Source organism: Desulfovermiculus halophilus DSM 18834, from assembly GCF_000620765.1.
In the GTDB taxonomy this organism is placed as follows: Bacteria; Desulfobacterota; Desulfovibrionia; order Desulfovibrionales; family Desulfothermaceae; genus Desulfovermiculus; species Desulfovermiculus halophilus.
In genome coordinates this window covers 1-227970 of the sequence record NZ_JIAK01000004.1, presented here as the reverse complement: position 1 = coordinate 227970, position 227970 = coordinate 1, and the positions used below count along the sequence as shown (strand labels likewise).

Below are 227970 nucleotides of genomic sequence, written 5' to 3'. Positions count from 1 at the left end.
GAGGATCGAACAAGCTCCGGGCCGGGACTTTCAGCCTCTGGTTCAAAGCATCAATCGAATGGCCAAACGCCTGCAAGCCACCCTGCACGAGGTCTCAAACCGGCGGGATGAGCTGGAGACCTTGCTCAACGGTATGCATGAGGGGGTTTTTGTCCTCGATGCCCGGGGCAAGGTTGCCATGGCCAATACGGCCATGCTCGAGCTGTCCGGCGCGTCAGGATCAGTGCTGCACCGCGAGCCCATTGAGTTCCTGCGCAGTCCGGAGCTTCAGGAGCTGTGCACCCGAATGCTGGGCCAGTCCGAAGGGCGGACCGAACATGTCTTCCTGCATCTGCCGCGGGACATATGTGTGGAGGCAACGGTAATCCAGGTTCGGTTCAAGGCCCTGGAAGAACAGCGGCTGATCGTGGTTTTGCATGACGTGACGGAGCTGAAAAAGCTGGAACAGGTCCGCAAGGACTTTGTGGCCAATGTCTCCCACGAACTGCGGACCCCATTGACGGCGATCAAGGGATATGCCGAGTCCCTGGCCGCACATCCCGGACAGGACCCGGGACAGGTCAGGGATTTCGTGCAGGTCATTGTCCGCAATGCAAACCAGATGAACCATATGCTGGACAATCTGTTGCAGTTGGCCAGGCTGGAAGCCAAGGGCGCCGGCAGGGACCAGGCGGCGGCAGATGCGCAAACGGTTCTGGTCAGGGCCTGGGAGGCATGCAGGCCACTGGCCCGGGAAAGGGAGGTGAGCCTGCACAATGAACTCCCGGAGCACAGGGTCTGGGTGGCTGTTGATCCGGATCAGCTATACCAGGTGTGGGTCAACTTGCTGGACAACGCCCTGAAGTACGGTCCGGCCCGGAGCTGGATCAGGGCCTGGGCCGAGGAGGGCGAGCAAGAGTGGACTCTGGCCCTGCAGGACAATGGCCCCGGCTTGGAAGCCGGGCAGCGGGAGCGCATATTTGAGCGTTTCTACCGCGGAAGGCGGGGAACTGAGCAGGATCAACCCCAGGGCAGTGGTTTGGGCTTGGCCATCTGCCGCCATATCCTGGCCAACAGCAAGGGCCGGATCTGGGTTCAAAGCCCGGCCCCGGATACCCTGGAAGGCTCTGTGTTCTCTTTCAGTCTGCCCAAGGCCGGGCCCGGGGCTGGACAATGATCCCCGGGCCCTACGCTCAAGGCACACAGAAGTGACGGCAAACTCTTACGCATGCGATTCCATTTCGTGTGTCGAAGAGCCGAAAAAGAACAGACGAACACCATGGATCTCAGGTCGATAAAGGGAATGTGCACATGACCGCAGCTGTGAAGATGGAGACCCAGGGGCTCAGCTTTTACTATCAGGACTTCAAAGCGCTCCAGGATATCGGCATCGCTTTTTACGCCCATCAGGTCACCGCCCTGATCGGACCGTCGGGATGCGGAAAGAGCACCTATCTGCGCTGCCTGAACCGGATGAACGACCTGATCAGCGGGACCCGGGTTGAGGGCAAAATCTTCCTTGACCAGGAGGATATTTATGCTCCACATTTAGATGTAGTGGAGCTTCGGCGCAGGGTGGGAATGGTCTTTCAAAAGCCGAACCCTTTTCCCAAGAGCATCTATGAAAACGTTGCCTACGCCCCCCGGATCCACGGGCTGGCCAGAAAGGGATCCCATATGGACGATCTGGTGGAAGACTCCCTGCGCAAGGCCGGTTTGTGGGACGAGGTGGGAAACCGGTTGAGCCAGCCGGCAACCTCCCTGTCCGGAGGGCAGCAGCAGCGGCTGTGCATTGCCCGGGCCCTGGCCATGGATCCCGAGGTCCTGCTCATGGACGAGCCGGCATCGGCCCTGGATCCCCTGGCCACCCAAAAGATCGAAGAGCTGATCTTTGAGCTGAAGAACAGGCTGACCATCATCATTGTCACCCACAATATGCAGCAGGCGGCGCGGGTCTCGGATCGTACCGCCTTTTTCTACATGGGCCAGCTGATCGAGATCGATGCAACGGATGTGATGTTTACCCGGCCGGGGCAGAAACAGACGGAAGAATATATAACCGGCCGGTTCGGATGATACCGCGAAGGGGGCGCGAGGAGATCATGGAGACGCATTTGCATAAGGAGCTGGAAAAGCTCGAGGTCAAGATGATGAGGATGTTCACCTTGACTGAAAGGGCGTTGGGTGCCGCGGTCAAGGCCCTGATGGAGCGAAACGACTCCCTGGCTGAAGAGGTCATTGTGGGCGACAAGGAGATCAATGCCCTGGAAGTGGACATCGAAGAGGCAATTTTGCACATCCTGGCCCTGTGGCAGCCGGTGGCCAAGGACTTGCGTTTTGTCATGGGCTGTTCCAAGATTGCCAACGACCTGGAGCGTCTCGGTGATCAGGCCACCAATGTAGCCGAGCGGGCCATCATGCTCAATCAGCGCCCCAGGCTCGCGCTGATGAGCGCTGTGCAGTCCCTGGCCGATATTTCTCTGTCCATGTATCAAAACGTGATCGACGCCTTCTCCAGGCTGGACTGTGATCAGGCCGCACAGGTCTGCGGCCAGGACAATACTGCCGATGACCTGAACATCAAGATCATTCGCCGCCTTATCGACTCCATGAGCAGTGAAAACGCGGTTGTGGAACGAGCGGTGCACACGGTGATTGTGGCCAACTCTCTGGAACGGGTCGGGGACCTGTCCACGAACATCGCCGAAAACATCTACTTTATCGTCCAGGGTATCAACGTGAAGCATTCCGACCGCTTTGATTCCAAATGCTCCTGAGGCCCTTGGTCCGCCATCCGTCGTAAGCACAGCTCTCCCGGGACGAGGTTCCATTGCAAATCCGCTTTCCATGAGTGAGGCAAACATGAACGAAAAGCGTCGATACACGTTTGAAGTGTCCAAGACAGAGCTGGGGAGGTTTTTGCGCACTCTGGCCGACAGCCTGGAAAATGACGCTGCGCAGGTCGAGGAGTTCGGCCTGGATCTGTCCAATATGCGGAAAATGAAGCTCAGCGCCAAGAGTTGGCCGGACGAGCCTTTCCACCTCAAGGTCAAGGTCACTCCGTGGCAAGCCGAGGAAGGCGATGACGATGAAGGAGAAGAGGCCGTCTATGCGCGGCTTAAAAAGCGGATGAAGGCCTACTACAAGGAGCTGGGGGCGAATCTGCGGGCCAATCAGCAGCCGTCCCGGGAGATAGTAACCGTCTTTCTCCAGGACTGTGCCAGGATGACAGAGTTCATCGGCTATGGAGACGAGTTCTACCCGGGATTTACCCAGGCCTGCCAGGAATTCCAGGAGGCCTTTGACCGGGAGGAGCTGGCGGCCATGCAACGGGCGTTTGATCACATCGAATCCTTGAAGGACCGATGTCACGACAGATATAAATAGGCTCTTCGACACAGTAAGTGGAATTGCATACACAGAAGAGATGGCAAACTCCAAAAATCCACAGGCTACGGCGAAGAACCTATAAATAGCAGGGCGGCGCCTGAATGCCATAGCTTGCTGAGCACCCCATGTTTACATCAAAGCCCCAGTTCCCATCCCTGGTTCCGGATCCAATCCCAGAGGAAGTGACCGACCGGGATGAGGGCGTCTTTTGGCGGATCAACAGCACGGCTCTGAGCGACGAGCAACAAAGCCAGGTGTGCGTCCCGGACGAGGTCTGTCCCCGACAGCGGGAGGTCCTGGCCGTGCACTGGCATCCGGAGTTCGTGCCCATCTCCCTGGCTGTCTCCCGGATGCAGACCATGTTTCCCAACCGGGAGCAGGAGCTGGTCATCCCCACCCAGCACAATGTGCTCATGTCCCATGCCGGGTACTCTGGGGTGGAGGTCGACTGCTACTCCCGGCGTTTTAACCAGAAGGTTCAGCTTCTGGTGCATATGACCGGGGAAAAGGCGGCCGGGGCAGACGTGCTGTGCTCCATGCTGGAGCACACCAGGCAGTACAGGGCAACCCAGCTCTTGGATCTGCTCCGGACCTTCACCCAGCCGGTGCAGGAACGTCTGGACGCAGCCGCCAGAGTGACCGGGGCGGATGCCGATCTGATCCGGTTCATCGCCGTGCATGTCACCAAGCTGGACACATTGCTGCACGCGCACCTAGCCGAACTGCCCCTGGATGTGGTCAAGAACAAAATGGTCCGCAACTTCTTTCATGCCCTGCGTCCGAACTACGGCCACCGGCTGATTGACCAGGCCCTGAACTTCCTGCAGGAGGTGAAAAAGGAGGTCAAGCGCGATTTTCCCTTGCAGTACTTCTTTCGTACCTCAGAGGTCATTGAGGAGGCCCGTGGACTGGGGGCCGGGATTGTCGTTCCCCATCCGGAGCAGTTCTGGCCCATACTCCTTGCAGAGTACGACGTGGACGGGTATGAAGTCTGGAACCCGCAGTCCCAGCGCTATACCGACTTTTTGATCGAAGTGGTCACCTCAAAGAACAGGGAGCGGTCCCGGTCCAGGCCTCCGCTTTTGATTTTCATGGGTGACGACACTCATATGGGGGAGAAGGTCAGGACGGAGACGGAGACAGATCCGGCCAAGGCCGGCCGGGAGGTCGGTTATCAGCCGGCATGGGAGGACTGGGCAATCCGCAAGCGGCTGCTGCGAAGCGGGGTTGCCCGGGCAGGGGTCATATCCGAATACACAGCCAGGCTGCAGGGGTAGGACTTCCAGACCCGGCGCAGGAAATCCTGGCTCTTGGACCCAGAAAGTGGAATTGCCTCCAAAAACCCCCAGGCTACGTCGAAGAACCGAAATCCTTTGTGCATGGAGATGGGCAATGGCGGAAGATAACGAGTTCGTCCATGAATCGGTCCAGGATACGGCCACCATCCAGGGCCTGCTGCGGGCCCTGCAGGAGGCCGTGGCAGAGCAGCGGATCGTTTTGTCCGCCGAGGGGCGGGAGATGATCCTGACCCCGGCCTCCATGCTGCATCTGTCCATAACCGGAAGGAAAAAGGGAGCCGGGAACAAGCTGAAGATTGAAATTTCCTGGGAAGATGCCTCGGTCTTTGAGACGGAGCAGGAAAAACATATATCCATCCAATCCTCAACCGGGGAATAAGGACCGGGGCCGGATGACTCCGCATCCTGCGCGCGTCGCGGACGCCTTCTCCCATCCGCAGCCAAGGCCGAAGAACCAAGAATGACCGCGAGCGGACTCCACGATAACTTTCGGTTTTTGATCCTGGAAGTCATCAGCCATATCCGGCAGACCTCGACCTTTCTTCTGGCTCCTGAGGCGGAGCTGTATGAATACATCGTCTCCAGGGACGATTATATCGACAACCTGAAAAACAGCATTGAAAACGCCTGTTACGCCCATATCGCCTCAGCCGCAGAGTACAGGCTTTCCACCCAGGCCATCAACACCTACCGGGCTGTGCAGACCATTGCGGTCAATCTGGAACGCATAGCCGACTACTGCGTGAATATCGTTCACCAGGTCCACCATCTGTCCGATCCCAATTTTCTGCAGGCCTACGACTACCAGAGCATGATCCGGGAAATACTGTCCGGAATGGATGAGATCCATACCGCCCTTCAGGAGAAGAGCCTGCCCCGGACCCTGCATATCTGCCGCACTGAAAACACCCTGGATAAGATGTGCAAGGCCAGGTTCGATCGGATTATGGACGAGCTGCAGCATGGGCCGCGCTGCCCCGGGGACTACATGACCGTGGTGTTCATCATCCGGTACCTGGAGCGGATCGGGGATGCGCTTCTGAACATCGGAGAGGCCATCCTGTTCGCCATCATTGGAGAAAAGATCAAGATCCATCAGTTCCAGGCCTTGCAGGAAAACCTGACCAAGTCCGGGTTGCCAGCCGAGCTTTCGGAGGTGGACCTCACCTATATCTGGGGCTCCAGATCCGGGTGCCGGATCGGGCGGGTGGAGAACACGAACCGGACCCATTCCAGACAGGAATCGATCTTCAAGGAAGGGGCCCGGAAAAAGATCCGCCGGGAGAAGGAGTGCCTGGAGCACTGGCAGGGGATCTTTCCGGAGATGGTGCCCAAGATATTCAGCTTTCACGAAGATATGGAGCAGGACACGGCTTCTCTCTTGCTGGAGCTCCTTCCAGGATGCACTGTGGATGAGACGGTGCTGACCACGGACATGGATACAGTGCGCAATGCATTCTTTATCCTGCGGGAAGTGCTGGAGGAGGTCTGGACCCAATCCGTGGCGGACCGCAAGGTGCAGACCAGATACATCCCCCAGCTGCGCAAGCGCCTGGAGGCGATCTTGAATGTTCATCCCCATTTCCGGCGCAGGAGGGAAAACATCGGCCGCGCCGTGCTCCCATCCACAGAGGAGCTGCTGCAGGCCGCAGCGGTCGTGGAGCAGGAGCTGCCCGCTCCGTTCTCGGTCTTTATTCACGGGGATTTTAATACCAATAACCTGGTTTACAGCCACGGGGAGCAAAAGATTCATTTCATCGATCTGCACCGCTCGACCTACGGGGATTATGTCCAGGACGTGGCGGTGTTTCTGGTCTCCAACTACCGCATACCGGTTTTTAATCCCGCTCTGCGCTTTCGCTTGAACTGGCTGAACGCCAGCATGTACGGCTTTGCCCTGGATTTTGCCCGCTGGCGGGGGGACTGGACCTTTCAGGCCCGTCTGGCCCTGGCCCTGAGCAGGTCGTTCTATACCTCGACCCGGTTCGAGCTGAATCCTGACTTTGCCAAAAGCATGTTTTTGCGGGCGCACTATCTCCTGGACCGGCTGGCAGCCCATCGCGATCAGGGCTGGGAGTCCTTTGTCCTGCCCCGGGAGGTCGTTACGTCCTAAGGAGGCGATATGTGGCACATAGGTGTGGTGGGAACCCCGGGAGGGCGGTCTTCGGAGTGGCTGGCCGATGAGGTCAGGGATCAGACCGGGCATTCCCTGCTGGTGGATATGACCTCGGTGACCCTGGATCTCAGCCGGGGGACCGCTTTTTTTCGGGGACGCGATCTGTTGGAGCTGGACGGGCTGATAGTCAAAAAGATCGGCAGCAGATACTCCCCGGATCTTCTGGACCGGCTGGAGATGCTGCGGTTTTTGCATCGCCGGGGACTGCCGATCTTTTCCCCCCCAGAGAGCATGATGCGGGTCGTGGACCGGCTGAGCTGCACTGTGGCCTTGCAGCTGGCCGGGATCCCCATGCCTCCCACGGTGGTGACCGAGGATATAGAGGAGGCCAAGCAGGCTGTGCGCAGGTTCGGCCAAGCAGTGCTCAAGCCGCTGTACACCTCCAAGGCCAGGGGGATGCGGGTGATTGGAGATACACCGGATCTGGACCGGGAGATGCGGGCCTACTCGGCCGAGAATGCAGTCATCTACATCCAGAAAAAGATAGACCTCAACGGGCGGGATCTGGGGCTTGTCTTTCTGGGCGGGGAATACCTGACCACCTATGCCCGGTGCAATCCAGGACCATCCTGGAATACCTCCACAGCCAGCGGAGGCCGGTATCAGGCCTACGCGCCCAGCCGGGGGTGCATTGATCTGGCCTCCAAGGCCCAGGGCCAGTTCGACCTGGATTTTACTTGTGTGGATGTGGCCGAGACAGAAGACGGACCGGTGGTCTTTGAGGTCTCGGCCTTTGGCGGGTTCCGCGGTGTCTGGGAGGCACAGGGACTGAATGCCGCCCGGATGTTCACGTCCTATGTGATGCAGCGGATCAGGGCGGGGGGATGACTGCACAGAGCATCCCCCCGATCCCAACCCGACCGGAGGTTATCTGGCTATCATGGACCGCAGGGCATCGGAGCAGGTCTCGCAGTTCTTGGCCATGTCGCTGAGGCAGTCGATAAACAGAATCAGCTGAAAGATGTCCTTGAAGGTCAGGTCGGAATTGTAGATCAAAGACCGCAGGGCCTTTTTGTCCCGGGTGACTTTGTCCCGCTGCACACGGATCTTGCGGAACTTCTCCTTGCATCCTTCCCGGTCCAGGGACTCTCCATGCACGATCCTAACGGTTGACTGCAAAGCGGGCTGCAAGAGCTTGGCCGTTGTCCCCACCTGGTCCAGGAACTCGATGGTCGGCTTCTGAAACTCCTTGGGAACGATCATCCTGCGCATGCCCAGCCAATGCAGGGCCTCCTGGGCCGAATCCAGGATGTTGTCCTGGCTGCGGGTGTAGTTCAGGAACAGGGTCTTGTCCACAGGCATGAACAGGCGCCGGGGGAGATGGTTGCGGATATTGCGTTTGATCTTGTCCGCATGGGCCTCGATATCGTCGATTTCCTGGCTCAGATCCTCGAACTCCCTGCACACATCCGAGCTGGCCACATAGCACTCCAGGGCATCCCGGATGATCTCCAGACATTCGTCTATCTTCATATAGTGTTCAATAAGCCCTTTCATCGGGGAGCGAGGGCTGATCAAACCGAAAAACGGGATCCGTTTCATAACATCACTTCCTTTTATCCAATCGAATCAAGTTTTTTGCGCAGGACGCAGCTGCCCTCAACCACTGTCCTTTGTGACGGATATCTCTCTTAATTTGATAGAGAAATTGCAGTATACACAGTTTCTGTTTTCTTACAACCATCCACTGTCCGGGAGTTTCACAAGAACAGACCGGACAGGATGTTGAAATAGACGATACTGGTAAAGGCGGCGATGGGCACGGTGAGGACCCAATAGGCCACGATGCGCAGCAATACGCCGAAATCCACAGAGCTGAATCCCCGAGCCAGACCGACGCCCACAACGCCGCCGACTGCTGCGTGGGTGGTGGAGACTGGCAGTCCGAGATTGGAGGCAGCCAGCACAGTCGTCGCTGCGCCAAAGTCCACGGAAAAGCCGCGGGTGTTGGTCAGAGAGGTGATCTTGGTCCCCACGGTGGCCATGACCTTGCGGCCGAAGATCATCACCCCCAGCGCGATGCCCACTCCGCCCAGGGCCAGGATGGACAGGGGGACGTCCGCCTGCTCCAACAGGGCGTGCTCCCGGGAGATCATGTAGATGGCCGCGACCGGGCCGATGGCATTGGCCACGTCGTTCGCTCCCTGGGACAGGGCCACATAGCAGGAGGTTCCGACCTGAATCCGGCGGAAGATAAACTCCACGCTCTCAGCCGAGCGCTCGGCTCCGGCCATAACCGAGCGGACGATCCGGGTGCCCGCAAACCAGATAAGGACGCAGATCCCTATGATGGCCAGCAGCCCCATTCCGTCGGACACCGGGATCTGCTTGCCCACCGGGGTCTTGTACAGAAAGGAGAGCAGAACCAGGCCGACGGTCAAGGCTATCCAGATCGGGGCCCAGCGCAAGGCTTGAAGGAAGAAGTCGGTATGCATTAGGATGAAGCGGCGGATGTGGGAAAAGACGGCAAAGGAGATGGCTGCGGCAAAGAACGGAGAGATGATCCAGGAAAGGACCACCCCTCCCAGGACAAGCCAGTTGACGACTCCCGGGCCCATGGCGATCAGGCCGAAACCGAGGATGCTGCCGATGATGGAGTGGGTGGAGGAGACGGGCAACGCGGTCAGGGTGGCGATAAAGACCCAGGTTGCAGCCGCCAGAAGGGCTCCCAGCATGCCCACGATCATGATCTGCGGATCAGCGATTTGATCGGCGTTGATGATTCCCTTGCTCACCGTGGCCGTGACATGGGAGCCGAGAAAAACCGCTCCCACGAAGTTCAGGGTCCCGGCAATCAAAACGGCTTGCCGAACGGAGATGGCCTTGGCCCCGACTGCCGAGGCCATGGCGTTGGCCACGTCGTTGGCTCCAAGGTTGAAGGCCATAAGGAAGCCAGCGAGCAGAGAGAGAAAGAAGAAAAGATCATACAGGTTCATAGATCACCATCTTCCATGTCCATCCAGGGGCGGATGCACTGTATGCCCCGGAACAGGACTACGCGTTTGCAGTGTGGGGTGTCCGGGCCTGTGTTCATACATGACTGCCCCCCTATAAATGAACTCGGTATATGTTGCAAGGAGTACTTGGGGTGCCAACTCAGAAGCGGGATCTGCTTCTTCGGCGGCTGCCCGCCGCAGAGGATAGCTCCCTATGAGCACGGGGAATGAGCTGCATCTGCGCCTTCCGGATCAGAGGCGCATGGACTGGTTCAGGCAGAATCCTGAACTCGGCCCCCGTCTGCTTTTCTTCACCGGGGGGAGCGCGCTGCGGGCTGCAAGCAGGAGACTCGCGGCCTATACCCAGAACTCAATCCATGTTGTGACCCCTTTCGATTCCGGAGGGAGCTCGGCCCCGCTCCGACAGGCCTTCGGCATGCCGGCTGTGGGCGATATCCGCAACCGGCTGATGGCCCTGGCCGACCCGGATGTGGAAGGGAACGACGCCCTGGTCAGCCTTTTTGCCCATCGTCTGCCGCGGACGGCTTGCCAAGAGCGGTTGCAGGCAATGCTTGATGAGCTTGTGCAGGCCGGACACCCGAAGATACAGGTCCTGCATCCGGCTGTGCGGGAGGTTGTTCGCCGCCATTTGCAGATCTTCCGGCACAGCATTCCTCCAGGGTTCGACCTTGCCGGCGCCTGCATCGGCAATGCCATTCTCTGTGCCGGCTGCTTGGAGCAGCATGGGGACATCAATGCCGCTATCTCCTTGTATTCCGGCCTGGCCGCGGTTCGCGGCATCGTCCGCCCGGTGGTCCGGGACAGCTGTCATCTGGGGGCTGTTCTGGCCGACGGACAGACGGTCATCGGCCAGCACCTGCTGACCGGAAAGCAGGCTGCGCAGATACCGAGCCCTATCCGGCGCCTGTTTTTGACCTCCGGCCTGGATTCTTCAACCCCTTGTTTTGTTTCAGCGGACAGGGATCTGACGGATCTTATTGGGCAGGCGGAGCTGATCTGCTATCCCATGGGCAGCTTCTTCACCAGTGTGCTGGCCAATCTCCTGCCCCGCGGGGTGGCGGAAAGCATAGCCCGGGCCAGGTGCCCCAAGGTCTTTGTGCCCAATACGTTTTACGATCCGGAGGCCCTTGGGCTGACTCTGGCGGATCAGGTCCGCACCCTGCTCAGCTTTTTTCCCGCCCGGTCAGGCGGAGAAGGGGGGCTGGATTTTGTCCTTTTGGATGGCTGCCTGGAGCACTATCCCGGCCCAATCGACCTCAGTGCGGTTCGGTCCCTGGGGGTGCGTGTGGCCCGGGCCGGCCTGGTTACCCCGGGGTCTGCTCCGGGCATCGATCCCGAGCGTCTGGTGCAGGCCTTGTTTTCCCTGGCCAGTTCCCCTGATTAGGAGATCAAACACCTTCACGGAGTCTGCATGTCTTTTCACCAGCTGCCCCTTGAGCCCCAGAAAACGGTCCTGGCCCGGGAAGACAAAGAGAGCTTCCTGCACTGGGTGCATGCCTTTCTTGCCGCCCGGCAGACCCTGATCCTGGCTACCTGCTGGCAGGCAGTGCCGGCCTGCAATCTGATGAGCTTCGCCCCGGCCCCGGGGGTGTGTTCCCTGGTCATCGTCTCCCCGGCTGACAGCCGGAAGAGCAGGGCCCTTCGCCACAACCCCAATGTTTCCCTACTGGCCTTGGACGACAAGGCCTACAGCCAGGACCTGGACCAGGGCACGGCCCTGACCATGAACGGCCGGGCCAGAGAAGTAGCAGCTGGTGAGCGGCAGGGGCTGGAACAGGTCTTCACCGCCCGGAACCCGTCCCTGGAACCCTTTGCCCGCAGCCCGCAGTCCGCAGTGTTCTGTATCCGGGTGCATCACCTGGTGGCAGTGACCAACTTTCAAAAGCTCACAGAGCTGCACCTGGAGGAATAAGTGGGAACAGATCCGCGCCGCATCCAGACCCTGCAGGGAACAGAGCCCGGGAGCGGACCGGTCATGTACTGGATGAGCCGGGACCAGCGCACGGAGGACAACTGGGCCCTGCTGTACGCCCAGGAGCGGGCCATGCAGGGCGGGCGGGGCCTTATGGTCGTCTTCTGCCTCCAATCCGAGTTCCTGCACGCAACCTTGCGCCAGTACAGCTTCATGCTCAGCGGACTGGAGCATACCTGCCGGAACTGCCTGGAGCTGGGCATCCCCTTTGTCCTTCGCTTCGGCCGTCCTCCGGATATCCTGGCTGAGCTGGCCCGGGCCTGGGATGCCGAGAGCGTGGTCTGCGATTTCGACCCCCTGCGGATCAAGGTCCGGTGGCGGAAGGAGCTGGCTTCCCGAACCAGGACTCCGCTGTACATGGTCGATGCCCACAACATCGTCCCCTGCTGGGAGGCCTCAGATAAACAGGAGTACGCGGCCCGGACCATCCGGCCCAAGATCCAGAGACAGCTGGTCGACTTTCTGACCCCGTTTCCAGGGCTTGCTCCCCATCCGTTTCCGGTCCAGGGGACGGACCTGGCAGAACCGGACTGGAAGGAGGCCGCCACCCGGCTCACGGTGGATGCAGATCCATCCCCTGTCAGCAGTCCGGTCCCCGGCGCGCAGGAGGCAAAGCGCATGCTGGGGGAGTTTGTCCGTCATTTCCTGGCGGAGTATGCCCAAAAGAGCAACGACCCCAATGCCGGGGCGGATTCCGGGCTCTCGGCATACCTCCACTTCGGCCAACTGGCTCCCCAGCGGGCGGCCCTGGAGGTCCAGGCCGGCGAGGGTGTCTCCTCCCAGGCCAAAAGCGCGTTCCTGGAGCAGCTGATCGTGCGCAGGGAGCTCACGGACAACTTCTGCTGGCACAATCCAGGGTATGATTCTTTGTCCGGACTGCCGGAATGGGCGCAAAAGACCCTGGAGGCCCATCAGACGGATCCACGTCCTTATGTGTACACCCCGGCCCAGCTGGAGGCCGCCGCCACCCATGACGATCTGTGGAACGCGGCTCAGCTGCAGATGACGGCCCAGGGAAAGATGCACGGGTACATGCGCATGTACTGGGCCAAGAAGATCCTGGAGTGGACCCGGAGCCCGCAGGAGGCCATAGAGACCGCAGTCAGGCTCAACGATCGCTATGAGCTGGACGGACGGGATCCAAACGGATATGTGGGGGTGCTGTGGTCCATCGGAGGGGTGCACGACCACGGGTTCAAGGAGCGGCCGGTATTCGGAAAGATCCGGTACATGAGCTATGCCGGATGCAAACGGAAGTTCGATGTCCGGGCCTATGTTCGAACCTACGGCCGGAGTGAAGATTAACAACGGAACTTCGGTTTTTTCTGTCATTCCGGCGAAATCCGGAGTCCAGGCTAAGAACTGGATCCCGGATCAAGTCCGGGATGACGCCAAGATGGCTTAGGGCAGATAAAGAAAGTTACGGTTCTTCGACGTAGCTTGTGGATTTTTGGAGTTTGCCATCTCTTCTGAGTGCCCACTTTCGGCCCGGTATTTTCTATGTCCCGCCAAAGGGGGACCCCTGCCCCCTCCCGGCACACAGAAGAGACGGCAAACTCTTATGGAGGCAATTTTATCGTTCCCACGCTCTGCGTGGGAACTCTTTTGGACGCTCCGGCGTCCAGAAAGAGACCGCGGGAGCGGTCAGGATAGCTCCCACGCAGAGCATGGGAGCTATAAGTAATCGCCTGGCTCTTTGCAGGCGTTTGTTGTACCCAAACTGTCGCTGTAGGGTTTGAGCATTAATTTCATGCAAAACGGTATGCGGGTCATAGCCCGAGACCCGCAATCATCTTTATTCCAGGAAAGGACGCATGCATCAGGAAGACGCCGCCCTTCGCTATCAGGCCCACCATCTGCAGAATCTGCTCCAGGCCATGCTTAAGTGCTGTGAACAGCGACTGGACCGGGAGCAGCACCTCTTCGGGCTGCCGTGCTCGGAGATCAACTGCCTGCTGTTGTTCAGGGACAGGCGATACGTAACCCTGACCCAGGTCGGCAGGGAGTTGGGAGTGGCCAAGAGCAGGGCGACGGCATTGATTGATGCCCTGGTCGGCAAAGGCCTGGCCGAAAGAAATCCGGACCCCCACGACGCCAGGATCAAGATGATCACCCTGACCCGGCAGGGTGACAGGAAGCTTAAGGCTGTTGTGTCCTATCAGGACACAATCCATGAACACGTGCTGCGCAAGTTCAGGCCCGAAGAGCGGGATCAGCTGCTGACCTGTCTGGAAAAGCTGAAGTACGGAATGGAGCTGGTCAGGGAGGAAATGGGCGAGGGGGCGTGACCCAGGCTGAGGGCAGGTAAAGGCAAGGTGTCAGGCTTTGGGCGGCAGACTTTAGTTGCGACCCAGGAACACCTGGGATGCCTTGAAGTTGCTGCCACCCTGCACCCGACACCTTGAGGTCTACTTCAAGGGGCTTGGGCCAAGATCCTTCAACGTAGTTTCCAGCTCATTGAGGATCTTGGTCATGTCATGGCCCATATTGGAGGCCAGGGTCGCAAAACGCAGGCGGCTCGGATCCATGCCGGCGTTGGTCAGCATGCGCTGGACATTTTCGACCCGCCAGCCGGCAAAGGTGTTTCCGTGGACAGATTTGCAGTTGCCCGGATGGCAGGAAAGGACCAGGACGCCGTCCGCTCCCTTGAGAAAGGCTGAGAAGATATAGTCTAGATCCACTTTCCCGGCGCAGGGGACGTGAATCGTCTTCAGGCCGGCCGGGAGGTTCAGGCCGAAAAGCCGGGCCATCTTCAGGGCCTCCAGGGAGGAGTTCTCACAGCAGAAGGCCACGATGCTCGGGGCCTGGGCTGTTTCGCTCAAGGACAGGTCCAGCTGACTGGTGATCCCTTGATCCTCAAAGCCCATGATCTGAATGGCGTCCTGGGGGCACTCGCTGGCGCAGATGCCGCAGGCCTGGCAGGCCAGGGGAGAGATGACCGGCTTGTCCTCCCAGGAAATGGCCCCGTGCGGGCAGCAGCGGTAGCAGGTCAGGCAGAAGCAGCATTTTTCCTTGTCCACCACCGCCTTGCTCTCTGGGGCGAGGGCGGTTCCGTCCCCGAGGAACCTGTGCACTTCCTCGGCGGCGTTGGCCGCATCCTGCCAGGAGAGGGACAGGTCGGCCACATCCCGGCTGCCGCCTACCACGAAGATTCCCTCCCGGTTGGAGCGAACCGGAAAACGGTGGACATTGTTTTCCTGCATAAAGTCCCACGGACCGCGGTCTATGCGCAGCAGATGGGCAAGCTTGGGCGCTTCCGGGGATGCCAGCAGGGCTTCTTCGACCACAATCAGGTCGGGCTCAAGGGTGACCTCCTGGTTCAGGACCGGGTCCAGGGCGCTGATGGATGAGCCGTCGGGGCTTATCTGGGGCGGGCTCTGCAGCTTGAAATAGATGGCACCGCTGTCCCGGTTGTCCCGGTACAAGCGCTCCAGGCCGCTGGCCGCCACCTTGATGTTGTTCACGTAGACATAGGCCTGGCCGCCCTGATCCTGGACCTTCTGCACAGCCTGCATGACCCGGCGCATAACAACCGGATGGCCCTCCTGGCCGAATCCGACCACAAATGCAACCCTCTTGCCGGAGCCTATGGCGTCGGATGCGCCGGTCCCCTGGGCCAGAGCCTCGAACTGGGACTGGCTTACAACCCGCTGGGAGGGGGATACCCCATAGGCGTCGAAGAGCGGTGAGGCCTGGACATCGTCGGCCACCACCACGGCTCCGGCCCGGCGTTCCACCACGTCCGTGCCCTGCATCAGCTTCATCCTGAACCGTCCGGGCATGCCTTCGAAGTGGAGGAGGCTGGTTCCGGTCATGCATTCGATCTCAGAGATGTCCTGCACGGCCGATTTGAAGAGTTCACCCTGCTTGGGGGCGGCATGGGCCAGAAATCCGGTCTTGTCAGTGATCTGATCCAGATTGGGCTCGCTGTCGACCAGGGTCACCTCGTATCCCAGAGAGGCGAGTTCCTTGGCTGTGCGCTGTCCTGACCACCCGCCGCCGAAGACAAAAACCGACGTATCCAGATCCATCGCTGTCAGTGTGCTTGTATTCTCTGCTTTCATTTGGACACCCCTAAGTACTTTGCAGCTTCTCGAACAGCCAGGCCGGCATGGGTGATGGACTCAGCAATGCTCTTGGGCCCCACGGTTGTCCCGGCCAGGAAGAGCCCGGGCTTCTGGGTCCTGGTGGTATCCAGTTCGTGCTGAACCCCAAAGAAGCCGTCCTTGGTCAGGTCCAGGCCGAAAAGCTGAGCCAGAGCAGTGTTGTCTTCTCCGGGCATGATGCCCACAGAGAGGACCACCAGGTCGTGTTCCTTTTGGGTCAACGCGCCGTCCTGCTCGTTCATGGTGCTGACCAGGATATTGTCCTGATCTCCGGCGTACATGTCCACGGGAATGGTCCGAATGAACTCCAGATCCTGCTTGCACTGATTGTAGAACAGGGGAGATTCTTTTCCGATGTTCTGGATGTCCATGTAGTACACGCTGATCTCCGCCTCCGGATCCTGAGCCTTGATCACCTCGGCCATGCGCAGGGCATAGGGGCAGCAGACATGGGAGCACCACAAGTGTCCGAGCTGCTCATTCCGGCTCCCGACGCATTGAATAAAGGCCGCTTTCTTCGGCAGGCCCTGATCCGAAGGCCGCACATACCCGCCGGTCTCTTTCTTCAACACCTCCATATCCTTGGCTGTGGCCACATTGGGCAGCCGGCCGTAGCCGTAGGTCGGCTTCTGCTGGGCGTCAAAGGGAACGAAGCCGGAGGCCAGGACAATGCTGTCGGCCTGGACTGTTTTCCGGGTGAAAGCCTGGTTCAGATCGAGGACGGTTGAGGCCGGACTGGACTTGAGATCCTCTATCTTGGTCGGATCCACAGCAAAAAACGGTTTGTGACTGGGGGAGGTCCCTTTGCGGATTGCTCCGGGAACCGGGCAGGAGGCATAGTGCTGGGCCAGGACGGCCTGTTCCTGCTCGGTGTCGAACAGGGGGGCCTGTTCAATGGTCACGGTGTATGGAGCGTCCGGAGACGTTTCCACCACCTGCGCGGCGCGGTGGATAGTAATGTTCGGGTGCTCTAAGACGTCCTTCAAGGTCTTTTCCACTGTGCAGGCATCGCATTGCCGGCACTCGTCAGTGGCCTTGCAGTTGTAGGCAATGGCGTTGCCGCCCAGAAAGGGCTCCTTTTCAACCACATGAATGTTGAGGTCGTAATCGGCCAAATCACGGGCGGCTGTCAGACCGGCAATCCCGCCGCCTATGACCATGACCGTTTTCCGTTCGCTGTTCAAGGTGGCACTCCTTCGGGTTTGGGTCTTGGTCCGGGCTATCGTTCTTCCACGCCGACTTTATGCTCGTACCCTGGCTGGACCACAGTCCGCGGTACCTGGTTCTGCCATTCCTGGGCCGGGAAAATGGGCATGATATTGGCTACCCGGTTCTGCAGGTCCAGGCGCTCATAGATCAGCTGCCAGGCACAGGGGACATCGGGGTTGACTTCGCAGCTTCCGGAGTTCGTCCCGCCGCATGGACCGTTGAACAGACCCTTGGAGCATGTGGTCACCGGGCAGATGCCTGCTGTATAGGCCAGAACGCAGGTCCCGCACCCCCGGCACCGCTCTTCGTACCACCCCACATCCTGGTTGGCACCCATAAATGTCGTGTCCACTCCGGGAAAGACCGGGATGTGCGGATACCGTTCAGCCAAGAACTGGACGCCCACGCCGCAGGCCATGGAAATGACGGCCTGGTATCCGTCAACCATGTGGTCAAGCTCAGCCAGGAACTCCCGGTCGCACTGGCGTTCTATGGTGGCGGCGCTGAGTTCAATCGGAGCCTTGTCGATGGTCCTGGCCATGCTCAGTTCTGCATTCAGACTGGCCACTTCCTTTTCGCCTCCGGCCAGGCATACGGCCACACAGGTGCCGCAGCCCACGGTAAGCACCCGGGAGTAATCCTGGACAGAGGCCTTGATCTCCTCCAGGGGCTTTCTCTTTGCAACAATCATAGTTCCTCCTGTTTGGACAAGGTACAGACATCATTTTCAACAAGGTCTTTCAGGCTGAGGGTGTTGAGCTTGGTGTAGATGATTTCTGTGAGCTCGGTCCAGATTTGATGGGTTTTGCAGTGTTCCAGTCGAGGACAGGGCGTGTCGTTCATCCAGCAGTTGACCAGGTCCAGATCCTCTTCCAGGACCCGGACGACATCACCCAAATAGATTTGATCCAGGGGCTTGGTCAACCTATGGCCGCCATTGGGCCCCCGTTTTCCGGACAGATAGCCGCCCTGCTTGAGGATGCGTGTGATTTTTTCCAGATACTTCAAAGAGATGTCTTGGCGGTGGGCTATTTCATGCAGGGAGACTGCCTGCCCCTGACCGTGCATGGCGATATCCATGAGCAGTCTGATGCCGTATCGGCTCCGGGTAGAGACTTTCATGCATATTCCTCATGAGTTGCGGAAATCCACGATGTGTGTATATGCCTGCAAAGCAATACACCCCTGAGAAGACTGTGGCCTGTTGGCGTGGACACCGGCTCAGCTGGGTTGCTTGGGATCTTTGCGTTGGCTCTAGATAGCACAACTCACAACTCGCCTGCAAGCAACACAGAGTGCAGAGAGGACAAAAAAGGCAGAGACATCCAGGCGTTTTTTCGGCCGTGGATACCTCTGCCTTGCTCAGGGTGGGCTCTAAGCCCGCACAGGGCAGCTCCTCAGGAGCCTGATTCGTTGTCCTCGAGTTCAGAGATGCGCTTTTCCAGCGCGGACAAAGCGTCCCGCAGGGAATGTGCTTCCTGCTGGAGCATTGTTTTCTCCTGTTCCGGACTCATGGCCGGCATGGGCCCGGGCCCGTATGCCGCATACGGGCCCGGGCCGGGGCCCCAAAAGGGGCCGAAGCCCGGACCGCGTCCGCCTCTAAAGCCTCGACCAAAGCCTCGTCCCCGGCCGAAGCCCATTCCCCGGCCATAGCCCGGACTCATTGCTCCCGGCCGGTTCATGCCGGCGCAGAATCCAAGACCGCGCCCGGTCATCGGTCCCATTCCCATTGGTCCTGTTCGATCTCCCCAAGGCATAGGTCACCTCCTTTGGAGTTGGAGATATTTTGAGCTGGTGCGACGGGGCTATCTATTCCCGGATCCGGATCCTCCGCCTCTTCCTCCCGCTCCGCCCCGGGAGCTTTGCCCCGGGCCGCGTCTGCGGCGGAAAAAGTTTCCGGCCCGGCGCATGAGGCCGGTTCCCGGCCTCTGCGGCCCGCCTGTTCCTCCTCCACATGGGCCGAGGCCGCGTCCTGTCTGCGGTCCCTGGCCCGATGGTCCTGTTCCGTCTCCGCGTGGCATGGTCGTATCCTCCTTGTGTCGAAATGCAGGCAAGGACTATCCCTTGTTTCCCCGGCCTCGACGCCTCCTTCGTCTGTGGCGCCCGGAGCAGCCCGGCATGGCGAATCGCTCGGACCCGAGCTTCCCCTGGACGTAGGCGACGAGAATCTCCTCGACATCGCCGGCAACAAAGGGGATCAGCTCGATCTCCGCCGCCCGGATAATGGAGGCCTGCAGCCCGGAGATCGCGCCGCAGATAAGGACCCGGACATCGTGCTCCCGGAGCATTGCGATGCGGGACATGGGCTCCGGGGGCAGATATAGCTCGGTCTGCCGCACAACCCGGGTCCCTGCTGTCTGCAGCACCCGGATCCAGGCTGCGCTCTCAAAGACCGGGGAAACACGTGAACCCCAAACTGTTAGGGCCACTGTAGGCATATGCATCTCCTTCTCATACATTGAAGAGCTAGCATACGGCGTGCCACATGCGGGGCAAGGATCTGATTCAGTGCAGAGCCCGATATATCAGGCAGTTGAACGTACTGTCTCCTGAGACAGGGGGAGGGCAGCGCAGGAGGTATCGGATATATGGTGCGCATATGCGACGAAGGTCCAGAAAAAGTTGCAATGCTGCGACGCTTTGGTCCGGGCAGGGGCTGCCGCCGTGGTCACGGGTGGTCCTTGCTGCCTTTGGGGGCCTGCAGCCCGTACTTGGCCATTTTCCTGTACAACGTGCTCTTGTGCATGCCCAGGGCTCTGGCCGCCCGGGTCCGGTTGTACCCGCTGTCTTCCAGGGCCTGCATGATGGCCCTGGATTCGGCTTCCTGGGCCGCAGAACGCAGACTGCGCGGGTCCGTGCGGTGCAAGGACATCTTCCCCAGATGTTCAGGAAGGTGTTCGGGCTCGATGATCTCTGATGGACACAGGACAAAGGCGCATTCGATGATGTTTTCCAGTTCCCGGATATTCCCCGGGTAGTCATAGTGCATGAGCATGCTCAGGGCCTGTTCGCCGACACCGGCCACCCGCCGGTTGTACAGGGCGTTGAAGCGCTGGAGAAAACCGTCCACGAGCAGGGGGATGTCTTCTTTTCGCTCTCTGAGCGGAGGGAGGGTGAGCTTGAGGACATTGATCCGGTAGAACAGGTCCTGCCGGAATTCTCCGCTGTGGACAAGAGAGGACAGGTCCCGGTTGCTGGCGGAGATGATCCGGGTGTTCATCTTCCGGGCCGAGGTCCCGCCCAGCGGAGTGAACTCCCGTTCCTGCAGAACGCGCAGGAGCTTGACTTGAAAGGCCTGACTGGTTTCTGCTATCTCATCAAGAAACAGGGTTCCATCCTGGGCCAGGGCGATTTGCCCCGGCTTGTCCTTTTTGGCGTCGGTGAACGCCCCGGCCTTGTAGCCGAAGAGCTCCGACTCCAGCAGGGAATCCGGAAGCGCACCGCAGTTCACTGCAATAAAGGGCTTGTCCCGTCGGGGGCTGAGCTGGTGGATCGTTTTGGCCAGGAGCTCTTTGCCCGTTCCTGTCTCTCCCAGGATGAGCACAGTGCTGTCGCTTTGGGCCACCCTGGGGAGGATCTTGAAGATGGAATGCATGGAGCGGCTTTTGCTGACCAGTTCGCCGACCTGGGTGCCGGAGTGAAGCTCCTGCCGCAGGGTCTCGACATCGCTTAAGTCGCGGAAGGTCTCCACTCCACCCAGGATCTGGCCCGCCTCGTCCTGCAGCAGGGCGGCGGAGACGCTGACCGGGATGCGGCGGCCGTTGCGGTCGATGATCTCCCCCTGGATGTTGTCCTGGGAGGTGCCCTGGGCAAAGGTGGCCTGCAGGGGGCAGCGGGTTTCGCACATCGTGGAGCGAAAGACCTCCCAGCAGTAGCGGCCCAGAGCTTCTTCCCTGGATATCTCGGTGATTTTTTCCGCCGCCCGGTTGAAGGACGTGATTTTCCACTCGTGATCTACTGTGAATACCCCGTCCGAGATGCTTTCCAATATGATTTTGGTCACTTGTCCGGAGAGGGGAAAGGCTTCAAAATCCATCGCAACTCCACTCGTTTTTTCATCCTAACCCCAAAGGGAGGGCGCCATGCGCTTCGTGATCATAGGCGGGGACGCAGCCGGAATGAGCGCGGCCAGCAGATTCAAACGCAAGGCCCAGGACGCAGAGGTTGTTGTCCTGGAGCAGACCCATGATGTCTCCTACAGTGCATGCGGCATGCCGTACAATATTGCCGCCCCCGGGAGGCCCATTGACGATCTGGTGGTCCGTTCGGCCCAGGTCTTTCAGCAGAAGCTGAATATCGACCTCCGGCTGGGGCACCGGGTGACCCGGATTGATCCCAGCCAGAAGAAGGTTGCCGGAGAATCTGCGGACGGAGCCTTTGAGCTGGGCTATGACAAGCTGCTCATAGCCACTGGTGCGGCCCCGAAAACGCCTGATATCCCCGGAATCGACCTCCCCGGAGTCATGTCCTTGAAGAGCCTGGGGCACGGCAGGGCGATCAAAGAGTATTTGGCCGCACACACGGTGAACAGGGCGGTCATCCTGGGCATGGGCTATATCGCCCTGGAGATGGCCGAGACCCTGCGGGCCAGGGGGATCGAGGTGGCCATGGTCAAGCCCAGGTCCCAGCTTCTGCCCTGGATGGAGCCGCAGCTCTCGGAAATGGTCCAGGAGGAGCTGACTGCCAATCAAGTGGGCCTCTACCCTGGGCAGGACATTGAATCCATCGCCTCCGGCCCTGATGGGCTAAAGGTCCGCTGCAGCCGGGATACCCTGCCGGCGGATTTCGTCCTCTGCGCAGTCGGGGTAACCCCCAACAGCGAGCTGGCCGCACAGGCCGGGCTGGACTTGGGGCCGAAGAGGGCCATAGCCGTGGACCGGGCCATGCGGACCTCAGATCCGGATATCTATGCCGCCGGAGACTGTGCCGATGCCTTTCACCTGGTCAGCAAGGAACGGACCTGGATCCCCCTGGCCCTGCGGGCCAACCGGGCCGGCTGGGCAGTCGCCGACCATCTTCTGGGGCAGGAAGTGGATATCCCTGGAGTGGCCGGGACCGCGGTGTTCAAGGTCTTCGGTCTGGAGGTGGCCACAACCGGACTCAGCGCTGAGCAGGCCGCAGACCATGGCTTTGACCCCCGGAGCGCAACCATTGAGTCCGTGAATCAGGCCCATTCCTATCAGGGAAAGACTGAACCCATAAAGGCCCATCTGATCGGAGATGCCCGTACCGGGCTGCTCCTGGGGGCCCAGATGGTGGGCAGGCAGGGGACCGCCCTGCGGATCAATTCGGCGGCCGTGGCTTTGTCCGCAAAGATGCGGGTGGCTGACTTCATCCAGTGCGATCTGGCGTATGCCCCTCCCTTCGGCCCGGTCTGGGACCCGCTGCTCACTGCGGCCAATCAGCTGTACAAAAAGCTGTGACCGGGAATTAGAACTCCACCGACCACCCGGCTGAGGCGAAGGCGAACCGGTCCTGAAAGTGCTGCCAGCACATGGCTGCTCCGAGCTGTCCAGTACAGTGGGACACGGCCACCAGCTCCAGCCCGTACTGATCAAAGGCCTGCATGGATGCGGCAAGCTGCTCCCCCGGGCCGCCCATGAACCCGAGATGCGTTCCGCCTATGACGGCATGGAAGCTCTTGTGCCCGGTGCAGGCGGCGAAGTGATTGAGCACGTTGACCGCCCCGGCATGGGCGCAGCCCAAAAGGACCACCGGGCCTTTGTCCGTTTCAATGAGCAGGCTGGCGTCGTCCCACAGGGGGTCGGGGACCAGTTCGCCGTTCTGCTCTATTTTGAGACGGGTGTCCGGATGTTCGAAGTCGGTCTTCCTGGGGACCTCTCCGGAAAAAAACACCCCGGGGGCGATCTCCGTGAACTCGCGGAGGAAGGAGAACTTGGCCTGGAGTGTGGTTTCCAGGTATTTCCGCCGGTACTTCAGCCCGATGAAGACCTTTCGGGGACCCTGGGCGGTTTCCAGCTGGGCGTATTTGGGCACAAAGATGTCCGGGTGGGCGAAGATCTGCACTCCGCGCGGGGGGTGCAGGGCGGCGGGGAGGCCGCCGGTATGGTCGTAGTGCCCGTGGCTGAGGACCAGGGTGGGGATGGTGGACAGGTCCGTGCCCAGGACGGAGGCGTTGTTGGCCAGGGCCATGCCCTGCCCGGTATCAAAGAGAATGCGCTGCCCGTCTCGTTCGATCAGGGCGGAAAATCCGTGCTCGCCGATCAGTCCCATGGGGCCGGCGGCGGTGTTTTCGCAGAGGATGGTTATCCGGGTTGAGCCCATACTGCGTGTACCTCCGATTCAGGGTAGGGGTGTGATGTGCGCGGCCGATCTTTCTACAGAGCTAGCACACGATCGGTGAGTGTGTCCAAGACCGCCGGGAGAAAATGGTTGGGGAACTTTTTACTCATCGCTCAATACGCAACAGGCAGGACTTTTTCAAGCAAAAATGATTTTTTGCTTGACCCGGATGCCCTTTGCACTTAATATGAGCGCGAGCTGTCCACGGGGACAGCTATCTGTTCATTTTTTTACCTTTCGAGGAGTAGAGGAGCTATGAGTAAGAAGATGTACGTTGGGAATCTGCCGTTTTCTTCCACTGAGGACGATCTTCGGGATCTGTTTTCACAGTATGGCGAAGTCCAATCTGCAAACATCATCTATGATCGGGAGACAGGTCGTTCCCGGGGGTTCGGCTTTGTGGAAATGGCCGAAGAAAGCGCAGATTCGGCCATGGAGGCATTAAACGGCAACGAGTTCGGAGGACGGACCTTGCGGGTCAATGAAGCCAGGCCTCGCTGGTAGATTCCCAACGCGGAAGCTCCGGTTCATTGCAGAGCCTGAATGGCCGCCCTGTGATTCACAGGGCGGCTTTTTTTTATGCCCAAGAATGGGATTTCATCTTGACAAACGCAGCTTGAGGATTATTGTGGTCAATATGATCGGAAAAGCCACATCATTGTTAACAGGAGGTGGAGGCTATGCTCAGGAAATATCTGCCGGAATTGCGCAAACGGTCCCAGGAGGTACAGCGTCCACAAAATATGTTTGATATGATGGAATCTTTTTTCAATGAACCGTTTACCCGCGCTCCATTTGGAGAATTTTCCTATCCCCAGGTCAATGTGAGCGAGGATGAAAAAGAGATCAAGGTGAGTGCGGAGCTTCCGGGCATGGATTCCAAGGATTTGGATATATCCATCCGCCAGGATAATCTCATCCTGCAAGGGGAAAAACGGTTTGAGGACGAAGAGAAGGACAAGAACTACCACCGAATTGAATGCAGTTATGGTTCATTCTACAAAACAGTCCCGCTCCCGGCCGAAGTTGAAGCAGACAAAGTCAAAGCAAAATTTAAGGACGGGGTTTTGACCGTAACCATGCCCAAGGCCGAGAGTGCGCAGCGCAAGAAGATTGAAATAGAATCGTCATGAATGATGCTTTGGTGCAAAAAGCCGGGACCGCGGGCCCGGCTTTTTGCATGTCCTGCATCGGCCCTTGCCTGACTGCACCTTGCTCCCAGAACCATCTTTGGCTAGTATGTGCAGCTGCTTTGCAGCGCATTATTGTCCTGAAACATCCAGCCAAGGTGTGCAAATGAATTTTGGGCCGCATCTCCCCAGTCCAACCCGTTTTTTTCTTTTTTCCGCAATTGTCCTGGTCCTTCTCTTCCTCATCTCCCCGGCCTGGAGCGGCACAGCTCCCCTCTCCCGCCACCTGGACTGGAAACGCACATATATCCGCACCGGACTGGATGAACACCTCGAGTACGATATCTTTGCCAAGGCAATGGAGGGACTGCAGCGCTGGGACTTCTCCAAGCCGCATCTCTTGACCATCATCGATTTCACCCGTCCATCCTACGAAAAGCGCTGCTATGTCCTGGATCTCAAGCGCCAGGATCTGCTGTACCGCACCTATGTCGCCCACGGGCGGAACACAGGGATGACCTATGCCCGGCAGTTCTCCAACACCCCGAATTCTTACCAGAGCAGTCTTGGATTTTTCCGCACCGGGGAGACATACCGGGGCAAGCGCGGGTATTCCCTGCGCCTGGACGGGCTGGAGGAGGCCATCAACGACCTGGCCAGAAAGCGGGGCATTGTCATGCATGGGGCCGACTACGCCGGAAAAAGCTTTCTGAACAAGAACGGACGGCTGGGCCGCAGCCTGGGGTGTCCGTCCCTGCCCCCGACCATACATGCCCGGATCATCAGGAGGATAAAAGAAGGAAGCTGCCTCTTTGTCTACGCCGAGGACAGCGGCTACTTGAGCAGCTCGACTGTATTTGCCTCTCCCAGCGGGTAGCACGGACTGTTTTTTTCTTTTTTGATTACAAGGAACTGTGGAGTATGCTCAAAGGCGGCGTGTATCTGGATGTGGAGAATTTGACCCGCAACGGCGGGTGGGGCATGCGCTTCGGGGTGATCACAGATCTGGTCAGGGCCCAGGAGGTGCAGCTCTTGCGGGCCAATGCCTACGTGGCGGCCGATTTCGACCGGGAGGCCGAAGATCCGGAGTACGCCCGCCGGAACAAGGAGTTCCGCAACGCCATCCGCAGGGCCGGCTTTCATCTTCTGGTCAAGCGGGTCCGCCGATTCGTGAACGACGACGGGGAAACCATCCTCAAGGCCAATGCGGATTTGGACCTGGCGGTTGATGCCCTGGTCCAGTCCGAGAACCTGGACTACATCCTGCTGGGCACGGGGGACGGAGATTTTGTGCGCCTGGTCAGGGCCTTGCAGAACAGGGGCCGGCGGGTGGACATCCTGTCCTTCGCGCATACCAGCAACGAGCTGCGGTATGAAGCCGATTTCTATTTTTCCGGCTTCCTGATCCCCAATCTGCTGGAGACCGAGAACGGAAATCAGCGCTGCCGGGGAGTGCTCTACTCCGTGTCACCGGACAGGGGGTACGGTTTTGCCCGGGTCCGCAGCGGGCTGCAGCTTCAGGATGTGGTCTACGACGTGTTCTGTCACATCAATGAGTTTCAGGAGCATATAACCAATGAGGAGTTTGTCGGCTTCAAGCAGCGGGAGGCCGTGCTGGAGATGGATCTCATCCGTCAGCCGGACGGCCGGTACAAAGGGGAGCGGATCACTGAGTACACCTGGGGCGGTTGAATAGATCCGTCCATATTCGTTCAGGAAACCTTAGCCAGCTCAGTGTCTTTCACCATAACCTCCAGCCGTTGTCCGGGCGTTTCCCCCGCCGCCAGTCCCAGGGCGGCACCCGTCCGGGATCCGACCACAGCCCCCTGGCTTTTCTCCGGGCCTCTGTCTCCAGCCGTTTCCACCTGCGACAGACCTCCTGGGTGCAGTAAGCGTCGTAGACCCAGGCCAATCCGGATGCGATCAGCGACGCAGAGAGGTCCCGGCCGTCTCTTTGGATCCTGGCCACCAGGCGGCCGTAGCGGTCCGTTTCGTGGGGGATCAGGGTCACAGGCCGTACCCATACCTCCCAGGCCGTTTGCAGCCTGGCCGTGAACCCATAGGGCTGGTCGGACTCTGGGCAGTCAATACCGTAGACCCGGACCCGTTGCAGATGAAAGTCTGAGTCTATGACAGTGACCGTATCCCCGTCGGTGACCCAGAGCACAAAGGCGGAAACAGCCCAGCTGGGGGAGGCGGCGCCGACCGCAAGGGTGAAAAACAGGCCCAGGACAAAAAGAGAGGAGAGGCGCATGCTGGGCGGCCGGGAAATCAGGCGCCGCGTGCGGCCCAGTACAGGCGGATGGCTTCCCGGACCGTATTGGCCGCCAGATGAGCGCAGTGCTCCTTGTCTTCAGGCAGGTAGCCCAGGATGGAGATGACATCGGACTGCTCCATGCCGGCAGCCTCTTCCAGGCCCTTGCCTTCGGCCAGCTCACAGGCGGCGTCTGCACTGACGATGCTCGGACCGCACCCGGTGGTCTGAAACATGGCCTGGCGGACGACGTCTTCGTCGATGTCCAGAAAGATTCGGATTGTATCCCCGCAGCTTCCGGTGAGCTCGGCCTGGGTGGAGGGGGACGGCAGGTTGCCCATGTGAGCGGGGTTCAGCCAGCGCTTGTAAAACGGGGTTCCGAACTCTTCTTTGGTCTGCTCGTTTATCTCGTTTTGGAGATTGGCCACAAAGGAGTCCAGGGGGTCGGTCATTGATGTGTTCCTCCCAACATGCTCAAATATTGACAGAAGTAGTAACTCAAAAGAAAAGTCTACCCCAATCCCCGGTTGGTGACAAGGAGATGATCCGGCCTGCGCCGGCAGTCCGGCACAGGCCGTGCGCCGGCCTAAAAGGTGACCACCTTCATCGCGTCGTCGCACATCAGGTCCACAATCTCCTGGGCCCCGGCGATCCGTGAGCCCTCGATCAGCTCATCCGGCCCAACCAGGCGCTTGTCCGCGCAGGCCTTGCAGACCAGGATATCCCCCTTGGCGGCTATGAGCTCGTCCACCATGTCCTTCATGTGTTCCCCTGTAGTGGTCCGGATCCCCTCGGCCATGCCCAGCTGGGCCCAATGAATGGCGTCGTCGATGAGGGCGACCTGAACAGGGGTCTCTTCTTTCTTCGCGGCCAGGGCGGCGAACTGCATAGCCCTGGTGGCGCTGCCGGCCTTTTCAAAGCCCTTTGAGATGACGAAAAGCATTTTGTGCATTACATACGCTCCTGAGGTTGAAGGTGCAGACCCGTCGCAAGGGCGGGGCTCTTTGAGCAGTATTCCATACGTTGCCAGGGTGGTTTGACATTTGCCCGCGGCTGCATTGCCTGAAGCCTCTCGCTGTGTTAATAGCCTTTTTTACACATGTTTCTCCGTGCAAAGCATGGAGAAAACAGCTCTGAAAGTGAAGGAGACAAGGCCAATGTTGGGTCGGGAAATGAATGCATACTGGAAAACCGTTGTGGAAACCATCCAAGAAGGGATCATGATTGTGGACACCAGGGGAACCATCGTATCCACAAACAATGCCCTGGAACGGATGACTGGATATACCAGTTCCGAGCTGGTGGGGCAATCCTGTCTGATCCTCAATTGCGATATCTGCAATGCAGCCAGAGGCTTGGAGGACAACCACTGGTGCACCTTGTTTCGATCCGGTGAGATTTCCATGCGCCAATGTTCCATTGAGCGCAAGGACGGAGGGTTTACCCCGGTGCTGAAAAACGCCACATTGCTGCGCGATGACCAGGGGAATGTGATCGGTGCCGTGGAGACCCTGACCGATATATCGGAGATTGTGGAAAAGGACCATCAGATCGAGGCCTTCCGCCGGGCCCTGAATACCGAGGACGGCTTTCACGGCATCCTGGGACGCTCCGCTCCCATGCGCCAGGTATTTGAACTGATCAAGAACGCGGCCCAGACTGATGCCCCGATCATCGTCTACGGAGAGAGCGGGACCGGCAAGGAGCTGGTTACAGAGGCCATTCATGCCGAGAGCGCGCGGAGCTCCAAGCCTCTGGTCAAGGTCAACTGCGCGGCCCTGACGGAGTCGCTTTTGGAAAGCGAACTGTTCGGTCATGTCAAGGGCGCGTTCACCGGGGCCCATGCCAGCAGGCAGGGCAGATTCGAGGCCGCCAGCGGGGGGTATATCTTTTTGGACGAGATCGGCGATTTGCCCCTGTCCACTCAGGTCAAGCTGCTCCGGGTCCTGGAGGACAAGGTTATCGAGCGGGTGGGAGACAATAAGCCGATCCAGGTCGATGTGCGGATCATTACCGCCACAAACCGCGATCTTCAGGAGCTGGTCCGGCAGGGAAGCTTCCGCCAGGATCTGTACTACAGGATCAATGTGGTGCCCATCCACCTTCCTCCCTTGCGGGAACGGCCTGAAGATGTGCCCCTGCTGTCCGAGCACTTTTTCGAGCGGATCAAGCTGAAGACAGGAAAGCCGTTAAAGGGGATCAGCCCGGAGGCAATGGAGGCCTTGTGCCGCTATTCATGGCCGGGGAATATCCGGGAGCTGAAGAGTGTGTTCGAGTATGCCTTTGTGGCCTGCTCCCAGGGAATGATCCAGCCCAATCACCTTCTGCCCCAGATCTTTCAAAAGAAGCAGTCGGAGCAAAGCGGGGCCGGAGACGCGCCGCCCCGGGACGAGCAGATCAAGCAGGAGCTGATCCAGGCCCTGCAGCAGGCCCAGGGCAATCAGTCCGAGGCGGCCCGGCTCCTGGGGGTCTCCCGGGTGACGGTCTGGAATCGAATGAAGAAGTACAACATTCAGGTCCACAACGTGATCGAGCCCTAGCCGAGGCTTTTGTCCTCAGACCGCAAGCTGGTAAGTGTGAGATGTGACTTGGAGTGCTGAAGAGGCTCAAAACCCGGGCCTGCCTTTAAAGCAGGCCCGGGTTTGCAGGCATGGGAGGACTAGAAATTGAACACCTTGGCCTCGGCCGAGATATGGATGATGGCCGGTGCTCCGCCCAGGTACATATTGGAGAAGAACTGGCTCTCGTCCACCTGACGAGATTTGGCGCAGGGGATTCAGACCCCGATGGGGATCTCCTTGTCCACCAGGGTGGGCAGGTAGTCGTTGGGGCAGTCGCCGGTCACGGTCTTGAGGTTCATGTCCCGCCTGGAGTTGGCCCATTCCACGCCCCCGTCGATCAAAAACAGATCCACCTGATGCCCTTTGTCCATCGCAACTTTGGCGAACTGAAAACATCGGGTGGCCGCCTCATTGCTGTCCTGGCTGAGGATGAATAGATATCGAGCCATACAGACCTCCTTTGGATGACAATTGGTATGCTGTGCGCCCACACCGCGCAGAACAGAAAAAGAAAGCAGAATACCGCATGGATGTATATTGTGTATGATGCATTATCCGATGCCCAAGGTCAAATCCTGGCCAAGAGAGGCAATCCTTGCGCTCAGCCTTGACCTGCATAATGCGTGTGGGGCAATTCTCTCCCATGTCCGGAGGAAATGAGTAAAGTGCAGCTGCACCCCTTTGTACATCCATCCTTGCCAAAGGACGTATCTCAAGGTAAACTCTCTTCTTGTTGCTTTATTATGCTAATGGTTATCATTCAACATAAACAGATAAGGAGATAGGCATGGCCAGACTCAAAGGGACCAAGACAGAGCAAAATATCTTGACCGCTTTTGCCGGTGAGGCCCAGGCAAGAAACAGGTACACCTACTTTGCCTCCCAGGCCAAGAAGGACGGATATGTCCAGATTGCGGATATCTTCGAGGAAACCGCAAATCAGGAGAAGGAGCACGCCAAGCGGCTGTTCAAGCTTTTGGAGGGCGGAGACGTCACGGTCAGCGCCGAGTTTCCGGCCGGGGTGATCGGGAGCACGGTGGACAATCTCAAGGCCGCTGCCGCCGGGGAAAATCATGAGCACAGCGATATGTATCCCTCCTTTGCCAAGACAGCCAAGGAAGAAGGGTTTACCGACATCGCTGCAATTTTTGAAGCCATTGCCGTGGCGGAGCGGCAGCACGAAAAGAGGTACCTGGACCTGGCGGCCAATATCGAAGCCGGCCGGGTGTTTGAGAGAGGCGATTCCCAGACCTGGCGCTGCCGGAACTGCGGCTACCTGCATCAGGGAACCGGGGCCCCGGAAACCTGTCCCGCCTGCGCCCACCCCCAGGCCCATTTCGAGCTTTTGGGCGAGAACTATTAATCCAACAAACGGCCGGGGCACCCCGGCCGTTTTCATTTTGAACCTTTCCGGGCAGTGCCTGCTCCAGAAAGGCCTCTATAATTCCGGTCACAATGCAGCTTTTGGAGCAGAGGTCAATTATGCTTGGCACGCACGAGGTTTTTTTGATAAAGTACAATATGCTCGTTCTCCATCTGTCCACGTGTGACCAGGAGGGGCCGCATGCAAGCCTGGACCGTATGTCTCGTCTATGCCCTTATCAATCCAAGTGCGGATGCGTTGACCTGGTCTTGTCGCCGAGCGGCGATGCTCAGGCATAGGTCTGCATAATGGACTCCAGGGTCGTAAGCGACGGGCTGTTGTCCGCCAGAGGCCCCGGCTCCAGCTGGGGAAAATGGCCTTCAAAGGGCCCCCTGTCCGTATTCTGATACAGGATGCCCACCGGTATTGTCTCTCCCCACTGCATGCTGAGACGCATGGCCGCCTCCCAGTCACCGGCATCGTGGCTGTCGTCCAGCTCTGTGCACCGCTCCTTGTACCAGGAGTGGGTGTTGACCTTGTTGAAGGACACGCAGGGCTGGAGGATATCCACCAGGGCGAATCCCGGATGCCGGACCGCGGTCTGGATCAGAGAGACCAGATGCTCGGTCATTCCGGAGAATCCCCGGGCCACGAACCCCGCTCCCAGGCTCAAGGCCGTGGACAGCGGGGCGAACGGGGCGGAGTAGGCCCCGTGGGGCTGGGCCTTGGTTGTCTGTCCTGTGGCTGTGGTTGGACTGGCCTGGCCCTTGGTCAGGCCGTAGATCTGGTTGTTGTGGACCAAAAGGGTCAGGTTGATGTTCCTGCGCACCGCGGCCAGGAAGTGATTGCCCCCTTCTCCGTACATGCAGCCGTCCCCGCTTTCGGCAATCACATCCAGCCCGGGGTTGGCCAGCTTGATCCCGGTGGCCACAGGCAGGGCCCGGCCGTGCAGGCCGTTGAACAGGTTGCACAGCATATAATGCGGGGTCTTGGCCGCTTGCCCGATGCCGGAGACAAGGCAGACGTCACGGGGCTGTTTGTCCATTCCGGCCAGGGCTTCCTTGACCGCCTTCAGGATCGCGTGGTTGCCGCAGCCGGGACACCATGCGGTTTCGAACTGTCCAAAATCACTGCTCGTGACCATTGGTCTGCTCCTTGATCAGGGGGTTCAGCCGGGGAAGGATATACGAAGCGCTCAGGGGCCGTCCGTCGTAGCGCAGGATGCTGGCCTGGACCGCAAAGCCGGTTTGCCTGCGGATCAGGGCCGCGAACTGGGCCCCGGCGTTGCTTTCCACCGCCACGACCAGGCCAGCCTGCCGGAGACGGTCCTCGAACTGAGCCGGATCCAGGGGCCAGACCTGGGAAAAATGCAGGGTCCCGACCCGCATGCCCGACTCGCTGCAGATCCGGGCCGCCTCCATGACCGCCCCCTTGCTCGATCCCCAGCAGAGAAGCAGGACGTCCGGGCTGTCCGGCCCGCTGTATTCCGGGGCGGCCGTCTCCTGCCGCAGGCCGTCCTCCTTTCGTCTCCGCTTGTCCACCATCCCGGTCCGGACCTCTCCGCTTTCGGTTATATGTCCCTCCTGGGTGTGCTCGTCGCTGTCGGCCACCACCAGGGCGGGACCGTATCCGGGCAGGGCCCGGGGTGAAACTCCGGATGCGGTGGATGCGAAACGGACGTAGTCTTGGGGAAAAGCGGAGGTGTCCGGCTGGGCCACCGGGGACAGATTGTGCAGGTCAAAGGCGGGTACTGCCCGGTAGGAGTCGGCCAGAAACTGATCGGTGAGCACAATGGTCGGGGTCTGGTAGCGCTGGGCCAGGTCCACGGCCTTGCGGGTCAGGTAAAAGCATTCCTCCGGGGTGCCGGGGGCCATGACCGCCCGGGGGAACTCCCCGTGGCCGCTGTACAGGGCCAGCTCCAGGTCCGACTGCTCGGTCCTGGTGGGTAGGCCGGTGGCCGGCCCCGGACGCTGGGCCAGGACCAGGGTGACCGGAGTTTCGGTCATCCCGGCCAGGCTGATGCCCTCGCCCATGAGGGCGAAGCCTCCCCCGGAGGTGGGAACAATGGGCACAGCTCCGGCAAAGGAGGCCCCGACAGCCATGTTCACGGCGCTGAGCTCATCCTCGGCCTGCTCCACGACGCATCCCAGCTCCTGGTCATGGGCGGCCAGGTTCAGGGCCACCCCGGTAGCCGGGGTCATGGGGTAGAAGGAGCAGAAGTTCACCCCTGCGCTCATGGCCCCCAGGGCCACGGCCTGGCTGGCGGCCAGCATGAGTCTGGACCCGGATTCCGGGGGGGAGACGGAAGGCAGGTGCCAGGCGTCTTCGATCCGCTCTCGGACCCAGTTTAGGCCGTTGTGAAAGGCGTCTAGATTCTTTTGGGCCAGGTCCTGGTCCTTGGATCCAAAGGCAGAGCGGACCACCCCGGCGCCGATGTCCGGCAAAAGGCCCAGAATGCCGCAGAGACAGCCCAGGGCCGCAACATTGTGCAGGATCTTCTGGTCCGTGAGCTGCTGAAAGGGGACCGGGAGCAGGGCGTCCAGGGTGTTTTTGCTGCCCAGTTCTTCGCTGGTCAGGATCAGATGCCGCTTGGCCAGCTGATCCTGGTGCAGGTCGATGCTTTCCTGGGTGAATGCGGCCAGGATGTGGATTTCGTCTCCCGGCCCGAGCAGGGGGCTGGTGCAGGTCCGGATGGAAAAGGTGTTGTGTCCGCCCCGGATCCTGGACATATAGTTTTGGGAAACCAGGATCTCGTATCCGGATCGAATCAGGGACTTGGCCAGGAGCTGTCCCATGGTGTCCAGGCCCTGCCCGGCTTCGCCGCCGATGCACAGGGTGATGTCGTCCATTCTCCCCTCCAGGGTTGAGATGCTGCGGAGATTGACTTTACACAGGAATGGTTTTTATTGTCGGATTCTTTATAAGAATACGCAGTTTGGGCAGGGCTGTAAAGCTGCTCCAAAGCATCAGCAGCCCGGACCCATGCAACCGAGACCAGGAGGAGAGTGATGCACCCCCCGAGCGATGCCTCGCATCTCATTTTGTTCACCGGAGCCGTGGTGGTAACCACCATGCTGGTCAAGGGGAGCCTGGAACGGACGGCGGTGCCGCCCCTGGTCGGGTATCTGCTCCTGGGCGTGGGGCTGAGCTGGGTAAGCGATGTCTGGCCCTTGTTCGCGGAAGCGGGGCAGACCATCGGCTTCTTCGGCCAGCTGGGTCTGGTCGCCCTTCTGTTTCGAGTTGGACTCAAGAGCGACATCACCGTTCTGGTCAGGCAGCTGCGCAACGCCAGTCTGGCCTGGATCCTCAATGTGGTTCTTGCGGGTGTGCTGGGATATTACCTCACGGCCTCTGTCCTGGGCTACGGCCTGGTCAGCGGCCTGATTGTCGGAGCGGCGTTCACCGCCACCAGCGTCGGGGTCTCGGTCAAGGTGTGGGAGGAAAAGGATGCCTTGAACTCCAAAAACGGCGCACTGCTCGTGGATCTGGCCGAGCTGGACGATGTCAGTGCCGTGGTCCTCATGGCCCTGGTCTTTACCCTGGTTCCGCTGCTGCAGAACGGCGGCGCTGTGTCCTTTGTCTCCGCCCTGGGCACGGCCGGCCTGGGCTTTGTCCTGAAAATGGCCGTGTTCGGTGCGCTGTGCTATCTGTTTGCCGTGTTTTGGGAGCGGCCCCTGACCTCTTTTCTGCAGTCTGTGGAGAGCCGGCCGGATTCCACCCTGACCATTGTCGGCTTCGGGTTTGTGGTTGCCGCCCTGGCCGGGATGCTGGGCTTTTCCCTGGCCATCGGGGCCTTTTTCGCCGGCCTGGTCTTTAGCCGGGATCCCAAATGCATCTCCATCGACGACGCCTTTGTCCCTTTATACGATTTCTTCAGCCCGTTTTTCTTTGTCAGCATCGGCTACCAGCTGCAGCTGGGGGCCATTGTCCCCGGGCTGGAGATGGGGCTGGTTCTGGCTGTTGCCGCGGTTGGGGTCAAAGTGGCGGCCAACGGCCTGCCCGTAGCCATGCTCAGCGATGTGCAAAGCGGAACCCTGGTGGGGATGAGCATGGTCCCCAGGGCGGAGATCTCCCTGGTCATCATGCAGAAAGGCATGCAGCTGGGGGACTGGGCCGTGGATCAGGCCCTGTTCGGAGCCATGGTCACGGTCAGCGCCATAACCTGCCTGGTCTCGCCCATGCTGGTCAGGTTCCTGCTCACCCGCTGGCCGCAGGACACCAGCAAGACCCAGGAGCCGTGATCCGCAAGGCGGCATCCATCTGTTGTGAGCAAACCTGTATCCATTGAGGGCCCTGGTTATGACCCGAATAGACAAAAGATGTTTTGCCACCTTGGAGTTTGAGCTGGAATGGACAAGCTCCCAGGCCAGTCACCGGGAGCGGTTTCTGGCCAAAAAGGTGAATATTTGGCGCGATTTCTTCCCCCCGGGAATGGAAGAAGCCCTGATAGGCCGAAGCATCGGGGATACAGTCCGCATGGAGTATGGACCGGGGGAAGCTGTCCCGGCCAGGAAGGCACGCGATGTCCGCTCTCTGTCCCGCTCTACCTTCAAGCCCCCTCTGCGGGGACAGCCGATATCCGGACCCAGATTCGGCCGATTTTATCCCCAGGGCTTCTTAAGCGACCTGGTGGGCATCTATCCGGAAAATGTATTTCCCTTCCGGGTCATTGGCCTGGAGGGCAATGAGTTTACCGCGGACATGAGCCATCCCTTGGCCGACTGTCCCCTGTCCATATCCGCATATGTACATAATGTGGCGGTCAAGGACGGGGATGTAGGCGGCAGGTGCTCGGTGTGGGTGGAGGAGATGGGGGACAAGGGCCCCGGGATGCAGGCCCGCTGGGGGGAGCATCCCACTGACTTTGAACTGCAGGAGCCCCTGCTCCGGGAAGATGAGGAGCAGGATGCCGCATTCTATGCCCGGCCCAGGATGGTCGGCCATGTGGACGCCCAGGCCAGGGAGCATCTGCAGGCGGAGTACTCCCGCTTTCTCCTTCCCGGCATGCAGGTTCTGGATGTCATGAGCAGCGTGTACTCTCATTTCCCGAAACGCATGGATCTGGAGGTCACCGGGCTGGGGATGAACCAGGAGGAGCTGGAGGCCAACCCGGCATTGGACCACCATGTGGTCCATGACCTCAATGCCTGTCCGGAGCTGCCTTTTCCAGACGCATCTTTTGATCTGGTTGTCTGCAGTCTGTCCATTGAATACGTGATCCGGCCGCAGGTCTTTATAGCCCAGATCAGGCGCGTCCTTCGACCCGGGGGCCGGGTGGTCCTCAGTTTTTCCAACCGCTGGTTCCCGCCCAAGGTCACCGGGCTGTGGACCACCCTGCACGAGTTTGAGCGCCTGGGGCTGGTTCTGGAGATTCTGCTCCGGGATGAGGGCTTTACGCAGCTGGAAACAACCTCGGTGCGCAATTGGTGGCGGCCTCCGGAGGATAAGTACTACGGCCAGCTGTGGACCAGCGACCCGGTGTATGTGGTCACCGGCACGGTCCAGGCCTGAACACGGCCGGGTTGAACTCTGTTCAGCCTTGCCTGTCGAACATATAAGGAACCTGCTTACTCTTCGACGATTATCGCCCCTGGGGCGCATTCTCTGGCTGCTTTGCGGACCAGCTCCTTCTGGTCCGCAGGGACTTTATCCACCAATACTCGAGAGATCAGCTGATCTTCATCATACTGAAATACATCCGGACAGACCTTGTTGCAGTTCCGATCTCCCATGCACAAGTCATAATCGATTTTGACTTTCATAACTCCTCCCAATGTGAGAGATTCTCTTCCAGAGTATTTCCTGACACGGCTTGACAAGCTAGAGCTAATTGTTGTTGATCAGCTTATGTCGAACTCTGGCTCGATTCAGCTTACACCAATCCTTAGGAAACGAGGATGAAAAAAACGCTCGTGGACATGCTCATTTGCCCTGCCTGTCTTCCCCAGGAAAATGAGCTGTCACTTCACGTGGAAAAGATTTTAGACGAAGACGTCATCCAGGGTCAACTGACCTGTTCCAGATGTGCTGAGGTCTTTTTGATTCGCGACGGCGTGGCCGACCTTGACCCTGGACGCGCACAGCGCTCGCCTTCCAAATATGAACAATCCGCTGTGGTCTCCTCCTATCTCTGGAGTCACTATGGGGATATCCTCCAGGAGGAGCAGGCCTCTGACGCCTATGATCAATGGGGCCAGCTCATGCAACCCCATTTGGGGATCTGCCTGGACATCGGATCCGCCGTGGGCAGATTCGCCTTTGAAATGGCCCAGAAATGTGACTTTGTCCTGGGCCTGGACCGGGAGTTCCCCTGGGGCTCGGTGGAAGAGGCCATTGATGAACAGCTTGCCCCCTCAGGGATCACCGTCCAGGCCCTGCGCCAGAACCCAAGCGGGCTCCGAGCCGAGCCTTTGGAATTTGCCAAACACGAAAAGCAGGGTTTTGCCACCCCTTCCGGGAAGGTGGAGTTCTATTCCCAGCGACTTGCGGATAACGGCCACTCTCCGGTTCCATTTCTCCATGCTGAACCGGGGGAGCCCATCAGCTTTGCCGGACAGATCCCAGGTCAGGCTTTCATCGGGATCAGCGGGGAACGGACCAATCGCTTCACCCACACTCAGTTCCACACCATCCCCTCTTTGATCCAAAGGGAACCCGAAGGATACGTGGAGCTGCATGCAGATGATGCCCGGGCCAAAGGTATTGGTGCTCAGGACTTGGTCCAGGTGCAGACCCCCAGAGGAAGTATCCGGATGAAGGCTAGGATCACGGACCGGGTCCATCCGGGATCGGTGCTCATTGCCTGGGGGTGGGGGGACATAGACCCGGAAGCCAGCCTGAACAACCTGACCGATGATGAACAGCGAGACCCCATCACCTGCACTCCAGCGGCCCGGACCTTTATGTGTGCAGTGCACAAAGTCGGTTCAGAGGAAAAACGAAGTGAGTAAAGAGTGAAGGCAAGGGGCCGGACTTTCACTGTCCAGTTCTGAACACGGCCGGGTTGATTTCGTAGAGGGGTGATGCGTGACGGGCGGCCCCGGATAAGGAGGAGAGCTTGGGGCTGATTTCGCATCCTGGAGCGTATTGGGTGGTGAACTGCAGAAAGCGTTCTATGCTCTGGGGATGATCGGGCAGGACCTGCGTGATCCGGGCAGAGCCTGTTTGAGCAGGCTTGAGTTCACTTAAGAAATTTGCTACCCCTTGGTCAGAAAAATGACATGACGTGATGCTGCGTAGGCCCGTGGCGTGAGCTGTGGGTCTGGAATTTTGTCCGGGGCTGCCTTCTGCATGGACTCTCTGCATCAGCCGACCCATCTTCTTTTCACAGGCCAGCGGTTTCGGACTACCCACCTCCGGCTACTGACACCTGATATTCGCGCCCCGCATAATCCCTGTCTTCTCCTGTCCATCCTGGATCTGGCAGCTCAAGGGCAGATCGATTCTCCGTTCATCCAGTCCTTATTTGAGCTCATCGGGCGCGTTGCCCGCTACTGGGATCTGGTCCGGTCTCCAAGCGGCAGACTAAAAACGAGGGGGGTGGCATGAAGCAGGTCACGGCCCAGGCCGTCCTTGAGCAGCTCCGGCAAATCGACGAGTCAGACCGCATTGAGGCCAAACGGGCCTCGGCCATTGGCGAGTCCCTGTTGGAAACGGTCTGCGCCTTTGCAAACGAGCCGGGCCTGGGCGGTGGCTGGCTGTTGCTGGGTGTGGTGAAGGCCTCGGATACGCCCGGTGACTACAGGGTGACCGGTGTCGCCGATCCGGACAAGCTGCTGGGAGACCTGCATTCCCAGTGCGCCGGTGTCTTCAATGTGCCGGTACGGATTCAGGCGCGGGCGGAGACGGTGGACGAGGGCACAGTGATTCTGGTGGAAGTGCCTGAGGTCGACCCGGCTTCTCGCCCCATATATTTTGCCAACAAGCCCCTGCCGCGCTCGGCCTGGCGGCGCGGCCCCAGCGGCGACTACCGTTGTAACCAGGACGATCTGGCAGAACTGTATCAGGGTCGGTCCAGCCAAAGTTTTGATGCCACGATCGTCTCAGATGCCAGCCTGGATGACATCGACCCGGATGCCATCGAGTACTACCGGGATGCCCGTCGTGCCGTGAATCCGACGGCGGAGGAATTAAGCTTTTCCGATGACGAACTCCTGGAGGCGCTGGGCGCTGTTGCCCGCAAATCCGGGCAGTCGCGCCCCACAGTGGCCGGTGTGCTGTTGTTTGGTCGGCGGGGGGCGCTGCGACGGCTGTTCCCCGCCAACCGGGTGGACTATGTTCGCATCCCAGGCAAGGAGTGGATCGAGGATCCGCACAACCGCTTTACCACCCTGGATCTGCGTGACACCCTGCCCCGGCTGATCCAGCGGTCAACTGCAGCGGTGCTGGACGATCTGCCGCGGGCTTTTCGACTGCCGGAAGGGGAGATACGACGGGGAGAGAAGACGGTACTGCCGACTAAGGTAGTGCGCGAGGCGGTGGTAAACGCAGTGATGCACCGCAACTACCAGCGCCAGCAGCCCATCCAGTTGCTGCGCTACAGCAACCGGCTGGAGGTGCAGAACCCGGGGTACTCTCTGAAGGCGCTGGAGAATTTGGGTGAGCCGGGCTCGCAGTGGCGGAACCCGGTGATCGCCTCGGTGTTGCACGAAATGGGGCTGGCGGAGACCAAGGGCAGCGGGATTCGCGTCATGCGGCGGCTGATGGAGGAGGCCGGGCTCTCCCCGCCGAGCTTCGATTCGGACCGCCACAACGATCAGTTTTCGGCGACTTATCTGTTCCACCATTTTTTGGGCGAAGCCGATATCGAGTGGTTGGGACGTTTCCGGCACCTTGGGCTGGGCGAGGATGAGCAACGAGCGCTGATTTTCATTCGGGAGACCGGTCGCATCACCAACTCTGATTACCGCGACTTGAACCGGGTCGACACCCTGGCCGCCAGCCAGCGACTGATCCACCTGAGGGATCTGATGCTCATTGATCAGGTCCCCCGGGGGGCGGCGACCTACTATGTCCCTGGTAAGGAGCTGAGCGGCCTATCGAACGGAGAAGAGGGCATCCTGTTCTCTGGCTTATCACAGGAGTCTGAAGCCTTATCACAGGAGTCTGAAGCCTTATCACAGGAGTCTGAAGCCTTATCACAGGAGTCCGGGGGAGGGGCATCCGAGCAGACGTACCGTGAGCAACTCCTGGCCGAATTGCCAGATGAGCTTAGAAGCGAGCTGGAACGCATCGGGCAGCGCAGCCGTGATCCACAACAGATACCACGACTCATACAAGCGCTTTGCGCCCTTCGACCCTACGGAGCCAGCGAGCTGGCGGTTCTTTTAAAGCGCCGCCGGGACTATCTGCATCGTCAGCACATCGCCCCCCTGCTCGCCGAGAACCTCGTGCGATACCGGTTTCCAGGTGAGCCGAATCGCCCGGACCAAGCCTATATGGCCACCAAGGAGCAAGAATGAACGCCACGGACCTTCCAAGGTCTGGACTTCTGCCACATACTCCGCGATCAGGGCATGAGCTGTGGCGACTACCTGAACCAGTTCATTTACCTGATCATTCTGAAAATGGACGATGAATACAGCCGGTCACCCCGGAGCCGGGAGCTCTGCATCCCTGATCCGTGCAACCAGCCGGACGATCGTACCTCCAAATGCTGCGTGTGCACTGCGAGGTTTGCTTGGCCAGCGAAGTGTTGCCCTTCCTGGACAAGCCCTGAATCGACCACAGCATTTTCAGACCTTCATGCTTGTTTTGCTTCAGTTGCTTGGCGTCCGCAAAGAGCATTCAAATCCTGGGCTTATCGAGACCCTGGGGACCATATTTGAGCAGGCTTGAGTTCACTTAAAAAATTTGCTACCCCTTGGTCAGAAAAATGACACGATATGATGCTGGGTAGGCCCATGGTGTAAACTTTGGGTCTGGAACAAGGAATTATGGCAAAGAGCTTAGGTTGTTGAGTCATATAAAGTTACACCGAAAACTGAGTTCAGTCTATATGGAAAACAAGGAATTCAGCACCTCATAAACTTGCTTAAGGATATCTTCGGATACGGTTGCTACTTTTTTGTCTATAAGGGAATTGTCTGCTGTAAACAGCTTAGCTGGACGAACATAGGAGGGGATTACCGGGAGGGGCGAGTCTGTGAATGAATCCCGAGTAAGCTGAATGCCTTGATCAAACGTCGGTCTCTTTTTCGTAATCTGGCATAAAATGGAATCCTGTCCGGCAAGATCGGCAAGAACCAAGGCAGGTCTTGGTTTAGCATTTTTCAGATCCGAGAAGCGAAACAGAATCCTTACGACATCGCCTTTTACAAATCGGCCCATGCCTCATCCTCTTCCGGGTCGTCCCATACCTTGGCCAAGGCGGATTCGCTTGCATAAAGGGCATACCTTGAAAGCTCTTCTTCGGTTTCTGTTTCCATTTCATCCCCCATCTGTCTGTCGAGTGCAGCCAGTATGTCCTCCGTCAATTCTTGCATTTCTTCGTTTGTCGGGGCCAGCCGGAGTCCTTTTTCAGCACAATGTTTTGCTTCAGCTAGATATCCCAAACTATATAATGACGAGGCAAAATTATAATATGTTACGACGTCCCCGCCAAAAGCTTCAATGGCAGCCTGATAATGCTTTCGCATTTCAATTGCATTTTCCCGTAGACACTCAACCGCGCCCATAACATAAAGATAATTTTTGGGATCCTCAGCCTTTATTTCTTTGGCTTCCCTGGCAATCGTCTGCAAGGTAAACTCATCAGTTTTGCCGACACGCTTAAGCTCCGACAACTTTTCCAGTAATGATTGAGCCTTACCCACAGTCTGCTTCATCATCGTTACCACTCCCTGCGTCCCCAGGTTCATTTTGCCGTGAGGCAGGGACAATACGTTCTTTGCTTGTCAGTGTAAACACGAAGAGACAATGGCGCAAGCATCTGCTCGGCAAAGGTAGCCAATGAACTCCAAGGACCTTGGCTTCCTTGGCGATCTTCGGTGCGCCAGGCCAAGTCTGGTCAATCTTGTGGGCTGAAATGTGCCCACCATGGAAATTGCCTGTTTGTCCATGTAGTCACTCGGGCAGCGGATGGAGTAATCCTACCCGTTGAAGCCCCGTGCTGACAAACGTGTGAGCCGCAGCGCAAGCGAACTCGATTCGGCCTCGTGGCGCAATTGAGAGTGGCTAGCCTTCCGAAGATGGTGAAACCTAGAATCGACGATGAAGCAACAGGTATTTGCATTCGTCGGGCTCTCCGGGGTGGTTGGAGGCGGCGCGCACGGACAGATTGGCCGAGGAACCTGGGAGGCCCGGCAGGGCGAGGGTTTTCCCTCAGCGCTTCTTGGGGAAAACATAACCCTGGGGCGTCCTTGTCGGGAATCGGACAGGCCCATAGTAGTGGGGAAGCGGGGTAATTCCCGTGGAGCGAAGGGGCCTGACCGTAGGCCTTTGGTGACAGTCTTCGGGAGAGCCGTATGCGGGAAAACTGCACGTACGGTTCGACGAGGGGGCGCTGATGGATGAATACAGTACGGTCGACACGTAGTAGTCGCGTGCGACGAGGCGTCTGTGAAAGTCCTGGCTGATTCTATCCACCAGTGCTCTACTCTACTGGATAAAATATTGTATGCTATGGCTCTGGGACGGTCCCTAACCCAAAGGAACAGCCGCATTTTGCTTATCAGAAGTCAAGAGGACTCTTGGCTTCTTTTTGGGTTTGACTCTTGATGGTGTGGGTATAGATCATGGTGGTCCGCACATCGCTGTGCCCGAGTAATTCCTGAATGGTCCGGATGTCGTAGTTGGCCTGGAGCAGGTGGCTGGCAAAGCTGTGCCGGAAGGTATGCGACGAGACGCGCTTTGGGATCTGCGCTTTTTGCACTGCATGGCGAATCGCCTTTTGCACCTGGGACTCATGCAGATGGTACCGCCTGCGCTGGCCGGTCTCGGGAATATGGGTCAGATAGGTGGCAGGGAAAAACCACTGCCAGACAAATTCCCTGGGGCTGTTTGGGTATTTGTTCTCCATATTGTCGAACATGAACACCCCGTCATATCTGGCTTCCAGATCTTTTGCATGCAGTGCCTTCACCTTTTCCAGCTGCTTGTTCAGTTCAGGGAGCAGCATGTGGGGCAAGGGAACGGTCCGATCCTTTTTCCCCTTGCCGTCGTGAATGGTCAAGACTCCAAAATCAAAGTTGAAGGCGTTGACCCGGAGCCCCAGACATTCAAATAACCGGAGTCCGCATCCATAGAGCAGCTGGACAACCAGATCAAAAGGCGAAGTCAAGTGCTGGATGACTTTGTCGATCTCCTCCCGGGTGAGGACAACAGGGATATACGGCTTTTGCTTGGCGCGGACGACTCCGTCGATGGGGCCGAACTCCTGACCCAGGACGTGCCGGAAAAAGAACAAAAGCGCATTAAAGGCCAGGTTCTGGGAGGAAGCGGACATGTTTTTCTCCACCGCCAGGGAGGTCAGAAAGGATTTGACATCAGATGTGGACAAGGCTTGAGGGTCCTGTAGCCGGGTGTACGATTTGAGCTTATAAACCCAATTGGTATACGATTTCAGCGTCTTTTGTGAGTAATGCCTGATCTTGATTTCATTGGTCAAAGACTGGATGGCAGCTTCCCAAGGGTCCTCAACTGGAGATGACGCAGGCCTCGCGATGTGTGCAGAGCCTGCATCCGGGCTCTGGTCAGCAACTTGGACCGCAGATGGATTATGGGGTTTGCTTTTCGCTTCAGCGACCTGCCCTCCAGAGAAATTACTGTGTGGATCCTCCTTTGAGTTTGTATTCTCAGCAGAGGAAATCTCTAGCAAAATGTGGACCGCTTCAGTGGCTTGCTGTTGCTGGAAAGGCCCTTGATTCTTGGACTGAAGCTTCTTGATGAAATGGGGCAGACTTCGCGAGTCATCAGGATCAAAGCCATACTTGGCACAAAAATCCAGATAGAATCGCAACCATTTCAGGAAATGATGTTGCTGCTGTGCTGGGATATGCTTTGCATCCAAGGCTATCCTAAACTCGGCTTGAACATGTGCAGGAATGGTTTTCATTGACTTACATCTAAATTAGGTATAATACTCATTTTGTGTATATATACTATATTTGTATATACATTTTTTGAGAAACAAGCAACATGAATTTTATCACAATATTTCATAGGATTGAAATGGAAAGCGTGTAAGTTGCCTGAAGGGTAGTCAGAAAAAAAACTGTATAATAAATTGTTCGGTAGAAAATTGTGATTTAAATTCAAAATAACAATGATATATCACTATACCAATATCAACACTCTTGCTTCGATACTTGACAGCGGGAAAATAAGGTTCAGTCGCCTTGATGGCGTAGATGACCTCCGGGAGGCACAGACGGTAGCAGGAATACAATTTGGGAAATATTTTTTTGTCAGTTGTTGGACCAAATCGTCGAAAGAGCATATACCACTTTGGAATATGTACACTCGAGAGATGAAGGGCGTGAGAATTGGCTTGCCAGACCAGCCATTCAAAATGGCACCCCTGAAAGCGCCACCTTCTTGGAATATGATTCAGCAAGGGGAAATCCTTTCACCTTTATCATTTGAAGAAATGTTCTGTGACACCTATTCCATTCTTCCAGTATTTCTAACTCCAAACATGTTTGCAGGCCCTGTGTCTTATGTCCCTGATATTTCGAAAGTCTATAAAGAAAATGTCCACCTCGAAATTGGTCCTGACAACCAAGCAAAACTTAATATCGGAAATATGCCCTTGTTACCGAGGACTAAAGACGACTGTTGGGAATTTCAGGATGAATATAGGTTTGTATTGCTGATTACTCCTTCAATCCCGGTACCTTCAACCGGAATAGGTGATCAGGAATTTTCCAAAAAATTTGTCAACCATATTCTTTCAAGCTTCTTAAATGGCATTGATCCTGGTATTGACTATTACGATATTCAACTTGATGAATCTTCACTCAATTCAATAGAAATCACTTTAGGACCGCGCACAGATCATAGCGATCGCCTTTTAGTCGAGGCCCTTGTTGGCAAATATACAACTGCTGGCAGAGTAAATAAAAGCGCATTGGCTATAAAGTGAACCGAACAATCGCGTTAACACGGACTGCCAAAAGCGGCGCTGCTTCGCTTTGCCGCTTTCGGCCGCCGGTTACGCGAAGCGTTAGGCATCACCGGATGCGGCAACATCGAAGGAGAGAACGATGAAACATGTATATCTGGCGCTTAACTGGGGGTTTGGCGTCCTTTTCTTGTTGGCTGGGGTGCTTTCCCTGATTGAATCACCTTTGGCTGGACTATGTCTGATTGCTGCAGCAGCCCTCTTGCTTCCTCCGGTAAGGAATTTCGCCTACTCAAAAACAAATCAAGAGCTCCCTGTAAAGGCTAGAGTTGTTTCCGTCTTTGTTTTGTTTATGGCATTTGGCTTTTTCGCCGGCCAGGCTCAGGAACAAAAAGAACGAGAGTTAGCGGCCCAGAGAGCGGAAGAAAGGGCCGAAAAGGCCGCTCAATTACGGCAAGAAAGAATTGATCACTTCAATGCCAACCGCGAACAGATAATCGCTTCAGTTGAGAAAGCGATTGTGGATGAGGATTATCAGGCCGCTATTTCCCGGTCTAATAAATACCTTGTTGCTGACGACAAGAAGCTTGAGCAATTGAATACACAAGCAAAAGGCGAACGTGCGGCAATTCAGAAGGCTAAAAAAACGGAGAAGTTGTTGTCAGAACTGAAAACTATACCGGTAGAAAAATATAACAAGAACAGAAATCTGTACCAACGGCTACTGAAAATGCATCCCAACAATGAGCTGTACCAAGAAAAAGTCGCATTCTACAACAATAAGATCGAGGAAGAGAAAAGAAAGAAAATTGCCGCCGAGAAAAGGAAGAAGAAAATTAAATCTCAGTTCAGTGCATGGGATGGATCGCATAGAAATCTCGAGCGCGTAATTCAGAAGTCAATGAATGATCCCGACAGCTACGACCACGTTGAGACCGTATATTGGGATCGGGGTGACCATTTGATAGTGCGAACTACCTTTAGAGGTAAGAATGCTTTTGGCGGTGTCGTAAAGAATTCAGTGAAAGCGAAAGTGAGCTTGGACGGCGAAGTTCTACAAATACTTGATCAGTATTAAGCCTAACAATTGCATGCACTCGGACAGCAAAAAGCGCCGCTTCTTTGTCGCTCTGCTTTTTGCTGCCGGTGATGCAAAGCGTTAAGAGGCAAAGATTGTGGAAATCGTTCCTTTGGCTGATAAGAAGGAGTTCATTGCGGAGTTGGCGGAGCTTCACCATGCAGAGTGGAAGCACTTGAACCCGTCGCTAACTCTGGAAGGGCGAGCACAAGCAATCGCTGATGCTGCGGGACGAGAGAGGATTCCTTCAATCTTTATTGCAATGTTAGGTAGCCAACTCATTGGTTCGGCTGCGCTAGTACAGAATGATATGGACACAAAGCCGGATCTATCCCCTTGGCTAGCAGCAGTCTATGTAAAAGAGAGCTTCCGGCATCAAGGGATAGCAACGGCATTGATCCGTCGGTGCGAAGAGGAGGCAGTTCGCTCAAATGCTAATGCCTGGTATCTCTACACAGAGTCCGCCTCGAAACTTTATGAGAAGCTCGGCTGGCGTTGTATGGAGCGATGCGAATACAAGGGAGCGATGGTCGATGTCATGTGCAAGCCGCTTGCCTCTTAACAAGGGCATCAACCGGGACGGCTTAAAGCGCGGCTCCTTCGTCACCGCGCCTTAAGCCGCCGGTTATGCCTGCCGTTATGTTCAATGGAGTACGCATGACAAAAGATGAAATTCCGAGCGTTGCTAAGGAGAGCCTATCGGATCTCTTGGGGGAGCCAGGAGGCATCCTTTACAGCAGCCATGAGACATTGAAGCCCGGAAGTGTTTATGTGCTCGGCTTTAATCCGGGTGGCGGCGATGGAGCACCACTTGGTGAAAGCGTGCAGTCGATGTTGTCATACAGTGATAACGCGTACATTGATGAGCGCTGGAGCAATGGTAATGGCGCATGGGAGCCTGGGGAGGCTCCACTTCAAAAAAGAATTCACTGGTTGCTCAACGAACTTGGGTTGGAAACTTCAGCGGTCTGTGCGAGTAACTTGATTTTCCTTCAAAGTCGATCGGCTAACGACATAAGTTTTTCTTTAGCCAAGAGGTGCTGGCCAGTTCACGAAGCCATTCTAAAAGTAGTACAACCGAAGCTAATAATTGCATTCGGTAACTCTGTCGATTCGCCTTACGGATATTTGCATGCAATGTTTGGGGGGAAAGAAGAGAATATTCCATCGGGTCATGGCAACTGGCAGGTAAAAGGCTTTCGTTGTCGTATCAATGATAGGCCAGTTTATGTGGCAGGCTTACCACATCTCAGTCGGTACTCCCCTGTAGGGAAGCCTCAAGTAGTGCAGTGGTTAGCTGAGCATCTGTGAATATAACAATCGGCTGCACGGCGACCAATTTTCCGCCGCTTCGCGGCTCCAAATCGGCGCGTGAGCCGGGCGTTAGGCAGAGGACAGAAGGAGAAGTGGTTTTATGATTTCCCATCATCATAAGTGTATATTTATTCACATTCCAAAAAATGCAGGTCAAAGCGTTGAACATGTCTTTCTTAATTTGCTGGGCCTAAAATGGGAAACACGCGCTCCGCTTCTGCTCCGATATAACGACAGACCAGAACTCGGCCCTCCAAGACTCGCACATTTGAAAGCTAACGAATATGTTCGATATAGATATCTGACTCAAGACATGTTTGATCAATATTTTAAGTTCGCCTTCGTGCGAAACCCTTGGAGCCGAACAGTATCAATATATAAGTATCTTGGGTATGCCAAAAAGATGGATTTTAAGTCATTCTTATTAGGTCCGTATAAACGTAAGATCTTTGAGGAGAAGCGGTGGTTTGTTGGTCCGCAAAGTGATTTTATTTGCGGTGAAGACGGAAGGCTTCTTGTAGATTATGTAGGGAGATTCGAAGATTTACAAAATGGATTTGACTCCGTATGCGAGAAAATAGGCATCCCATCAACTAAGCTCCCACATGTTAATGAATCCAAAAATAATAATCAGATTCTTAGCCGAAGCCCCAAAGCAACGGTAAAAAACTTATTGCATGCTTACAAAAAGAAAACTATTCCCAACTACAAGAATTGGCAGGACTATTATGACAGAGAATCAATTAATTGCGTATCCCGATTATATGAGAAAGATATCGAGCTGTTTGAATACGATTTTGAATAGTCGCAAATATGTTATTACTGCCTAACAATCACATGCACCCGGACAGCAAAAAGCGCCGCTCGTTCCTCGCTCTGCTTTTTGCTGCCGGTGATGTGAGGCGTTAGCAGCTGCAGCGTCCTTCCAGATCTTGCGGAGTGAGTAAAAAAGGGATAATTTGTACTCATGGATGAATTTGAATTCGATGAAGCCAAAAGCCAGGCCAATCTGGACAAGCACGGTATCGATTTCCTTGCTGCCCAAGGGCTTTGGAAAGATCCATACCTGCTGGAGATCCGCGCAAAATCAGAGGATGAGCAGAGGTTTTTGCTGATAGGCAAGATTGGTGAAAAGCACTGGTCGGCTGTCGTCACGTACAGGGATGCTAGTATTCGTCTGATTTCAGTCAGACGTTCCCGCAAGAAGGAGGTTGAGCTCTATGAAAGCTAAAGACTTCGATAAAAAATTTGAGGAAGGTCAGGAAGATATTGTTGATGACCTGGACCTATCGTCTGCTCGTCGCGTTAATCAGGACCAAAAGCGAATCAACGTCGACTTCCCGGCTTGGGTTGTGGAGTCGTTGGACCGTGAGGCTGCGCGCTATGGAGTTACCCGCCAATCGATCATCAAGGTGTGGCTGGTGGAGCGTCTTCAGGCAGAATCTGCTAACAAGCCGCTCAATGGTGACGCCGCAGGCGGCGCACATTAGCGGAGCGTTATATCGTATTTGAAACATCTGAATGGAGGCGAGTTTGAAGAAATATAAGGCATCGCATGTTTTTGTTCCAGGTGGCTTGCCAAGCCACACTTACATTGAAAGGGCAGAAGGCGCGATAAAAAATAGGCTTGAATCCGCAAACGACAATCTGTGTAAGCTGGTGACTCTTACAGGTCAAACTAAGTCAGGAAAAACTGTCATTACTCAAAAGGTATTTTCTGAATTAGAAGATCAGAACATATGGATAAATGGTGGTTCAATCGAAAATGAGAGTGATATTTGGTCGCAAGTTGTCGAGCAGCTTGGCGGTTGGACTGTAGAAGAGATTTCAGAGCATAAAAGTTCAAGTCATAAAATTCATGGAAAAGGGACGACCGAGGCCAACGCGCTGGTTGTGAAGGGCAAGGGTGAACTGGGTGGCGAGCTTGGGGGTGCCAGAGGAACAGGCCAAAAAACTTCTAGGGAAGTTTCTCCAAAAACAGCTGCGCTCAAACTGGTTCGAGAGCATCACGCCTGTTTAATAGTAGATGACTTTCATTATTTTAAAAGGAGTTTACAAGGTGGTTTTGTTAGAGCAGTAAAGCCACTGGTATTTCACGGCGTCCCAGTTATTTTGATAGCCATACCTCATCGAAGGTTTGATGCTATAAAGGTTGAAAGAGAAATTACAGGGAGAATAGAAAATATTGATGTTCCTTACTGGAATATCGATGAGCTAGAACAGATTCCCCGAATTGGTTTTCCGCTATTAAACATAGATGTTAGTCAGTCAGTTGTTCATAGCATGGCTGGCGAGTCTCTGGGCAGTCCTCATCTGATGCAAGAGTTCTGTAGAGAATTGTGTCGAAGTCTTGATGTAAAGGAAACTCTCGATCAAGAAATAAATATCAAAGAAATGCCAGAGGGGATTTTTTCTAAAGTTGGTGAAAATACGGGTAAAACAATTTTCGACAAGCTAGCAACTGGGCCAAGGCAAAGGTCTGATAGGATCCCAAGAAAACTAGTAAATGGGGATGAAGTTGATATTTATAAGGTCGTCTTATTTGCTCTTGCGAGATTATCTCCCGGAATGCAGACTATTAAATACGAAGATCTCCGAGCAGCGATCCGAGATATTTTAGAAGAATCTATTCCCCAAGCACATGAGATTTCGAGAGTTTTGGATAAAATGAGTGAAATTGCGGCTAGCGATGAGGCATCCACTCCAGTTATTGACTGGGAAAAAGAAGACCAGAAGCTTCACATAACAGATCCGTTTTTCGCTTTTTACCTCAAGTGGGGTTCAGAAAAGATATAACCAAGGGCTCCAGCCGACCGGTTTTCCGCTTCCGCTCCAAACCGGCGGCTGAGCCCAGGCGTTATGCCAAAATTTTATCACTTGACAAAACGTACGTTATGTCGTACCGTATGTTTAAAAAATAAAACATCATTTATCGAGGTCAAAGATGCCCACATTAACGGCAACTGAAGCAAGATCGAAACTTTATCGACTAATTGATGAGGCAAAGTCATCCCACGAGCCAATTGTCATAACGGGTAAACGCGGCAGCGCCGTCCTAGTTTCGGAGGATGATTGGCGTTCCATCCAAGAAACTCTGTACCTGCTAAATGTCCCAGGGATGCGCGAATCAATTCGTAAAGGCTTGGCCACTCCGATTGAAGAATGCTCTGAGAATATTGAGTGGTAATGTGGCGAGTCGTTTTTACCAAACAGGCTCAAAAAGACGCAAAAAAATTAGCAGCTGCGAATTTGCGGTCAAAGGCCGAGACGTTGCTGGAAATTTTGCGTAAAAATCCCTATCAGTCACCTCCTCCCTATGAAAAGCTTATCGGCGACTTAACAGGAGCCTATTCGCGTCGCATAAATATACAACATCGTTTAGTGTATCAAATTATAGATGATGAAAAAGTGGTCAAAGTTATTCGCATGTGGTCCCATTATAAATAAGTTGGCATAAGGCAAATTAACTCAGGTGCAAATTCCGCTGCGCTCCATTTGCACCGGTTATTTGCAACTTTATGCATAAATTCCCAACACCCTCCTATCCCAATCATCAATCCATACGTCAAAGGAACGAACAGAGCGCCAATGACCAACACCACAAACTTGATCAATTTCGTCTTTGATATCGCCAACAAGCTCCGTGGTCCGTACCGCCCGCCGCAATACCGCAAGGTAATGCTGCCCATGACGGTTTTGCGTCGGTTGGACTGCGTGCTGGAACCAACCAAGGAACAGGTCCTAGCGGAGTACGAGAAGCTCAAAGCCAAAGGCTTGGAAGGCGATGCCTTGCACAAGGTGCTGGCCCGGAAGGCGAGTAAAGATCGCAACCAGCCTCTCTACAACATCAGTCCCTACACCTTTGAAAAGCTCTTGGCCGACCCGGAGAACATTGCCACCAATCTCACCAGCTACATCAACGGCTTTTCCGAGTCCGCCCGGGCCGTGTTCGAGGCTTTCGGTTTCGAATCGGAAATCGAGAAACTGGACAAGGCCAATCGCCTGTACCTCATTGTCAAAGAGTTCACCGATCCGAAAATCGACCTGCACCCGGAGCGGGTCAGCAACCACGACATGGGCTACGTTTTCGAGGAGTTGGTCCGCCGGTTCAACGAGCAGGCTAACGAGGAGGCCGGGGATCACTTTACTCCGCGGGAGGTGATCCGCTTAATGGCCCATTTGATCTATACCGAGGACGAGGATGTCTATACCCCCGGCATCGTCCGCACCATCTACGATCCCACCGCCGGCACCGGCGGGATGCTGTCCGTGTCCGAGGAATACATCACCGAACACAACCCGCAGGCGCATCTGGAGCTGTTCGGCCAGGAATATAACGAGGAGTCCTGGGCCATCTGCCGTTCCGACCTGCTCATCAAGGACGAGCCGGTGGAAAACATCACCTTCGGCGATATCCTGGGCGATGGCGAGACAGGAGACGGGCACCCGGACAAGACCTTCCACTACATGCTGGCCAACCCGCCCTTTGGCGTGGAGTGGAAGCCTGAGGAAGACTATGTCAAAAAGGAGCACCACGAGCTGGGCTTCAGCGGCCGGTTCGGCCCCGGCCTGCCGCGCATCAACGACGGGGCTACCCTGTTTTTGCTGCATATGATCAGCAAGATGAAGCCCGCGCCGGAGCAGGGCGGGGAAGGCTCCAAGATCGCTATCGTTTTCAACGGCTCGCCCCTGTTCAACGGCGACCCCGGCCCTAGCGAAAGCAATATCCGCCGCTGGATCATTGAAAACGACTGGCTGGACGCCATCATCGCCCTGCCGGATCAGCTTTTTTACAACACCGGCATCTATACCTACGTCTGGCTGGTTACCAACCGCAAGCCGACTCATCGCAAGGGCAAGGTGCAGCTCATCGACGGCACGCGTCACTATCAAAAGATGAAAAAGAGCCTGGGCAACAAGCGTAACGAGCTGGGTGACGAGCATATCGCGGAACTGACCCGCCTTTACGGCGATTTTACCCACGGCTCCACCTGCACGGTCGGGCAGAACGGGGAACGGAAAGAGCGCGTTTGCTCCAAGATTTTTGACAACCGAGATTTCGGCTACCTCAAGCTGACCGTGGAACGCCCCCTGCGGCTTAACTTCCAGGCCAGCGCCGAGCGCATCGAACGGCTCTGGCAGGTAACGGCCTTTATCAACCTGGCCAAAAGCAAGAAGCGCAAGGACCAGGCCGAGCGGGAGGCCGAGGTGCAGGCCGGCAAGGCAACCCAGCAGCGTATCATCGAAATTTTGCAAGGCATGGATGCCACGCTCTACACCGATCGGGCCGAATTCGAACCGGTCTTGAAGGGAGCATTCAAGGCTGCAGGCGAGAAGTTGCCCGCGCCCATCAAGAAGGCCATCCTGGGCGCCCTGTCCGAGCACGATCCGGAGGCGGCCATTTGCCGCGACAAGGACGGCAACCCCGAGCCGGATACCGAGCTTCGCGACACCGAGGTCGTCCCTCTGCCCACGGATATCCCGCTGCCGCTGCCCATAGGCTATGGCAAAGACGCCGACAACAGCGAGCTGCTGAAGCTGGTGCGCGAGCACTGCGAGGACTATCTGGCCCGCGAGGTATTGCCCTTCGTGGACGACGCCTGGATCGACCACAGCAAGACCAAGGTCGGATATGAAATCCCCATCACCCGGCATTTCTATGTTTACCAGCCGCCCCGGCCCCTGGAAGTAATCGAAAGCGATATTAAGGACCTGGAGAAGGAGATCCTGGAAATGTTGCACAAGGTGACTGCATGAGCGTCGGAGGGCTGGATAGGGTGGCAACTTGTAAGAAACACTTACAGGTTCGAACGAGCATCGGCAGGCTGAGGGCAGCACAAGCGGGGCACAGGCGCTCAGTTGTAAAGGATTCCTTGACAACTGACTCTGGTCCGGTGCGCCGGCGGGCGGCAACTATTGAGTTTGGCTTAATAGTTGTCCGGAGCCTGCGCACAACGGAGCGAAAAATAAACGCTACGGGGCCGTGGAAGCTGGAGGCGTTGGATGAGCGGATCGAGGAGGGGAAACCGCAATGACCGTCAGTGTGAATGAAGACGTAGTCGCTGACGAGCAGGCACGCCACTGGAAGGAACGTAAGATCAAGTTTATTTCCGATGTGCGTACAAGCAATGTCGACAAGCATATCGTTGAAGGTGAGACTGCCGTTCGTCTCTGCAATTACACGGATGTTTACTACCACGAAAAAATAACGCCCGACATGCCATTCATGCAGGGCTCGGCCACCGATAGCGAAATCGAACGCTTCGGGCTTAAGAAAGGACAGGTACTTCTGACCAAGGACAGCGAAAGCTGGGAAGATATCGCCGTCCCGGCCTATGTCGCAGAGACGATGCCTGATGTGGTTTGTGGCTACCACTTGGCCATTATTGAACCTGATTCGGACGAGGTAGACGGGCGCTTTCTTTCATGGCTGGCCCAGTCCCCGGTATTGAATGACCAATTCAAATTATCTGCAAAAGGGGTAACCCGGTTCGGGTTGTCTCAGCAGGCCTTGAAGAATGCTCTAATAGATGTTCCCCCGCTCGAATATCAGCAGAAGATCGCCGACTTCCTCGACCGCAAGACCGCCGAGATCGACACCCTGATCGCCCGCGCCGTCACCGATCAGCAGGCTGAACGAGCGCTTCGGCACGGAGTTCACAGCGGCAGATCAGCTTTTTTTCGACCAGATCGCGGCCAGTGCTGTTGAGAATGAGAGGCTGCAACAGGCGGCGCAAGCGAACACCCTGGATAACTTTGCCTATGTATTCAACAGGATGCTGGAAAGCCTGTTTATCGAACGTATGGACGGCAATGAGGAGATCTTCGGGCGTCTGATGAATGACGACGAGTTCCGGCGGATAGCCGGGGAACACCTGCTGCACGAGGTTTACAACCGCTTGCAAAAAGTTGGCGGCGCGTGACGAGTACACTTTTGATTTTCTGGAGCTGGGCGACGAGCACAGCGAGCAGGAGCTGGAACGGGCATTGCTTGGCCGGATCGAAAATTTGCTTCGGGCCATGGGCGGGACGTTTGCCCTTATGGGGGGGCAATACCGACCGTCCCCGGAAGACCAGCCCAAAAGCGACACCTTCCTTGAAAATCACCGATACTGACACTGCTCATATAGAATTTACAGAAGATTATGTAAATCCTGTGCAATAAGCCGCGAAAAGGAGAATCCCAATGCCTCAGATAGAGACTCTGCCCTTCGGCCAGACCGGGCACATGAGCTCCCGGGTCATTTTCGGCTCTTTTGCAGTCAAGGACGCAACGAAGGAGCAATGCGCTGACGTCTTGCAGCTCCTCTATGACTATGGGGTCAATCATATCGATACCGCTCCCAGCTATGGGGAGGCCGAGCTGAGGGTGGGGGAATGGATGGCCCGGCACAGGAAGGACTTTTTTCTGGCCACAAAGCTCGATGTCAACGGCTATCAGCAGGCCAGGGAGCAGCTGCAGCGCTCCTTGAACCGCCTGCAGGTCGACTGTGTTGATCTCCTGCAGCTGCACAACCTGACCGACGAAACGGTGCGGGAGTTTGTCATGGCCGAGGACGGGGCCCTGGACTATCTGCAGGAAGCCAAGGATAAAGGCCTGACCCGGTTCATCGGGATTACCGGGCATGGATTCCAGGCCCCGCAGAGGCACCTGGAAACCCTTGAACGGCATGCCTTTGATTCGGTTTTGACCCCCTGCAACTATATGCTCATGCACAATGACGCCTACGCCGCGTCTTTTGATCAGCTCCGGGAATACTGCCGGCAAAACAACATTGCGCTGCAAACAATCAAGTCCGCGGCTCGGCGGAAATACCCGGACCGGAAGTGGACGCACCAGACCTGGTATCAGCCCTTAAGCGATCCTGAGGCGATCGGAAAGGCCGTTACGTGGGTGATGGGCATCCCGGAGGTCTTTGTGGTCTCCTCCGGAGATCTCACTGTTTTGCCCCACATTTTATCCGCGGCCGCTAGTTTTGCTGGCCCCCCGGAGGAGGCACAGATGCAGGAACTGGTGCAGGAGCAGGCCATGGAGCCTTTGTTTACCTGAGTCAGTATAGGGGGGTCCAAGCTGGCTGGAGCACAGATGTGGAATGGGTCTGGATCTGAGAAATTGGAGGCGATATGCATTACGGGTATGAAGGGCTGGGGATTTTTGGTTTCATCATTTTTATAGCTTTTATTGTCATCTCAATATGCATTACCCTGGCCCCATTGGTTATCTGGAGAAACGGCAACAGGACCAACAGGCTTTTGGCGCTCATAGCCCTTCATCAAGGCATTCCTGCTCAAAAGATACAAGAGGCTTTTTCCAAAGGTGGAGGAGATCTGCCCAGAGCAGTATATGATGCAGAGAAAATAAAGGATACAGAGGCCAAATACTCCAATGGAAGCTGAGCGATCCTCAATCGCCATTGCGAGGCAAGCGAGGCAATCTCAAGGTGTTCGGACCAGATTGCCTCGCACCTTTCAGGTGCTCGCAATGACGGATGTTTTATGCTTCCCGTGGAGCACAAGGGGCATTTGAGAGAACCCGGCTTTTCTATCCCACGGGACAGGCGAACTCGCATCTCCGGCACCAGTCGGTTACCAGGATCGGAGATCCTTCAGAATCTTTTTGGCCGCTGTCAATAGGATTGGCCCGATCGGAGTTCAGGCGCTGGATGCAGGTCACACGGTCGTATTGCCCCTGGGCGAACGCATCCGCAGGGCAGGCTGATCGGCAGGGCATGTCACAGCCTTCGCAGGGCTGGAAGCCTTCCAGGGGACGGCCTGGGGGCAGGTTCCCCTGGATCAATACCGCCCGAAGCCGGACTCTGGGGCCCCATTTGTGGTCCAGCAGCAGGTTGTTTTTTCCCACCACGCCCAGTCCTGCAAACACGGCTGCGTCTTTGAGGTACACCCCTCCCTTTTCCACATGGTAGGGCAGGGCCTGGGCGCGAACCCCATGAGTGTTGTACAGCCAGTCTGCCAACTCTTTCGATACCTTGGTCATATGCCGGTTTCCCGCGGTATTGCCGCGGTCGAACCAGTCCAGCCTGGGATTTTCTTCCGGATGATGCATGGCCAGAACAAGAAGAGAGTGGGCGTTTTCCAGCCACGGGGTGGGATTCTCTGAATGGCCGGTCTCCCAGTTTCCCGCGGCTTCAGCCTTATAGGAAGGCCCGTCCAGCACGTCTTGAACAGCGGCGATTCCGGCCCGAAAATCATCCCTTTTTTCTGCTTCGGCAATCAGTTCTTCTGCTATTTGGCGACTTTGAGTCATATTCTCTCCCGTGTTGTATTGGCCCCGAAAATTGGGGCAATGCGAACTATATTTCGCACGATAAGACTGGAAATGCAAGTTCCGGCCCCAGAGGTCCATCAACAGCCTCTGCCGTAAGGGACAAAGATCAGGAAAACGGCACTCAAGATGCATTCTCCTCTCTGCCTGAGGAGATCATCCTGCAAGAAGCATTGCGGTTGGAATAGAGATGAATGCAGGTATGTATTTTTGCAAGCCCACATGCCCGCCAAGGCGCAGGACGCTTGCGCTAACAAAGCATGCAAAACGATTTCAATTTCGATACCGATACCGACTGGGAGCGGCTACCCAATCGGATCCTGATAGCTATTAACTAATCACTTATAACAGTTTTTCATGCAAAATGAGGGCAAAAGTACTTTATTTAGCCGTGTCTAGGGGCCAAAGACAGTTTGTAAAAGTTCCGTGCTCCGCTTGGCCGGGTCGTTGCGTATGGACGCCTCTTCCTGGGCCAGGCGGGTGAAGATTCCTTCCAGGGTCTTATCCAATGTGTAGGTGGTCAGGTCGGCCTTGACCTCTGGAACAAGAGGAATGGCGTTGTACCTGTCCATGATCTGGCTGTAGCTCTGCACGGCCCCGACCTGAGAAAGGGTTTCCTGCACCGTTGGTTTCATTTCCGCTGCCAAGGGGGCGCTCATTTCACGCTCAAAATATCTGGTGGCTGCGTCGTCTGGACCGTTGTAGATGGATGATACGTCCTGGATGGTCATTCGGGATATGGCCTGCCAGAACAGGTCCTTGGCCTTGGGAGTGGCTCGTTCCGCAGCTTGATTCAGTTTGTGTTCAAGATCATCAAGCATGGAAGAGGCGCCAACCCGCTTCAGCACGGACTGGACTTTATCCAGAGATGCCGGAGGGGGGATGTGCAATTCCGAATCGTTGAAAAAGCCCCCGGGTTGACCCAGCTCGTCCACCACATTGGCGGTGCCGACTTTGAGGGCCTCTTTCAGGCCCTTGCCCACGGTATCCGAACTCAAGTCTTTGTCTTGGGATTGAGATGTGGCCTGCTGCAAGAGCTCCTTTCCTTTTTCCAGCCAGCTCTGGGCCTGGATGCTGGGGATAGAAGCGAAGAAAATAAGAGCTGTCAGGAAAATGAAAGGGGCGATGCGCTTGCTGTTCATTCTGGTCTCCTTTATTTTCGGGCAGGGCGCTGACGCAAAGGGAAGCAGGGTGCGCCCATGCCATGTGAAGATGTGTGTCGAAGATGCGAAAACTCCCCCGATGTATTTGTTCAGGGGGCCTGAACGATTACCCCCCCTATGGGGAAAGGGTCGTTATGATCATTGGATATTTTCAATACAGCCCTGATTTCGCGGCACCTGCAGATAATCTGTCCCGGGTTGAAGACGCCCTGGGCGACGTAGAGGCCGACATTGTTGTCCTCCCTGAACTGGCTTTTACCGGGTACCTGTTTCAGGACAGGGAAGAGCTCCTACGGGTAGCCGAAGATCCGGACGAATCCAGAACTGTGCGCAGGCTGATCAGTCTGTGCGCCGGCAGCGGGCTGCATGTGGTGACCGGGTTTGCCGAACAAAAGGGGGACAAGGTGTACAACAGCGCCATTGTCCTTGGCCCCTCAGGGATTGTGCATCGATATCGCAAGCTCCATCTTTTCGGCACGGAAAAGGAGTACTTTGACCCCGGAGACACGCAGTTGGGCACCTGGGAGGTGCAAGGGGTGCGTATAGGGGTCATGATCTGCTTTGACTGGGTCTTTCCGGAGGTGGCCCGGACTCTGGCCCTGCAGGGCGCAGACGTGCTGTGCCATCCCTCAAATCTGGTCCTTGATTATTGCCAGCAGGCCATGCGCACCCGGAGCCTGGAAAACGCAGTGTACTCCATTACCGCCAACCGCACCGGGCATGAGTCCCGGCCCAGGGGGGAACTGAGGTTTACCGGCCAGAGCCAGATCGTGGATCCCCAAGGGCGGGTCCTGGCCTGCTCCGGTCCTGATGACCAGGGCCTGGTCCTGCATGAGATAGACCCCTTCAGGGCCAGAGACAAGTGGATGACCCCTGTAAACCATCGGTTTGCAGACAGACGGCCGGAGTACTACAGCCTTGGTTCTTGAGGAGACCCGGGCATCCGCGCCTCTGTTGATGCTCAGGCCCCTCGCCGACTCGCCTCACGAACCAAAAACACGCTCTATGCCGAGTGCAGGTCTAACACAGCGACAATGAGGGCATGACCAGACCTTGAAAGACCCAGGCAGGGGCCTGGCGATTCCAGGATGGCCAGGGCGACACTTGGCGGTCCGGGGGACAAGGCTTTGAAAGCACAATCTGCCGTTATCCGCGGATTCGCCTCCAAACGGTCTTTTCCAGCTCGACAAGGACAAAGAGGATGAGCCCAAAGCATACAATGCGCCCCCAGGATGCCGGATCCAGCCCGGTTGTCTGGAACAGATACTGCATTGGCGGGGCGTAGGTAAAGACCAGCTGCAGAACCACCATTGCCGAAAGAGACCACACAACGGCCTTGCTTTCAACCAGGTGGGTGATGTTCCAGACCGGACTGGCGATGAACCGGCTGTTGAACAGATAGAACATCTGCCCCACGGCCAGGGTGTTGATGGCCACGGTGCCGGCCATGCTTTTGTCCGCGCCGTGATCCAGGACCCAGAGGTAGTGTCCCAGAGCTCCGGCGACCAGGATGCAGGAAACGAAACAGACCCGCCAGATCAGAAATCCGGACAGGATCGGTTCATCAGACGCCCTGGGCGGGCGGCGCATGACGTTGGCTTCGGAGGGCTCGAAAGCCAGGGCCAGGGCCAGGGTGACAGCTGTGACCATGTTGATCCACAGGATCTGGGGCGGGGTGATGGGCAGGATGAAGTGCCCGGCCGCATCGACCATGCCCAGTCCGAGGAAGATGGAGGCCATGACCACCAGGGCTTGGCCTCCGTTGGTGGGCAGGATGAACAGGATGGCCTTCTTCAGGTTGTCGTAGACCGTCCGGCCCTCTTCCACAGCACTGGCAATGGAGGCGAAGTTGTCGTCGGCCAGGACCATGTCCGAGGCCTCCTTGGCCGCCTCGGTCCCGCTGCTGCCCATGGCTATGCCCACATCCGCCCGCTTCAGGGCCGGGGCGTCGTTCACTCCATCCCCGGTCATGGCCACGATATGCTGCCTGGCCTGAATGGCCTTGACCAGCCGCAGCTTGTGTTCCGGACTGGTCCGGGCAAAGACGTCTATGTTGACCACCCGCTGTTCCAGCTCTTCCTGGGACATTTTCTCCAGCTCCTGGCCGGTGAGGACCTCTTCCCAGTTCCCGATCCCGATTTCCCGGGCAATGGCTTTGGCGGTCAAGGCGTGGTCCCCGGTGATCATTTTGACCACAATCCCGGCGGAATAGCACTCGCTGACCGAGACGCACTGTCCGATGAGCTTGGCCGCAGCCTGGATGGCCTCCTCCCTGGGCGGATCTATGATCCCGAACAGGGCCAAAAAGGTGAACCCGTCTTCAAGATCGGAGAACTCCAGGTCCTGCCGGTCCGCATCGACTTCCTTGACCGCCAGGCCGAGGAGGCGCTGGCCCTGGGATGCGATCTCCTGGGCCTGTTCCTCCCAGAAATCCAGATCCAGGGGGTGATCTCCGCCTCGGCTGCGCTGTCCGGCGCAGCGCTCCCAGATCCGTTCCGGGGCCCCTTTGAGATAGATGAAGGCCCGGCCTTCATGGTCGTGATGCAGGGTGGACATGAACTTGTTTTCCGAGCTGAAGGGAATGGTGTCCCGGCGGGGCTGGAGATCGTTTTCGTGCTTTTGGTCCAGACCGGCCTTGAGCCCGGCCACGACCAGGGCGCTTTCCGTGGGGGAGCCTTCGGGCTTCCACTCCTCGCCGCGGTGGTGGATGATGGCTTCGTTGCAGAGCATGGCCCCGCGCAGGACCGGGAGCAGGCCGAAGTCCTCGTGCAGCGGATCGATGTCCTGTCCGGAGTGTTGAAATCCGCCCCTGGGTTCATACCCCACCCCGGTCACATGGAACTGGTCATCGGCGGTTCGTACGGTCTGCACGGTCATCTCGTTCTTGCTCAGGGTCCCGGTCTTGTCCGAGCAGATCACCGAGACCGAGCCCAGGGTCTCCACTGCCGGAAGACGGCGGATGATGGCGTTGCGTCTGGCCATGCGCTGGACGCCGATGGCCAGAGTAATGGTCATGATCGCGGGCAGGCCCTCGGGGATGGCGGCTACGGCCAGACCCACAGCGGCCAGGAACATCTCGCCGGGAGCAAAGCCCCGGATCATGACCCCAAAGGCAAAGGTCACTCCGGCCAGGGCGACGATGGCCCCGGTCAGCCAGTGCCCGAAGCGGGCGACCTGCCTGAGCAGAGGCGTGGTCAGGGTCTCAACCTCGGAGAGCATGGAGCTGATCCGCCCGATCTCGGTCCTGGAGCCGGTGGCCACAACCACCCCGGTACCCTGGCCGTATGCGACCAGGGTCCCGGAAAAGGCCATGCTCGTCCTGTCCCCCAGACCGGCCTCCTCGTCTATGGGATGCGCGGTCTTGGTGACCGGGACCGACTCCCCCGTCAGGGCGGCTTCCTCGATCTGCAGATCGAAGACCTCGGACATGCGGATATCGGCCGGGACCTTGTCCCCGGCCTTGAGGAAGACAATATCTCCGGGCACGAGCTCTTCAGCGGGAATGGTCCGCTTGTGCCCGTCCCTCTGGACCAGGGCCCTGGGAGCCAGCATGCCCTGGATGCTCTCCAGTGACTTCTCCGCCTTGCCTTCCTGGATAAAGCCGATCAAGGCATTGACCACGGTGACCCCGAAGATGACCGCAGTGTCCAGCCATTCCTGAAGCAGGGCGGTGACCAGGGCCGCTCCAAGCAGGACGTAGATAAGCACATTGTGGAACTGGAGGAGGAATCTGAGCAGGGGACCTTTTTTCCTGGCCTGGGCCAGGGTGTTCGGACCGAACTCCTGCAGGCGATTGCGGGACTCGTCGTCGGTCAGGCCTTCCGGTCGGCTGCCGATCTTGTGCATGACTTCCTGGATCGAAGCGGCGTGCCAGGAAACTTCGGGGATCGTTTGCGGATCATTCGTGGTCATGTTCGTGTGCTCCAAAACATGCTGGGGCTGGAAATAGGGAAGACAGGACGTATGTTCAAGATACGGTTTTCTGGGCTCTGCGGCAAGAAGCAACAGCCTGTTGGGGACTGCGCGATCCGCCTTGCTGGGGCGATGACTAGAAATATTGTCTGTTCAGCCCTTGATGTGCTAGGTGGAGCGTGAATGCTCATAGAGCCGGGTCTTTCACGATGGGTATCCAAACAAGGGGCACGGGCATGGACAACGGGATTAGGTGGAAAAAGACGCACTGCGCCCGCATGGATCACGGCGGGTGCGCCCTGCTGGTCGGGGTCAAGGACAACCGTATCGTCAAGGTCAAAGGCGACCCCGAGGGGTTGTTGAATCAGGGGAGCACCTGCGCCAAGGGCCGCTGTTCTCCGGAGCGGCTGACCCATCCGGACCGGCTGAAGCAGCCCTTGAAGCGGAAGGGAAAACGGGGTGAGGGGCGGTGGACGCCCATCCCGTGGGACGAGGCACTGGAGGAAACCGCGGAACAGATCCTGCGGATCAAGGCCAGGTACGGGGCGCGGGCCGTGGGCTTCGGCGTGGGCATGCCCAAGGGCCTGGAGCATTTTGTGCTCATCCGGCTGGCCAATATCTTCGGTTCGCCCAATGTGATCGCCTCTCAAGACGTGTGTCACGCCCCGCGGGAGATCACCGGCCTGCATACCTGCGGGTTCTATCCGGTTGCCGACCTGCATCACCCCACCGATCTCATCCTTTTGTGGGCCAGCAATCCGACCAGCACCAACGAAGAGGGACAGATCGCCTCCCTGTACGCCCAGCGCCTGAAAGAAGGGGCCGGGCTCATTGTCGTCGATCCCCGGCGGACAGAGATGGCGGACAGGGCGGATCTCTGGCTTCAGCTGCGCCCGGGGACTGCCCAGGCCCTGGCCCTGGGGCTTTTGCACGTCATCATCGAAGAAGAGCTCTACGACCGGGATTTTGTCCGCACATACACCCACGGCTTTCAGGATCTGGCCGATCATGTGCGCGCCTATCCGCCGGAGAGGGTGGCCGGGATCACCTGGGTTCCGGCGGATGACATCCGCAGGGCGGCCCGCATGTATGCACAGGCCTCCCCGGCAGCCCTGCAATGGGGCAATCCCATCGAGCACGACATCAATGCCTTTGACGCCACCCGCTCCCTGGTCTGCCTCATGGCCGTGTGCGGCAACCTGGAGGTCCCCGGGGGAAATATCCACGCCCATGAGCCCCGGATTATGAAGCTGGGGCAGTTTGTCCGCGCCGATCTGATTCCGGACAAGCGCACAGAGATGATCAGCGCCTATCACGGGGTCATCCCCAGGCTGATGACTGTCCCCCCGGCTTTTTTCCGCAGGGCAGTGCTCAATAGCGACCCCTATCCGGTCCGGGGCTACTACGGCATGGGCACCAATCCCCTTTTGGCCTGGGCCGACAGCAGGGCGACCCATGAGGCCTTTAACAGCCTTGATTTCATAGCCATTGCCGATTTGTTCATGACCCCGACTGCCTCCATGGCCGATATCGTCTTCCCGGTGGCCCATCATTTTGAATTCAACGATATCGGCCACTATGGGCTCGGTCACGGGATGATCTTCGCCCGGCCCAAGATCGTCGATCCGCCGGACGGCTGCTGGCCGGACATGCGGATCATGAATGAGCTGGGCAAGCGGATTTCATCCCCGGAGCTCTGGCCCCAGGATCATGAGCAGTTTCTCCAGGACGTGCTCCAACCCTCAGGCATGAGCTTCTCCGATTTTGCGGACAAGGGATTTCTCAAGGGGCCGGACCGGTTTCAGGCCTATGCGGAGCAGGGATTTCGCACTCCCACCGGGAAGGTGGAGCTGCGGCTGAGTACGGCTGAGAAGTTCGGGCTCAAGCCCCTTCCGGAGTTTTCCGGATTCCCGGAAGAGGACGACCCTTTGCGGCCGCTTCTGTTGATCAGTGCCAAGAACCCGTACTATCTGATGTCCTCATACAGGTGGGTCCAGAGTCTGCGGGAGAGATGCCCGGAGCCGGAAGTGGAGATCCATCCCAGAACCGCGAAGCAGTACGGGATCACCCAGGGGGAAGAGGTGATTGTGGAGACGCGTTGGGGACAGATAACCCAGAAAGCCCGGCTGACCGAGCGCGTGCATCCAATGGTGGTCAGTGCGGATCTGGGCTGGTGGTTTCCGGAAGGCGATCCCGGAAAGCAATATGAGTGGCGGATATCGAATCTGAATATGCTGACCTCGATGAGCACCCTGGGCAAGGAGTTCGGGACCCCGAATCTGAAGAACATCCCCTGCACGGTCCGCAAGGCGGAACGGGATAAAAATTAATGGTTCTTCGACGTAGCCTGTGGATTTTTGGAGTTTTGCCATCTCTTCTGTGTGCCCACTTTCTGTGTCGAAGAACCATATTTGGGAGGTCTCTATCCCAATCCCTGAGCAGGGCTCGCACCCTGCCTGGATTGTGCAAGGAAGTCATATGGATTGGATTATTCTTTGTATCGCCGGCCTGTTCGAAGTCGGCTGGGCGATCGGACTGAAATACTCGGAAGGGCTGTCCCGGCTCTGGCCCACGGTCTGGACCGTGGCGGCGATGCTGGTCAGTCTGTGGCTGCTGGGCCTGGCCATGAAGTCCCTCCCGGTAGGCACAGCCTATGCCGTCTGGGTCGGAGTGGGAGCAGTGGGGACCGTTGTCCTGGGCATTGTGCTGCTTGGAGAACCCGCGGACACAGCCCGTCTGGTCAGCGTTTCCCTGATCATTGCCGGGATTATCGGACTCAAGCTTGCGGCATGATCCGGGAGGCATCCATCACTGCCTGCGATCAGCGAAGCGATCTCATGCTAGGTACTCGAGATCGCTTCGCTGGCAATGCCCATTCAGAATCGTTCAGCTTCGAGCCTACTCTATCTCTGCGTGGTATTCCTGCAGGGACTTGACCGTGTCTTCCTGGTTTATCTTGGCGCTTATGCCTTCAGCTGCGGCCACTGCAGCAGCGACTGTCGTGATGTACGGGACAGCGTGCTGGATTGCGGATTTGCGGATATAGGAGTCGTCGGTCACGCTCAGCTTGCCTGCCGGGGTGTTCACGATGAGCTGGATCTGTCCGTTCTTGAGGGCATCCACGATGTTGGGCCGGCCCTGATGCAGCTTAAGGATTGGTTCACTCTCTATCCCGTGCTCCTGGAGAAACGCAGCGGTACCCTCGGTGCTGAACAGCTTAAAGCCCATCTCGATAAAGCGCCCGGCCGCCTGGACCAGCTTGTCGTCCCGGTCCCGCTCGCAGACTGTTATCAGCACCGCCCCTTCTGTGGGCAGGGTGGACTTGGCCGCCTTCTGGGCCTTGTAAAAGGCCATGCCGTAGGATGAAGCCAGGCCGAGGACCTCGCCGGTGGAGCGCATCTCCGGGCCAATGACCGGGTCGACCTCCGGAAACATGGAAAAGGGGAAGACCGCCTCCTTGACCCCATAGTAGGGCACGCTGGTGATGCTCAGCCCCAAGTCATCCAGCTTTTTGCCGAGCATGATCTCAGTGGCGATCTTGGCCATGGAGACCCCGCAGACCTTGGAGACCAGGGGGACGGTCCTGGAGGCCCGAGGGTTGGCTTCCAAGACGTAGACCCGGTCGTGCCAGATGGCATACTGCATGTTCATCAGCCCGATGACCTTGAGCTCATTGGCGATCTTCCGCGTATACTCGTAGATGGTCTGCAGGTGTTTTTCCGGGATGTTCACCGGGGGAATCACGCAGGCCGAGTCTCCGGAATGCACCCCGGCCTGTTCAATATGCTCCATGACCGCAGGCACAAAGGCATCGAATCCGTCGGCGATCGCGTCCGCCTCGGCCTCGATGGCATTGTTCAGGTACTTGTCGATCAGAATGGGCCGGTCCGGATTCACCCCCACGGCGCTTTTGGCGTAATCCTTGAGCATATCGCTGTCGTAGACGATCTCCATCCCCCGGCCACCCAGGACATAGGAAGGGCGGACCATCAGGGGATAGCCTATCCGTTCGGCGATATCCAGGGCTTCCTGCACGGAGCTGGCCATATCGCTCTCAGCCATGGGGATGCCCAGCCGGTCCATGATCTGCCGGAACCGGTCCCTGTCCTCAGCCAGGTCGATTGTCTCCGGACTGGTCCCCAGGATGGTCACCCCGGCCTCTTCCAGCTCCCGGGCAATGTTCAGCGGGGTCTGTCCACCGAACTGACAGATTATCCCCTTGGGTTGCTCCTTTCTGTAGATCTGGAGCACGTCCTCCACAGTCAGGGGCTCAAAGTAGAGCTTGTCCGAGGTGTCGTAGTCTGTGGACACGGTCTCGGGATTGCAGTTGACCATGATGGTCTCGTGCCCCATGTCCCTGAGGGCAAAGGCCGCATGCACGCAGCAGTAGTCAAACTCAATGCCCTGGCCGATGCGGTTTGGTCCGCCCCCCAGGATCAAAACCTTGTCCTGGGTTTTGGTGGCCGGGCTGTTGTCCGGGGCGTTGTAGGTGGAGTAGTAGTAATAGGCGTCCTGCACACCGCTGACCGGGACGGGCTGCCACCCCTCGACCAAGCCCTGGGCCTCCCTCTGTTCCCGGATCTCCTTTTCCGGAAGGTCCAGGAGCCTGGCCAGGTATACATCGGCAAAGCCATCCAGCTTGGCCCGGCGAAGCAGGTCCTCAGGCAGACTTCCGCCCTTATGGGCCAAAAGCTCTTCCTCCAGGTCCACCAGCTCTTTCATCTGGTGCAGAAACCAGGGTTTGATCGAGGTTTTGGCATACAGCTCGTCAATGTCCGCTCCTTTGCGCAGGGCCTCGTAGAGCAGGAACTGACGCTCGCTGGTGGGTACGGAGAGCCTGCGCATGAGCTCGTCCAGGGAGAGGGAGTTGAAGTCCAGGGCAAAGCCGAGCCCGTACCGGCCGCTCTCCAGGGACCGGACGGCCTTCTGCAGGCCTTCCTTGTAGGACTTGCCGATGCTCATGACCTCGCCCACCGCACGCATCTGGGTGCCCAGCTTGTCATCAATGCTTTTGAACTTTTCAAATGCCCACTTGGGAAACTTGACCACTACATAGTCGGCGGCAGGGACGTATCTGTCCAGGTTACCCTCCCCCCAGTAGGGGATTTCGTCCAGGTTCAGCCCCCCGGCCAGCTTGGAGGAAATCAAGGCTATAGGCAGCCCGGTCGCCTTGGAGGCCAGGGCGGAGGATCTGGAGGTGCGGGGGTTGATCTCAATGATCACCACCCGGCCGGTCTCAGGGTTGTGGGCGAACTGAATGTTCGTGCCCCCGATGACCTCGATGGCCTCGACAATGGCGTAGGAGAATTTTTGCAGCCTGTGCTGCAGGTCCTGGTCGATGGTCAGCATGGGGGCGGTGCAAAAGGAGTCCCCGGTATGCACCCCCATGGGGTCGACGTTTTCAATAAAACAGACCGTGATCATGTGGTTCTTGTTGTCCCGGACCACTTCCAGCTCCAGCTCCTCCCAGCCCAACACCGACTCTTCGATCAGGACCTGATTGACCATGCTGGCGTTGAGTCCCCGGGCAGCTACGGTGCGCAGCTCCTCGACATTATAGACCAGCCCGCCGCCGGTCCCGCCCATGGTATAGGCCGGCCGGACCACGACCGGATAGCCCAGATCCCCGGCAATCTCTTCGGCCCGGTCAACCGAGGACACGGCGTGGCTCCTGGGCATTTCAATCCCCAGCCTGTCCATGGTTTCCTTAAATGCGGTCCGGTCTTCCCCCCGCTCAATGGCGTCGATCTGCACCCCAATGACCTTGACCCCGTATTGGTCAAGAATCCCGGCCCGGTACAGCTCTGAGGACAGGTTCAGCCCGGATTGGCCGCCCAGGTTGGGCAGCAGGGCGTCCGGCCGTTCCTTGGCGATGATCCGTTCAAGGGAATCGACGTTCAAGGGTTCGATATAGGTCACGTCAGCCATGCCCGGATCGGTCATGATCGTGGCCGGGTTGGAGTTGACCAGGACGATTTGGTATCCGAGCTCCCGCAGGGCCTTGCAGGCCTGGGTACCGGAGTAGTCGAACTCGCAGGCCTGTCCGATCACAATCGGTCCTGAGCCGATAATCATCACTTTGCTGATGTCTGTCCTCTTGCTCATGTTGTGAAAGCCTTCCTGTTCATTGCTGGGGGGTTGGGACACAGATACATCTCGTACGAGATGCTGCACATCCAGTCGAGGGTGCCGGGCGCGACCCTGAGCAGGGTCGCAATGCGAAATTGTGTCTCCATAATAAAAAAAATGAATCTTTGTCAAACAATATTAACTAACTTACGTACGGCCTGGAGCCTGTAAACAAAACGTTTCCGGCGGAAGAAGCCGGATAGTGTTCTATGTGTCTTTTGCAGCGTACACAGCTATGGGGTATCGTGGTCATCAGCCAGGTGAGCGGCATAAGGGAGCGATTGCAGGCTGAAATGGCTTGGAGCATGAGGAAAGGGTTTTTCAGGTAGATGTGAGACAATGAACATATCCAAGGATTCTCAGCTCTGGATACTTTTGGCTGCGGGTCACAGCTCAGGGCCTGACCCAATACCATTACAACGTACCCTTCATTGTTTGCGCTAAGCCCTCTTGCCATCATCCCGGACTTGATCCGGGATCCAGTTCTTGGCCGAGATTCCGGCTGGAGCCTGTGCTGGACCACGCTCCAGTACCGGAATGACGGAGCTGCGATTGAAAGTTACGTTGCAGTGATACGGGGCCCATCGCCAGCTGTGAGCGAAGTGGCTGGGCACCGCCTCTCTGGACAAGCCTCCAGACTTTGGGAAGGGATCCGAACGATTGCGCTTTCTTCGTCCCTATTTGCCGAAGGGGCACTTGGGGAAGGAGCAGTTGGAGCAGCCCAGGCACATGCCCCCTTCGCCGAGCCGTGCGAGGTCATCGCGGGTTATGTCCAAATCCGCGAGCAGCCTGGGCAGGAGAAGATCCAGGCTTGTGGTCTTGAAAAACAGGGCACAGGCCGGAACGCCCAGCAGGCGGGCCTGGCCGATGCGTCCAACCAGGGTCATGGCCCCGGGGAGGATGGGGGCGCCGTACACCAGCTCGTGGGCTCCGGCGTCAACCAGCCCGTGGCGGGTGACGTCGTCGGGATCCACGGAAAGCCCGGCGGTGGTGATGATCACCTCGCATCCCTCGTCGAGCAACTCCCGGGCCGCGTCACGGATTGCCTCCCGGCTGTCGGGAACGATCACTGTTTTGTAGAGGTCGCTGCCCAGAGCGGTGACCTTGCCCCGGATGATGCCCTCGAACCGGTCCTCGATCCTGCCGCTGAAGACTTCATCCCCGGTTATGAGCACGCCCACTCTGGCCCTGCGCAAGGGCAGGAGATCAAAGACCGGACCGGCGTCCAGCACAGCCATGGCCCGGTCATAGAGAGGCTTTTCCAGATACAGGGGGATAGCCCGGGTGGCCGCGACCTCGGCTCCCTCCTTGACCAGGGTCCAGCCGTTGCGGCTGGCGGCCATGACTCCGGGACAGAGGTTGAAGGAGTGCAGGAGTTCGGTATTTACCTTCAGCAGTCCGTCCATCTCGGCCTTGAGGGCCACCTTGCCCTCGTGGGGCGGGCCGCCGGGGACAACACCCTTGCCGGCCATGGCCCGGGCAAAGGCCTGGGCGCACTCGTCCTCGTGCACGAAGTCCCCGTCGACCTCGGCTTCCTGCACATAGATCGCTTTGCGTCCCATCTGCTGCAGGCGGCAGAGGTCTCCGGCCTCAAGCACCTGACCCTTTCGGAAGGCCGCGCCCTTGCTCACGCCCGGCTCGATCCTGGTCATGTCGTGCACAGCCTTGGTCCCCACGGCATCGGCCACATCCATGGTTCTGACCTGGGAAGGCAGGGGGAAGACCACCGGGGACTCGAGGCCGGAGTCCTCGGAATACGGGGATTCGCCCCGGCATGAACGACAGACCGTCCCGTGCATGGACGGGTAGGCTTCGCCGCATACAGAACACCGGGTGATTGAGCCCTTGCTTCGCTTGCCCAGGTGTTCGCGGCGCAGAGTGATAGGCCGGACGGACATGATGTCCGAGCCGTACATCCCGATTTCACTCCGCAGCCGGTCCGAGTCCTGCTCCTGTTTTGGCTTGAGCTTTAAGAGCCAGGTCCTGATTTCCGAGTCCTCGGGGACCTTGTCCAGATCGAGCCAGACGCGCACGCCTTCACCGGTGTGCTTGTCGTAGAGGCTCATGGCGTACAGGCCGAAGTTCATGATCCGCATCCAGCCGTTGCCGATGGTGCAGGGTGTGAGCATCTGTATGGCGTCGGGCAGGCACCAGGAGGTCTCGGAAACCGCCTCGTACAGGGTGCCTTCGGGGATGTGCCGTTTGGCTTCCTCCACCATGTACCCGCCAATGAGCAGACCAGGGGCAGGATAGTTGTGGAACATGGTGGCCATTTCGATGAACTGGTCAAAGGTATGGTTGCCGATCATCTTGTAGTCGCTGGTTGCAACTGATGGATTCTTGGTCATGGTGCACATATCTCCTTGATCTGGGGGATGTAAGCTTCGCATGCATCCCAGAGTCTTGTATTGACGAGGCGCGCCGGGCGGATATACGAAGATTGAAAAAGCACGTATTCGTTCAGGGGCCTGAGCGGATCTGCGGTGCGGCAATTGATATATGACGATTCGTTCGAGCTTGCAACATACGACATTGCTCGGGATTGTGTGACTCACATGAAGAAGAATACCTGCAAGTATCTTGTGGACTCATTGATGTTCGTGGACATGTGTTCCCTGGCCGGGACCGGGATGCTGCTTGCTTTCGTCATCCCTGCCGGGAGAGCGGGGGGCGCCTCGAAGTACTTTCTCGGGCTGCACAGGCATGACTGGGGGAACATCCATCTGTATCTCTCCCTTGTCCTGCTGGTGCTTGTCTGCGTGCATCTGTGGCTCAATTGGGCCTGGATCCTGCAGTTTTCCAAACGATACTTCGGCAGGCATTGGAAAAAATCTTTGGTCGCCGTCTCCCTGGCCTGGATAATAGTCCTGGCACTCATCTTTCTGGTGGTGTCCATCACAGGGATGTGACGGCTTCTTTCGGCATGAGCTGAAGCAATTCCCGGCCATTGCCGCCACGCACTACGTTTTTGGGCCCGCAGCACATATCTGAGCAAAATTATAAGGATCTTCGACGTAGCCTGTGGATTTTTGGAGTTTGCCATCTCTTCTGTGAGCCCACTTTCGGCCCGGTATTTTCTAAGCCCCGCCAAAGGGGGATCCCTGCCCCCTCCCGGCTACTCACGTGCAGGTCACTCCTTTCTGTTTGACGAAAGCGTATCATACACGTGAGTGCCGGGTTTCCCCCTTTTGGCGGGACCAAGAAAATGCGCGGGCCTGTCGCTCACGGCACCCAGAAGAGACGGCAAACTCTTATGTATGCAATTTCACTTTCTGTGTCCAAGGGCCAATTATGAAAAAAGCAGTTGTTCTCTTTTCCGGAGGCCTGGACTCGACCACCTGTCTGGCCATTGCCAGAGAGGAAGGATTTGAGCCCTGCGCCCTGTCTTTTTCCTATTCCCAGCGGCATGAAATCGAGCTGGCGGCGGCCTCCAGGGTGGCCCAGGTCATGGACATTGCCCGGCATCTGGTTGTGGACGTTCCCCTGGGGCGTATCGGCGGATCGGCTTTGACAGAGGACACGCAGGTGCCTAAGGGACGAAGCCTTGAGCAGTCGACGCACATCCCGTCAACCTATGTCCCGGCCAGAAACACGATATTTTTGTCCCTGGCCCTTGGCTGGGCAGAGGTCCTGGGAGCAGCTGACATCTTCATCGGGGTCAATGCCGTTGACTATTCCGGATACCCGGATTGCCGCCCGGAATTCATTGCCGCCTTTGAACACTTGGCCAACCTGGGAACCAAGGAAAGCATCGAGGGCAGGATGCAGTACAGGATTCGTGCCCCGCTTGTGCATTGGAGCAAGGCCCAGATTATCCGCAAAGGGCTGGAGCTGGGCGTTGACTACAGCCTGACCCATTCCTGCTACGATCCGGACCAGAACGGCTTGGCCTGCGGTGCATGCGACAGCTGCAGACTGCGCAGAAAGGGCTTTCTGGAGGCGGGGCTGGACGATCCTGCCGGATATGCTGTCAGGGACCGTGACATTTAGCCAGTCACCCGGCGTGATGCTCAGATGGGTGGTGATATGTGTTCGCCGCTATTTGCTGGTGGTAGCAATAGGGTAGCAAAAAATAAGGGAGCTTACAGGCAAAAAGCCCATAAACTCCCTTGAAACATGGTGCGCCAGGGGCGATTCGAACACCCGGCCTTCTGATTCGTAGTCAGATGCTCTATCCGGCTGAGCTACTGGCGCCCAAGAAGCCTTTGTAAGCAAAGCCGGTCACCTTGTCAAGTTTCCCCCTGGGTGCATTTCTCTCCGTGCAGGGCGTTCAGCCATCTGCCGACGATCTTCCACACCTGTTCCGAGGTGGTGGTGAACTGGTGGTCCCCGCCGGGAATAATGTGCAGCTCCTTGGGGTCTGACGCCGTGGAGTAGAGGCGGCGGGCATCGGAGGCCGGGACGACATCGTCGTTTTCTCCGTGGATGATGAGCAGCGGACGGGGAGCAAGGACAGCCGCTGCCTTGAGCAGGTCATAGCTCTCCAGATCCCTGAGAAAGTCCTTGTTCAGGTCCACAGTCCCGTCAGCGTCCGCCAGTTGGATCCGGCCGTCCCCGGTCTCGGCGATTATTGCTTCGGAGAACAGGTCGGCAAGCCGGACAGGAGCAGCCCAGGTACATACAGCCTGGACCCTGGGATCCGCTGCCCCGTGGGCCAGGACGGTACTGCCTCCGAAGCTGCGTCCCATGGTGACAACCGGTCCGGGGCTCTGCTGTCCGCACCAGTCGACCACGGCGCTGAGGTCCTGGATCTGGCCGCTCAAGGTCAGGTCTTCGAAGCGGCCCTGGCTTTCTCCATTGCCGGCAAAGTCGAAAAGGACAAAGGAAAAACCGGTTTCACCGGCCAGCCTTTCAGCCATGGCCTTGGCTCTGCCACCCCCTTCCTTGCTCCCGGTGAATCCGTGGCAGACCACGACCCATCCCCGGGAATCCGGTCCAGAGTGAAGGCAGAGAGCGGCCAGGAGCTGCCCCCTGGGATTTTGGATGCGAACTTCCCGCCAATCTGTGTGCATACTGATCATGTTCTCCAATTCAGGCCTGTCTCAGGCAGCTACAATGTATGGAGCGCGGGCAGAATCGTCAAGGAATGAATCGACTTGGACCCGGAACCGCATGCAGGGCATGTCCTCACTGGCGGTCCTTCCCGGACGGTTGACGGGATGTCTTCAGCTGCTTATTATGAACAAGTGTTCAAATGAGCATTCGTTGTAATTTGGAGCAGACAAGATATGGCCCAGCAGGTTCCCTTTGATGTCTGTCAGGAGAAGACAGTCCATCCGGAACGACTTGAACAGGTGCGCAGGGAGATGCCTGACTGCGATACGCTGTGCGCTCTGGCCGATGTGTTCAAGGCTCTGGGTGATCCCACCCGGGTGCGCATCCTGTTCGCCCTGTCCATCGCAGAGTTGTGCGTCTGCGATCTGACCGAAGCCCTGGGGATGTCCGCCTCGGCTGTTTCCCACCAGCTCCGGGTGCTGCGGGCCGCCAAGCTGGTCACCTTCCGCCGGGAGGGGAAGAATGTCTTTTATCGGCTGGCCGACGATCATGTGCAGAGGCTTTTTGAGCAGGCCTTTGTCCATGTGCGGGAATGAAGGATCAGAGGACAGAAGATAGAGATCAGAAGTCAGAGATCAGAGGGCAGAGGACAGAAGATAGAGATCAGAGGTCAGAGGGCAGAGATCAGAAGTCGGAGATCAGAGGGCAGAAGTCAGAAGTCAGAGGTCAGAGGTCGGAGAGAGGAAGACCAATGGAGGCATACCAAAAGACGGGACTCGCGCTATGTCCGCAAGCGGGAATTTATTTCCCGCGCAGCTTCAGTGCAGCGCGCAAAAAGTAAACAACTTTTTGCCTTATTGATAAGAGAAGCCAACTGGTGAAGGCTTGCAACTTGAGATAGACATAGAATGACTGATACATATCGATTAAACGAGTGGGAATGCGCGTCAGGCGGGTGCGGGTGCAAAGGCGAGTGCCGAGGGGATGGACCTGAGCAAGATGGAGCTGACCTGACAGTAAGGCAGGAGCTGTGGAATCTCTTGCCCGGGGCGATGCTCTTTGTTGCCGGGTTGATTGTGAAGCACCTGCTGCCCTGGACACCGGAGTGGCTGACTCCAGGCATATTTGCCGCCGCCTATCTGCTGTCCGGGTGGAGCGTCCTGCTCCATGGCCTGCGCAGTCTGTTCCTCCGCAGGGCACTGGACGAATTCGTGCTCATGAGTACAGCCACCGTAGGGGCCCTGGCCATAGGAGCCTATGCCGAGGCGGTGGCGGTGATGCTGTTCTACCGGATTGGAGAGGCCTTCCAGGACAGCGCGGTACGCAAGTCCAGCCAATCCGTGGCCTCCCTGCTTGAGCTCCGTCCGGACCGGGCCCGGATAGTGGACAGGGACGGAGAGCGGGTTGTCGATCCGGCTCAAGTCCAGACCGGGCAGAGCATCCGGATCCATCCCGGAGAGCGCGTCCCTTTGGACGGGACTGTGCTCAAAGGTAACAGCAGGGCCGACACCTCGGCCCTGACCGGTGAGTCCAGCCCCAGACGGATCTCTGCCGGCGACCCCATTCTTTCCGGGATGGTCAACCTTTCCGGAGTGCTCACTGTGCGGGTGGACAAGCCCTTGGCCCAATCCACGGTCTCCGTGATTCTGGATCTGGTCCGGAACGCCTCCCAGCGCAAAGCCCCAACAGAACAGCTCATGACCAGACTGGCCCGGGGCTATACCCCGATCGTGGTCGGATTGGCCGGGATCATCGCTTTCGGTCCGATCGCGGCCTTCCACGTTCCCGGTCTGGAGCAGCTGTTTTCCGCGCCGCCCCAGGTGGCGGACTGGGTCTACCGGGGGCTGGTCTTTCTGGTTATCTCCTGCCCCTGCGCCTTGGTGGTCTCCATTCCCCTGAGCTTCTTTGCCGGCATAGGGGCCTGTTCCAGAAAGGGCATCCTGGTCAAGGGCGCCAACTTCCTGGAGGCCCTGAACAGGCTGCACACAGTTGTCTGGGACAAGACCGGGACCCTGACCCAAGGACGGTTTGCCGTGCACGACGTGCAGGCAGAGGCCGGCTTTGCCCCGGAGGAGGTGCTGGCCCTGGCTGCGGCTGCCGAAAGGCACTCTTCCCATCCCATTGCCCGGGCCGTGGTCCGGGAAGCAGGAAGAGAGAAGTCAGAGATCAGAGGTCAGAGGTCAGAAGTCAGAGGTCAGAGGTCAGAGACCAGAGATCATGGATTAAGAGACTGGAGACAGGAGTCTGGGACCGGGAGGAATGAGCCGGAGATCAAATGGCAGGAAGCAAAGGGCAGTGATCAGAGGTCAGAGACCAGGGGTGAGGGATCAGAAGAGACATTGGAGTCAATACAGGACCGCGGACTGAAGGCTGAAGAAACTGCCAGTGAGGGAGAGGTTCAGGAGTTTTCTGGGCAGGGGGTGCGGGCCAGAGTCGACGGCCGGGAAGTCCTGGTGGGCAATCCGGATTTCTTGCGCTCCCAGGGGGTGTCCATGCCCGAGCGGGTTTTTTCCGACGGTGGAGTATGGGTCGGAGTGGACAAGCGGGCGGCGGGCCGGATTCAGATCCAGGACGTGCTCCGCCCTCAAGCCCGTCAAGCCGTGCAGGGCTTGAAGAGGCGGGGCGCAGCCCAGTTCATGCTGACCGGAGACAGCCGGGCCGTGGCTGACGAGATCGGCGGCATACTTGGCTTGGACGGGGTAGAGGCCCAGCTGCTGCCCCAGGACAAGGTGGCCAGACTGGAGGCCATTATGGACCGGACCCAGGGCAAAGGGTATACTGTTTTTGTCGGGGACGGGATCAACGATGCCCCGGTTCTGGCCAGGAGCGATATCGGCGTGGCCATGGGCGGTCTGGGCTCGGACGCAGCCATAGAGGCCGCGGATATCCTGCTCATGAAGGATGATCCGGGCAAGCTGCTGCAGGCCGTGTCCGTGGCCGAACGGACCAGGGCCATTGTGTGGCAGAACATCGTCATGGCTCTGGGCTTCAAGGCCCTGATCCTGGGAATGGGGGCCCTGGGCCTGGCCAGCATGTGGGCAGCGGTGTTTGCAGATGTCGGGGTGGCTCTTCTGGCTGTGGGCAATTCCCTGCGTATAATGCGGGGGTAACCAGAGTGATCAATTCAGTGGATATACACCGCAAACCGTGAACTCAAACACAGGAGGTTTGGTATGGCGACGATCAAGGTACAGGGAATGACCTGTCAGCATTGCGTTCAGGCGGTAACCCAGGCTTTGTCCGGAATTGAAGGCGTGGAGAACGTGACGGTCAGCCTGCCCAAGGGAGAAGCGAGCTTTGAGGAAACCAAGCCCGTGGACATGGAAGAGGTAAAGAAGGCGGTCAAGAAGGCCGGATACAAGGTTGAAATCTAAGGACTGCAAGGTATGAACGAGCAGGAGCTGGATCAGGAGAGGGCAGGCAATGTGCGCAGCCAGAAGTTTGCCGTCAAGGGCATGAGCTGTGCCGCCTGCTCGGCCCGGGTTGAACGGGTTGTTTCCTGGCTGGACGGGGTGCACTCGGCCCAGGTCAATCTGGCCACAGAAAGCATGCAGGTCAGCTGGGATCCGGACAAGCTGGGGACGGAGGAGATCAAGGCCGCGGTGCACAAGGCCGGATATGAGGCCGAAGAGGTCAGTGAAAGCTCCCAGATTGAGCTGGATATTCAAGGCATGACCTGTGCGGCATGCTCGGCCCGGGTGGAAAAGGCCCTGCAAAACGTGCCCGGAGTGAGCCGGGCCGAGGTCAATCTGGCTGCGGAAACGGCCAGGGTGAGCTATGAGCCGGGGCAGGTTCAGAGCCGGGATCTGATCTCTGCAGTCGAGGATGCAGGCTACAAGGCATCTGTGGCCTCCCAGGAAGACAGCGGCGGGGCCCGGAAGCAGGACCGGGAGATGGAGGAAAGGCTGGCCGGGCTGAAAAGGCGGCTGGTGTTCTCCCTGGCCTTGGCCGTTCCCTTGTTCGTCCTCTCCATGGGCGGGATGCTCGGTCTGCCCATCCCCGCCTTTCTGGCCGCCCACTCCGCGCCTCTGACCCACGGCCTGGTCCAGTTCCTGCTCACCGTCCCCATCATGTTCATCAACCGGGAGTTCTATGTTCAGGGCTTTCCCAGCCTGGCCCGGGGCGGGCCGAACATGGACTCATTGATCGCCGTGGGCACCAGTGCGGCCTTTGTCTACTCCACCTGGAATCTGGGGGAGATAGTCCTGGGATACAATCCAGCAGCCAAGGCCCATGACCTGTACTTTGAGTCCGCAGCCATCATTCTGGTCCTGATCACCCTGGGCCGTTTCCTGGAGAACCGTTCCAAGGCCAGGACCTCTGCCGCCATCCGGGAGCTCATGCAGCTGCGGCCGGAAACAGCCACCAGAATCGAGGGGCAGGAACTGGCCAGCGTTCCGGTCAGCTCCATTCAGCCCGGGGATCTGCTCCTGATCCGTCCCGGGGAACGGATTCCGGTGGACGGCAGGATCGAGGACGGACAGTCCAGCCTGGATGAATCGATGCTGACCGGGGAGCCCATTCCCAAGAGCAAGGGACCTGGGGACAGTGTTATTACCGGTACGGTCAATACCCAGGGCTCTCTGCGCATACGGGCGGAAAAAGTGGGCCGGGAGACGACCCTGGCCCGGATTATCGCTCTGGTCCAGGAGGCTCAGGGCTCCAAGGCTCCCATTGCCAATCTGGCGGACAAGGTCAGTCTGTACTTTGTGCCCACGGTTATCTGCATTGCCCTCCTGGCCGGCCTGGCCTGGTATTTCCTCGGACAGGCGGAGTTCTCCTTTGCCCTGCGCATTTTTGTGGCCGTCATGGTTATCGCCTGCCCTTGCGCCTTGGGGCTGGCTACGCCCACGGCCATCATGGTCGGCACCGGACGGGGGGCGCAGCTGGGGACCCTGATCAAAAGCGGACAGGCCCTGGAGAAGGCCCGGAACATCCAGGCCGTGGTTTTGGATAAGACCGGAACCCTGACCCGGGGTCAGCCAGAGCTGGTTGATTTCACAATTCTGGACACCTCGCCCCTGGAGCGCACCAGGCTGGCCGGGCTGATAAGGGCGGTTGAGCAGGCCTCTGAGCATCCCGTGGCCCGGGCCGTGGTCCAGGGCATGGACAAGGAGGCAGTTGAGCCCCGGACCCAGGCCGTTGATTTCCAGGCTGTGTCCGGGCGCGGGGTGCGGGCCAGGGTTGATGAACACAGCATCGTTCTGGGCAGCAGGACCTTTCTGGCTGAGCAGCAGGTCCAGGGCCTGGATGAGGATACGGTTTCGGACCTGATCGAGGAGCTGGCCCGGGACGGCAAGACCGTGGTCCTGGCAGCCGTGGACGGGCAGGCCGCAGCGGTCCTGGCCGTGGCCGACCGGCTGAAGGAGACCGCTCCGGACACGGTGCAAAAGCTCAAGGACATGGGGCTGAAAGTGATCATGCTCACCGGGGATACCCAGCGAACGGCCCGGGTGATTGCCGAGCAGGCCGGGATCGATGATGTCATTGCCGGGGTGCTGCCCGAAGGCAAGGCAGCGGAGATCACCAAGCTCCAGGACCAGGGCCTGCAGGTGGCCATGGTCGGAGACGGAATCAACGACGCCCCGGCCCTGGCCCAGGCCGATCTTGGGCTGGCCATGGGCTCCGGCATTGATGTGGCCATTGAAAGCGGGGATATCGTGCTCATGGGCGAGGATCTGACCGGAGTGAGCACGGCGATGAGCCTCAGCCGGGCCACAGTGCGAAACATCAAGCAGAATCTGTTCTGGGCCTTTTTCTACAACTCCCTGGGGATCCCCATTGCGGCCGGAGCCCTGCATATCTTCGGCGGACCGACCTTAAATCCCATGATCGCGGCCGCTGCCATGGCCATGAGTTCCGTTTCCGTGGTCAGCAATGCCCTGCGCCTGCGGTTCTTTCAGCCCGAATAAGCCGATGGGGACAGAGAAGCCAAACGAATACGTGATCCCGCGAAATGCACGGAAGGACACGGACATATCCCATGTCAATCAGCAATGTTTTGCCTACAGATCAGGAAAAATGCTTCGATGCTTTGGGCGCTGAGATCCCCTGTGCCGGCAGCGGACAGGACGGGGAGCTGGGGATAGGCATCAAGGGGCCGAACCCGCGGTTCACAGAGCGTGCTCCGGGCCTGGTTCAGGACGGTCTGACCGGTCTCGTGTGGCCGAAGAAGGGGGTGAGCTTTGAGTTTGCCCTGCGCTGGGAGGAAGCGCTGGAGCATATCCGGGATCTGAACCGGGAAGGCTTTCTGGGCTGTTCGGACTGGCGGCTGCCCAACCGGCGGGAGCTACGCAGCCTGATCAGCCACGGCCGTAGCCGGCCGGCCCTGCCCCTGGAGCATCCTTTTACCGGAGTGGAGCAGACTTGGTACTGGACCTCGACCTCTTCGGCCATGTATCCGGCCTATGCCTGGGCCGTGCATCTGGCCGGCGGACGCATGTTCTGGAACCGCAAGGACCAGATCTCCATGGTTTGGCCGGTGCGGGGGGAAAGCCCGGTTCTACCCCGGACAGGGCAGAATGCGTGCTTCGACTCCGGAGGCGCTCGCCTCGAATGTCCGGGAACCGGGCAGGACGGGGAGCTGCGGCAGGGCGTGTCCTGGCCCCGGCCCAGATTTGAAAAGACAGGTGAGGATATCCTGGACCGCCTGACCGGGCTAACCTGGCGGGAGGTGATCAGCCGCGACCCGGGACTTTTGACCTGGCCGGAGGCCCTGCAGGCGGTTGCGGAGCTTGAGGAAAAAACCGGAACGGACTGGCATCTGCCCAATATCAACGAGCTGGAGTCTCTTGTGGACGCATCCCGCTCATCTCCGGCCCTGCCGGAAGGACACCCCTTTCTGAGCAACCCGGAGGTGCTGTGGTCGTCCACATCCAGCGGGTTTGAGCCGGATTGGGCATACGGTTTGTATATGCACAAAGGTGCTGTCGGGGTTGGGTATAAGAAGACGGCCAGGTTTGGGGTCTGGGTGGCCAGAGGACAGAAGACAGAAGTCAGAAGACAGAAGACAGAAGTCAGAGGTCAGAGATCAGAGGTCTAGTTGTCAGTAGTCGGTGAGGAGAAGACAGAGGTCAGAGGTCAGAAGAAAGGAGCCAGAGGGCAGAAGGCGGAGGCTGGAGCGAGGCAAGGGACTGAGCGAAGGTTTTTGCATGAAAATACCGGGCAGAAAGTGAGCCCACAGCATAGACGGCAAACTCCAAAAATCCATAGGCTACGGCGAAGAACCATAGTCACCCACATGCCTGCGCTCTGGCGGCCGTGCGGGGGAGCTTAGAGATTGAATAGGAGCCGATATGGAGAACAAGATTATCCTGGGAATCAGCACCTGCCTGCTGGGGGAGGAGGTCCGCTACGACGGCGGGCACAAGCTGGACCGGTTCATCCGGGACACATTGGGCAAGTATGTAGACTTTGTCCCGGTCTGCCCGGAGGTGGAGTGCGGGATGAGCATCCCCAGGGAGGCCCTGCGCCTGGTGGGCGACCCGGACAATCCCCGGCTGGTAACCCAGAAGACGGAAGTGGATTATACCGATCAGATGCAGGGCTGGGGCCGAAATCGGCTCAAGGATCTGGAAGGACGAGAGCTGTGCGGCTATATATTCAAGAGCAGGTCCCCGTCCAGCGGCATGGAACGGATTAAGGTCTATCAGGAAAACGGCATGCCGGTGAACAAGGGAGTGGGCATCTGGGCCAGGATGGTCATGGACCACTTTCCGGATCTGCCGGTGGAGGACGACGGGCGGCTGCACGATCCGGTCCTGAGGGAAAACTTCATCACCCGCATTTTTGTCTTCCAGCGCTGGCGGGAGTTGGTGCGCTCAGCCAAGACCCTGGGCGGGCTGGTGGACTTTCATTCCAGGCACAAGCTTTTGATCATGGCCCATCACGTGCCTACCTACCGGGAGCTGGGCAAGCTGGTGGCCGCCGGGAAGCAGATGCCTGTGGACGAGCTTTTTGCCACCTATCTGCATAAGCTGCATTACGCCTTGCGGCTGCACAGCACAACCAAGAAAAACGTCAATGTGCTCCACCACCTGATGGGCTACTTCAAGAAGGATCTGACCAAGGACGAAAAACAGGAACTGTTGGACATCATTGACGAGTACAAATCCGGGAATCTGCCCTTGATCGTCCCGGTCACCCTGATCAATCACTATGTGCGCAAGTACGATCAGCCGTATCTCCATACCCAGTATTATTTGAACCCCCATCCTTTGGAGCTTAAGCTGCGCAATCACGTATAAGGCTGAGGATCACTGGCGCGAAGAATAAGCGTCCAGTGCATCCGTTGGTTGTGATTTTCTTTCTTCGGGTTCGTAATCGTTATCGGGATCGATATCCGTAAGCTGAGGGTTCCTGCCGCACAGAATGACATCTTTCGATTTCGATAGCGATCCCGATTTCGATTTGGATTATCCCAGCCCGGCTTATCCCGGGGCTTCTTTGGTCAAGAGGTAAATGCCGTAGGTGGCCAGGAGATTGGGCAGGAAGCGGACAGTGCGGCCGTGCTCGTCGTGATAGTAGGTGCTGATTGCTGTTTCCTGCAGGATCTTGAAGCCGAAGATGGAGCAGAAATGCCGGAAGTCCTTGATGGGGACGACCCGGATATTCGGGGTGTCGAACCAGGCATAGGGCAGCTCTTTGGACATGGGGGCCCGGCCGCGGAAAAAGAAGAAAAGCCGGTTCCTGTAGTGGCTGAAATTGGGAAAGCTGACCACTCCCTTGTGTCCCACCCGGAGCATTTCGTGCAGGAGAAGGGCCGGCTTGAAGACCTGCTGCAGGGTCTGGCTGAGGATGACGTAGTCGAAGGTCTGGTCCTGATAGTCCCGGATCTCCTCATGGATGTCCCCGTGGATGATGTTCACCCCGGAGATGATGCCCTGGCTGGCCTTTTCGGCGTCCACCTCGATTCCGGTGCCGGTCACATTCTTCTTGTCCTGCAGGTGCTTGAGCAGCTCCCCTGCCCCGCAGCCCAGGTCCAGGACCCGGCTGTTGGGGGTGATCCAGGAGGCGATGGTTTGCAGATCAAAACGCATGGGTTGTCCTTGACTCTATGGTGCCGGAAAGATGAATGGGCTGGGGCCGGCGGTTACAGGCAATAGCGATACGGGGTCATGCTTCTGTACTCCTGGGCCAAAAATCCGGAGATGAGCTGGGAAAGGGGCGGATTGGGAACCAGAAAGGAGTCGTGCCCGTAATCGAACTCGATCTCGCAGAAACTGACCTGGAGATTGTTTTTCTTCATGGCCTGGACCATGGTCTTGGATTGGGCTGTGGGGTAGAGCCAGTCCGAGGAAAAGGAGACAACCAGGAAGTCGGCCAGGGCCTGGGAGAAGGCCTGGGTCAGGGACCCGCGGCCGTAGTTTTCGGCCAGGTCAAAGTAGTCGGCGGCCTTGGTCAGGTAGAGCAGGGAGTTGGCGTCAAAGCGGTTGACGAACTTTTCCCCTTGATGCTGCAGGTAGCTTCCCACCTGGAAGTCTGTATCCAAGGCATAGGAAAACTCCTCCCGGTCCTGGAGTCTGCGGTCAAACTTTTTGCGCAGGGCCTCTTCGGAAAGATAGGTCACATGACCTATCATCCTGGCCACGGCCTGGCCGTGGTCGGGCTGGCCGCAGCCGTAGTAGTCGCCCTGGTTCCAGTTGGGGTCCTTCATTATGGCCTGCCGGGCCACTTCGTTGAAGGCAATGGCCATGGCCGAATGCCGGGTGGCGGTGGCGATGGGCACGGCCGCCGCGACCCGTTCCGGATAACGGACCGCCCACTCCAGGACCTGCATCCCGCCCACTGATCCACCGATAACAGCCAGGAGCCTGGGGATTCCCAGATGATCGACAAGCTTTTTCTGAGCCCGGACCATGTCTCCGATGGTGACCACCGGAAAGCGCAAGGCGTACGGGCGCCCGGTTTCCGGGTCTATGGACTTCGGGCCGGTGGATCCCATGCATCCGCCCAGGACGTTGGAGCAGATAACGAAATACCGATTGGTGTCTATGCCCTTGCCCGGGCCGATCATGACGTCCCACCAGCCCGCGGTGCCGCCGCGGTCCGAAGCACAGCCCGCGGCATGGGCGTCCCCGGTCAGGGCGTGGAGGACCAGGATCGCATTGGACCGGTCCTGGTTCAGGGTCCCGTATGTCTCATAGGCCAGGGTGATCGGCCCCAGAGTGCGGCCGCATTCCAGCTCCATCTCCTGGGGAGGATGGGCGAACTGAAAGTACTGAGTGCTCACTGAGCCGGCGGTGGAGTGCATGGCTGTATCTTCTGGCCTCTCTTGCCTGCTGGGCAGGGGCTGCACATCAGGGTCTGGTTTGGTTCATGCCGCCGACCTGGCCAGGGCCTGGTCCAGATCGGCAATGATGTCGTCAATGTGTTCCAGGCCGATGGAAAGGCGGATGAAATCCGGAGAAAGCCCCATACCGGCCTGCTCCTCCCGGCTGAGCTGGGAGTGGGTTGTGGATCCGGGATGGATGGCCAGGCTCTTGGCGTCGCCGATATTGGCCAGGTGGCTGAAAAGCTCCAGCGAACGGATGAACTCCCGGCCAGCCTCCAGCCCGCCCTTGATGCCGAAGCCGACCAGCGCTCCGAATCCGCCGGTGAGAAAGGTTTTTGCCTGGGCATTGGTGGGATGGCTGGGGAGTCCGGGGTAGAGCACCCAGTTGACCAAGGGATGCCGGTTGAGATGGTCGGCTGCGGCCCGCGCGTTGGCGCAGTGCTTCTCCATCCGCAGAGGAAGGGTTTCCAGTCCCTGGAGGATAAGGAAGCTGTTCAGCGGGGAGAGGCAGGGACCGAAATCGCGGAGAAGAACGTTTCTGGCCCGGAGGATGAACGCCCGCTCCGGTCCGAACTCGGTCCAGGAGCGGCCGTGGATGGACTGGTCCGGTTCGGTCAGCAGGGGAAATCGGCCGGAGGTCCAGTCAAAGCGCCCGGCGTCGACGATAGCCCCGCCCATGCTGGTCCCGTGTCCGGCGCAGAACTTGGTCAGGGAATGAACCACGATATCCGCTCCCCAGGTGATGGGCCGGCAGAGAAAAGGGGTGGCCACGGTGTTGTCCACGATCAACGGGATCCCCTGCTGGTGAGCAGCGGCTGCAAGAGACTCCAGGTCCGGCACATCCAGTCTGGGATTGCCCACGGTCTCCACAAACAGGCACTTGGTCTGCGGGGTGATCTCCCGGACAAAGGCCCCGGCGTCCAGGGAGGGGACAAAGGAAGTCCGGATCCCGAAGCGGGGCAGGGTCTGGCGGAGGAGATTGTAGGTCCCCCCGTACAGGCTGGAGGAAGAGACGATGTGGTCCCCGGCCTGGCAGATGGTCATCAGGGCAAAGGCCACAGCCGAGGCCCCGGAACTGAGGGCCAGGGCCTCGGCACCCCCTTCCAGGCCGGCCATCCGCTGTTCCAGGACCTCTGTTGTCGGATTATTGATCCGGGTATAGATATTTTCCGGCCGGCCGTTGAGGTCCAGAGAAGTGGACTCGTCCTGCCCTTGGGAGTGCGGAGTGAACAGGGCCGCCGCGTGTTCCGGGCTCTCAAAGACGTAGCTTGTGGTCTGGTAGATGGGGACGGCCCGGCTGCGGGTTTCCCGGTCCGGACGGTGTCCGGCGTGCAAAGCCAGAGTTTCGGGGTTCCAGGGCATTGGGGGCTCCAGTATTTTCTTCCTTGCAAAATAACTCATAACTGACTAAGAGTGCGGCCAATGTCAAGGACGCACCCGTGTGCTGCGCGAGGCTCCTGGACATACAAATTTTGGTTCTTCGACCTAGCCTGTGGATTTTTGGAGTTTGCCATCTCTTCTGTGAGCCAACTTTCGCCCCGGTATTTTCTAAGCCCCGCCAAAGGGGGATCCCTGCCCCCTCCCGGCTACTCACGTGCAGGTCACTGCTTTCTGTGTGACGAAAGCGTATCATACACGTGAGTGCCGGGTTTCCCCCTTTTGGCGGGACCAAGAAAATGCGCGGGCCTGCCGCTTACGGCACACAGAAGAGACGGCAAACTCTTATGTAGGCAATCCCACTTTCTGTGTCGAAGAGCCCAAATTTTGGTCATGAGTGTTTGCCGTAAAATTTGACAGTCAGCGTGGAAGAACCGCTGGCGCGATCAACATGAATACCCGAGTCTTGTCTAGGAGTACAGGAGGTTTCGGAAGTGACATCACAGGAGACTGATTCCCGGATCGAGAGATTGCGGGCCGAGCACGGATCCCGGCTGGCTGTTTTGGCCCACCACTATCAGCAGGACGAGGTGGTGGCTCACGCCGACTATTGCGGCGATTCACTGGAGCTGGCCCGGAAGATACCCAATCTGCAGGCTGAGTGGATCGTGATGTGCGGGGTCTATTTTATGGCTGAATCCGCGGCCATACTGGCCGCATCCGGACAGAAGGTGAGCATTCCGGATCAGAATGCCGGCTGCGTGCTGTCCAATATGGCTCCGGCCTGGCTGGTGGAAAGGAAAGTGCGCGAGCTCAACGATCAGGGGCGGCGGATTATTCCCTTGGCCTATGTGAATACCTCGGCCGCGGTCAAGGCCTTGTGCGGACGCTACGGGGGCTCGGTGTGCACCTCGGCCAACGCGGCAACCATGCTGGACTGGGCCCTGCAGCAGGGAGACGGGGTGGTCTTCCTCCCGGACAAGAACCTGGGACGAAATACTGCCAAGGCCCTGGGGATTGCAGCCCAAGACTATGAGATCCTTGACCTGCGTTCCCCTGCCCGAGCTTCCCGGAGCAGGCTCTTTCTCTGGCCCGGACTGTGTACAGTTCACAACCTGATCAAGCCCCGGCACATGGAGCACATCCGCCAGGCCGATCCCCGGGCCAGGATCATCGTTCATCCGGAATGCATGCCGGATGTTGTGGACATGGCCGACGCCAGCGGGTCCACCTCCGGCATTATCCGGTACGTGCAGGAAGCAAGGCCGGGAGACACGATCTATGTCGGCACGGAGATCAACCTGGTTCAGCGGTTGGCCCGGGAGTTCGGCCCGGCCAAGACGATCCGTCCGGTTCTGGATACCGCCTGCTCCAATATGGCCAAGGTGACGGCGCCCAAGCTGGCTGAGCATCTGGACGCCATTGCCGCCGTGCCCAAGGTGGGCGTGGGGCCGGAGGTGCGACAGGATGCCTTGCTGGCTCTGGAGAGGATGCTGGAAGTCTGCAGATGACGGGGGGCCGGAAAGGCACGAAAAGGCGCAGAGGCTGAGCATGCCCAGCCGGTTCTGGGAGAGTGAGGCGAGGAGGAACCCTGTGGATCACAATGCTGTGCAGGAGGTGAGCATCCTGCGGTACCAGGACGGCGGTTTCCGGGAGGTCCTGGATCACGTGATCAGGGAGGAGCCCCTGGAGATATGGGCCCAAGGGCGCTGCCTGGCTCGAACGGTTCGTCTTCCCCGGGAGGACCGGGAGCTGGTTCTGGGCTGGTGCTGCTGTGCGGGCCTTGTGTCCTCATCCGCGGACATCCTGGAGGTGCGGATGAGGACCGGGGGAGGTCTGACCCGGGCCGAAGTGCTTTTCGCCCCGCATGTCCGGTCCCGGCTGGACAGAGAACGAGAGCCGGGCTTCTGCGTTCAGGAAGGCACGGGCGCGGTTCCTCATGTGGGTCAGGGATGCAGGATCAGGGCAGAGGATCTGTTTCAGGCCCGGGACATCCTCTACTCCGGACAACGGCTTTTTCAGGCCACGGGGGGCGCCCATTGCGCCGCCATTTTTGCGCAGGGGCCGCGGCTTCTGGCCCTGGCTGAGGACGTGGGAAGGCACAATGCCCTGGACAAGGTGGTGGGCAAGGCTCTCGGTGCAGGGATATCCGAAGGGGTGATGATGCTCATGTCTTCCCGCCTGAACTCGGAGGTGGTGGGCAAGGCGGTTTGGGCCGGCCTGCCGCTTTTGGCCGGCGTCTCGGCCCCGACGGATCACGGGGTGCACCTGGCCCGGCAAAGCGGAATGACCCTGATCGGTTTTTTGCGTTCAGGGCGTTTCAATCTGTATACCCATCCCTGGAGGATAACCAGCTAGGTCGGGTTCATGACTTGGGTGCCGGAGGCAAAGAACCACATGCGGCCCGGCAGCGAAGGTGGTCCTGCTGGGGAGTCGACTTGTCTTTATTGTTGAATTTTGCTATGTGCCCAAAGATCACGCTGTAAGGTGCGATATTCCACCAAGGAAACCCAACAATGAATACCATTGCCCCCATAATACGAACCGGAATCAATGCATCACCCAGGAGATCGGGCCTTGGAAGGCTGTTGGCCCGGGTCGTTCTGCTGCTGTGCGCAGTCTGCGGAATAGGGGTCCTGCTCCCGGCCTCAGCCCTGGCCTGGGGCCCGGGGGTCCATCTGGCCCTGGGCAATCAGATCCTGAACAACCTGCATCTGCTCAGTGCAGCAACGGCAGAGCTTTTGATCGGCCATAGCCAGGCCTTTTTGTACGGCTGCCTGAGTGCGGATATCCTGGTCGGAAAAGGGCGGAAGATAACTCCGACCCATTGCCACAGCTGGCACGCCGGCCTGCGCATGGTCCACACGGTCCAGGATCCCCAGCTGCAGGCCTATGCCTGTGGATATCTGACCCATTTGGCTGCTGATGTTATCGCCCATAACTACTATGTGGCCAATATGCTCCAGCTGGGACGCGGGCGGGGAAAGCTGACCCACGTATACATTGAGATGCAGGCCGACCGGCAGACAGAATACTGCCCCCAAGAACTGAAAAAGATTATGCGGACCTCCATGCCGGAGGCGGATGCCCTCCTGCTGTCCACCTTCTGCAAGTCCCGCTTCATGTTTTCCTGGAAAAAGAAGCTGTTTGCCTCTGGAGTCGCCCTGAGCAGGAACGTGACCACGGCTTCTTCCCTGGAGCTTTTGTCCAGGCAGTTTCCAAGCCGGGAGTGCGGGGAGTATCTGACCGACATGCGGGAGCTGTCCTTTCAGGTCAGCATGGATTGCTTGAACCGGAAGGGGAAGTCCACTGTGGCCACCTTCGATCCCATGGGCTTTCGGAACCTGGGGCTGGCCAAGGACAACGGCAAATGGAGATCCAGGGCCTCGGTGTCCGGCCCGTTTTTGAACTTTTTTATTCCGGCCATGAGCCTCATGACCCTGTAGGGAGGTCTGGTGCACACCAAAATCCAGCCCGAGGCGCAGAGGGATCCAGAAGCGAGCAGTCTGAGACGGGTGATGTCTGTCGGCTTTATGCTGGGTTGTATGTTTAATATCTAACCCAAAGAGATTGTGCCTATGAAGACGCAGAGTAGATTGGAAAAGGTCTTGCGTGCAGGCCACTTTGCTTTTACCGGGGAACTCGGGCCACCTCGCGGAACGAATGTTCAGGCAGTCAAGGACAAGGCCTCCCACCTCAAGGGCATGGTGGACGGGGTGAATATCACCGACAACCAGACCGGTATGGTCCGCATGTCCAGCTGGGCCACATCGCTGATCGTCAAGGACGAAGGTCTGGAGCCGATCTACCAAATGGTCTGCAGGGACAGGAACAGACTAGCAATGCAGGCCGATGTTCTGGGAGCCAGCTCCCTGGGCATCAACACCATGCTCTGCCTCTCCGGCGACCATCAGCAGTTCGGCGACCATCCCCACGCCAAAGGCGTCTTTGACATAGACTCCATCCAGCTCTTGGCCATGGTCAAGAACATGCGGGACGAGGGAAAGTTTCAGGGAGGGGCGGATATCGACGGTCCACCTGAGATGTTCATCGGGGCCGCCGCCAACCCCTTTGCCGAGCCCTATGCCTGGAGGGTGCACCGGCTGGCCAAGAAGATCCAGGCCGGGGCCGACTTTATCCAGACCCAGTGCATCTACAATATGAAGCGGATGCGGGAGTGGACCAAGCAAGCCGTGGACATGGGACTGGCGGAAAAGACCTCCATTCTGGCCGGAATCACGCCCATGAAGAGTGTGGGTATGGCCAAATACATGCAGACCAAGGTGCCGGGGATGGACGTTCCGGAGGAGATCGTCAAGCGGCTGCGCGGAGTGGAGAAAAAGAAGCAGAAAGACGAAGGGATAAAGATTGCTGTGGAGCAGATTCAGGAGTTCAAGGAGATGGAAGGGATTGCCGGGGTGCATCTCATGGCCATCGAGTGGGAGCACAGGGTGCCGGAAATCGCCGAGATGGCCGGCGTCCTGCCCCGCCCGGAAGTCTAGAGGCCGGGGCAGCCCGGCGCAGGCACCGTCCATGGGGCAGTGCTCCCTGAAATCTAGCCAGGGGGTCTGAACGCTCACCACATGTGAGCGGCCAGGCGGATACGCCTTCAGGTCCAGCGATTGTCTTCCCGCCCTTGTCAGGCTTTAGCTCCGGCAAGGGCGGACTGCTTTGATAAGGATATTGCCATGCCCACATTAGCCGAAGTCGCGAAGCGGGAACAACAGCTGCTGTGTTCCACTTATAGCCGTTACCCACTGCATTTGGTCCGGGGGGAAGGAGCACGGGTCCAGGATGGACAAGGCCGGGAGTATGTGGATCTCCTGGGCGGCATTGCCGTATGCGTCCTTGGCCACGCCCATCCGGAGGTGACCCGGACGGTATGCGATCAGGCGGCGCGCCTGGTGCACACCAGCAATCTTTTCTATCAGACAGAGCAGTTGGATCTGGCCGAACGGCTTGTGGCCACCTGTGATCTGGACAGGGTCTTTTTCTGCAACTCCGGGGCTGAAGCCAATGAAGCGGCTATTAAGCTGGTCAGGCGCTATGCCCGGGAAGTGCAGGGAAAAGACAGGTTTGAAATACTAACCGCCCAGGGCTCTTTTCATGGAAGAACCCTGGCTACGTTGACCGCCACAGGACAGGACAAGCTGAAGCACGGGTTCGCTCCCCTGCCTTCCGGGTTCGCCAGCGTGCCCTTCGCCGATATCGCCGCCCTGGAGCAGGCTGTTAGCCCGCAGACAGCGGGGGTCATGCTGGAAGTGATCCAGGGCGAAGGCGGCATCCGGCAGGCCCCGGTGGAGTATCTGCGCCAGGTTCAGGACCTGTGCGCGGACAAGGGGCTTGTCCTGGTCCTGGATGAGGTTCAGACCGGGATGGGACGGACCGGGCAGATGTGGGCCCATCAAAAGGCAGGGGTGAAGCCGGATATTATGACCGTGGCCAAGGGACTGGCCAACGGCCTGCCCATCGGAGCCATGCTGTGCACTGAGGACATGAGCGCCGGATTTCCACCGGGCAGCCATGCCACGACCTTCGGCGGAGGCCCCCTGGTGTCTGCAGCCGGGTGCACGGTTCTGGATGTGATCAAGCGGGATGGGCTCTGCCAGCGGGCAGAGGCCGTGGGCCAGGAGTTCAAGGAGCTTCTGGACGGGGTAAAGACGAGGCATCCGGAGGCGATCCGGGAGGTGCGCGGTCAGGGGCTGATGCTGGGCGTGGAGCTTGAGCATTCCGGGCCCGAGGTATGGAAGGCCCTGCTCGAGGCCGGATTTATCTGCAATCTGACGCAAAACAGCATCCTGCGTCTTCTCCCGCCCTTGATCGTGGACATGGAGGACCTGCAGGCCTTTGCCGCCGGGCTGGACCGTATCCTGGACTCCATGCACTGAAACCAGCACACAGTCGATTATGTCCTATATACTGGATTGGCATGTTCCGAATACGCAGCTGGAGTCGGCAGTGGATCTGCTCTCCGAAGTCGCTCCCTGGGGATGGGAGGAAACCACCGGCCCGGATGAGTCCGTCCTGCGCATCCATGTTCAGGAACGCAGGCAGCTCAAGCATCTTCAGGACAGGATCAGGCGGCGCCGGCCGGAAGCCAGGCTGGAAAAGGACAAGGAAAAGGACGCTGATTGGCAGACCGCGTGGCAATTCTTTTTTCAGCCGGTGCAGGTCGCGGATACCTTCTGCATCCTTCCGCCCTGGAAACTTGAAGACCAGGACAACCCCGATCTTGTCCCTTTGATCGTCCATCCCAAGATGGCCTTTGGAACCGGGCATCATCCAACGACCATCCTCTGTCTGCAGGCCATGGTCCAGCTGCGGGACAGAGGGCTGTGGCCCGCGGGGGGGACGGTCCTTGATCTGGGCACAGGCTCGGGGATTCTGGCCATAGCATCGGTTTTTCTGGGCAGCGGCTGCATCGCCCTGGACATCGACCCTGTGGCCACGGACAATGCCCGGGAGAACATTGAGGCCAACGGGGTGAGCCGGCAGGTCCTGCTGGGGTGCGCTGACATCTCTGCCTTGGGTCCAAAGCAAAAGTTCCCTCTTGTGGTGGCCAACATCCTGGCCGGACCGCTGATCCGCATGGCTCCGGAGCTTGTCTCCCTGGTTCAGGAGCGGGGGACCCTGATTTTGTCCGGAGTGCTGGGATCCCAGGTGGAGTCGGTGACCGACGCCTACAGGCTGCAGGGGATGGGCATACCCCGGGTTGAGCACCTCGGCGAATGGGCCTCCCTGGTCTGGTCCGGGACAGAAGAGAGCTGAAGGGAAGGATGAGGGACATGAACCGCTCGCATTTGCTCATGGAGTATTTCCAGGCCATGTCCGATACCCTTGGTCCCAGTCATTGGTGGCCGGCCGGGAGCAGATTCGAGGTCTGCCTGGGAGCGATTCTGACCCAGAATACAAACTGGACCAACGCCTCCAGGGCGATTGCCGCTCTCCGGGAACGGGATCTTCTGGACCCGCAAGAGCTGGTTGGGCTGGATGTTGAGGAGCTGGCCGGGATCATTCGTCCGGCCGGGTACTTTCGGGTCAAAGCGGCCAGGATCAAGGCCCTGCTGGATTTTTTGGGCCAGGAGGCCGGGTACGACCTGGCCCGGCTGTCCAGACAGCCGATGGAAGTGCTGCGTCCCAAGCTTCTGGAAGTAAAAGGAATCGGACAGGAAACCGCAGACAGTATCCTGCTCTACGCCCTGGAGCATCCGGTTTTTGTGGTTGATGCCTACACAGCGAGGATACTGCACCGCCACGCCTTGGTCCCGGAGGATGTGGGCTACACCGAGCTGCAGGAGGTATTTACAGACAGCCTGCCCCGGGATGTTGACTTGTTCAACGAATATCATGCCCTGCTGGTCCGGGTGGGGAAACAGTGGTGCAAAAAATCGGCTCCCCTGTGCTCAGGCTGCCCGTTGCAGGCCTATGTTCCCTGAGCAGAACCGGATGCACCTCTTGCTTCGCCTCCTCCTGCTCTGCCTATGCCTGCACTGCGTGCTGTGGACCGTTCCGGCCCGGGGCATGGATCTCCAGGACCTGCAGAGCAAGCTGTGGCAGGAGCAGCAGGCCAAGGAAAAAGCGGAAGCCGAGATTGCTGCCCTGACGGACAAAGAGCGGTCGGCAAACGCCAAGCTGGCCAAAATGGAAGAGAGGATACATTCCCTGGAAGCCCGGGAACAAAAGATCGGGGAGAAGAAGCAAAGGCTTCGATCCCAGTACAGGGATCTGCAAGGCCAGATCCAGGCCCTTGGCCAGCAAAGGAAGCGTGTCCGCCAGGAGGTGCGCAGGCTCCTGCCCCGGCTCTGGGAGGTGAGCATTCGATCCGAGCATTTCAAGGCCAAGGTCTTTGATGCCTGGCCGGAGGCGGACAGACAGGCGGTTTGGCTGTCCAGGCTGACGGACAAGGCCCGGGACAAGATCCAGGATCTGGGTGCAGTGGGAGACAGGCTGGAGGAGAAAGGAGAGGAGCTTCAGACCACCCGGGCCAGGCTGAGTTCCAAAGAGAAAGAGCTGGCCGCTATGCGCCGGGAGCTGACTGAACAGCGTCTGGAGTTTGCGAACCGGCTGCATGATCTCCGCCGGAAGAAGCAGGCCACCCACGAGGAGCTGGCAGCCCTGGAAAAGTCCATCGATCGGCTCAAATCTCGTCTTGGCTCGATGGACAGGCGGGCCTTCAACTCTTTGAAGGGCGAACTCCCTTGGCCTGCACAGGGAAAAGTGGTAGAAGAGTATGCAAAGGGAGACGGGAAGTTTGAGGACGGAATCGGGTTTTCCCTGGCCGAGGGAACGGGAATAAAAGCGGTTTCCTGGGGTGATGTGGCCTATAACGATACCCTGCGCGGATTCGGGCATGTGGTCATCCTCTATCATGGCCAGGACTACTATTCCCTGTATGCATTTTTGTCCCGAACCAATGTCCGGTCCGGGCAGAAGGTGGAAAAGGGCGAGGTCATCGGGCAAGCCGGATATTTCCCGGCTGCGCAAGGGCCGGGGCTGTATTTTGAGCTGCGCAGGAAGCAAACCACCGTCGATCCCCGCCTGTGGCTGGCGAAGGCCCCCTGAGCAAATGCGGCTCCCTTTTTGGGGGGCTGTCCTGGGAAAGACGGTGTCTTCCGCGGTGATGTGCAATTGATCGAACGGACTGCATTGAATGTCCAACCTGGAGACCTATATGCGATGGAGCAGAAGCCTAGGGATTGTGCTCATGCTTGTGGCCTTGTCCATGACCCCGGAGACGACCAGAGCGACAGACCGCTATGAGCCGCTGAAGAGCTTCAGTCAGGTCATGGACCTGATCGAGAAGACATATGTCAATGATGTACAGCGTCAGGAGCTGGTACAGGGCGCCATTCAGGGGATGCTGCAGAGCCTTGACCCCCATTCCGGATATCTGGACCAGGAAGAGTTCAAGGACATGCAGGCCGAGACATCCGGGGAGTTCAGCGGGGTGGGGATTGAAATAACCCTCCAGAACGGCAGGTTGACCGTCGTCTCCCCAGTCGAAGATACCCCGGCCTTCCGGGCCGGCCTGCAATCCGGGGATATCATTCTGGAAATTGACGGGGAATCGACCCAGGACATCAGCATAATGGACGCGGTGCACAAGATCCGGGGCCCGAAAGGGTCGGAGGTGGAGCTCACGGTTCTGCACCAGGGGGAGGCCAAGCCGGAGCGGATCACCCTGAAGCGGGACGTTATCCCCATGCAGAGCGTGAAGATCGAGAGCATGGAGCCCGGGTACCTGTATGTCCGGATCACCAACTTCAATGAAAACACCACCAAGGACCTGCGCCAGGCGCTGCGGGAACATCGGCCGGACCTGGAAGGGGTGGTTTTGGACTTGCGAAACAATCCCGGCGGTCTGCTGGATCAAGCAGTTTCGGTGGCCGACATGTTCCTGGGACAGGGGAAGATCGTCTATACCCAGGGCAAGGTCAGGCAGGCCAAGATGGACTTTCAGGCCTCGGACCAGCAGTCTGATATCATGGTGCCCATCGTGGTGCTCATCAATTCCGGTACAGCTTCGGCATCCGAAATTGTGGCCGGGGCGATTCAGGATCACAAGCGGGGGCTCATCCTCGGTGTGCGCAGCTTCGGCAAGGGCTCGGTACAGACCGTGATCCCCCTTCCTGACGGCGCCGGCATCAAGCTGACCACCGCCAAGTACTACACGCCCAGTGGCCGCTCCATACAGGCGGAAGGCATTACTCCGGACATCAGCCTGGCCTACAATCCCATTGAGGAAGAGGCTGAAAGAAGCGTCTTTCGGACCATCCGGGAGAGGGATCTGGCCAGACACCTGGAGAACGGAGAGGACAACGAAGCCCAGGATCAGGACCAGGACCAGGACCAGGATGCGGAGAGTGAGAATACGCGCATTGAGCGCATGCTGGAAAAGGACAATCAATTGCAGATGGCCCTGCAGCTGGTGAAGAGGCTGCCGATGATCAAGGGCCTGCAATGATCAAGAACAGCTGATCCATGGCCTCTGCATCCAAGAAAAAAACCAGCCGGAAAAAAAAACAGCCCTCCCGAAAGTCCGGCCCACGGCCCCTTGCCCGGCTGGGAACCAGGATGGCCGTCTGGGCCGTTGCCCTGGGGGTGACCGTTCTCGGGCTGATTGGCGTCCTCCTGGTCCCGGAACAGGGAAGCAAAGAGCAGCCAAAAACCAGGGTGGCGTCTGTCCAGCCCGACCAACCTTCCGCCCCTGCTCAGGACATTTCCAGGCCGGATTCGGGGAAAAAACAGGATGCCAGGGTCTTTGAGCAGATTCCGCCCAAGGCCCCTGAATCATCCGGGTACCCGGAGCAGACCCCTCACGAGCCTTCACCTCAAACCTTATCGACTCCCCAGGACTCAGTCTCCAAGCCGCCGAGCGGGCCTTGTCTGGCCCTGGTGATCGACGACATGGGGCAGTCGGTGCATACGGCCCGCAGGCTGCTGCAGATCATGGGCTCGGAGCTGACCTGGTCAATACTTCCGTACAGCCCGGACACCAAGGAGGTGGTTGAGCTGGCGGCGGAGAACGGCCTGGAGTATCTGCTGCACATCCCCATGGAGCCCAAGGGCTATCCCCAGATTGACCCGGGGCCGGGGAGCATCTTTGTGCATATGGATCCGGAGCAGATCAGGTCTATTGTGGCCAATGACCTGCAGCAGGTCCCGGGGGCGGCGGGGGCCAACAACCATATGGGATCCAGGTTCACCGAAGATGCCGAGGGTATGCGAATCGTCCTGCGGGAGATCACCTCCCGCCGGCTCTTTTTTATGGACAGCCTGACCAGTCCTCGCAGCACGGTCCGGGATATAGCCCGGGATATGCGCATGCAGGTGGCTTTCAGGGATGTGTTTCTGGACAACACACAGGAGGTGGAGGCCATTGTCCGCCAGCTGCGCAAGGCGGAAAGGCTGGCCGTCCGAACCGGGCAGGCCATTGCCATCGGCCATCCGTACCCCGAGACCTTGACAGCTTTGGCCAAGTGGTCCAAAGAGAAGAGTTCGAATGTGGACCTGGTCACGTTGAGTCGAATTGTTCGTAACCTGAATTGACGCAAGACGCGAAGGAGCGATGCATGGTGGAGAAGACACTGTCCATTATCAAGCCGGATGCAGTGGAACGGAATCTGATCGGCGAGATCCTGTCCCAGATTGAAGCCGGCGGCTTGCAGGTCAAGGCCATGAAGATGGTGCACATGAGCAAGAAGCAGGCCCAGGGATTCTATGCCGTGCATAAGGACAGGCCCTTTTTCGACAGCCTGACCGACTATATGAGCTCCGGGCCGGTGGTGGTCGCAGTTTTGGAGGGGGAAAACGCCATTGCCCGCTATCGGGAGGTGATGGGGGCCACAAATCCGGAGGAAGCCGCCGAGGGCACAATCCGCAAGCGCTTCGCCCGGGATATTGAGAAGAACTCGGTGCACGGTTCAGATGCCCCCGAGACGGCAGAGCAGGAGATATCCTATTTTTTCAGTCAGCTGGAGGTGATGATCTCATGACTCGAGTCGGGCTGATCGGCATCGGCAATATGGGCGGGGCCTTGCTCAACGGCTGGTGCAAGGACGAGACCCTGGCCCTGTGCGGATATGATATCAATCAGGATCAGCTGCACGCGATATCCCAGGAGACCGGGCTGGAAATCAAGGACTCGGCTCAGGAGGTCGTGGCGGCCAGCGACTACATCCTTCTGGGGGTCAAGCCCCAGCAGATGCAGAAGCTGCTGACCTCCATCGCTCCAGATCTGCAGAAGAACCAATGCCTGATCTCCATTGCCGCAGGGATCAGACGGGAAACCCTGGCCGGTTGGAGCGGGCACACCTGCCCTGTGGTCCGGGTCATGCCCAATACTCCGGCCATGGTAGGAGCCGGAGTCTTTGCCCTGTGCTATGACGACAAAAAGCTCTCCTCAGACCAGAAAGAGCTCATCCAGCGGCTCTTTCTCAGTCTGGGGCAGGTGCAAATACTGGCCGAAGACTACTTTGACGCCTTTACCGCCCTGGTGGCCACCGGACCGGCCTATGTCTACTACTTTATGGACAGTCTGATCGAGGCTGGCGTGGCCCTGGGGTTTCACCGCAGTCAGAGCAAGGAGATGATCCAGGCCCTGCTGGACGGATCGGTGAAGATGTCCAGAGAGAGCAGCCTGTCGGCAACAGAGCTGCGGGAGATGGTCACTTCCCCGGCCGGAACCGCGAGTGCCGGGATGCGGGAGCTGGAACGCAGGGCTGCCCGCAGCGCCTTCATCGATGCCGCCCTGGCCGCCTGCCGGCGCAGTGAGGAGCTGGGATAGGCTAAAGGCCTGTTTCCGGGACGGGAAAACCGATCTGTCGGTAGCCCTCGTAGAGGCAGACCGCAGCCGCGTTGGCCAGATTCAGGCTCCGGACCCGGCCCCAGATGGGGATGCGGACATGGTGCGGGTGGCGCTGGGAGAGCCACCCAGGCAGCCCAGTGGTCTCCGGACCGAAGACCAGGACCTCCCGGCCGGTCAAGGTGCAGGAGAACAGGGAGCGGCCTTTCCGGGCACTGGTCAGGAGCACGTGGTCTGCGGCGGAAAGGGAGGCCAGGAATGTATCCCACTCGGGCCAGACATGGACGTCAACATGCGGCCAGTAGTCCAGTCCCGCCCGCTTGAGGTATCTGTCCTCCAGGCTGAAACCCAAGGGCTCGATGAGGTGCAGGGGGGTACGGGTTGCGGCGCACAGACGGGCAATGTTTCCTGTGTTTGGAGGGATTTCGGGCTGAAAAAGAACGAGCTGCATGGCGGTTCAGGATGGTCAAGGATTGATAGGGGCTGCAGGTTCCAGAGTCTTGAGAGAGGGCATAGAAAAAAAGGTTCTTCGACGTAGCCTGTGGATTTTTGGAGTTTGCCATCTCTTCTGTGTGCCCACTTTCGGCCCGGTATTTTCTAAGCCCCGCCAAAGGGGGGATCCCTGCCCCCTCCAGGCACTCCCATGATGGACATTGCCTTCAGATGGACTGAGCATATCATGCATGTGAGTGCCTGGTTTCCCCCTTTTGGCGGGACCAAGAAAATGTGAGGGCCTGCCGCTTACGGCACACAGAAGAGACGGCAAACTCTTATATATGCAATTCCACTTTTTGTGTCGAAGAGCCGAAAAAAATCCCTGTTCAGTGAACAGGGATTTTGCATTCAGTGGTGGGCGGTCAGGGATTTGAACCCCGGACTTCCACCGTGTGAAGATGGCACTCTAACCACTGAGTTAACCGCCCGAACAAAAAGTACCCTATCTCAGATTGGGTGTGTTGACAAGTCCCGAAAGAGGGAGCACAACCACAGAAGTTGCGGGGCCCTTAAGATTTGGCACTGGGGCTGAACGTTTACGGCCGGCGGCTGTCCGGCCTCAATGGTGCTGCCGTTATCCCGGAGCGGCCAATGAAAGACACGGATCTACATATCCAGGGGCAAGCCCAAGCAGCTGATCTGCCGGGCCGGATCCTGGTCCTGGGACAGGAGCAGGGCATGCTCGGTCCGGCCCTGGTCCATTGCCTGCGGGCCTCCGGCTGTGAAGTGCTTCAGGAGCAGGGAGAGCATCCAGGCCGGAGCGTAGAGGCCTGGTGCAGGGAGCTGGACCGGCTGGAACCGGACCTGGTGATCAATACCTTGGGATGCACAGATACGCAAAAGGCTGAGCTGGAGCCGTCCACAGCCCTGTTCTGGAACAAGGAGCTGCCTTGCGCCCTGGCCAGGGCAGTGCACAAGCTGGGAGCCGGGCTGGTCTCTTTCAGTTCCGACTGCGTCTTCGACGGCAGGCGGCAGACCCCGTACAGGGCGGAGGACACCCCGAATCCGGTCTCCGCATGCGGACAGAGCTTTGCGGCCGGAGAGCGGGCCCTGCTGCACTGCGGTCTGGACAACCTGCTGATTGTTCGCTCGTCATGGCTGTTTGGACCATTCGGCCCGAACTTTGTGGACTGGGTCCTGGACCAGGGACAGCAGTGCAGCTGTTTGCAGGTCCCCCACGACCAGGTCGGCTCACCGACCTACAGCCTGGATTTGGCCCTGTATGTACTGCGGCTGATAGGCAACGGGGTGACCGGCGTGCAGCACGTGTGCAACAATGGACAGGCCAGCTGGTGCGAGCTGGCGGCTGAAGTCCTGAATACCTGCGGACTGAACTGCACGATTCAGGCTGTAACCTCCGGTCCCCAGCTTTCCCAGCATGCACGGCCCATTTTTTCCGTTCTGGACCCCAAGCCCAGCCTGGCCCTGGGCAGGATCAAGGCCAGGCCCTGGCCCCAGGCCCTGCGGGACTACATCTTCACCTTTCATTCCAGACATATTCAGTTCTAAGCGGGACGCAGGAAGACATCCCGCGTCCCGAGCTTGGACCGCCCTTTCACCCCAGAGACCAGGCCAGTGGGGGTCAGGAAAAGCTCAGCTGTTCCAAGAGCCCCTTTTCCAGCTCCAGGGTCAGCATTGTGTGCCGCATCAGCTGTCCCCGGCCGAGGATGATCTTCAAGACCTCCATGGCCTGCAGCGTGGCCAGGGAAGCCGCGGTCATGGCCGGATTGCCCAGGGATGCAGAGGGTGACGAAGGTTTTGGGCCGTAAATGCCGGCCAGGCCCTCGTCCTGGGGAAAGATAGTCATCAGCTGCCCGAAAAATCCGTCAATGGCCGCATGGACCAAGGGGATCCCGGTTGTCCTGCACCCTTTTTGGAGCACAAAGCGGTCCTCGATGCTGTCCAGGGCGTCGACAGCAATATCCGCCGGGGTGATGAGCTGGGTGCAGTTCGCCGGGTTCAGGCGCAGGGGATGAACAGAGACCTCCACCCCGGGATTGATTTCGTACAGCACGTTTTGCGCGGTCTGAGCCTTGGTCCTGCCCAGGCTGGAGTGAGTGCACAGGGCCTGCCGATTGAGATTGCTTTCCTCAAACCGTCCGGGATCGATGACAATCAGCCGGCCGATGCCCACCCGGGCCAGGGTAACCAGAACCTGTCCACCCAGCCCGCCCGCGCCGACAACGGCCACTGTGCTCATTGCCAGCCGCAGCTGTTCATCAAGGGACAGGGCCGGGCAGTTGCGCAGGTAGCATAAGGGGAGGACGCCCCGGGTAAGGGCGGTGCGATGGATGCAGGATACGGAGTGTCCGGATTGCCGGTGCAGGGCCAGGATCTGACTGTGGTCCAGGGTGGGGACCCTGTCCCTGGTTCCCGGAATGTGGACTGAGGCCGCCAGAGAGGCGATCCGGTCAGCCAGGGATGGATCCACGGCATTCGCATCATGGTCAAATGGCCCATTCATGCCAGTGCTCCTTGGAGTATGCTGTGCTTGAAGGGAAAAGGGACTTTGTAGAGCACTAGCATATTTTGGGCAGGGAGGGAATGCATTGATCAAAAAAAGGGAAGAGCAGGCCCGGGACCGGGGGAGAGTCCCGGGCCTGCCGGTGTTTATTTCCCGATGGAGTCGAACTGGGCCTGGATTTCAGTCGAGGGCTTTTTGTCCACCAGGCTGGTCACGATTGCGGCCAGGGCGCAGAGGATGAATCCGGGCAGTATCTCGTAGAGATCGAAGAAGCCGCCGGACAGGTTCTTCCAGACGATGACCGTGACAGCCCCGAGGACGATTCCGGCCAGGGCCCCGTTTCGGGTCAAGCGCCTCCAGAACAGGGATAAAAGGACAATGGGGCCGAAGGAGGCTCCAAAGCCGCCCCAGGCGTAGGCCACAAGATCCAGGACCTTGCTCTCCGGGTTGGCTGCCAGGGAAGTGGCTATCAAGGCCAGAATGATGACTGAAAATCTGCCGATCCAGACCAGCTCCTGGCGCTTGGCCTCTTTGCGCAGGATCTGTTTGTAGAAGTCCTCGGCAATGGCGCTGGAGCAGACCAAGAGCTGGGAGTCGACCGTGCTCATGATGGCCGAGAGGATGGCGGCCAGGAGTATTCCGCCGATCCAGGGATTGAACAGGAGCTGGACCAGGGAGATAAAGACTGTTTCCGAGTTGTCCAGGGGGGAGTTGGCAAAGTAGGCGATGCCGGCGAAGCCGGTGAAGATGGCCCCGAAGAGCCCGAAAACCATCCAGGTCATGCCCACCATCTGGGCCTTGGGCGTATCCTTGGCATAGCGGATGGCCATGAATCTGGCCAGGATGTGCGGCTGCCCGAAATAGCCCAGCCCCCAGGCCATGAGGGATATGATGGACAACAGGGTCATCCCGGAGAAGGCATCCAGGTATTCAGGGTCGATTTTTCCGGCCTTGGCCACGACATCTCCCCAGCTGCCCATGTTGTGAATGACGATCATGGGCACAATCAACAGGGCCAGAAACATGAGGGTCCCCTGGATAAAATCCGTCCAGCTCACAGCCATGAAGCCGCCCAGAAAGGTGTAGGAGACGATTATCAGCGATCCGACCCACAGGGCCACCTGATAATCCAGACCAAAGGTGCTTTCAAACAGAATAGCCCCGCCGACCAGGCCGGAAGAAACATAAATGGTGAAGAAGACGAGAATGACCACGGCGGAGATAACCCGCAGGACCCGGGAGGTGTCGTTGAACCGATTTTCCAGGTAGTCCGGGAGGGTAATGGAGTCGTTGGCCACTTCCGTATACTGCCGGAGCCGCTTGGCCACGAACTGCCAGTTCAAAAAGGCGCCGATGGACAGGCCTATGGCGATCCAGATATTGTTCATTCCCCCGGCGTACATTGCTCCGGGCAGACCCAGCAGAAGCCACCCGCTCATGTCCGAAGCCCCGGCGCTCAGGGCCGCCACCCAAGGATTGAGCCCCCGGCCTCCCAGGATATAGTCTGAAAGGTTTCTGGTCCGCAGATAGAAAAAGATTCCTATGCTCATCAACACCGCGAGATAGACAATAAAGGCGGTAAAGGTCGGTGCATCCATAATTACTCATCCCTCCCTTTTTTGATCAGCAGGTTGACCAAGGACAAGACCACGACCAGGGGCATGGGCACCATGAGCCAGAACCAGGTTGCCGCACTAAGAGTTGCATCTTCCATCGCACGAACCTCCTTCGCACTGTCCTGAGGTTTATGTTGGGTGTGCCCGGCTGATGAGCCGGGCACATCGGCCTGGGTGGAATTATGCAGTGGACTTCATGCCCAGCATCTGCATCAGGGCGTGCCTGGCTATATCCGGATTCTCCTTCAGCCTGCGTTTGGCATAGGGCAGCCAGGAGGAGCCGAATGGGACGTAGATCCGCAGGTTGTGGCCCTGGGAGGTGATGATCTCCCGCAGCTTTTCGTCGACCCCGAGCAGCATCTGGAACTCGTAGTCCCCGGGCTTGAGGTTGTGCTTGTCGATCAGGCGCATAGCCTCAAAGATCAGGACCGGGTCGTGGGTGGCAATCCCTACATAGGCCCTGTGTTCAAAGAGGCGCTCCAGGGCAAGGACATAATTGCGTCTGACCACCTCCGGGTGCTTGAACGCATGCTCCCGGGGCTCATTGTAGATCCCCTTGCACAGACGGATATTCATCGGACCTGAACTGAGATCGTCAATGTCCCGGACCGTCCGGCGCAGATAGGACTGGAGCACCGTTCCCACATGCGGGGCATATGCCTGCCGCAGCCGGCTGTAGAAGTTGATGGTCTGGGTTGTGCAGGAGATATCTTCCATATCGATGCGCACGAAGCTCTGGATGCTTTTGGCATAGGACACGATTTCTTCGATGTTGGCGTAGGCGAAGTCCTGATCCAGGTTCAGGCCCATTTGGGTGGGCTTGATGGACAGGTTGGCATCTATGCCGGTTCTGTGAATGGTCTTTAGAACCTCCAGGGCCTGGTTCTTGAACCAGGAGGCTTCACCCTTGGTGGATATGAACTCGCCGAGCACGTCGATGGTGGTCCGGATGCCCTGGGCGTTGAGCTTACGGGTGACCTGGACCGCGTCGTCCAGGGTGTCGCCGGCGATGTACTTTTTGGCAAAGATGCCCACAATCGGTCCGGGAACGAACATGATGGTCTTGGATACGGCATGGTTGAATAAGGACATGATGCTCACCTAACCTTGGTTTGGATTCTGGTCCACAACGCCCTGCATGTATGTCGTGAAGCGGTACACATGACTGGTGGCCAATCTTCTGGCCTGTTCAGCGTCTCCAGAGATGACGGCCTGCACAATGGCCCGCAGATCCTGGATGTTCTCCTGAATGGCGTCCGGGTCCATGACCAGGAACTGTTCGTAGTAGCGATCTATGTTCTCATGTATTGACTTGTGCACAAAGATGGAGATCGGATTGCTGCTGATAGTGGCCAGGTTCAGATGGATGGCCTTGTCCGCCTGCAGAAAGGAGCGGGTTCGGCCTGTGGTCCGTTCTGCGCAGGCAACGGCCTGATCCAGGAGATGCTTGAGATGTGCGGTCTCGGCCGAGCTGATTCGCCGGGCGGCGTTGGACGCGGCTTCGCCTTCGACTCCGGCCCTGAACTCAGCCAAATGGGCCAGAGACACCTTCTGGTGCCGGATGAGCAGGGCCAGGCTTTCGCTGACCGGCTCGTAGGACACGTCTTGAACCACGGCTCCGCCCCCGACCCCGAGCTTTATGTGCACCAGCCCCTTCTGTTCCAAGACGCGCAGGGCCTCCCGCAGGGTGCCCCGGCTGACCTGGAGCAGCTCCTTGAGCTCCCGCTCCGAGGGCAGGACATCTCCGGGCTGGAGCTTTCCGCTGAGGATGGCTTCCTGGATCTGGTCCACCACATCCTGGAAGATCTTGTTCTGCTTGGCTGCTCTGAACATACACCGGGGCCAGGGGGTTGAGGGTTTGCACGATACGCTGCATTGCTGCGGCATGGGTGCAGGGCGAAACGCGGTTGCCCGTTAGGCATGGGCTGCAAACTACCCTGCATGCCTGCCAAGGCGTAGGCACGCTTTCGCTAACGAAGCCTACAAAACGATTTCGATACCGACTGGGAGTGGCTCCCCAATCGGATCTTGATAACCCTGAGGATCACTGGCGCGAAGAATAAGCGTCCAGCGCATCCGTTTGTTGTGATTTTCTTTCTTCGGGTTCGTAATCGCTATCGGGATCGGGATCGGGATCGGGGTCCAAAAACTGAGGGTTCCTGCTGCACCAAATGACATATCCTTTCGATTTCGATACCGATCCCGATTTCGATTTGGATTATCCCAACTATTAACTAATACTAGGTTTTCATACCAAAGGGGGCAGGCACAGGCTGCTCTGCAGCTGTCTGTCTCGTCCCGATCCGTCCACATATGCCTGCGGCCTTGGTGTTTGGTACGCGGGTCAGGAGCACAGGCGCGGGACCGTAGATCCAGTGCTGTACATTGTTTAACTGATCTTGGAATATGTATAATGGTTTGACCTTTATGCTCAAAAAACGAGCCCCTGTCAAGGCCTGGCGGACAAAAAACGGCAGACGCCGAGGCGGCCGGACCAGGCGGAGGCTATGCCGGATCCGGGGCCCAGGCGGCCGGGTCCAGGTAGCTGAGAGCTTCCCCCACAGTGAACAGGGAGCCGGTGACCAGGATCAGGTCCTGGTCGCCGGCTGCGGCCCGGGCCGTATCCAGGGCCTTGGGCAAGGACGGGATCACGGTGTTCCTGGATGGGAGCCGTTCCGCCTGATCCCTGAGCTGAAAGGGGTCCATGGCCCGGGGGTACACCGGCCGGGTAAAGATGACCTGGCCGGCAAGAGGGAGGATGGAGCGCAGAATGGGCTTGGCCGCCTTGTCGGCCATGATCCCGATAACCAGGATAAGGCGGCGGTAGTTCGGATTTTCCCGCAGGCTTGCGGCCAAGGCGGCAATGGCCGCCGGATTGTGCGCTCCATCGAGCATGATCCGGGGCCGGCCGTCCATCAGGTGCATCCGGCCGGGCCAGACGGTCTGGGATACTCCTGTCCGGCGGGAGACGTCGGATACCAAGAAGCCCTTGTCTTCCAGGATTTCGCTGGCGGCCAGGGCCAGGGCGGCGTTCCGGGCTTGATGCCGTCCGGAGAGACCAAGGGGGACAGCTTTGAGCTCGGCATGCAGGCCGTGGTAGAAGAGCCGGCTGTCGCGCATCCTGGCCCGAAAATCACGGCCCAGCCGGTAGAATGGCGCGTCCTGCGCCCGGCACGTCTCCTGGATGCACTCCAGGACCTTGGGTTGGGAGGCAGCAGTGAGCACCGGGACCGATGGTTTGATGATTCCGGCTTTCTCCCTGGCCACTTGCAGCAGGCTGGAGCCCAGGTACTCCTGATGTTCCATGGAGATGGAGGTAATCACGGACACCAGAGGATGGATCACGTTGGTGGCGTCCAGCCTGCCGCCCATGCCGGTTTCCATGATAACGATATCCGTGTTCCGGCGGGCGAAATACAAAAGGGCCATAACGGTCACGGCTTCAAAAAATGTCGGCGGCTCCCTGGGATCAAAGACCTCCATGACGGTATGCATCAGGTCGGCGGCCTGGTCCTGGGGTATTTCCCGGCCGTTGATCTGAAAGCGTTCAGTGAACCGGACCAGATGGGGCGAGGTGTACAAGCCGACATTGAGTCCTGCGGAACGCAGGATCTGGGCCAAGAAAGAGGCCACAGAGCCTTTGCCGTTGGTCCCGGCTATATGCACGAAGTGCTGTCCCTGCTCCGGATTTTCGAGCCGGTCCAGGAGGGCTGAGGTGGAGGACAGCCCGAACTTGATGCCGAACTTTTGCAGAGCGTAGAACTCGTTGAGGCAGGCGGCGTATGAGGGATTGGTTCCGGTCATGACGATACTCCAGGCTGGGGAAGGCGGTGGCTTGCACTTCCCGGCGGTGATGGTTAGCGTCGGAGTGCGGGGCGGTACGCTGGGCCTGGCCATGAGCCTGATCCAGGCCGCTTGGTTGTAGCAAGAGGGCGCCCGGCTGCGCAAGAGGGAACACTGGGATATGCAATTCGTCGGTTTATGGATATGAGTGATCTGGTCGTGGATGATCTGGAGATAGAGATCGGCAAACAGGGCGCCCGGGAGCATGCCAAGCTGAGCTATCCAGTCCGGTACGGCCGGTATTCGGAGATTCGATCCCGGGATTATGTATTTCAGTTCAACCTGAACGGGGAGCCCAGGTTCCTGTCCGGCAGAAACAGCAGGTGGCCTCATCCGGCGGAGTGGCTGAAGCGCACCCTGGGCAATGACTGGGTCTACTATTTTTCCGGGGGCTACACCAATGTCTATGACTGCCTGGGGGAGTACTATGTCCCGTGCTTTTCCTATTCGTCGAACTCCTTATGGACCAGGGATCCGTTTCAGGATCCAGAGGTCAAGCAGGGGCTTGCGGCCTGGGCCTGGGTGCGGAAAAGGGCCGGACAGCTGGTCCGCGACAGGTCCCTGTCCCCGGAGGTGCGGGATTTTCTGGAGCAAGTGGCCGGGAACAGTCCTTCTCGGCTGTGGAGCAAGGCCCTGCGCCTGTTTGCCCTCCTTCAGGGCAGGGTCAGCGTCTTGCCTCCGGACAGCCGGCACGTGGACTACGATGTCCTGCCGGTGAATATATCCGACGGATGCCTGTATAACTGCGGGTTTTGCAGCGTCAAGTCCAGACACGGATTTCAGGAGCGGAGCAGGGACAATATCCGGGAGCAGATCCTTGGCCTGCGGCAGCTGCTGGGACCGGACCGGATCAACTACAACGCGGTGTTTTTCGGTCAGCACGACGCCCTGAACTCCAGTCCGGATCTGATCCGGGAAGCGGCTCTGGAGGCCTTTTCCGGTCTGGGCCTGGAGGATTCCATCCTGGCCAACCGGTACCTGTTTCTGTTCGGAAGCGTGGACTCCCTGCTCCGGGCCGGTCCGGAACTGTGGGCCGGATTGCAGGAGCTGCCCTATTATGTGTATATAAATATCGGTCTGGAGTCCGGGGATCAAGAGACCCTGGACCGTATCCGCAAGCCCATCCGGTCCGATCAGGTCCTTGCGGCCTTTAAACGGATGCTGGAGATCAATCACACAGTCCCAAATGTTGAAATAACGGCTAATCTGCTCATGGATTGGGATATGCCGTCCGGGCATTGGCAGACACTGGGCCAGATGACCCGGGACTGCTCATCCCGGCCGCTGTCCAAGGGGGCTGTCTATCTCTCCCCCCTGAGCCGCCGGCGGTCCAAGGAGCAGATACGCATGTTTCAGAGGTTGAAGCGGCAGAGCAGGATCCCTTTGTATCTGTACCTTATCCAGCGGCTGTGAGCAGGCCTGAAAAAGGCTTGGCCGGGTACAGCCGGGTGGTGCGCGGGCATAGAGGGCCTGTCTGAAATGCATGGGAAAGGTTCGATAGCTACGGCGTGCGCGCCAAGGAGGATTGTATGGCTGAGCATCCACTGGCCGGGAAGCAGGCTCCGGAGAGCATGCTGATCAATGTCCCCCGGTTGATAACGTCCTATTTTCACAGCCACCCGTCTGCGGAGCTCAAAGCAGAGCAGGTGGCGTTCGGCACCTCCGGGCATCGGGGCAGCTCCCTGCGGAAGAGCTTCAATCAGCATCATATCCTGGCCATCACCCAGGCCATATGCGAATACCGCAAGGCCCAGGGGATCTTGGGCCCCCTGTTCGTCGGGTTCGATACCCACGCCTTGTCCGAGCCCGCCTTTGAAACCGCCCTGGAGGTGTTGGCGGCCAACGGGGTCCAGACCGTTGTGCAGCAAAACAGGGGGTATACGCCTACTCCGGTCATCTCCCGGATGATCCTGGACTGGAACCGGGATCAGGACAAGGCCCGGGCGGACGGGATCGTGATCACCCCCTCCCACAACCCTCCTGAAGACGGAGGAATAAAGTACAATCCCCCGCACGGCGGTCCGGCGGGTACCGAGGCCACGGCCGCCATCCAGGATCGGGCCAACGCCATACTGGGCAAAGGGCTGGCCGACGTTCGGCGGATGCCTGTGGACCGGGCCTTGCAAGCCGAAACGACCCACCACCTGGACATGGTGGACCCCTATGTCCAGGGGTTGGCCGGGATTGTGGACATGCAGGCCATCGCCTCCTCCGGGCTGGCCCTGGGAGCCGATCCTCTGGGCGGATCCGGCCTGGAGTTCTGGGACCGTATAGTCTCCAGGTATGGGCTGAACCTGGAGGTGGTCAATCGACGGATTGATCCCACCTTTGCCTTCATGCCTGTGGACAAGGACGGGGTCATCCGGATGGACTGCTCCTCCCAGGCCGCAATGGCAGGGCTGATCACCATGAAGGACCGTTTCGACCTGGCCTTCGGCAATGACCCCGACTTCGACCGCCACGGGATAGTGACCGGAAAGGGACTGATGAACCCCAACCACTTTTTGTCCGTCTGCGCCCAATATCTGTTTGAGACCAGAACCAGATGGCCAGCCCATGTGGCCCTGGGCAAGACCGTGGTGACCAGCTCCATGCTGGACAGGGTGGCCGATAGGCTGGGCCGGGAGCTGGTGGAGGTACCGGTGGGCTTTAAGTGGTTTGTCTCCGGGCTGCTCTCCGGAGAGATCGGCATGGGCTGCGAGGAGAGCGCCGGGGCCTCGTTCCTGCAGTTCGACGGGTCGGTATGGACCACGGACAAGGACGGCCTGGTCATGAACCTCTTGGCGGCAGAGATGACGGCGGTCCGGGAGAAGGACCCGGCCGAGCTGTACGCCGACCTGGAAGCCGAGCTGGGATCGCCGGTCTATGTGCGAGTTGACGCCCCGGCCACCGGGGCCCAGAAAGCGAGCCTGAAAAAGCTTTCCCCGGAGCACGTACAGACCCGGACCTTGGCTGGGGAAGAGATTCTTGCTACCTTGACCGCAGCCCCCGGTAACGAGCAGCCCATCGGCGGGCTGAAGGTGATGACCCAGAACGGGTGGTTCGCGGCCCGGCCTTCGGGAACCGAAGAGATATACAAGATTTACGCTGAGAGCTTTGTGGGCCGGGAGCATGTGGAACGCATCGTCCGCGAGGCCCAGGAACTGGTCGACTCGGTGATCGGCTGAGTCCGGATCAGGCCCTGGCCCTGCAGGCGGCTCCCAGCGTGTCCAGGGCCTGAGCGGCGGCACCCCAAACAGAGATGGGCCCGTCCTGAACGGGAGATGAAGGAAGCATGACCATGAGATTTGGACGCAACGACCCCTGTCCCTGCGGCAGCGGACTGAAGTACAAGAAGTGCTGTCTGGGCAAGGAGGGGAGCCAGCCCGGCATGGACAAGGACGCCTATTACAAAAAGTACAAGATACGTCTCAAGGAGCCCGATGATATCGAGGGCATCCGACGGGCCGGAGACCTGGTGGTTGCCACCCTGGACCAGGTGGAGAGGCATATCCAGCCCGGAATATCCACCGAGTTCCTCAATACCCTGGTCCACGACTACACCCTCAGACACGGGGCGACCCCTGCACCCCTGAACTACAACGGGTTTCCCAAAAGCGTGTGCATTTCGGTGAACGAGGTCATCTGCCACGGGATTCCCGGGGAGCGTGTGCTGCAGGAAGGGGATATTGTGAATGTGGATGTTACGTCCATCCTGGGCGGATACTACGCGGATGCGAACAAGACCTTCTGTGTCGGCCGGGTCGGCCCGGAAGCGGACAAGATCGTCCGTGTCGCCCGCCGGGCCCTGAGCAAGGGGCTGGAGCAAGTCTTTCCGGGAAACAGAGTCGGAGACATCGGGTGGGCGATCCAGGAATGGGCCGAGGGGCAGGACTGCTCGGTGGTCAGGGAAATGGTCGGCCACGGGGTGGGATTTCAGTTTCACGAGCCCCCGCAGATTCCTCATTTCGGCCGCAAGGGGCAGGGGATCCCTCTGGTCCCGGGCATGGTGTTCACCGTGGAGCCGATGATCAACCTTGGGCGCCGGGAGCTGCGCATCCTGGACGACAACTGGACGGCAGTGACCAAGGACGGGTCCCTGTCAGCCCAGTTCGAACAGACCATTGTGGTGACCACTACCGGGTACGAGAGCCTGACCCCGTACCCGCTCTAAATGCATTTCTTGGGGGATGCTGTTTTGCGGCCCGGCCCCCGACTGCCCTGGAGACAGCCGCAGGGCCCTGTCAACACGCAAAAGGCTGGAGCCAGGGTGTTGGCGGGGCCCTAGTCGTAGTCCACAGCGCTGAAGCGCATGAGCTTGTTCCAGGTATGGGCGGATTCAATGCGCCGCACGGTGCCTGTCCGGCCGCGCAAGACCAGGGAGGATGTCGTGGCCCCTGCCCCACTGTAGCTCACCCCGGGGAGGAATGTCCCGCCGGAGATGCCGGTGGCGGCGAAGAAGACATCGTCGGCCCGGATGAGGTCGCTTCCGGTGAATATCCGGTCGAAGTCCGCCCCCTGGGCCACAAGGGCCTCTTTCTCATCATTTTTCTGCGGGTCCAGGCGGCAGAGCATCTCGCCGCCCATGGCCTTGATGGCGCAGGCTGAGAGCACCCCCTCCGGGGTTCCCCCGGTGCCCATAAGCACATCCACGTCCGAGGTGGGATCCACGGCCATTAAGGCCCCGGCCACGTCGCCGTCGGTATGCAGCTGGATCCTGGCTCCGGCCCGGCGTATCTCCTCGATCAGCCCGGCATGCCTCGGCTTGTCCAAGACAAAGACCATGAGGTCGTCGATGTCCTTCTCCAGGCACCGGGCAATCGAGCGGAGATTCTCTTCCACCGAGGCCGTGAGATCGACCTGGCCCTTGGCCGCTGCCGGCACCACCAGCTTTTGCATGTAGTAGCTCTGACCGGGGGTAAACATGCTGCCCCCAGGGGCCAGGCCCACAACCGAGATAGCGTTCGGCCGGCCGTAGGCCAAAAGATTCGTTCCCTCCACCGGGTCCACGGCAACATCCACCTGCGGACCCTGGCCGGTTCCAACCTCTTCTCCATTGTACAGCATCGGGGCTTTGTCCTTCTCTCCCTCCCCGATGACGATGGTTCCCTGGATATCCAGGCCGCTGAAGGACAACCGCATGGCGTCTACAGCAGCTTGGTCTCCATTCTTTTTGTCCCCGCGGCCCAACCAGCGGGCAGAAGCCAGGGCGGCGGCCTCAGTGACCCGGACCAGGTCCAAGGCCAGGTTGCGTTGGGGAATTTCAGCATTCATAGCGAACGACTCCTCCCTGATGTGCATTCATCTCTTCGGCGAAGGGGCAGGCAGCTGCACTGTTCATGCACCGAGAGCTTGAGGACGCAGCGATCACCCCTGCCCGGCAACGGAGTCGATCAGCTCGACCCGCTTCTGGTGCCGCCCCTGCTCGAACCCGGTACGGACAAAGACATCCAGAATGGCCAGGGCCACATCGTCGCCCACGACCCTGGCCCCAAGGCACAGGATGTTCGCATTATTGTGCATCCGGGCCATCCGGGCCATGTATTCATTGGTGCACAGCGCGGCCCGGATGGATGAGAACCGGTTGGCGGTCATGGACATCCCGAGTCCGGTCCCGCAGATCAAAAGGCCGAGCTGGCCCTTTGTTTGCACCGTGCGGCAGACCTCGGCCGCAAAGACCGGATAATCACAGCTGGCTTCCGAGGTGGTTCCCAGATCGGTACAGGTCCATCCCTGGTTGTGCAGATGACGGATGCAGAGGTGCTTCAGGCCCAAGCCCGCATGATCGGAGCCGCAGTACATGGTGGTAATGTTCATGGGGGTCCCTTCAGGAGGCGGGTTCGGCATGCTGGTCCTCGGCCTGTTCCAGGCCCCACTTCCGGCAGCGCTTGACGATCAGGTCCTGGCGCAGGTCAGAGAGTTCCTGGCGCAGGAAGCTGAGCTCCTTGTCCAGAAAAGCAATCTGTTTCCGGCAGAGTTCAGCCTCTTCCGCATCCTTGGCTTCCGAGGCCGAAAGCCGGCCCAGCTTCTGGTACTCCCGGCCCAGTCTTTTTTCCAGCTGCCTGATTTCCACAGAGCGCAGAAAACGGACCACAGACCAGCGAAGCTCGCTCCAGATAAGCTTCAAGGTCAAGGGGATCGCTTCCAGGGTGGAGACAGTGTGCCGCTTGGTGGCGTTGACGATCTGTTCTGTCATACTCGGTCCTCCAGACAGATGATGGTTATTCCCCCAGGGGCACACGGGGCGTGCCTTCGGGCAGGGGGAGGGACAGGGCGTTTTCGGGCCATGGAAAGGACCGGAAACGCAGTTCTTTGATCCGGAGCAGGGCTGTATGCGTATCAGTCTTCAGGCGATAGGAGTGGGCGGTGGCAGGGCGGCCGTTGATCTGCTCATAGTCGTCGACCTGCAGGGTCCAGGGATAGGGCCGTTGGCCGCTCATGGATATGATTCGGCCCTGGCGGTCCACGCGCATGGACTGGACCGGGCCGGAAGCTGCAAAGCCAAAGGTGGTCCCTCCATCGGCCCCGGCTTCGGCCTGAGCGTAGGACGGGGGAAGGGCGGCCGCCGCCTGGCCGGTGAGGATGAGTGCCAGGTCCTGCAGGCCCAAGGGACAGGCAAAGGCCAGGGCCTTAAGTGCCTGCCTGGAGCTTCGGGCCGTGTAGGCCGTTTCCCGGCGGGGATAGTAAGCCAGAACCTCGTCCTCGGCGATCCGGAGCATAGATACTGTGATTCCCAGTCCGGCCTTGAGGTCCATGCGCAGGGGGAGCCCGGGGCTGCCCCAGAGCTCAAGCGTGCTGCGCTGACCGGTCTTTGGCCCGGAGTAGTTGAGGCTGGCCTTGAGCCAGAAGGGAGCCTTTTCCCTGGAGGCGTGCATATCCTTGAACCTGCTCCAGACCTGTTCAGGGTCGGGGGCAGGCAGGGGTATCCGGGGGCCGGGTCCGGCGGCGCAGGCCTGGAGAAAGGCGGCCAGGAGCACAAGGCCGAGGGCACGCCACTTCAGTCTACTGTGTTTCCGGATCATTGTGCTTGTCCACAGCCTGCAGCTTGTTGCGCAGGCGCTGGGGATGCTCAGGGTTGAGGGCAAGGGCTTTGCGGTATCCCCTGCGCGCCTGCTTGAGTTCGTGCACGGCCCGGGCGATATCTGCGTAATGCTCCCAAATGACCGGGTCATCGGCTACCAGGGCCACAGCGTTCTGGATGCTCTCCCAAGCCTTTTCGTTCTGGCCAACTGTGTACTGGTACCAGGCCAGGGAGTCAAGATAGTACCCGTTTTCCGAATCCAGGGCCAAGGCCTTCTCGATCAGGATCCTGGCCCGATCCAGGCTTTGCCCCTGCTCGACCAGGGTGTAGCCCAGGAAGTTCAAGGCCTGGGCGTGTTCCGGATCCTGGCTGATGATGGCCTCCATGTGGGCCATGGCCTTGGGGATCTCGTCCAGTTCATAGTCGACCACTCCGAGCTGGAAAAGAAGCTCGGGATCATCCGGAATTGCCCGCAGCCCGCGAACCAGGGTCTCCCTGGCCTGCGTCAGCTGGTTCTGCTCCCGGAGGATTCGCGCGTGCAGGGAGTAAAAGACCGCCAGGTCCGGATACTCTTTTTGGCCCTGTTTTGTAAGCTCCAGGGCGGCCTGGGTGGAGCCCTGCTCCCAGAGGAGCTGAGCGCGAAGGGCCAGAGCCCGGGGATAGATGTCCGAGGCTGCGGGGATGTTGCCCAGGAAATGCAGGGCCTGGTCCGGGGCGTTGTCCAGCTCCAGGGCCAGGACGGCCTTATACAGCAGTCCCCGGGGTGAGCTCCCGGCTTCCGGAGGGGCTTGCTCCAGCACCGAGGCTGCTTGGCTGTAGAAGCCGTTGTGCACGAACAGTCCTACCCCGGGCAGGAGGGTCTGGCCGGAACGGCTGCGGTTCAGAAGCAGATTCACGGCCTGGTTCGGGTCATTGAGCTTGAGGTGTATCTCCACCAGCCGCAGCAGGATCTTGGAGCTGTCTTCCCCCAGGTCCAGAAGTGTGGTGTAGGCCTGTTGTGCAGCCACCAAATCCCGGCTGAGCTCGTATTGATAGCCGAGCTCGGCCCAGGCCTTGCGAAATGAGGGATTCAGCTCCGTGGCCCGTTCCAGGTGGGTGATGGTCTGCTCCCGGTTGTCCAGGCTTTCGTGGGCCTGGGCCAGGAGGTAGTGCATATTGGCCGTCCGGGCCTGGTCCGGAATGCTGTGCAGGACGTCCAGGGCCCTGGAGGGTTGGCCCTGCTGCAGGAGGTAGTTGGCCAGGTGGGAGCGAAGGGACCAGTCCTTGGGATGCTCTTGCAAAAGGCGCTCAACCAGATCAGCGGCTTGGGAGTCGCTGTCCTGGGTCCACAGGGTACGGATAAGGGCCAGGGTCAGCCCGGGGTGATCCGGTGTCCGGCGGAGTCCTTCTCTGGCCGTTTCCGCTGCCTGGGCGTAATCCTTGCGCCTCCACAGGTAGCGGATCTTTTCCAGGTAGAGCTCGGGGGCCGGATCCAGCTCAATGGCCGTATTCAATGCCTGGAGGGCCTGGGATCCGCTTTGCTGCAGATAGCGCAGATAGGCGTGGGTGGCCCGGGCCTGCTTGGACAGGGACGGAGCGGGGGCCACAGGTGACCGGGACGGGGAGGTGCCGGAGGCAGAGCAGCCGGAGAGGCCCGCTCCCAGACCAATCAGAAGACATGCAAGCAGGATGGGGGGGTAAAGAAAGCGCATAGGCGTTAGGTGCACAGCTTTTTCATCCGGCGGTACAGGTGGTGGCCGATGTGCAGTCCGCAGGAGATGAATTCCGGGCCGTAGATCTTTCCGGTCTGGGTCCGGAAGGTTTCGGTTATGGACTGGATGAACTCCAGCCCCTGGGGGAAGCGTTCGACGACCTGGGTCAGGGGCCAGTCCTCGTAGTCGCATATTTCCCACAGGGTGGTCACAAAATTGTCCGGTCCCCACCGGAACTTGTCCCCATCGTACAGGGCGCTGTTCATAAGGTCTGCGGCCGGATCGGCTGCAGGCTCGTACCGGGTGAAGGCCTCGTGATTGGCGATGGCCGCGGCGATCATATCCTTGTCCTGAGCGGAGAGGGGGTAGTCCTGCAGGATGGTCCGGCTCAGCTCTGCACCCTGGCGGGCGTGCTCCTGCTCCAGCCGGCAGGTGTCGTGGAGCAGACCGGCGATTTGGGTCAAGATCACAAGATGTCTGCTGAAGGTAATATCCCAGGCCGCTGTCTCGGCCAGGATCAGGGCTCCGGCTTCTACGGCCACCGTCTTGCTGTGCTCTATGCCATGTCCGTAGGCATCGTTGAGCAAAGGGATGGCGTCTTCCCGGCACCTCTGGATCAAAGGATGATCGAAAAAGAGCTCCCGGGAATGGGCCAGCTCGGGGGCGAAGTGATCGTAGAACCGGGGAAGATTCTGACTTTTCAGTTCCTTGGCTTCCAGTTTGAGGTTGTGCAGAGAGTTATTCATGGCTGATCCAGTCTGGTGAAAAATCTTCAATAGATTCAGAAAGATGTCCTCGGAGCTTCTGCAGCAGGCGGGCCTCGATCTGACGGACCCGTTCCCGGGTGATCCCGTACTCGTCCCCGATTTCCCGCAAGGTGATCGGGTTCTGGGCCAGAAGACGCTCGTTGAGGATGCGCTTTTCCTTATCGTTCAGCTTGGGGATCAGGGTCTTGATGTGGGTCCGCAGGTGATCGGATATCTCTTCCTGGGCCAGGCGGTCCTCAATGCTGGCTTCCAGGGCCGGGAGGAGGTCCATGCGCGTGGTGCTGGTGTCCTCGCTGAAGGGACTGTCCAGGGACAGATCGCTCTGGCCCATGCGCATGGACATCTCTTCCACGTCTTCCTTGCTCACATCCAGGCTTTTGGATAAGGTTTCGGAATTGGGGTCAAAGCCCAGGTTTTCCAGCCGCTGGCGCTCTTTGCCCAGGTTGTAGAACAGCTTGCGCTGGGATTGGGTGGTCCCGATCTTGACCATCCGCCAGTTGTCCATGATAAACTTAAGGATATAGGCCTTGATCCAGAACGCGGCATAATAGGAGAACTTGATCCCCCGGTCCGGATTGAACTTCTGCACGGCCTTCATCAGGCCGATATTGCCTTCTTGAATCAGCTCCAGGACGTTCTTCATCCATTTGCGCTGGAATTCCATGGCGATTTTGACCACCAGGCGCAGGTGGGAGGTGATCAGCCGGAAGGCGGCCTGATGGTCGTTGTCCTCGTGAAACCGTCGGGCCAGCTCGAACTCTTCATTGGCCTCCAGGGGGGGGAAGGCATTGATCTCCCGCAGATACATCTGCAGAGCGTCCTGGGTGCGCAGTTCCCGGCCCGGACTGGGCACCGGCAGGTTCAGCGGCGCCGGGTCCTTGTCCTGAGTCGATGCCTGCTCTTCAGTGTCGGCCAGGCTTTCTGCGTCCTCCGCGCTCAGTTCCTGTTCGTTCAGGTCCAGGTCCAGGTCCTGATTCTCTTGATCCTGGGACTGTTCCTCGCTGTTATGGGCGGTATGTGTCTTTTCTGTCATGGCGGTATACCCCGTCTTAATGGGACAAGGTTTGCTCCCATAGGGTAGGATTTTTATTTGTCATTTTCAATGATTTTCAGTATGGGATTTCCTTTTTCACCTGCAAGCCGTCCCCATGGGTGTGACATATGCATTCTTTGTTCTTGCGCAAGGCAAATATCCAAGATGTTCAAGGGATCCACAGGCTGTTGATGACCTTTTCCCGGCAAGGGCTCCTTCTGCCCCGTTCCTACAGCGAACTGTACAAGCACCTGCGCGACTTTTTTGTCCTGGACAGCGACAACGGGATTCAAGGATGCTGCGCGTTAACCATCACCTGGGAGAACCTGGCTGAAATCCGGTCCCTGATTGTCAGCGACGCATTCCAGGGGCAGGGCTGGGGACGGCGGCTGGTGGATGCCAGTCTGAGTGAAGCCCTGACTCTTGGGGTGTATAGGATTTTTACATTGACCTACCAGACGGAATTCTTTTATAAAATGGGATTTGAAGTGGTGGAGAAAGATGTTTTGCCCCAGAAGATCTGGGCGGACTGCTTGAACTGCCCGAAGTTTCCCGACTGCTGCGACGAGGTGGCCATGCTGGTGGATCTGTAAATGCTGCCTCCGGCTGTGCCTTGGGTACAGCCCGGGGCTGAAGGTGTCTGCAAGGGGAGAAAATGCCTTCCGATTCCATGCACTGTCTTTTCGATTCCCGGACCATTGCGGCCAGGGTCAGCGAGCTGGGGGCAGCCATTGATCACGCCTATTCCCGGGCCCAGGCCCCTTTGGTGGCCGTCTGTGTCCTGAAGGGAGCCTTTGTCTTTTTCGCCGATCTGATCCGCCAGATGCAGACCCCGCTGGAGTTGGACTTTGTCCGCCTGGCCAGCTACGGTCAGCAGACCACCCGGCAGGAGAAGGTGCATTTCAGCAAGGACATAGAGGTGTCCGTCCAGGGCAAGCATGTGCTCATTGTCGAGGATATTGTGGATACCGGACATACCCTGGCCTACCTGAAGCAGGTCTTCCAGGCCAGGAGGCCGTCAAGCATAGCTGTCTGCTCCCTGATCCACAAGACCGGGCGGAGGGAAATCGACCTGCCGGTTGATTTTTACGGGTTTGCTCTGGATAAGGGGTTTGTGGTTGGATACGGGCTGGACTGCGCTGAGGCGTATCGGCAGCTGGACGCCATCTACGAGCTGACTGAACCCGCATCCGCACCCCGCGGCTGAGCATCCCGGCTGTGCCGGCCCCATTCTCCACCAAACCGTGCCACGGGAGAGTTATGATCATCGCCTGCCCCCAATGCCGTACAAAATACCGCGTCTCGGACGAGAAAGTCAAACCCGAGGGAAGCGGGGTCCGGTGTACCAGATGCGGTCATGTCTTTACCGCCTATCCGGAGGACGACATTTCAGCCGAGACTTCGGCTGAAAGGGGACCATATGGTGAAGGCCCGGGTCCTGGAAACAACGGCGGGGAGTCGATGCTCCCCGGGCGCGGCTCCGGTCCGTCCCGGCCGGGGAAACGCAGGACCGCGGTCCTTCTGCTTGTGATCCTGGCCCTTCTTGCGGCCCTGGCGGTGTATGTCTTCTGGCCCTCGCTGCAGACCATGGGGCCGTCCGGAGGGGCTCAGAAACAGGACGGGATGGCCCTGAATCACAAGGCTGAAGAATCGGCTGATGCCGAGGATATTGCCCTTCGCGACGTTCGGCAGTATATGGTGGAAAACGAGCACATGGGCCGCATTCTGGTCGTTGAAGGGCGGGCGGAGAATACCTCGGATCAGGCCAGGCAGAAGGTGCAGATTTCTGCTTCCCTGTTCGACCGGGATGGACACAAGATCCAGGAGAAAGTGTTTCTGGGCGGGAATACCGCCTCGGTGTACGAACTGCAGACCTTGAGCCGGGAAGAGCTGGAGGCGGCTTTGTCCGCCCCGGCCGGGGTCCTGGCCAACAACTCTCATCTCCCGCCACAGCAGAAGGTCGACTTTATGACCTTCTTTGCCGACTATCCGGACCACGTCGCTGAGTTCAGCCTGAAGGTCATCCAGGCCAGGGTCGCAGAAAAGCCAAGTCCACAGGCCGAATAACGGCCCAGGCGCTCAAGTCGGCTTTGGGACCTGGACTTGATGATCCCTATCCGCGGCAAGGCCGCTGGCTGTGGTTTGTATGAAGCACAAAAGACATTTCGAATGCCGTGAATGTGGAGCCAGGACCGCTCAGTGGCAGGGGCAGTGCCCCACGTGCGGTCAATGGGGGACCATCGCCGAGATCAGCCAGGAGGCCAAGAGCGCTTCTGAGGCGGCTCCGGCCGGCCGGCCGGCAAGCCTGGACCAGGTGTCCATCCAGGGCCGGGAATGGATATCAACCGGTTCCGCCGCTGTGGACGCCTTTCTGGGCCAGGGGCTGATGCAGGGCTCCGTCCTGCTCATGGGCGGAGCCCCGGGGGTGGGCAAGTCGACCTTTCTTCTCCAGCTCATGGGCTCCCTGGAGCAGCAAGGATGCCGTCCGGTGTATATTTCCGGGGAGGAGTCCCTGCCCCAGCTCAAACAGCGGGCTGACCGGCTGGGGCTGCAGGGCCGGGGAATCCTGGCCCTGAGCTCGACCCGCCTGGCCGATGTCCTGGCCTGTCTGAGCCAGGACCGCGCTCCGGAAGTGATCATTGTCGACTCGATACAGACCATGACCAGCGAGGAGTGTGAAGGCGGAGCAGGCAGCGTGTCCCAGGTGCGCACCGTAGCCGCGGCCCTGATCGAAGCGGCCAAGACCAGAGGGATCTGCGTCATCCTGGTCGGGCACATTACCAAGGATGGACAGATCGCTGGGCCGAAGCTGCTGGAGCATATGGTGGACAGCGTGCTGGCCATGGAGGGGGACGGGAACAATGATTTCCGTATCCTGCGGGTGGTCAAGAACCGGTATGGGCCCACCAGCAACATCCTGGTCCTGAAGATGGTGCACAAGGGGCTGCAGATTGTGCACGATCCGTCCACCTTTTTTCTTCGGGCCAGGGATGCGTCCCTGTCCGGCAGTGCCCTGGTCATGGCCCTGGAAGGGCAGCGGGCCCTGGCGGTGGAGGTCCAGGCCCTGGTGACCGAGAGCTTTGGCCCAATGCCCAAGCGGACCTCGGTGGGGTTTGACTCCAACCGTCTGAATCTGCTCCTGGCCATTGTGGAGAAGCGCCTGCAGCTTCGACTGGGGGCAATGGATGTCTATGCCAAGATCGGCGGCGGATTGAAGATGGAGGAGCCGGGGCTGGACCTGGGGCTGGTGGCCGCCGTGCTCTCCTCGTATTACGACCGGCCCCTGCCGGAAGGGGCGGTGTTCTGGGGAGAAGTGGACTTAAGCGGTCAGATCCGGCCAATTGCCGGGCACGACCTGCGGCGCAGACAGGCGGCATCCCTGGGATACCATCCCGTGGTCTGCCCGGCAGGCGGTGACCGCTCCTCCCAGGCCTCGTCGCCGGGGCGAACAACCCTGCCCATAGCCAACATCCGGGATATGACCCGCCTCTTTTCCCCCTAGCTTCTCCCGGCCCAGAGCAGGCGCCGCCGGCCGGAAAGAGGCGGTGGACCCGCGCTATCCCGGCTGGCGGGCTCGGGCCCTTATCCCTGGAGAAAGGGAGGGACCGGGCGCATGAGGCTCAAGACTTCGCTGTAGCTCAGATCGTTGAGCCGAAAGTCCGGGGCCTCGGAGTTGAGCCCGGAATAGTACTGCATGAGGATCATATACCTGCGGACCAGCTCAGGGATCAGGAAGTGGGTGCGCACATGCTCCCTGGCCTGCTCGCCCATGCCCTGGGCCTCCTCAGGATGGGTCAGCAGATAGTCCAGGCGCTGGACAATGGATTCCACATCCAGGGGATCGACCAGAAACCCGGTCTGGCCGTGGGCGATCTGGGTGGCTATCCCCCCGACCTTGGAGCCGATGACCGGAGCTCCCTGCCACATTGCTTCCGTAACCACCAGGCCGAAGCCCTCCTTGGTAGAGACGTGGACAAAGACCCGGGCCAGGTGCATCAGGGCGCCGACAACCTCGTCATTGTCATCCACATTGACCCAGAAGATGATGTCCGGGTCACCATCGGCCTGCTCCTGAAGCTTCTCCAGCATGGCTCCGCCCTCCGGGTCGTCGGAGGCGGTGTTGCCGACAAAAATCAGGTAGGGGGCCGGATCGGGCTTGACCCGGCGTTTGTATTCCTGAAAGGCTGAAATGATTGTGGACTGGTTTTTGTGGATGTCGTAGCGGGAGATGGCCGCCACGATCGGCCGCTCCGGGTCCACGCCGTGGGCGGAAAACAGGCTGTCCAGGGTGCTCAGGGCTTCCTGATCCGACCTGTGGCGGTTTTTGGGGGCCAGGGGATTGATGCAGGGATAAATCTGGTACAGGGGGATCTGCAGGCCCGGGCCGATGAACTCCGGAATAGTGAAGATGGCTCCGGCGCAATGGTTGATGTAGGGCAGCAGGAAGCGCCAGACGATTTCGCTCGGGGCTGAGGTGTCGATGTGACAGCGCCAGAGGATGTTGCCGAAGATCAGGCCGTTCATGACCATGGCCGCGGGCTGGGGGTCGTGAATAACCACCAGGTCGGAGGCAATGAAGGTGTTCTTGGCGTTCTCGTCAATGGTGTTCAGGTAGGCCTGGAAGATCTCCTCCAGTCCGATGGGCAGCTCCATGCCCTGGAGCATGTTGTGAAACTTTTTGGTGACCTGAAAGAAATTGTCATTGCCCCGGATCACGTGCCAATGGGCATTGATCCCCAGGCCCAGGGCCAGGGGAACGGCGCTGGACAGGATCTCGGCCACACCGCCGCCGATCAGGGTGGAGTTGACGTTGGTCCACCCTTTGCCCTCCAGTGGCGCTGCGGTCTGCTTCAGGGCCTCGACCCGGGCATCGCCGATATAGGGAGCAAACTCTTCCGGCTTGTAGATATGCTCGGGGTGAAAGGTCTCCAAAGTCGTGACGTGGGTGGGGCCTGTGTTTTGCTGCATGGGTGAACTCCGCTTCATCCTTGGGTTCAAAAGGAATGTGCAGTGGGAGTCCCTCTGGGGGGACCGGCACGCATGACGGCTGAGAAATCAAGCCTATACGCAGCATATCCCATGAGATTGAGCAAAGCAAGCAGATAGGGATCTGATTGCTTCGGGGGAAGGAAAAAGAGGCTGTCCGGAGCAAGAGGGGATCTGTACCCATCGAGGTACAGCCCGATCTCCAAGCCGTCGGGGGAGACCCAGGACAGATGCAGGCTTTTGGGGACCAGGGTCTCTCCGGCAGAGCGGGGGCGGTTGGGTGCTGTGCCCTCCCCGCCGGCACCCAGGCTTTGATGCATGGACACAAGCTCGGTTCTGGACAGGGAGGGGGTAAGCAGGTGCTCCCTGGGCGGGATATGCAGGGCATTTTCGGGGGAGCCGGCGGCCTTCTCCGGGGGCAGGATGGTGATGTCCTGTCCCTGCAGATAGCCGAGGAGCAAAGACGGGATATGCCCCAGGCTGGCAGGAGAGGGGGCATAGACCGTAAACCTGGGTTTGGCCCTGCCGTGCACCCCAAGGATGGTCGGGGCCTTGATTTCAATCCTGGGCCCCTGAGGCAGACTGATGATCAGCGGGCTCTTTTCTGACCAGGCCACAAAACCGGACCGGCAGGTCTGTTCCAGGGCTGAGAACACGTTTGCCGGGGACCAGTCGGATGGCACCGGACATACCCAAAGCCCGGCCGAGGACAGGGCCCGGGCTTTGGCTGCGTCCATGCCCGATCCGGGGTCGAGCAGGACCGATGCGCCCCAGGGCGCGGTGACCAGGGGGGTGGAGCCCAGATGGACCCGGACCCATTGCCCCCGGCCGTAAGGGTAAATGACCTCTCCCTCCCGGGAGATGCTGAAGTCCATGCGCGAGAGGCGGGTAATCACCAGCTCCCGGTTGGAGATCCCCGGGGCCGGGGAATCAGGCGGGGAGGAGCCAGGATGCCGGGTTGCGGCAGTCTGCTCCGGACCGCCGGTGGACTGGGGGGCTTTTGTCTGGTGCAGGGGGCGGGGGAGATAGACGGTCTGTCCGGGGGAAAGCAGGCCTTCGTCGGCCTGGGGGTTCATGGCCCGAAAGAGCCGGGCGTATCGTTTCTGCGCAGCCGGGGTTTGAGCCGGGAGCCGGTCTTGGAGCAGAGACGAGGCCGATCTTGGGGTTTGGACGGTATACGGCACGCTTCTGATCGGAGCTGTCCCGGACTTCGGACTGTGACCATCCCGGCCGCTCTCGGTGCGTGCCTTCAGGGACCGGGGGAGATAGAGGCGGGTTCCGGGCTGAAGGACATCCGGGTCTGCAAGGTGGGGGTTCAAGGCGATGACCCTGCGGGCCCAGGTACCCAGCCTGTCTTCCGGTATCTGCAGGGAGCGGAGGATGGAGTACAGGTACTCCCCCTTGCGTACGGTATGCACGAAGCACTCCGGGGGGGGGGACCGTCCCGGAGTGCTCTTTGGTGAAGACCAGGTGGGGCTGGGCTGAATACGCGGCAAAATTCAGACTGACAAGGAAGATGGTCAGGCCCAGGACCAGGAAGGGAAGCGGTTTGCACATGCCCGCATTGTAATGAAGGCCACATTCCGGTCAAGGGCCTGAATTCTCGCGGTAAGCAGCTCAGCTCATCTTTTTGATCTCCTGGTCCCGGAGGACCCGACGGAGGACCTTGCCCACAGCCGAGGTGGGGAGCTCAGCCCGGAACTCGACGCTTCTGGGGCGTTTGTACCCGGCCAGGCGCTGCTGACAGAAATCAAGAATCTCTTGTTCCGAGGTTTCGTGTCCGGGCTTGAGCTGGACAAAGGCCTTGACCTGCTCGCCGCTGGTGGGATGCGGGATGCCCACGACAGCGGCCTGGGCCACATGGGGATGCTCGTACAGGACCTCTTCCACCTCCCGGGGATAGCAATTAAATCCCCCGACCAGGATGACATCCTTTTTCCGGTCGGTGATGACGATGTACCCGTCGTCGTCGATGTGCCCGATATCGCCGGTCAGGAAGTAGCGGCGTCCGGCGATATCTCTGAACACTGCGGCGTTGGCCTGGGGATTGCGCCAGTACCCCTGCATGACCTGCGGTCCGTGCACCGCGATCTCTCCGTCTTCGCCCTGGGCCAGCTCCATCTGTCCGGTATCCAGATCCACGATCTTGATGTCCGTGTTCGGCCAGGGAAAGCCCACCGAGCCGAAGCGGCGAAGGCTGATATCGCTCGGGTTCCCGGCAATGACCGGAGCTGTCTCGCTCAGCCCGTATCCCTCGAAGATGACGGCCCCAGTTTCTTGCTCAAACTTCTTGGCCACTTCCTGGGGCAACGGGGCGCCCCCGGAAGCACAGGCCTTGATGGAGCGCAGATCGAACTTGTGCAGCTGAGGATGATTGATGAACGCGGAAAAAATAGTCGGCACGGCCACAAGCAGAGACGGCTTGAAGCGCTGGACAGCCTTGAGCACCTCTGTAAAAGGCGGATTTCCGGCCCGGGGATCCGGGATGCAGATCAGCCGGCTGGCTGAATAGCAGGCCCCGATCAGGCACAGGGTCATGCCGAAGATGTGGTACCAGGGCAGGACGCCGAGATAGCAGTGCTCTCCCCCGGGCTGGACCTTCTCCTCGCCCTGGCCTCCGGGAGCGGGGAACCGGACCCATTCGTCCCAGGCCATGACGTCGTACACAAAGTTGGAGTGGGTCAGGACCGCTCCCTTCGGCACCCCGGTGGTCCCGCCGGTATAAATGATCAGAGCCGGGTCAAGGTCCGGATCGATGTCCACCTCCGGCGGTTGCGGGGCATCCTGGGCAAGTATCCGGTCAAAGAGGATATGGTTGGGGTCATGACTGGGAGCATGGGGGATTTTCCCCAGCATGCCGCCTGCTATGGCCTTTGCCTTGGGCAGGTAGGGCTTTATGTTGCAGATGACCACGGTTTCCACCTCAGTGTCCTGGATTGCGGACTGGGCTGTGGGATAAAACTGGGGGTGGTCCATGCAAAAGACCACTTTGGCCCCGGCATCCTGAAGCTGGTAGCGAAGCTCACTGGCGGTGTACAGGGGGTTGCAGGTCACGCATATGGCCCCGATCTTGAGTATTCCGAAGAATACAGGCGGATAGTGTGGGAGGTTGGGCAGAAATATGGCCACCCTGTCCCCTTTTTGCACCCCTTTGGAATGCAAAAAGGCAGCCACCTTGTCCGCGGTTTCCCGAACCTGTGCGTAGGTCCGCTCTGCGCCCTGAAAAATGGTGTACACCTGCTGCGGATACCTCTCGGCCGCGCTGTGCAGCAGGGAGTACAACGGGCGGTGGAACCCCTCAATGACCCGCGGCACGCTTGAGGGCCAGTATGGAGAGGGCCAGGAGGCCAGGGAGGGGTCCTCCTGGGCGGTGGCACGGGGGTGCTCAGGCTGGCTTTTTAATGAACGGACGGTAGGCTCTTGCGTCATGTTTTGCATACTCAACTCCCGGGACATGGGTTGGAATTTTTAGCATAGAGTCACGCAAAGCGTGCCGACTGTTCTCCTCTCCGGCAGTTCGAGTCCTTCCCCGGAATGCGCAGCATAAAGGCCATCCGCAGGATAGAAGGAAATGAGAATAGTCATTGTGAACCTACCAACTGGTCAGCAATGTGTCAATAAACTGCCCATGATGAACAGGGTTTCGAGGACAAAGCAGACGTCCGGGAGGGGGATTCAGCAGGGGTGGAAAAGGTGGTTACGGAGTGAGGCGGGGCATGATTTTCTGCACCCAGCCCAGCATGCGCTGGTGGTGGGAGCCCCGCCAATAGATCCGCTGGCAGCCGGGGCAAAGGCGGAAACGCTGGTAGTAGCGCCTGGTCTTGGGCTCAAGCCGGTCCTCGATCTCCGCCTTGCTCACCGGCTGGAGCTCGGTGTTGCAGGCCAGGCAGCGGGTAAAGAGGGCAAACGGGGGCTTCAGGCCAAAGAATGTGAGGACCTCCACCAGCTGCTCCAGGGGGGAGTCGGCCCGGATCAGCCGTCCCCATTGAATGCAGCTGCGCTTGAGCAGGCCGTGGTCCCTGCTGAGGACGATCCGGGCTTCCCGGGCGGCAATGCTGGCTAAATCCGCGTCCTTCCAAGCAGGGTCAAAGGCTGCGTCTATGCCCAGCATGCGCAGCAGCCGGGCCAGCTTGCCCACGTTGACGTCGACCAGGAACCGGATCCCGGGCAGCGGGTCGGGCCGCAGGAGGGTGGGCCGGCAGGGATCCGCCGGGGGCGTGAAGGGGTGCACCCCTATGACCTGTCCGGGCCTGGGGATGAAGCTGAAGTCCACCTCCCTGGAGTTGACCAGAATGCGTTCGATTTCAGTATGCGGCGGGCCCACTGCTTCAATAATGTCCTTGATCGAGGCCTTTCGGTTCAAGGCATAGGGTACAACACCGGAAGTGTGCGGTGCAGAGAGCAGGTGAACAAGCTGGCCCAAAAAACACAGATGACACTCAGACATGGGCATGGCTTTTGTTGTTAGAGACCCAAACGGGATGTTGACGGAACCTTGCTCCAAGGCTACAAGAGCACCACCCGCCCTTAGCTCAGCTGGATAGAGCACCAGACTTCGGATCTGGGTGTCGCGTGTTCGAATCGCGCAGGGCGGGCCACTCCTCTTTTCCTGTTTGAGCTTTTGTTTGCTTTGCAAACAGCAAGCAAGCAGCTTCCGGTGCTCATTCCTTCAGATAACGATACAGGGTACGACGTCCAATTCCCAGAAGTGCGGCCGCTCTTCGTTTATTGCCCTGGGTCTGCTCCAGGACGTAGTCGATATATCTCTCCTTCATCTGTTCCAAGGTGGGCAGCCTTCCGCCTTTTAGCAAGGTGTCTGCAGCCGCCGGGGAGCCGTGGGTATGCTTCTTTTGTTCTGTTGTCTGCTGCCCCCGCATGCGCTCCGGGAAATCCCGGGGGGTGATCCATCGGCCCGGGGTCAAGGTGACCGCCCGTTCCACCGCATTTTCCAGTTCGCGAACATTGCCGGGAAAGGGATAGGTCTGCAAGAGCTCCAGTGCAGCATCGGAGAAGCCTCGGATGTCGCGGCCCAGCTTGGAGCTGAAGGCATGCAGAAACCTGGCGGCCAGAAGCTGGATGTCTTCTTCCCGTTCCCGCAAAGGAGGTACACGCAGGGTAAACGTCTCCAGGCGATAAAACAAGTCTTCCCGGAATGTCCCCGCGGCGATTTCCTGCTCCAAGTCCTTGTTCGTGGCGGCGAGTATTCTGGCTTGAGTGGAAATCTCCTTGTTGCTGCCTACAGGCCTGATCTTGCCGTCCTGCAGAACCCGCAGGAGCTTGGCCTGCATGGAAACCGGCGTCTCGGATATCTCATCCAAAAAGATGGACCCTCCGTTGGCCTCGGCAAACAGGCCTTTGCGTTCCTTGGCCGCTCCGGTGAAGGCCCCGGCCGTATGCCCGAAGAGCTCTGATTCCAGCAGTTCTGCGGGGATGCCGGCACAGTTCACGGCAACCAGGGGGGCACTCTTCTGGACGCTCTCCTCATGTACGGCCCGAGCCACCAGCTCCTTGCCTGTTCCGCTTTCCCCCACTATAAGCACCGGACCATCGGCTGAGGCCAGTTGTTTGATCTGGGCAGTCAGCCGCAGCATGGCTTGACTGTGTCCTATCAGCCCGTGAAAGTCGTCTTGGGCCAGCATCTCCCGGTAGCGCTGCACTTCCTGGCGCAGGCGCCTGTTTTCCAGGGTGCGCTGTACGCAGAGGACCAGCTGGTCCAGGTCCAGGGGCTTGGTCAAAAAGTCGTCTGCACCGGCTTTCAGGGCTTCAACCGCCTGGGGAACAGAACCAAATGCCGTAATGATCACGAAGCCCGGCTCTGGAAAATGTCCTCGGGTGCTGCGCAGCAGGTGCAGCCCGTCCTCTCCCGGGAGCTTGAGGTCGCAGACGATAAGATCAGGGGTATTTGCAGCCATCCATTCCAGGCTCTGCTCCGCACTGGCCACCCAGTGCACATGAAAGCCGGCGTCGGCCAGCTCTTCTTGCAGGAGGTGACCGAGTCCCTGGTCGTCTTCGACGATGAGGATCTTTTCCTGTTCTTGGCTGTGTTCCTGCATGGCTGTGGTCCTTGCTTTCGTGGTCATGGGGTGTTTGCGTTTTCCCTGAGCGAAAGTCCGCACATTCAACGCTCTTTCATGAAAACCCACATGTTGTGTCCAAAAGCGGTTTTTTGTTCATGGACAGTCTGCTTGCCCTTTTCCTTCTGCAGGGCCCTTGGGCAAAGCGATTGTGAACTCGGCCCCGCCCAGGGCGGCGGTGTCAATGTGCAGGACCCCTTCGTTTTCTTCCACAATGCCGTGGACCACGGCCAGGCCGAGCCCGGTTCCTTCTCCCACCGGCTTGGTGGTATAGAAGGGATCACATACTCGAGACACCTGGTCCGGATCGATGCCGGGGCCATTGTCCTGGACCCTTATAACGCATTCGCGGGCAGTACATTCCCATTGGATCCGCACGTGTCCCTGTTTTTGGGGTGCCGCCTGGACGGCGTTTTTGAGCAGGTTGGTCAGCATCTGCTCCAGGCGCAGGGGATCGGCATGGAGCAAGCAGCCGGTCCCTGGACCAGACTGTTCCAAATGCACCTCCTTCTGCTCCGCCAGGGACGATGTGTTCTGGATGGCCTGGCGGACAACGGATGCCGGATCCACATCCCTGCGGCAGGACGAGCTGCTGCGGCTGAAGTCCAGGAGCTGACGGACTATTGATTCCATGCGCTTTACCTGATCGCGGATCTGCTGCAGGGCTCGGGTCACTCTGGGCGGAAGGCCCTGGAGCCTTCCTGCCCGCTGGGCCAGTCCGTCTATAATGGACAAGGGGGTTCCCAGCTCATGGGCCACACCGGCAGCCAGTCGCCCGACTGCGGCCATTTTCTCGGCTTTGCGCAGCTCTGATTCCAGCCTGGCTTGTTCCTGTCGGTGCCTTTCCACATCCTCATGGGCCTTTTCCATGCTGTCCAGCATGGTATTAAAGGCCGAGGCCAGGGAAGTGATTTCCTTGGGGCCGCGCAAGTCGCCCCGGTGAGACCGGTCTCCCTGCTCCACCCGGCGCATGGACCGCCCGAGTCGGTCCAGGTGGCGGCCCAAGGCTCTTCTGTGTCCAAACAAGACCAGCAGGACCATGATCAGCGCTCCGCCGCTGAGAATAAGGCCTGATTGGAAGCGCAGATCAGCGATATGCTCTTTGATGTCTGCTTCCTTTCGGGACAGCTGCAGCAGGCCGTTGATCCGCCCTCCGGAGTCGGTCAGAGGAGCGAAGTAGGAGTAGGCTTCCCGGCCGCCTACAGGCCCGTACTCTTCCTGTCCGTTGCCCTCTTTGGCCATGGCGGCAATACGCTTGTTTTCTCCATCCCTGTGCCGATCCAGGACCGAGGCCCCGGCCGAGGCGATCTGTCTGCCGTTCTTGTCGTATACTGTGGCGGCATATAATCTGTTGATTTCGAAAACCGAGGTCAGAGCGCTGCGGATGCTCCCGGTCCTTCCCCGCTCCAGGGCGTGGCTCAGGGGCCGTTGCAGGGCCCGGGCCACGAGCTGGACCTCGTCTTCCATCTTTTCTTCGACCCTGTTCTCAATCGCGGTCAGGCTCAAATACCCGGCCAAAGCCAGGGCCGAGATCAAGGGGACAATCACGTACACAAGCAGTGCCTGAAAAAGGCTGTAGCGAAACGAGAGGTTCATACCTGCATCCCTTTGTCTGCGGTTGACGGAGGGGGTATATGCGCATGTGCTTTGTGTCAAATTGACACATGTATTGTTTGTGCAGGGGACACTCTCCGGCCTTTGGGGACATACGAATGTCTTGGCGGTTTCGGTCTCCGGGGCTGCACAGCGGTGAAGCGGGCACCTCCCAGTGGGGGACAGAGCAATGGTAAACGCTTGTGTTCTCGCATGATTTGAGGAATCAATCCTGTGATGTCCAAGGATGCATACCGCCCGTCCTGTATCGTTCTCGGATGAAAACCAAGAGGTGCGATGCTTTGGCAAGTTTTATGCAAGAAATGTGAAACGCCGGGCCCGGCGATACTGTGAAATAAAAAGAGTGAAATGCCGTTGATGGACAAAGAGAAAATTTAGGAGAAGAATTGTATGCGCCGTATTGACTCCAGATTGTGCGTTGTGTTTGGGATTGCCGTCAGCTTGCTCATGTTCGCCTCTTCCCTGCAGGCCCAGAGTCAGGAGGGGCAAGGGCAGAATCAGTATGAGAGCCAGTATGAACAGAATCAGCCTCAGCCCGAAAATTTTACGGACAAAGAGCTTGAGGCCTTTGTTTCGGCCCGGGGCGAAATAAGTGAGTTGCGGCAAAAATTTCAGCCCAAGTTCCAAGAGGCCGACGATGTAGACAAAGCGCAGCAGCTGCGGGAAAAGTTCCAGAACAAGGCAATCCAGATCCTGGATGAGAACGGATTGGATGTGCAGACATACAACAATATCGTCAAGGGAATGGACAGCAACCAAAAGCTGCGCAACAAGATAGAGCAGAAAATGGGGCAGTAGAACGAAACCGTGTCCGGAAAAGGCCTGTGCTGCTCCCTGGCTTGAGGGCATCTTTGTGTCCGGAGCTCCTCTCCAGCAGAGCAAAAAAGCCCCCGCGCTAAAGCGTCCGGGGGCTTTTTTGCTTGACCCCTGTCTATGTTTGTGTTCTGTCTCCTCAAGCTTTTCAGAATCTGCACGCACGGTTTTGGGGGCTGAACAAACAGCAGGCCGTGCCGACAGGTGCGCAATCGAGTCATCCGCTTTATTGAACGCATCAATGAACTGGAGGCAGGCGTGGCATTCTCAGTTGTGCAGCTGATCATAGGGTTGCCCTTGCTCCTTGGCGGGGCTCAGGCCATGGTCAACGGAGCAGTGAGCCTTGCCCTCCGCCTGGGCATACCCAGCCTGCTGGTCGGGCTCACGGTGGTGGCCATGGGCACCTCGGCGCCGGAGCTTTTAGTCTCCCTGGTCTCCGCCTTTCAGGGGGCGGCGGATATGGCCGTGGGCAATGTGGTCGGATCGAACATGGCCAATATACTCTTGATCCTTGGGATATCGGCCATGATCCATCCCCTGGCCCTGGAGAAGACCATCCGCTGGCGGGAGATCCCCTTTGTCCTTTTGTCCACTCTGGTCCTGGTGGTCCTGGCCAACGACCAGGTCCTTACCGACGCCCAGGGATCACGCCTGGACCGGGCCGACGGCTTGGCCATCCTGGGCTATTTTGCCGTGTACATGTACTACATTACCTCGGTGGCCGCTCACAACAGCGGTTCCCAGGAGGGGGCCGAGGGAAGATCCATGGGCCTGCCTCTGGCCGGGCTGCTGGTCCTGGGCGGGATAGCCGGTCTGGCAGTAGGGGGGCATCTCGTGGTCAACGGGGCAAAGGAGATCGCGGCGGCCCTGGGCATGAGCCAGGCCCTGATCGGGCTGACAATCCTGGCTGTGGGCACGTCCCTGCCTGAGCTAGCCACCTCGGTCACAGCCGCCCTCCGGGGCAACGCGGACATCGCGGTGGGCAATGTGGTGGGCTCCAACATCTTCAACATCCTGTGGATACTGGGGGCCACGGCCACGATCACCCCCATAGACTACAATACCGCCCTGAATGCCGATATCTGGCTTTTGGTCGGTGTCAGCCTGCTCTTTTTCCTCTTCACCTTCACCTGGAAGAAGCACAAGATCGACCGCCGGGAAGGAGGGCTGTTCTTTGCCCTGTACATCGGCTATCTGATCTTTCTGTTTCTGCGGGGGTAGCAGGGCGTGCTCTGGGTCCGGGGGGCCCTGCCTGCGGCTTAAAGGCTGTTCAGCTCCCCGCAGTCCGGACAGAGCCAGAACACCGGGGTACACAGCCCCCATTTGAGCTCCTCCATGCACTGCTGGCAGATGCAGCATCCACAGGTGCGGCATACCCGGCAGTACAGGGCCTGTTGCCCGCAGCAGTGACAGGTCCGGTCTCTCGTCCTCCGCCACTTTCTTCGATAGCCTGATGTGTTGGAACCTTTTGTGCTCATACTTGTACAGCGACACTTTGATATGGTCGTGCCGGGGATTGGTCCGTGGGCACGATTTTGGCCGACGCATCCAAGGCCCGCTCCGGGCACTGGACTAGAACCGTTCGGTGAGCACGGCCTTGACGGTATTGCCGTCGGTCCGGGGGCCGAAGTGGTCCAGGATCTCCCGCATGGCCTGCATCTTATTCCCGTACTGCCCAAAGTCGATGTGGGCCCTGATCCAGTCCGCGATCTCATCTGCTGTCGCCTCACTGGGCAGGTAGGCTTCCAGGATCCGGATGTAGTCCCCGTCCTGCCGTTCATTGAGCTCTCGTTCTGAAGCAACGAGTTTTTTCAAGATCTTTACTGTTTCCTGGTCAGTGAGGACCTTGTTCTTCTGGCGCTGCATCTCTCCGAGCACAATACGCAGGGCATGCTTTTCCTTGGGGCTGATGCCCTTGGTGCGCAGGCGATCCTGAATGGACTGCTGCAGGCTCATGGGGACTCCTTTTCGTAGGTGTGAAGTTCCACTCCCAGTGTCCAAGAGCCGGTTCCTGAAGAGGGGCAATCCGGTTCTTGACGCCCTGGAGATCAGAGGTGAAAGTGGATGCAGAACAGATGTACTCCATGAGCTCAAAGGACTCAAGCGCGTATGAACAGGAATGTGCCAGCCAGAGGCCTGCAGACCCATGACGACGTCCAGCTCCTGCTGCAGGTCCTGCCTTCTGGAGTCCAGGAGGCGATCCTGGAACACTGCGCGGCCACCGACCTGGTCGAGATTGTCCTGGATCTGGGCCGCAGGCCGGAAATACGGACCAACACCGGATTCCAGGATCTCGACCTGCCGCCGGTAGAGCGCAGGGACCTGGGGGAGGTGACCGGGAAGATCGGGAGGTTTACCACCGACAACCGGGCCGGGATAGAGCGGACCCTGCACCGCATATCGGCCATCCGCAACCGGACCGGGGATATTGTGGGCCTGACCTGCCGCATCGGCCGGGCCGTTTTCGGCACTGTGGACATTGTCCAGGATGTGATCGAGTCCGGCACGTCGCTTCTTCTCCTGGGCCGCCCCGGGGTGGGCAAGACCACTCTTTTGCGCGAAGCGGCCAGGGTGTTGGCTGACGACCTGGGCAAGCGGGTGATTGTGGTGGATACCTCAAACGAGATCGGAGGGGACGGTGACATCCCCCATCCTGGAGTGGGCCGGGCCAGGCGGATGCAGGTCCCGTCTCCGGACCGGCAGCACGCGGTGATGATCGAGGCGGTGGAGAACCACATGCCGGAGGTTGTGGTCATCGACGAAATAGGCACCCAGGCCGAGGCCGAGGCGGCCCGGACCATTGCCGAGCGCGGGGTGCAGCTGGTTGCAACCGCCCACGGCAGAAGCCTGGACAACCTGCTCCAGAATCCGACCCTCTCGGATCTGGTGGGGGGGATCCAGGCCGTGACCCTGTCAGATGAAGAAGCCAAACGCCGGCGGACCCAAAAGACCGTTTTGGAACGCAAGGGACCGCCGACCTTCCATGTCCTGGTCGAGATTCAGGACCGGGAGCAGTTTGCCGTTTACCGGGACGTGGGGGCGGTGGTGGACGATTTCCTGCACGGCATGCCTTTGGAGCCGGAAGTCCGGAAACGGACTGCCCAGGGTGCGGTTGAGATCCACAAGGAGCAGGTTGCTGGGGGCAGGCAAGAGAGTCCCGGGAATAGGGAATCCCGGTCCTCGTCCCAGGATCTGCCCGCACATCGGGAGACGCGCATCTTCACCTATGGGGTGAATAGAGACCGCCTGGAAAAGGCCTTGCGCAAACTGAAGATTCCGGCCCGGATCGTCAAGGATGTGCAGGATGCGGACCTGATCCTGTCTCACAAAAGCCACCAGCGCAGACAGCCCAAGCGGCTGCGGGATCTGCAGTCCGGCGGGGTCCCCCTGCATGTGGTCAAGAGCAATACCATCCCTCAGATTGAACAGGTCTTGAGTTCGCTCTTCGGCCGCCTGGAGGGCGGGTCGGAACAGGAAGCCATGCTGGAAGCTGAAGAGGCAATCCATCAGGTGATGAACACGGGCCGGGCCTCAGAGCTGGGGAGTCAGAACGCTGCAGTGCGGGCCATGCAGCATCAGCTGGTCAAGCGTTATGGGTTGCAGAGCGAGAGCACGGGACAGGAGCCCAGCCGGCGGGTGGTCGTTCTCCCGTGGTGAATTCCGAGGCGGATTGCCGGAACAGGAGTCAGGAAATGGGACTCAATATCTCCCGGAGCACCCGGCTGAACAGGCTGGAGGACTTTATCCTGGAATCCAGGAAGGGGAAGAAAATTGAGGTGGAAACCCAGCTGCGGCGGGAGAAGATTCTGGGTCAGGCCGGACAGTGTGCGGGGCAGGAAGGACGGATCGACGGGTACTTGTTTATAGCCGACTTTCTGTGCTGCATGGAGAATCAGAGATATACCGTCTCCAAGGTCTATTCCTTGAGCTACCTGACCAAGGACCCGACTGACCTGCATGTGGACAGGCAGGTAGCCAATGCCCGGCTGAAGATGGACTATCAGCGGCTGCGGGAGGCCGGGATAGAAGTTCAGGAGATGTATTTCCCAGAGCATGAAGATGAGTGAGGACCGATCAGGATCCGGGGAGCAGGCTTTGTCCCGGGACATGCAGCCGGTGATTCCAGGCAGCTATGCCTTTTTTCGGTCCGACGGTTCCCGGGAGCTGAGTGAAGCAGCCCAAAAGGAGACCTTGGCGGGGGAGGACCGGGGCAATGCCTTGGTATGTGTTCTGTGCGGGCAGGTGGTGACCTGGAAGGGGGAACGGATCAGCGTTTCCGGCAAGCATGCCCATGTTGTTTTCAACCCGGCCGGCATTGTGTTTGAGCTGGGATGTTTTCGAGCAGCCCCGGGCTGCGTTGCCCAGGGCCGGAGCAGCTTGGAGTTTACCTGGTTCCAGGGGTACGCCTGGCAGATAGGCCTGTGCAGGCAGTGCCGGGCTCATCTGGGATGGCGTTACCAGGGAGGGCAGGAAGGAGACGTCTTTTTCGGCCTGATCCTGGGCCGGCTGCTGGAAAAGAGCCCTTGAAGCGGCACACAACCCTAGGCTACGGGCGAAAGACATCGGGAGTGTATCCTTCCGGAAGGTGAGCAGATCCCTTGATGCATGGGATTCCGGTTTCTTGGGCTATGGCTGCACAGAGATCGTCCACGTTGTCTACAAATCCGCCTCCCAGATGCCAGGTTTTGTCCTCACCTTTGCGGGCAAAGGCACAGGTTGCCACATGAATGGCCTCAGCCCCTTTGGACTTCAGGATCCTGGCCAGGTCCAGATTCGCTTCCAGCTCCTCCTGCAAAGTGAACACGCCGGCCAGTTCGGTGTGCTCATATCCGGAAAACCCTTGGCTTCGAGAAAAGAGACTGCGGAAGCAATTGGTCAATGGGCATTTGGTTTCGTTGGTGCGGCACCGGAATAAACCAATAGCAGTCATAGCTGTCCTCCTCCTGGTCAGGGCAGACCCTGGGTGCTGAAGTTTGTCTCAGAGGCATAGAAGCATCCATTGTATAATGGCCGTGGGGTTACTTCCTGTCAAGACTGGAAAAACCTGCTCTTATAGTCTGATTCTGCAGGATGGTTTCCGGAACTCTGTCTGTACCGAGGTGAACAATCCATTGGACAGGAAGGGGAAAGCTGTAGGAAAAGGGAAAAATACAGGTTATATAAACACTGTTTACTGAAAAAATCAAACATTGACAAAACGGGGCAAAAATATAGAGTTTCAGCTCTGAAAGCCAGGACGGCTTTGTCCGCCTGTGGGTACGGATATAGGCGGGTGCGGACTCCAATGATATTCTGGAAGAGGATCTGGATACATGAGCAAGAGATCGACCTTTTTGGAGCTTAAGGAAAGCGAACGGGCCTACAGGCGGGACCTTATACTGGATGCAGCCATGAGTCTGTTCGCCGAAAGGCCGTTTCATGAGATTGGAATGCGGGATATCGCCACTGAGGCCGGGATCTCTCCGGCCTCCATCTATCGCTACTTTTCCAGCCGGGACGATATTCTGGCCGAGATCCTGGGGCATGAGGTCTCAGAGGGCAGCCAACGGCAACGGGAGCGGCTGGAAACCGGGCGCACCTCCCTTGAGGATATTGCTGCCGGGATCGTGGACTTCTTTATGGAAAAGGAAGCGACCCTGCAGATGCTGAACCACTTCCTGCTCAAGGAGGAGGTGGACGAGGAAGCCAAAGAAAAGTTCACCGCCATCCAGATCCATTACCTGGAGCAGTTTGACTCTGTTCTGGAGGCCATGGGGTGCGATCCGGACAACGTCCGGCTTTTTTCCCGGGCTTTTTTTGCCTCTCTGCTCGGAATCATCATGTCCTTCCGCAATGCGCCGGACAGCAATTCAGAAGCGAACAAGAAGCATGTGCACCGCTTAGCCAAGCTGACAGCCACCATTTTCACTAAAGGCATGCCCTAAGGGCATCCCGCGGCTTTTTTATCCCAGAACACCTTGGTGGGGATAATCCCAATCGAAATCGGGATCGCTATCGAAATGGAAAGAATATGTCATTCGGTGCAGGAGGAACCCTCAGCTTATGGGTTCGATCCCGATAGCGATTACGAACCCGAAGGAAGAAAATCACAACAATCGGATGCACTGGACGCTCTTTCTTCGCGCCAGTGATCCTCAGCCTTTTGCATCGAGGGCGCACCTTTCCAGGCGTGATTACGGACATAGACCGGCAGGGGTGAGCCGGGGCATGGCTTCGGCTGGTCCAGTCTGTCGGCATAAACGGATTGGTGTCGCCTGAAAGGTATCCCTGGTATGCATTCTCCCTTCGGAGCCCTGACTTCCCATGCCCCAAGCGTTTCAGGCCGGAGCCTGTGAAATGAGGAGCAGCGCATGAGCAGAAAAAAAAGCATACGAAAGTATTTGGCCTTCTTGATCGTGGTGGCTGTGCTCGCAGGAGCGGGGACATATGTGTGGCACGCAGAAGGGGAAATCCCAAGTGCTCGTGGGCTGCCGGAGCAGGAGAGCATTTCACCGGGGACCAAGATGAAAGTCCAGGTCATAGATGCCAAGTCAGGGCTGCGGTGGGTGCGGGTTCAGGCTGTGCAAAACGGCAATGTGCAGGTCCTGGCTCACCAGGAGTTTCAGGAGCCGGTCCGGGAGTGGACCCGAAAGGTCTCCCTTTCCCAGGCCGGATTCGACGACGGTCAGGTTCGGATCGAGGTCCAGGCCAGGGACCGGTCCTGGCGGAATTGGCTGAAAGGGAATCTTCTCCAGCACTCAGCCGCCTATGAGCTGGACTCCAAACCCCCCCGTATCGTGCTGGAGAGCTTTCGGCACAATCTGCGTCAAGGTGGATCAGGGGCCGTGGCCTTTCGGGTGTCCGAGCCGGTGCAGCGGGCCGGGGTGCAGATCCAGGATTTCTTCTTTCCCGCGTATGCCCAGTCCGGCGACCTCTATCTGTGCTTCTTTTCCTTTCCTTTCAGTCTTTCCCCGGATCAGGGGCAGCTGCTGGCCACGGCCACGGACAGGGCCGGAAATGTTCAGGAAGCCGGATTTCATCACTACGTGAACCCGGCCGGTTTTGATCAGTCCCGCCTGCCGGTAACGGACCGTTTTCTGCAAAACGTGATTGTCAACTTTCAGGACGCATTTCCCAGCCAAGAATCGCTGCTGGATGTGTTTCTCAAGGTCAACCAGGAAATGCGGGCGGACAACAGAAGACAGCTGCAGGAGATCGGGCGGAAGACCGCATCGAGTCCGTTGTGGTCCGGACGATTCCTGCGCCAGCCCAATGCCTCCAGGGAGGCCAATTTCGGAACCCACCGGATGTATGTCTACAGGGGCGAGGTCGTGGATGAACAAACCCATCTGGGGATCGATCTGGCCTCGGTTGCCCGGGCACAGGTCCCAGCGGCCAATTCCGGGCATGTGGTCTATGCGGACTGGCTGGGGATTTACGGCCAGGTGGTCATCATCGACCACGGACTGGGTCTGCAGAGCCTGTACGCTCACCTTTCCCAGATCCATGTCCAGCAGGGCGACAGGGTGACAAAGGGGCAGATCATCGGCCGGACCGGCTCTACAGGTCTGGCAGGGGGGGATCATTTGCATTTCGGCATGGTCATCTCAGGAGTGCCGGTCAATCCTGTGGAGTGGTGGGACGCGAGCTGGCTTGCGAACAATATATTCTCCAAGCTGAACCTGGTCCGGGACCTGGCCGGCGAGGGCCAGAAGTAGAGTACTTTGTGTCCCTCGCCCGGGGCGCGGTGGATGCGCTCCGGGCACCCGGATCCGGCGTTTGCCCCCCAGGGCCCATCGGCACGCGTGGTTGCCGGCCGGCAAGTGGGGTGGCCGGGACTGATAGCCTCCTAAATCGGGAGGTCTTTTTTTTTTTTTGACACCTGGCCTGTTTTGGCCTACCAGGATATCATGAATACAAGTAGGATTTCGACGATGCGGGCCCATGTCCCGCATGCGGCCTGTGAGCCGGAAAAAAACACGTGACGGAGGTTGTTATGTTCGAGATTTTGAAACGGACTGAGATGGCGCAAGGGTCGGTGGTTCTCAACGAGCTCAGTGCGCCCCAGATCGCGGCCAAGGCCCTGCCGGGCCAGTTTGTCATCCTCCGGGCCAACGAGACTGGAGAGCGGATCCCTCTGACCATGGCGGATACGAACCCGGAGCGGGGGACGGTGACCATTATCTATCAAGTAGTGGGCAAGTCGACCGCCCTGTTTGCGGACATGAAGGTCGGGGAACGCTTTTTGGACATCATCGGACCGTTGGGCAAGCCGACCAAGATCGAAAATGTGGGCACCGTTGTCTGCGTCGGCGGCGGAACCGGGGTGGCGGTCATGCATCCCATAACCAAGGCATTGAAGCAGGCCGGCAATCACGTTATCTCTATCATCGGGTCCCGGACCAAGGATCTGCTCATCCTGGAAGACAAAATGAAAGCAGCCTCCCATGACCTGCACGTGTGCACCGACGACGGCTCATACGGCCATCACGGCTTTGTGACCGACAAGCTCAAAGAGATGCTGGACAGCATGGATGTTGGACTGGTGGTGGGCATAGGCCCGGTGCCCATGATGAAGTTCGTCTGCAAGATGACTGAGCAGTACAAGGTCAAGACCCTGGTCAGCTTGAACTCCATCATGGTGGATGGAACCGGCATGTGCGGATGCTGCCGGGTAACGGTCGGGGATCAGACCAGGTTCGCCTGTGTGGACGGACCGGAGTTCGACGGGCATCAGGTGGACTTTAACGAGCTGGCCACCCGGCTGCAGGCCTACACCCAGTTCGAGAAGCAGGCCATGGACAAATACAAGTGCGAGTGCCAGCGCTGATCAGCCGCCGCAGTGACGTCTGGTCCGCATTCACGCTGTGTCGTACGCAATACCCTTACTCGGGAGGATACAATGGCTCAAGGAAAGGATACCAAGGAAAAGCTCCCCCGTCAGGCCATGCCGGAGCAGGACCCCAATATCCGCAAGCGCAATTTTGACGAAGTTCCGACGGGGTACACGCCGGAGCTGGCCAAGGCCGAAGCATCCCGGTGTCTGCAATGCAAGAAGCCCTCCTGCGTTGAAGGCTGTCCGGTGAGCATCGATATACCCGGTTTCATCAAGTACATTCAGGAGGGCGACTTTACCAAGGCCATCCGCAAGATCTGGGAGAAAAACAGCCTGCCCGCTGTCTGCGGCCGGGTCTGTCCCCAGGAAGACCAGTGCGAAGGCTCGTGCATCCTGGCCAAGAAGGGCCAGCCGGTGGCCATCGGGAATCTGGAACGCTTTGCCGCGGATTACGAGCGCAATTACGGCAGCGGTGAGCTCCCGCCGAAAAAAGCGTCCACAGGCAAAAAGGTGGCAGTGGTCGGATCCGGTCCGGCCGGGCTGACCGTGGCCGGGGACCTGATCCTCAAGGGGCACGAGGTGACAGTCTTCGAGGCCTTTCACAAGGGAGGCGGGGTTTTGGTCTACGGGATCCCGCAGTTCAGGCTGCCCAAAGAAATTGTGGCCTCTGAGCTTCACTTCCTGGAACGTCTGGGGGTAGACATCCAGTGCAACACAGTGGTGGGCAAGACAGTGGATGTGGACGAGCTGTTCGAGCAGGGTTTTGATGCCGTGTTTATCGGTGTGGGTGCAGGTCTGCCCAGGTTTTTGAATGTTCCGGGGGAGAATCTGATCAATATTTATTCCGCCAACGAGTACCTGACCCGGGCCAATCTGATGAAGGCCTACCTCTTTCCGGAATACGACACCCCGCTGGCCAAGGGCAAGGAGGTCGTGGTCCTGGGCGGGGGGAATGTGGCCATGGACTCAGCCCGGACCGCCATGCGCATGGGAGCGGATCGGGTGCGCATCGTCTACCGCCGTTCCAGGGACGAGCTGCCGGCCAGACAGGCCGAGGTGCATCACGCTGAGGAAGAGGGGATCGAGTTCTACCTCCTGACCAATCCCACCAGATTCATCGGCGATGATCAGGGATGGGTCAAGGGCATGGAATGCATTCAGATGGAGCTGGGTGAACCCGATGAATCCGGCCGGAGGCGGCCGGAGCCCGTGTCCGGATCGGAGTTTGAGCTGCCCTGCGATATGGTGGTCATTGCCGTGGGCTCTGGAGCCAATCCGGTGCTGACAGGGAATACCCATGACCTGGAGCTGAACAAGCGGGGCTATATTGTGGCCGATCCCAAGACCGGAAAGACCATGAAGAAAGGGGTCTGGGCCGGCGGGGACATAGTGACCGGGGCGGCCACCGTTATCCTGGCCGCCGGAGCCGGACGCCTGGCCTCGGATTCCATCCACGACTACTTGAGCATCGGGTGGTAACAGGGACTGGCTGGATCCGGCTGACCCGAGGGTGCCGGAGTGCTGTTCATGCCGTGCGCCTGCAGGGATCCCCTGCAGGCGCATTTTTTTCAAATGGGAGCGAAATGTTCTTTATCCCGCCAACCGTCTTCCTTCGTGCCCATACCTGCCTCAGCAACTCCTGTGGATGTTGACTGTCTGCGATCAGAGCGCGTTTCGGCCCAAACCGGGACAGGCGTATGCATTGCCTGCGTCTTGACAGGAGAGTATCGACTTGCTATCAGCTTAGCACTCTCATTGGCAGAGTGCTAAAATGCTTCCGCACTGGCATACTCCAGGCGGAAAATGATTCCAGCCAGGCAGAGCGAGGCTCTTATGACACTGACAGCGCGGGAAATCGAGGTTGTGCGTATTATCGTTCAAGCCTATATCGAGCACGCTGCGCCCGTTGGCTCCAGGTACGTGGCCAAGCAGTCCACATTGAAGCTGAGTGCGGCCAGCATGCGCAATATCATGGCCGATCTGACCGAGAAAGGGTATCTGCATCAGCCCTATACCTCGGCCGGCAGGGTGCCCACGGACAAGGCCTTCCGCTTTTATGTGGACACGGTGCTCAGCCCGGCCCTATTGCCGGAGAACACCCAGCAGGACATTAAGGAGGCGTTGGGCCAGGCCGGCCTGGAGTTTTCCAACATCCTTGAGCACGCATCCAAGCTGATTTCCGCCCAGTCCAGCCAGGTCGGGGTGGCGGTGGCGCCGAAACGGAGCATGATCCGGCTCAAGCGTATCGACCTGGTTCTGGTCCGGACAGGCCTGGTCATGGCCATAGCCATCTTCAACGGCGGAGTGGTGCACAACAAGCTCCTGCCGGTTGAGCCGAAGGTGACGGCCGATGACTTGGTCAAATACGCCAACTACCTGAACGAAAAGTTCCAGGACCGAACCATTGAAGAGATAAAAAAAGACATCCTGCAGGAGATGGAGCAGGCGGAAAACCGGTTCAACGCCCTGTATGCCAAGGCCTTGAGCCTGGCCCGGGATGCCTTTGCAAACAACAACGACCGGGAGGTCTTCCTGGACGGAACCCTGAATGTGCTTGATCATCTTGAAGGCAAGGATGTTTCCAGCATGCGGGATCTGTTGGAGTTTCTGGAACACCGGTCATCCCTCCTGGAGCTGGTGGATAAGCTGGCGTCCAACGAAGGCCTGATCGTGACCTTCGGGACCGAGTTCTACGGTCCGGAGCTGGGGCAATGGGGCCTGATTTCATCGCCCTATCAGGTGCAGGGCCAGAAGCTGGGGGTGGTCGGAACCATCGGGCCCATCCACATGGATTACTCCAGACTGATGCCTATGGTTGACACCATCGCCAAAATGCTTAGTGATCTCCTTGAATCGCGTTTCGCCTAGCGATAACGGCCCGCAAAGGAGTGCACAGGCTGGTCAGCCGGCCGAAAAAAGACAGATATTGTGGTCCAAGGAGGAGATCAATGGCAAAGGATACAGAGCGCAGCACGGAGTTCAGCCCTGAAGACGCCGAGAACTCTGGGGCTGAGGAAGAACTGGAGAGTCAGGCTCAACAGGAGCAGGGCTCTGAAGATCAGGTCCCGGAGATAAGCGATGACCAGCTCTGGGAGCTGTGCCAGGAAAGGGTTTGTCCCTCCTGCCCCCAAAAGCAGGAGATGGACCAGGAGGTGCAGCGGGTCCGGGCAGATGCGGATAACTACCGCAAGCGCATGGCCAGGGAAAAAGAGCAGCACTGCAAGTTCGCGGCTCAGGACATCATCGAGGACCTGCTGCCGGTTATGGACAATCTGGAGCTGGCCGTGGGCCACGGGCGCAAAGTCGAGGCCTGCTCGGATCTGGTCCAGGGAGTGGACATGACCATACAGATCTTTTTGGATACCCTGAAAAAACACGGGCTGGAACCCATTCAATGCTCGGAAGGGGAGCCCTTTGATCCCAACTGGCATGAGGCCCTGGCCGAGGAGCCGCGGGAGGATCTGGAAGCTGGCAAGGTCTGCCAGGTCATGCAGACCGGATACACATACAAGGATCGAGTTGTGCGCCCGGCAAAGGTCATGGTCAGCAAAAATTGCCAAAAACAGAGCTAGCCCCCTTTACTTCCCGGAATCACGATTTACATTTGTACACAGCAAAGATTTGCATATAAGCATTGAGGAGGAAATCCTATGGGCAAGATTATCGGAATCGACTTGGGCACGACCAACAGCTGTGTCTATGTCATGGAAGGCAAAGAAGCGAAGTGCATACCAAATCCAGAAGGCGGGCGGACCACGCCGTCCATTGTGGCCTTTACGGATAAAGAACGCCTGGTCGGCGAGCTGGCCAAGCGCCAATCCGTTACCAATCCGGAACGGACTGTGTTCTCCATTAAGAGGCTCATGGGCCGGGACTTCAACGCCCCGGAGATCGAGAAGTGGAAGAAACACAGCCCGTACAGTATTGTGGAAGGCTCCAACAACGATGCGTTCGTTGAGGTGGAGGGCAAGAAGTACAGTCCCCCGGAGATCTCGGCCATGATCCTGCAGAAGCTGAAGCAGGATGCCGAGGAGTATCTCGGGGAGAGCGTCAGTGAGGCCGTGATCACTGTGCCGGCCTACTTCAACGACAGCCAGCGCCAGGCCACCAAGGACGCCGGGCGGATTGCCGGACTTGAGGTCAAACGGATCATCAACGAGCCCACAGCCGCCTCCCTGGCCTACGGGCTGGACAAAAAATCCAATGAAAAGATCGCGGTCTTTGACCTGGGCGGCGGGACCTTTGATATCTCCATTCTGGAGGTCGGGGACAACGTGGTCGAAGTCAAGGCCACCAACGGAGATACGTTCCTGGGCGGCGAGGACTTTGACCAGGCCATCCTCTACGACCTGGTGGACGAGTTCAAGCGGGAGAACGGCATCGACCTCAGCCAGGACCGAATGGCCATGCAACGGCTGAAGGAAGCAGCGGAAAAGGCCAAGAAAGAGCTGTCTTCCACCATGCAGACGGATATCAATCTGCCGTTTATCACTGCGGACCAGGCCGGGCCCAAGCACATGAACATCAAGTTCAGCCGAGCCAGGCTGGAGTCCTTGACCGCTGACCTGGTCGACCGGACCATTGGCCCCTGCAAGCAGGCTCTGGAAGACGCCGGGTTGGGCATCAAGGAGATCGACGAGGTCATCCTGGTCGGCGGACAGACCCGGATGCCTCTGGTCCAGCAGAAGGTCAAGGAGTTCTTCGACCGCGAGCCGCACAGGGGGGTCAACCCAGACGAGGTTGTGGCCATGGGGGCAGCCATTCAGGGCGGCATCCTGGCCGGGGACGTCAAGGACGTCCTGCTTCTGGACGTAACACCCTTGTCCCTGGGCATTGAGACCATGGGCGGAGTGTTCACCAAGCTTATTGAAAAGAACACCACCATTCCGACCAAAAAGAGCCAGGTCTTCACCACGGCCTCGGACAATCAGCCCTCGGTCTCCATCCATGTCCTGCAGGGCGAACGGCCCATGGCCGGAGACAACAAGAGCCTGGGGCGGTTCGATCTGGAAGGAATCCCGCCCGCACCCCGGGGCGTCCCTCAGATCGAGGTCACTTTCGATATCGACGCCAACGGGATCGTCAACGTCAATGCCAAGGATCAGGGCACGGGCAAAGAGCAGTCTATCCGCATTCAGCCCTCCAGCGGCCTGAGTGAGGATGAGATCGAAAAGATGGTCAAGGATGCCGAGTCCCATGCCGCAGAAGACGAGAAGAAGAAAAAGCTCATCGAGGCCCGCAACCAGGCCGATACCTTGATCTACAGCACGGAAAAGTCCATGCGCGACCTGGGCGACAAGCTGGAGGGCGAGACCAAGAGCGAGATCGAGGGCAAGATCGAGGAGCTGCGCAAGGTCATGGACAGTGAGGACGAAGAGGCGATCAAGAAAGCCACGGATGATCTGTCCCAAGCTTCGCACAAGCTGGCTGAAAAGCTCTATCAGCAGCAGAGCCAGCAGGGCGGAGCCCAGGCCGGTGGGGCCGAAGCCGGTGGAGCTCAGGCCGAAGGCACCTCCCAGGACGATGAAGACGTGGTGGATGCCGAGTATACAGAACAGAAGTAATTCCAGGCGGTGTGCTTGACAGCACGACGTCCGCCTTTCTATATACAAAGGCCTGGCCCAGACAGTGGGCCAGGCCTTTGTTTTTTGGGCTTCTGGACACAGGGAATGGAGCTTGAAAAGAAAGCGTTTGCCGTACAGGACCGGTTCCGTTTTGGCACCTGGTCCACAACTCTGCAAAAGACAATCTGATGCATGGAGGCTGGGTGTGGGATATATGCATAGACTGACCCTGGGGCTTGTGGTCTGGAGCTGTCTGCTGGCAGGCTGCGCCCAGCTGCCCCTGCTGCAGCAGGTTCCGGAGTCCGGGCCCAGACGTCAGCTGCAGACAGCCGATCTGGCCCTGCAGCAGGGACAGACTGTCAGGGCTGAGGAGCTCTACTCCCAGCTGGTGCAGAACCAAAGACTGAGCAGGGGGCTTCGGATCCAAGCCTGGCAGGGGCTGGCTGCTTCCGCCAGATCCAATGCACATTGGGAGCTTGCTGAGCTGGCCATGGAGCAGTGGGCCGCACTGGATCCAGGCCAGCGCAGAAGCTGGGAATGGCAGGCCGGCTACCTGCAGATCCTCCGGGCCCGCAGCCCTCAGGACTGGCTTGGGCATGCAGAGTCCGTGATCCGCACTCCCCGGATTCCATGGTCCGTTAGGCTGCAGACCGCCCTGGAGGTGGGCCGGGAGTCGATACATTCCGGCCGGGCTGGGCAGGCCTGGCCCCTGCTTGTCTCCCTCTATGATCAGGCCCAGACCCAAAAGCAGAAGCAAGACCTGGAGAAGCGGTTCTCGGATCTGCTCCAGGGGCTGGACAAGTCGGCCTGGGATGCCGTATCCCAGATACCGCCCAAGGAAGAATCGCCGATCAAGGCCCTGGTCCAGTGGAGGCAGGCCCTGCGGACCCTGGATCAGGATCCGGGCGCATGGCCCCGGGTCCGGGCTGAGCTGACCCGGATATTGAAGCAGGGCCAGCTGGCGACTGAAGAGAACCTGGCCTCTGTCTTGGCCGAGCTGAAGGAACAATACGGACTGCCGTCCCCGGCAGTGGCCCTGTGCTGTCCTTTGGACGGCGGCTATGCCTCCATGGGCTGGAAGATCGCGGTCGGAGCTGCGGTCGCCCAGTGGCAGCTGGAAGGCTCAGGAGTTGATCTCCAGCTCACGATCATCAATTCGGAGGCAGGGGATTGGATGCAGCGGATTGCCGGCCTTCCCGCACAATGCCGGCTGGTCGGCGGTCCGTTGAAGAAGGAGAAATGGGCTAAGCTGGTTGAAGGCGCTCATGCCGGTGAACGCACCTTTTTCCCTTTCCGGGCCGATCTGAAGCCCGGCACCGAAGGAGAGGACGGCTTCCGCTTCTTTCCCGGGACTGAGGATCAGATTCGTCCTCTTGTGGAAATTATGCAGTCCGAGTTCGGGATCAGCAGGTTCGCTGTTATGGCTCCCAGAAGCGGATATGGGCAGCGCCTGTCCTCTACCTTTGTCCGCCTGGCTCAAAGCAGGGGGGCGGAGGTCCAGGAGCTGAAGATGTACAGCCCTGATGCGCCCGAAACCTGGGAGCAGGAGGTGGCGGATCTGCTGAAAGGCGCCCAGGCCGATGGAAACACCCAGGCCGGGGGTAGCGCCCAGCCAGGGCCATCGTTTCAATCCGTGTTCATCCCGGATTCGTTCTCCCAGGCCCAGATGCTCATCCCGGAGTTCTTCTACTTTGATCAGCGCGATCTCTTCTTTCTGGGACCGACCCTGTGGAGCCAAGGGGTGAAGAAGGTCTCTGAGCTGGACCGCAAGTACTTCCGTTTGGCGGTGATGACCTCTCCCTGGATCGCGGACAGCTCCGCATCCGGGGCTTTGAAGCTCAGACAGGGCCTGGAAGAGATGAATGAACGGGATCCCGATTTTTGGGTGGCCCTGGGCTACGATTTCGTCCGCCTGGCTTCCAGGGTGCTGCTCAAGTCCGAGGACGCACCGGACCAGGATATGGCGGCTGTTTTGCATTCTGTGCAGGATTTTTCCTGGAGCATGGCGCCCATGTCCTGGGACGCCCAGGGACATGCCCGGCAGGATCTTTTTGTGGTCCAACCCGGCCAGGACGGCCTGAAGCCACTGCAGGCGGAGGAGCTCAAAAGGCGGTGAAGGGAGGCTGGGACCAGCAGGTAAGCCGTGAAATTGCTCCCTTGAGGAGTCACCAGGCGCTGATCACACCAGCATAGGCTTGACGACAACCCCGGAGTAAATATGACCAAGATGGACCCCAAGGATGTGGCCGCGATCGCCGAGCTGGCCCGATTGGAGTGCGACGATGCAACCCTGCAGACCTTTGCCCGGCAGCTGGAGGATATCCTGACCTACATGGACACGCTGAACCAGCTGGATACCTCGGAGGTGCAGCCCCTGTACTCTCCGGTCCGGCACGAGACAGCCTTCCGCGGGGACGAGGTCCGTCAGGAGTACTCCCGGGAAGAGCTCTTGAGCAATGCTCCGGAGGCTGATGGACGCTACTTCATTGTCCCCAAGGTATTTTAAGAAGGACACAGCATGACCGATTGGCATACACAGACATTGACCGGGGTCAGGGATTTGTTGGCCCGGCGGGATATCGGGGCCCGGGAAGCGGTCCAGGCCAGCCTGGACCGGATACAAGCCACGGAGGACCGGATCTCCAGCCTGCTGCACGTGGATGCAGAGCAGGCCCTGAATCGGGCCCGGAAGCTGGACGAGCTGGGACCGGGACAGAACCAGCCCTTGTGGGGGGTCCCTCTGGTGGTCAAGGACGTGTTCACTACCAAAGGGACGCCCTCCACCTGCGGATCAAAGATGCTTCAATCCTTTGTCCCCTTCTACGATGCGGAAGTGATTCGGCGGCTGAAAGAGGCCGGGGCAGTGATTGTGGCCAAGTCGAATATGGACGAGTTCGCCATGGGCTCGTCCACTGAAAACTCCGCCTTCCAGATGACCAGGAACCCGTGGGATCTGAGCCGGGTTCCCGGGGGGTCCAGCGGTGGCTCGGCAGCCAGCACAGCAGCCGGACAGACTCCGGCTTCTCTGGGCACCGACACCGGGGGATCCATTCGCCAGCCGGCTGGGTTTTGCGGACTGGCCGGGCTCAAGCCAACCTATGGCCGGGTCTCCAGGTTCGGACTGGTAGCCTACGGCTCTTCGCTGGATCAGGCCGGACCCATGGCCCGGACGGTACGGGACGTGGCCCAGGTCCTGGAGGTCATAGCCGGCCACGATCCCAAGGACTCCACCTCGGCCCCGGTCCAGGTCCCGGCCTATACCCGGGCTTTGGATCACAGAGAGGATTTACGCGGATTGCGGGTCGGGGTTCCTGCCGAGTACTGGGGAGAGGGGATCGACCCGGAGGTCATGGAGGCCTGTGAGCAGGCCCTGGACCGGATCCGGGATCTCGGGGCGCAGACAGTGCCCATCTCCCTGCCCCATACCAAGTTTGCCATCGCCGCCTACTATATAATCGTCATGGCCGAGGCCAGCTCCAACCTGGCCCGGTACGACGGGGTCCGTTACGGCCTGCGGGATTCTGCGGCCAAGGAACTCAAGGACATGTACACCGGGTCCAGGAGTCAGGGATTCGGACCTGAGGTTCAGCGCAGGATCCTCCTGGGGACCTACGTCCTGTCCGCCGGGTATTACGATGCCTACTACAAAAAGGCGGCCCAGGTGCGCAGGCTGATCACGGAGGAATATGAGCAGGCCCTGACCGAATGCGACCTGCTCTGTGCGCCTATCGCCCCCACGGCCGCCTTTGCCCTGGGGGAAAAAAGCAGTGATCCGCTGCAGATGTATCTGACCGACGTGTTCACCAATCCCTTGAACCTGACCGGCTTGCCCGGCCTGTGTCTGCCGGTGGGGCAGGGATCGAGGACCAAAATGCCCATCGGGCTCCAGCTCTTCGGCCGGGCCTTTGAGGAGCAGACCATTCTCCAGGCCGGGCATGTGCTGGAACAGGCCCTCCCGCCGCTCCCCCAGCCCTCAGCCCTGGCTGATCTGACCTGATTGTGTCTGTAGGCGTAGCAGTCAGCGGAGGCGCGGACAGCCTGCTGGCCCTGTGTCTGCTCCAGGAGCAGGGGTACGAACCGGAAGCGGTGCACGCTTCTTTTGCAGGGGCGGCAGACGGTGAGGCCAGGCTGCAGGAGGAGCTGGCCGGCATTTGCGCCCGGCGTGGAATCCCTCTGCACTGCATACAGATGGAAGAGGAGTTCGACCGCCGGGTGATTCGTCCTTTTGTTCAAGCCTATGCCCGGGGACTGACCCCCAATCCCTGCTCCTGGTGCAATCAGCGGATCAAGTTCGACGCCCTGGTCCGGGAGGTCCGTTCCCTGGGGCTGGACATGATTGCCACCGGGCACTACGCAAGGGTGGAGCAGGACTGCCCGGATCCTCCCGGCCTGTACCGGGGAACCGATTCGGGCAAGGATCAAAGCTATTTCTTAGCCCTGGTGGATAAGAGGGCCTTGGCGGCATCTCTTTTTCCCCTGTCCGCCTGGACCAAGGCGAGGGTCCGGGAGGAGCTGTCCAGACGCGGTCTTCGCCCTGTCAGCGGCGAGGAAAGCCAGGAGATCTGCTTTATTCCCCACAACGACTACCGGGAGTTTTTGGCGGCCCAAGACACGCATCTGCCCGGACCGGGGGAGGTTGTGGACTCCAGCGGCCGGGTTCTGGGTCGGCATCAGGGAGTGCATGGATATACCCTCGGCCAGCGGCGGGGGCTGGGCATCGCCCACAGCGAGCCCCTGTATGTCCTGGACAAGGATGCAGAGGCCAATCGCCTGATTGTGGGGCCCCGCAGAGAGCTGCAGGCCGATTCGTGCCGGGTCCGTCTGGACAACGCCCTGGTCGGAGTCTCAAGCTGGCCGGAACAGGTCCTGGTCCAGACCAATTACCGGCAGGGGGCGGATCCTGCCCGGATCCTGCTCGAGGACGGCTGGCTGGATGTCCGCTTCGATCGGCCCCGGCTTCCGGCCACACCGGGCCAGATCGCGGCATTTTATTCCCGGGATGGACGGGTCCTGGGAGGCGGGGAGATCATGTCTGGAGCAAGGCGGAAATCTGGGCAGGGCCTGCAATGAACGATGCCTCGGGTACGCTTCGTCCCGGGAAGCCGGGTTCATTTTATCTGGTGACCCAGGGGTGCAAGATCAACCAATACGAGGGCCAGGCCCTGGTCGAGAGCTGGATGCGGCACGGGGCGACACAGGTCCCGGATCCGGAGCGGGCCGATGTGATCGTGGTCAACAGCTGTGCTGTGACCGAGAAGTCCCTCCAGGACCTGCGGAAGCTGATCCGCCGCTGCCGGCGAAGGAACCGGGAAGCCGATCTGGTGGTCACCGGATGTGCCGCCCAGATGTGCATTCAGGACATGGCCGGCATGCCGGAGGTGGACCGGATCATCCCCCAGGAGGCCAAAGCCGGGCTCATGGCCTGGCCGCCGGACTGCTGGCCTGCATCGAAAACCTCTTCCGGGCCGAACAGGCAGACAGCGTTTCCCCGGTTTCGTCTGGGCTCCTATCCTAGGGCCAGGCCGGGGATCAAGGTCCAGGACGGATGCTCTCAAGGCTGCACCTACTGTATCGTGCCCTTGACCCGCGGGCCGGCCAGAAGCCGAAGCCTCCGGGAGGTGGAGGCCGAGGCCCGGCGCCTGCTGGCCCATGGGCACCGGGAGCTGGTCCTGAGCGGAATCAATTTGGCCCAATACCGGCATCAGGGGATGGACTTCTGGGATCTGGTCCAGGGACTGGAACACAGGTTGGGTCCTGACTGGCAGGGGAGAGCCAGGCTGCGGCTGAGCTCACTGGATCCTTCTCAGCTCGGGGCCAAGGCCTTGGCTGTGCTTGCTGAGTCGAGTATGCTCTGCCCCCATCTGCACGTGTCCATGCAGAGCGCCTCGCCCGGGGTTCTGCGGTCCATGGGCCGCAGACACTACGATGTGCGGTCGGTGGCTGGGTTCTTTCAGCGTTTGAACCAGGTCTGGTCCTGCTTTGCCTTGGGCGGGGATTTTCTGGTCGGCTTTCCAGGGGAAGGGGAGGATGATGTGCAGCAGACCCTGGACTGGTTTGCGGATCAGCCTTTTACCTATGCCCATGTCTTTGCCTATTCCCCCCGGCCGGGGACCCCGGCGGCCCGGGCCGCCGGACAGATCCAGCCGGAGGTGAAAAAAAGGCGGAGCAGCCGCCTGCGGGAGCTGGCTCAGACCAAGAGCCGGGATTTTGCCCGGCGCCTGGCGGTCGACACGGGGCTGGAGGTGGCTCTGGAGGGAAATGATCCGGGGGCTGGGCGCTGTGAGTACTACGTCCCCTGTACCTTCGAGGTCCAGCCGGAGGCGGAGGTCAAAGAACTCGTTCCGGCTGTACCAGTAAAGGCCCAGGGATCGAGCCTGGTTGTCCGTCCGGGTGGCCGATGAGTCTGCGCAATCCATGAGATCCAAACCCAAGGAGCAGCCATGAGCCGGCCCCAGGCACCGTTTTCAGCGCAGCTGATCGTCTCTGTGCTCAGCTCCAGGCTCGTGCAGATCTGGCCGGATGCGGCCAGGGAGCTGGAAAGCAGATGGGGACCGCTGGACTATGTCTCCGAGCCGTTTCCTTTCACCCAGACCCGGTATTACGACCAGGAGCTGGGGACCCCGATTATGCGGCGGGTTGTCGCCTTTGAGCAGCTTCAGGCCCAGGACCGGCTGCCGGAGATCAAGCTGGGGACCAATGCCCTGGAAGACGAGTGGCGGGACGGAGAAGGACGACGAAAGCTCAACCTGGACCCGGGACTGGTCTGTCTGGAGCGGCTGGTCCTGGCCACAGGCAAGAACTTTACCCATCGCATCTACTTGGGGCAGGGGATATTCGCCGACCTGACCCTTGTGTATCAAAAGGGAGGGTGGCAGGTCCTGCCCTGGACCTTTCCGGACTATGCCGGGGGGCAGGTCCAGGATGTGCTGACCCGGATACGGAGCAGATACAAGCAGAAGCTGCGCCGGATGCAGGATGAGCAGCCAATGGATTGAAGACGACCGCCTCCGGCCGGATTCAAGTCATGACTTTGGCCTTGGACCTGACCTGTGGGGGTATCTCTATGAAGCCTCACTTTCCGGGTCCAAGAGCCAGTTTTGTCCATCAAGCAAAGCGGATATGCCGACCAGAATACCATCACGGGGGACGTGTGCTTAAGAGCATGACCGGCTACGGAACGTACAGATTGCAGGACGAGGCGTGCATTCAGGAATGGGAGATCAAAAGCGTGAACGGCAAGCAGCTCAGTGTCCGCTGGCGGCTGCCGGCTTTCCTGAGGTCCTGTGAACCGGCCTGGGAATCTCAGGTCCGCCGGGTGGCGGAGCGGGGACGGATCGACGTCAGCCTGCAGGTGACCTTTCTGCGGCCCGAGCTGATGCCTGTCCGCCTGGACAGGGGCCAGGCCAAGGCCATGCTGGGGGAAATACGTGCCCTGGCCGAGGAGCAGGGGGATGCAATGGAGGCGGACTACTCCCGCCTGCTGAATGTTCCCTCCCTGTGGCAGGAAGGGACTCTCTCCGGACAGGACGCCCAGAGCGATTCCTTCCGGCAGGGGCTGGATATGGCCCTGAAGGAATGGGATGGGTTCCGGCAGAGGGAAGGGCAGGATCTGGCCCGGGACCTTCGTGGCCGGGTCGGGCAGCTGGGGCAGTGGATCCTGCAGCTGGAGGAACAGACCCAGGGACTGGCCGAGGAGAGGTTTAAGGTCCTGCGGGAACGGGTGGCCCGCCTGCTGGCTCCGGAGGAAGCTGAGGTGGATGAGCAGCGCCTGCTCCAGGAGCTGGCTGTCTTGGCCGACCGCCTGGATGTGTCCGAGGAAATCACCCGGCTGAAGACCCATGTCCAGACCCTGGAGGAGTACATGCACAATCAGGAGGTCAAAGGGCGCAAGCTGGACTTTTTGCTCCAGGAATGCTTCCGGGAGATCAATACGTTGGGGAACAAGGCCCAGAATACTCAGGTCAGCCAGCTGGTTGTGGACTGCAAGGCTGAGCTGGAGAAATGCCGGGAACAGGTCCAGAATCTGGAGTAACAATGGCCCTGAAGCATTTGTTGAACATAGGTTTCGGCAACTACGTGGTCGTCTCCCGGGTGGTGGGCATCGTCAACCCCGGGTCCTCCCCCATGCGCCGGCTGCGGGAGGATGCCCGCCAAGAGGGCAGACTGGTGGACGCCACCCAGGGACGGAAGACCCGGTCCATCATTGTGACCGACTCCAATCACGTTTTCCTGTCCGCCCTGCAGGCTGAAACCATCGGACAGCGGTTCGCGGACAAAGGCGGGGATGATGAGCATCGTTGAGCGGCACGGACTGGCCCTGGTCATTTCCGCCCCTTCAGGTGCGGGCAAGAGCACTCTGATCCGGCGGCTGGTGCAGGAGTTCCCGGAATTCGCGTTTTCCCTGTCCACCACGACCCGGTCGCCTCGGTCCGGGGAGCGGGACGGCCGGGAGTATCGTTTTGTCGGCCGGGAGGAGTTTGAACAGCTGATCGCTGAGGGGCATTTTGCTGAGTGGGCCCAGGTCCACGGCAATTACTACGGGACCCCTCTGCAGGCCACCCAGGACCTCCTGCAGGCCGGACAGGATGTGCTTTTTGATATCGACGTCCAGGGAGCGCGGCAGCTGCGCCGAAGCCTGACCGGCAGCGTGCTGGTCTTTATCCTTCCCCCCAGCCGGGAGGAGCTCCAGCGGCGGCTGGGCCGGCGGGGCACGGACGATCAAGAGCAGATTGCCCGGCGATTGGCCGCTGCCGAGGGCGAGCTGGCCGCCGCACCGGAGTTTGACTATTGGGTGGTCAATGATCAGCTTTCTGCGGCCTACGACAGGCTGCGGAGCATCTACCTGGCCGAAGGGTGCCGAATGAGCCGCAACAGCCATATCCTGGCCGGGATCACGGCCGGGTGGACGGGTGGACAAAAAGCATAGCCCAGGAGCTGCCGTCGTGCCTTTGCAGTGGACATTTCAGCCCAACACCTATGGCCCGGAGCCTCCGGATCTTTCCGGATGGGCCGACTCGTTGAACATCTCCTCTTTTTTGGCCCGCCTCCTTTGGCGGCGGGGCGTGTGTTCCCTGCCGGAGATGGACCGCTACCTGAGCCCGGGGCTCAGACATCTCCCGGCCCTGGAGTCCTGGCCGGCCTTGATCTCAGGGGCCGAGGTCCTGGCCGAATGCGTTAGCCAGGGGCGGCGGATCGGGATATGGGGGGACTATGATGTAGACGGGATCACCTCCACCGCGCTGCTGGTGGACTTTTTTCGCCGCAAGGGGGTGCCGGTCAGCTTTGAGCTTCCGGATCGGTTTGTGGACGGCTACGGGCTGACCGTCGGCGGGGTGGAACGCTTGGCGGATCAAGGGGTCCGGGCCTTGCTCACCGTGGACTGCGGGATCGCTGATCTGGATGCGGTGCAGCGGGCCAGAGAGCTGGGGATGCGGGTGGTGGTCACTGATCATCATCTCCCGGGTCCGGACCTGCCAGCGGCCGACGCTGTCGTGGACCCGGCACTGGAAACGGATTGCCCGTATGCCGGAGTGGCCGGGGTGGGGGTTGCCTTTCTGCTCATGGCGGCCCTGAATCGCATCCTCCCGGGCGAGGCCGTGGATGTGCGGCACAGCCTGGACTTGGTGGCCCTGGGGACTATTGCCGATGTGGTTCCCTTGACTGGAGTGAACCGGATCCTGGTCAAGAACGGGCTTCTGGTTTTGGGAGAGGGGAAGCGGCCGGGGGTATTCGCCTTAAAGGAAGTAAGCAAGCTTCCGCCCACCGCCCCCATGGGCAGCGGACAGGTGGGGTTCGGCCTGGCTCCCAGGATCAATGCCGCCGGACGGCTGGCCTCGCCTCGAGAGGCGCTGGAGCTCTTGCTGGCCCCGGATCTGAGCACGGCCCGGCCCTTGGCTGCGCAGCTGGAAAAGTACAACCAGACCCGCCGGAGCACGGAACAGGAGATCCTCAAGCAGGCCCTGGAGCAGGCCGAGGAGCACAGGGAGCGTCTGGGGCTGGTCCTGTGCGGACAGGACTGGCACCAGGGGGTGATCGGGATTGTGGCCTCCAGGGTGGTGGAGCAGATGAATCGTCCGGCCCTGCTTTTGACCGGGCATGGAGAAGGGCTCAAGGGCTCCGGCCGGAGCATCCCGGATTTTGATCTTCACCAGGGGCTGTGCGACTGCGCGGAGCTGCTGCAGCGATTTGGAGGCCACAAGCAGGCCGCCGGGCTCTCTCTGGCCCCGGAGAATCTGGAGGATCTGCGCACGGCCTTTGACCGGGCGGTGCGGGCCCAGATCGGCGAGGAGCCTCCTCCACCCAGGCTGCAGGTAGAGGCCAAGCTGGGTCTGGATATGGTCGATCTGCGTCTGGTACAGGAGATCGATCTCCTGCAGCCGTTTGGGCTGGGCAACCCCCAGCCCGTGTTCTGCTCCACTCCGCTCACAGTGCAGAAGTACAAGGTCTTCGGGGCCAAGCACGTCTCCCTGCAGCTCAGGGACGAGCAGGCCGGGGTGACCATGCTGGGCAAGGCCTGGCGGCAGGCCGATGCCCTGTCTTCAAGCGTAGCCGGGCGCAGCATGCAGCTGGCCTTTACTCCCCGGATGAACTACTACAACGGCCTGACCAGCATCGATCTGCAGATCCGGGACTGGCAGTGCTTGGCCGGACAGTAGGCCGGCGGGGATCACCTCCCTTTCCGGGCCAGAGCCTTTCCCCGACCCTTATTCCCCCTGCCGCAGCAGGACCATGGACCGGTCCTGAACGTCAAAGTTCCCTTCAGCCTCGATGCGTTCCTCCTCTTCCAGCCAACCGTGGGTGGTATCCAGGACCTTGATCCAGCTCGCCCCCCATCGGGCGGAAGGCAGGGTGAAGTTCAAGGGTTCGTAATGGGCATTGAGGATGATGTAAAAGTTGTCGTCGCTGACCGCATCCCCGCGGGGATTGGGATTGGGGATGTTCCGGCCGTTGAGATAGATGGCCAGGGACTTGGCAAAACCCTCCCCCCAGTTCTCTTCATCCATTTGCTTGCCCTCCAGGGTGAACCAGGCGATGTCGTGGGTCTGGGTGCCGTGGATGGAGCGGCCCTGAAACCAGCGCCTGCGCCGGAACGCGGGATGCCTGAGCCGAAACCCGATCAGCCCCTGGCAGAACCCGAGCAGATCCTGGTCCACATGCTCCCAGTCGAACCAGGAGAGCTCATTGTCCTGACAGTAGCAGTTGTTGTTGCCGTTCTGGGTGCGGCCGGTCTCGTCCCCGCCGAGGAGCATGGGCACGCCCTGGGAGAGAAAGAGGGTGGTCAGGAAGTTCCGCTTTTGACGGGTGCGCAGGTCCATCACCTCCGGGTCGTCGGTCGGGCCCTCGGCGCCGCAGTTCCAGGAGCGGTTGAAGTCCTCCCCGTCCTGGTTGTCCTCCCCATTGTCCTCATTGTGCTTGTGGTTGTAGGACACAAGGTCGTGAAGGGTGAACCCGTCGTGGGCGGTGATGAAGTTGATGCTGGCAAAGGGCAGGCGGCTGGTGTTCTCATACAGATCCGGGCTCCCGGCGAAACGGTAGGCCAGCTCGCCCAGGGTCTGGTCCTCGCCCCGCCAGAAGTCCCGCACACAGTCCCGGTACTTGCCGTTCCACTCCGACCAGACCGGAGGGAAGTTTCCCACCTGGTAGCCTCCCTCCCCCACATCCCAGGGCTCGGCAATGAGCTTGACCTGGCTGATGACCGGGTCCTGCTGGATAATGTCGAAAAACGCGGACAGCCGGTCCACGTCGTGCAGCTCCCGGGCCAGGGTGGAGGCTAGATCGAAGCGGAATCCATCCACGTGCATCTCCAGAACCCAGTAGCGGAGGCTGTCCATGACCAGCTGCAGGACGTGGGGATGGCGCATGTTCAGGCTGTTGCCAGTGCCGGTGTAGTCCATGTAGTAGCTGGGATCTTCGGTCAGGCGGTAGTAATAGGCGTTGTCTATGCCCTTAAAGGAAAACATGGGCCCGAGGTGGTTGCCTTCCGCGGTGTGGTTGTAGACCACGTCCAGGATGACCTCGATCCCGGCCTGATGCAGGGTCTTGACCATCTGCTTGAACTCGGCCACCCCGGCCCCGGGGCGCTGGTCCGAGGAGTACTCGTTGTGGGGAGCGAAATACCCGATTGAGTTGTATCCCCAGTAGTTGCGAAGCCCCCTGTCCACCAGGTGCTTGTCGTGGATGAACTGGTGCACGGGCATGAGCTCCACAGCCGTGACCTGCAGCTTCTTTAAGTGCTCCACCGCCGCCGGGTGGGCCAGGCCGGCATAGGTCCCCCGGATCTCCTCCGGGATGTCCGGATGCTGGATGGTGAATCCCTTGACATGGGTCTCGTAGATCACGGTTTCGTGCCAGGGAAGCTGCAGCCTGCGGTCCCCGCTCCAGTCAAAGAAGGGCTGATGGACCACGCAGCGGGGGACGAAGGGGGCGCTGTCCGCATCGTTTCTTTCCTCCGGTCCCTGGTCCAAATCGTAGGGAAAGGCTGCCTGATCCCAGTGCACCTGGCCTTCTATGGCCTTGGCATAGGGGTCCAGAAGGAGCTTGGCCGGATTGCAGCGGTGGCCTTGGTCCGGATTCCAGGGGCCGTGGACCCGGAATCCGTAGCGCTGTCCGGGCTCGATCTCCGGCAGGTAGCAGTGCCAGCAGAATCCGGTCACTTCCGGCATCTCGATCCGGGTCTCCTGATCGTCCTCGTCGAACAGACAGAGCTCCACCTGCTCGGCGATTTCGGAGAACAGGGAAAAATTGGTCCCCGAGCCGTCGTACACAGCACCCAGGGGAAAGGGTTGGCCGGGCCATATCTTCATGGATGTCTTCTCCTTGTGGACTGAGCATTCGCACTACAGCGACATTTTGCTGTAACTCATTGATTTCTTGTTTATCGCTTTTTATAGCTCCCACGCTCTGCGTGGGAGCTATAAGTAATCGCCTGGCGCCCGCCTGGCTCTTTGCAGGGGTTTGTCGTGCCCAAACTGTCGTTGTTAGGTTAGCTGTCTATATTCAGCTCTACTCCTGGTCCGGGGTTTTGACAAGGCCGGACCGGATCAGCAGGGAGCGGATCCTTAGCGGAGCATCATGGACGGAAGCCAGAGGGCCAGGCCGGGCCAGACCGCAAGAAGGACCAGGGCCAGGGCCTGGATGAGGAGGAAAGGAAGGACGCCGCGGATGATATGCGCTCCGAATCTGATCTGGGGCGGAGCCACGCCTTTGAGATAAAACAGGGCCGGGGCCATGGGCGGGGTCAAAAAAGAGGTCTGCATGGCGACACAGAAGAGCATGGCCGTCCACAGGGGGTCAAAACCCAGCTTCTGCAGGACGGGGGTGAAAATGGGAACCAGGATGGGCACGATGCCCACCCACTCCATGAACAGGCCGAAGACAAAGAAGGCGGCGGTCATGATGCCCAGAATGCCCCAGGGCCCTATGGGCAGATTCAGGAGCAGGTCCTGGACGATGAAGCCTCCGCCCAGGAGCATGAAGGTGCCGGTGAAGACAAAGGCGGCGGCGACGATGAGCAGGATCATGGAAGAGATGACCGTGGTCTGGACAAAGGCGTCCTTGAGAACAGACCAGGACAGATTGCCATAGCCCCAGGCCAGGAGCACGCTGACCAGGGCGCCTACAGCGGCGGCCTCGGTGGGCGCGGCTATTCCGAAGAATATGGTGCCCAAAACTGAAAAAATGAGCAGGATGGTGGGCAGCATGGAGGTCAGGACCAGAAGGAGCTTTCGGGCCAGGGAGACATTGCGCTGACTTTTGGGCAGGGCCGGACCCAGCTCCGGCTTCAGAAAGCAGATGGTCAGGATATACAGGGCGTATAGAGCGGCCAGGAGCAGGCCGGGAAGGACGGCGGCCATAAACAGCTGACCCACGGAGATTCCGGCCATGGGACCGTAGACAATGAGCATTATGGACGGGGGGATGAGAATGCCCAGGGTGCCTCCGGCGCAGATGGATCCGGAGGACAGGGCCGGATCGTAGTTCCGGCTGAGCATGTGCGGCAGAGCGAAGAGCCCCATGACGATCACCGGTGCGCCCATGATCCCTGTGGCTGCGGCCATGAGGGTGCAGACTGCGATAACGGCCAGGCCCAGACCGCCGCGCAGGGAGCCCAGAAGGAGGTGCAGGGCGGAGAAGAGCTTCTCCGCGGCCCCGGATCGCTCGAGCATAATGCCCATGAACACAAAGAGGATGATGGAAACCAGGATATAGCTGTGCATGGTCTCGAAAACGCGCAGGACGAGCATGTTGAAGAACGCGTCGCCCGCGCCGGCGAATCCGACCAGCAGAGCGCTGCCCAGCATGACAAAAGGGACCGGGAAGCCGGAGGCCAGGCCGAGAAGCAGGCCCGCGAACAGACAGATCAGAAGGATTTCAGGGCTGGCGGTCATCGCAGCCTCCTCCCCGGACCACGATCCGCAGGGAACGGATGAACAGGGCAACCCCCTGCACAAGCAACAGAGCGGCGGCCAGGGGCAGAACCGTCTTGAAGGGGTAGATGGGCGGCTGCCACATGCTCTGCCCCCCGGTCTCCAGGATGCCCCAGGACTTCCAGGCGAACTGCGCGCCGTAGCAGACCAGGGCGGTCAGGGGGGGGAAGAAGAAGACAAGATATCCCAGGCAGTCGATGATCGCCCTGCCCCGGGTCGATAAGCGGTCGTACAAAAGCTCGATGCGCACGTGTCGGTCCAGCTGCAGGGTGTAGGCTGCCGCAGCCAGAAATATCGTCCCGTAGAGCATGTAGGAGATGTCATAGGACCATGCTGTGGGTGCATTGAACAGATAGCGGGCAGCGGTGTCGTAAACCAGCTCCAGGATCAGGACCGGGACCAGCCAGGCCACTGCCTTGCCGGTCCAGGCACTGATGCGGTCAATGACTTGAAGCATAGATGATCCTGCCAAGGGATGATGATGGGAGCGAGTGCAAATCAGATGTGCACTCGCCCGGATTTTTGTGTCCAGGAGCCAGCATTCGGTCGGCGCTACTCGCCTTCCGGCTGGGCAAACGGATAGGGCAGGCGGACCAGGTCGGCGTATGGCTCCACCAGCCTGCGGAAGCTGCGCTGGGACTCCAGGACCCGGGCGAAAAAGGGATCGTCCCGGGCCATCTTATTCATCTCCTCCCGGCCGATGCGCTTGATCTCTTCAATCATCTCCGGGGTCAGCTTGGAGACCTCCACCTTGGGGCTGCTCCGGAAGTACTCCATGGCCTCGGCATCTTCCTTCATGGCCTCATTGATGGCCTCGAAGCAGGAGATCTTGAGCGCGTATTTGACCATGGGCTTGAGCCGGTCGGGGAGCTCTTCCCAGGTCTTTTCATTGACCAGGGTCTCCAGCGGGGCACATGGTTCATGGATCCCGGGGACTTTTAGATAGGGACAGATCTCTTCAAAGCCCAGCTTGCGGTCAATGGCCGGGGTGCCGAACTCAGCGGCATCAATGACCCCCCGTTCCAGGGAAGGGTAGACCTCTCCCCCGGCCAGGCTGACCACCCGGGCCCCGAGCCGTTCCAGGCATCGACCCCAAACCCCCACCGTGCGGAACTTCAGGCCTTTGAAGTCTTCCAGGCTGTTGATGGGCTTTCTGGACCAGCAGAAGTTTTCCGATCCGAGCATGCCGTAGGGGGGCAGCACGACCACGTTCTGTCCGGCATACATCTCGTTCCACAGCTTCAGTCCGTCCCCGTGATAGATCCAGCTGAGCATCTCCCGCATCTGCATCCCGTTGGGGTAGGAGTTGGCGAACAGAACCGAGGCCGGAAACTTGCCGATCCACCACCCGGCCCAGGTGCAGCCGATATCCAGGACCCCGCTGTTCACTGCATCGAAGACCTGCTTGGAGGGGACAATGGATCCCCCGGGCTGCATGCGGATGACCAGCTCTCCGCCGGTCAGCTCCTCGACCAGGTGGGCAAAGCGTTCAGCCGGGGAGTAGAGCTGGGGGAGGCCGGTTGGATAGCTGGACTGGCCCCGCCAGACGATTTTGGCTTCCGCGGGCTGGGGCTGAAACAGAGCCGTCCAGCAGAAGAGGGCAGCGGCAAGCCAGGCCAAGAGTCCTCGTGTACTGGGCATAGATACCTCCAGGGCTGTAGGGAACATACACACCGCACTGGACACGGCGCCCCGGTATCCTGTGCGGGAACGCCTGCCATTGCCGCAGGCAGGACCGGGGCGGACGCCGCCTAAGGGTCCAAGGCTTTGAGGATGATGGTGTTTTGCGAGCTGTCGAACAGGGTGAACCTGGCCCGGACCGTTTTTTCTTCGCCAAAGATGTTCCTGGCGGTTATCTGCTCCCCGTCGGCCTCCAGATACTCCACGCTCTCCAGGATCTTTTCCTGGGTCTCACCGGTCTTGAGAAACACGTGCACATCACACATATCTCATACCTCGTGTTGGGGTCTGATCTGCCGGACATCATCCGGCAGGGGTTGCGGGATCAGGCCTGCAGGGATTGAATGGCCCTGCGCAGATGGTCGCTGCCCTTGGCAGTAAGCTGGCTCAAGGCCCGGACTTCAGCCGCGGCCTCCTGTTTCCCGGCCTGTTCCAGCTCCTGGGCAAAGACTTCGTACTCCTGCTGATGCTGATCGTTGTGTTCAATCCAGTGTTCCATGCGGATACGGGCCTTTTCCAAGCTGTCCATGGGAAAACCTCCTTTTTTAATCCGTTGCTAGTGCCTATTCATCATCTGTCGCAATGCTAGAAACATCCCCCAGCCCCTCTCAAGGGGGGACGAAGGAGGGAGAAACAGAATAACGTTTGACTTTTCACGAGCGCACGCGCGCCATTCGCCATTGCTGTGGCAGGCATGTATACACAACTCAAAACGGATAATAGTCCCGGGGGTGTCCCCGGCAACATCATGAAATCCACAGGCTGCATCAAAGACCCCGAGTTTTTGGCCTCAGATGTTTTCATCCGCAGGTCCAGGGCCGAAGGACCTGCGGTTTGCAGGGAGCGGCTCAGGTCAGATAGCGTTCGAACTCGGCCCAGGAAAAGGGCTGATTCCCGTCGATGACGGAACAGAACCTGGCACAGGCCACAGCCTGGGACCGCCGCATATTGATCAGGGCATGGCTCAATCCGGCCTCGGCCAGTCTGGCCAGGTACATTGCTTCCAGCATGGGGGCCGCGGGATGCTTGACCCCGGAGGTCAGATTGGAAAGACCAACCAGGGTCCGGACCCTGGTCCCGCACAGCTCTGGAAGCATCCGGATGGTTTCCAGCACGCTCGCAGCCTGGGCCGTGCCGTCGTTCCAGCTCAAGGGGGCCAGGACCGGATCGATGATCAGATCGGCCGGATCCAGCCCGGCGCGGGTGCTGACATCCAGCAGGTCAGAAGCGATCTGCAGCCGCTCCTCTGCGCTGGCAGGGACATGGCCGTTGGGACGAAGGAGGAAGCCGACAACCGGAAGCCGGTGCCGTACAGCCAGGGGCAGGATGGTCTCTACCTTTGCGGGCTCCAGGGAAAAACCGTTTATGACCGCCTGTCCGGCACACTGCTCAATGCCCTGCCACAGCATATCAGGCTCGCTGCTGTCCAGGTACACCGGCAGATCGGTTCCGGCCTGCACGGCCTGCAGGCAAAAGGACATGGTGTCCCGGCGATCCCGGGAGCCGGGGCCGGGATTGACATCTATGGCTGCGGCGCCCAGAGCGGCGCAGCGGCCGGCTATCTCCGCAATGGGTCCGGCCTCCCGGGCCTTTACAGCCCGGGCCACGACTGGATTGAGGATGTTGATATCGTCTGCAATGAGCTGCATATATGTATGGAATTCCACTTCCTGTGTCCAAGAGCCCTACTTTTCTATCCCGGTTCTGGCCTGAACCCCCTGCTGGTAGTAGTGCTTGATCTCCTTCATCTCGGTGACCAGGTCCGCGGCCTCCAGGATCCTGGGGTCGGCCATGCGACCGGTGAGGATCAGCTCCACCTGGGGGGGCTTGTTGCGGATAACCTCCAGCAGGTCGTCGACAGTGAACAGGTTGTAATAGGTGGCGATGTTCACCTCATCCAGGATGACCATCTGATACTCGCCGGAGTGGATGATGGCGTTGATCTCCTGCAGACCGTTTTTGGCCAGGGCGCAGTCTTCGGGCGTGGGGTCGTTGAAGATGAAGCAGTCCCGGCCGAACTGCTTGATGACTATCCGTTCGGAAAAGTCTTTGAGAATGTCCAGTTCGCTGTAGTGCATTCCTTTGACGAACTGGCCGATAAAGACCTTCAGGCCGGCGCCGGCTGCGCGCAGGGCCTGGCCCAGGGCCGCGGTGGTCTTTCCTTTGCCGTTGCCGGTGTAGAGTTGAACGTATCCTGTCTGCATGTCTCGTTTCCTCCTGACTGGTGATTGAGTGCTTCTCCGGACGGCTCGGCTCAGAGGTCCTTGGACACAGAAATTACGGTTCTTGGACCAGCCTGTGGATTGATGTCGAACTGGCTGGATTCCGGCTTTCTGGGGAAAGACGGAAGAAACCGAACTTTCGGTGCAGTGATAGGAGTTGTGCCCCGAACCAAACAGTGCTACAAGCTTTTTCCGTTGTCCTATACCACGCTGAGCAGTGACGTCCAGTAGTGAAAATGGGGCTTTGACCCAGCCAGTGGGGTTTTGACCTTTGCCGTCTCTGGTGTATGCCCGATTCCGCCCCTCTGGGCGGTAGGGATGTGTGCGGCCCTGTCGCTCAAGGCACACAGAACAGACGGCAAACTCTTATGTAGGCAATTCCACTTTCTGGGTCCAAGAGCCGACTTTTCGTTCCCTGCAGGCCCAAGAGAGCGCAGGGGTTGAGGTTGAAAGGGAATGTTCTGTGTCGAAGAGCCTGAAAACGATGTGCAAACATATAGATCGCGGGGGTCGCATGAGTGCGCAGGTTGCAGTGACTGTGCTGGGGACCGACAGGCCGGGCATAGTCTGTGAAGTGGCCTCTCTTTTGGCTGGGAAAGGGTGCAATATCGACGATCTGACCCAGACAGTGCTTCAGGACGAGTTTGCGGGGATATTTCTGGTCAGCCTGCCGCAGTCCGTGGGCTCAAAGCAGCTGTTGACCGATCTGAGCACTGAGCTTGCCCCCCTGGGGTTGGTGCCCTACGTCAAGTCTGTCCAGCCCCCAAAGCCTCCAGGATCCAGGCTTCAGGTCGAGCCTTTCGTGGTGGTCTGCATAGGAGAGGATCAGGTGGGGCTTATTGCCGCAGTGACCTGCGAGATGAAGCGGATGGAGGTGAACATCACCAATATCAGGTCTGTTCCCGGCACCGCGGCCTTTGCGCACCGGGTGGTCACCATCCTGGAGGTCGATGTGCCTGCGGATCAGGAGCTGCAGGAGGTGACCGCTGCCTTGTCCCGGATCGGAGAGGAGCGGAATATACAGGTTACGATTCAGCACAAGAGGATATTTGAGGATATCTGCCGCGTCTAGCCGGCAAGGGGGATCCATGCTCAGTGAACGGGAGGTCATTTCCACCCTGGAGATGGTCAAGAATGAAAACCTGGACGTGCGCACAGTGACCCTGGGCATAAGCCTGTTCGACTGTGCCAGCCATGACCAGGCAAAGACCAGGGAAGCGGTTCGGGAAAAGATTGTCCGCATCGGAGCCGATTTTGTGGCCAAGTGCGATCGAGTCGGAGCAAAATACGGTATTCCAGTGGTCAACAAGCGCATTGCCGTCAGTCCCATAGCTGTTGTCGGCGCGTCCTTCAGCTCCGGGGAGCTGGTGGCCCTGGCTCAGACTCTGGATCAGGCGGCCCGGGAGGTGGGCATAGACTTCATCGGCGGCTTCAGCGCCCTGGTGGAGAAAGGTGCGGCCCGGGGGGATGCAGCCTTGATGGACGCCATCCCCGAAGCCCTGCAGAGTACCCAGAGGGTTTGCGCCTCAGTGAACGTGGCCTCCAGCAAGAGCGGCATCAATATGGATGCGGTATGGACCATGGGCCGGGTAATCAAAGAGACAGCCAGGCTGACCGCGGACCGGGACGGCCTGGGATGCGCCAAGCTGTGCGTCTTTGCCAACATTCCCGAGGACATCCCTTTCATGGCCGGCGCCTACCTGGGGACCGGGGAGCCGGATACGGTGATCAATGTGGGAGTCAGCGGCCCAGGGGTGGTGAAAAAGGCCGTTGACCGGGCCCTGGCTCATGATCCGGGACTGAGCTTTGACCGTTTGTCCGAGATCATCAAGCGCACGGCCTACAAGGTGACCCGGGTCGGGGAGCTCATAGGCCGGGAAGTGGCCTCGGAGCTGGGAGTGCTCTTTGGAATCGTGGACCTGTCTCTGGCCCCAACCCCGAATGTGGGGGACAGCGTGGGGGAGATATTCCAGAGCCTGGGGCTGGAGGGGATCGGGGTCCCCGGTTCCACCGCCCTGCTGGCCCTGCTCAACGATGCGGTCAAAAAAGGCGGTGCATTCGCCAGTTCCCATGTTGGCGGGCTGTCCGGGGCCTTTATCCCGGTCAGCGAAGACGTGAATATAGCCCAGTCCGTGGCTCAAGGCTGCCTGTGCCTGGAGAAGCTGGAGGCCATGACCTGCGTCTGTTCCGTGGGGCTGGACATGGTCCCGGTGCCGGGGGAAACTCCGGCTGAGACCATAGCGGCCATTGTGGCTGACGAGATGGCCATTGGGGTGATCAACAAAAAAACCACCGCAGCCCGGCTCATTCCGGTACCTGGAAAAGCCGCCGGGCAGGAGGTAGAGTTCGGAGGGCTACTGGGGCGGGCGCCCATAATGTCCCTGCGGCACATGCAGGGATCCGCAGGATTTATCCGGCATGGAGGCAGGATTCCTGCTCCCCTGCACAGCCTGGTCAATTAAACGTTGATTTTCACCCGAATCTGACGTAGAATGCCGCAACCGCCAAAGGCCGTTTGCTGTGCACAGCGATGACTCATCGCTTGGCGCATTTTTGTGAAAGCCGGCACAAGCAGGTCTTTTGGTCCGGACGGCAAGCGAGAATGGGTGTAATGGGGCTGAACACGTGGTTGAAAAAGAATCTCAGGAGGTACGAGTATGACAGCTGCTGCAACTGGTTCCAACCCGGAACTGACTCAGGAGGCCCGCCAAGGGCTGGGCAAGGCTGCGCTTATTGTGGCCCTGCTGGCCGTAGTCTTGATGGTGGTCTTCTTTTTCAGCCTGCGGCAAAACATCGCCGCCCTGGACAGTCAGGTCAAGGGGGTTACCGGGGCCGAAGAAGCCGTGCAAACCATGGAGAACAAGGTCGCAACACTGGATTCCCGGGTTGCGGACTTAAACAGCAATGTTGAAGACCTGAGCCAGGCAGTGGACAAGCTGGAAGGCTTGCCCCAGGAGGCCAAACGCATGGTCTACGCCTCCATGATGGATGAGATGGCTCAAAAGGCGGATATGCTGGGCAAGGATCTGGACGAGGCCTCAAAGAAGAAGCTGGCCGAAGTCCAAAAGATACTCAAAGAAGTCACCAGCGGCATGTAGCCGGCACCGGTGTTCATGGCCATGCGGCCACCGAGAGCGGGATCCAGGACTGGGTCCCGCTTTTTGTTTATTTTGACTCTGGATTTTTCGCTCGCAGACTGGTTTACGAATGACAAACAGGAGAATAACGGCCTGCCGAATGGTCCTGATGCCCCCCTCTTGTCATTCTGAAGGCGCGTAGCGGCTGGAGAATCTCTTGTATTACTGACCCCCATGCCCGCCAAGGCACAGGCATATGGGTTCCTATGAGACTGGGAGGAGGATGGTTCCGGCCAGTAAGCCGGCCAGGAGATCGTCGATCATGATCCCGCCCCCGCCGGGAAGCCATGTCTCCGAGGCCCGGACAGGCCAGGGCTTGACGATGTCCAGGAGGCGGAAAAGGAGAAAGGCCGGAATCAGAAGCCAAAGCGAATCCGGGCTGACGAAGAGCAGGGCGGCCCATTGGCCCAGGAGTTCGTCAATGACCACCTGCCCCGGATCCTTGCATGCATACTGCTCTTCGCAGGCGCTTGCGGACCAGGCCCCGGCAATGAACACCAGGGCGAGGAGGACAAGGCGGACCGGCCACTCCCAGGGCAAAAACAGCCAGGGAGCACTGATCAGAGCGGCCAGGGACCCCCATGTGCCCGGCGCCTTGGGGGCGTGGCCGATGGGGCCGAGGGTGGCGATGTTGCGGCTAAGACTCCGGTAATGTGACATGTATCTGTTCGCCTCGGGGTATTCGGGCGCTGTTGAATCGCCCTGGTTCAACATGCAAGGGCAAGGCGGATTGCCTTTCGGTTCAGGTTGGGTGAGCAGAGCGGATCTCCATCCACCGCCCGCGGACCATGACTGTAAAGCGGCTGCGCAGGGGGGCAGGGAAAGCGGTCCCGAGGGATCCTGTGCTCTACCCCAGAGCTCTGTGCCGGCTTGTACCCGGTCAAATGCGGATGGCCTGCATCCCAAGCAGGGCGGCGGCAGTTTCGCTCAAGGGCAGGCCGACCACGTTGGACCAAGAGCCCTGGATCTCTGAGATCAGAAATCCCCCGCTTCCCTGGATGGCATAACCTCCGGCCTTGCCCATGGGCTCTCCGGTCCGGGCATAGGCAGCCAATACCGCTTCGGAATGAGCTGCAAAGGCAACCTGCGTGCTCACAGTGAACGCCCGGCTGTTGTCCGGGTCGCTTTGGTCCATGATCACGCATCCGGTGTGTACACTGTGGGTGCGGCCGTTGAGCCGGGAGAGCATCTCCAGGGCCTGGTCATAAGAGTCCGGTTTTCCCAAGATATCGCTGTCGGCGACTACGACTGTATCAGCAGCCAGGATGACGCCGGGCAGTTTCTTGGCCCCCACATTGCGGGCCTTGTGCTCGGCCATGCGCTGGACATAGCCCGGTGCGGCCTCGCAGGGCTCCGGGGGTGGTTCAGGCAACGGGCTGGGGTGGACCTGAAAATGCAGTCCCAGTTGGGTGAGCAAAGCCTGGCGGCGGGGCGAGGCCGAGGCCAAGACCAGGGAGGTGCAGGGGCGGAAAGGGCCCTGTACCTCGGGGGCGAGGCTGGATGCTGGCATGTGCTGGTCCCTTGTTTCCCGCATATGTGCGGGATTGTGCGTTGAAGTTTACATCCGGGTTTGCTAGACTGTAAGTAAGAATCGGATTTTCGGCGGAGCCTGTAAAATTTTGAGCTTGCGGTTTTTTTTCTGTGAAATCGTATGTCCTGGGTCCCAAAAACCGGCTCTTCGACACAGAAAGTGGAATTGCCTACAGAAGAGATGGCAAACTCCAAAAATCCACAAGCTACGTCAACGAACCAAAAAACCTGAGGATCCATAGAGGCGTGGCTCCTGGCAAGGGCCGGAAAACAAACAGCAGCCAAACCGCATGTGAGCAATGAACCGTGATGAGCATCAAACATATTCTGATCGTTGGAGTTGTGATCTTCATCCTGGCCGGAAGCGGCGCCGGCTGGTTCCTGTTTGAGCAGAGCGCAAAGCTTCGAAGCCTGAATCAGGATCCAGGCCGGGAATACTCGGGCCAGGTCAACGAGCAGCTCGTAACCCGGGCCGCCAACGGCACCTCCGGAAATGCCTCCCTTGAAGGGTCCGGGCAGACCTCGGACCCGGATACCCAGGATGCGGCCAACGCCACCGGGGCCCAGGAAGACAGGTCCTGGGTGGAGAAGAGCATCATTGCCCCGTATCTGGTCCAGGACGTGGCCCGGCTCCTGGTGGAACACTACCGTCCGGCGAATGCTTCCGGCGGGGGGGACACACAAGGCTCGCTCCAGATCAGCTTCAAGATCCTCAATGCCCGCTACGGGATCGACTTCCTGAATCTGCACGCTCCGGACAAAGGGGTCAAGCAGGCGAGGAGCCAGGTGCTGCAGTATGCCCTGCGTCCCGATGTCCTGGAGCGCATCTATGCCACCTATGCCCGGGATGTGCTCACGACCTTGGAGGCGGAAGCCGAGGATGCGGAAAAAACGGTGTACGGCCCTGATGGGCAGATGAAGCACATATCCTTGACCCCGGAGCAGATCGCAGAGATGCATTCCCTCTACGCCGCCTATTTTCGGGATGTGGGCCGGCTGATGGGGGTCCTCAGCAACAATCGAGCCTTGGCCGAAGATATTGAGACCTATCTGCAGGCCGAACAGGACGCGGTCCACGCCAGCTATCTGTTGAAAAAGGCCAGACAGGAGGGCAACGAGGGAGATCAGACAGCAAAGGAGCGCAGGACCCAGGCTGCCGATGCATACCGTCAGGCCCTGCGGCACAGGGAGCGGACCAAGGAGCGGATTCTGAACCGGATTCAGTCCCGGGCTCCGGAGCTGGATCTGCCCGTCGATGAGATCATGTATGTGGCCCAGTGGGTCCACCGGCGGCTGATGGAAGGCGAGCGGTCCGAGGCATTAGGGACGGCGTCTGCTCTGCTCCAGGATTTCGCTCGGCGGCTCCAGGACCGGTCGCGTTCAGTTCAGGCCGGAGCCTGAGCCGGGGTGACCATGCCGTGGAGCGAGGAAGCTATTCCTCAAACAGGTAGCCGTACTCCATGGAGATCTCATCCGTCCTGGCCACCAGGGTCTCCACCAGCTCATCCAGGGCGTTGGCCCGGATGATGCCCACCTGGTGATCCAGGTAGTTGCTGAGGACATCTTCGGCGTAGGAGTAGGTCCACACCAGGCTGTAGATGGAGCTCAGACCGGGCCGGCCCTGAAACTCTTCCTGGCTGGAAATGAAGAGCTTGATCTTTCGCTCTTTGTAGCCCGAGAGCCGGAACAGTTCAGACCCATTCAGCCGTTCCCGGAGCTGAAAGACCATTCTCCTGCCCAGGCTGTCCATGCCGTCATAGTTGACCATGATGGGTATCTTGCCTTCTTCGATTACTTTCTGGGGCACATCCTGGACATTCTTCACCCTCTGAACTTCCTGGGCAGTGGCATTGGGTTCCTGCTCCTGAGCCGCGGGCTGGCCGGGACATGCCAGCAGGAACAGGATCAGGACCACCAGCCGGGTTGGGCCGAAGATGGATTGGGTGTTCACAAAGATTCTCCTGTTGCAGTGTTTCCCCGGGGGGATCTGGCGGTGCAGGCCGCAGACGACCCTTTGCCCCGGGCGGTTCCGGGAGCCCCAAGCCCCCGCCCGTGGTCAGCACAGGCGGTACGGCGGTTTCCAGGGCCCGGTTGTCATTGCCCGGCCCCGAACCGCTGGTGCTGTTCCCAGGCGTAGGCGGTGCGGACGATGAACCTCAGGTCGTCGTATTCCGGGGTCCAGTTGAAGGCTTGGGCTATCTTGCCGGGGGCGGCCACCAGCTCTGCAGGGTCGCCCGGCCTGCGGCCGGCGGAGCGCACATTCAGCATGCATCCGCTCACGTCCTGGACAGCGGAGATAATATCCCGGACTGAAAAGCCGTGGCCGTAGCCGCAATTGAATATTTCCGAGGGGTTGCCCTGTTCCAGCCAGTTCAGGGCCAGGACATGGGCCCGGGCCAGGTCGGTGACATGGATATAGTCCCGCACTCCGGTCCCGTCCGGAGTCGGATAATCGGTGCCGAAAAGGTCCAGATTCTCTCTCTGCCCCAGGGCCGTCTGGCAGGCGACCTTGATCAAATGAGTGGCGTTCGGCGTGCTCTGTCCCAGGCGTCCATCCGGGTCGGCACCCGCGACATTGAAGTAGCGGAGGATGACGTGCTTGAATTCCGGGGTGGCCCTGGACACGTCCTGGAGAACCCATTCGCTCATCAGCTTGGATCTCCCGTACGGATTTATAGGAGCCACAGGGGCGTTTTCAGCGACCGGCAGGTTCTCCGGCAGGCCGTAGACGGCAGCCGTTGAGGAAAAGATGAAATGGGAAACGCCGGCTTCTGCGGCCAGGCGGATGAGCCAGGTGGTGTTGGAGGTGTTGTTCTGGTAGTACTTGAGGGGGTTGGAAACCGATTCCGGGACCACAATGCTGGCCGCAAAATGGACAACGGCAGTAAAGTCCTCGGACTGCAGGACGCTGCGCACATGGTCCACATCGGCCAAATCGCCCCGGATCAGCCTGGCCGGAGGCAAAACGGCCTCGGGGAACCCGGTGCTGAGATTGTCCAAGACCACCACTTCATAGCCGGCCTGCACAAGGCAGAGCACGGTATGGGAACCTATGTACCCGGCTCCGCCGGTAACCAGAACTTTAGCCATTTTCCCTCCACACAGCGAGCTGATCAGGGATTAAGGAAGCTGCTGCACGCACCCTGCTAGGCGACAGGCTTTTGTTGCCCAATGTTTTCAATGTATAAGCCAGATACTTTTGGCTCTTCGACACAGAAAGTGGAATTGCCTACAGAAGAGATGGCAAACCCTAAAAATCCACAGGCTACGTCGAAGACCCATACTTTTTCTATATCTGAAAACGCAGATTTGGCAAATTTTGGACACCCCCGCCCCCTGCCTCTGGGGGTCAGGGAAAGGCTTGCTTTTGCTATCCGGCTGTTTTATCGGTTGGTTAGAGCTGCGTTGAGAGTGATTGAAGTATGCGAGCATAGTGGTACACAGACAGTCTGGTTCTGTCAACGCTAGACAGAAGGGAGGAGCTATGGACAGAGAGACCCCTTCCGCCCGTTCCGGTCAGAGCACAGACCGGAGAAATGCCTTGTTTGTGCGCAAAATGGAAGACGCTGGCATGTCCAGGGCGGTCATAGACCTATTTTCCGGATACGTCGAACAGTTCCTGGCCTCCCAGTCCGTCGGCTTCATCCCGGAGTCTGAAATTGAACCGGTGCAGGAGTCGGATGTCAAGAAGCAGGATCAGCTCACAGGGGACGACGAGGAGGCCGGGACGTCGCACCTTGATCAGGCGGTGGCCATCAAGCTCAACGGAGGGCTGGGAACCAGCATGGGCATGCCCTATGCCAAATCCCTTCTGCCGGTGAAGTCCGGTCTTACCTTTCTGGACATCATCTGCAGGCAGACCGCGGCCGTGGATTCTACAGGGACCTCCGGTCCCGCCCTGGTCCTTATGGACAGCTTCACCACCCATGAGGATACCCAGGCCCATCTGCACAAGATGCACCTGTCAAAGACTCAGGAGCCGTGGTCCTTTGTCCAGCACACCTATCCCAAGATCCTGGCCGATACCCTGGAGCCGGCCCAGTGGCCGAGCCAGCCGGATCTGGAATGGAATCCACCGGGACACGGAGATCTCTACGCCGCACTGCATACATCCGGGATGCTGGACAGGCTGATCAAGGCCGGAAAACGGTACGCCCTGGTCTCCAATGCCGACAACCTGGGGGCGGTGCTCAACCCCTCCATCCTGGGATATTTCATCCGCAATGGGCTTGAATTCATGATGGAGGTGGCCCAGCGCTCCCCGGCGGACAAGAAGGGAGGGCATCTGGCCAAGCAGGACGACGGCCGACTGATCCTGCGGGAGATCGCCCAGTGCCCTGAGGAAGATGAGGCCGCATTTCAAGACATTACCCGTCACCGGTACTTCAACACCAACAGCATATGGCTTGACCTGCAGGCCCTTCAGTCCATGATAGCCAACCAGGGGCTGCCCCGTCTGCCCCTGATCGTCAATCCCAAGCACCTGGATCCCAGAGATGAGTCCTCTCCCCGGGTCTACCAGCTGGAAACGGCCATGGGAGCGGCCATTTCCTCTTTTACGCGCAGTGCCGCCCTGCATGTCGACCGCCGCCGGTTTGCTCCGGTGAAAAAAACCAATGACCTCCTGGCGGTTCGTTCGGACTGCTATGTGCTGAGCGAAACCTATCAGCTGCTGCCCAGTACCAAACGCAGCCTGCCGCCGATCGAGGTGGAGCTGGATCCGGAATACTTCAAGAAAGTGGACCAATACGAGACGAGATTTCCGCAGGGGGAACCGAGCTTGGTTGACTGCGAACGACTGATGATCAAAGGTGATGTCCTTTTCGAGGCCGACGTGGTCTGCAGAGGCGCGGTGGATCTAAAGAACCGGACCTCGATCCAGCAGCGTGTTGGACAAGGATCCGTCCTGGAGGGAGAAAAGGTCTGGGAGTAGCTGGTCCGGAGCGGAAAGGGAGAGACGTAAGATCAGCTGAATACGTCCGGATTTCCCGGCATGGAGTCAGGGCCTTGGACACGGGCAGCCGCAGGGTGGATGACACCCTGCGGCTGCCCGTGTCGTTCTGTCCGGCCGGCGCCGGCCCTGGAGAGCAGGTCACGGACCAGGCAAGGTCCGGATGTGAACTAAGGAGGATACATGAAGGACATAGGGTTCGAACTGGTGTGGCAGGCCCGGATACCCGAGATTCAGGGCCTGGCAAGGCTGTATCGCTACAGCCGAAATGGGGCTGAAGTGCTCGCGGTGGAAAACGACGATGAAAACAAGGTGGCGGGCATTGCCTTCCGGACCCCGCCCAAGGATTCCACCGGAGTGGCCCACATCCTGGAGCATTCCGTGCTCTGCGGATCGAGGAAATATCCGGTCAAGGAGCCTTTTGTCGAGCTGCTCAAGGGCTCGGTGCAGACCTTTTTAAATGCCATGACCTTTCCGGACAAAACCTGCTATCCAGTAGCCAGCCAGAACAGTCAGGATCTGCAGAACCTGCTGGATGTCTATCTGGATGCCGCCTTTTTCCCCCGGATCACCCCGGAGATCTTCGCCCAGGAGGGCTGGCACCTGGTCCAGGACGATCATGACCCGGAGCGGCTGCGCTACCGGGGGGTGGTGTACAACGAAATGAAGGGGGCCTACTCCTCTCCGGACAGCCTGCTGGCGGAGTACTCCCAGCAGTCCCTGTTCCCGAATACCGTATACGGCCTGGATTCCGGCGGACATCCGGAGTCCATCCCCGAGCTGACCTATGAGCGGTTTGTGGAGTTTCACCGCACCCACTACCATCCCTCCAACGCCCGGATGTTTATTTACGGCAACGACGATCCCAGGCCTTACCTGGCCCTGATGCACGAGTATCTGCAGCACTTTCCGGCCCTGAAGCCGGACTCGGAGATAGGTCTCCAGTCCCGTTTTGTCCAGCCCAGACGGGTGACCGCCTACTATCCCGCGGACCCGGAAAACGGGGCCAAATCCATGCTGACCATGAACTGGCTTCTGGAAGCAGCAACCGATATGGACGCCAACCTGCGGTCCCATATTCTGGAAGAGCTGCTCATCGGCATGCCGGCGTCCCCGCTGCGCAAGGCCCTCCTGGACTCCGGACTGGGAGAGGACCTGGCCGGGGTCGGGCTGGAGGCCGATCTGCGGCAGATGTTCTTTTCCACCGGCCTGAAGGGCATCAAGGCCGGAGACCAGGAGAAGGTGGAGGAGGTCATCCGCACCACCCTGCACTCATGCGCGGAGCAGGGGTTTGATCCCAAGACCGTCGAGGCGGCGGTGAACAGTGTGGAGTTCGAGCTGCGGGAAAACAACACCGGCTCCCTGCCCCGGGGACTTGTGCTCATGATCCGGGCCTTGAGCACCTGGCTGTATGACGCGGACCCCACGCTGTCCTGGTCCTTTGAACGGCCCCTGGATGCAATCAAGGCCGAGCTGCAGGCCGGAGAGCCGGTTTTTGAGCGGATGGTCCGGGACTATCTGCTGGACAACAGCCACCACAGCACCGTTCTCCTCTCCCCGGACCTGGACCAGGGGCGGGCCATTGAGAAACGGGAGGCCGAACGGCTGCGTGAGCTCAGTCTGGGCTTGAGCGCGGAAGAAAAACGGGCGATCCAGGCCGAGGCCGAGCGCCTGCAGGCCATGCAGCAGGAGCCGGACCCGGCCTCAGAGCTGGCCAGGATACCCAGGCTGACCGTCCAGGACCTGCCCTCCAGGGGGCCGGAGTATCCGAGCCGGGTAGAGGCGGAGGAACCTGGCCTGGTCCTGTATCACAACCTGTCCACCAACTCAGTGTTCTATCTGGATGTGGGCTTCGATCTGGGCCAGCTGGAGCAGAAGCACCTGGGGTACGTGCGCCTCTTCGGGCGGGCCCTGACCGAGATGGGTACCCTGGATGAGGACTACGTCAGCTTGAGCCAGCGGATTCAGGCCAGGACCGGCGGGATTGAGGCTCAACCCTTTGTCTCCGGCCATGAAACCAGGCCTGAGCCCTGCACCTGGCTGTTTCTCCGGGGCAAGGCCATGGCGGACAAGGTCCAGGATCTCATGGACATCCTCCAAGAGGTTTTGACCAGGACCCTGCTGGACAATCCGCAGCGCTTCAAGCAGCTGGTTCTGGAGGAAAAGGCCAGGATGGAGCAGATGCTCATTCCGGCAGGGCATCAGATGGTCAACATGCGGCTGCGGTCCAAGTACAGCCTGGCCGACTGGGTCGGCGAACATGTCTCCGGGATGAGCTATCTCCTCTTCCTCCGTTTTCTGGCCGACAAGGTTGAGAACAACTGGCACGGGGTAGAGAGCGATCTGCTCCATATGCACGGCGTGCTGATCAATGCCAGGAACATGGTCTTCAATGTCACTGCCGAGGAGCCGGTCTGGGACAAAGCCAGGCCCATGCTGGACCGGCTGATCCAGGATCTGCCCCAGGCCAGGCCGGAGCCCCGCAAGTGGCTGGCAAAGTGCCAGACCGGGGATGAAGGGGTGCGCATCCCGGCCCAGGTCAACTACGTGGGCAAGGCCGTGGATCTGTACAGTCTGGGATATGTATTCGATCCGTCCAGCCTGGTGGTGACCAGGTATCTGCGCATGAGCTGGCTGTGGGACAAGATCCGGGTCCAGGGCGGGGCATACGGGGCCTTCAGTCTGCTGGACCGGGTCAGCGGGGTCATGTCCTTTCTTTCCTACCGGGATCCGAACATCACCAAGACCCTGGAGGTCTACGACCAGACAGCAGACTATCTGATCCGGTCCGAGTTCAGCCGGGAAGAAGTGGAAAAGGCCATCATCGGGACCATCGGGGATATGGACGCCTACCGTCTGCCGGATGCCAAGGGGTTTACCGCCATGCTCCGTCATCTGACCGGGGAAACCGACGAGGCCCGGCAAAAGCGGAGAGAGGCGGTGCTGGCCACAACCGGTGAGGATTTCCGCACCTTTGGTCAATGGCTCCGCCAGCTGGCGGCCCAGGGGCATGTAGTGGTTCTGGGCGACGGATCAGCCTTGGATCAGGCGGTGAACTCAGGTCTGCAGCTGGATCACGTCTGGCAGGTCCTTTAGGAACAGAATATCGGCTCTTCGACCTTACCTGTGGATTTTGGAGCTTGCCGTCTCTTCTGTGTGCCCACTTTCGGCCCGGTATTTTCCAACTTCCTGTGACGAAGAGCCAGAACAGCCTGTACCCGGCGCAAGCGCCGGGTACAGGCTGGATATGGAAGGCGCTTTGCTATCCCTGGCGTTTGGCCCGCAGTCTGTTTCGCAACCATTGATACCAGTGCTGCAGGTTCTCCCCGGTCCGGGCGGAGACGGACAGGACCTGGAGATTGGGGTTGACCTTCTGCGCGCCTTGCCTGGCCTGCTCCAGGTCGAAGTCCAGATAGGGGATCAGATCCACCTTGTTCAGGACCATGAGCTGGGAACGGACGAACATGCTCGGATACTTCACCGGCTTGTCGTCTCCTTCCGGAACGCTGAGCAGGGTGATCTTGGCGTCTTCGCCCAGGTCGAAAGCGGCCGGACAGACCAGATTGCCCACGTTCTCGATAAACAGGATGTCCAGAGCCTCCAGGTCCAACTGTCCTATGGCCTCCTGGACCATGGAGCTGTCCAGGTGACAGGCCTGATCGGTATTGATCTGGACCACCGGGGCCCCGGTGGCAGCGATGCGCTGGGCGTCGTTCGTGGTTTGAACGTCGCCTTCAATGACCGCCATCCGCAGCTCGGGCCCCAGGTCGGAGAGGGTCCGCTCCAGCAGGGCTGTCTTCCCTGCCCCCGGAGAGCTCATCAGGTTCAGGGCCAGGACCCGCTGCCGGTCGAACAGGCCTTTGTTCTGTTCGGCCATATCCTCGTTGACTTCCAGAATTTTGCGCACAACCGGTATCTTCATGTCCTCTCGCTCGTTGGGTAGCTGATGGTGGGTGCGGCCTATTCCGCTTCAATATGCTCGATGTTCAGCTCCTGTCCGCACAGGATCCGGTGCCCGGCGTCCTGTCCACAGAAGGGGCAGGGGGCAAAGACGGCCAGAGAGCCGCAGTCCTCTTGCTCCGGGCAGAAGTCGTTTCCGCACTGCGCGCAGCGCAGGCGCAGGGGAACGATTTCCAGGTCCAGGCTGGCGTTGTCAAGCTCAGTCTGCCGGGTCATGGCCTGGAAGGCCATGTGCAGGGCGTCGGGGACCACGCCGCTTAACCGGCCGCAGACAACCTTGACCGCAGTCAGCCGGGTCAAGCCGTGGGTGTGCATTTCCTGGCGGACAATGTCCAGCATGCTTTGGACCAGGGACGCTTCGTGCATAGCAGGGCCGGGTATCGCACGGTCACTCGCAGGTGCCGGATCTGAGGTTTACTGGGCGCAATCCCCTACAGGACAAAGATCCCGTCTTCATAGATGGTCTGCCGCTCCCCGGAGCGCAGCTTGGCCTGGACCCTCTTGGGCTCGATGTTCACCAGGTCCCAGTGCAGGGCGGAGTCGTTGAAGCCGAGGCTGGACTTGATGCTGTCCGTCAGCTGTCCGGCCCCGGGAGCGTAGGTCTCGGCGTAGGATGCGCCAAGGGCGATGTGGCAGTTGCCGTGGTCGCCGCCGAAGTTCTCGTCGAACAAGGTATGGGCCATGAAGGTGTCGATGCGCGAGAATCTCTTGTCGGTCAGGGAGAACTCCCCGATCTTGTCCGCGTTCTGATCCAGCTGCAGCTGCTTGTGGACGAAGGCCTCCCCCTGCTCGGCTTGGGCCGAGACCACCCGGCCTTCCTTGAACTCCAGGCGCAGACCGGTGACCAGGTTCCCGTTGCGGTAGGTGGGCTGGTCCATGTAGTACACCCCCGAGGTCCCCCGCCAGTCCGGAGAGGTGAAGAGCTCAAAGCTGGGGATGTTGTGCCCGGACACGCCCACCCATTGCCGGTCTTGGCCGGGAGTGACGGTCAGGTCGCAATGAGCGGACTCCAGATGCAGCTCTTCTATGTCCAGGGAGTTGAGGGCGTTCTTGATCCCGCCGGCCTCTTCGAATATCTCCTGCCATTTGGCCGTCGGATCCGGATGATCCAGGTAGCAGGCCTGGATGATCTGATTCCAGTAGTCCTCCTGGGAAATGCCTGCATTGCGGGCCAGCTCGGGAGTGGCCAGCAGGCCCAGGGTCCATCCGAACAGCCCTTGATTTTCCCGCTGATCAAGGATGTCCCGCAGTCTCTTCCGGGCCAGGACAGAGGTCCCGATCCGCTCCGGGTCCACATCCTGGAGGTGGGTCAGGGATTCCGGGGCCAAAAGGGAGATGCACCCGTTGAGATGATGCATGAGCTCCTCTTCTCCAGGAGGAATGAAGGAGATCTGCCGGCTGTCGCCCTGGGCGAACAAGGCGTGCTCCATGGCCGGGGAGCCGGTCAGCCGGTGGACTGGATGCAGGTTCCGGGCGATAAGCTTTTCAAAGAGGATCTCGGCCAGGGGTCTGGCCGGGAAATCGTAGCGGATCAGGACGATGTCCTGGGGGGAAAAACCGGGCTTTCTGGCGGTGCGCATTCCCCAGAGCAGAACATCGGCGTACTTTTGGAGCTGGTCGGTGGTCAACATGAAGCAGGGCGTCCTTAGGCTTGTGGTTCCGGCCATTGGTCAAAGCGGACGATATCGTCTTCTTCCAGGTAGCTGCCGCTTTGAATTTCAATGATCTCTACCGGGATCTTGCCCGGATTGGTCAATTGGTGGACAGTGGCCTGCGGAATGTCCACGGTCTGATTCTCAGCGCAAAAGAGCTCCTGATCCATGAGCCGGACCTTGGCCGTGCCCTGGATGATTACCCAGTGCTCGCTGCGGTGATGGTGCATCTGGATGCTCATCTCTGCGCCGGGATGGAGTGAGATGCGCTTGATCTTGTGAAATCGCCCTTCCTCCAGCACCGTGTAGCTGCCCCAGGGGCGGTGGACGGTGACATGGGCCTCCACCAGATGGCTGCCTTCCTGCTTCAGGCTGGTGACCAGGTTCTTTACCGACTGGACCTGATCGATGGGGCAGACCAGGGTGGCGTCCCTGGTCTGGACCACGATGGTCCGGTCCATGCCGGTCACCGCCAGCTTTCCGCCCTGGGAGAAGAACAGGCTGTCCCGGCAGTCCTGGGCCAGGACATCCCCCCGGGATACGCACCCGGAGCTGTCCTTGGCCCCCAGCCGGTAGACCGCTTCCCAGTTGCCCAGGTCGTCCCAGCCGAAGTCGGAGGGCACGACGGCCTGCTTGTCCACCTTTTCCATGATCCCGTAGTCCACGGATTGGCTGGGCAGTCTGGAATAGGAGCGGGTCAAGGGCTGCTCCGCCCTGGTCTGCCACCACTGCCAGTAGTCGGGCTGCAGGTCCTGCAGGGCCTGGAGAAAGGCGGGCAGGGAAAAGACGAACATCCCGCTGTTCCAGAAGTAACCGCCTTGTTCCAGAAAGCTTTGGGCCGTGCTCAGATCGGGCTTCTCGATGAACCGCTGGACCTGGCAGCAGCCCTGACCCAGATCCCGCCCCCGGGCGATGTATCCGTAGCCGGTCTCCGGACTGGTCGGAGTAATCCCGAAGGTGACGAACCATTCCTGGGCGGCCAGGCCGCAGGCCTTGGCCATGCATTCCCCCCACTTCGCCTGGTTGTGGATCAAGTGATCTGAGGGCAAAACCGCCACCAAGGCCTGCTCGTCCTGCTCCTGGATGCGGTCCACCCCCAGGACGATGGCCGGCAGGGTGTTCCGGCCCACGGGCTCGCTGATGATCTGCTTCGACAGATCGGGATCCATGTCCTGGACCTGCTTGCTGACCTCAAAGACGTGCTCTTCGTTGGTTACGATCCAGATGCGCTGAGGGGGAAGGATATGCATGACCCGGGAGATGGTCTGCTGCAGAAGGGTCGCATCTCCATTCAGGCTCAAGAACTGCTTCGGAAGCTGGGTCCGGGACAGGGGCCACAGCCTGGTGCCTGAGCCGCCGGCCAGGATGATGGCCTGACAGCGGCTGTATCCGGTCCTGTCTGCTGCAGAGCGGGAAGAGTCGTCGGTCATGGGCTCTCTCCGGGGCCGGCCCGCAAATCGCGGTGCGCGGCGGATGGTTCAGGGCGGATGCCGGAGCTGAGGGTCATGATTTGAAAAAAAGGCCACTGGGGCGCGGGCGCCCCGGCGGCCTGTCAGTGTCCATGGCGGAGAGGGAGGGATTCGAACCCCCGGAGGGCGTCAACCCTCAGTAGTTTTCAAGACTACCGCCTTTAGCCACTCGGCCACCTCTCCGAAACCGAATCACGATAGCCAATCTGCCCGGGAGGTGTCAATCTTCAGGGCCTGGAGGCCGGATCACCGCAGATATCCCTGCTCCGAGAGGTAGAGCAGGACCTCCTGGACTGCCTCGGCCGGAGTGGCTTGGCTGGTATCAATGGTCAGGTCCGGGTTTGCGGGGGGGACATAGGGGTCGTCCACTCCGGTCACGCCCTGGATCAGACCCTGCCGGGCCTTGGCGTACAGTCCCTTGCGGTCCCGCTGTTCGCACACCTCCAGGGGAGTGTTCATGTAGATCTCGATGTAGCCCCCGTACTGGCTGATCAGCTCCCGGTTGTAACGACGGGATTCTTCGTAGGGGGCGATGGGGGCGCAGATGGCAATCCCCCGGTTCTTGGTGATCTCGCTGGCCACGTATCCGATGCGCCGGACATTGATCTCCCGGTCCTGTTTGGAAAAGGAGAGCTCGCTGGAGAGATGGGTGCGGACGATGTCCCCGTCCAGGAGGGTCACCGGCCGGTCCCGGAGCTCCATGAACTTGACGTACAGGATGCGGGCCAGGGTGGATTTCCCGGACCCGGAGAGTCCGGTCAGAAACACTGTGAAGCCCTGCTTGTGCCTGGGGGGATAGGTCTTCTTCAGCTCGGCGACGACCTCTGGATAGGAGAACCATTCCGGGACCGGGAGGTCGAACTCCAGCCTTCGCCGCAGCTCTACCGAGGAGATGCGCTTGGTGACCATGTCCGGGCCGACCTGGGCCTCGGGCAGGTACTGGGCCTTGTCCTCCACATAGACCATGGGCTCCAGGGGCACGGCCTGGATCCCTATCTCCCCGCTGTGCTCGGCCACCATCTCCTGGGCCTGCCCAGCGGGATAGAAGAGGTGCTCGTTGGTCTCGTGCACATAGGGGTCGGCCTGGTCCGGGGCCACGATGAAGTGCGTGCATCCGTAGTTCTTGCGGATAATGGCCTGAAGCAGGGCTTCCCTGGGACCGGCCTTGCGCGAGGCATAGGGCAGGAGTCCGAGCATGATCATGGTCTGGGGGAAGCGGCGGACAAAGGCCTGGTAGCAGCGGATCATGGTGAAGTGTTCCAGGTCCCGGGGCGACGGGCGTCCCACCTCGGGCTGGAGGAAGATGCTGGCCCCGGCCTGACGGGCGGCCCGGGTGATCATTTCCTTGTGCGCGCAGTGCAGCGGCTTCTCGGTGTGGAAGCCGATGACATTCCGCCAGCCCATTTGGGTGAACCGGCGGTGGGTCTCCGACGGAGGGAGGCGGAGCTCAGGAAAGTCAAAGTGCAGGGGGGGATGCAGACCCTCGATCTCTCCGCCGACATAATAGGGATGAACTCGGTGCAGGAGACTGTAGACCGAGGGGTGCCGGTTCTCGTCGTCGGTGCCGAAGATATGGGCAGCCTCCTTGCGCTTGTCCGGCTCCCAGATCTCCCTGACGTGCATGACCGCCAGGAGAAACCCTTCCCCGTCGCACAGCCCCAGGGCCTGACCAGGCTGGAGCCGGGCGGCGGTGTGTTCCGGAAGGTCCAAGCAGATGGGCATGGGCCATAGGGTCCCGTCCGGGAGGCGGCCGTGATCCACAACCGCGTTGTATTCCTCGGAGCGCATGAACCCGGTCAGGGGGTAGAAGGCCCGGTTGCACAGCAGCTCCAGGTCGCACACCTGACGCTCGTTCAGGGAGATGCTCGGGGAGTCGGCGACCTCCTTCTTCAAGTGCTCCACACGTCGGAAGTGGACGAGGAGGCTCTCGGAATAGGCGTTCATCGGCTCTTTCCTTGTGATTTTCGCTTCCGGACCGGGACCTTGCCGACCACCTTCCGGTAGTAGGCCTGTTCGGCTTCCAGGTTGATCGGAACCCTGCGCTGCATGTTCAGCTGGGTCACCAGGAGGTTCAGCTTCTGGACCTGACGGTAGCAGAGCTCTTCGTCCTCGCATCCCTCGAGCATCTCCCGGATGCTGGCGATTTCTCTGCGCTGCTCAACCTCCGGGGCCACGTAGCCGGCATTCTTCAGGATCCGGTAGGCCATCCGGGTCTCGGGAGGCAGGTGGGCATCATCGTCCAGCTCCAGAGGCTTGCCTTGCCCCGGCAGGTTGTCCAGCTCTCCCTGGTCCACGGCCTCGGCGATCCGCTGCTCGGCCAGGAGGTGGAAAGAGAACAGGGGATCAAACATCCGTGGTTTGCCTCCGGGTTGTTATCGCTACAGCTTTGGAAAAGAGCCAGGCTGGAGCCTGGCGATCAAAAGAATGCCAGTCACGCGCCTGCGCGTGACTGGCGGTCCCAGAAAGAATGCCCCAGGATGCACATCAATGATCGGTATAGGTATCGAAATCGTCTGTATGCTTCTTAGCGCAAGCGTGCCTGCGCCTTGGGGTTGTTATCCGTTCAGGTACCGGTCGATCCGGTCCAGGCCCTCGGCGATATTGTCCAGAGAGTTGGCATAGGAAAAGCGCAGGTAGCCTTCGCCGTTGGCTCCGAAGTCGACCCCCGGGGTGACCCCGACCTTGGCCTGCTGGAGGATGTCAAAGGCCAGCCGGTAGGAGTCGGAGGAGAAGTTCCGGGCATTGGCCAGGATGTAGAAGGCCCCGGTGGGCTCGGTGGTGATCCCGAACCCGATCTCCCGCAACCTGCGGATCATGAACCTGCGGCGCTGATCGTAGGTGCCGACCATATGCTCCACGTCCGGCGCCGCCTCCTTCAGGGCGGCCAGCCCGGCCCATTGGACGATGGACCCGGCGCAGATGTACAGGTTCTGGGCCAGCTTCTGGATCTCGCGGATGAAGCGCCTGGGGGCGATGAGATAGCCCAGCCGCCAGCCGGTCATGGCATAGAGCTTGGAGAAACCGTTGAGGACAAAGGCCTGGTCCGTGATCTCCAAAATCGACGGGGAGCGGCCGGTGTAGGTCAGCCCCTGGTAGATCTCGTCGGAGATGATGGCCGGCCCCATGCCGGCCAGGTCCTGCAGACGCTCTGTTCCCAGAACGGTTCCTGTGGGGTTGGCCGGGGAGTTGATCATGATCCCCCTGGTGTCCGGACGGAGGACCTTGGAGATATCTTCCCGGGTGTATTGAAAGCCGTTGTGCTCATACACCGGGACCGGGAGGGGAACTCCCCCGGCAAAGGAGATGAAGTTCGCGTAGCAGGCGTAGCCGGGATCGGAAATGATCACCGATTCCCGGTGTTCCAGGAGGGTGGCGAAGCACAGGAGCATGGCCGGGGAGGTGCCGGAGGTGACAATGACCTGATCCGGATCCACATGCCGTCCGGTGCGCTGCCAGGTCTCCTCGCAAATGGCTTCTCGCAGCTCCAGAAGCCCCAGGCTGTGGGTGTAGTGGGTCTCGCCGGTCTCAATGGCCCGGCAGGCTGCGTCCTTGATGCACTGGGGGGTATCGAAGTCCGGCTCTCCGATCTCCAGGTGCACGATGTGCTCCCCGTCCGCTTCCAGCTTTTTGGCCGCCTCCAGGACGTCCATGACCAGAAAAGGGGTGATATCCCGTGTTCGGCTGGATGGCTGCATGCTCTCCTCGTCCTTGTGCTTGTGCTCCTGGGCGGGCGTCTACTCCAGATCCCAGACCGGGCCCTGGGGCGTATCCTGAACCGAGACCCCGAGCTGGACCAGCTCGTCCCGGAGGGCGTCCGCCAGGGAGAAGTCCTTTGCTTTCCTGGCCTCCTGGCGCCTGGCGATCAGATCCTCAACCTGCCGGGGATCAACGCCGGCCCTGTCCGCCCTGGAGGCCCGCAGACTGTTCAGGAAGGTCTCGCTGTCCTGGTCGAAGAGACCCAGAACCGATCCCAGGCCGTCCAGGGCGGACAGGATGTCCCGGCAGACCCGGCCGGCATCCCCTGCCTTGCGCAGGGTCTTGTCTTCCAGGATGCGGTTGGCGGTTCGGATCAGTCCGAAGGCGCAGCCCAGGGCCGCGGCAGTGTTCAGGTCGTCCTCCAGGCTCTGCTGCCACTGCCCGGCCGCGGCCTGGACCTCTTCCGATATCCGGGCAGGCAGGTCCCGGCCCGTGTTCCCTTCCAGAGAGGGCAACGCGGATTCCAGGTTCTTCTTGGTCTGGTACACCCGCTTGAGGCCCTTTTCCGTCTCCTGCAGGCCCTCGAAGGAAAAGTCCAATGGACTCCGGTAGTGCTGGCTGAGCAGGAACAGGCGGAGGACCTCGGGCAGGAAGTGGGCGTAAATGTCCCGCAGGGTGACGAAGTTGCCCAAAGACTTGGACATCTTTTCGCTCTTGACCTGGACAAAGCCGTTGTGCATCCAGTAGCGGACGAAATCGCGGCCGGACGCGGCTATGCTCTGAGCCCGCTCGTTCTCATGATGGGGAAAGATGAGGTCCTGGCCTCCGCCGTGGATATCCAGGGGCAGATCCATGAACTTCTGGCTCATGGCTGTGCATTCTATATGCCAGCCCGGACGTCCCTCCCCCCAGGGGCTGGGCCAGGCCGGCTCGTCGGGCTTGGCCTGCTTCCACAGGGCGAAGTCCAGGGGGTCTTCCTTCTCCTGTCCCGGTTCGATTCTGGCCCCGGACTGGAGCTCCTCGATGTTCCGCCCTGAAAGGCTGCCGTAGCCGGGGAAGCTGCGGACCCGGAAGTAGACATCCCCGCCGGAAGTGGCATAGGCATGGCCCTTGTCGATCAGGGCGGCGATGACCTCCTGCATGTCCTGGATATGCTCTGTGGCCCGCGGCTCATGGTCAGCCCGGAGGATGTTCAGGCGATCCATGTCTTGATAAAAGGCCTGGATGTATTTTTCAGCCACGGCCTGGGAATCGATCCCTTCCTCCCGGGAGCGGTTGATGATCTTGTCGTCGACATCGGTGAAGTTGCGGACAAAGGTCACCTCATACCCGCAAAACCGCAGATAGCGGACAAGCACGTCAAAGACGACTGCCGCCCGGGCATGACCTATATGGCAGTAATCGTAGGCGGTGATCCCGCAGACATAGAGGGACACCTTGCCCTGCTCCTTGGGGATGAACTCCTCTTTGCTCCGGGTGATGGAATTGAAGATCTTCATTGAGCGTCCTCGTGTGCTGATAGAGTGTGCAGGGGTATTGGTTCAGGCGGGCTGAACGCGTACGTGCAGGGTTATCCGCCTTTATTCAGGACCGTCCTGTGCCCGATTATCTGGGCCACGGCCTTTATGCCCTGCCTGCTGCCGGTAAACCCCAGGCCTTCCTCGGTGGTGGCCTTGATGTTCACCTGGGCCGGGGACAGGGCGAGGAGGTTCTGGAGATTTGTCCTGATCTGTCCCTTCCAGGGGCCGAGCTTCGGCGTCTGGGCGATGACGGTCGCATCCAGGTGGTCGATGTGCAGCCCGTGTCTGGCCGCGATGTCCAGGGTCTCGGCCAGCAGGACTCCGCTGCTTATGTTCTCCAGGCTGGCCTCGGAGTCTGGAAAGTGATCTCCGATGTCTCCCAGGCCAAGACAGCCCAGGATGGCATCTATCAAGGCGTGGAGCAAAACGTCGCCGTCGGAATGGGCCTGGACTTCCAGCCCGCCGGTTATGGGAATCCCCCCCAGCTTCAGGGGCCGTCCAGGCCCGAAGCGGTGCACATCGTAGCCCCATCCGATACAGGGCCGGACCTCTTGTGGGGCGTCCTCCTGCAGCATGTCCAGGTCCTTGTCTGTGGTGATCTTGATGTTCTCCGTCTGGCCCGGAACCAGCTGGACCGGATGGCCGGCGCGCTCCAAAAGGGAAGCATCGTCGGTCCCCTCCCAGCCCTGCTCGGCCGCCTGGGCGTGGGCCTGATCCAAGAGGGTGCGGACGAAGCCCTGCGGGGTCTGGACCGCGTACAGCCGGCTGCGGTCCAGGGTCTGCACCCGGTGCGGCCCGAATTCTTTGATGGTATCAGTCACCGGCAGGGCCGGGACCGCAGCCGACGCACCGGCCGCCAGGGCGTCGATGATTGTGCTGAACAGGGCAGAATGGGCAAAGGGACGGGCCGCGTCGTGGATAAGGACATGGGAGCAGCAAGGGGGCAGACGGCGGAGTGCATTGGCCACGGATTCCTGCCTGGAGGCCCCGCCGGGACAGACGACGAACTCCAGGCCCACTCCATCCCTGACCTGAAGCTCGGCCATCTCCTTTTGGCGCGTTTCCGTCTCCTCAGGGGGGAAGGTGACGATCAGCCCGTGCAGGGACGGAACAGAGGCCAGGGCCAGGACGGAATGCCAGTACAGGGGGCGGTCTTTCCAGGACAGAAACTGCTTCCTGCCCCGTTGTCCGATCATGCGGGTGCCTTGGCCGGAGGCCAGAAGAAGCGTCCAGGTATGCATAGGGATGTTATGATGGCTCGGCTGTGACAAGGATTTCGGAAGCAGAATACGGAGCCGGGAATAAGCCGGGTTCTGTGCGCGGACCATCATTCATCTAGGGCAGGGATTGCTCCCTGCCTCCAGCGACCTACCCGAGAGTATCGGCCGGGCCGGCCTCGAGCACTCTCCTATTTGGTCTTGCTCCGAACGGGGTTTGCCAAGCTTGCCGCGTCGCCGCGACAACTGGTGGGCTCTTACCCCACCCTTTCACCCTTACCCCCTCACTCACTTGAGCTGACATTCCGGAAGGTCTCGGAGGCGATGAGCCTCGAGATCTCCTGAGAGCACAAAAAAGAGCTCGAAATATTCAGCTCAAGTGAGTGAGGGGGCGGTTTCCTTTCTGTGGCACTTTCCAGGGATCACTCCCTCTGGGGGTTACCCAGCGTCCTGCCCTGTGGAGCCCGGACTTTCCTCCCTCCGGCACTCAGCTTGTCAACTACCGTATCCAGGTTATTACCCATCAGGCTGCGACAAACTGAGTGCCGGACGGCGACGGTCTTCCCGACTCCGAATCCTTGGCGGGTGCACATTCGGCACCCTGACCGGCCTTTTGGCCTCACGGATGCATCCTAACCAGTCTCTTCCTGGGCCGCAACCTCTTCCTGGGCAAAGTGGCTGCGCCAGAAAATCAGACGCTGACAGTTGGGGCAGCTCAGGATCTGCTCTCCCTTTTGCAGTTCAATAAAGGTCTGGGGGGGGATGCTGATGTGGCATCCGGTGCATATGCCTTCTTCTACGCCCACGATCACCGGATTGCTCAATCTGGAGCGGATAAATTCGTAGCGGCTGAGGATGGGCTTGGGGATGTTCTGGGTCGCTTGCTTCCGGTCCTCCTGGAGCTGCTGAAGCCGGTCCTTGGCCTCCTGGAGCTGAAGGTCCAGGTTCTGCTGCAGCTCCTGGATCTCTTCCTCCAGGCCCTGGACTGCGGACTGGATGGAGGAGAGCATGGAGTTTTGGGTCTCCAGGTCCTCCTCCAGGGCCGTCTTCTCTTCTTCCCGCATCCGGTTGGTCTTTTCCAGGTTGTCCATCTCCCGCATCATGGCATGGTATTCCCGGCTGTTCTCGACCATCATCAGCTTGTTCTTGCTTTTCTTGATCTTGGCGTTGTCCTCGTCGATCTCGGTGGTCAGCTTTTTTTCCTGCTCCTGGAGGACGGCAACCTTGTCCTGGAGCTCCTGCTCCTGCTTTTTCTGCAGCTGGAGCTGCTGTTCCTTTGCGGCCACTTTCTGAGGGGCTTCCTCAATGACCTGCTCCAGACGCACGATTTCGTCGTCGATCCGTTGCAAGAGGATGAGTTCCTCTATTTGTTTGATATACAGACTCAAAACGATGCCTCCTTATCTCGCCTCGAGATGCTTGGCCTGGTCGGTGCAGCGATCAGGCGCTGGTCAAAGGTTGAACACGATCCCGCAGCCAGAGCCGTTGCCCCGGCATGCCATCAGTCAGCTCCGGTCCTCATATGCCAAGGGATTGTGACCGGGGATGAACCCGACCTCCACTTCCAGATCCTGATCCGTAAACTCCTGATCCAAGGTCTGTGCCCATTCGGCCATCATCTTTTCTTCCAGGGAGAAATGGCCGACATCCAGGGTCAGTCCCAGGGGTTCTATCTCCTGGGCCTGGTGGTACTTGAGATCGCCGGACAAAAAGACATCCGCTCCCTGGGCAAAGGCCTGGCCGGCCAGGTCCATTCCGGATCCCGGACAGTAGGCCAGGGTCTGGATCCTTTCCGGAGGGGTTCCGGTTCTGATCCATGTTCCCCCGGGCAAGTGCGCAGACAGGGTCTGGGCCAGGGCGGGCCAGGTCATGGGTTCGGGCAGGCGGCCCATAACCCCGTAGCCCTGTCTGATGTGCACCGGAAGGGCCTTGACCGCTCTGACTCTCTCCATGCTGGTGCTCCCGGCAAGGATCTGCAGGATGTCCTCGGCTTTTGCTTCCGGGATCAGTATGCAGCATTCCGTGTCGGACATGGTCCATTCAATGCAGGCCGGATGGGTGATCAGGCTGTCCAGGGCCCCCGGATGGAGCAGGGAGTGGTTTATACAGAGCCAGGTCCGTTCCGGCTCGCGCATGGGCAGTATGGGCCTGATCCGGCTGCAGTTCAGGGCTCGGGCCAGCCATCCAGGCGGTCCGAGGGTCTGGACGTCCAGGCTGGTGTGTGCGGAGTACAGGCCCACCCCGGACTGCAAAAGAAGGGTGCAGGCGGAATGAAAATCGTCGCAGCGGTTTGGGAGTCGAGGAGTAAGGGTCAGGGGGTGGTGGGCAAGGATGAAGTCAGCGTCCCAGTCCAGGGCGGTGCGGATGGAATCGGGCCGGGGATCGAGGGTCAGGGCCAGGCGGCGGATGTTGTCCCGGCTTCCGGCCACCTGCATTCCGCTGTTGTCCCAGTCCGCGGCCAGAGCCGGATCCGCATGCTGCTCGATGGCTGCGATCAGTTCGGTAATCTGCACGTCATCCTCCTGTACCGGTTGGAGTTGCCTTGGGCGCGTTGTGTCCGGCGAGGATGCAGCTTTGGACAAGAGCTCCTGAAAATAAAAAAGCTTCCTCCGGCGAGCCGGGGAAGCACTGAACAGACGCAGAATCAGGTTGTGTTTGAGGCATAGGTGTAGCTGCGCAAAGCCGTTTTGTCCTTCCAGACGTTTGTTTTGGCCTGGTGGGCCTACCAGGATTTGAACCTGGGACCTTCCGGTTATGAGCCGGTGGCTCTGCCAACTGAGCTATAGGCCCATCAGTAGCGCAAAGAAGGAATAATATATATCATGATGCGAGGTGTCAAGTACTCCCTGCATGGCGGGGCGTGCATCCCGGGATGGACCCAGGCTTTACAAACAGCAGGCCTTCCCGGTAGCGTACCATCTTCCGGGCCTGCAGGTGCAAGGTGAACCTGCTGAGAGAAGCGGGGACAAGGAGATATCTTTTTGCTTTCATGTGTGCACGCGGAGGAAGGGACATGGCTGATCTGGTAGCGATTTACGGGAGTCCGAGGAGGAGGGGGAATACATCCACTCTCTTGCAGGAGGCTGTTCAAGGGGCCAGGGAGGCCGGGGCCGAGGTCCGGGAGTTTGTGCTCCGGGACCTGAAGATCAGCCCGTGCCTGGAGCTGTACCATTGCAAGAAAGACGGAGAATGCAGCATCAAGGACGATTTTCAGCTGGTCCGGGATGCGATACTGGAGGCCAAGGGGCTGATCCTGGCCTCGCCCATCTTTTTCTATTCAGTAACCGCCCAGACCAAGATCCTCATGGACCGCTTTCAGTCCTTGTGGGTCAAGAAGTACCTCCTGGACAAGACAGCCTTCGGGGACTGGACCCCGTCCAGGCAGGGGCTGTTCATCTCCGCCGGGGCGACCAAGGGCAAGCGGCTGTTTGAGGGCACTCTGTTGACCGTCAAGTATTTTTTCGATCCTCTGGATATGGCCTTGTGGGATTCCCTCCTGTACAGGGGGCTGGACGAGCCCAAGGATGTACTGGATCATCCGGACTATCTGGAACAGGCCAGGAGGTCCGGACGGGAGCTGGTTCAGACCCTTTAAGGCGAGTATCACGGGCAGGCACCATAGATGAGGCAGGAATAAAGATGCATCGCAAGATTGCCGTGGTCGGCGGAGGGCTGGCCGGCTGCGAGATTGCCTGGCAGCTGCACCGGGCCGGGCTGGAAGTGACCGTCTATGAAATGAAGCCGGGACAGTTCTCTCCGGCCCATTCCAGTCCGGATCTGGCGGAGCTGGTATGCTCCAACTCCTTTCGTTCAGATGTCCTGACCAGCGGTCCGGGACTCTTGAAGTCCGAGATGCGCAGCCTGGGCAGTCTGGTCATGGCTGGAGCCGAGCAGGCCCGGGTTCCGGCCGGGAAGGCCCTGGCCGTGGACCGGGAGAGGTTCGCGGCCGCTGTCACCGGCAGCCTGGAGCACGCCTCCGGAGTAACCATCGTCCGTCGGGAGATCCTCTCCCTGTCCGACCCGGAGCTGACCGGCTACTCGGCGGTGGTCATTGCCGCCGGGCCCCTGGCGAGTTCGGGGTTGACCTCTAGCCTGGTGCAGTGGACCAGGGAGGACGGATTGTCCTTCTACGACGCCATCGCCCCCATCGTCAGCGCCGATTCCATCAATTGGGACCGTGTGTTCTGGGGATCGCGCTATGATCCGGAGAGCACGGATTATTTGAACTGCCCGCTGAATGAGGAGGAGTACCATGCCCTGCGCCAGGGGCTGCTCACCGGAGAGCGGGTGGGAAGCAAGGATTTTGAGGCCCAGACCCATTTCGAGGGCTGCCTGCCGGTGGAAACCATGGCTGAACGGGGAGAGATGACCCTGGCCTTCGGGCCCATGAAGCCGGTAGGGCTCATCGATCCCCGGACCGGAGAGCGGCCTTTCGCCGTGGTCCAGCTGCGGACCGAAAACATGGAAAAGAGCATGTTCAACCTGGTCGGGTTTCAGACCAAGCTGACCTATGCCGAGCAGAAACGGGTATTCCGGCTCATCCCCGGTCTGGAGCGGGCCGAGTTTCTGCGGCTGGGCAGCATTCACCGCAACACCTTTGTGAATGCGCCCCGGGTGCTCACCCCCGATCTGGAGCTCAGGGAGGCCCCGGGGGTTTTCCTGGCCGGGCAGATCACCGGGGTGGAGGGATATATCGAGTCCGCGGCCTGCGGGCTGTGGCTGGGGATGCATCTGGGCCGGGGCGCGGCACTTCCTCCGGAAGAGACCGCCCTGGGCGGACTGCTCAACCACCTGCGCCAGCCCAGGGACGATTTCCAGCCCATGAACATTAACTTCGGCCTTTTGCCGCCCTTAAAGCAGCGGATGAAGAAGGCAAAGCGCAAGGAAGCCCATGTCCGGCGGGCCCAGACCGCCCTGGAGGAATGGATGGCCGGGCTGGAATGAGTTAATAGTTGGGATAATCCAAATCGAAATCGGGATCGGGATCGGTATCGAAATCGAAAGGGTATGTCATTCGGTGCAGCAGGAATCCTCAGTTTATGGATATCGATCCCGATAGCGATTACGAACCCGAAGAAAGAAGGTTCTTCGACGTAGCCTGTGGATTTTTGGAGTTTGCCATCTCTTCTGTGTGCCCACTTTCGGCCCGGTATTTTCTAAGCCCCGCCAAAGGGGGATCCCTGCCCCCTCCCGGCTACTCACGTGCAGGTCACTGCTTTCTGTGTGACGAAAGCGTATCATGCACGTGAGTGCCGGGTTTCCCCCTTTTGGCGGGACCAAGAAAATGTGCGGGCCTGCCGCTCACGGCACACAGAAGAGACGGCAAACTCTTATGTAGGCAATTCCACTTTCTGTGTCCAAGAGCCAGAAAGAAAATCACAACAAACGGATGCACTGGACGTTCCTTCTTCGGGCCAGTGATCCTCAGCGTTAGCGAAAGCGGGCCTGCGCCTTGGCAGGCATGGGGGGAGCACACTGCGCTCCCAGTCCGGAAAAACAGGCCAAGCCCCAAGATACCCAGGATGGGTCAAGGAACCGGCATATGGCTCTGAGAACGCTACGAGTCGAAGCGCTAATTGGAGGAAGATGATGAATGTGCTGAGCAGTCGGATGAGCGAATATCTGGATCAGAGTTCCTGGATCAGGCGGATGTTCGAGGCCGGTACCGAGCTGAAAAAGATCCACGGTCCGGACCGGGTCTACGACTTCAGTCTGGGCAATCCGGATCTGCCTCCGCCGGAGAGCGTGGGCAAAGGGCTGGAGCAGCTGGCCCGGGAGACGCAGAGCCCGTATGCCTTGGGCTACATGCCCAATGCCGGATATCCGCATGTGCGGCAGACCATTGCCGAGTGGGCGGGTCCGAGCCAGGAGGCGTCTCTTGGTGCCGAGGATGTCCTGCTCACCTGCGGGGCGGCCGGGGGATTGAACTGCATTTTCAAGGCCCTCCTGGAGCCCGGGGAAGAGGTCGTCTGTCCAGCCCCGTACTTTGTGGAGTACTTCTTTTATGCCCAAAACCACGGAGGCGTCCTGCGTCCGGTCCCGGCCGCCAAGGACGACTTTGGCCTGGATGTTCCGGCCATGGCCGAGGCGATTAGCGAGAAAACCAGGATAGTGCTGATCAACTCCCCGAACAATCCAACAGGGCGGATATACGATACTAGGGAGCTGCAGGAGCTGGCCGAGGTGCTGCGCACAGCCAGCCGGAAGCAGAACCGGCCCATTTATCTGGTTTCCGATGAGCCGTACAGGTTTTTGACCTATGACGGGGCCACGGTCAGCCCGATATTTCCCCTCTACGGCCCGAGCATCGTGGCCAACTCTTTCTCCAAGAGCCTTTCCCTGGCCGGAGAACGGATCGGATATCTGCTGCTCAATCCTGAGATGCCGGACAAATCCACCCTGATGGACGGGCTGGTCCTGGCCAACCGGATCCTGGGCTTTGTCAACGCCCCGGCAATCGGCCAGCGGCTGGTGGAGCAGACCATCGCATCCGAGGTGGACGTGGGGATCTTTGAGCACAGGCGGAAGCTGATGTGCGAGGTCCTGGATCAGGCCGGATATTCCTACGTTCCGCCGCAAGGAGGGTTCTATTTCTTCCCAGCCGCCCCTGGGGGGGATGATGTGGCCTTTGTCCAGGCCCTGCAGGAAGAGCGGATTCTGGCGGTTCCGGGCAGCGGGTTCGGCTTTCCCGGTCACTTCCGGCTTTCCTGCTGCGTTCCGGAGGAGGTTATCCGCAACTCCGGGCCGGGCTTCGCCAGGGCCGCTGGCAAATGACGCGTTCCCCTGGGAGGCCGCGGGCGAACGCTCACTTTAAGGGCCCGAAAAGCGATTCCGATCCTGATGCCCGGACCCACACCAGGGCATTGCCGTTTACTGGCGCGGACCGGAAGGTCATGGTCCAGAGTTGACCCGGAGGGCAAAAACCGGTAAGAAGACTCTTTTATTTTTTGGCCCAGGACACCATCTATGTTCGAGAGCTTATCTGACCGGCTGGATCAGGTCTTCAAGAAAATAAAAGGTCACGGCCACCTGGATGAGAAAACCATTCAGGAAGGGTTGCGGGAAGTTCGTCTGGCCCTGCTGGAAGCCGACGTCAACTACCAGGTGGTCAAGGGCTTTGTGGACCGGATCAGGGAGCGGTCCCTGGGCCGGGAGGTCCAGGCCAGCCTGACCCCGGGCCAACAGGTGATCAAGGTCGTGCATGAGGAGCTCATCGAGCTCCTGGGGGGGGAGTCCGCGGATCTGCGGTTCGCACAAGACGGGGAGCCGTCGGTGTTCATGCTCGTGGGTCTGCAGGGCTCCGGAAAGACGACCACAGCGGCCAAGCTGGCCCTGTTCCTGAGAAATCAGGGCCATAAGCCCTTTCTGGTCCCGGCCGACGTGTACCGGCCCGCGGCAATCGATCAGCTGCACACCCTGGCCGGGGAGATTCAGGTTCCGGCCTTTGGCTCCAGGTCGGATATGGATCCGGTGGGCATCTGCCGGCAGTCTGTGCAGCAGGCCCGGGATGAGGGCTGCGATGTGGTCCTGCTGGACACGGCCGGGCGGCTGCACATCGATGAGCAGCTCATGGACGAGCTCTCCCGGATCAAGGACCAGTGCCGGCCGCAGGAGATCCTGTTCGTGGCCGATTCCATGACCGGCCAGGATGCGGTGACCGTTGCCCAGCGGTTCAACGATCTTTTGGACATCAGCGGTGTGGTTCTGACCAAGCTGGAGGGCGACGCCCGGGGCGGAGCGGCCCTGTCCATCCGCTCCATCACGGACAAGCCGGTCAAGTTTGTGGGCATGGGCGAGAAGCTCAAGGACCTGGAGGTCTTTCATCCGGACCGGGTGGCCTCCAGGATCCTGGGCATGGGCGACATGCTGACCCTGATCGAAAAGGCCCAGCAGGAGTTCGATGAGCAGGAGTCGGCCGCCCTGGAGGCCAAATTCCAGAAGGCGGAGTTCGACCTTGAGGACTTCCGCAGCCAGATGCGCAAGGTGCGCAAGCTGGGATCCATGGAAAGCCTGCTGAAAATGATCCCGGGGATGGGCAAGGTCAAGGATCAGCTCAAGGATGCCCAGCTTCCTGAGCACGAGCTGAACAAGGTAGAGGCGATCATCAACTCCATGACCCCGCAGGAGCGGCACAAGCCCTCCATGCTCAATGCCAGCCGCAAGGAGCGGATCGCCCGGGGCAGCGGGAATACCCAGGCGGACGTCAACCAGCTGCTCAAGAACTTTGCCCAGATGCAGAAGATGATGAAGAAGATGAGCAGCAAAGGCGGGGGGATGCGCGGGCTTGAGGGCATGGACCCGGCCGGCGGCATGGGGCTGCCCGGGCGGACATCGGGCTCAACCAAGCCCAAAAAGAAGATCGACCGCAAAAAACAGAAGCAAAAGGCCAAACAGAAAAAGAAAAAAAGGAAGTAGTTGCTTCTTTTTCCGGCATGATTACAATCTGCAGAAGAACATCTCTACGTAACGGGGGGAAACACACTCATGGCTTTACGACTGCGTCTGACACGTTTGGGATCCAAGAAACGCCCCTTCTATCGAGTGGTGGCGATGAACAGCGAAACCCGCAGGGACGGCAGGGCCCTGGAGTATCTGGGGTACTACAATCCAATGGTTGAGCCCAACGAGATCAACCTGGACCACGACAAGGTGCGCAAGTGGATGGAGCAGGGAGCAAAGCCGACCCAGACTGTGAAGTCCCTGCTGGCCAAGACCGGATTTGACGCCCAAAGCTCCTCATAGCCCGACGGCTGCAGCGTTCAGGCTCTCGCCGATTCCAGATACAATCTGAAGCCCTCGCGGAGGTGGCGTATGTTCAGAGAGCTCATCGAGTACATGGCCAAGGCGTTGGTGGACAATCCGGATGCTGTGGATGTTGCTGAGGTCGAAGGCGAGCAGACTTCGGTGATTGAGCTGCGCGTAGCCAAGGAGGATCTGGGCAAGGTCATCGGCCGGCAGGGAAGAACCGCCCGGGCCATGCGGACCATCCTGGGCGCAGTCTCCACCAAGGCCCAGAAGCGTGTGGTTTTGGAAATTCTCGAGTAAGCAGCTTACTGTCCGGCGGCCGCAGCCATGTCCGAAAAAGGCTTTGTGCCTGTGGGCAAAGTGATCAAGGTCCACGGACTCAAAGGGGAGCTTTGCATCACCTGGTATGCAGACTCCCCTTTTCTCATTGCCCAACTGTCCAGGATCTATCTGAAGACCGAAGGCAGACATCCCAGGCAACAGGTCCTTGGCCAGGTCCGCTCGCACAGCAAGGGGTTGCTTGTGAGCCTGGAATCCGTCCAGGGGCGGGATCAGGCAAGGCAATGGCTGGGGGCCGAGGTCTGGGTTCGACGCAGGGATGTGCCCGATTCTGCGGCCCACCTCCTGCGTGACCTGGAGCTTCTGGGATCGGCTGTGTATCTGCAAAGCGGCGGGTATCTGGGACGGATCGAATCCGTCGACCACCGGACCGGCCAGGAGATGTGGACCATCGCAACACCGGCCGGCCGGGAGGTCCTCCTGCCCGCTGTGCCGGAGTTTGTCCGGGAGATAGATGTGCACAGGGCCCTGGCCTATGTCTGTCCGCCTCCCGGGCTGCTGGAGCTGTATGATGCCCAGGATCAGACTGAGGAGAACGGACCGGAGCCGCCCCCAGAACCCTCGGGAAGGGAGAAGCGGTGACTACCTGATAGCGGGCCGACTATGCATTTTAATATCCTGACCATATTCCCCCAGTTCTTTGACTCGCCTTTGGACTGCGGGCTGATGGGCAAGGCCCGGGACCGGGGCATCGTGTCCACGTCCCTGATCAACCCCCGGGATTTTGCCCTGGACCGACACCGGAGCGTGGACGATCGGCCCTACGGAGGCGGACCGGGGATGGTCATGGCCCTTCAGCCCCTGTTGCGGGCTGTGAACAGCATCTCCAGTCCGGGCCGGCTGGTGGTGCTCACTCCCCAGGGGCCCATATTCAATCAGCAGACAGCTCAGGAGCTGGCTGGAGATGAGGTCATCACCCTGGTCTGCGGGCGGTATGAGGGCATTGATGCCCGGTTTGGGGAGCTGACCGGGGCGCAGCCCCTGTGCGTGGGGGATTTCGTGCTCAACGGGGGAGAAAGCGCTGCCCTGTGCGTCCTGGAGGCCGTGACCAGGCTGCAGGCCCATTACATGGGCTGCGAGGAATCCACCCAGGAGGAGAGCTTTGCCTCCGGACTGCTCGAGTATCCGCATTATACCAGGCCCAGAGAGTACTCCGGAAAGGCCGTCCCCCAGGTTCTGCTGTCCGGAGACCATGCCCGGATTGCAGCCTGGCGCCGGGAGCAGTCCCTGACGGCCACCCGGCGCTGCCGCCCGGATCTGTTGGAGCACACCGAGCTCAGTCCCCAGGATATCCGGTACCTGCGCGGGCAGTCCCGGACCAGGCTGGGCCGGAACCTGTATGTGGCCCTGGTCCATTGGCCGGTGCGCACCAAGCAGGGGGAGGTGGCCGCTGTCTCTTTGACAAATCTGGACATCCACGATATAGCCCGAGTTTCTCACTCCTACGGGTTGGGGGGATATTATCTGACCACCCCGTTGCAGGACCAGCAGGCCCTGGCCGCACGGCTTCTGGATCACTGGCGCACCGGTCCGGGACGAAAGGCCAATCCGGACCGGACCGCGGCTGTGCAGGGGGTGAGGATATGCTCCGAGATCCAGGAGGTCGTGGAGCATATCCGGCAGGTAACCGGAAAGGAGCCGTGGGTTGTGGGCACCAGCGCCAGGGATGAAGGGGGAAGCCCCTGTTCAGCCCTTCGCCGGCGGCTGGAAGAGGGACCTGTCCTGCTTCTGCTGGGCACCGGGTCGGGGCTGGCTCAGCAGGTGATGGACCAGACGGACGAGATCCTGCGCCCCATCCGCTGTTTTGATGCCTACAATCATCTCTCGGTGCGCAGTGCGGCGGCCATCGCCGTGGACCGCATCCTGGGCGATGTCCGCTAGTCCTGGGTCACGCATCCCGGGGCAGAGGTGATACGCGGCAGATGACAGCGGTAGCGGGGGTCGGCTTTCAGGCTGGAGCTGAACATGCGGCCGGGGATTTTTTTTTGTCCAGGGCCGGTCCGCACTTCGGGCTTTTGCCCTGCGGGACGGAGCAAATACGAATTTTGTAAGGAGACGCCATGGACGCTTTGCGAAGGATTGAACAGGAGCACATGCGCATCGACGTACCCCAGTTCCGGGCCGGGGATACGGTGAATGTGCATATCCGGATCATCGAAGGGGAAAAGGAACGGATTCAGGTCTTCAAGGGCACGGTTATCCGGATGCGCAAGGGGACGACCAACGCCACGTTCACCGTGCGCAAGATCTCCGGTGGAATCGGTGTGGAGCGGGTGTTTCCCCTGCACGCCCCTTCCATTGAAAAGATCGAGGTGGTGAGCCGGGGCAAGGTGCGCCAGAGCCGGATCTACTATCTCCGGAATCTGAAGGGCAAGGCGGCCCGGATCAAGCCCCGGGATACCCGCGGCTGATGATTACCAGACCGGAAGGAGGCGGCCTGCGCGCCTCCTTCCGCAATACCCCGCGGCTTCCTTTGTGGATCTGACAGACGCACGCCGGATCACCGGAAACGCTTCGATTCCGGATGATCACCGGACCCCGCTGAAAGGGACCTGGGCCGGCGTCGACGAGGCGGGACGCGGCTGTCTGGCCGGTCCGGTGGTAACCGCGGCTGTGATCCTTCCCCGGGACGGAGTTCCCGGGCTGGGCCTCAAGGATTCCAAAAAGCTCTCCGCGCCGGTGCGCCTGAAGCTGGAAGCCGGGATAAAGGATGCAGCCCTGTCCTGGTCCCTGGGCTTGGCCTGGCCGCAGGAGATCGATCGGATCAACATCCTTCAAGCCACCATGCGGGCCATGTGCCGGGCCGTAGGCACCCTGCGCGTACAGCCGGATCTGGTCCTGGTGGACGGCAATCAAATACCGCCTCTGTATATCCCCTGCCGTTGTATTCCCGGAGGCGACGAGACAGAACCCGCTATATCGGCGGCCTCCATCCTGGCCAAGGTGTTCCGGGACCGGCTCATGGCGCATCTGGACCGCAAGTACCCCGGATACGGGCTGGGCAGACACAAGGGCTACGGGACAAAGGAGCACATGAGCAGGTTGCGGGAGCTGGGGCCCTGCCGGATGCACCGCCGCTCCTTTGCACCGGTCCGCCGTTTTCTGGAGGACAGGCAGCGATGGTTGCCCGGCATCTAAGGCACGGACAATTGGGCGAGGAGATGGCTCGAGCCTTTCTCGGAAGCCAGGGGTATGAAGTGCTCGAGATGAACTGGAGATGCCGGTGCGGGGAGCTGGATCTCATCTGCCGCATCCGGGATACTGTGGTCTTTGTGGAGGTCAAGACCAGGAGTACGGCAACTCTGGAAACTCCGGCCGAGGCCTTGACTCAGCGCAAGCAGACCAAGCTGATCAAGTCGGCAAGCCTTTTTTTGAGCCAGCGCAAGCTGTGGCACGTTCAATCCCGCTTTGACCTGGTTTCTGTCTACCTGCAAACCCACCACTGTCAGGTCGATCATGTGCCCAATGCCTTCACAGCCTCCCATCCTGTGGGTCGTGGCCACTCCAATTGGCAACCTTGGTGACCTGTCCCACCGGGCAGCGGAGGTCCTGGCTTCCGTGGATGTGGTTCTGGCCGAGGATACCCGCAGAACCGGCCGGTTGCTGGATATGTGCGGCATATCCGGGCCGCGTCTGCTCAGCCTCTTTGAGCACAACGAGCAGGCCCGGGTTGCGCAGGTCCTGAGCCTGCTGGAGCAGGGACAGACAGCGGCTCTGGTCAGCAGCGCCGGGACGCCTTTACTGTCCGATCCAGGGTATATGCTGGTCCGGGCCTGCCGCAAGGCCGGGGTCCGGGTCAGTCCGGTGCCCGGGCCGAGTGCGCCGGCAACAGCCCTCATGGCCAGTGGTCTTCCACCGTATCCATACGCCTTTCTGGGCTTTGTGCCTCGTAAATCCGGGGAGAAAAGGCGTCTATTCGCCCAGTATGCTAGGCTTCAGATTACTCTGGTCTTTTTCGAACGGGCCAGCCGGCTGGAGGCAACCCTGGATGAGCTGGGGACTGCCCTGGGAGAGCGGGAGGTGTGCATCGCCCGGGAGCTGACCAAAAAGCACGAGGAGTTTCTCTTTCTCACCCTGGGATCAGACCGGCCGGCATTGTCCGAACTCCTGGGAGAGGTTACTGTTCTGGTTGCTCCCGGAGCCAGGGAACAGGGAGCAACCCGGCAAGAGGACGTGGTTCGGGTCATGCGCGAGGTCCGGACCCCGGAAGCCGGGGCCCGGGATGTGGTCGAACAAACCCTGCCCCGGGTGTCCGGCTGGGGGAAAAAGGCCTTGTATGAGCTGTTTCTGCGTCAGGTACAGGGCAAGGGACCGGAAGCGGAGGAATCGTGACGCTCACCTGGCGAAACCTGATGAAGTGTTTTGCCCGCACCTACCTTGTGGGCGCCAACTTCAACACCCGGGGGCTGCAGAACATCGGCCTGGCTTATGCCATGGATCCTGGCCTGCAGGCCATCCACCAGTCGGGGGGGGAGCTGCAGGCAGCCAGGAGCCGCTACGTTCGTCTGTACAACACCCATCCCTACTTTACGCCACTTCTGGTTGGGGCCTTTCTGTTCCTGGAGCGGAATATCGCCCAGGGCATGCTCCCATCCACAGCCCAGGACAGCTTCCAAAGCACGGCAACCTACACCCTGTCCGGGCTGGGGGATTCCTTTTTCGGCGGATCACTGCAGGTGTTCTGGTCCCTGGGCATGATCCTCCTTTTGCTTTGCGGATGCCACGGAGCGGCCATGGCCTGGCTGGGCGGAGGGTTTGCGGGCCTGCAGGTCTTCAAGGGGGTGACCTTCTGGCTTGGGTTCAGCAGGGGGCTGGCCTTTTTCCAGCAGCTCCGGCAGATGAATCTGATGTACTGGGGGTACTGGATCAAGCTGGCCAATGCCGTGGGAGTGGTCCTGGTCTGGGTCCTGATCTATCCATTCCCCCTGCATCCTTTGTGGTTTGCTGGGTCCAGCGCCCTGCTCGGCGGGGCGGCCTGGCTGGTGTTCCGGGGGCTGCTGCCCCGGGAGGGGATTGTGGCCGCATGCATACTGGGATGGATGGTGTGGCAGAGTGTGCAGAAACTGGGGTGAGGCTGGAGAACACGCGCCTTGGAAGCTTTGCAGTGAATACGACCATGACCGACTCGATAAGCAAGCAGGTATATATACGCAATGAGCTGGGGCTGCACGCCAGACCGGCGGCCCAGATCGCCCAGGAGGCGGCCAAGTTTTCCGCCCGGATCAAGCTCAAGGTGGGGACGATGGAGGCGGATGCCAAGAGCGTCCTGGACATCCTCAGCCTGGCTGCGGGCAGGGGAAAGAGCATAACCTTGCAGGCCGAAGGACAGGATGCGGAGAAAGCCATAGGCCATTTGGAGCGGTTTTTTCTGGATGGGTTCGGGGAGAGCTGACCATGGCGGCAAAGATTCTGCACGGCATTCCGGTCTCGGCCGGGATTTCCATCGGACGGGCCTATCTCTTGAGTCAGGGCCACTATTGCCTGGCACCTATGCAGAGCATCTCCCAGGATCTGGTGGAGGTGGAGACCGCCAGGCTGAATCAGGCCTTTGCCCAGGCCCTGGAAAGCCTGCAGCAGATCCGGAAACAGATCCCCAGGGAACAGAGCGATCATGCCGCCATCCTGGATACCCATATCATGGTCCTGAAGGACCCGAAGCTGCGCCAGGCAACAGAGCACTACATCCGGGACATGCATTTAAATGCCGAATGGGCCCTGGAAAAAGGCGTGGCTGATATCGAGAGCTCTTTTCAGGGTATCGAGGACGAGTATTTCCGGGCCCGGGTCCAGGAGCTGCGACTGCTGACCCGGAGGGTCATGAACCAGCTTTTGGGCAACAACGACAGCATCAAGTCCATAACCTCCAGGGTGATCCTCATCGCCCACGACCTGAGTCCGGCTGATACGGTGGAGCTGGACGTGAGCAAGATCATGGCCTTTGCCACCGCCCAGGGAGGAAGGACCTCCCATGTGGCAATACTGGCCCGGACCCTGGAGATTCCGGCCGTGGTCGGGGTGGAGGATTTGGAGTCCTCGGTGTCCGACAATCAGTTCATTGTCGTGGACGGGTTCCGGGGGCAGATCGTCATCGACCCGGACGAGACCGAGCTCACCCAGTACACGGATCTGAAGTACAGCTTTGAGGCCTATCAGAAGGAGGTCATCCGCAAGCGGGATCTTCCGGCGGAAACCAGGGACGGGCACCGGGTGCAGCTGCACGCCAACATTGAGCTGTTCGAGGAAGTCAGCAAGGTTCTGGATTACTCCGGGGACGGGGTGGGGCTGTACCGGACTGAATACAGCTATCTGTACCGGGTTGAGCTGCCCACCGAGCAGGAGCTGATCGAGGAGTACCGGGACCTGGCCTCCATTCTGCACCCCCGGCGGCTGGTCATCCGGACCCTGGATGCAGGGGGGGACAAGCTCGGCCATGGGTTCGAGCATCTGGAGGAGGCCAATCCGGTTCTCGGGCTGCGGGCGGTCCGTTTTTGCCTCCGGCACCAGGATATCTTCAAGACCCAGCTGCGGGCCATCCTCCGGGCCAGTCAGGCGGGGAATATCTCCCTGATGTTTCCAATGATATCCGGCCTGGGCGAGCTGCGGGAGGTGCTGTCCGTTCTGGACCAGACCAAGGAGGAGCTGGCCGCCGAAGGGCTGGCCTTTGATGCCGAGATCCCGGTGGGCATCATGATCGAGCTCCCGTCCGCAGTCATGATTGCCGACATTCTGGCCCGGTATGTGGATTTCTTCAGCATCGGGACCAACGATCTGATCCAATACTCCCTGGGGATCGACCGGACCAACAAGTATGTCTCGCATCTGTATCAGCCCCTGCATCCGGCCCTGCTCCGAAGCATAAAGCGGGTGGTGGACGCCGGGCACAAGGCCGGGATCGAGGTCAGCATGTGCGGGGAAATGGCTTCGGATCCCTACTGCCTGCCGATCCTGATCGGCATGCATGTGGACAGCCTGAGCCTGAATCCCCAGTCCATTCCCTGGATCAAGCGCATCCTGCGCAAGCTGACCATGGAGGAATGCGCGGATCTTTTGACCCGGATCCTGCGCCTGGACTCGGTATCCGAGAGCAACAAGCTGGTCCGGGAGACCATATTCAAGCGCTTCCCGGACGAGCTGCAGTTTCACTCCTCGATTCTGGAAGAGGAGGAAGAGTAGGCGCAAGTCCCGGGATACTCGCCGTCTAAGCTGGATACCGGCCCCGGATGCCCGTGCTCCGCGTCCGGGCCGAAAGTGGGCACACAGAAGAGACGGCAAACCCCAAAGATCCACAGGCTACGTCGAAGAGTTTTGGCTTCCCGGGCTCCACCTGGACCAAGGACGGGATCATTCCAGGCCGGCTGGAGAAGGCCGACACCCAAACAAGGATTGAGATACAGGCATGTCCCACAAGAGCAGGGCCAGGCAATCAGCAGTCAAGATCGTGGCCCAGAACAAGAACGCCCGGCGGCTGTACGACATCTTTGACCGCTATGAGGCCGGGGTGGAGCTGACCGGATCGGAGATGAAATCCATCCGGGCCGGCCGGGTCAGCTTCAAGGACAGCTATATCCGTTTTGCCCGCGGAGAGGCCTTTGTGACCGGAATGCACATCGCGGCCTATGAAAACGCCGGATATGCCGGGCATGATCCGGACCGGGACCGAAAGCTCCTGCTGCACAAGCGGGAGATCGATCTCCTGCGGGGCAAGGTGGAGCAGAAGGGTTTGACCGTGATCCCCATATCCATGTATCTGAGGAAATCTTTGGTCAAAATAGAAATTGCCCTGGCCAAGGGGAAAAAGGTCCACGACCAGCGGGAAGAGCTGAAGCAGCGGGCCGTAAAGCGGGATATGGACCGGGAGATGGCCGAGGCCAAGAAGAAGGGCTGAGCCGTTTTCTCCGGCCTTTGCTGATTTTTTACGCACCTCACCGGCGAAAGCGGGAAGGTGCGTCCCGCGCAGCTTCAGGGCAGCGCGCAAAAAGCAAACAGCTTTTTGCCCTCATTAATATGATCCCGCGGATGCCGCACGGACGGCGCATGCCGGGTGCAAGGAGTCTCTATGTTCGGATTTCTAGCCAAAAAGCTTTTTGGCTCCAAGAACCAGCGGTTTCTCAACTCGATATCCCCCCTGGTGGAACAGATCAACAGCCTGGAGCCGGAGATAGAGCAGCTGGAGGACCGGGAGTTCCCTTCCCGGATCGCTGCACACCGCCAGGAGGTTGAGCAGGGACGCAGCCTGGACGATCTCCTGCCCCAGGTCTTCGCCCTGGTCCGGGAGGCGGCCAGACGGACAGTGGACATGCGCCCGTTCGATGTTCAGCTCCTGGGCGGGGTGGTCCTGCATCAGGGCCGGATAGCGGAGATGAAGACAGGGGAAGGGAAAACCCTGGTGGCCACCATGCCCCTGGTGCTCAATGCCTTGAGCGGGAAGGGGGTGCACCTGATCACGGTCAACGACTACCTGGCCCGGCGGGACGCGGAATGGATGGGCCGGGTGTACTCCTTTCTGGGCCTGGAGGTGGGCAGCATTTCCCATGGGATGTCAGACGAGGAGCGCAAACAGGCCTATGCCTCGGACATCGTCTACGGGACGAACAACGAGTTCGGCTTTGACTATCTGCGGGACCATATGAAGTTCTACCCCCATCAGCTGGTCCAGAGGGAGCTGAACTACGCCATTGTGGACGAGGTGGACTCGGTGCTCATCGACGAGGCCAGGACCCCGCTGATCATCTCCGGCCCGGCCGACGGTTCCACCGCCATGTACAAAGAGGTGGACGCCATTATTCCCAGATTGAAGCGGGATCGGGACTATACCGTGGATGAGAAGGCCAAGAGCGTGACCCTGACCGATGACGGAGTGGTCCGGTGCGAACAGATCCTGAAGATAGACAACCTGTTCGATCCCAAGAACATCAGCTATCAGCACCACGTCCTGCAGGCCCTGAAGGCCCATGAGCTGTTCAAGCGGGATGCGGACTATATCGTCCGGGACGGGCAGGTGATCATTGTGGACGAGTTCACCGGCCGGATCATGCCCGGCCGAAGATACAGCGACGGGCTGCACCAGGCCCTGGAGGCCAAGGAAAGGGTCCGGGTGGAGGCCGAAAACCAGACCCTGGCCAGCATCACCTTTCAGAACTTCTTCCGGATGTACGACAAACTGGCCGGGATGACCGGAACAGCGGATACGGAAGCAGTGGAGTTCAAGGAGATCTACAACCTGGACGTGAACGTGGTCCCCACCCACAAGCCGATGATCCGCACGGATCATCCGGATGTGATCTACCGGACCCAGAAGGAGAAGTACGACGCCATCGTGGAGGAGATCCGGGAGCTGTACACCAGGGGGCAGCCGGTGCTGGTCGGGACCACGTCCATCGACAAGTCGGAATACATTGCCGAGAACCTGAAAAAGCTGCGCATCCCCCACGATGTTCTCAATGCCAAGCACCATGAGAAAGAGGCCGAGATCATCGCCCAGGCCGGGGAAAAGGGCCGGGTGACCATTGCCACCAACATGGCCGGCCGGGGAACGGATATCGTTCTGGGCCAGGGGGTCCGCGAGCTGGGCGGACTGCATATCCTGGGCACAGAGCGGCATGAAAGCCGGCGGATCGACAATCAGCTGCGCGGGCGGTCCGGACGCCAGGGGGATCCCGGCAGCTCACGCTTCTATCTGGCCCTGGACGACGACCTTCTGCGCCTGTTCGGCTCGGACCGGATATCCGGGCTGATGAACAGGGTGGGGGTGGAAGAGGGGCAGGCCATAGAAAACAGCCTCATATCCCGGGCCATAGAAAACGCCCAACACCGGGTGGAAGAGCACAACTTCTCCATCCGCAAGCAGCTCCTGGAGTTCGACGATGTCATGAACCAGCAGCGGGAGGTCATTTACACCCAGCGCCGGGAGATCATGACCCTGCAGGATGTGGAGCCCATGATCCAGGGGTTTGTCCACGATCTGCTGGAGGACATCCTGGCTCCGGTGGAGGAAGCGGGCAAGGACGGCCCGGACCAGGAGACCGTCCAGGGGGTCAAGGTCAGGCTGGATGAGGTGTTCGCCCTGCGGCGGGTCATGGACCTTGACCAGGCCCTGCCCTCCCAGGAGGAGGCCGCAGAGAAGGTCCAGGAGATCCTGGACGCCCTGAAGGCCAGCGCCGGGGAGCACTACCAGGAGATCCTGCGCTTCTTTCTTCTGGAGAGCCTGGACCGGTTCTGGAAAGAGCACCTGCTGAACATGGACTACCTCAAGGAAGGGATCGGCCTGCGCGGGTACGGGCAGAAAAACCCCAAGCAGGAGTACAAGAAGGAAGGCTTTGAGCTCTTTCAGGAGCTCTTGTATCTGATCAAGGAAAACACCCTGAAGTCCCTGTGCCGGGTCAGGCTGCAGGAAGCCCCGGAGCAGGAGCTCCAGCACCAGGAGGAGCCGGACAGGCTGCAGTTTTCCGGTGGGGACGAGACTGCGGCCAGCACCAATCCTGAACCGTTCAGGCGGGAGAGCCCCAAGGTGGGCCGGAACGACCCCTGTCCCTGCGGCAGCGGGAAAAAGTACAAGAAGTGCTGCGGAAGGTAGCACAGAGGGTCTGGTCAGCTGAAACGAGCATCCGTCGACTTAAAGGAGCATGCAGTGATCACCATTCCGCAGGGATTTTCCTTTCTGGCGGCTAGGGCCGGATTCCGTTACTCGGGGCGCAGGGATCTGGGCATCATCCTCTCCTCCACCCCGGCCGCGGCAGCAGGGGTGTTCACCACCAACAGGTTCCAGGCCGCCCCGGTCCTGGTCAGCAGGGATCATCTCCGGGCCGGGTCCCGGGCCAGGGCGATCCTGGTCAATGCCGGTCAGGCCAATGCCTGCACCGGGGAAGAAGGAATCCGGGCCTGCCGCACAACCTGCGGGCTAGCGGCCAGGGCTTTCGGCCTTGAGCCGGAAGAGGTCCTGCCGGCCTCTACCGGGGTCATCGGCCAGGGCATGGACCTGGAGCTCTGGGAGCGGGGCGTTTCTTCCCTGGCTCAGAGCACGGTTACAGACGACCCCCTGGCTGTGGCTCAGGCCATGCTGACCACGGATACCTTCCCCAAGATCCTGTGGCGGGAAGTCGCCCTGAAGGGCGGGAAGGTCCGCCTTCTGGGCATGGCCAAGGGATCGGGCATGATCTGTCCCCAGATGGCCACCATGCTCGGTTTTGTCTGCTGTGATGCTGACATGGCCCCGGATCTGTGGCAGGAGATGGTGGAACGGGCGACAGAGGCCAGCTTCAACCGGATCAGTGTGGACGGGGACACGAGCACCAACGACTGCGTGCTGGCCCTGGCCAACGGAGAAAGCGGGATCGCGCCCGCAGCCGATGAAACAGGCCTGGTGGAAGAGGAGCTGACCGCGCTTTGTCAGGAGCTGGCCTATCTCATTGTCCAGGATGCCGAAGGAGGCACCAAGGTGGTCCGCATCCGGGTCGACGGGGCCAGAGACCACAGGGAGGCCGAGCTTGCGGCCAGGACCGTGGGCCATTCCCCCCTGGTCAAGACGGCCATGTTCGGGCGGGATCCGAACTGGGGCCGGATTGTAGCCGCTCTGGGCCGGTGCGGGGCCGACCTGGAGCCGGGCCGGGTCCGGGTCAGCATAGCCGGGCGGGAGGTCTTCCGGGACGGAACCCCGGTCCAGGCCGATATAGACAGTCTTTTGGCTCCCTATCTGGACCGGCAGGAGATCCCGGTCCAGCTCACTCTGGGCCAGGGGCCGGGGGAGTATGAGTTTTTGACCTCGGATCTGAGCCTGGATTATGTGCGGATCAATGCCGAATACAGATCATAACCGGTGCGGGCAGCACAAGGATGGAGTTTGAATGCTGAGCAGTGAGCGCCGGGAGGAGAAGGTCTCAGTGCAAGGGGAGGGACAGCAGATACCGGCTGAGCGATGGAAGGCCCTGAGCGACCTGCTGTTCGAGGTCGGCATGCTGCGCCATACACCGCGGACCGGGTACCAGTTCCTGGGCACGGGCCGGGAGAGTGTGGCTGAGCACAGTTACCGGACCACGGTCATCGGCTTTGTCTTGGCCCAGCTGGCCGGGGCGGACTGGAGCAGAGTGGTCCTGATGTGCCTGTTTCACGACCTGCACGAGGCCAGGACCGGCGATTTCAACTATGTGAATAAGATGTACAACTCCTCCAGGGACGAGCAGGCCCTGGCCGATGCCTGGTCCGGGACCGGAATGGGAGGGGATGTCCTTGAGCTTCAGGCCGAGCTGGAGGCTGCCCAAAGCCGGGAAGCGCTTCTGGCCCAGGATGCGGATCAGCTGGATCTGATCCTCAGCCTGAAGCAGGAGCAGGACCTGGGCAATGCCTATGCCCGGAAATGGATCGCCCATGCCCTGGAGAGGCTGCGCACCGATCTGGGCCGGGATTTGGCCCGGGTCATCGTGCATACCGATCACACGGACTGGTGGTTCCGGGCCGCAGACAGCTCCTGGTGGTCGCGGAAAAACGGACAGCCCAATGAGAGCGGGGGGCGGTAGGAGTCTGATCCGAACCGCCGCTGGGCTGGCCACAGCGGTTGCGGCATCTGTCATCCTGCATATGCTCCCGGCATGGTTTCCTCTGGGCCTGTCCCCTCCTGAGCAGGCCGATGTTCAGACCTTGTGGCTTGTCAGCCTGTCCTCCGGGCCCGGGGAAGAAGACCCGGGCAGACCAGGAAAAGCCGCAGACGGGCAGGGGAACAAAGCCGCTGCTCCGGCCGGGAAGCGCGCAGAGCAGGTTTCGGAGAACAGAAATTCCGGGGCCGCGCAGCTGATCCCGGTCCACAGCAGTCTGCGCCGGGAAGAGCTGGATCTGGTTCTTTCCGAGATCCGGAAGCGGATGCAGCCCGCATGGCGGCGGGCAAAGCCGCCGGGACCGGGGAGAGTGGAGCTCGGGCTAAAGCTGACCAAAGACGGGGATGTGGCCTCGGCCTGGGTCGCCCATGAACAGGGCAGCCCCGGCTTGGCCGAATTCGCCCTGGAGCTGGTGCACAGGGCCGGACCGTTTCCCGAAGCCGGGGCCCATATGCGCGACCGCCTGGTTCTCGGGTGCAGCTTTGTTGTGCACCGCAAGACACAGACAAGAGGAGAGTAGGTTGTGCGGATAGCCGTATTGTCCGATACGCATATGATGACGCCGAACCAGGCCTTGATATCTGCCTATCAGCAGGTGATGGAGGAGATGGACGCAGTGCTGCACTGCGGGGACATCACCGGGGAGCAGGTATACGCCTATCTGAACTCCCATCCCCGGTTCTTTGCCGTGGCCGGGAATATGGACAGCGGGCAGTGGGCGGATACCCTGCCCAGAAAGACCTCTGTCCAGCTGGGCCAGTTCCGGATCGGAATGGTCCACGGCTTTGGATTGGGATCCGGGTCCCTGGTTGAACAAGTCGTGTCCAGCTTCAAGGACCAGGAGCTGGACCTGATCTGCTTCGGGCATACCCACAGGCGGCTGTATGAGCCTGATGCGTACCCCGTCCCGGTCCTCAACCCCGGGAGCTTCTCCCTGCCCAAAGGCAGCCCCGCCGGGCTGGCCCGGATTGAGCTGCGTCCGGGATGGAAGCCGGATGTGAAATGGATTGATGTTGCATAGGATCTGCAAACCAAAAGGGTGTGTATGGCAAAAGAAGAATCTATCGAAGTAATGGGCGTGGTCACCGAAGCGCTGCCCAACGCCATGTTCCGGGTGGAATTGGAGAACGGACACGAGATTCTGGGGCATATCTCGGGCAAGATGCGCAAGCACTACATTCGTATCCTGCCCGGGGACAAGGTCAAGGTGGAGCTGTCTCCCTATGATCTGACCAGGGGGCGAATCGTCTTTCGCTACAAGTAGGGCCTGGTGAGCCGGCTGGAACCGGGAGGGCAGCCCAATGATCCGCGGGTCAGCAGCGTTTTCTGCTGCGGGGGGCTTAGAACCTGGTCAGCGCGGACTCACTGGCAAAGAAGACGGGCGTATCTTCTCGGTCTTCCGCACTCTGTGCGGTTTTCTTTTGCGGACCGGGGGCCAGGACCAGCCGGTAGCCGAAGCTGATGAACACCGGCCCGGGTTCGCCCATGCTGTGCGGCTTGAGGATAAAGGAAAACTCAATGGGCCGGGCCCGGCTGAGGGCCTGAGGGGGCAGAACCTCGATCTTCTGGGCCAGAACCTGTCCGGACCGGTCGCTGAGGTAGACCCCGAGCCACAGGTCCCTGGCCCAGGTGGCCCAGTCCGGGATAGGACCGTCTGGCCGGGGGTAGGCCTGGCCCCGGACCTGAAGACCCTTGGGATCCTGGCTGCAGAGGAAATCGAAGCTGAGATAGTTGGTGCGCAGGCTCTGGGGCTGATCCAGGGACCAGGGGTGCTGCTTGAGGTGGCCCACTGTCTGGCTGGCGCAGGCCAGAAGGCCCGCCAGCAGGGCCGCGCACACCCCCGCCCGCAGGACAGGGCCCAGGCCTTTCAGGGCCCGGCTGCCCGGGATGCGCTGTCCGTGCTTTGTGCTCATGAGCATTTTCCTCCCCAGTCGCATTCGCTCCTCTCTGGGGCTTATTCACTGATCGGCGGCCGGCCCTGGACCAGCATCTCGGACAGGGTCATATCCACTTTGGGCAGCCGGCCGGGTTGTGATCCCGTGAACTCCCGTTCCAATTGGGCAAGCTCGATATACAGCGGCGTCCGGTCCAGGACCGGAACGCGCGGCATATTGGCGGTCAGCTCCTGGCAGACATGACAGCCGGGAAACTGCTTGGTCTCTCCGCTGGGCATGTGGATCTGATTGGGGACGCCGTGCAGACGGCAGATCATCAGCCGGTAGTCGTACAGGATGCACAGGCCCGCTTGGTTCAAAGGGCACATGATCCTGGGCCGGCTGCCCTGGGCCAAAAGCTCCCGGCTCCGGGCCACGTTGTCTTCGGCCCGGGCCAGGACCGCTTGTCTTTGCTCTGCATCCAGGGTGGTAATTCCGCGCCACAGATAGGCCCATTCGATATAGGTGTGGTGCTGGAAATAGCTCACGCAGCAGTTGTCAGAGCACTTGGCGCAGCTCAGTCCCAGGCGGGAGGCCAGGTCGTCGTACTCAGCCTCCATCCTGGCATAGAGCTCGGCCAGGCGGCGGAAGATGCTATTTTGGGGGGTTTTCTTTGAACCACAGGTCATAGACGGATCTTTCCAGGGTTTGGATGCAGTTCTGAATGGACGCGGATGCGGTGCTCTGAACCAGATCCGCGTAGCGCTCATAGAGTTCACGCCGTTCCAGGTACAGGTCAAACAGGCTCTGTCCCGGCTGCATGACCAGCCCCCGTTCCGGATGCCGGCTGATCCGCCGGGAGATGGTGGCATAGTCGGCTTGCAAATAGATGACGACTCCGCTACTTTTGAGGGCCTGCATGGCCCGGGAGCTGTAGACCGCGCTGCCTCCGGTGGCGATGACGCAGCGATTGACATCCAGGCTGACCAGAGTTTCCTCTTCCGCCTCCAGGAACTGATCGAGGCCCAGGGAATTGCGCAGGGCCTCCAGGGGCAGGCCGTACCAGGCCTCCATGAGATGGTCGGTGTCCAGAAAGGCCCAGCCCAGTCTTTCGGCCAGCCCTGAGGCCAGGGTGCTCTTCCCCGAGCCTGGCATGCCGATGAAGGTGATGCACAGGGGCTGTTCAGGCCCAAAGCGCCAGGGTGAGCTTTTGTCCTGGGACGAACAGCGGTGCACAGCTTTGGATCCAGCCATTGCGTACCTTATGCAGACAGGATGGTTGACGCCGCGGTATGCGGCAATATGTAGCAACTAGCATAGAAACCGGCAAAGGCCAAGTCGGAGCGGATATGACCCAGAACCCCCAGTCTCTTGTCCAGGAGTATGTGCAACAGGGTATTGAGGCGCGCACAGCTTTTTTTCAGGCCGGCAGCGAAAGCGTGATTGAGGTGGCCAAGCTTATGGCCGTGACCCTGGTCCGGGGAGGAAAGATCCTCTTCTGCGGCAACGGAGGGAGTGCCGCGGACGCCCAGCACCTGGCCGCGGAGTTTGTCTCCAGGTTCGAGATGGAACGGCCCTCTCTGCCCGCCCTGGCCTTGACCACGGACAGCTCGGTGCTCACGGCTGTAGGCAACGACTACGGGTTCGATCAGGTTTTCAGCAAGCAGGTCAAGGCCCTGGGCCGGGAAGGGGACGTCTGCGTGGGGATCTCCACCTCCGGAACCAGCCGGAATGTTCTGCAGGCCCTGCGCATGGGCAGGGAGCAGGGGCTGACCACGGTCGCCCTGCTGGGCAGAGAGGGGGCCGCAATCCAGGAGCACTGCGACTATCCTCTGTGCGTGCCCGCTCAGCGCACGGCCCATATCCAGGAGGTGCACATCGTCATCGGGCACCTGCTCTGCGGGCTTGTGGATCATTTTCTCTTCGAGGCTGCCGATCAACTCCAGCCCTACCTGTGAACAGGACGACAGACCATTTCTACATCCAATCCAGGAGAACGGCTATGCCTATATACGAGTATACCTGCGCACAGTGCGCTCATCAGTTTGAGGAGATCGTTCTGGGACGGGAAGAGGCAGTGACCTGCCCCAAATGCGGATCAGGAAAGACCCAGAAGCTCATGTCCAGGTGCCGGAGCAAGCTGGGAGGGAGTGAACCTGTCGGGGCCGGGACCGTTCCTTCCGGAGGGGGCTGTACCGGGTGCAGCGGAGGAAGCTGCGCCTCCTGCGGATAGCCCCGCTGCCCTGCATGGTGCGCGTTGCCGGCGGGGCCGTGGAGAACGGCAGGCATCTTCCGCCGCCAGGACGGTGCCCCGAGTGCGGAGCACTGAGCCCGGGCGGCGGTATTTCGTGAATTTAGAACCCATCAAGAGGCCTATGAGTACCTCGCTGACAATCGCCACCCGGGGCAGCAAGCTGGCCCTGTGGCAGGCCGAGCATGTGGCCGGCCTGATCCGTCAGGCGCATGCGGACATAGATGTCGATTTCAAGGTGGTCAAGACCTCCGGAGACAAGATCCTGGATGTCCCCTTGGCCAAGGTCGGAGGCAAGGGGCTTTTCGTCAAGGAGATTGAGGAGGCCATACTGGCCGGAGAGGCGGACCTGGCCGTGCACAGCATGAAGGATGTGCCCGGCGAGCTGGTATCCGGCCTGACCCTGGGCGTGATGCCAGAGCGGGACGACGCCTTTGACTGCCTGCTGAGCATGGAATACCCCGATCTGCAGTCCCTGCCCGCGGGCGCTGTGGTCGGGACCAGCAGCCTGCGGAGGCAGGCCCAGCTTCTGGCCCTGCGTCCGGATCTAGAGATTCAGACCTTGCGCGGCAATCTGGATACCCGGCTGAACAAGCTGGAGCAGGGCCTCTACGACGCCATTGTGGTCGCCTCCGTGGGTTTAAAGCGCCTGGGCCTTACTGCCCCGCACGCCTTTCCCCTGGTCCCGCCGGATTTCTTTCCCGCCCTGGGCCAGGGGGCCCTGGGCATCGAATATCCGGAAGACAACGCCCGGCTGCATTCCCTGCTGGCCGGTCTGGATCATGCCCAGACCCGGGTGACCGTGACCGCGGAACGAAGCTTTCTGCACGAGCTGGAGGGCGGCTGCCAGGTCCCCATCGGGGGCATGGCCCGGGTGGAAGATGATCAGGTCTTTCTGCAGGGCTTTGTCTCCGACCTGCAGGGGAAGCGGGTGATCATGGAGCAGGGCCGGGCCGGCTGCCGGGAGGCTGAAGGCCTGGGCCGGTCCCTGGCCCGCAGGGTGCTGGACCGCGGAGGACGGGAGATTCTGCGCGAGATCTACTCCTGCGGGGAGTAGGACTGGCTGTGGGACCGCCGGCGTTTGCAGCTCAGGGGCGGCCGTGCCCTGTGCGCTGCAGGAGGGCGGCCAGATCCTCCGGCGTATTGACATTGATGAACGAATCCAGGCCGGGATCAACGGTCAGGACCTCGGCTTCGGAAACGGTCCGGACCCGGACCTGGGAGTACATGGCCGATATCTTGGCCAGGCCGCTGTGAAGGAGCCGGCCGGCTACCGGAAGGCAGCTCTTGGAATACAGGGCGCACAGGGGCTCGTAATAGCCGTTGACCACCGGGACCACGACCTCATCCCCCCCCACGGTGCGGTCCATGAGCAGCCGGATCAGTCCCGGGGCCAGAAGAGGCGAGTCGCAGGCGGTGATAAAGACGTAGTCCAGGCGGCTGGAGTGCAGGGCTGCGTGTATCCCGGTCAAAGAGGAGCGCAGGGAAAAGATGTCCGCGCTAACCGGAAAGGAGCCGGCACAGGAATCTTCCGGGCTGCGGGTGATGACCCGGACGTCGGCGCACACAGTGCTCAGGGTCTGATAGAGACGCTGGAGAAAGGTCTCCTGTCCCAGGCGCAGACAGCCTTTGTTCTGCCCGTTCATGCGGCTGTTTCTGCCGCCGCTGAGGATGGCTCCGGATACTGAGGTAAGCATAGCCCATGTCTCGGTCCAGGGAAGGGGTGACACTTTTTGTATGAAAATAATGCTCTAAGGTCTTGTTTTTACAGGATGTGTTATTTTCATGCTTCGTTGTGCCTGCGCTTTGGCAGGCATGTGGGTTTGTATGAAAATAATGCTCTAAGGTCTTGTTTTTACAGGATGTGTTATTTTCATGCTTCGTTGTGCCTGCGCATTGGCAGGCATGTGGGTTTGTATAAAAACGGTTGTTAGTTAATAGTTGGGATAATCCAAATCGAAATCGGTATCGGGATCGGTATCGAAATCGAAAGGATATGTCATTCGGTGCAGCAGGAACCCTTAGTTTATGGATATCGATCCCGATCCCGATATCGATTACGAACCCGAACAAAGAAAAGCACAACAAACGGATGCACTGGACGCTTATTCTTCGGGCCAGTGGTCCTCAGCGTTATCAGGATCCGATTGGGTAACCACTCCCAGTCGGTATCGTTAGCGAAATCGTGCCCGCACCTTGGCAGGCATGCAGATTAGTCTCTGCCCCCAGGGCAGCCGGATGTCAAGGAAAGGGGACATTTTTCTGGTTCTTCGCCCCAGGCTGTGGATTTTTGGAGTTTGCCGTCTCTTCTGGGTGCCCACTTTCGGCCCGGTATTTTCTACGCCCCGCCAAATGGCAATTCCATTTCCTGTGACGCCGAGCCATTTTTCTTGTGCAACAGGACGATGTCCCGGCTATAGAGCCTGAGTTCGGCCGACAGCCGGTCTGCGAGCCACTGGAAGGTATCCAGGGAAAAGAAGCTGACGTGGGTTTCATCCCGGATATAATGCCAGCCGGCAAAGGCGGAGGGTGAGGCGGCCAGCTTGGTCATCACAGCCAGCCAGCCTCCCGGGCGGAGCAGGGACCATATCCGGGGCAGGGTTCTGCCCGGCCGGCGGAAGTGCTCCACCGTTTCGGTGCAGGTGATCAGGTCGTAGCTGCGCTCCCAGACCTTTGGATCCGGCGCGTAAAAGGGATCGTAGATATCCATGGCATACCCTGCTTCCCGGCACATGGCGGCCAGGGCCGGCCCGGGTCCGGACCCGAAGTCCAGGCCGGAGGCGGGGGGAGGAACCAGGCTCAGAACAGGGTGCAGAACCCGGGACAGGAACGTTCTGTAGCCTGGGTCCGTGACCTCGTTTTGATGCAGATCGTAGCGGGCCTTTTCCTGGGCCGGGCTGAGGTGCTGCTCAGGGGGGACAAAGACCAGCCTGCAGACCGGGCACTGGCAGTAGCTGCGCCTGCGGTCCTGGTGATAGGGCAGGGTCCGGCCATTAAAGCACAGGGGGCATTGGGGGCTGCTGGGGACAGACGGCATTCGGGCTCCGGAAAAATGGTATGTGCGGCTTGTCTCGGACAGCAAATGAGCATACTCTAGGTTGGGATTCAGGAAAAGCCGTCAAACCGACCTACAGGGGGCCATGCGATGAAGATGCAGGAAGTGCGGGACCTGGGCAGAGCACGGGGGCTGCGGTTCGGGGTGGGGATGACCAAGATCCAGGCCATCCGGGCCATTCAGAGGGATGAAGGAAACTTCGACTGCTTTGCCCGGGCCGGCAGCGGGTACTGCGATCAAGTACACTGCCTGTTCCGTGCGGAATGCCTGCGCCTTTCGCAAAAGCCGGCCCAGAGCGTGCTCAGGCCCTGAGCCCGGGCCGGTTCTCCAGCATCGCCCCGGGGCGGATCACAATTACCAGTTCAGGGACAAAACGTCAGGAGGTCAGTGGAGGAGTTATGTCCAAAACCCAGTTCTCGTTTGAACAGCACATGGAAAACAGCCTGATTATCCAGACCTGCTACTACAGGCTCGAAGCCTTTTACCGGGCCCTGGAATCCATATACGGTCAGGGACATGAGGCGGTTGAGTGCGCCTCCCAGGTCATGGACAAGCTCAATGAGCTGAAGATCCATATGGACGATCTGGTTATCCAAGAGTTTCCGGAGCGCAAGATGTCCTGTGTGTATCGGACCAACGACCGGCCGAAGCTGAGCTCATCGGCCAGGAACGACTCCTAGATCCCGCCCCAAGCCGTGGTCTTGGGGCGGGGCTTCTTTCCCGCCCGAACCCCTCTTCCTTGCCTCGACCTTCTTTTCGTAGGTTCTTCGACCTAGCCTGTGGATTTTTGGAGTTTGCCATCTCTTCTGTGTGCCCACTTTCGGCCCGGTATTTTCTAAGCCCGGCCAAAGGGGGTCCCTGCCCCCTCCCGGCTACTCACGTGCAGATCACTGCTTTCTGTGTCGAAGAGCCTTTTCGTACCTCGCTTCCAGCGGCATTTACCGGCCTCCGGCCAGGACCGGACAACGCCCGGGCAGTGTTCATTGTTTTGCCAATTGCGTCTTTTCCCGAGAGTTGGTAAGGCTGTCCGGAAATTGAATAAGACGGCTGTTTGGAATCAGAGTCGAAACAGAAAGGAGTGAGTATGGACTTTAAGCTGAAGAAAGAACACGAAATGCTGCGCAAGGCTGTCCGGGACTACGCCAAGAAGGAACTGGGGCCAACAGCTGCGGAACGGGACGCTGAAGAGCGTTTTGACCGCGATATTCAATTCGACAAGCTCGCGGAGATGGAGCTTCCGGGAATCATCTTTCCCGAGGCCTACGGGGGAGCGGAGGCCGACTACCAGAGCTATGTGATTGCTATCGAGGAGCTGTCCCGGGTCTGCGCCTCAACCGGGGTGGTTCTGTCCGCGCACGTTTCCCTGGGCAGCAATCCGATATACCTGTTCGGGACTGAGGAGCAGAAGCAGAAGTTCTTAAAGCCCATGGCTGAAGGGACCAAGCTGGGCTGCCTGGGTCTCACCGAGCCCGAGGCGGGCTCGGACGCCGGAGGAACCCAGGCCACAGCTGTGCTGGACGGCGATGAATGGGTCTTAAACGGGAGCAAGAACTTCATCACCAATGGCGGCGATGCAGAAATAACCGTGGCCATGTTCAAGACGGACGAGAATGCGCCCAAGAAGCATCAGGGGATCAGCGCCTTTATTATTGAAAAAGGGACCCCGGGCTTTTCCGCGGGCAAGACGGAAGACAAGCTGGGCATCAGGTCCTCGTCCACCCGGGAGCTGGTGTTCTCCAACTGCCGGGTACCCAAGGACAACCTGCTGGGCAAGGAAGGGGACGGCTTCAAGATAGCCATGAAGACCCTGGACGGCGGCCGGATCGGGATTGCGGCCCAGGCCCTGGGCATCGCCCAGGGGGCGTACGAAGAGGCCCTGGCCTACGCCAAGAAGCGGCAGCAGTTCGGCCAGCCCATCGGCAGGTTTCAGGCCGTGCAGTTCAAGCTGGCGGACATGGCAACCCAGATCGACGCAGCCAGGTTTTTGGTCTACCGAGCGGCCTGGTGCGTGGACAACAAGCTCCCGTACACCAAGGAAGCGGCTATGGCCAAGTGCTATGCCTCGGACGTGGCCATGTGGGCAACCACGGAGGCAGTGCAGGTCCTGGGCGGCTACGGATACGTCAAGGACTATCCACTGGAGCGGATGATGCGGGACGCCAAGATCACCCAGATCTACGAGGGGACCAATGAGATCCAGCGGATGGTCATCGGAGGCAATATCTTGAAGTAGCGGGGCCTTCGGCTCGGAATATCAAAAGCACAAAGGACATGCATATGCACGACGTATTGACGCCCCCGGCCTGGAGCAGCCTGTTCGGCATCCCGGGCTGGGTCCTGGCCGTACTCATACCTGTTCTGGGGCTGGCCTGTTTCGTCTATATCATGGTCAAGCGGCTGATCCCCCTGGTCAAGGGGGCTTCGGATCCCCGTTTCGACCGTCCGGGCCAGCGGGTCAAGGACATTCTGGTCTACTGGCTGGGCCAGTACAAGCAGCCGAGGTACATGCTGGCCGGTGTCCTCCACATCGTCATCTTCTTCGGGTTTCTCATCCTGGCCATCCGGTCCATCTCCCTGGTCATCATCGGGTTCTCCCCGGATTTCGTGTTTCCCGGCCTGTCCGGGCCCCTGGGGGATGTGTACAATGTGCTCAAGGACTACGCGGCCACCCTGGTGTTTCTGGCCTGCATCGCGGCCGGGATCAGGCGCGGGGTGTACACCCCGGAGCGGTACAAGGTGCCGCCCCAATACGGGAAAGATCATACCTTTGAGGCCATTTTCGTCCTGGGCCTGATCGGCGGCCTGATGGTCTTTGAGAGCCTGTTCGAGGCCGCGCATGTGGCCGCAGCCGGCATGGAGCACATGCCTGCGCCCCTGAGCCTGGGCTGGTTCTTTGCATGGATCCTGGCCCCTGCTTCAGGCGGATTCTTGCAGTTCACCCACGTGGTTTCCTATTTTGCCCACGATGTGATCTTTTTCTTCTTTTTGTGCTTTCTGCCTTTCGGCAAGCACTTCCATGTGATCACCTCCATATTCAACGTCTACTTCCACAAGCTGGACAAGGGCAGCGTCAAGCCGGTGCGCTGGGGCGTCTCGGATGAAGAGCTGGACGACCTGGAGAGCTTCGGGGTCAAGTACTTCGAGGACTTTACCTGGAAGCACATGCTGGACTTCTACACCTGCGTGGACTGCGGACGGTGCTCGGACAACTGTCCGGCAAACCACGTGGGCCGTCCCCTGTCTCCGCGGTTCATCTCCATCAAGTCCCGGGACTATATGTTCGAGCACTACCCGGTCCGGGGCGATATGCAGGGCCGGGAGGCGGTCATGGGCCGGGTGTTTTCCGAGGACGAGATCTGGTCCTGCACCACCTGCGGGGCGTGCGAGGAAGAGTGCCCGGTGATGAACGAGTACATCGACAAGATCGTCGATCTGCGCCGGGGCATGGTGGATGAAGGCCTGGTTCCCCAGTCCCTGCAGAAGCCCCTGTCCGCCCTGGAAAAGCGGGGCAACCCCTACGGAAAGACAGAGAAAAAGCGGCAGGAATGGACCAAGCCCCTGGCCGAGGAAGGCCTGGAGGTCCCGGTGGCCGGCTCCAAGACCCAGGCCAGGACCCTGTACTTTGTGGACAGCGCAACCTCCTACGACGAGCGGCTGCAGGACCTGGCCCGGGCCACGGCCCGGATCTTTTCCGCCTGCGGGGAGGAGTTCGCGATCCTGGGCAAAGGGGAAAAGGACAGCGGGCACGAGGTCCGACGTTTCGGGGAGGAGATGCTGTTTCAGAGCTTGAAGGAGCACAACACCCAGGCCATTCTGGACAGCGGGGCGGAGCGGATCGTGACCGCCGATCCCCATGCCCTCAACGCCCTGAAGAAGGACTATGCCGGACTGCCCCAGGTTGAGCACATTGCGGAGTATGTCTTGGGCCAGATCCGGTCCGGGAGGCTGAACCTCGCTCCTGTTGAGGACAGCAGCGCGGTGTATACCTACCATGACCCGTGCTATCTGGGCAGGCACAACCTGCTCTACGACGCCCCCCGCCAGGTCCTGGACTCCATCCCCGGCCTTACCCGGGTGGAGATGGAGCGCAGCCGGGACCGTTCCTTCTGCTGCGGCGGCGGCGGGCTGATGCTCTTCTACGAACCCATCGAGGATCAGCGCATGGGCCAGGCCCGGGTGAAAATGGCCGAGGAAGCCGGGGCCACGGTGATCGTGACCGGTTGCCCCTTCTGTCTGGTGAACCTGGAAGACGGGGTGAAGACCAGCGGTCTGGAAGGGAAGATGGAGGTCATCGACCTGACCGAGCTGGTGGCCAGACAGATCAAGGGCCTGCTCACAGGGCAGACGGCACAGGCGGAAGAAGACAGCAGGGAGCAGAAAGATAACCAGGAACAGGAGGCAGGGGAATAAGGGGGGGGCGCCCCACATTACCTGCCCGGTTCACCCAGGAGCCGGTCCGGATTCGTCCGGGCCGGCTTTTTGGTGCATGCCTCCCGGTCCGGACGGCATGCCGCCGGAGACAAGGGGAGGAATTGTTGCCAATAGAGACGAAAATCGGTATCCCCCTTTGATGACAATGTACAACGGCGGATTTTAAGCCTGGGCCAAGCCCCGGAGGGCAGTGCAGACCGGATACAGGGTGCGCTGTGGCAACGAAGCAAGGAGAAGGCATTTATGACAGAGATTATGGACATTGTGACCGCCCGGGATCCCGGACAGCCGGAGTTTCATCAGGCAGTGAGCGAGGTGGCTGAATCCATCAAGCCGGTTCTGGACAAGAACCCGGAATACCGCCAGGCCAAGGTTCTGGAGCGGATAGTGGAGCCGGAGCGGATCATTCAGTTCCGGGTCCCCTGGGTGGACGACAAGGGGGAGGTTCAGGTCAACCGGGCCTTCAGGATCGAGATGAACAGCGCGTTGGGGCCGTACAAGGGCGGACTGCGCTTTCACCCTTCGGTCAACATCAGCATCCTCAAGTTCCTGGCCTTTGAGCAGACCTTCAAGAACGCCCTGACCACCCTGCCCATGGGGGGGGGGAAGGGTGGCTCGGACTTCGACCCCAAGGGCAAGAGCGACAACGAGGTGATGCGCTTCTGCCAGAGCTTCATGGCCGAGCTGTACCGGCACATCGGGCCGAACACGGATGTCCCGGCCGGGGATATCGGGGTCGGAGCCCGGGAAATCGGATATCTGTTCGGCTTTTACAAGAAGCTGCGCAACGAATTTACCGGGGTGCTGACCGGCAAAGGCCTGAACTGGGGCGGAAGCCTGATCCGGCCCGAAGCTACCGGGTATGGGGTGGTCTATTACGCGGCAGAGATGCTGGCCACCCGCAACGAGACCCTGGAAGGCAAGACCTGCCTGGTGTCCGGTTCGGGCAATGTGGCCCAGTACACCACTGAAAAACTCCTGGAGTTCGGGGCCAAGATAGTTACCTTGTCCGATTCCAACGGCTATATCTATGATCCGGAAGGGGTGAGCCAGGAGAAGCTGGAGTTCGTCAAGATGCTCAAGAACGTGCGGAGGGGGCGAATCAAGGAGTACGCTGAAAAATATTCCGGGGCCGAGTATGTGGCTCTGGAATCCGGCCAGGATCACAATCCCCTGTGGGACTATCAGGCCCATTGCGCCTTTCCCAGCGCCACTGAAAACGAGATCAACGCCCTGGACGCCCAGAATCTGGTCAAAAACGGGGTGAAGGTGGTGGCTGAGGGGGCGAACATGCCCACCACACCGGATGGAATCGATGTCTTCCTGAACAACGGAGTTCTGTTTGGTCCCAGCAAGGCGGCCAATGCCGGAGGCGTATCCGTGTCCGGGCTGGAGATGACCCAGAACAGCATGCGCCTGGGCTGGAACCGGGATGAGGTGGACAATCGGCTGCAGATGATCATGAAGAACATCCACAAGACCTGCCTTGATGCAGCTGAAGAGTACGGCACCCCGCAGAATTACATGAACGGAGCCAACATTGCCGGCTTTGTCAAGGTGGTGGACGCCATGCTGGATCAGGGAGTGGTCTGATACGCCTGGCTGAAATTCATTGCTGGAATTCCAGGACAGATTCTTGCCAAGGGGCCTCACGAACAAAGTGGGGCCCCTTTTTTGTTTCCTTGTTTACTCACATCAAAGCCGGTCTATACACCCAAGCGGCAGGTATGATAGACTTTGGATGTATAAAATCGTATCTTGGTGTTATTCTGTACATCGTCTGTTTCTGACATTGGATATTGAGGGGCGAGATTTTGATCCCAAATATGCAGGAGGCTCCATGAAAATAAAGCATCTGGTGTCTCTTATTCCCTTCCTTTGGGCCGGAACTCTCTGTCTGCAGGGAGTGTCTGTGGATTCAAACGCTTATGCCCAAACCAGTGCTGAAGTCATCCGGGCCGGGGAAAAAGAAATACCGCTCATTGTTATGCCTGTCGGGTTGCTGGAATAAGGCGTATGGTGATCGGCCCATATGAGGCCAGGGAAAGATTCCGCTCCCCTGAATCTAAGACAGCTTACTAATGGGTGCGAAATGTTCTTTACATTGCGCTCCCAGTAGTAGTCCCGCCTATGGCGGGACTCGCGCATGAAGCAAGCGGGAATTTATTTCCCGCGCAGCTGAGTGCAGCGCGCAAAAAGTAAACAACTTTTTGCTCTCATTAATAAGTCCTTCAACTTAGAAGAAAGGAGATTGCCATGTCCTGGTTACAGAAAAAATGCGTTGTAGTGCCTATAGATTTTTCGGAAGAGAGTATTCAGGCTGTGGATGTGGCCAGGGAGTTTGTGCAGGAGTCATCTCACATTCACATCATTCATGTCTCCCGGCCCTGGGATGAGCATGAAATCGGCGGGACATGGGGGAAAGAGACCGAAGAAGAGCGCATCCAGTCTATTCAAAAAAAGCTCCGGGAAGAACTTCAGAACAAAGGATATGAGGACCTCCAGATTGATATCCATTTAGGCAGTCCGGCCTCGGAAATCATCAACTATGCTGAAGAGGTCGACGCTGAACTCATTGTCATGCCTTCCCATGGCCGGACCGGCATCAAACATTTCGCCCTGGGCTCGGTTGCGGAAAGAGTGGTTCGAACGGCCCATTGTCCTGTGCTGGTGCTCAGGCACAAAGAACAAAAGAAGGACAGAAAAAAGTTAATCGCATATGATTAAGGGCCCAATATATGCTTTGAACCCGGATAAAGATCCCGCGCGCCGGATTGAAAATCCGGGAACACCTTCAAGGTGCTGCACCAGGGGGTCACGGCTCATGCGGACTCTGTGTATCGGAGGCAGGGGGAGATGAGTGACCGGTCCCTTTGGAGCCGTTCATGTGCTCGTGGGGCACATCTCCACTGGCGTGGGAATGCAGATGCTGGTGGAGGATATTCCGATTCTTGGGTTCCAGGTGTCCATCCTCCAGGGTAAAGAGCTCCTGGGTGGTGTGATAGAGAAAATCCCAATCATGGGAGACAATAATCAGCCCCAGGTTCAGCTTGTTTTTGATGACCTCCAGGATGTGCTGGCGGGTATCGGGGTCCAGGCCTGTGGATGGTTCATCCAGGAGCAAGGCCTGGGGCTGCATGGATAAGATGGTGGCCAGGGACAGGAGCTTTTTCTCGCCTCCAGAGAGTTTATGGGTGATCCGGTCCTCGTATCCATCCAGGCCCACCAGCTTGAGGGCGTGCCGGGATCTTTGCCGGGCTTTTGCCATGCTGTGCCCCAGGTTTAAAGGCCCAAAGGCCACATCCTCCAGAACCGTTGGGCAGAAAAGCTGGTCCTCTGGATTTTGAAATACAAAGCCCAGGTTGCTGCGCAACTCCTGCAGGCTGGAGGGGGTCGGTGGTTGTTCCCTGTAGAGCAGGCTGCCTTTTTGCGGTTTCAAAAGCCCTACCAGAAGCTTGAGAAAGCTGGTCTTGCCCTGGCCTGTGGGTCCGATGATGCCCATGCGCTGATGGGGGGAATAGGAAAAGTCCAGGTCCTTAAAGAGCGGCCGGGATTGTTCCGGATAGGCAAAAGTTATCCGGCTGAGGCGTAAAAGCGGGGTATTTGCGTGTTCAAGGGTTTGGGGCATGGTGTATACATCGCAGTTTTGCTGATTTTTATAAACTGAGGTCCACAATAATCAGTGCTCCCACTGTGGCCGCCATGCCCGCAGAAAAAAACACGTCCCGCCGGGTCAGGGCAAGCTCCTGCAGGGAATAGAATTTCCCCTGGAAACCCCTGAGCAGCATGGCCTGATACACCCGGCCGGCCCGGTCATAGCTGTTGACCAGGACCATGGCCAGGAGATAGCCGTAGGTTTTATAGGTATGCAGATTCGTTCCTGGCTTGAAGGCTCTCGCTCTGGCTGCTGAGTCCAGGCGATGGTATTCCTCCAGAATCACATACAGATATCGGTAGCTGATCAACAGGAGGAAGGTCAGCTTATCCGGCAGGCCCAGACGGCTCAGGGCGTAGCCAAGGGCAGGCGTGGAAGAGGTGGACAAAAGGGCCATAACCGCCAGGACCACTGCATTGGACTTTAGGGTGATCAACCCGGCCAGGGCCAGGCCTGCTGTGGTACAGGTCAATGGTCCCAGCGTGAATACAGCCTGACCTGCAGCTGAAAAAGGCAAAAAGACCCACAGAAAAAGAATAAAGATATTGACCAGGGCCAGCCGGGCCAGGACCGGCCCCCGGGGCAGACGGGCCAGGAGTAAAAGGACTGTAGACATCCCCAGGGCGGTCAAGGCTGCGGGAAAACCGGTCAGCAGGACCACGGTCAAAGCATAGGGAACGATAAGGCAAATTTTGATCCGGGGATCACTGCGATGGAGCAGTGAGCTGCCCTGGCTGAAGGTTTCCATCTGCACCCGGTTACCTCCGGCCTGAGCCGCGGCTCTTGAAGTACAAGGTCAGTCCCATGAGCCCCAGAATGTATCCCAGGCCACCCAGAATATCCTGCAGGGAAACACGATCCTGCTGCAAGGACTGGATCTGTCTTTTCAAGGGGGCCACTTCCTGGGACACGGCCGCGGCTACTATCCTCTGCAGCTCTTCCCGGTCCAGGAATATTTGGACAGGCTTGGCTTTTGCAGTCTGGTTTGGATCTGATCCTCTGGCTGGCGAGTTCTCCGGCTTGGCTTCGAAAGCGGGGTCTGCTTCGATGCTCTCGTTTTGGAGCCCGAACTCTTCGGACTGAACAGTCCAGGATGCCTTGTGCCCCATAGAGGCCTCCAGGACGATATGCAGATCTTGTTTGGCTGCCCTGGCCCTGGCGGGAATTGAGAACTCGGCCTGACCCTGCTCATTGATACTGGTCTTGAGCAGTGCTTCATTGTCCCCTTTGAACGTGACTGTGAGCTCCCCGTTTTTGACTGCAGAACCATCTGGGAAGCTGCCCTGGCAGACGATATTTTCATGCTCCACAAAACAGAAAAGGTTGACCCTGTGGGCCGAAGCCGGGACCACAAAGAGCCAGGACAAAACCGCTAGGCACCACAGAGACCCAAGACATAATTTTTTGATCATAACTCACTCTATTTCCTGCTCAAGAGGTACTGAAACCTCGAGGATTTCCGGTCTGACCTTGAGCAGAAAGCCCACGATGATCGCGGTGACAATGCCTTCCACCACCCCAAGGGGAACATGGGCCACTAAAAAAGCTTGAGCCGCGGGCAGAAAGGCCTGCCCGGAAAGGGCCAGACACAAAGCGGCCAGCAGGCCGGAGCCCAAAACAGAGAGGCTGCCGGCCAGAAAAGCAGCCAGAGCGGACACCCTCTTGTTTTTTTTGATCAGCCGGGAGAAGAGCATAGAACAGATCAGAGCCGGCAAGGCCATGATGACCGTATTGACTCCAAGGACGGTTACTCCGCCATACTGAAAAAAGACCGCCTGCAGGAGCAGGGCCACCAGGATGGCCGGAAAACAGGCCCAGCCCAGGATAAGGCCCACGAGACCGTTCAGCACAAGGTGGATGCTGGCCGGACCAAGCGGTACATGCACCAGAGTGGCAACAAAGAATGCTGCAGTAAACACAGCCACTTTGGGGACCTCATGCTGGTCCATGCGTTTGAGGCCCACGGCAGTTCCAGCCAGAGCCAGCGCTGCTCCGCTTGCGAGTACCGGAGCCGAGAGTATGCCTTCGGATATGTGCATGGAGATGGCCTCTGCAAACGTGTGATTGTCTTGCCTGAATCCGCTACTGCCAGGGCAGGAACTGAACCCAGATGACAGCCCCGAGCTCAACGTTTTTCTCTTCCCCTTCATGTTCCAGGGTGTAGTCGGCCTGGTTCAAGGCGGAAAAGCCCCACCAGCCAGCTTTGGGCGCGGCATAGGTGAAAACGCCGTTTTCATCCGCTGTCACCACCTGAGTCACCATGTACGGGCTTTGCGCTTCTGCCTGCTTATTCTGGTTGTAGAATTCGATTTCAACTTCTGCACCCGGAACAGGCTCCTGATCGAGCATCACCCTGCCCTGGAAGACATTGCCGGAATACAAGCCAAAGGGCCGGGTCAGGGGGACGATCTCGGTCTCCAGGTTCAGGGGCTTTGTCCAGCCGTTTTCCTGGCCAAAGGCAGCGATGTATGTCTTGGTCAAGTGCTTGATAAAGATATCCTCGGCCTCTTCCCAGTAGGGCTTGGGTTCCATGGTCAGACAAAAGACTCCGGGCCGGCGGGGCTGAAACGTCGTTGTCCAGGCCTGATGTCCCAAAAGCTGGGTGGGCTGCAGGTCCTCTGTGAGCGATCTGGACTGTCCGCTGCCCATATGGATTACCTTCACTCCCAGAGGTTTCTCCAGTTCCATGCCTTTTTGCTCAAAAGGGTGCAGAAAGGCAAAAGAAACATCGGTTTGCTTTTGCCTCTGCTGGAGCAGGGAATGCTCCGGCAAAACCGCCCCGAAATGGGCGGCAAGGTTTTGGGGAAGGAGAAAACAAAGGCCAAGAACTGCCAAAAAGGCGCAAGTGAACACAGGTTTGTGCATACCATTCTCCTTTCTGCGCAAATTTTTTAGCACAAATTAAAAAAAAGTGCTACCCATGCTGGATCAAATTGTGCCTGCTGTCAAGGAGAAAATACATTTGAACAGGGATCTTGGGTGCTGTTTATGATTGTCAACAATTTCAGTATATTTGTTCTGTAATCGGAAGGAGTTAACTTGTGAACACTTCTGGTGCCTTACATCTGAGAACAAAATGACCGGGTGTTCGATCGGGTTGCTGGCCTGGCTGTTGAGAGTTGGTTCTGATTAAGAGCGCCGTAACAGACGCAGCAGGCGGCCTTTGAGCACAATGGCGTCTTCAGGGCACAGCTCCTGACAGCAGTAGCAGTGAATGCACGTCCCACTTCGCACCACAGGACCGGTCCTGGTCATGTACATGGCCTTAGCCGGACAGTGCGAGACGCACAGCCCGCACTGAACGCAGCGGGAGGAGACCACCTCCGGCAGGCAGTTGATCCACCTGGACAGGCATCTGTTCAGGACCAGGCCGGACAGGCCGGGGAGAAAGGTCTGCGGAAAACGAAAACTCGTCACCGGCTGCAGCTCTCCCTTGATGTCCATCCGGGCCGGATCGATCTCTCCCAGCCCTCGTTTTCCGGCCTCCTCGATGTGGGGAACGGATTTCGGCTCCTGGCCCAGAAAGAAAACAGCCGCAGCATCCAGGCTGACAGCATTATCCGAGGCCATGATTTTGCCCAGGACAACAGGGCTGCCGTTGGCTGGTCCGTTGCCCTGCATCCCCACCACGGCGTCCAGGATGGTCAGATCCGGCGGCCGGATGCTGTAGATGTCCACCAGGGCCTTTGCAAACTGGCGGGGCCGGGGGCAGGCGGCGTGAAGGCGCATCTTGTCTCCGCCCACCACGTAGCCAAAGGTGTTTTTGATGCCGGCGGTGAGCACAGTCAGGGTATGGGTCTTCAACTTGGGAACGCTGACCAGTACATCCGCCTCCAGGATTTGTCTGGAGACGGTCACATGATCGAAGTACCTTGACGGCACCGGGCAGTGCACAGGATATTGGCCCAGGGGAACATAACAGCCCAGGGCGGCCTGCTCAATTCCGCTTACGGCCGCGGACCGGCCGGAACGGCCGTAGGCACTGATGCCCGGGTTGTCCCCGACCATGACCCTGGCCCCGCGGTCCAGCAGGGCGGAGACCACGGCCCGGACCAGGTCCGGATGGGTGGTCACCGCCTTGTCCGGAGGGTGCGGGGCAAGGATGTTCGGCTTGACCAGTACGGATTTTCCGGCTCAGTTTCTGGGAAAAGCTTCCAGAATCCGGTCGATGACCCGGGGCAGGGAGGCGTCGTATTCCGCATCCTGGATCAGGACCCGGGCATTGGCTTTTGATTGAGGCTGCATGTCTTGGGGCATATGGTGTACGGTCCTGTCAGCTTTGCCTGAAAGAAAAAAACGGTTCTTCGACGTAGCCTGTGGATTTTTGGAGTTTGCAAACTCTTATGTAGGCAATTCCAGTTTCTGTGTCCAAGAGCCGAAAGAACAGGGAGAATGAAATGATGATAAGCTTGGAGCTGATACTGGCCGTTCTGCTTGCAGGGACGGCCCTGGGCCTACTGGTCTGGAAAGGGGGAAAGAGCTGCACCCCCTGACTGTTTATCTATGTCCCGCTGGGAGTGGGACTCTTGACCTATTACCTGGCATCCAGGCTGTTCTGATCCCAATTTGCAGTCAAGGTGATCATGCAAACCCACATGCCCTGACAGGCGCACCGAAGCATGGAAACGATTTCGATACCGATCCCGATTTCGATTGGGAATGGCTACCCAATGGGATTCTGATGACGCTGAGGATCACTGGCCCGAAGAATGAACGTCCAGTGCATCCGTTTGTTGTGCTTTTCTTTCTTTGGGGTTCGAAATCGCTATCGGGATCGGGATCGATATGCATAAACTGAGAATTCCTGCTGCACCGAATGACATATTCTTTCCATTTCGATACCGATCCCGATTTCGATTTGGATTACTCCAACTGTTAACTAATCGCACCCATGAGTAAGCAGGACCCGGTCGCCATCAACCGCTGTCCATAGATTCTTCAGTCCATACGCTCCTTCAGAATGACAAAAGGGGCATCAGAACCAGTCGGCAGGTGGCCATGCCTCTTTCTGGTCATCGGTTTCTTTCTTCTTGTCATTCTGAGCGAGTCTGGGAGCGAAGAATCTCTCTACAGCACACCCTTGATCACGCTGATCACCCCGAGGATCGCCAGCATGCAGTTGATGAGCAGGACGTATTGGGCCTGATTGATCCGTTTAAACCCTGTCGCTCCGCATGCCGTCCCCAGGAACAGAACCGGCAGGGCCAGAAGATAGGCGTACAGCACGGATGAGGTGAAAAAGCCCTGGGTGGCCTGGGCTCCGATGACCAGCAGCCCGGAGACAAGGAAGTAGCTGACCAGGGTGGCCTTGATCCTTTCCTTGGGCCACGGCTGGCTGGAGCAGTATATGATCGCCGGCGGACCGCTGGTGCCCAGCGATCCGCCCAGCCAGCCGGAGATAAGCCCGGAAGCGACTGCCCATCCGGGTCCGGGAGGCAGCCGGGGGCTGCGCCCGGTCAGGGCGGACAAGGAGATGAACATCAACAACCCGCCCAGGATCAGCTGCAGGGTCCATTCCGGGCAGGCGGCCAGGGTGATCACTCCCAGGGGAATGCCCGGCAGGCTGCCGGCGATGAGCAGGAGGGATCCGGAGACGTGGACATGTTCCCTGGACTCGCGCAGGAGCATGAGGTTGATGCTGGTGCCGATGAGCAGGATGAAGGGGACTACAAAGCGCAGGGGCAGAAACAGGGAGAGCAGGGGGATGGCGATCAGGGCGCTTCCGAACCCGGACAGGCCCTGGACAAATCCAGCGGCAAAGACAATCAGGGCGATAAGCAGATACTCGTTCGGCATGGCGGCATTCATACGCCCTCTGGAATGATCGGGCAAGGGCGGGGGCTCTTCGACACAGAAAGTGGAATTGCATACATAACCCATCTTTACGCTTAACTTCGCAAAATTAGCTTAAAATTTGCCTGGATTAACTTGCCAAAAATCCGTAACCACCTGAAAATACGTAGTTACTTTAGTTATACGGTCTTTTGTAGTGACTACGAATGCAAAACTGCTTATTGACAGAATGGCCAGCCATGATAAACTCCTTGCATGTTCATCAGGGAAACAAAAAGAAAGTACAAGAATTCTAATAAGTTATATTATACACATAAGTTAGTTGAGTCAATTCGTACTCCGGATGGCCCCAGGCAAAGAGTTGTGCTTAATCTGGGCACCTTGGAGCTTTCGAAAGATAAATGGACTGAGCTGGCTCAA

The 227970-nt window shown here is 59.4% G+C and carries 219 protein-coding genes, 5 tRNA genes and 1 other RNA gene (1 of these 225 only partly in view); 133 read left to right on the top strand and 92 right to left on the bottom strand.

Features of this window, described 5'->3' with window-relative positions; genetic code table 11:
• From N902_RS0101165 to N902_RS0101130, 8 genes are all read left to right on the top strand, one after another.
• Positions 1-1156: the 3' portion of a sensor histidine kinase gene (locus N902_RS0101165; protein WP_027369430.1), read on the top strand. It extends 644 nt beyond the left edge of the window; only the last 1156 of its 1800 coding nucleotides appear in the window; its start codon lies beyond the left edge, outside the window; the stop codon is at positions 1154-1156.
• A gap of 128 nt (positions 1157-1284) precedes the next feature.
• Positions 1285-2055 (top strand): phosphate ABC transporter ATP-binding protein PstB, encoded by a 771-nt coding sequence (gene pstB, locus N902_RS0101160; protein WP_244147351.1) that lies wholly within the window; start codon positions 1285-1287, stop codon positions 2053-2055.
• Between the two features lie 26 nt (positions 2056-2081).
• Entirely contained in the window at positions 2082-2756 is a 675-nt protein-coding gene (gene phoU / locus N902_RS0101155) for a phosphate signaling complex protein PhoU (RefSeq protein ID WP_027369428.1), read from the top strand.
• 85 nt (positions 2757-2841) lie between these two features.
• Complete coding sequence (locus N902_RS18480; RefSeq protein WP_051564065.1) at positions 2842-3366, top strand: GAK system XXXCH domain-containing protein; 525 nt, start codon at positions 2842-2844, stop codon at positions 3364-3366.
• Positions 3367-3494: 128 nt separating this feature from the next.
• Positions 3495-4646, top strand: coding sequence for a hypothetical protein (locus tag N902_RS0101145; protein WP_027369427.1), 1152 nt, complete (start codon positions 3495-3497; stop codon positions 4644-4646).
• A gap of 115 nt (positions 4647-4761) precedes the next feature.
• The gene (locus N902_RS0101140; RefSeq protein WP_027369426.1) at positions 4762-5046 is read left to right on the top strand and encodes an amphi-Trp domain-containing protein; all 285 of its coding nucleotides are present in this window, start codon (positions 4762-4764) and stop codon (positions 5044-5046) included.
• Between the two features lie 81 nt (positions 5047-5127).
• Positions 5128-6780, top strand: a complete 1653-nt coding sequence (locus N902_RS0101135; protein WP_027369425.1) for a PhoU domain-containing protein — start codon at positions 5128-5130, stop codon at positions 6778-6780.
• Positions 6781-6789: 9 nt separating this feature from the next.
• Complete coding sequence (locus N902_RS0101130; RefSeq protein WP_027369424.1) at positions 6790-7671, top strand: GAK system ATP-grasp enzyme; 882 nt, start codon at positions 6790-6792, stop codon at positions 7669-7671.
• A gap of 39 nt (positions 7672-7710) precedes the next feature.
• On the opposite strand, the gene N902_RS0101125 is transcribed toward N902_RS0101130, so the two are convergent.
• Both N902_RS0101125 and N902_RS0101120 read right to left on the bottom strand, forming a co-directional pair.
• Positions 7711-8385, bottom strand: coding sequence for a DUF47 domain-containing protein (locus N902_RS0101125; protein WP_027369423.1), 675 nt, complete (start codon positions 8383-8385; stop codon positions 7711-7713).
• Positions 8386-8543: 158 nt separating this feature from the next.
• Positions 8544-9779, bottom strand: coding sequence for an inorganic phosphate transporter (locus tag N902_RS0101120; RefSeq protein ID WP_027369422.1), 1236 nt, complete (start codon positions 9777-9779; stop codon positions 8544-8546).
• A gap of 214 nt (positions 9780-9993) precedes the next feature.
• On the opposite strand from N902_RS0101120, the gene N902_RS0101115 reads away from it, so the two are divergent.
• From N902_RS0101115 to N902_RS18475, 4 genes are all read left to right on the top strand, one after another.
• Positions 9994-11184 carry a GAK system CofD-like protein gene (locus N902_RS0101115; protein WP_027369421.1) on the top strand — a complete coding sequence of 397 codons (1191 nt, stop codon included), beginning with the start codon at positions 9994-9996 and terminating at the stop codon, positions 11182-11184.
• A 27-nt stretch (positions 11185-11211) separates the two neighbouring features.
• On the top strand, positions 11212-11712 hold the full coding sequence (locus N902_RS0101110; RefSeq protein WP_027369420.1) for a pyridoxamine 5'-phosphate oxidase family protein: 501 nt from the start codon (positions 11212-11214) through the stop codon (positions 11710-11712).
• Entirely contained in the window at positions 11713-13077 is a 1365-nt protein-coding gene (locus tag N902_RS0101105) for a deoxyribodipyrimidine photo-lyase (RefSeq protein ID WP_034621121.1), read from the top strand.
• Positions 13078-13586: 509 nt separating this feature from the next.
• Complete coding sequence (locus N902_RS18475; RefSeq protein WP_051564064.1) at positions 13587-14060, top strand: MarR family winged helix-turn-helix transcriptional regulator; 474 nt, start codon at positions 13587-13589, stop codon at positions 14058-14060.
• 120 nt (positions 14061-14180) lie between these two features.
• Here N902_RS18475 and N902_RS0101095 read toward each other — a convergent pair whose 3' ends face one another.
• The 7 genes from N902_RS0101095 to N902_RS0101055 form a co-directional block, all read right to left on the bottom strand.
• Positions 14181-15803: a hydrogenase iron-sulfur subunit gene (locus N902_RS0101095; RefSeq protein WP_027369418.1), complete on the bottom strand. Its 1623-nt coding sequence runs from the start codon at positions 15801-15803 to the stop codon at positions 14181-14183.
• A 29-nt stretch (positions 15804-15832) separates the two neighbouring features.
• Entirely contained in the window at positions 15833-17062 is a 1230-nt protein-coding gene (locus N902_RS0101090) for an FAD-dependent oxidoreductase (RefSeq protein ID WP_027369417.1), read from the bottom strand.
• A 35-nt stretch (positions 17063-17097) separates the two neighbouring features.
• Positions 17098-17778: a methylenetetrahydrofolate reductase C-terminal domain-containing protein gene (locus N902_RS0101085; RefSeq protein ID WP_027369416.1), complete on the bottom strand. Its 681-nt coding sequence runs from the start codon at positions 17776-17778 to the stop codon at positions 17098-17100.
• The gene (locus N902_RS15820) at positions 17775-18209 is read right to left on the bottom strand and encodes an RrF2 family transcriptional regulator (RefSeq protein ID WP_034621119.1); all 435 of its coding nucleotides are present in this window, start codon (positions 18207-18209) and stop codon (positions 17775-17777) included. Before N902_RS15820 ends, N902_RS0101085 begins: the two co-directional genes overlap by 4 nt.
• Positions 18210-18484: 275 nt before the next feature.
• Positions 18485-18844 carry a DUF5320 domain-containing protein gene (locus tag N902_RS19035; RefSeq protein WP_084287566.1) on the bottom strand — a complete coding sequence of 120 codons (360 nt, stop codon included), beginning with the start codon at positions 18842-18844 and terminating at the stop codon, positions 18485-18487.
• A 300-nt stretch (positions 18845-19144) separates the two neighbouring features.
• The gene (locus tag N902_RS0101060) at positions 19145-19525 is read right to left on the bottom strand and encodes a NifB/NifX family molybdenum-iron cluster-binding protein (RefSeq protein ID WP_027369414.1); all 381 of its coding nucleotides are present in this window, start codon (positions 19523-19525) and stop codon (positions 19145-19147) included.
• A 230-nt stretch (positions 19526-19755) separates the two neighbouring features.
• The gene (locus N902_RS0101055; RefSeq protein WP_027369413.1) at positions 19756-21123 is read right to left on the bottom strand and encodes a sigma-54 interaction domain-containing protein; all 1368 of its coding nucleotides are present in this window, start codon (positions 21121-21123) and stop codon (positions 19756-19758) included.
• A gap of 46 nt (positions 21124-21169) precedes the next feature.
• On the opposite strand from N902_RS0101055, the gene N902_RS0101050 reads away from it, so the two are divergent.
• The gene (locus N902_RS0101050; RefSeq protein ID WP_027369412.1) at positions 21170-22510 is read left to right on the top strand and encodes an FAD-dependent oxidoreductase; all 1341 of its coding nucleotides are present in this window, start codon (positions 21170-21172) and stop codon (positions 22508-22510) included.
• A gap of 7 nt (positions 22511-22517) precedes the next feature.
• On the opposite strand, the gene N902_RS0101045 is transcribed toward N902_RS0101050, so the two are convergent.
• Positions 22518-23372 carry an MBL fold metallo-hydrolase gene (locus N902_RS0101045; protein ID WP_027369411.1) on the bottom strand — a complete coding sequence of 285 codons (855 nt, stop codon included), beginning with the start codon at positions 23370-23372 and terminating at the stop codon, positions 22518-22520.
• Positions 23373-23645: 273 nt separating this feature from the next.
• Here N902_RS0101045 and N902_RS0101040 point away from each other — a divergent pair, with 273 nt between their 5' ends.
• From N902_RS0101040 to N902_RS0101025, 4 genes are all read left to right on the top strand, one after another.
• Complete coding sequence (locus tag N902_RS0101040; protein ID WP_027369410.1) at positions 23646-23894, top strand: RNA recognition motif domain-containing protein; 249 nt, start codon at positions 23646-23648, stop codon at positions 23892-23894.
• Between the two features lie 176 nt (positions 23895-24070).
• Positions 24071-24523, top strand: a complete 453-nt coding sequence (locus N902_RS0101035; protein ID WP_027369409.1) for an Hsp20/alpha crystallin family protein — start codon at positions 24071-24073, stop codon at positions 24521-24523.
• Positions 24524-24686: 163 nt separating this feature from the next.
• On the top strand, positions 24687-25397 hold the full coding sequence (locus N902_RS0101030; protein WP_051564063.1) for a murein L,D-transpeptidase catalytic domain family protein: 711 nt from the start codon (positions 24687-24689) through the stop codon (positions 25395-25397).
• A gap of 44 nt (positions 25398-25441) precedes the next feature.
• Positions 25442-26212, top strand: coding sequence for a LabA-like NYN domain-containing protein (locus N902_RS0101025; RefSeq protein ID WP_027369407.1), 771 nt, complete (start codon positions 25442-25444; stop codon positions 26210-26212).
• 49 nt (positions 26213-26261) lie between these two features.
• Here N902_RS0101025 and N902_RS0101020 read toward each other — a convergent pair whose 3' ends face one another.
• The 3 genes from N902_RS0101020 to N902_RS0101010 form a co-directional block, all read right to left on the bottom strand.
• Positions 26262-26774 carry a thermonuclease family protein gene (locus N902_RS0101020; RefSeq protein ID WP_027369406.1) on the bottom strand — a complete coding sequence of 171 codons (513 nt, stop codon included), beginning with the start codon at positions 26772-26774 and terminating at the stop codon, positions 26262-26264.
• 17 nt (positions 26775-26791) lie between these two features.
• On the bottom strand, positions 26792-27226 hold the full coding sequence (locus N902_RS0101015; RefSeq protein WP_027369405.1) for an iron-sulfur cluster assembly scaffold protein: 435 nt from the start codon (positions 27224-27226) through the stop codon (positions 26792-26794).
• Positions 27227-27360: 134 nt separating this feature from the next.
• Positions 27361-27726 carry a DsrE family protein gene (locus N902_RS0101010; protein ID WP_027369404.1) on the bottom strand — a complete coding sequence of 122 codons (366 nt, stop codon included), beginning with the start codon at positions 27724-27726 and terminating at the stop codon, positions 27361-27363.
• Between the two features lie 205 nt (positions 27727-27931).
• Here N902_RS0101010 and N902_RS0101005 point away from each other — a divergent pair, with 205 nt between their 5' ends.
• Entirely contained in the window at positions 27932-29314 is a 1383-nt protein-coding gene (locus N902_RS0101005; RefSeq protein WP_027369403.1) for a sigma-54 interaction domain-containing protein, read from the top strand.
• A 236-nt stretch (positions 29315-29550) separates the two neighbouring features.
• Here N902_RS0101005 and N902_RS15815 read toward each other — a convergent pair whose 3' ends face one another.
• Positions 29551-29784, bottom strand: a complete 234-nt coding sequence (locus N902_RS15815; RefSeq protein ID WP_244147350.1) for a DsrE family protein — start codon at positions 29782-29784, stop codon at positions 29551-29553.
• A gap of 338 nt (positions 29785-30122) precedes the next feature.
• Between N902_RS15815 and rbr the strand changes: the two genes are divergently transcribed.
• Positions 30123-30698, top strand: coding sequence for a rubrerythrin (rbr, locus tag N902_RS0100995; RefSeq protein ID WP_027369402.1), 576 nt, complete (start codon positions 30123-30125; stop codon positions 30696-30698).
• A 289-nt stretch (positions 30699-30987) separates the two neighbouring features.
• Here the strand turns inward: rbr and N902_RS0100990 are convergent, their stop codons facing one another.
• On the bottom strand, positions 30988-31842 hold the full coding sequence (locus N902_RS0100990; RefSeq protein WP_027369401.1) for a 2-oxoacid:ferredoxin oxidoreductase subunit beta: 855 nt from the start codon (positions 31840-31842) through the stop codon (positions 30988-30990).
• Complete coding sequence (locus N902_RS15810; protein WP_034621116.1) at positions 31826-33547, bottom strand: 2-oxoacid:acceptor oxidoreductase subunit alpha; 1722 nt, start codon at positions 33545-33547, stop codon at positions 31826-31828. The genes N902_RS0100990 and N902_RS15810 overlap by 17 nt, the downstream gene beginning before the upstream one ends.
• 159 nt (positions 33548-33706) lie before the next feature.
• Here N902_RS15810 and N902_RS0100980 point away from each other — a divergent pair, with 159 nt between their 5' ends.
• Positions 33707-34939, top strand: a complete 1233-nt coding sequence (locus N902_RS0100980) for a cation:proton antiporter (RefSeq protein ID WP_027369400.1) — start codon at positions 33707-33709, stop codon at positions 34937-34939.
• 58 nt (positions 34940-34997) lie between these two features.
• Positions 34998-36209, top strand: a complete 1212-nt coding sequence (locus tag N902_RS0100975) for a class I SAM-dependent methyltransferase (RefSeq protein WP_027369399.1) — start codon at positions 34998-35000, stop codon at positions 36207-36209.
• A 56-nt stretch (positions 36210-36265) separates the two neighbouring features.
• Here the strand turns inward: N902_RS0100975 and N902_RS0100970 are convergent, their stop codons facing one another.
• Complete coding sequence (locus N902_RS0100970; RefSeq protein WP_027369398.1) at positions 36266-36460, bottom strand: ferredoxin; 195 nt, start codon at positions 36458-36460, stop codon at positions 36266-36268.
• Between the two features lie 135 nt (positions 36461-36595).
• Between N902_RS0100970 and N902_RS18470 the strand changes: the two genes are divergently transcribed.
• Together N902_RS18470 and N902_RS0100955 are read left to right on the top strand one after the other, a co-directional pair.
• Complete coding sequence (locus N902_RS18470) at positions 36596-37648, top strand: molybdopterin dinucleotide binding domain-containing protein (protein WP_051564062.1); 1053 nt, start codon at positions 36596-36598, stop codon at positions 37646-37648.
• Between the two features lie 594 nt (positions 37649-38242).
• Positions 38243-40159 (top strand): ATP-binding protein, encoded by a 1917-nt coding sequence (locus N902_RS0100955; RefSeq protein ID WP_027369396.1) that lies wholly within the window; start codon positions 38243-38245, stop codon positions 40157-40159.
• Positions 40160-40691: 532 nt separating this feature from the next.
• Here N902_RS0100955 and N902_RS0100945 read toward each other — a convergent pair.
• From N902_RS0100945 to N902_RS0100935, 3 genes are all read right to left on the bottom strand, one after another.
• Positions 40692-41027: a type II toxin-antitoxin system PemK/MazF family toxin gene (locus tag N902_RS0100945; protein WP_027369394.1), complete on the bottom strand. Its 336-nt coding sequence runs from the start codon at positions 41025-41027 to the stop codon at positions 40692-40694.
• Entirely contained in the window at positions 41012-41527 is a 516-nt protein-coding gene (locus N902_RS0100940; protein WP_034621113.1) for a hypothetical protein, read from the bottom strand. Before N902_RS0100940 ends, N902_RS0100945 begins: the two co-directional genes overlap by 16 nt.
• Positions 41528-42369: 842 nt before the next feature.
• A complete protein-coding gene (locus N902_RS0100935) occupies positions 42370-43305 on the bottom strand; it encodes an integron integrase (protein WP_208596245.1) in 936 nt (311 codons plus the stop codon).
• Between the two features lie 213 nt (positions 43306-43518).
• Here N902_RS0100935 and N902_RS20055 point away from each other — a divergent pair, with 213 nt between their 5' ends.
• The 17 genes from N902_RS20055 to N902_RS0100855 all read left to right on the top strand — a co-directional run bounded on the left by N902_RS20055 (position 43519) and on the right by N902_RS0100855 (position 55549).
• Positions 43519-43755: a hypothetical protein gene (locus N902_RS20055; RefSeq protein ID WP_208596244.1), complete on the top strand. Its 237-nt coding sequence runs from the start codon at positions 43519-43521 to the stop codon at positions 43753-43755.
• Positions 43756-43962: 207 nt separating this feature from the next.
• A complete protein-coding gene (locus tag N902_RS15800; RefSeq protein WP_027369391.1) occupies positions 43963-44781 on the top strand; it encodes a hypothetical protein in 819 nt (272 codons plus the stop codon).
• 121 nt (positions 44782-44902) lie between these two features.
• Positions 44903-45838, top strand: coding sequence for a hypothetical protein (locus N902_RS18465; protein WP_051564061.1), 936 nt, complete (start codon positions 44903-44905; stop codon positions 45836-45838).
• 97 nt (positions 45839-45935) lie between these two features.
• Positions 45936-46400: a GNAT family N-acetyltransferase gene (locus tag N902_RS0100920; RefSeq protein WP_027369390.1), complete on the top strand. Its 465-nt coding sequence runs from the start codon at positions 45936-45938 to the stop codon at positions 46398-46400.
• Positions 46401-46495: 95 nt separating this feature from the next.
• A complete protein-coding gene (locus N902_RS0100915) occupies positions 46496-47149 on the top strand; it encodes a uracil-DNA glycosylase family protein (protein WP_027369389.1) in 654 nt (217 codons plus the stop codon).
• A gap of 103 nt (positions 47150-47252) precedes the next feature.
• Positions 47253-47957 carry a sulfotransferase family 2 domain-containing protein gene (locus tag N902_RS0100910; RefSeq protein ID WP_027369388.1) on the top strand — a complete coding sequence of 235 codons (705 nt, stop codon included), beginning with the start codon at positions 47253-47255 and terminating at the stop codon, positions 47955-47957.
• A gap of 162 nt (positions 47958-48119) precedes the next feature.
• On the top strand, positions 48120-48383 hold the full coding sequence (locus tag N902_RS0100905; RefSeq protein WP_027369387.1) for a BrnT family toxin: 264 nt from the start codon (positions 48120-48122) through the stop codon (positions 48381-48383).
• Positions 48373-48642: a type II toxin-antitoxin system BrnA family antitoxin gene (brnA, locus tag N902_RS0100900; protein WP_027369386.1), complete on the top strand. Its 270-nt coding sequence runs from the start codon at positions 48373-48375 to the stop codon at positions 48640-48642. Before N902_RS0100905 ends, brnA begins: the two co-directional genes overlap by 11 nt.
• A 43-nt stretch (positions 48643-48685) precedes the next feature.
• Positions 48686-49948 (top strand): hypothetical protein, encoded by a 1263-nt coding sequence (locus tag N902_RS0100895; protein WP_027369385.1) that lies wholly within the window; start codon positions 48686-48688, stop codon positions 49946-49948.
• A gap of 148 nt (positions 49949-50096) precedes the next feature.
• Positions 50097-50339 (top strand): type II toxin-antitoxin system Phd/YefM family antitoxin, encoded by a 243-nt coding sequence (locus N902_RS19020; RefSeq protein ID WP_084287560.1) that lies wholly within the window; start codon positions 50097-50099, stop codon positions 50337-50339.
• The gene (locus tag N902_RS19015) at positions 50339-50599 is read left to right on the top strand and encodes a Txe/YoeB family addiction module toxin (protein WP_027369384.1); all 261 of its coding nucleotides are present in this window, start codon (positions 50339-50341) and stop codon (positions 50597-50599) included. The genes N902_RS19020 and N902_RS19015 overlap by 1 nt, the downstream gene beginning before the upstream one ends.
• A 141-nt stretch (positions 50600-50740) precedes the next feature.
• Positions 50741-52909 (top strand): type I restriction-modification system subunit M, encoded by a 2169-nt coding sequence (locus N902_RS0100885; protein ID WP_027369383.1) that lies wholly within the window; start codon positions 50741-50743, stop codon positions 52907-52909.
• 274 nt (positions 52910-53183) lie between these two features.
• Positions 53184-53861 carry a restriction endonuclease subunit S gene (locus N902_RS15790; protein WP_051564060.1) on the top strand — a complete coding sequence of 226 codons (678 nt, stop codon included), beginning with the start codon at positions 53184-53186 and terminating at the stop codon, positions 53859-53861.
• A gap of 67 nt (positions 53862-53928) precedes the next feature.
• Positions 53929-54075 carry a hypothetical protein gene (locus N902_RS20050; protein ID WP_208596243.1) on the top strand — a complete coding sequence of 49 codons (147 nt, stop codon included), beginning with the start codon at positions 53929-53931 and terminating at the stop codon, positions 54073-54075.
• A complete protein-coding gene (locus tag N902_RS0100865) occupies positions 54062-54268 on the top strand; it encodes a PDDEXK nuclease domain-containing protein (protein WP_027369380.1) in 207 nt (68 codons plus the stop codon). Before N902_RS20050 ends, N902_RS0100865 begins: the two co-directional genes overlap by 14 nt.
• A 70-nt stretch (positions 54269-54338) precedes the next feature.
• Positions 54339-55202, top strand: coding sequence for an aldo/keto reductase (locus N902_RS0100860; protein WP_034621106.1), 864 nt, complete (start codon positions 54339-54341; stop codon positions 55200-55202).
• 74 nt (positions 55203-55276) lie between these two features.
• Positions 55277-55549, top strand: a complete 273-nt coding sequence (locus N902_RS0100855) for a hypothetical protein (protein WP_027369378.1) — start codon at positions 55277-55279, stop codon at positions 55547-55549.
• 145 nt (positions 55550-55694) lie between these two features.
• Here the strand turns inward: N902_RS0100855 and N902_RS15785 are convergent, their stop codons facing one another.
• Positions 55695-56417: a hypothetical protein gene (locus N902_RS15785; RefSeq protein WP_051564059.1), complete on the bottom strand. Its 723-nt coding sequence runs from the start codon at positions 56415-56417 to the stop codon at positions 55695-55697.
• 413 nt (positions 56418-56830) lie between these two features.
• Positions 56831-57577, bottom strand: a complete 747-nt coding sequence (locus N902_RS0100845; protein ID WP_027369377.1) for a DUF4197 domain-containing protein — start codon at positions 57575-57577, stop codon at positions 56831-56833.
• 155 nt (positions 57578-57732) lie between these two features.
• Here N902_RS0100845 and N902_RS0100840 point away from each other — a divergent pair, with 155 nt between their 5' ends.
• Positions 57733-58527: a nitrilase-related carbon-nitrogen hydrolase gene (locus N902_RS0100840; RefSeq protein WP_027369376.1), complete on the top strand. Its 795-nt coding sequence runs from the start codon at positions 57733-57735 to the stop codon at positions 58525-58527.
• A gap of 217 nt (positions 58528-58744) precedes the next feature.
• Here N902_RS0100840 and N902_RS0100835 read toward each other — a convergent pair whose 3' ends face one another.
• A complete protein-coding gene (locus N902_RS0100835; RefSeq protein WP_027369375.1) occupies positions 58745-61510 on the bottom strand; it encodes a cation-transporting P-type ATPase in 2766 nt (921 codons plus the stop codon).
• 236 nt (positions 61511-61746) lie between these two features.
• On the opposite strand from N902_RS0100835, the gene N902_RS0100830 reads away from it, so the two are divergent.
• Entirely contained in the window at positions 61747-63840 is a 2094-nt protein-coding gene (locus N902_RS0100830) for a molybdopterin-containing oxidoreductase family protein (RefSeq protein WP_027369374.1), read from the top strand.
• A 148-nt stretch (positions 63841-63988) separates the two neighbouring features.
• On the top strand, positions 63989-64303 hold the full coding sequence (gene sugE, locus N902_RS0100825) for a quaternary ammonium compound efflux SMR transporter SugE (protein ID WP_027369373.1): 315 nt from the start codon (positions 63989-63991) through the stop codon (positions 64301-64303).
• Positions 64304-64408: 105 nt separating this feature from the next.
• On the opposite strand, the gene carB is transcribed toward sugE, so the two are convergent.
• Both carB and N902_RS0100810 read right to left on the bottom strand, forming a co-directional pair.
• Positions 64409-67615 carry a carbamoyl-phosphate synthase large subunit gene (gene carB, locus N902_RS0100820; protein ID WP_027369372.1) on the bottom strand — a complete coding sequence of 1069 codons (3207 nt, stop codon included), beginning with the start codon at positions 67613-67615 and terminating at the stop codon, positions 64409-64411.
• Between the two features lie 701 nt (positions 67616-68316).
• On the bottom strand, positions 68317-69987 hold the full coding sequence (locus tag N902_RS0100810) for an FmdE family protein (protein WP_084287576.1): 1671 nt from the start codon (positions 69985-69987) through the stop codon (positions 68317-68319).
• A gap of 207 nt (positions 69988-70194) precedes the next feature.
• On the opposite strand from N902_RS0100810, the gene N902_RS0100805 reads away from it, so the two are divergent.
• A complete protein-coding gene (locus N902_RS0100805) occupies positions 70195-70548 on the top strand; it encodes a DUF4405 domain-containing protein (protein ID WP_027369370.1) in 354 nt (117 codons plus the stop codon).
• A 382-nt stretch (positions 70549-70930) separates the two neighbouring features.
• Positions 70931-71629 carry a 7-cyano-7-deazaguanine synthase QueC gene (gene queC, locus N902_RS0100800; protein WP_034621104.1) on the top strand — a complete coding sequence of 233 codons (699 nt, stop codon included), beginning with the start codon at positions 70931-70933 and terminating at the stop codon, positions 71627-71629.
• 127 nt (positions 71630-71756) lie between these two features.
• On the opposite strand, the gene N902_RS0100795 is transcribed toward queC, so the two are convergent.
• Together N902_RS0100795 and N902_RS0100790 are read right to left on the bottom strand one after the other, a co-directional pair.
• Positions 71757-71833: transfer RNA gene (locus N902_RS0100795), tRNA-Arg, on the bottom strand.
• Positions 71834-71868: 35 nt separating this feature from the next.
• Entirely contained in the window at positions 71869-72651 is a 783-nt protein-coding gene (locus N902_RS0100790; protein ID WP_208596242.1) for an alpha/beta hydrolase, read from the bottom strand.
• Positions 72652-72867: 216 nt separating this feature from the next.
• Between N902_RS0100790 and N902_RS0100785 the strand changes: the two genes are divergently transcribed.
• The 6 genes from N902_RS0100785 (at position 72868) to N902_RS0100755 (ending at position 80880) form a co-directional block, all read left to right on the top strand.
• On the top strand, positions 72868-73230 hold the full coding sequence (locus N902_RS0100785) for an ArsR/SmtB family transcription factor (RefSeq protein ID WP_027369367.1): 363 nt from the start codon (positions 72868-72870) through the stop codon (positions 73228-73230).
• 312 nt (positions 73231-73542) lie between these two features.
• Entirely contained in the window at positions 73543-75744 is a 2202-nt protein-coding gene (locus N902_RS18460) for a heavy metal translocating P-type ATPase (RefSeq protein WP_084287558.1), read from the top strand.
• 63 nt (positions 75745-75807) lie between these two features.
• The gene (locus N902_RS0100770; protein WP_027369366.1) at positions 75808-76008 is read left to right on the top strand and encodes a heavy-metal-associated domain-containing protein; all 201 of its coding nucleotides are present in this window, start codon (positions 75808-75810) and stop codon (positions 76006-76008) included.
• 12 nt (positions 76009-76020) lie between these two features.
• Complete coding sequence (locus N902_RS0100765; protein WP_084287557.1) at positions 76021-78546, top strand: heavy metal translocating P-type ATPase; 2526 nt, start codon at positions 76021-76023, stop codon at positions 78544-78546.
• Positions 78547-78617: 71 nt separating this feature from the next.
• The gene (locus N902_RS15770) at positions 78618-79676 is read left to right on the top strand and encodes an Lcl C-terminal domain-containing protein (RefSeq protein ID WP_051564057.1); all 1059 of its coding nucleotides are present in this window, start codon (positions 78618-78620) and stop codon (positions 79674-79676) included.
• 253 nt (positions 79677-79929) lie between these two features.
• Entirely contained in the window at positions 79930-80880 is a 951-nt protein-coding gene (locus tag N902_RS0100755; RefSeq protein ID WP_027369364.1) for a YbgA family protein, read from the top strand.
• Positions 80881-81063: 183 nt separating this feature from the next.
• Here the strand turns inward: N902_RS0100755 and metW are convergent, their stop codons facing one another.
• From metW to N902_RS0100740, 3 genes are all read right to left on the bottom strand, one after another.
• Positions 81064-81672 (bottom strand): methionine biosynthesis protein MetW, encoded by a 609-nt coding sequence (metW, locus tag N902_RS0100750; RefSeq protein ID WP_027369363.1) that lies wholly within the window; start codon positions 81670-81672, stop codon positions 81064-81066.
• A 53-nt stretch (positions 81673-81725) separates the two neighbouring features.
• Complete coding sequence (metX, locus tag N902_RS0100745; RefSeq protein WP_027369362.1) at positions 81726-82886, bottom strand: homoserine O-acetyltransferase MetX; 1161 nt, start codon at positions 82884-82886, stop codon at positions 81726-81728.
• Positions 82887-82949: 63 nt separating this feature from the next.
• Positions 82950-84269, bottom strand: coding sequence for an O-acetylhomoserine aminocarboxypropyltransferase/cysteine synthase family protein (locus N902_RS0100740; protein WP_027369361.1), 1320 nt, complete (start codon positions 84267-84269; stop codon positions 82950-82952).
• Between the two features lie 470 nt (positions 84270-84739).
• Between N902_RS0100740 and nadA the strand changes: the two genes are divergently transcribed.
• From nadA to proC, 12 genes are all read left to right on the top strand, one after another.
• Positions 84740-85795: a quinolinate synthase NadA gene (gene nadA, locus N902_RS0100735; RefSeq protein ID WP_084287556.1), complete on the top strand. Its 1056-nt coding sequence runs from the start codon at positions 84740-84742 to the stop codon at positions 85793-85795.
• A gap of 82 nt (positions 85796-85877) precedes the next feature.
• Positions 85878-86642 carry a formate dehydrogenase accessory sulfurtransferase FdhD gene (gene fdhD, locus N902_RS0100730; protein ID WP_027369359.1) on the top strand — a complete coding sequence of 255 codons (765 nt, stop codon included), beginning with the start codon at positions 85878-85880 and terminating at the stop codon, positions 86640-86642.
• 158 nt (positions 86643-86800) lie between these two features.
• On the top strand, positions 86801-87730 hold the full coding sequence (locus N902_RS15765) for a zinc dependent phospholipase C family protein (protein WP_051564056.1): 930 nt from the start codon (positions 86801-86803) through the stop codon (positions 87728-87730).
• Between the two features lie 132 nt (positions 87731-87862).
• Positions 87863-88786, top strand: coding sequence for a methylenetetrahydrofolate reductase (locus tag N902_RS0100720; protein WP_027369358.1), 924 nt, complete (start codon positions 87863-87865; stop codon positions 88784-88786).
• 186 nt (positions 88787-88972) lie between these two features.
• Complete coding sequence (locus tag N902_RS0100715) at positions 88973-90172, top strand: acetylornithine transaminase (RefSeq protein ID WP_027369357.1); 1200 nt, start codon at positions 88973-88975, stop codon at positions 90170-90172.
• 19 nt (positions 90173-90191) lie between these two features.
• Positions 90192-91052, top strand: coding sequence for a 50S ribosomal protein L11 methyltransferase (locus N902_RS0100710; protein ID WP_027369356.1), 861 nt, complete (start codon positions 90192-90194; stop codon positions 91050-91052).
• 17 nt (positions 91053-91069) lie between these two features.
• The gene (locus N902_RS0100705; RefSeq protein WP_027369355.1) at positions 91070-91720 is read left to right on the top strand and encodes an endonuclease III domain-containing protein; all 651 of its coding nucleotides are present in this window, start codon (positions 91070-91072) and stop codon (positions 91718-91720) included.
• Positions 91721-91730: 10 nt separating this feature from the next.
• On the top strand, positions 91731-92846 hold the full coding sequence (locus N902_RS15760) for a murein hydrolase activator EnvC family protein (protein ID WP_161635147.1): 1116 nt from the start codon (positions 91731-91733) through the stop codon (positions 92844-92846).
• A 109-nt stretch (positions 92847-92955) separates the two neighbouring features.
• A complete protein-coding gene (locus tag N902_RS0100695; protein WP_027369354.1) occupies positions 92956-94248 on the top strand; it encodes a S41 family peptidase in 1293 nt (430 codons plus the stop codon).
• A 17-nt stretch (positions 94249-94265) separates the two neighbouring features.
• Positions 94266-95333 carry a divergent polysaccharide deacetylase family protein gene (locus N902_RS18455; RefSeq protein ID WP_051564055.1) on the top strand — a complete coding sequence of 356 codons (1068 nt, stop codon included), beginning with the start codon at positions 94266-94268 and terminating at the stop codon, positions 95331-95333.
• 23 nt (positions 95334-95356) lie between these two features.
• Positions 95357-95779, top strand: a complete 423-nt coding sequence (ndk, locus tag N902_RS0100685) for a nucleoside-diphosphate kinase (protein ID WP_027369353.1) — start codon at positions 95357-95359, stop codon at positions 95777-95779.
• Positions 95776-96570, top strand: a complete 795-nt coding sequence (gene proC, locus N902_RS0100680) for a pyrroline-5-carboxylate reductase (protein WP_027369352.1) — start codon at positions 95776-95778, stop codon at positions 96568-96570. The genes ndk and proC overlap by 4 nt, the downstream gene beginning before the upstream one ends.
• 1 nt (position 96571) lies before the next feature.
• Here proC and N902_RS0100675 read toward each other — a convergent pair whose 3' ends face one another.
• Together N902_RS0100675 and N902_RS0100665 are read right to left on the bottom strand one after the other, a co-directional pair.
• Positions 96572-97039, bottom strand: coding sequence for a tRNA (cytidine(34)-2'-O)-methyltransferase (locus N902_RS0100675; RefSeq protein WP_027369351.1), 468 nt, complete (start codon positions 97037-97039; stop codon positions 96572-96574).
• Between the two features lie 396 nt (positions 97040-97435).
• Positions 97436-97511: transfer RNA gene (locus N902_RS0100665), tRNA-Val, on the bottom strand.
• 163 nt (positions 97512-97674) lie between these two features.
• Here N902_RS0100665 and N902_RS0100660 point away from each other — a divergent pair.
• A complete protein-coding gene (locus N902_RS0100660; RefSeq protein WP_084287552.1) occupies positions 97675-98592 on the top strand; it encodes an SDR family oxidoreductase in 918 nt (305 codons plus the stop codon).
• A gap of 73 nt (positions 98593-98665) precedes the next feature.
• Here N902_RS0100660 and N902_RS0100655 read toward each other — a convergent pair whose 3' ends face one another.
• From N902_RS0100655 to N902_RS0100625, 5 genes are all read right to left on the bottom strand, one after another.
• Positions 98666-99547 carry a HesA/MoeB/ThiF family protein gene (locus N902_RS0100655; RefSeq protein ID WP_051564053.1) on the bottom strand — a complete coding sequence of 294 codons (882 nt, stop codon included), beginning with the start codon at positions 99545-99547 and terminating at the stop codon, positions 98666-98668.
• A gap of 146 nt (positions 99548-99693) precedes the next feature.
• Positions 99694-101145 carry a sodium/proline symporter PutP gene (putP, locus tag N902_RS0100650; RefSeq protein ID WP_027369348.1) on the bottom strand — a complete coding sequence of 484 codons (1452 nt, stop codon included), beginning with the start codon at positions 101143-101145 and terminating at the stop codon, positions 99694-99696.
• A 198-nt stretch (positions 101146-101343) separates the two neighbouring features.
• Positions 101344-102255 carry a proline dehydrogenase family protein gene (locus N902_RS0100640; protein ID WP_027369347.1) on the bottom strand — a complete coding sequence of 304 codons (912 nt, stop codon included), beginning with the start codon at positions 102253-102255 and terminating at the stop codon, positions 101344-101346.
• Between the two features lie 9 nt (positions 102256-102264).
• Positions 102265-102996: a FadR/GntR family transcriptional regulator gene (locus N902_RS0100635; protein WP_027369346.1), complete on the bottom strand. Its 732-nt coding sequence runs from the start codon at positions 102994-102996 to the stop codon at positions 102265-102267.
• 672 nt (positions 102997-103668) lie between these two features.
• On the bottom strand, positions 103669-104967 hold the full coding sequence (locus tag N902_RS0100625; RefSeq protein WP_027369344.1) for a bifunctional folylpolyglutamate synthase/dihydrofolate synthase: 1299 nt from the start codon (positions 104965-104967) through the stop codon (positions 103669-103671).
• Here N902_RS0100625 and N902_RS20460 point away from each other — a divergent pair.
• From N902_RS20460 to map, 4 genes are all read left to right on the top strand, one after another.
• Positions 104966-105088 carry a hypothetical protein gene (locus tag N902_RS20460; RefSeq protein WP_279614641.1) on the top strand — a complete coding sequence of 41 codons (123 nt, stop codon included), beginning with the start codon at positions 104966-104968 and terminating at the stop codon, positions 105086-105088. The two genes, N902_RS0100625 and N902_RS20460, sit on opposite strands and share 2 nt — an antisense overlap.
• A 56-nt stretch (positions 105089-105144) precedes the next feature.
• Entirely contained in the window at positions 105145-106419 is a 1275-nt protein-coding gene (locus N902_RS0100615; RefSeq protein WP_051564052.1) for a radical SAM protein, read from the top strand.
• Between the two features lie 116 nt (positions 106420-106535).
• The gene (gene pgm, locus N902_RS0100610) at positions 106536-108173 is read left to right on the top strand and encodes a phosphoglucomutase (alpha-D-glucose-1,6-bisphosphate-dependent) (protein ID WP_027369342.1); all 1638 of its coding nucleotides are present in this window, start codon (positions 106536-106538) and stop codon (positions 108171-108173) included.
• A gap of 107 nt (positions 108174-108280) precedes the next feature.
• A complete protein-coding gene (map, locus tag N902_RS0100600) occupies positions 108281-109159 on the top strand; it encodes a type I methionyl aminopeptidase (RefSeq protein ID WP_027369341.1) in 879 nt (292 codons plus the stop codon).
• Between the two features lie 110 nt (positions 109160-109269).
• On the opposite strand, the gene glpX is transcribed toward map, so the two are convergent.
• The 7 genes from glpX to N902_RS0100565 form a co-directional block, all read right to left on the bottom strand.
• Complete coding sequence (glpX, locus tag N902_RS0100595) at positions 109270-110259, bottom strand: class II fructose-bisphosphatase (protein ID WP_027369340.1); 990 nt, start codon at positions 110257-110259, stop codon at positions 109270-109272.
• Positions 110260-110352: 93 nt separating this feature from the next.
• Positions 110353-110802, bottom strand: a complete 450-nt coding sequence (gene rpiB / locus N902_RS0100590; protein ID WP_027369339.1) for a ribose 5-phosphate isomerase B — start codon at positions 110800-110802, stop codon at positions 110353-110355.
• Between the two features lie 10 nt (positions 110803-110812).
• Positions 110813-111181, bottom strand: a complete 369-nt coding sequence (locus N902_RS15750; protein ID WP_027369338.1) for a hypothetical protein — start codon at positions 111179-111181, stop codon at positions 110813-110815.
• Between the two features lie 25 nt (positions 111182-111206).
• The gene (locus N902_RS0100580; RefSeq protein WP_027369337.1) at positions 111207-112007 is read right to left on the bottom strand and encodes a hypothetical protein; all 801 of its coding nucleotides are present in this window, start codon (positions 112005-112007) and stop codon (positions 111207-111209) included.
• Positions 111988-113697: a tetratricopeptide repeat protein gene (locus tag N902_RS0100575; protein WP_027369336.1), complete on the bottom strand. Its 1710-nt coding sequence runs from the start codon at positions 113695-113697 to the stop codon at positions 111988-111990. The genes N902_RS0100580 and N902_RS0100575 overlap by 20 nt, the downstream gene beginning before the upstream one ends.
• Positions 113698-113702: 5 nt before the next feature.
• Positions 113703-114443 (bottom strand): HD domain-containing protein, encoded by a 741-nt coding sequence (locus tag N902_RS0100570; RefSeq protein ID WP_027369335.1) that lies wholly within the window; start codon positions 114441-114443, stop codon positions 113703-113705.
• Positions 114436-115497 carry a sigma-70 family RNA polymerase sigma factor gene (locus N902_RS0100565; RefSeq protein WP_051564051.1) on the bottom strand — a complete coding sequence of 354 codons (1062 nt, stop codon included), beginning with the start codon at positions 115495-115497 and terminating at the stop codon, positions 114436-114438. The genes N902_RS0100570 and N902_RS0100565 overlap by 8 nt, the downstream gene beginning before the upstream one ends.
• 128 nt (positions 115498-115625) lie before the next feature.
• On the opposite strand from N902_RS0100565, the gene N902_RS0100560 reads away from it, so the two are divergent.
• The 4 genes from N902_RS0100560 (at position 115626) to radA (ending at position 118999) form a co-directional block, all read left to right on the top strand.
• Complete coding sequence (locus tag N902_RS0100560; protein ID WP_027369333.1) at positions 115626-116090, top strand: N-acetyltransferase; 465 nt, start codon at positions 115626-115628, stop codon at positions 116088-116090.
• Positions 116091-116152: 62 nt separating this feature from the next.
• Positions 116153-116704 (top strand): hypoxanthine phosphoribosyltransferase, encoded by a 552-nt coding sequence (gene hpt / locus N902_RS0100555; protein WP_034621100.1) that lies wholly within the window; start codon positions 116153-116155, stop codon positions 116702-116704.
• 53 nt (positions 116705-116757) lie between these two features.
• Positions 116758-117564 (top strand): DUF3426 domain-containing protein, encoded by an 807-nt coding sequence (locus tag N902_RS0100550; protein ID WP_027369331.1) that lies wholly within the window; start codon positions 116758-116760, stop codon positions 117562-117564.
• A gap of 79 nt (positions 117565-117643) precedes the next feature.
• On the top strand, positions 117644-118999 hold the full coding sequence (gene radA / locus N902_RS0100545; RefSeq protein WP_027369330.1) for a DNA repair protein RadA: 1356 nt from the start codon (positions 117644-117646) through the stop codon (positions 118997-118999).
• An 80-nt stretch (positions 119000-119079) separates the two neighbouring features.
• On the opposite strand, the gene N902_RS15745 is transcribed toward radA, so the two are convergent.
• From N902_RS15745 to N902_RS0100525, 4 genes are all read right to left on the bottom strand, one after another.
• Complete coding sequence (locus tag N902_RS15745; protein WP_051564050.1) at positions 119080-120465, bottom strand: glycosyltransferase; 1386 nt, start codon at positions 120463-120465, stop codon at positions 119080-119082.
• 26 nt (positions 120466-120491) lie between these two features.
• Positions 120492-121901, bottom strand: a complete 1410-nt coding sequence (locus N902_RS0100535; protein WP_027369329.1) for a LysM peptidoglycan-binding domain-containing protein — start codon at positions 121899-121901, stop codon at positions 120492-120494.
• A gap of 199 nt (positions 121902-122100) precedes the next feature.
• Positions 122101-123921 carry a long-chain-fatty-acid--CoA ligase gene (locus N902_RS0100530; RefSeq protein WP_208596241.1) on the bottom strand — a complete coding sequence of 607 codons (1821 nt, stop codon included), beginning with the start codon at positions 123919-123921 and terminating at the stop codon, positions 122101-122103.
• A gap of 259 nt (positions 123922-124180) precedes the next feature.
• Complete coding sequence (locus tag N902_RS0100525) at positions 124181-124930, bottom strand: Mut7-C RNAse domain-containing protein (RefSeq protein WP_027369327.1); 750 nt, start codon at positions 124928-124930, stop codon at positions 124181-124183.
• A 74-nt stretch (positions 124931-125004) separates the two neighbouring features.
• On the opposite strand from N902_RS0100525, the gene N902_RS0100520 reads away from it, so the two are divergent.
• Positions 125005-125081, top strand: a tRNA-Arg gene (locus N902_RS0100520).
• Positions 125082-125144: 63 nt separating this feature from the next.
• Here N902_RS0100520 and N902_RS0100515 read toward each other — a convergent pair.
• Positions 125145-126563: a sigma-54-dependent transcriptional regulator gene (locus tag N902_RS0100515; RefSeq protein ID WP_244147349.1), complete on the bottom strand. Its 1419-nt coding sequence runs from the start codon at positions 126561-126563 to the stop codon at positions 125145-125147.
• Between the two features lie 90 nt (positions 126564-126653).
• Positions 126654-128153, bottom strand: coding sequence for a sensor histidine kinase (locus tag N902_RS15740; RefSeq protein WP_051564049.1), 1500 nt, complete (start codon positions 128151-128153; stop codon positions 126654-126656).
• A gap of 408 nt (positions 128154-128561) precedes the next feature.
• Between N902_RS15740 and N902_RS0100505 the strand changes: the two genes are divergently transcribed.
• Positions 128562-128969: a DUF4168 domain-containing protein gene (locus tag N902_RS0100505; protein ID WP_027369325.1), complete on the top strand. Its 408-nt coding sequence runs from the start codon at positions 128562-128564 to the stop codon at positions 128967-128969.
• Positions 128970-129188: 219 nt separating this feature from the next.
• Positions 129189-130205 carry a calcium/sodium antiporter gene (locus N902_RS0100500; RefSeq protein ID WP_051564048.1) on the top strand — a complete coding sequence of 339 codons (1017 nt, stop codon included), beginning with the start codon at positions 129189-129191 and terminating at the stop codon, positions 130203-130205.
• 38 nt (positions 130206-130243) lie between these two features.
• Here the strand turns inward: N902_RS0100500 and N902_RS19010 are convergent, their stop codons facing one another.
• Both N902_RS19010 and N902_RS15735 read right to left on the bottom strand, forming a co-directional pair.
• Positions 130244-130462: a hypothetical protein gene (locus N902_RS19010; protein ID WP_084287545.1), complete on the bottom strand. Its 219-nt coding sequence runs from the start codon at positions 130460-130462 to the stop codon at positions 130244-130246.
• A 94-nt stretch (positions 130463-130556) separates the two neighbouring features.
• Positions 130557-130940, bottom strand: coding sequence for a GatB/YqeY domain-containing protein (locus N902_RS15735; protein ID WP_034621098.1), 384 nt, complete (start codon positions 130938-130940; stop codon positions 130557-130559).
• Between the two features lie 153 nt (positions 130941-131093).
• On the opposite strand from N902_RS15735, the gene N902_RS0100490 reads away from it, so the two are divergent.
• Genes N902_RS0100490 through N902_RS0100480 form a run of 3 tightly spaced genes read left to right on the top strand, consistent with a single transcriptional unit; the run spans position 131094 to position 133511 of the window.
• On the top strand, positions 131094-132641 hold the full coding sequence (locus tag N902_RS0100490; protein WP_051564047.1) for a R3H domain-containing nucleic acid-binding protein: 1548 nt from the start codon (positions 131094-131096) through the stop codon (positions 132639-132641).
• 35 nt (positions 132642-132676) lie between these two features.
• Positions 132677-133051 carry a hypothetical protein gene (locus N902_RS0100485; RefSeq protein ID WP_027369322.1) on the top strand — a complete coding sequence of 125 codons (375 nt, stop codon included), beginning with the start codon at positions 132677-132679 and terminating at the stop codon, positions 133049-133051.
• On the top strand, positions 133044-133511 hold the full coding sequence (locus tag N902_RS0100480) for a cereblon family protein (protein ID WP_153304106.1): 468 nt from the start codon (positions 133044-133046) through the stop codon (positions 133509-133511). Before N902_RS0100485 ends, N902_RS0100480 begins: the two co-directional genes overlap by 8 nt.
• Positions 133512-133530: 19 nt before the next feature.
• Here the strand turns inward: N902_RS0100480 and N902_RS0100475 are convergent, their stop codons facing one another.
• Positions 133531-133914: a CGGC domain-containing protein gene (locus N902_RS0100475; RefSeq protein WP_027369320.1), complete on the bottom strand. Its 384-nt coding sequence runs from the start codon at positions 133912-133914 to the stop codon at positions 133531-133533.
• Between the two features lie 382 nt (positions 133915-134296).
• Here N902_RS0100475 and N902_RS0100470 point away from each other — a divergent pair, with 382 nt between their 5' ends.
• The 17 genes from N902_RS0100470 (at position 134297) to recJ (ending at position 154018) form a co-directional block, all read left to right on the top strand.
• A complete protein-coding gene (locus tag N902_RS0100470; protein ID WP_027369319.1) occupies positions 134297-134908 on the top strand; it encodes a TetR/AcrR family transcriptional regulator in 612 nt (203 codons plus the stop codon).
• Positions 134909-135334: 426 nt separating this feature from the next.
• Complete coding sequence (locus N902_RS0100465; RefSeq protein ID WP_027369318.1) at positions 135335-136681, top strand: M23 family metallopeptidase; 1347 nt, start codon at positions 135335-135337, stop codon at positions 136679-136681.
• Positions 136682-136959: 278 nt separating this feature from the next.
• On the top strand, positions 136960-137793 hold the full coding sequence (locus tag N902_RS20045; RefSeq protein WP_027369317.1) for a sulfide/dihydroorotate dehydrogenase-like FAD/NAD-binding protein: 834 nt from the start codon (positions 136960-136962) through the stop codon (positions 137791-137793).
• Between the two features lie 72 nt (positions 137794-137865).
• Positions 137866-139278, top strand: coding sequence for an NADPH-dependent glutamate synthase (gene gltA, locus N902_RS20040; RefSeq protein ID WP_027369316.1), 1413 nt, complete (start codon positions 137866-137868; stop codon positions 139276-139278).
• Positions 139279-139632: 354 nt separating this feature from the next.
• Positions 139633-140667: a heat-inducible transcriptional repressor HrcA gene (gene hrcA / locus N902_RS0100450; protein ID WP_027369315.1), complete on the top strand. Its 1035-nt coding sequence runs from the start codon at positions 139633-139635 to the stop codon at positions 140665-140667.
• Positions 140668-140747: 80 nt separating this feature from the next.
• A complete protein-coding gene (gene grpE, locus N902_RS0100445) occupies positions 140748-141371 on the top strand; it encodes a nucleotide exchange factor GrpE (RefSeq protein ID WP_027369314.1) in 624 nt (207 codons plus the stop codon).
• 78 nt (positions 141372-141449) lie between these two features.
• On the top strand, positions 141450-143363 hold the full coding sequence (dnaK, locus tag N902_RS0100440; protein WP_027369313.1) for a molecular chaperone DnaK: 1914 nt from the start codon (positions 141450-141452) through the stop codon (positions 143361-143363).
• Between the two features lie 214 nt (positions 143364-143577).
• On the top strand, positions 143578-145479 hold the full coding sequence (locus N902_RS0100435) for an ABC transporter substrate-binding protein (RefSeq protein WP_244147355.1): 1902 nt from the start codon (positions 143578-143580) through the stop codon (positions 145477-145479).
• A 102-nt stretch (positions 145480-145581) separates the two neighbouring features.
• The gene (gatC, locus tag N902_RS0100430) at positions 145582-145869 is read left to right on the top strand and encodes an Asp-tRNA(Asn)/Glu-tRNA(Gln) amidotransferase subunit GatC (RefSeq protein ID WP_027369311.1); all 288 of its coding nucleotides are present in this window, start codon (positions 145582-145584) and stop codon (positions 145867-145869) included.
• Between the two features lie 12 nt (positions 145870-145881).
• Complete coding sequence (gatA, locus tag N902_RS0100425; protein ID WP_027369310.1) at positions 145882-147360, top strand: Asp-tRNA(Asn)/Glu-tRNA(Gln) amidotransferase subunit GatA; 1479 nt, start codon at positions 145882-145884, stop codon at positions 147358-147360.
• 2 nt (positions 147361-147362) lie between these two features.
• Complete coding sequence (mnmA, locus tag N902_RS0100420; RefSeq protein ID WP_027369309.1) at positions 147363-148433, top strand: tRNA 2-thiouridine(34) synthase MnmA; 1071 nt, start codon at positions 147363-147365, stop codon at positions 148431-148433.
• The gene (locus N902_RS0100415; RefSeq protein WP_051564043.1) at positions 148430-149764 is read left to right on the top strand and encodes a MiaB/RimO family radical SAM methylthiotransferase; all 1335 of its coding nucleotides are present in this window, start codon (positions 148430-148432) and stop codon (positions 149762-149764) included. The genes mnmA and N902_RS0100415 overlap by 4 nt, the downstream gene beginning before the upstream one ends.
• A 39-nt stretch (positions 149765-149803) precedes the next feature.
• Complete coding sequence (locus N902_RS0100410; RefSeq protein WP_027369307.1) at positions 149804-150358, top strand: DUF4416 family protein; 555 nt, start codon at positions 149804-149806, stop codon at positions 150356-150358.
• A 155-nt stretch (positions 150359-150513) separates the two neighbouring features.
• Positions 150514-151395, top strand: a complete 882-nt coding sequence (locus N902_RS0100405) for a YicC/YloC family endoribonuclease (RefSeq protein ID WP_027369306.1) — start codon at positions 150514-150516, stop codon at positions 151393-151395.
• Between the two features lie 2 nt (positions 151396-151397).
• A complete protein-coding gene (locus tag N902_RS0100400) occupies positions 151398-151664 on the top strand; it encodes a DUF370 domain-containing protein (RefSeq protein WP_027369305.1) in 267 nt (88 codons plus the stop codon).
• Entirely contained in the window at positions 151651-152289 is a 639-nt protein-coding gene (gene gmk, locus N902_RS0100395; RefSeq protein WP_027369304.1) for a guanylate kinase, read from the top strand. Before N902_RS0100400 ends, gmk begins: the two co-directional genes overlap by 14 nt.
• 16 nt (positions 152290-152305) lie before the next feature.
• Positions 152306-154018 carry a single-stranded-DNA-specific exonuclease RecJ gene (gene recJ / locus N902_RS0100390; RefSeq protein WP_244147348.1) on the top strand — a complete coding sequence of 571 codons (1713 nt, stop codon included), beginning with the start codon at positions 152306-152308 and terminating at the stop codon, positions 154016-154018.
• Positions 154019-154066: 48 nt separating this feature from the next.
• Here the strand turns inward: recJ and glgX are convergent, their stop codons facing one another.
• The 8 genes from glgX to N902_RS20455 form a co-directional block, all read right to left on the bottom strand.
• Positions 154067-156166 (bottom strand): glycogen debranching protein GlgX, encoded by a 2100-nt coding sequence (gene glgX / locus N902_RS0100385; RefSeq protein ID WP_027369302.1) that lies wholly within the window; start codon positions 156164-156166, stop codon positions 154067-154069.
• Positions 156167-156421: 255 nt separating this feature from the next.
• On the bottom strand, positions 156422-157750 hold the full coding sequence (locus N902_RS0100380; RefSeq protein ID WP_027369301.1) for a TRAP transporter large permease: 1329 nt from the start codon (positions 157748-157750) through the stop codon (positions 156422-156424).
• Positions 157734-158246, bottom strand: a complete 513-nt coding sequence (locus tag N902_RS15730) for a TRAP transporter small permease subunit (RefSeq protein WP_051564041.1) — start codon at positions 158244-158246, stop codon at positions 157734-157736. The genes N902_RS0100380 and N902_RS15730 overlap by 17 nt, the downstream gene beginning before the upstream one ends.
• Before the next feature lie 95 nt (positions 158247-158341).
• A complete protein-coding gene (locus N902_RS0100370) occupies positions 158342-159430 on the bottom strand; it encodes a TRAP transporter substrate-binding protein (protein WP_027369300.1) in 1089 nt (362 codons plus the stop codon).
• A gap of 110 nt (positions 159431-159540) precedes the next feature.
• Positions 159541-159735: a CooT family nickel-binding protein gene (locus N902_RS0100365; RefSeq protein ID WP_027369299.1), complete on the bottom strand. Its 195-nt coding sequence runs from the start codon at positions 159733-159735 to the stop codon at positions 159541-159543.
• 59 nt (positions 159736-159794) lie between these two features.
• Complete coding sequence (locus N902_RS0100360; protein ID WP_027369298.1) at positions 159795-159998, bottom strand: DUF8180 domain-containing protein; 204 nt, start codon at positions 159996-159998, stop codon at positions 159795-159797.
• A 319-nt stretch (positions 159999-160317) separates the two neighbouring features.
• Entirely contained in the window at positions 160318-161136 is an 819-nt protein-coding gene (locus tag N902_RS15725) for a dihydropteroate synthase (RefSeq protein WP_153304105.1), read from the bottom strand.
• Positions 161137-161154: 18 nt separating this feature from the next.
• A complete protein-coding gene (locus tag N902_RS20455) occupies positions 161155-162039 on the bottom strand; it encodes a cob(I)yrinic acid a,c-diamide adenosyltransferase (RefSeq protein WP_279614640.1) in 885 nt (294 codons plus the stop codon).
• Between the two features lie 166 nt (positions 162040-162205).
• Between N902_RS20455 and N902_RS0100345 the strand changes: the two genes are divergently transcribed.
• The 3 genes from N902_RS0100345 (at position 162206) to N902_RS18450 (ending at position 164789) form a co-directional block, all read left to right on the top strand.
• Positions 162206-162763: a glycine cleavage system transcriptional repressor gene (locus N902_RS0100345; protein ID WP_161635146.1), complete on the top strand. Its 558-nt coding sequence runs from the start codon at positions 162206-162208 to the stop codon at positions 162761-162763.
• 16 nt (positions 162764-162779) lie between these two features.
• Positions 162780-164153, top strand: coding sequence for a PFL family protein (locus tag N902_RS0100340; RefSeq protein WP_027369295.1), 1374 nt, complete (start codon positions 162780-162782; stop codon positions 164151-164153).
• Between the two features lie 195 nt (positions 164154-164348).
• Entirely contained in the window at positions 164349-164789 is a 441-nt protein-coding gene (locus tag N902_RS18450) for a hypothetical protein (RefSeq protein ID WP_027369294.1), read from the top strand.
• 243 nt (positions 164790-165032) lie between these two features.
• Here N902_RS18450 and N902_RS0100330 read toward each other — a convergent pair whose 3' ends face one another.
• Positions 165033-165488: a phosphatidylglycerophosphatase A family protein gene (locus N902_RS0100330; RefSeq protein WP_027369293.1), complete on the bottom strand. Its 456-nt coding sequence runs from the start codon at positions 165486-165488 to the stop codon at positions 165033-165035.
• A gap of 220 nt (positions 165489-165708) precedes the next feature.
• The gene (locus N902_RS0100325) at positions 165709-166338 is read right to left on the bottom strand and encodes a Maf family protein (RefSeq protein ID WP_027369292.1); all 630 of its coding nucleotides are present in this window, start codon (positions 166336-166338) and stop codon (positions 165709-165711) included.
• 329 nt (positions 166339-166667) lie between these two features.
• Here N902_RS0100325 and N902_RS0100320 point away from each other — a divergent pair, with 329 nt between their 5' ends.
• A complete protein-coding gene (locus N902_RS0100320; RefSeq protein ID WP_027369291.1) occupies positions 166668-167759 on the top strand; it encodes a hypothetical protein in 1092 nt (363 codons plus the stop codon).
• A 31-nt stretch (positions 167760-167790) separates the two neighbouring features.
• On the opposite strand, the gene N902_RS15715 is transcribed toward N902_RS0100320, so the two are convergent.
• On the bottom strand, positions 167791-168309 hold the full coding sequence (locus tag N902_RS15715) for a hypothetical protein (protein WP_051564040.1): 519 nt from the start codon (positions 168307-168309) through the stop codon (positions 167791-167793).
• Positions 168310-168452: 143 nt separating this feature from the next.
• On the bottom strand, positions 168453-169448 hold the full coding sequence (galE, locus tag N902_RS0100310) for a UDP-glucose 4-epimerase GalE (protein ID WP_027369290.1): 996 nt from the start codon (positions 169446-169448) through the stop codon (positions 168453-168455).
• Positions 169449-169842: 394 nt separating this feature from the next.
• Between galE and N902_RS15710 the strand changes: the two genes are divergently transcribed.
• Together N902_RS15710 and N902_RS0100300 are read left to right on the top strand one after the other, a co-directional pair.
• On the top strand, positions 169843-171291 hold the full coding sequence (locus N902_RS15710) for a UTP--glucose-1-phosphate uridylyltransferase (protein WP_034621091.1): 1449 nt from the start codon (positions 169843-169845) through the stop codon (positions 171289-171291).
• A gap of 201 nt (positions 171292-171492) precedes the next feature.
• Positions 171493-174405, top strand: a complete 2913-nt coding sequence (locus tag N902_RS0100300; protein ID WP_027369289.1) for an insulinase family protein — start codon at positions 171493-171495, stop codon at positions 174403-174405.
• A gap of 166 nt (positions 174406-174571) precedes the next feature.
• Here N902_RS0100300 and hypB read toward each other — a convergent pair whose 3' ends face one another.
• The 14 genes from hypB to N902_RS0100235 all read right to left on the bottom strand — a co-directional run bounded on the left by hypB (position 174572) and on the right by N902_RS0100235 (position 187613).
• The gene (gene hypB / locus N902_RS0100295) at positions 174572-175231 is read right to left on the bottom strand and encodes a hydrogenase nickel incorporation protein HypB (RefSeq protein WP_027369288.1); all 660 of its coding nucleotides are present in this window, start codon (positions 175229-175231) and stop codon (positions 174572-174574) included.
• 38 nt (positions 175232-175269) lie between these two features.
• Positions 175270-175635 carry a hydrogenase maturation nickel metallochaperone HypA/HybF gene (locus N902_RS0100290; protein ID WP_027369287.1) on the bottom strand — a complete coding sequence of 122 codons (366 nt, stop codon included), beginning with the start codon at positions 175633-175635 and terminating at the stop codon, positions 175270-175272.
• Between the two features lie 65 nt (positions 175636-175700).
• Entirely contained in the window at positions 175701-176900 is a 1200-nt protein-coding gene (locus N902_RS0100285) for an aminopeptidase (RefSeq protein ID WP_027369286.1), read from the bottom strand.
• A gap of 14 nt (positions 176901-176914) precedes the next feature.
• Positions 176915-178351 (bottom strand): mannose-1-phosphate guanylyltransferase/mannose-6-phosphate isomerase, encoded by a 1437-nt coding sequence (locus N902_RS0100280; protein WP_027369285.1) that lies wholly within the window; start codon positions 178349-178351, stop codon positions 176915-176917.
• A gap of 132 nt (positions 178352-178483) precedes the next feature.
• Positions 178484-178573 (bottom strand) — tRNA-Ser (locus tag N902_RS0100275).
• 63 nt (positions 178574-178636) lie between these two features.
• Positions 178637-180334 (bottom strand): bifunctional sulfate adenylyltransferase/adenylylsulfate kinase, encoded by a 1698-nt coding sequence (locus tag N902_RS0100270; protein ID WP_027369284.1) that lies wholly within the window; start codon positions 180332-180334, stop codon positions 178637-178639.
• The gene (locus N902_RS0100265; RefSeq protein ID WP_027369283.1) at positions 180331-180741 is read right to left on the bottom strand and encodes a DnaJ family domain-containing protein; all 411 of its coding nucleotides are present in this window, start codon (positions 180739-180741) and stop codon (positions 180331-180333) included. Before N902_RS0100265 ends, N902_RS0100270 begins: the two co-directional genes overlap by 4 nt.
• 204 nt (positions 180742-180945) lie before the next feature.
• A complete protein-coding gene (locus tag N902_RS0100260; protein WP_027369282.1) occupies positions 180946-182085 on the bottom strand; it encodes a pyridoxal phosphate-dependent aminotransferase in 1140 nt (379 codons plus the stop codon).
• Between the two features lie 39 nt (positions 182086-182124).
• Positions 182125-183585 (bottom strand): cysteine--tRNA ligase, encoded by a 1461-nt coding sequence (gene cysS, locus N902_RS0100255; protein WP_027369281.1) that lies wholly within the window; start codon positions 183583-183585, stop codon positions 182125-182127.
• 71 nt (positions 183586-183656) lie between these two features.
• Complete coding sequence (gene ispD, locus N902_RS0100250; protein ID WP_027369280.1) at positions 183657-184847, bottom strand: 2-C-methyl-D-erythritol 4-phosphate cytidylyltransferase; 1191 nt, start codon at positions 184845-184847, stop codon at positions 183657-183659.
• A 46-nt stretch (positions 184848-184893) separates the two neighbouring features.
• Positions 184894-185395, bottom strand: an RNA gene (gene rnpB / locus N902_RS18485) — RNase P RNA component class A.
• A 60-nt stretch (positions 185396-185455) separates the two neighbouring features.
• Positions 185456-186211, bottom strand: a complete 756-nt coding sequence (locus tag N902_RS0100245; protein WP_027369279.1) for a zinc ribbon domain-containing protein — start codon at positions 186209-186211, stop codon at positions 185456-185458.
• 117 nt (positions 186212-186328) lie between these two features.
• On the bottom strand, positions 186329-187336 hold the full coding sequence (locus N902_RS0100240) for a Nif3-like dinuclear metal center hexameric protein (protein ID WP_027369278.1): 1008 nt from the start codon (positions 187334-187336) through the stop codon (positions 186329-186331).
• Positions 187337-187537: 201 nt separating this feature from the next.
• Positions 187538-187613, bottom strand: a tRNA-Ile gene (locus tag N902_RS0100235).
• A gap of 223 nt (positions 187614-187836) precedes the next feature.
• On the opposite strand from N902_RS0100235, the gene N902_RS0100230 reads away from it, so the two are divergent.
• The 22 genes from N902_RS0100230 to infA all read left to right on the top strand — a co-directional run bounded on the left by N902_RS0100230 (position 187837) and on the right by infA (position 207755).
• Complete coding sequence (locus N902_RS0100230; protein ID WP_027369277.1) at positions 187837-188418, top strand: flavodoxin family protein; 582 nt, start codon at positions 187837-187839, stop codon at positions 188416-188418.
• A 23-nt stretch (positions 188419-188441) separates the two neighbouring features.
• Positions 188442-189767: a methylenetetrahydrofolate--tRNA-(uracil(54)-C(5))-methyltransferase (FADH(2)-oxidizing) TrmFO gene (gene trmFO, locus N902_RS0100225; protein ID WP_341830618.1), complete on the top strand. Its 1326-nt coding sequence runs from the start codon at positions 188442-188444 to the stop codon at positions 189765-189767.
• Between the two features lie 645 nt (positions 189768-190412).
• Positions 190413-191597, top strand: a complete 1185-nt coding sequence (locus N902_RS0100220) for a pyridoxal phosphate-dependent aminotransferase (RefSeq protein WP_027369275.1) — start codon at positions 190413-190415, stop codon at positions 191595-191597.
• Positions 191598-191789: 192 nt separating this feature from the next.
• Positions 191790-193238, top strand: coding sequence for a signal recognition particle protein (gene ffh / locus N902_RS0100215; RefSeq protein ID WP_027369274.1), 1449 nt, complete (start codon positions 191790-191792; stop codon positions 193236-193238).
• A gap of 69 nt (positions 193239-193307) precedes the next feature.
• A complete protein-coding gene (gene rpsP, locus N902_RS0100210; RefSeq protein WP_027369273.1) occupies positions 193308-193565 on the top strand; it encodes a 30S ribosomal protein S16 in 258 nt (85 codons plus the stop codon).
• A gap of 69 nt (positions 193566-193634) precedes the next feature.
• Positions 193635-193868, top strand: coding sequence for a KH domain-containing protein (locus N902_RS0100205; RefSeq protein WP_027369272.1), 234 nt, complete (start codon positions 193635-193637; stop codon positions 193866-193868).
• Between the two features lie 27 nt (positions 193869-193895).
• Positions 193896-194489, top strand: coding sequence for a ribosome maturation factor RimM (gene rimM / locus N902_RS15705; protein WP_051564039.1), 594 nt, complete (start codon positions 193896-193898; stop codon positions 194487-194489).
• A gap of 21 nt (positions 194490-194510) precedes the next feature.
• Positions 194511-195788, top strand: a complete 1278-nt coding sequence (gene trmD / locus N902_RS0100195; protein WP_027369271.1) for a tRNA (guanosine(37)-N1)-methyltransferase TrmD — start codon at positions 194511-194513, stop codon at positions 195786-195788.
• Positions 195789-195967: 179 nt separating this feature from the next.
• Positions 195968-196318 carry a 50S ribosomal protein L19 gene (rplS, locus tag N902_RS0100190; RefSeq protein WP_027369270.1) on the top strand — a complete coding sequence of 117 codons (351 nt, stop codon included), beginning with the start codon at positions 195968-195970 and terminating at the stop codon, positions 196316-196318.
• 106 nt (positions 196319-196424) lie between these two features.
• Positions 196425-197045, top strand: coding sequence for a ribonuclease HII (locus N902_RS0100185; protein ID WP_051564072.1), 621 nt, complete (start codon positions 196425-196427; stop codon positions 197043-197045).
• Positions 197027-197431: a YraN family protein gene (locus tag N902_RS0100180; RefSeq protein ID WP_027369268.1), complete on the top strand. Its 405-nt coding sequence runs from the start codon at positions 197027-197029 to the stop codon at positions 197429-197431. Before N902_RS0100185 ends, N902_RS0100180 begins: the two co-directional genes overlap by 19 nt.
• Positions 197373-198239: a 16S rRNA (cytidine(1402)-2'-O)-methyltransferase gene (rsmI, locus tag N902_RS0100175; RefSeq protein ID WP_027369267.1), complete on the top strand. Its 867-nt coding sequence runs from the start codon at positions 197373-197375 to the stop codon at positions 198237-198239. Before N902_RS0100180 ends, rsmI begins: the two co-directional genes overlap by 59 nt.
• Complete coding sequence (locus tag N902_RS0100170) at positions 198236-198979, top strand: PTS system mannose/fructose/sorbose family transporter subunit IID (RefSeq protein ID WP_153304104.1); 744 nt, start codon at positions 198236-198238, stop codon at positions 198977-198979. Before rsmI ends, N902_RS0100170 begins: the two co-directional genes overlap by 4 nt.
• A 32-nt stretch (positions 198980-199011) precedes the next feature.
• A complete protein-coding gene (locus tag N902_RS0100165; protein ID WP_341830616.1) occupies positions 199012-199299 on the top strand; it encodes an HPr family phosphocarrier protein in 288 nt (95 codons plus the stop codon).
• Positions 199300-199301: 2 nt separating this feature from the next.
• Positions 199302-201080 carry a phosphoenolpyruvate--protein phosphotransferase gene (gene ptsP, locus N902_RS0100160; RefSeq protein WP_027369264.1) on the top strand — a complete coding sequence of 593 codons (1779 nt, stop codon included), beginning with the start codon at positions 199302-199304 and terminating at the stop codon, positions 201078-201080.
• Positions 201081-201303: 223 nt separating this feature from the next.
• A complete protein-coding gene (gene smpB / locus N902_RS0100155; protein ID WP_027369263.1) occupies positions 201304-201792 on the top strand; it encodes an SsrA-binding protein SmpB in 489 nt (162 codons plus the stop codon).
• A gap of 171 nt (positions 201793-201963) precedes the next feature.
• Positions 201964-204480: a preprotein translocase subunit SecA gene (secA, locus tag N902_RS0100150; RefSeq protein ID WP_027369262.1), complete on the top strand. Its 2517-nt coding sequence runs from the start codon at positions 201964-201966 to the stop codon at positions 204478-204480.
• A 54-nt stretch (positions 204481-204534) separates the two neighbouring features.
• Positions 204535-205716: a bifunctional glutamate N-acetyltransferase/amino-acid acetyltransferase ArgJ gene (argJ, locus tag N902_RS0100145; protein WP_027369261.1), complete on the top strand. Its 1182-nt coding sequence runs from the start codon at positions 204535-204537 to the stop codon at positions 205714-205716.
• A gap of 139 nt (positions 205717-205855) precedes the next feature.
• Positions 205856-206416: an HD domain-containing protein gene (locus tag N902_RS0100140; RefSeq protein WP_244147354.1), complete on the top strand. Its 561-nt coding sequence runs from the start codon at positions 205856-205858 to the stop codon at positions 206414-206416.
• Positions 206397-207011, top strand: a complete 615-nt coding sequence (locus N902_RS0100135; protein ID WP_027369259.1) for an energy transducer TonB — start codon at positions 206397-206399, stop codon at positions 207009-207011. Before N902_RS0100140 ends, N902_RS0100135 begins: the two co-directional genes overlap by 20 nt.
• Positions 207012-207014: 3 nt before the next feature.
• On the top strand, positions 207015-207512 hold the full coding sequence (locus tag N902_RS15700; protein WP_051564037.1) for a metallophosphoesterase family protein: 498 nt from the start codon (positions 207015-207017) through the stop codon (positions 207510-207512).
• Between the two features lie 24 nt (positions 207513-207536).
• Complete coding sequence (gene infA, locus N902_RS0100125) at positions 207537-207755, top strand: translation initiation factor IF-1 (RefSeq protein WP_027369258.1); 219 nt, start codon at positions 207537-207539, stop codon at positions 207753-207755.
• 76 nt (positions 207756-207831) lie between these two features.
• Here the strand turns inward: infA and N902_RS15695 are convergent, their stop codons facing one another.
• The 3 genes from N902_RS15695 to thrB are packed head-to-tail and all read right to left on the bottom strand — an operon-like array spanning position 207832 to position 209619.
• Positions 207832-208404, bottom strand: a complete 573-nt coding sequence (locus N902_RS15695) for a hypothetical protein (RefSeq protein WP_051564036.1) — start codon at positions 208402-208404, stop codon at positions 207832-207834.
• A gap of 41 nt (positions 208405-208445) precedes the next feature.
• The gene (locus tag N902_RS0100115) at positions 208446-209054 is read right to left on the bottom strand and encodes a hypothetical protein (RefSeq protein ID WP_027369257.1); all 609 of its coding nucleotides are present in this window, start codon (positions 209052-209054) and stop codon (positions 208446-208448) included.
• Positions 209020-209619, bottom strand: coding sequence for a homoserine kinase (thrB, locus tag N902_RS15690; protein WP_051564035.1), 600 nt, complete (start codon positions 209617-209619; stop codon positions 209020-209022). Before thrB ends, N902_RS0100115 begins: the two co-directional genes overlap by 35 nt.
• Before the next feature lie 95 nt (positions 209620-209714).
• Between thrB and N902_RS0100105 the strand changes: the two genes are divergently transcribed.
• The 3 genes from N902_RS0100105 to hemC all read left to right on the top strand — a co-directional run bounded on the left by N902_RS0100105 (position 209715) and on the right by hemC (position 211673).
• Positions 209715-210323 (top strand): D-sedoheptulose 7-phosphate isomerase, encoded by a 609-nt coding sequence (locus N902_RS0100105; protein ID WP_027369256.1) that lies wholly within the window; start codon positions 209715-209717, stop codon positions 210321-210323.
• A gap of 44 nt (positions 210324-210367) precedes the next feature.
• The gene (locus N902_RS0100100) at positions 210368-210598 is read left to right on the top strand and encodes an FmdB family zinc ribbon protein (protein WP_027369255.1); all 231 of its coding nucleotides are present in this window, start codon (positions 210368-210370) and stop codon (positions 210596-210598) included.
• Between the two features lie 142 nt (positions 210599-210740).
• Complete coding sequence (hemC, locus tag N902_RS0100095) at positions 210741-211673, top strand: hydroxymethylbilane synthase (RefSeq protein ID WP_027369254.1); 933 nt, start codon at positions 210741-210743, stop codon at positions 211671-211673.
• Between the two features lie 31 nt (positions 211674-211704).
• Here hemC and N902_RS15685 read toward each other — a convergent pair whose 3' ends face one another.
• Both N902_RS15685 and N902_RS15680 read right to left on the bottom strand, forming a co-directional pair.
• Complete coding sequence (locus N902_RS15685) at positions 211705-212313, bottom strand: molybdenum cofactor guanylyltransferase (protein WP_051564034.1); 609 nt, start codon at positions 212311-212313, stop codon at positions 211705-211707.
• A 641-nt stretch (positions 212314-212954) separates the two neighbouring features.
• Entirely contained in the window at positions 212955-213653 is a 699-nt protein-coding gene (locus N902_RS15680; RefSeq protein WP_034621086.1) for a class I SAM-dependent methyltransferase, read from the bottom strand.
• A gap of 108 nt (positions 213654-213761) precedes the next feature.
• Here N902_RS15680 and N902_RS0100080 point away from each other — a divergent pair, with 108 nt between their 5' ends.
• The 7 genes from N902_RS0100080 to N902_RS0100050 all read left to right on the top strand — a co-directional run bounded on the left by N902_RS0100080 (position 213762) and on the right by N902_RS0100050 (position 220829).
• On the top strand, positions 213762-213983 hold the full coding sequence (locus N902_RS0100080) for a hypothetical protein (protein ID WP_027369253.1): 222 nt from the start codon (positions 213762-213764) through the stop codon (positions 213981-213983).
• 86 nt (positions 213984-214069) lie between these two features.
• Positions 214070-214351, top strand: a complete 282-nt coding sequence (locus N902_RS0100075; RefSeq protein ID WP_027369252.1) for a hypothetical protein — start codon at positions 214070-214072, stop codon at positions 214349-214351.
• Between the two features lie 404 nt (positions 214352-214755).
• Positions 214756-215904 (top strand): acyl-CoA dehydrogenase, encoded by a 1149-nt coding sequence (locus N902_RS0100070; RefSeq protein ID WP_027369251.1) that lies wholly within the window; start codon positions 214756-214758, stop codon positions 215902-215904.
• A 44-nt stretch (positions 215905-215948) separates the two neighbouring features.
• Complete coding sequence (locus N902_RS15675) at positions 215949-218081, top strand: (Fe-S)-binding protein (protein ID WP_084287537.1); 2133 nt, start codon at positions 215949-215951, stop codon at positions 218079-218081.
• 264 nt (positions 218082-218345) lie between these two features.
• Entirely contained in the window at positions 218346-219695 is a 1350-nt protein-coding gene (gene gdhA, locus N902_RS0100060) for an NADP-specific glutamate dehydrogenase (RefSeq protein ID WP_027369250.1), read from the top strand.
• Between the two features lie 148 nt (positions 219696-219843).
• On the top strand, positions 219844-220113 hold the full coding sequence (locus N902_RS19600; RefSeq protein WP_153304103.1) for a hypothetical protein: 270 nt from the start codon (positions 219844-219846) through the stop codon (positions 220111-220113).
• 245 nt (positions 220114-220358) lie between these two features.
• Positions 220359-220829 carry a universal stress protein gene (locus N902_RS0100050; protein WP_027369249.1) on the top strand — a complete coding sequence of 157 codons (471 nt, stop codon included), beginning with the start codon at positions 220359-220361 and terminating at the stop codon, positions 220827-220829.
• Positions 220830-220917: 88 nt separating this feature from the next.
• Here N902_RS0100050 and N902_RS15670 read toward each other — a convergent pair whose 3' ends face one another.
• The 8 genes from N902_RS15670 to N902_RS0100010 all read right to left on the bottom strand — a co-directional run bounded on the left by N902_RS15670 (position 220918) and on the right by N902_RS0100010 (position 227565).
• Positions 220918-221730: an energy-coupling factor ABC transporter ATP-binding protein gene (locus N902_RS15670; protein WP_084287535.1), complete on the bottom strand. Its 813-nt coding sequence runs from the start codon at positions 221728-221730 to the stop codon at positions 220918-220920.
• A gap of 28 nt (positions 221731-221758) precedes the next feature.
• Positions 221759-222505: a cobalt ECF transporter T component CbiQ gene (gene cbiQ / locus N902_RS0100040; RefSeq protein ID WP_034621129.1), complete on the bottom strand. Its 747-nt coding sequence runs from the start codon at positions 222503-222505 to the stop codon at positions 221759-221761.
• A 10-nt stretch (positions 222506-222515) separates the two neighbouring features.
• Positions 222516-223169, bottom strand: coding sequence for a hypothetical protein (locus N902_RS0100035; RefSeq protein WP_027369247.1), 654 nt, complete (start codon positions 223167-223169; stop codon positions 222516-222518).
• A gap of 3 nt (positions 223170-223172) precedes the next feature.
• A complete protein-coding gene (gene cbiM / locus N902_RS0100030; RefSeq protein ID WP_027369246.1) occupies positions 223173-223796 on the bottom strand; it encodes a cobalt transporter CbiM in 624 nt (207 codons plus the stop codon).
• 43 nt (positions 223797-223839) lie between these two features.
• Complete coding sequence (locus N902_RS0100025) at positions 223840-224622, bottom strand: DUF4198 domain-containing protein (RefSeq protein ID WP_027369245.1); 783 nt, start codon at positions 224620-224622, stop codon at positions 223840-223842.
• A 264-nt stretch (positions 224623-224886) separates the two neighbouring features.
• A complete protein-coding gene (locus N902_RS20300) occupies positions 224887-225876 on the bottom strand; it encodes a DUF362 domain-containing protein (RefSeq protein WP_279614642.1) in 990 nt (329 codons plus the stop codon).
• A 15-nt stretch (positions 225877-225891) separates the two neighbouring features.
• Positions 225892-226014, bottom strand: coding sequence for a hypothetical protein (locus N902_RS20450; RefSeq protein WP_279614639.1), 123 nt, complete (start codon positions 226012-226014; stop codon positions 225892-225894).
• An 810-nt stretch (positions 226015-226824) separates the two neighbouring features.
• Positions 226825-227565, bottom strand: a complete 741-nt coding sequence (locus N902_RS0100010; RefSeq protein ID WP_027369244.1) for a sulfite exporter TauE/SafE family protein — start codon at positions 227563-227565, stop codon at positions 226825-226827.
• Positions 227566-227970: the final 405 nt, after the last annotated feature.

Bases quoted from the DNA above. Each gene is read 5' to 3' on its own strand.
- N902_RS0100940 (WP_034621113.1), bottom strand. From the start codon at position 41,527: ATGATGAAGCAGACTGTGGGTAAGGCTCAATCATTACTGGAAAAGTTG.
- N902_RS0100675 (WP_027369351.1), bottom strand. From the start codon at position 97,039: ATGCAGCTCGTTCTTTTTCAGCCCGAAATCCCTCCAAACACAGGAAAC.
- N902_RS0100080 (WP_027369253.1), top strand. From the start codon at position 213,762: ATGAAGATGCAGGAAGTGCGGGACCTGGGCAGAGCACGGGGGCTGCGG.
- N902_RS0100840 (WP_027369376.1), top strand. From the start codon at position 57,733: ATGATCATTGGATATTTTCAATACAGCCCTGATTTCGCGGCACCTGCA.
- N902_RS0100475 (WP_027369320.1), bottom strand. From the start codon at position 133,914: ATGACTGCTATTGGTTTATTCCGGTGCCGCACCAACGAAACCAAATGC.
- N902_RS0100945 (WP_027369394.1), bottom strand. From the start codon at position 41,027: ATGGGCCGATTTGTAAAAGGCGATGTCGTAAGGATTCTGTTTCGCTTC.
- N902_RS0101040 (WP_027369410.1), top strand. From the start codon at position 23,646: ATGAGTAAGAAGATGTACGTTGGGAATCTGCCGTTTTCTTCCACTGAG.
- N902_RS15680 (WP_034621086.1), bottom strand. From the start codon at position 213,653: ATGCCGTCTGTCCCCAGCAGCCCCCAATGCCCCCTGTGCTTTAATGGC.
- N902_RS15750 (WP_027369338.1), bottom strand. From the start codon at position 111,181: ATGACAGAACAGATCGTCAACGCCACCAAGCGGCACACTGTCTCCACC.
- N902_RS0100765 (WP_084287557.1), top strand. From the start codon at position 76,021: ATGAACGAGCAGGAGCTGGATCAGGAGAGGGCAGGCAATGTGCGCAGC.
- N902_RS0100050 (WP_027369249.1), top strand. From the start codon at position 220,359: ATGTCCTGGTTACAGAAAAAATGCGTTGTAGTGCCTATAGATTTTTCG.
- N902_RS15740 (WP_051564049.1), bottom strand. From the start codon at position 128,153: ATGAACCTCTCGTTTCGCTACAGCCTTTTTCAGGCACTGCTTGTGTAC.
- hypB (WP_027369288.1), bottom strand. From the start codon at position 175,231: ATGAAGATACCGGTTGTGCGCAAAATTCTGGAAGTCAACGAGGATATG.
- N902_RS18450 (WP_027369294.1), top strand. From the start codon at position 164,349: ATGACAGCTGCTGCAACTGGTTCCAACCCGGAACTGACTCAGGAGGCC.
- N902_RS0100380 (WP_027369301.1), bottom strand. From the start codon at position 157,750: ATGACCGCCAGCCCTGAAATCCTTCTGATCTGTCTGTTCGCGGGCCTG.
- N902_RS0100490 (WP_051564047.1), top strand. From the start codon at position 131,094: ATGAACAGGAATGTGCCAGCCAGAGGCCTGCAGACCCATGACGACGTC.
- N902_RS15685 (WP_051564034.1), bottom strand. From the start codon at position 212,313: ATGCTTACCTCAGTATCCGGAGCCATCCTCAGCGGCGGCAGAAACAGC.
- N902_RS0100410 (WP_027369307.1), top strand. From the start codon at position 149,804: ATGAGCCGGCCCCAGGCACCGTTTTCAGCGCAGCTGATCGTCTCTGTG.
- N902_RS15810 (WP_034621116.1), bottom strand. From the start codon at position 33,547: ATGGACGACATCACCCTGTGCATCGGCGGCGAAGCCGGGCAGGGCCTG.
- glpX (WP_027369340.1), bottom strand. From the start codon at position 110,259: ATGAATGCTGAAATTCCCCAACGCAACCTGGCCTTGGACCTGGTCCGG.
- N902_RS0100955 (WP_027369396.1), top strand. From the start codon at position 38,243: ATGAAGCAGGTCACGGCCCAGGCCGTCCTTGAGCAGCTCCGGCAAATC.
- ptsP (WP_027369264.1), top strand. From the start codon at position 199,302: ATGGCGGCAAAGATTCTGCACGGCATTCCGGTCTCGGCCGGGATTTCC.
- N902_RS0100655 (WP_051564053.1), bottom strand. From the start codon at position 99,547: ATGAATGGGCCATTTGACCATGATGCGAATGCCGTGGATCCATCCCTG.
- N902_RS0100265 (WP_027369283.1), bottom strand. From the start codon at position 180,741: ATGTTTGATCCCCTGTTCTCTTTCCACCTCCTGGCCGAGCAGCGGATC.
- N902_RS19010 (WP_084287545.1), bottom strand. From the start codon at position 130,462: ATGAGCACAAAAGGTTCCAACACATCAGGCTATCGAAGAAAGTGGCGG.
- smpB (WP_027369263.1), top strand. From the start codon at position 201,304: ATGTCCCACAAGAGCAGGGCCAGGCAATCAGCAGTCAAGATCGTGGCC.
- N902_RS0100360 (WP_027369298.1), bottom strand. From the start codon at position 159,998: ATGGACAGCTTGGAAAAGGCCCGTATCCGCATGGAACACTGGATTGAA.
- N902_RS0101130 (WP_027369424.1), top strand. From the start codon at position 6,790: ATGTGGCACATAGGTGTGGTGGGAACCCCGGGAGGGCGGTCTTCGGAG.
- brnA (WP_027369386.1), top strand. From the start codon at position 48,373: ATGAAAGCTAAAGACTTCGATAAAAAATTTGAGGAAGGTCAGGAAGAT.
- N902_RS0100640 (WP_027369347.1), bottom strand. From the start codon at position 102,255: ATGTCCTTATTCAACCATGCCGTATCCAAGACCATCATGTTCGTTCCC.
- hemC (WP_027369254.1), top strand. From the start codon at position 210,741: ATGAGTACCTCGCTGACAATCGCCACCCGGGGCAGCAAGCTGGCCCTG.
- N902_RS0100270 (WP_027369284.1), bottom strand. From the start codon at position 180,334: ATGAACGCCTATTCCGAGAGCCTCCTCGTCCACTTCCGACGTGTGGAG.
- N902_RS0101050 (WP_027369412.1), top strand. From the start codon at position 21,170: ATGCGCTTCGTGATCATAGGCGGGGACGCAGCCGGAATGAGCGCGGCC.
- N902_RS0100905 (WP_027369387.1), top strand. From the start codon at position 48,120: ATGGATGAATTTGAATTCGATGAAGCCAAAAGCCAGGCCAATCTGGAC.
- proC (WP_027369352.1), top strand. From the start codon at position 95,776: ATGACTCGAGTCGGGCTGATCGGCATCGGCAATATGGGCGGGGCCTTG.
- N902_RS0100790 (WP_208596242.1), bottom strand. From the start codon at position 72,651: ATGCACACAGATTGGCGGGAAGTTCGCATCCAAAATCCCAGGGGGCAG.
- putP (WP_027369348.1), bottom strand. From the start codon at position 101,145: ATGGATGCACCGACCTTTACCGCCTTTATTGTCTATCTCGCGGTGTTG.
- galE (WP_027369290.1), bottom strand. From the start codon at position 169,448: ATGGCTAAAGTTCTGGTTACCGGCGGAGCCGGGTACATAGGTTCCCAT.
- N902_RS0100810 (WP_084287576.1), bottom strand. From the start codon at position 69,987: ATGACCAAGAATCCATCAGTTGCAACCAGCGACTACAAGATGATCGGC.
- N902_RS0100970 (WP_027369398.1), bottom strand. From the start codon at position 36,460: ATGAAAGTCAAAATCGATTATGACTTGTGCATGGGAGATCGGAACTGC.
- N902_RS0101045 (WP_027369411.1), bottom strand. From the start codon at position 23,372: ATGGGCTCAACCCGGATAACCATCCTCTGCGAAAACACCGCCGCCGGC.
- N902_RS0100100 (WP_027369255.1), top strand. From the start codon at position 210,368: ATGCCTATATACGAGTATACCTGCGCACAGTGCGCTCATCAGTTTGAG.
- N902_RS0100325 (WP_027369292.1), bottom strand. From the start codon at position 166,338: ATGCCAGCATCCAGCCTCGCCCCCGAGGTACAGGGCCCTTTCCGCCCC.
- N902_RS15670 (WP_084287535.1), bottom strand. From the start codon at position 221,730: ATGCCCCAAACCCTTGAACACGCAAATACCCCGCTTTTACGCCTCAGC.
- N902_RS0100625 (WP_027369344.1), bottom strand. From the start codon at position 104,967: ATGACCGGAACCAATCCCTCATACGCCGCCTGCCTCAACGAGTTCTAC.
- pgm (WP_027369342.1), top strand. From the start codon at position 106,536: ATGGCTGAGCATCCACTGGCCGGGAAGCAGGCTCCGGAGAGCATGCTG.
- N902_RS0100695 (WP_027369354.1), top strand. From the start codon at position 92,956: ATGCGATGGAGCAGAAGCCTAGGGATTGTGCTCATGCTTGTGGCCTTG.
- N902_RS15695 (WP_051564036.1), bottom strand. From the start codon at position 208,404: ATGAGCACAAAGCACGGACAGCGCATCCCGGGCAGCCGGGCCCTGAAA.
- ndk (WP_027369353.1), top strand. From the start codon at position 95,357: ATGGTGGAGAAGACACTGTCCATTATCAAGCCGGATGCAGTGGAACGG.
- N902_RS0100570 (WP_027369335.1), bottom strand. From the start codon at position 114,443: ATGAATAACTCTCTGCACAACCTCAAACTGGAAGCCAAGGAACTGAAA.
- N902_RS0100330 (WP_027369293.1), bottom strand. From the start codon at position 165,488: ATGTCACATTACCGGAGTCTTAGCCGCAACATCGCCACCCTCGGCCCC.
- secA (WP_027369262.1), top strand. From the start codon at position 201,964: ATGTTCGGATTTCTAGCCAAAAAGCTTTTTGGCTCCAAGAACCAGCGG.
- N902_RS0100470 (WP_027369319.1), top strand. From the start codon at position 134,297: ATGAGCAAGAGATCGACCTTTTTGGAGCTTAAGGAAAGCGAACGGGCC.
- N902_RS0100915 (WP_027369389.1), top strand. From the start codon at position 46,496: ATGACAAAAGATGAAATTCCGAGCGTTGCTAAGGAGAGCCTATCGGAT.
- N902_RS0100715 (WP_027369357.1), top strand. From the start codon at position 88,973: ATGCCCACATTAGCCGAAGTCGCGAAGCGGGAACAACAGCTGCTGTGT.
- N902_RS0100575 (WP_027369336.1), bottom strand. From the start codon at position 113,697: ATGCGCTTTCTTTACCCCCCCATCCTGCTTGCATGTCTTCTGATTGGT.
- N902_RS0100990 (WP_027369401.1), bottom strand. From the start codon at position 31,842: ATGGTCACGAGCAGTGATTTTGGACAGTTCGAAACCGCATGGTGTCCC.
- N902_RS0100400 (WP_027369305.1), top strand. From the start codon at position 151,398: ATGGCCCTGAAGCATTTGTTGAACATAGGTTTCGGCAACTACGTGGTC.
- hrcA (WP_027369315.1), top strand. From the start codon at position 139,633: ATGACACTGACAGCGCGGGAAATCGAGGTTGTGCGTATTATCGTTCAA.
- N902_RS0100830 (WP_027369374.1), top strand. From the start codon at position 61,747: ATGGACAACGGGATTAGGTGGAAAAAGACGCACTGCGCCCGCATGGAT.
- N902_RS15735 (WP_034621098.1), bottom strand. From the start codon at position 130,940: ATGAGCCTGCAGCAGTCCATTCAGGATCGCCTGCGCACCAAGGGCATC.
- thrB (WP_051564035.1), bottom strand. From the start codon at position 209,619: ATGGCTGGATCCAAAGCTGTGCACCGCTGTTCGTCCCAGGACAAAAGC.
- N902_RS0100230 (WP_027369277.1), top strand. From the start codon at position 187,837: ATGGCTGATCTGGTAGCGATTTACGGGAGTCCGAGGAGGAGGGGGAAT.
- N902_RS0100975 (WP_027369399.1), top strand. From the start codon at position 34,998: ATGACCCGAATAGACAAAAGATGTTTTGCCACCTTGGAGTTTGAGCTG.
- N902_RS0100340 (WP_027369295.1), top strand. From the start codon at position 162,780: ATGCTCAGTGAACGGGAGGTCATTTCCACCCTGGAGATGGTCAAGAAT.
- N902_RS0101060 (WP_027369414.1), bottom strand. From the start codon at position 19,525: ATGCCTACAGTGGCCCTAACAGTTTGGGGTTCACGTGTTTCCCCGGTC.
- N902_RS19600 (WP_153304103.1), top strand. From the start codon at position 219,844: ATGTATAAAATCGTATCTTGGTGTTATTCTGTACATCGTCTGTTTCTG.
- cbiM (WP_027369246.1), bottom strand. From the start codon at position 223,796: ATGCACATATCCGAAGGCATACTCTCGGCTCCGGTACTCGCAAGCGGA.
- gatC (WP_027369311.1), top strand. From the start codon at position 145,582: ATGACCAAGATGGACCCCAAGGATGTGGCCGCGATCGCCGAGCTGGCC.
- map (WP_027369341.1), top strand. From the start codon at position 108,281: ATGACCATGAGATTTGGACGCAACGACCCCTGTCCCTGCGGCAGCGGA.
- N902_RS0100300 (WP_027369289.1), top strand. From the start codon at position 171,493: ATGAAGGACATAGGGTTCGAACTGGTGTGGCAGGCCCGGATACCCGAG.
- N902_RS0100515 (WP_244147349.1), bottom strand. From the start codon at position 126,563: ATGACCACGAAAGCAAGGACCACAGCCATGCAGGAACACAGCCAAGAA.
- N902_RS15820 (WP_034621119.1), bottom strand. From the start codon at position 18,209: ATGAAAGTCTCTACCCGGAGCCGATACGGCATCAGACTGCTCATGGAT.
- N902_RS0100785 (WP_027369367.1), top strand. From the start codon at position 72,868: ATGGCCCAGCAGGTTCCCTTTGATGTCTGTCAGGAGAAGACAGTCCAT.
- N902_RS19035 (WP_084287566.1), bottom strand. From the start codon at position 18,844: ATGCCTTGGGGAGATCGAACAGGACCAATGGGAATGGGACCGATGACC.
- N902_RS0100660 (WP_084287552.1), top strand. From the start codon at position 97,675: ATGAAAGACACGGATCTACATATCCAGGGGCAAGCCCAAGCAGCTGAT.
- phoU (WP_027369428.1), top strand. From the start codon at position 2,082: ATGGAGACGCATTTGCATAAGGAGCTGGAAAAGCTCGAGGTCAAGATG.
- N902_RS0100135 (WP_027369259.1), top strand. From the start codon at position 206,397: ATGAGAGCGGGGGGCGGTAGGAGTCTGATCCGAACCGCCGCTGGGCTG.
- N902_RS15675 (WP_084287537.1), top strand. From the start codon at position 215,949: ATGCACGACGTATTGACGCCCCCGGCCTGGAGCAGCCTGTTCGGCATC.
- ispD (WP_027369280.1), bottom strand. From the start codon at position 184,847: ATGCATACCTGGACGCTTCTTCTGGCCTCCGGCCAAGGCACCCGCATG.
- N902_RS0100025 (WP_027369245.1), bottom strand. From the start codon at position 224,622: ATGCACAAACCTGTGTTCACTTGCGCCTTTTTGGCAGTTCTTGGCCTT.
- N902_RS0100010 (WP_027369244.1), bottom strand. From the start codon at position 227,565: ATGAATGCCGCCATGCCGAACGAGTATCTGCTTATCGCCCTGATTGTC.
- N902_RS0100580 (WP_027369337.1), bottom strand. From the start codon at position 112,007: ATGATCCGGAAACACAGTAGACTGAAGTGGCGTGCCCTCGGCCTTGTG.
- N902_RS0100530 (WP_208596241.1), bottom strand. From the start codon at position 123,921: ATGCAAAACATGACGCAAGAGCCTACCGTCCGTTCATTAAAAAGCCAG.
- N902_RS0100480 (WP_153304106.1), top strand. From the start codon at position 133,044: ATGAGTGAGGACCGATCAGGATCCGGGGAGCAGGCTTTGTCCCGGGAC.
- N902_RS0100075 (WP_027369252.1), top strand. From the start codon at position 214,070: ATGTCCAAAACCCAGTTCTCGTTTGAACAGCACATGGAAAACAGCCTG.
- N902_RS0101110 (WP_027369420.1), top strand. From the start codon at position 11,212: ATGTCTTTTCACCAGCTGCCCCTTGAGCCCCAGAAAACGGTCCTGGCC.
- glgX (WP_027369302.1), bottom strand. From the start codon at position 156,166: ATGAAGATATGGCCCGGCCAACCCTTTCCCCTGGGTGCTGTGTACGAC.
- N902_RS20050 (WP_208596243.1), top strand. From the start codon at position 53,929: ATGCTGGAAAGCCTGTTTATCGAACGTATGGACGGCAATGAGGAGATC.
- N902_RS0100550 (WP_027369331.1), top strand. From the start codon at position 116,758: ATGATCATCGCCTGCCCCCAATGCCGTACAAAATACCGCGTCTCGGAC.
- N902_RS0101030 (WP_051564063.1), top strand. From the start codon at position 24,687: ATGAATTTTGGGCCGCATCTCCCCAGTCCAACCCGTTTTTTTCTTTTT.
- grpE (WP_027369314.1), top strand. From the start codon at position 140,748: ATGGCAAAGGATACAGAGCGCAGCACGGAGTTCAGCCCTGAAGACGCC.
- N902_RS0101085 (WP_027369416.1), bottom strand. From the start codon at position 17,778: ATGATTGTTGCAAAGAGAAAGCCCCTGGAGGAGATCAAGGCCTCTGTC.
- N902_RS0100140 (WP_244147354.1), top strand. From the start codon at position 205,856: ATGCTGCGCCATACACCGCGGACCGGGTACCAGTTCCTGGGCACGGGC.
- N902_RS19015 (WP_027369384.1), top strand. From the start codon at position 50,339: ATGTGGCGAGTCGTTTTTACCAAACAGGCTCAAAAAGACGCAAAAAAA.
- metX (WP_027369362.1), bottom strand. From the start codon at position 82,886: ATGCACTCCACCGCCGGCTCAGTGAGCACTCAGTACTTTCAGTTCGCC.
- N902_RS0100345 (WP_161635146.1), top strand. From the start codon at position 162,206: ATGAGTGCGCAGGTTGCAGTGACTGTGCTGGGGACCGACAGGCCGGGC.
- rpsP (WP_027369273.1), top strand. From the start codon at position 193,308: ATGGCTTTACGACTGCGTCTGACACGTTTGGGATCCAAGAAACGCCCC.
- sugE (WP_027369373.1), top strand. From the start codon at position 63,989: ATGGATTGGATTATTCTTTGTATCGCCGGCCTGTTCGAAGTCGGCTGG.
- ffh (WP_027369274.1), top strand. From the start codon at position 191,790: ATGTTCGAGAGCTTATCTGACCGGCTGGATCAGGTCTTCAAGAAAATA.
- cysS (WP_027369281.1), bottom strand. From the start codon at position 183,585: ATGAAGATCTTCAATTCCATCACCCGGAGCAAAGAGGAGTTCATCCCC.
- rplS (WP_027369270.1), top strand. From the start codon at position 195,968: ATGGACGCTTTGCGAAGGATTGAACAGGAGCACATGCGCATCGACGTA.
- N902_RS0100465 (WP_027369318.1), top strand. From the start codon at position 135,335: ATGAGCAGAAAAAAAAGCATACGAAAGTATTTGGCCTTCTTGATCGTG.
- N902_RS0100435 (WP_244147355.1), top strand. From the start codon at position 143,578: ATGCATAGACTGACCCTGGGGCTTGTGGTCTGGAGCTGTCTGCTGGCA.
- dnaK (WP_027369313.1), top strand. From the start codon at position 141,450: ATGGGCAAGATTATCGGAATCGACTTGGGCACGACCAACAGCTGTGTC.
- N902_RS0100885 (WP_027369383.1), top strand. From the start codon at position 50,741: ATGACCAACACCACAAACTTGATCAATTTCGTCTTTGATATCGCCAAC.
- N902_RS0100710 (WP_027369356.1), top strand. From the start codon at position 90,192: ATGTCCTATATACTGGATTGGCATGTTCCGAATACGCAGCTGGAGTCG.
- N902_RS0101035 (WP_027369409.1), top strand. From the start codon at position 24,071: ATGCTCAGGAAATATCTGCCGGAATTGCGCAAACGGTCCCAGGAGGTA.
- N902_RS0101020 (WP_027369406.1), bottom strand. From the start codon at position 26,774: ATGCGCCTCTCCTCTCTTTTTGTCCTGGGCCTGTTTTTCACCCTTGCG.
- N902_RS0100320 (WP_027369291.1), top strand. From the start codon at position 166,668: ATGAGCATCAAACATATTCTGATCGTTGGAGTTGTGATCTTCATCCTG.
- N902_RS18465 (WP_051564061.1), top strand. From the start codon at position 44,903: ATGAAACATGTATATCTGGCGCTTAACTGGGGGTTTGGCGTCCTTTTC.
- N902_RS0100260 (WP_027369282.1), bottom strand. From the start codon at position 182,085: ATGCAGCCATCCAGCCGAACACGGGATATCACCCCTTTTCTGGTCATG.
- N902_RS0100415 (WP_051564043.1), top strand. From the start codon at position 148,430: ATGAACGATGCCTCGGGTACGCTTCGTCCCGGGAAGCCGGGTTCATTT.
- N902_RS0100845 (WP_027369377.1), bottom strand. From the start codon at position 57,577: ATGAACAGCAAGCGCATCGCCCCTTTCATTTTCCTGACAGCTCTTATT.
- hpt (WP_034621100.1), top strand. From the start codon at position 116,153: ATGCCTTCCGATTCCATGCACTGTCTTTTCGATTCCCGGACCATTGCG.
- N902_RS18475 (WP_051564064.1), top strand. From the start codon at position 13,587: ATGCATCAGGAAGACGCCGCCCTTCGCTATCAGGCCCACCATCTGCAG.
- rimM (WP_051564039.1), top strand. From the start codon at position 193,896: ATGTCCGAAAAAGGCTTTGTGCCTGTGGGCAAAGTGATCAAGGTCCAC.
- N902_RS0100070 (WP_027369251.1), top strand. From the start codon at position 214,756: ATGGACTTTAAGCTGAAGAAAGAACACGAAATGCTGCGCAAGGCTGTC.
- N902_RS15800 (WP_027369391.1), top strand. From the start codon at position 43,963: ATGATATATCACTATACCAATATCAACACTCTTGCTTCGATACTTGAC.
- N902_RS0100180 (WP_027369268.1), top strand. From the start codon at position 197,027: ATGGTTGCCCGGCATCTAAGGCACGGACAATTGGGCGAGGAGATGGCT.
- N902_RS0101115 (WP_027369421.1), top strand. From the start codon at position 9,994: ATGAGCACGGGGAATGAGCTGCATCTGCGCCTTCCGGATCAGAGGCGC.
- N902_RS20450 (WP_279614639.1), bottom strand. From the start codon at position 226,014: ATGCCCCAAGACATGCAGCCTCAATCAAAAGCCAATGCCCGGGTCCTG.
- N902_RS0100290 (WP_027369287.1), bottom strand. From the start codon at position 175,635: ATGCACGAAGCGTCCCTGGTCCAAAGCATGCTGGACATTGTCCGCCAG.
- N902_RS0100705 (WP_027369355.1), top strand. From the start codon at position 91,070: ATGAACCGCTCGCATTTGCTCATGGAGTATTTCCAGGCCATGTCCGAT.
- N902_RS18480 (WP_051564065.1), top strand. From the start codon at position 2,842: ATGAACGAAAAGCGTCGATACACGTTTGAAGTGTCCAAGACAGAGCTG.
- N902_RS0100560 (WP_027369333.1), top strand. From the start codon at position 115,626: ATGCATTCTTTGTTCTTGCGCAAGGCAAATATCCAAGATGTTCAAGGG.
- N902_RS0100855 (WP_027369378.1), top strand. From the start codon at position 55,277: ATGCATTACGGGTATGAAGGGCTGGGGATTTTTGGTTTCATCATTTTT.
- N902_RS15765 (WP_051564056.1), top strand. From the start codon at position 86,801: ATGAATACCATTGCCCCCATAATACGAACCGGAATCAATGCATCACCC.
- N902_RS0100285 (WP_027369286.1), bottom strand. From the start codon at position 176,900: ATGTTGACCACCGACCAGCTCCAAAAGTACGCCGATGTTCTGCTCTGG.
- N902_RS0100505 (WP_027369325.1), top strand. From the start codon at position 128,562: ATGCGCCGTATTGACTCCAGATTGTGCGTTGTGTTTGGGATTGCCGTC.
- N902_RS0100910 (WP_027369388.1), top strand. From the start codon at position 47,253: ATGATTTCCCATCATCATAAGTGTATATTTATTCACATTCCAAAAAAT.
- N902_RS0100980 (WP_027369400.1), top strand. From the start codon at position 33,707: ATGCACCCCCCGAGCGATGCCTCGCATCTCATTTTGTTCACCGGAGCC.
- metW (WP_027369363.1), bottom strand. From the start codon at position 81,672: ATGCGTTTTGATCTGCAAACCATCGCCTCCTGGATCACCCCCAACAGC.
- gmk (WP_027369304.1), top strand. From the start codon at position 151,651: ATGAGCATCGTTGAGCGGCACGGACTGGCCCTGGTCATTTCCGCCCCT.
- N902_RS18470 (WP_051564062.1), top strand. From the start codon at position 36,596: ATGAAAAAAACGCTCGTGGACATGCTCATTTGCCCTGCCTGTCTTCCC.
- N902_RS15770 (WP_051564057.1), top strand. From the start codon at position 78,618: ATGTCAATCAGCAATGTTTTGCCTACAGATCAGGAAAAATGCTTCGAT.
- N902_RS0100105 (WP_027369256.1), top strand. From the start codon at position 209,715: ATGACCCAGAACCCCCAGTCTCTTGTCCAGGAGTATGTGCAACAGGGT.
- gatA (WP_027369310.1), top strand. From the start codon at position 145,882: ATGACCGATTGGCATACACAGACATTGACCGGGGTCAGGGATTTGTTG.
- N902_RS0100615 (WP_051564052.1), top strand. From the start codon at position 105,145: ATGGATATGAGTGATCTGGTCGTGGATGATCTGGAGATAGAGATCGGC.
- N902_RS0100565 (WP_051564051.1), bottom strand. From the start codon at position 115,497: ATGACAGAAAAGACACATACCGCCCATAACAGCGAGGAACAGTCCCAG.
- cbiQ (WP_034621129.1), bottom strand. From the start codon at position 222,505: ATGGAAACCTTCAGCCAGGGCAGCTCACTGCTCCATCGCAGTGATCCC.
- N902_RS0100280 (WP_027369285.1), bottom strand. From the start codon at position 178,351: ATGACCGACGACTCTTCCCGCTCTGCAGCAGACAGGACCGGATACAGC.
- N902_RS0101015 (WP_027369405.1), bottom strand. From the start codon at position 27,226: ATGACCGACCCCCTGGACTCCTTTGTGGCCAATCTCCAAAACGAGATA.
- queC (WP_034621104.1), top strand. From the start codon at position 70,931: ATGAAAAAAGCAGTTGTTCTCTTTTCCGGAGGCCTGGACTCGACCACC.
- N902_RS0100805 (WP_027369370.1), top strand. From the start codon at position 70,195: ATGAAGAAGAATACCTGCAAGTATCTTGTGGACTCATTGATGTTCGTG.
- rbr (WP_027369402.1), top strand. From the start codon at position 30,123: ATGGCCAGACTCAAAGGGACCAAGACAGAGCAAAATATCTTGACCGCT.
- N902_RS0100035 (WP_027369247.1), bottom strand. From the start codon at position 223,169: ATGATCAAAAAATTATGTCTTGGGTCTCTGTGGTGCCTAGCGGTTTTG.
- N902_RS0100485 (WP_027369322.1), top strand. From the start codon at position 132,677: ATGGGACTCAATATCTCCCGGAGCACCCGGCTGAACAGGCTGGAGGAC.
- N902_RS0100860 (WP_034621106.1), top strand. From the start codon at position 54,339: ATGCCTCAGATAGAGACTCTGCCCTTCGGCCAGACCGGGCACATGAGC.
- N902_RS15790 (WP_051564060.1), top strand. From the start codon at position 53,184: ATGACCGTCAGTGTGAATGAAGACGTAGTCGCTGACGAGCAGGCACGC.
- N902_RS0100370 (WP_027369300.1), bottom strand. From the start codon at position 159,430: ATGCCCAGTACACGAGGACTCTTGGCCTGGCTTGCCGCTGCCCTCTTC.
- N902_RS0100205 (WP_027369272.1), top strand. From the start codon at position 193,635: ATGTTCAGAGAGCTCATCGAGTACATGGCCAAGGCGTTGGTGGACAAT.
- N902_RS15710 (WP_034621091.1), top strand. From the start codon at position 169,843: ATGGACAGAGAGACCCCTTCCGCCCGTTCCGGTCAGAGCACAGACCGG.
- N902_RS15760 (WP_161635147.1), top strand. From the start codon at position 91,731: ATGCACCTCTTGCTTCGCCTCCTCCTGCTCTGCCTATGCCTGCACTGC.
- N902_RS0101125 (WP_027369423.1), bottom strand. From the start codon at position 8,385: ATGAAACGGATCCCGTTTTTCGGTTTGATCAGCCCTCGCTCCCCGATG.
- carB (WP_027369372.1), bottom strand. From the start codon at position 67,615: ATGAGCAAGAGGACAGACATCAGCAAAGTGATGATTATCGGCTCAGGA.
- N902_RS0100525 (WP_027369327.1), bottom strand. From the start codon at position 124,930: ATGTCTGAGTGTCATCTGTGTTTTTTGGGCCAGCTTGTTCACCTGCTC.
- N902_RS0101120 (WP_027369422.1), bottom strand. From the start codon at position 9,779: ATGAACCTGTATGATCTTTTCTTCTTTCTCTCTCTGCTCGCTGGCTTC.
- gltA (WP_027369316.1), top strand. From the start codon at position 137,866: ATGGCTCAAGGAAAGGATACCAAGGAAAAGCTCCCCCGTCAGGCCATG.
- N902_RS18455 (WP_051564055.1), top strand. From the start codon at position 94,266: ATGGCCTCTGCATCCAAGAAAAAAACCAGCCGGAAAAAAAAACAGCCC.
- N902_RS0100365 (WP_027369299.1), bottom strand. From the start codon at position 159,735: ATGTGTGATGTGCACGTGTTTCTCAAGACCGGTGAGACCCAGGAAAAG.
- infA (WP_027369258.1), top strand. From the start codon at position 207,537: ATGGCAAAAGAAGAATCTATCGAAGTAATGGGCGTGGTCACCGAAGCG.
- N902_RS0101145 (WP_027369427.1), top strand. From the start codon at position 3,495: ATGTTTACATCAAAGCCCCAGTTCCCATCCCTGGTTCCGGATCCAATC.
- N902_RS15730 (WP_051564041.1), bottom strand. From the start codon at position 158,246: ATGCTTCAAGTCATTGACCGCATCAGTGCCTGGACCGGCAAGGCAGTG.
- N902_RS0100720 (WP_027369358.1), top strand. From the start codon at position 87,863: ATGAAGACGCAGAGTAGATTGGAAAAGGTCTTGCGTGCAGGCCACTTT.
- N902_RS18460 (WP_084287558.1), top strand. From the start codon at position 73,543: ATGACTGATACATATCGATTAAACGAGTGGGAATGCGCGTCAGGCGGG.
- N902_RS0101025 (WP_027369407.1), top strand. From the start codon at position 25,442: ATGCTCAAAGGCGGCGTGTATCTGGATGTGGAGAATTTGACCCGCAAC.
- N902_RS0100635 (WP_027369346.1), bottom strand. From the start codon at position 102,996: ATGTTCAGAGCAGCCAAGCAGAACAAGATCTTCCAGGATGTGGTGGAC.
- N902_RS0100740 (WP_027369361.1), bottom strand. From the start codon at position 84,269: ATGCCCTGGAACCCCGAAACTCTGGCTTTGCACGCCGGACACCGTCCG.
- radA (WP_027369330.1), top strand. From the start codon at position 117,644: ATGAAGCACAAAAGACATTTCGAATGCCGTGAATGTGGAGCCAGGACC.
- rpiB (WP_027369339.1), bottom strand. From the start codon at position 110,802: ATGAACATTACCACCATGTACTGCGGCTCCGATCATGCGGGCTTGGGC.
- N902_RS15745 (WP_051564050.1), bottom strand. From the start codon at position 120,465: ATGCAGCAAAACACAGGCCCCACCCACGTCACGACTTTGGAGACCTTT.
- N902_RS0100220 (WP_027369275.1), top strand. From the start codon at position 190,413: ATGAATGTGCTGAGCAGTCGGATGAGCGAATATCTGGATCAGAGTTCC.
- N902_RS0101010 (WP_027369404.1), bottom strand. From the start codon at position 27,726: ATGCACAAAATGCTTTTCGTCATCTCAAAGGGCTTTGAAAAGGCCGGC.
- N902_RS15815 (WP_244147350.1), bottom strand. From the start codon at position 29,784: ATGGCTCGATATCTATTCATCCTCAGCCAGGACAGCAATGAGGCGGCC.
- N902_RS20460 (WP_279614641.1), top strand. From the start codon at position 104,966: ATGACGATACTCCAGGCTGGGGAAGGCGGTGGCTTGCACTTCCCGGCG.
- N902_RS19020 (WP_084287560.1), top strand. From the start codon at position 50,097: ATGCCCACATTAACGGCAACTGAAGCAAGATCGAAACTTTATCGACTA.
- gdhA (WP_027369250.1), top strand. From the start codon at position 218,346: ATGACAGAGATTATGGACATTGTGACCGCCCGGGATCCCGGACAGCCG.
- N902_RS0100770 (WP_027369366.1), top strand. From the start codon at position 75,808: ATGGCGACGATCAAGGTACAGGGAATGACCTGTCAGCATTGCGTTCAG.
- N902_RS0101095 (WP_027369418.1), bottom strand. From the start codon at position 15,803: ATGGATCTGGATACGTCGGTTTTTGTCTTCGGCGGCGGGTGGTCAGGA.
- N902_RS0100115 (WP_027369257.1), bottom strand. From the start codon at position 209,054: ATGACCTGTGGTTCAAAGAAAACCCCCCAAAATAGCATCTTCCGCCGC.
- trmD (WP_027369271.1), top strand. From the start codon at position 194,511: ATGCATTTTAATATCCTGACCATATTCCCCCAGTTCTTTGACTCGCCT.
- N902_RS0100755 (WP_027369364.1), top strand. From the start codon at position 79,930: ATGGAGAACAAGATTATCCTGGGAATCAGCACCTGCCTGCTGGGGGAG.
- N902_RS0100835 (WP_027369375.1), bottom strand. From the start codon at position 61,510: ATGACCACGAATGATCCGCAAACGATCCCCGAAGTTTCCTGGCACGCC.
- N902_RS0101135 (WP_027369425.1), top strand. From the start codon at position 5,128: ATGACCGCGAGCGGACTCCACGATAACTTTCGGTTTTTGATCCTGGAA.
- N902_RS0101005 (WP_027369403.1), top strand. From the start codon at position 27,932: ATGTTGGGTCGGGAAATGAATGCATACTGGAAAACCGTTGTGGAAACC.
- N902_RS20045 (WP_027369317.1), top strand. From the start codon at position 136,960: ATGTTCGAGATTTTGAAACGGACTGAGATGGCGCAAGGGTCGGTGGTT.
- N902_RS15785 (WP_051564059.1), bottom strand. From the start codon at position 56,417: ATGACTCAAAGTCGCCAAATAGCAGAAGAACTGATTGCCGAAGCAGAA.
- N902_RS0101055 (WP_027369413.1), bottom strand. From the start codon at position 21,123: ATGGATTTTGAAGCCTTTCCCCTCTCCGGACAAGTGACCAAAATCATA.
- rsmI (WP_027369267.1), top strand. From the start codon at position 197,373: ATGCCTTCACAGCCTCCCATCCTGTGGGTCGTGGCCACTCCAATTGGC.
- N902_RS0101140 (WP_027369426.1), top strand. From the start codon at position 4,762: ATGGCGGAAGATAACGAGTTCGTCCATGAATCGGTCCAGGATACGGCC.